This window comes from Brucella thiophenivorans (genome assembly GCF_002252445.1).
Classification (GTDB): Bacteria; Pseudomonadota; Alphaproteobacteria; order Rhizobiales; family Rhizobiaceae; genus Brucella; species Brucella thiophenivorans.
This window is the reverse complement of the sequence record NZ_NNRJ01000051.1, coordinates 172840-403525: the sequence shown is the minus strand read 5'-3', so window position 1 is coordinate 403525 and position 230686 is coordinate 172840. Positions and strand designations below refer to the sequence as shown.

The window sequence follows — 230686 nt, the reverse complement described above, 5'->3', positions numbered from 1 at the left end:
GTAAGATCGAATGAAATCTCCCCGGAAAAATACAGCGCGGCTAACGCGCTCATCGGCTCGTTGGTATTGCGCACTAATTCGCAGCAATGTTTGAGAGGCAGAGGGCCATCATCGTCTAGAACAGAAAGTAATCGAAGACGATCTCCAAGAGACACTGTAGATGAGGCAAAAGGTAGAAGATCGACGGCATTAGAGATGATTGATTGCTCGATCATTCTGTAAGTGCGCTCGTCATAAACCCAACCCTCTGCTTCAGCGGACTTTAGAGCCCAATCGGGCGTGTTTTGAATATCAACCAAGTAATCGCCATCCACTCGCTGAACGGCAAAATCTGGAATGTGAAAAGCTTGAGTTGAGCCAAGCAAAACTGGCATGCAAGTCCAAATGACCACATCAGGGCTGAGATCAAAATAGCAGGCCAGATTCCTAGCCCTTTGTGAACGAAAAAGCGCGAGGCCTTTACACTTCAATACAACTGACGGTGCAAATGAATTGCTAGCTGCACGAAGTTTAGCTTCGGAAAGAATGTCATTATTAGATCGGAACATGAGATTGCTCCTGAGGACGGCAAACCGTCTATGAACGGGGAGGGTTCACATTTAACTCAGAAGCTACCTATTCGACGCACAAGCGCTAAGGGCTGCCTAAAGGCAACAAATGCGCAATTGGGATGGGTGCGTTCGTTTCTCATATCTAGAACATAAGCAGAACAAATGGGTCACGTCAAGCGATTTTAGTGAAGGTCTGTTTAGTTTTTTTTGATCGGACGCCATACGTACCGCTCATGGGGTCGTTTAAAATACTTGCTCGCTCTTTTTCCACCTGTCGAAGGACTGGGCTGATTCATCCGCCCATGAAATTCTGATGCCTTATTTATTGATGGAGTTTGCCTAAATTTAGTAACACTCGATTAAATATTGCTTTCCTGACATTAAAAATTCCAATTCATTCTGATAATAATCAAATTGTAGTCATATTGCTTGTAATGGATGCGGCCTCCCGCCTCGCTCCCCATACTTGCCAAGGGCTTATCTTCAGAGGCTATTTGCACGGAGAATGAAAGATTCATAATCTGTGCTTCAAACTGCTCGGAGAGCGGATCATCAGTCCATTTTTCTGAACATCTATGTCTTTAAACCGCGTTTGAGTTCGCTCGATAGTAAATTCAATATTTTTACGGGAAGTAATGGCTGCCTCGATCGTCGCGTACACGGGTCATCACTTTTATCTTGCTAAACAGGCGTATCTGATCACATATTTTGTAAAGACTTTAAGGGCACTGCATTAAGAGGGGATTCTTTACATGCAGCACTTAAAAATTTGTCTAGCGTTTATCGCAGCGTCGACTGTTCCTATTTTCTCAGTAGCGGCACAAGAGCACGACGCTGTGAATGAGGCGAACAATCCGCTTACTCCCAAAATCACCGTCAACTTTCATAATTACTATGTTCCGGAGTTGACTGATGTACCCGACAAATATGCAAATCAGTTTCTTTTACGTGGGTTAATACCATCGAATCTGTTTGGTGCTCCGCAGCTTTTTCGTTTCACTCTGCCTATTGCTACTGCCCCTACATTCCCTGATGGTGAAACCACTGGTCTTGGCGATCTTACGCTTATGGACTTGTTCATGTTTCCAGGGAAAGAAGTGTCGTTCGGCGCTGGACCATTATTGGTTCTCCCCACTGCATCTGATGATGTTCTAGGCGCGGGAAAATGGCAGGCGGGTCTGGCAGGTGTGGCGATAGCGCCCCAATCGTGGGGGTTGGTTGGCGGTCTTGCTACTTATCAGGCGTCTTTTGCTGGTGATGGTGATCGCGACGAAGTCTCATTAGCGACGGTACAACCAATACTGAATATCAATTTGAAAGATGGGTTTTATCTACGTTCGTCAGCGACCTGGAACTTCGATCTGGAAGATGGAGATTATTCGATCCCCGTCGGATTCGGTGTTGGTAAGGTTATTCCGCTCAACGACAAAGTTACAATGAATGCTTTTGTTGAGCCGCAGTATACCGTGTTTAGTCATGGTACCGGGCAACCCGAATGGCAGATATTCGCCGGAGTTAATTTTCAGTTTGCTGTTGGCAAATAGATTGACTGTTTGGTCCTAGAAATTTGAGGCAGCCGAGGCAAACTCATATGGATCCACAACAATCCATTTTGCGGCGCAAAAGCCAGATGGCGCTAAGGAAAGAATCTGGTTGAAACTGATCCGAAAAGAAGCTGGTGGTTGATGCTGCGACTTTACAGCCCGCTGCAAACATTCTTCGATAAGAGCTGGCGACCGGGTTAAATTGAAGTGGTTAAAGGATAAATACTTACCCTGCCGCTGGGTTAAGCGGCAGGAAAATTCTCATACAGCATGCAAATCAAAGACAGCGTTGACGTCTGGCAACAACAGATTGTGAAACAATGGCGTTTATAGAGTGGCGAAGGAGCCTCACATGCGCAAATTGGCCCTATATATCTCAGTAGCCTCTTTGGCCGTATCTACTGCGCATGCAGCGCCTGGTGTTACTACAGCCAAAGTAAACCTTCGTGTGGGGCCGGGAACGGGGTACAACACTGCCGGATCAATCCCTGAGAGAGCTGAAGTGCAGCTCGGCGCATGTAATGAAGGTGGCTCCTGGTGTTCAGTGACCTATCAAGGCAAGAACGGTTTCGTCAGCGGACAGTATGTTAAGGAAGCTGATACTGAACGGCCGGGGTGGCCTCGCTCGTTCTCTACGGACAAGGGCTCTGAAATTGTCCTTTATCAACCTCAGATCACCGAGTGGAAAGAATATGCTGAGCTTTCCGCGCAAATTGCAACCGAAATCAAGGTAGACAAACAGGCCAAACCGGTCTTTGGCATAGTCAGCATTGTTGGAAAAACGACGAATGACGGAGCCAATGGACAGATAGAGCTGAGTGATATCAGGGTGACAGAGCTTAATTTCTCGGCCCTTGATCGAAAGAAGCTCGCCGATTTGTCGCTGGACATAGGCAAACTCATTCCGGTCGGCACTGTAACCCTGCCCGTAGAGGGTCTGACGGCGAGCCTTGCCGATTATCGAAGGACAGAGGATGTCAAGGGGCTGAATACAGAGCCACCAATCATTCAGGTTTCCGAAAGTCCCGCCATATTGGTTCAGACTGACGGTAAGGCAGTTTATGCTCCGGTAAAGGGCGTGGATGGACTTTCCTTTGTCGTCAACACCAACTGGGACCTGTTCCAGATTGATGCAGACAAGTCGCTCTATCTGCGCGACGGTAAGTCTTGGCTTACCTCTCAAGATCTTACAGCCACATGGGAACCTGTAACGAGCCTACCGGAACTCATTTCCAAACTTCCGGACGAAGAAAACTGGAAAGACGCGCGCACCGCGATTCCGCCTGTTGCGTTTGAGGATGGCAATAAACCAAGCGTAGTTTATTCCGACAAGCCAGCCGAATTGATCCAGTTCAAAGGCAAACCCACGCTTGAAGCGGTCTCTGGCACTCAATTGGAATGGGTTTCCAATAGTGAGAACGATGTCTTCTTCAGCAAGGCAGACAAGAAGTGGTATGTGCTTCTTTCAGGAAGGTGGTTTTCGGCAGCCGCACTGGAAGCACCTTGGACGTTCGCAACTCCTGATCTACCGGAGGATTTCCGCAATATTCCCGATGATGCACCTTATTACACCGTCCGTGCTTCGGTTCCTGGGACTTCTGAAAGCGCCGAAGCGCGGCTTCGCGCGAGCATCCCGGAGACCGCTCGTGTAGCAACCGATGGTTCAGTAAAGGTCGACGTCACATACAGTGGCGATCCGAAGTTTGAGCCAATCAAAGGTACTTCCCTTGAATTTGCGGTCAATACCAATGATCAGGTAATCAAGGTTGGTGACAAATACTACGTCCTTAAACAGGGCATATGGTTCGTCGGTGACACTCCCCAAGGTCCTTTTGCTGTAGCTCGATCCATTCCCGAGGATATCTATAAAATCCCTCCCACGTCGCCCGTTTATAATGTGACTTATGTCCGGATCTATCAGACTGAGGATGATGCGGTCTGGTTTGGCTATACAATGGGTTATCTTGGTGCTTATCTTGCATGGGATGCCATTGTTTACGGCACTGGCTGGTATTATCCAGCGTATTGGGATTACGGATGGGCGGGTGGGTTCTGGCCTTATTATCCACGTCCAATGAGCTATGGTGTGGGTGCTTTCTATAATCCGGCTCGCGGCACATTCGGTCGCTATGGTTATGCCTATGGACCTTATCGCGGGATTGCGGGTGGAGCCGCTTACAACCCAATCACCGGAAACTATGTACGCGGCGGCGGCATGGCTGGTCCTTTAGGTGATAGAGGATTCGTAGCAGCTTACAATCCACGAACCGAAACTGCTGCCTTCGCGCATGGCGGACACAATATTTATGGTTCGTGGGGTACGGCAAGCGTTCGTCATGGATCAGATTGGGTTCGTGCCCATGGCGGTGAAGCTCCAGGTGGAGAAGAAGGTGTTCGCTGGCGGACGTCCGGCGGCAATCACGGTTTTGTCGCAGGCAGTGGAACGGGTGGAGATGTCTATGCTGGTCGTGACGGGAATGTATATCGTCGCCAGGCAGGACAATGGCAAAAGCATTCCGATGATGGCTGGTCCCCAGTACAAAAACCTTCTGCGGATGATTTGAAACAACGCGGTCAACATTTTGCGACCAAACACCCAGACGCCGCGAGTTCGCTCCGGGAACGCCATGCCCAGGGACAGCCAGTCAAACAGTTAGGCTCGCGACAAAGATTGGTCGCGCCTGATCATCTTTCGATTGATCGGGCGGGACGTGAGTTTGGTAATCGACAGTCGCTTGGTCATCGCATGGAGTTTCATCCAGAGTTCAGGGGTGGTGGATTCTCTCGTTCTGGCGGGCGTCATGGCGGATTAGGGATGCGGCGACGTTAGACTTCCGGAGTTTAAGATTAATTGCCAACCAAATGATGAGGCTGACTCCTTGCGAGAGGCGACTAGAATAATACGCATCTGCAAGAGTTATATGATGCTAGTGCGATAAGGGAACAAACAATGACATTCGCTTTCAATAAGCCAATAAGCATCGCCGTTTTGATGGCTGGCTTGAGTATTACTTCGGCCGTTCACGCCGAGTCGGTCCAAACGCGCATCGGCGAAATCCCGACACACTTCGGTCTGCCTGCAAATCAGGCAGCAGTTGAGAAGCTCTATAATGAAATGGACTTCCAAAGAGCGGTTCAGTCTTATCTCTGGGCTTTGCCGATTGTAGGATTTGCAGGCTGGCAGGATGCGCAGCGTAACGTTTTCGGTGCTGCCGACACAGATATGGTTATTTATGAAAGCGTCAAGGACAAGCTCGGTATTCTGACCGCAAATGCCACGACACCTTACATTGTAGGTATGCCCGACCTTTCAAAAACAGGACCACTTATAATCGATTATCCACCCGGAGCATCGGCTGGTGGTGTGGGGGATTTCTGGCAGCGCCCAATCGAAGACATGGGGGAAACGGGTCCTGACAAAGGTAAGGGTGGCAAATATCTGATTGTTGGACCCAATCAAACATCACCTGATGCCGAAGGCTATACCGTAATCCAATCGCCAACTGTAAATATCTTCTTTGCTTTCCGCGTTTTGGATCCCGATCCTGCCAAGGGCAAAGAATTAATCTCGAAGGTTAGGATCTATCCATACGCTGATCGCGATAAACCCGGAGAAACCCGCTTCATTCAGCCTGAGGGTCGTGAATGGAGCCAGGTTCCCCCGAACGGCATTGCCTTTTGGGAACGGTTGAACGACATATTACAGCGCGAGCCAGTCATGGAGCGTGATCGCTTTTATATGGCCATGCTAAAGCCACTTGGCATTGAAAAGGGAAAACCATTCAAGCCCAATGAAAGCCAAAGAAAGTTGCTTGAGGAAGCGGCCGTTCTTGGTGAAAAAATGGCGCAGTCGCTTGCGTTCGACAACCGTGATCCTAATGCCCGGTATCGTCCAGACGCGCGCTGGGAATACCTATTCACATTTGATCCTGGCCAAGACGTGGGCACTTACGCGCCACTGGATCAGCGAACAGGTTATTTTTATCAGGCTGTGACGACGAGCCGGGGAATGGTAACAAAAACTCCAGGCGTAGGCCAGGCTTATATCGGTACCGCCCATGACAAAGACGGTGCATGGCTTGATGGGGGCAAGAGCTATCGCCTTCACGTTCCGGCGAATGCCCCGGCTAAATTATTTTGGTCGCTTACAGTTTATGATACGGAAACGCGCGCATTTTTCGACAACACGCCAGAAGGAATAGTTGATCGTTCGTCACGTGCCGATCTCAAAAAGAATGTAGATGGTTCGGTCGATCTTTTCATGGGACCGGAAAAGCCTGCGGGACATGAGAAGAACTGGATTCCGACCATTCCTGGAAAAGCATGGTTTGCATTATTTAGGTTTTACGGACCTACAGAAACCTATTTCGATCAAAGCTGGGAGCTTCCTGACATCGAAAAGCATAATTAGTCGAACATTTGTGAATTATCAGGAATTGGGGAAAATACAGTGAACGTGAGACAACTAGGGATTTTAGGCCTCAGCTTTGCTGTCACGGTCCCACTTGGAGCAATTAGTATTACTGAAGCAGCCGAAGGCGGCTCTGGTTTCTACATGCTTGGTAGCAAAGGTCCGGCAGCGGCCATTTTGCCCCCACTTCCTGGCTTGTACCTGCAGAATGACCTCTATATTTACTCCGGCGGAATGGGCGGATCACGGGGTATCCCGTTAGGCGGTCGTATCGTGGCAGATATAGACGCGACAGCTGTCATTAATGTGCCGACTGCGATCTGGGTAACCCCAACAGACATAGCAGGCGGGTCACTGGCATTCTCTTTATCTTTGCCGTTTGGGCAAAAAGATATGGAGGCAGGATTAGATGTGGTCAATCCGGTAACGGGCACAGCGATTTCGCGATCACGTCAAGAGGACAGATTCAGCTTTGGAGATCCAGTTATATCAGGTATGATCGGTTGGAACTCTGGTAATTGGTACTGGCAAACCGGTATTATGGTCAATGTTCCGATTGGTGATTATAAAGACGGATCCCTTTCCAATATATCCTTTAACCGCTGGGCTACGGATCTGAATGCTGCTGTGACATGGCTTGATCCTACCACAGGCCTTGACGTTTCGGTTGCTTCGGGTTTTACGTTTAATGGGGAAAACCCGGCAACTGACTATAAAACCGGGACAGAGTTCCATGTGGAATGGGCTGTTTCTCAGAATTTCTCTAAGCAGTTCTCGGCAGGCGTTATTGGTTATTACTATGACCAGATTACTGGCGATAGCGGCGCAGGAGCTCGTCTTGGTGAGTACAAAGGACGCGTAGCTGCAGTTGGTGCGACGGTGGGCTACAACTTCGAGTTGGGACCAATGCCTGTCTCAACGCGTCTTAAATATTTTCATGAATTTGCAGCTGAAAATCGAGCCGAGGGAAATTCCGTATTTTTGACCGTCGCTATACCCTTAGCAGTCTCTCAGCATTGAAACACAGTATGAAAAAATTTATTCATCCAAGCGGACCTCACAATATTTCGAGTTGTATAAAGCGCGAACTAGGTTTTTAGAGAAAGTGAAAGGTCAGCTGATGATTAGAATATTGATTGGCGTTGTTATCATTTTGTCGGGATTGTCATCATCTATCGCTGACGTGTTGGAGCGGCAGGTTGCGCGTCATATCAGAAGCGAAGGGTTTTGGTGTGATGTGATTAGCGATATTCGACCTGCATTGCACTTGAAGAAGAATAATGAGAACCCGGTTAAGGTGACTTGCGATGACGGATCTCGCTTTGCCCAATATCTCTTAATATTCGATCAGAATAATAAATTGATTTCTATACAAAAGCTGCAATAGCCCAATTTCAAGATGGCGATATCGCGAATATTGAGTGAATTTTATTCTGCTGAGCAAGCGTCAAGTTAGCAGTTAGGAATGAATCTCACAGCCCTGTTGTTCGAAACCTCCTAAGTCAATGAGATATTTGATATATAAAGCCTCAAATTTTCTCCTCCGACTATGCTTGTATTCTGTACAATTAGTGTGAGTAAATGGTCAATGCAGGTTGGGCATACCCTACATTGACCCTTACGGATGGAATTATACGGCGTAGTGGACTGACCCCATTAGTCTATGGGCTGAAGGGTCGGTAACTTCCAGGTTCCATTGATCGCTTCTGGTTTTGGGCCATAGATGCGAGCGACCAGGCTATAAGGCGCAGCAGGCGTCGGCAACCAGTTGGCTTCCTTGTCCTTACCCGGTGATTCATGACTGAGATAGATTGTCAGCGATTTATCGTCATCATAAACAAGTCCCTTAGTACGGTCACCAATAGAGTAGCGATCAATGCTGTTCGAATAGAGAAAGCGATCTGGCAAAGTATAGAGTGTCAGTGACCAGAAAAAGTCCGCCGGAGGCAATTTTCCTGCCGGGAAATGAAGCATCGATGGTTTCGTGCCATCTCCGACAAAGCCACCATACCAAGCTTCCTCGAGCGAATTGCCGTAGAGGCCCATGGTTGCGGCTGTTGCTCGCAACACGTAATCACCATTTATAAACTCACGAGTTCCAAACAATCCGTTTGAGCTGTGCGTCTTAGCGACTGTTGCCTTCATCTCAGCCTGAGCTTCAGCCACGCCCTTATCGATTGCCGCCAAGAGGGCTGGGTCTAGAGCATCCGCATTCCACGATTTGTTCGCACCAATACCAATCTTGGCAAACCGCTCCATGAGTTCTTTTTCTGCGGGGGTAGTTGGCTGGGCGAACTGTAAAAGGAAATTGAGGTAGCCGATAAAATCATGGCTGGTAGCTTTCGCCTCATTGTAAGGTGGGAACTCTACTGGAGGAGCTGCTGCAGGTGTCTTGGTTTTGGTGAATGAACTAAGCGGCTGCAGCTTATACTGAGCCTGCAATGCTTTCACGTTATCGACATCTTCTTGTCCATCAAGAGACGTACGTCCTAAGATGCCAATGATGTCCGTTTCGGCCTTGAATGTTTTCGTGATCGCATCCGGCACTTCTCCCTGCCAGTTAGGGCCTGCAATAAGATAATTTCCCGCATCAAATCCGGTTGCACGCACACCTACGTAGCCGAAGTTATAAGTGAAAAGATCAATAAGTTGCATTACGTAATAGCGATCCTTGGGCACGGCGGGGACGCTGAGAACCATAGGTTCCGTACGAAGGTCAAGCCACGCCCAGGAGTAGGGAGTGTCGTTATTGGGCGTTACGACGTCCTTATTTTCAGGTGTAAATGTTTGAGCGTAGTGTCGGAAAACATTAAATCCGCCCACATACTCTGGAGCTTTTGAATCTACAGCCTGTTTACGCCAAGTCTGATAATTGGCAATTGGCGCAATAGCATAAATATATGCTTCTTTTGCAATTGCTTGCGCGTCCTCAGGAGTAACGTTTTGAGCATTTACAAATGTTGTGAATGAGACAAGTGTTGATAAAGTGGTCGCAAAAGCCATTCTGTTGAAGAAGGACATGAACTTACTCCTTAAGGCACCCATTGCTGTCAAATAACTAATGATGGGGCGCGCGTGCTAGAACTGCGAAGACGATGTGAAAAACAACAATTAGATCGCCGTTAATTGGCTTTTTTCACTTTTGGAGAGCTCCACTCACCCGATAGGAGCTCGGGCTTTGGCAGATAGTAACGCATCGTCAGCATAAAAGGCCCTTTTGGAGCAGGGAGCCAATTAGGCTCTTTGTCTGCTCCTGGCGATTCATTCTGAATGTAGATGGTCAAACCTCCATCTGGGTCCAGCTTCAAGTCGGGCATCATCGGGGAATTGATCAGGTAACGGTTAAGTGGATTTGCCACCAGCAGTTGACTTGGTAGATCATACATTGTGAGCGACCAGAAGGCATTTACGGGTGGAAAATTATTTCCCGAAAAATGCAATGTATAAGCTGCCTTAGAACCGTCGAGCGCGTCCCCATTCCCATCCTTTTCATATATGGGGTACAGAGCCTCCTCGCGTGAATTGGCACCAATACCAACCTGTGTACCGACGGCGCGCGCTACATAATCATTCTTAAGAAATTCACGAGTTCCGAAGAGCTGATCAATGTTGCCGCCAAGACTGCTGCGACGTGCATCAATTTCCTTTTGTCCATCAATCATGCCCGCTTGAAGGGCGGTTTTGGTTTCTTCTGAAAGCGTGGAGATATCGATTGATTTACCGGGTATGATACCAATCGTTGCAAACCGTTCCCGTAACTCTACTTCAGAAGGATGCGTCGGAGCGAACTGCAGCGCAAAATTGAGCACATTGAAGAATTCGAGTGATTTTCGTTGATCAGTGGGGCTGAGGGGCTTTATCCAGTTAGTTTCCGGCGAAGCAGGGGGTGTTTCTTGGCCGAGAAATGCCGAAAGTGGCTGTAACTTGTAGCCCGCTTGTATCTCTTTGACTTTATCTAGATCAGCTGGGTTGAAAAGCTGTGTGCGACCGATCACGTTGACCAGCTCGGTTTCCGAACGAAGTGTTTTAGTTATACCATCGGGGGTCTGCCCTTGCCAATTCGGGCCAGCCACAAGATAAGTGCCGCCTCCATTCCCCGTGGTTCGCCTACCAATATAGTCAAAATTGAACGTGTAAAGATCCATCATCTGGAAAACGAAGTATCGGCTCTCCTCAACAGGAGGTATGCTGATCACAATCGGTTCTGCCCGCAGATCTAGACCCATAAATGTATACGGCGTGTCTGAGTTTGGTGTCACGAAGCCTTTGTCGTCAGGTGTAAATACACGCGCTACGTTCAAAACTGAGTTAAATGGTCCCTTGTATTCGGGACTATCCTTATTAATAGAGAATTCGAACATGGTGCCGTAGCTGCTTACCATTGGAACGCCATAAACATAGGCTTCCTTGGCAACGGCTTGGATATCATGCGGCGCGACTGGCTGCGCTTCTGAAGATATCGGTTGGACGATAGTACAGACTATCGAGAAAAATCCGGCAGCGAAAACCCGAAGCATCCTGATATCCTTACATAAATTTTACTGTGACTACTTTAGTATGTTCCTAGGTATGAAATTCAGTCGAGAGCTACATGCAATGAATGGAAGTATATAGCTCTTCAATTTTTCGGCTAAGATGTTTGAGCTTGACCATATTGAGTGTGCTTGCTGTTAATATAAAAAGCAACTTCTTATGTATGAACAAACCAAGAGCTTCGATTAATTTAGCGCCAATTATAATGAGGTTATCCTGCAGTTACCCTTCGATAAATAATTTCTCGGACCGGACCCATCCCGTAGCCAGTCTTCGGCCGCTTTAATTCAACTGTCTCCATTCTGCGAAATGGAGTTTGTGTAAGGATTGTATTGACTTGTAGCCTAGCTTTATCGGCAAAAAGACACAGCGGAGGAGCAATTAGTTGAGTAGCTATCCGAAAACAGGAAAGCCGTGGCTAATTTGCTATTAAACACGATAGGGTTCATGGTGAATTCCTCGGCAGCAATTGAAACGGGCGCTGTCGTCAGAGGGGTGAACCCCTAGCCCGCAACAAAGGAGGACGCATTGTCTTCCACCCGCTTAGATGCCAGCAGCATCAATATGTTATCTAGACTAATTAGAAATGCCCAGAGGGTTAATGATCCACTTGATCTTAACGGAAAGGCGTCACGTTATCTGGTGCAGTGTTTTAGAGACGGCACATGCGATGAAGGCCGTTTGAAGTTTGCTTTAAAACAATTTATTGCGCGCCAAATATCATTGTCTTCTGCCGTAGACCAGTGGGACGACGAAGGCGGAGCGACGAAAAAGGAAAACAGATGACACTTTCATTCCCAAATATCAGCAGGAGTTTCATCGATATCCAAAACGGCTTGCGCTTCGTAGGTTATGACGGAATGATCTCTGTTCCATTTGTGATAGATAAGGGTGCACTAGAAACTTCAGGGCCTGTAGGAAATTCCGAAGCATCATTTTTATCTGCTTTCGATAGGTCACGGAAATTAATCTACAGCGTGGCGTCCGAAGTATATTCACAGTCGCGACAGTCCTCATATAAAATTACCGCCAACAACATGGTTTGATATGGGATCCTTATGGGTGGGGGCTTTCTTGAGAAATTGCTAGTTTAGCATCGATCAGCTAAAACGTTTCAGTTGCTTATCGCTCACGTGTGGCTTTAAATCTATGATTGAAAAATTAGAATTAGCGAAAAGTTAGAGGATTCGACTGAAATAGCTATTTGCTTATTACGCATTGTAATTCGCAGAAAGCGTGACAGTACAATAGGTAGTTGTTGAACCCTGCTTCAATAGTGTCCAGCACCGTTGAAGTCCTTGCTTCTGGGGCCTTTGCGAAGCAACAACATTCTTGATCTAGTAATTTAACTGCGCCATAATTCATATATTGAACGAGTTCCCAGTGTAGTGCCTTTATGCGGGAATTCAAATGGAGGGGAGTATGTCATTTTTCGACAAAGCGAGTCATGTATACTCGCCGGATGAAATTGATTTGTTGCGCGGTTCTGTAGAACGAGCCAAATCTTTGCTGCAGAATGCAAAAGTGCACTATAATAAAGATGAATTAACTGTAAATGTAATAAGGCTTTACGATAGTGGTTTGCGCGATTTAGATCATTTGGTGGAGTTAGCCATACAAATGGTTCGTTCTCCGACAAATATTAAAAAGTCTGACGACTATGGAATTGCTGCGAATGTAAATCACAAGACCGGGCCATTAAGGTGATTTCAGTTTAATAATTGGGAACCATGACGGTGTGAGAGTGTTCAGCCTTCACAGTACATTTGAAGGCTTTAGAACTAATGCAATTACCGTTCAATAATAGCCTTGCTAAAGCAGCGCGTCGCGCGACTACGAGACGCATGTCTTCCGTAAGTGATGCAAGTCAAGCAATTGGAGATGCCATCGCAGAACTAAACGACAGGACAGTCACTGAGGGCGACGAGAGGTTTTCTGGCCTCCTTGACCAGCTAGATGTCGCGGAGAGTGCTAAGAAAAGCGATTTAGAATAGCTATTAAACGGCTTTGTAAAATGTCTGCTAATTCAATGGCCAAGCGTCGAAATCGAGAAAATAGCTTTTTTCGTCCTCGTCATGTTGAAATGGCGCGGAAGAAAATTCACATAAACGATAATTAGATGAGCTGTATTTTAATTTATTTTGAAAAAGGTATCTCAGTAAAATGTAATGTTGCAACTCCATAACTCAATGTCGAATAGATTAACTGTGATAATTAGGCATTCGCGATACTATCTTATATAATTAAAGATTGAATTGCAGACTAAATATTTGCCTTAAACCGACCTCAATTGTTTCCTTGCTATTTGAGCCACGAAAGCTGAAACTAAATAGCCAGCTGAATTTATCTGGGGTCGCTGGCGGGGCTTAATTGTCCGTACCCACAATTTGAAAGGAGGGCTGTATGCCTTCCAATATCCGTCTCGTCGACTTTCATATCAGCAATCGCATCCTGAAACAGATGATGTCTAAGGCTGGGTATGTGACGCCAAGAATGAAGCCGCTATCAGGGCCTCTCTTTCACCAGTCACAAGTAGTTTTGCAAAATTTTATGTCGGGCGTTATGCGTGACTATCGTGTTGAAACTGCGCCGTTGCCCCACTCTACTGCTGCGTATGGCACGCCATAATCGTCCAAGTTATTTTGGTGGGCTTAGTATTCAGTAATAGGCTTGCCTCATTTAATTTTTCTAAGAATATTGTCGATATGGTATCTCGAGGTAAATCCAAAAATATTACGCCATGGAGATCTTGTTTAAATATAGTTTGACAAATATTGAAATATTCAGTAGATAATGCGTATCGATATTTTCTTGTTGAGTTTTTCTTATTGCACATTTAGCACCGTGCCCTGAACGAACCCCCTTTTAAAAATCGTTATCACTTTGCGTCACGCTATCGCGTGTCGTTTTTCTTTGTTGCTATGAAAGGGTTTATTATGACCACCGGCACAGTTAAATGGTTCAATTCCACAAAAGGGTTCGGCTTCATTCAGCCTGACAACGGCGGCGCGGATGCCTTCGTTCATATCTCTGCCGTCGAGCGCGCCGGAATGCGCGACATCGTCGAAGGCCAGAAGATTGGTTACGATATGGAGCGCGACATGAAGTCGGGCAAAATGTCCGCCTGCAATCTTCAGGCTGCTTAGATAGGTTTTCTTCTTTCCTTTGACCACGGATGTACTGGCACTGTTGAAAGAAGTTTACTTTATGAGGTCAGGTAACGCCTGGCCTTTTTAATTTGAAAAGGATTCCTTGATGTCGATAAATTCACAAATAGCTATAACAAAAGAGACACTCTTTAAGCCTGTCACGTCCGGTAAAGAATCGACTGCGTCAAGAATAGATCGTACTGTTCGTTCCATTTAACAGATTGAGACGGACGCTATACATGCAAAAACACTTCGCTTAAGAAATGCCCGCATGGAGTACGAGAAAACTATCGTTCCCCCAGTTGCGAAAAAGAAAAGAACCGCCAAAGCGCACTAAGGGTCGCCCACGGAGATGTGGCGTGAATTCGGTTTATTTAACCAATCAAAAATTGATGGTGAACTGTTATCAGCATTAATTTATCGCCTGGCTTCAACCAGAGATAGGTCGCGTCACCTAAACCCGGTTGGTTATTTCTAGCTGTTCTTCGGCGAAGTAACTTCGTAAAGTTTTGGAGTTACATGCCACAAAGAGGTGCTGGGATCTAATAAACCTGGCAGCCGAAAATGCTCGTGGATCGCCATGAAGTCTCGGATATTGATCGTTGCTATTGGGATTTCATAACGTATGCTTGTCGCTGCAATGAGCAGATCCTGACCATACTTGGGTGTCTTTGCAGTTGGGTCAGGAACCCATAAGCTTTTGAGGGCAGGGACTGCGACCATCTTGGCATGAAGTCGTGCTGTTTCGATATCCTGCTGCAAACATATTATGCTGGTGGCTAAAAGCTCATCAAGCCAAACCTCAAATGCCTGAACTCGGGGTGAATTAGCCGATCTAAGCTTTTCAATACCTTTTTGTATCTCAAAAACAGTAGCAACTGAAATTGCTAAAGAATCTTCCGGAATTTTTTTAATCCAAGTGATAAGCTGTGGCGACGGATTCTTGTACGTGAACTGAGATATCACGCAGGTATCTAACAGAATACGTGGAGACTGGGACATCATTTGCTCAGGATTCACACGGGATCACCAGAGCTTATAAATATCTCGAAGTGATTTCGAATACATTAATTATAAAACGCAATAACAGTTCGCGAAAAATCGGACTGCTATCTTTGTTTGGAGATAAATTGATGACGAAAGATAAGCGTCTTCAAGTTGAGACTACTCAGAACTTGAACGACCTACTTCAACTTGCCGAAATAAACGGTTCTGAGATATTCCATGTTGGTAAAAAACAATTCGAACTGAAATTTCTGGGCTGTGAAAAATCCGAAAGCCCCGCCGAGTTTTTATCGAAAGGCGGACCTTTGGAAGAAGGCGATTAAAGGTTTAGAAATCGCGCTTCACTATTGAATTTTCAAGAAAAAATTCGTCGAGTATAAATACCTAGCTGCGTCTAATTGATAGAGACCGTATTTTAAATATCATTATCGGGGTGACGATGTAGCGGATCTACCCAATACACTTCTTCTGGGTTTTCGATTGGATCGACGTCCGTAATATTTACGACAATAGCTTCGTTGTCCGACCTCACCAGTACGCATTCCAACACATTATCCGGATCAGCGTTGATCTCTTGATGTGGAACGTATGGCGGCACGAATATGAAGTCGCCTGGTCCGGCTTCGGCAACATATTCGAGATGATCTCCCCATCGCATACGAGCTTTACCGCGCAGAACGAAAATGACGCTCTCCAGCGCGCCATGGTGATGGACGCCCGTCTTGGCGTTGGGTTCGATGGCCACTGTCCCAGCCCAGATTTTCTGTGCGCCAACCCGCGCATGATTGATGGCTGCCTGACGAAACATTCCTGGCGTTTGCGCTGTGTGAGCGTCAAGCTGGTCACCTTTTACAACGCGAACCCCGTCATGCTTCCATCGATCTAAATGTTCGTGATGATCATCATCGCTCATGACCTACTCCGTTGCGTTGATCGAAATAACAGACTTGTCGAATATCATGCTCCCCCAGTAATTGTGCATAGTCAAGAAAACCCGTCCAAAGCTTGATCTAATACTAAAGGGGGGATCAACAGTTTTCCGTTTGATCCCTATTCAGTATAAGAAGCCCATCTCTTTCATCAAGTATATCGGCCTTCTTCAGATAGCCTATTCTCGCTTGGATATGTTCCCTCAGTTGCCCACTTGTGGATTTGAACCCAAGCGCTCTGGAAATCGCATTGATTGCTTCATCTGGCGTTGCACCGAAGCTCGCCTCGACCAATTGTCGAAGTCCCTGATCGATCTCCATTGGAGGAAGCATATCAAGGCGGCGCAAACTGAGCGAGGTAACTTCACTTCGATCACGAAGCTTGATTTCACCATTTGGCCATAGCAAGAATTGGCCTTCAATGTTGATGTGCTTGTTTCGGGCCGCCGCCAAGATTGCCACGATTACGTGGCTGTTGATGCGCTGGCCTGCTCTTTGTAATCCCCACGCGCTTCTAAGTCGAGTGACGAGTTCATCCTGATGAAGAGGGCCTTCGACCTCCACAATTTCCTTAATGTGTTCAACCAGAATGCCGATAGGCGTTTCATGAAGTTCAACAAGGATCGCTGGCGTGATTGACGCTTCCTTATAAAGGGGAGTTGCGTTTTCGATCACATCCTTCGGCAATAGCCCGATTTCAGTCACATCCTCACGATCAATGGTGATGATCTCCACATTGACTGCTTTGCGCTTCTTCTCTGTGTCACCTTCGAGTTCAAGTGTATTGGCCTTCGCACGTTCTATCGCGGCGATTAGCTTTTCGAGCTCAGCATTTGGGCGCTGAAACCAATCGGTGCTCCATATGCGATGAATATTCCAGCCATGCGCTTCGAGAACAGCTTGTCGCAAACGATCACGGTCGCGAGCTGAACGAGAGTCATGATATGCCGCACCGTCGCATTCAATACCGAGCAAATACCGTCCAGGAACGTCGTCACCGGCGACAGCAAGATCAATAAAGAACCCCGCAATACCCACCTGCGGATGGACCTGATAGCCGCGCTCGGTCAATGCCGCAGCGACCTGTTCTTCAAAGACGCTGTCCATCTCGCGTTCAGTACGCTTGGAAAGCGATAGCCGTCCGGTTCTTGCAAAATGAAGGAAGAGCTTGAACGCAGCTACGCCTTTGCCTCGTGCGCGCTCCAAATCGATGTCCTCATCGGTTATGGACGCGTAGACTTCACAGCGTTGCTTGGCGCGACTAATCAAAACATTCAAACGTCGTTCACCACCCTCTGCACCAAGTGGGCCGAATCTCATCCCCATGTACCCTTGGGCATTGCGGGCGTAGGCCACTGAAATGAAGATGACGTCACGTTCATCACCCTGAAGGTTTTCAAGGTTCTTGATGAAGAACGGTTCTGTTGGATGGGAATGAAAGAAGGCTTCGGTTTCAGGGTTAAGCCTACGCAGGATTTCAAGCTGGTCCTGTATTTCCCTACGTTGCTTGATCGAAAAAGTAGCAACACCCAATGACAGGTTAGGGTTCTCAAGAGCATGTTTGATGATAGCTTTGGCCACGGCCTTGGCTTCGGTTTTGTTTACGCCTTCTTCAAAGGTTCCGCCTGGAACTTGATGGAATCGGAGCCCCATTCCGGCTTCGAGCGTATACGGACTAGGAACGATAAACAGCTTATTCTCGTAAAACTCGCTATTTGAAACAGCAATGAGTGACTGGTGACGGCTACGATAATGCCATCTCAACATTTTCTCGGGCAGGCCACGTGCAGAAAACAGACCTAGAATGCTCTCGATATCTGAAACCTGTGCGCCTTCAAGTTCGTCGTCGTCCTCGGAGCCGCTTGAAGTCATCTTCGAGAAGAAGCGCGTTGGCGGCAACTGTCTTTCGTCGCCCACGACAACAACCTGCCGCGCTCTGGCAACAGCGCCAATAGCGTCAACAGGTTGTATCTGACTGGCTTCGTCCATAACGAGCAAATCGAAGGTAAGTTGTGCAGGCGGCAGAAACTGTGCAATGGACAGTGGGCTCATCATAATAACAGGCTTCAGCGCTTGAATTGCTGGAGCCGCCCTGGTCATCAACTGACGAATAGGCATGTGACCACGGCGACGCGCCATTTCAGATCTGAGGACACCTACGGGGCCAACACCGCTCTTGCCCGGAATACGTTTATGGTGTGAACGAACGACTTCCAGTCGCGACAGTCCCATCCTGTCCATGTCAAGGCGCGCGAATTCATTTACCAGCCTTCCATGAACTTCGCCGTCGAAACGAGCTAGCTCCGGATCGTGTCTATGTTGATCACGTAGGATGGCTTCGTAAAATGCCATCTCAAAATATGACATTACGCCGTCTGGAGAGACACGACCGTCTTCCATACGTTCAACAATTAGTTCTGCGCCTGCATCATTTGCGGCATTGGCGCGATTACGGTAGGCGGTCCATTTGGACAGCTGTTCCTGTGAGGTCAACCAAACTTGCAACCGCTCCTGCAATTCGGAGCAGGGAACTTCCTCAACCCTGTTGGCTCCAAAAAGTGTTTCCGGATCGGTCTGTAGGTAATCAAGGATCGCTGAGAATTCGCCGACCCAGGTACCGGCATCGTCAAGCGTCGCTCCCGTTTTTCTGGCCAGGTCTCCCCGATCAGCTATGGTCGCAGCTAAAGGACGTATGTCTGCATTTTGCTGAACCCAATCGACCAGTAGAGAGAGTGCATCCCAATCGGATCCAATGCCCTCCCAACGTTGACCAAATGCTGAAGCTAAAAGCGTTCCCTGACCGTCTACCTTTGCTTTTAGATCAAGGGCGAGGCCTAACACTTGGAAAATTTTCGAACGTTCGCCTGCTGTTGCCAGATCGCGCTTAAGGAGCGTCTTGGCTTCCTGCTCGGCTTGGCCGAGCTCATCCACCAATCTAAGGACTTGCGATAAATGTGCGTCTTCTGCTCCGGTAGCGCCAGGGAAAAGAATCTGCGTTTTATCAGACAGTTCCAGCCACATAGTATGAGTCAGTCTGCGGGCTTCTTCCAAGATGCCTTGTACTTGTTCGGCACTAGTACCAACTGCGGCTTTGTTCGAAAGACGGCTTGCGATCTGCCTCGCCTCAGTGCTGACACCGCGCAGGCTACGCATCCAAAGTACCAGATCTTCAAGCGGCTTCGGGTCTGTCTTCTCGCCTCGCCAGTCCGCTCCAAAGGCGGATCGGCCAAGAGCATCTCCGTCTCGTATAGTCGATCTGGCCTGCTTGCCCTTCTGAAGCACGTCGAGAATACGCAACGCTTCGTCGACGGAAGGCTCACCAACCAATACCGTTTTGAGCAATGATCGGGCAGAACGCCAATCCCCGCTCAAGAATTTGAGCGTTCGCTTTCCGTGAACCGCCAAAGCGGTTCTCGCCGCAACGAGATCGACTTCCCAAGCGTGATCAGTAACCTTCCCTGTGAGTTCTGATCGAGCGTTCTGTAGTGTGGCTACGGCTTCAGCAAGATCACTTGCCTGATCGAGTCCTCGTTCCCAAATAGCTGCAACAAAAGCGTCTGGGCTTGCATCCGGGGCATTCGCCACACGTTGACCGATTACGACCATCCGCTCAATCGAAGCCAATGAACCTATGCCGTCTATCCCGAGCAATGCTTGCAATGATCGCACCGCTGTCAGCAATCGCGGCAGAAGGGTTCTTAATTGTTCAACGGTCGTAAAAGCTGCATCGGAGAAATTTGCAGGCACTCGCGAGAACTGCGAAACGAGTCCAGCAGGCTCATATTCCCAAGCTTCCGATTTTAAGATTTCATTAATTCTTTCAGCAACATTCGCTAACTTCTTACCATCTTGAACCAAGGAAGCGATGTCGGTGATTGAATTCGCCCATGCATCATTTGAAAGGGCTTCATTCGTAATAGTATCGGGACAGCTAGCGAGTCGGTCTGCAAGCTTCTTGCAGTTCTGATAATCTTGAAGATCGACGACATCCGCATGCTGAAGCGCCGTCGTCGTTTTTTGCATCCTTTCGAGCAGTTCCGAGAATGCTGTGCTTGAGTTCTGGATGCGTACGGCTAGTCGTTCAAGATCGAGAGGTGAGATACCCGTTATCCCAACCCCACGCCAAGGATGTTGAGAAGGCAGTCCAATGTCGCGAATGCGTTCGGCGAGCTCCATAAGCAACTTTGAGACTTCGTCACGATGACCAGGTGTCCACTCCACCGCATTATGAAGCTCGATATCTGACGGTGCCATGCCTTCCCGACGAAGCCGAGACAGGTGGCCTATGACCGTATATGCTGAAAGTCGATATGGCTCATACAGGTGGTGTAGCCTCTTGGGATGATCGTTGAGCTTGTCACGAAGATCGAGCAGGACATTATCTATCGCGCCATCGAAATTTCCTCGTGGCGAACCTAGATCCCAAGTTTTTTGAAGATCGTGCAGAACGGCTTTCTTGTTCGCCTTATTGCTGTGCAACTCAAGGCAGGCTTCGCCGACACCAGCGGCGTCCAAGCGGCGTTTCACCACCTCCAGCGCCGCCATCTTCTCCGCTACGAACAGTACGGTTTTCCCATCAGCTACTGCCGAAGCAATAATATTGGCAATCGTCTGCGACTTCCCTGTTCCGGGAGGCCCTTGAATCACAAGGTTCTTACCTCGTTTAACCTCATGAATTGCCGCTGACTGCGAGCTATCGGCATCGACGATATGGGTCATCTCAGATGGCTGGATGACGGCATCAATATTAGCCTCGTCAGAAATCAGGTCGTCATCGCGTTCAAATCCATCAGAGACGAGAGATCTAATGAGAGGCGTATCTGTAAACTTGGCGTGATCTGGCCAAAGAGCAGGATCGAGATCACGGTACATCAGGAACTTGGCGAATGAAAAGAAGCCAAGAACGATGTCGTCAGGCTGTACTGACCAACCCGGCTTAACCGCGATACACGAGGCAATTCTCTGCGCGTAATCTTCGAACGAAAAATCGTCTGTTGCCTCGAACTCGGGCATTTTGATCGCGTGGACACGGTCAAGTAACGCTTCCAAGGACAGATTGGACGAGAAATCGTCTTGCCGTGCCCGGAGCTTAAAGCGTTCACCGGCGGTTCCGCGTTCCAATATGACCGGCACCAATATCAAAGGAGCATATCGTATGTTCTCTTTATTGTTGGGGTCGATCCATTTGAGCGTTCCGAGACCAAGAAACAGAATATTGACGCCTTGCTCTTCTTCGAGTGTGCGCGCGTCGAAATAAAGGTCCAGCAGACGTTTCTGCAAAGCATTCGGCGTCATCTTGGTCTGTAGCTTGGTATCACTATGCCGAACAAGCTTGCCTTGTTCATCGCGCTCGTCGTCATCCGGCAGTGCAAGCTCTATAAGCTCTTCGCCATCAGCATCCTCTCCGGTCTTCTCGCGTCCTTTCGCGCCTGCAAGGAAGGTCATTGCCTTGCCGTCAGTTACGAGAATACGAAATACTTCTGCCGCTTTTTCATCGACGATATCGACCGTCTTTGCGCTCTTGGAAAAACGCGGCACGTTCAACAAGCGATTTCGAGCTGAAAGATCTAAAAGCTCTGTTCGAGCTCGTTCAATCTTGTCTTCGATCGATAAACTACCTGAAAAAGCGGAATTTTCGGCCAAATTAGCCGATTCCGAACGCTGCTGATCCATGATTTAACCCACCCAATTATCAGCAATAAATGGAACAATCATGAGCAGGAGTCTAGCTGGATTTAGAGTTTTTAACGACAGAGCAACGATGAGACAACTTCGTTTCTAATTATATAAAGTGGCATTGGGATGAAAGGCTATGTGTCCGTCTTCGTGATCTCACTTGACTTTCAGCGACGCATTCTACATATATTGAGCATGTCTACGTGCCATTCGTGCAGTGGGATTTAACTCAACCTGTTTGGGTATTCCGTTGCTGAATGTGGATGGGATGCGGGAGAACGCCAGAACATTTCGTTTCTGAGAGGTAATCCGGTTAACTGGCACAGCGGATTGGATACCACGATAGACAAGCTATTTTTGAATGAAGGTGAGGGAGGTGTTGGAAAAAACGCCTCCCTTTTTATTAGAAGAAATCGCTAGAGAACATATTTAAGTGCGTTTTCTTTTTCTTATCGTGAGAATCGCCATGGCAATCGATAAATGTACCTTTTATTGTGGTTTCGTCCCCTTCAGTTTCTGAAACGTTATAATGTTTAGTTGATTCTATTTTTGCTCCAAATCTGAAGTTTGCAGATAACTCACATGATGGTAGATGGGGTCGACCAGTCGCTTGGCGCGAATGTTGCTCGTATCCATAGCTAAAAAAACGCTTGTTATCATCTACTGCATAAACGTTTTTCATATCGGAGCGACGCCTAGGGCGTACTCTTTTTCGTAGGCTGACCAGTTGTGCTTCGATAAGTTCACTATAGTTCGAGGCGTACCAATTATCACGATGTAGTCGCGCTAGTTCTGATAAATCCTGTCCGGAGAAATTACGCAAAGGCAGTGCCAACAATTTATAGTTGTCGAACGAACTAAACTTCACAATAATATGACTAATCGTCCGAAGTGCTAAAGCGATTTGGGGATGTATTAGATTTTGATAATTCGTATTATGAGGGAATTCACCTAATTCAACGATTAAAATTGAGTTCCTCACGTTGGAAAGTAAATGAGTTGACGTTTTATCGACGAAAACAATTACAGCGTCACTTCCGATAGCCTTATTCAGAATAAACCCTTCAACATCTGTCGAAGTTGTTTGCTCATCAAGCAATATTTCAAAATGGGAAATAACCGGGCTAACATCTCTATAACACCCTCTATTCAGAGCATCCTTAGGTATAATTGCTCCCTTCTTAAGAGAAAGGAAATCTCTCAACCTGCGGCTTTTCGTCAGAAAAAAAAGAGATATTTTCATCGCATTTCAGCCAGCCTAAGTATAACCTTTAGAGGAACGCCCATCCTGTCCAGCTCTTCATCTTTTAGATCAGCAATGGATTGAAGAAATAGAATTAATTTTGAGGGGTGAGCCTCAATTTTTTTCAATTTTTTAGTGATTTTGATGTCTGATTCATTATGGGCAGATAAACTGTCCGCCCACTTAAATTCAGTCGCGGTTGGGATTATACCTACCTTTGCTTTTTGGCTTGGATGCTCAACGAGTTTATATTCTGCCTCATGAGCTGTTCGCTTCACAAAAGATTTTAGGCGTTCCCCTGCAAGAATCTCTTGGTAGATGCTTTTATCGCTATTGAATTCATGGGGCACAAGGCTAAGAAGATAAGGCTGTTGTCTAAGTTCCCATTCCTCGGAAGCTTTCTTGTTTAAAAAGGCGATTAGAGTTTCTTGGCTATTCACAACATTCTCCTGTTGGTACAAACATGAATAATGGCATCTGAATTACATGCCAATTTTATATCTATGCAGGTCGCAAAAATATGAACTGTCTTAATTGTATTTGGCTAAATTACCTCGTATAGTAGTCTTTATTCGGCGTAATAGGATATCTGGCGGCCGCTCTTCTTCTGATAAAGAAAAATTATAAAATTGGTATTGTGTGTTCGGGATGTTTGGCTTTAGTTTGCAACATTAATTGCACGTAACATTTCAAGCTGACCTTTGGCATATTTCTCGACGATTTTAACTGTTTCATTACACGCATCGCGCAGCTCATCTGGACTAGGCGTCTCGTCATAGTAAGTTCCATGAGACATATTATTTATAAGTACACTCTTGATCTCAAAGCCTTCTTCTCCCGCGAGATAGGTGATGTAGTTAGACAGACTTTCACACTTATCAGGGTGGCAGAAGCGGCCAACGGCTTCCAAAACGCAGCGTATGGCATGTCCTGTCGTATGAGAAGCATCTGCCCCGTGATGCACGTTGACTATCTCCCGCAGATGTTCTTCGAAAGGTGCGATGTACTTCTTCAACCGGGATAACTGGTGCGAAGTCCCTGTCTTAGATAGGAAGAAGGCGGCTTCGTCTTTTACGACTCGGTTTGTGACGCTGATATTGTAGAAATAGCTGCTATGGGTGAAGACCAGTAAATCGGGTCTAATGTACCCTTTGTTTATATCTGAGGGATTGACCGATACTTCGCCCATGGCCGAAATGCTCAAGTGCTTTAGGGTTTGTGCGATTGCAAACACGTAATCATAAGACATCGAAGTAATCGGATCATCGAATACGAGAAAAATTTTCGCGTAGTCCGAGGTCGCTTTTACCTTCTTATGAACACATGCGATAAAATAGCAGAATGCGATTACAGTCTTTTCGCCGTCACTCAGAGTTCTGCTTGGACCTCGCGCCATCTCGCGATTCTCTCGCCGAAGGGTGAAAGAAGCTTTGTCGAAAGTATATTTGTGACCAAAGAAACTAGTAACGAGGGCTTCAAAGGTTGCGGCTACCCGGTCGCGAGCGCTGTCCGAAAGTTGAGACTTTTTAAGCGACGCGAGATCTTCTGAGGCTACTCGCACTTCACGCTCTCCTACTCGAATTGCTTCGAAAGAAGTCCAATTTGATCGCACAAAATCGACAACGAAAACAGAGCAGGCTTCGCGATGAAGATTTCGTCGCTCTGTGTCAGAAGCTTTAATCGCTGCCGCTAGTGCGGAGAACGATGTGTTCATTTCTTCGATCATTAAATAAAGCGTCTGAAATAAGGAAAGCGGATCACTTTTCGGAAGGACGACGTCGCTGCTTGGTTTCCTCCCCTTTTGCTCAATAGCTTCAGCCAACTCGCTTAGATATTTCTTTATGGCCTCAATTTGGGTTGAAAAATTGGGCACTGAAACGTTTGCTTGTGATGGAACCAATTTCTTCAACCGGTCGTATTTGACTAGGTTTCTGTCGATGGACCTTTCACATTGAGAAAGGGAATCTTGAATGCCCTTAATCCACTTCCAATCTTTACGAAGCGCTGCCTTATGTCCACCTTCAGCATCTGAAAAGAAAGCTATGTACGAAGCTATAAGATCTTTGGCGGGCGATTGGAGTATGGATTGTTCACAGAAAGGGCAGCAGTCTTGCGCATCGTTCTCAACTATTTCGACCCCAGTTTCGATGAAATCAGGCTTCGCTGCGATCTTGGACTTGATTTGTTCTGCAACCGTCGAGGGAGAGGTTATTTTCGCGATATTTTCGCATGCCACATCTAGTAAGGCGAGGTCGAAGGAGGGTTTGCCGATATTGTCTGGATAATCGGGTTCGGTAGGCAGGCTTCGGAGCCTATCAAGATCGTTTAGAACGTCTCCGAAAGATCGTGCAGACTGCTCTGGCAAACTTAAGTGCGTCTTTAAGAGGTTGAGTAACTCTATGTCGCCATATTCTCGGAGTCGCTTATTTATGCCAGCCTTCGAAACAAGTTGCTGGTCCTTGAGCTGGAGTGTTTGCTGTTCTAAGTGCGTTATTTCTTTTTTCAAATTGGAGTCCGCCCGCGCCAGCGCCTCCTCTGCATCTTTGGTATTAATTATCGACTGATCGAGGGCTATTTTGCTCTCGATATTACCGTTGACAACGAAGTTTGATAGTCGAAGTTCAGAGTGAACGAAATCATCGGAGAAGACATGGAAAACACGGTCGCTTTTGTCCGGAGTGACCCGTGACAGGGTTGAGCTCAATGTAAGTTTGCCGATATTGACGCCACCCTGCGAGAGCTCGAAAAACCCATCCCCGTCCGTGGATTCTTCGGCGAGTAGATTAATCAACGCGTCTTGGATATCTTCGCCATCCCCGTGGAGGTCAAGGTACCTGAGTGCACGAGTAAGAAATGATTTCCCCGTACCGTTTCGGGCATAAATTAGGTTTTGAGCATACTTACTTAGGTCAGCATCTAAACTACCGACAGGGCCGAGCCATTTAGCTCGCATGCGAAGACACGCCTTAGGTGCAGACGACATGAGAATCACCCCCCGTTTGCTTAAAGTTAACAATGGTGGAGCTCACCGTCTATCAGACAAATCATTTACAAGCTTTCCAGCCTATTTCAGCCAAACCTAGATAGGTACCGGGTAACTTTATTCAAATTGATGATTCTTATGTTGATGCGTTTCAATTCCTGAAGCCTGTGCAATCACTCGCGCTATTACGATGCTCGTGCAATTACCCTGAATTGACGTTTCATTTCCAAAGAAGACAAATCAAACGCAGCGAAATGACCATACCAAGCGGCAGGAGGACAAACCAAGGCGACTTTTACAATTTACACACAATAATTCTCAACAAAAATATCTAAATTTTGACGTTTACGGAAACGTCAAAGTGCGCTAGTTTTGCCTTGGGTTTGGACTTTCGCCTTAGAAAAAGATGAAGCGGGAGGACAAAAAGTGGTAAAAATGGCTGGTTTTATAGGTTTTGAAGCCCATTTTTATCCCAAACGGCATGGTGTCACGCATTTGAACACTTCATGTGACAATCATGGCGGAAACGCAGATGGGCGCTCACTCTGCTAAGTGCTGGGTCGAGCGGGTTGTTGATTTGGAGGATTTCGATGCCGAGCTATCGCGCGCCAGTTGAGGATACAAATTTCGTTCTCAATGACGTTCTGAATTATCAGCGTTATAACAATCTGCCGGGTTTTGCCGATGCATCACCCGATGTCGTCGAGGCGATCCTGTCCGAAGGCGCGAAGCTCGCCGAAGGCACGCTGTTTCCGGTTAATCATTCTGGCGATCAGGAAGGTTGCGTTCGCGCATCTGATGGTTCTGTAAAGACGCCGAAGGGTTTTAAAGCGGCCTATGACCAGTATCGCGAAGGTGGCTGGCTTGGTCTTGCGGTGCCGGAACAATATGGCGGGCAGGGGCTTCCTTATCTGCTGCATACCGCAGTTGGCGAATATATGTCGTCTGCCAATATGGCGCTTACAATGTATCCGGGCCTGACGCAGGGCGCGATTGCCGCGATCCTCACGCACGGCACTGATGAGCAGAAAGACACCTATCTGCCAAAGATGGTGGAAGGCACATGGACCGGCACGATGAACCTGACTGAGCCGCATTGCGGCACGGATTTGGGTTTACTGCGTTCAACCGCAACCCCGCAGGATGACGGTTCCTACAAGATTTCCGGCCAGAAGATTTTCATCTCGGCTGGCGAACACGACATGTCGGAAAATATCATTCACCTTGTACTGGCCCGAATTGATGGCGCGCCGGAGGGTGTTAAGGGCATTTCGCTATTCATCGTGCCAAAGTTCATTCTGGATGCCGACGGCAATCTAGGTGATCGCAATGGCGTTTCTTGTGGTTCCATCGAAGAAAAGATGGGCATCCATGGCAATTCTACCTGTGTCATGAATTATGACGATGCGACGGGCTTCCTGATTGGTGAAGCACACAAGGGTCTGCGCGCCATGTTCACCATGATGAATGAAGCGCGTCTTGGTGTGGCTTTGCAGGGGCTTTCGATTGCGGAAACTGCTTATCAGAACGCCGCGATCTATGCGCGTGAGCGTATTCAGGGTCGTGCGCTTTCAGGTGCCGCGGCACCTGACAAAAAAGCTGATCCGATCATCGTGCATCCAGATATTCGCCGCAATCTCATGAATATCCGCGCATATAACGAAGCTGGTCGTGCGCTAATCCTTTGGACTGCATTAAACTCCGATATTGCCCATCGTGCAGGCGATGAGGCGAAACGTCAGGTAGCTGATGATCTCGTTGGCCTTTTGACGCCTGTGCTGAAGGGTGTTCTGACCGATAAGGGTTTTGAGCACGCTGTCATGGCTCAGCAGGTGTTCGGTGGTCACGGCTATATCGAAGAACATGGCATGAGCCAATATGTGCGCGATGCGCGTATTGCCATGATCTATGAAGGTGCCAACGGCATTCAGGCGCTTGATCTGGTTGGCCGTAAGCTAGCGCTGAATGGTGGCCGTGCGATCACTGCTTTCTTCAAGGAAGTGGGAGAGTTTTGCGAAACTAATCGCGAAGATGAAAAGCTCTCATTCTTCACCAAACACTTGAAAAAGGGCGTCAACGATCTTCAAGCCGCAACCATGTGGCTGATGCAGAACGCTATGGCAAAGCCAGACAATGCCGGTGCCGCATCAAACGACTACATGCATTTGTTTGGTCTGGTAGCACTGGGTTATATGTGGGCGCGCATGGCGAAGGTCGCGGAAGAAAAGCTGGCAGCGGGTGAAGGCAATAAGGCCTATCTTGAAGCCAAGCTTGTCACGGCTCGCTACTATTTCGAGCGGATCATGCCGGAAAGCGTGGCTCATCTCGCGCGTATCCAGTCGGGTGCAGATAGCATGATGGCGCTAAACGCAGACGCATTTTGAATTAGAGATCAGGCTGGACTTTCGGGTTCAGCGGGAAGGAGCAAAAATGGCCGAGGCTTATATTTACGATCATGTTCGCACACCGCGCGGACGTGGTAAGAAGGATGGCAGCCTGCACGAAGTGCCTGCCGTTCGTCTGGGCGCGAAGGTTCTTGAATCCTTGCGCGACCGTAACGGTATCGACACTGCTAAGGTTGATGACATTATTTTCGGCTGCGTCGATCCTGTAGGTGAAGCAGGTGCGGTTATCCCGCGTTCGTCGGCATTTGAAGCAGGTTATGATTTCAAGGCTCCCGGCATTCAGATTTCGCGCTTTTGTGCGTCGGGTCTCGACGCCATCAATCTGGCTGCGGCCAAGATTGCCTTTGGTGCCGATGATCTGGTGATTGCCGGTGGTGTTGAAAGCATGTCCCGCGTTGGCATGGGTATGTCGGGCGGTGCCTGGTATATGGACCCCTCAGTCGGGTTTCCGGGTCGTTTCATGCCGCAGGGTGTTTCTGCTGATCTGATCGCCACGAAATATGGTTTCTCGCGCGATGACGTCGATGCTTATGCAGTAGAAAGCCAGAAGCGCGCCGCCAAGTCGTGGGAAAAGGGCTATTTCAAGAATTCGGTCATTCCGATCAAGGATCAGAACGGCCTCACCATTCTTGACCATGACGAGCATATGCGCCCCGGCACTGATATGCAGGCGCTTGGCCAGCTCAACCCATCCTTTGTGATGCCGGGCGAAATGGGCGGCTTCAATGCTGTTGGCATTCAGGCGCATCCGGAAGTCGAAACCATCAATCACGTTCACCATGCCGGTAATTCGTCTGGCATCGTTGATGGCGCGGCAGGCGTTCTCGTTGGCTCAAAAAAGGCAGGCAAGACCTTCGATATGAAGCCGCGTGCACGTATCCGTGCCTTTGCCAATATTGGTTCTGAACCGGCGCTGATGCTGACTGGTCCTGTTGATGTGACGGAAAAGCTTCTCAAGCAAGCCAAGATGAAAATCTCGGACATTGATCTGTTTGAGCTGAACGAAGCTTTTGCCGCCGTGGTTCTGCGCTATATGCAGGCCTTTGACATTGGGCACGACAAAATCAACGTCAATGGGGGCGCGATTGCGCTTGGCCATCCGCTGGGTGCAACGGGTGCGATGATCCTTGGCACTGTGCTGGATGAGTTGGAGCGCCGCGACCTCAATGTGGCACTGGTCACATTGTGCATCGGTGCCGGTATGGGTACGGCCACGATCATTGAGCGCGTGTAACGGGAGGCTTAAACAATGACTTATGTAAATTTCAAAGTTGAAACCGACGCCGATGGCATTGCTCTCGTTACATGGGATATGCCTGAAAAGTCGATGAATGTTTTCACCGTCGAAGCGATGCAGGAGTTGAACGCCATCATCGACGCAACAACCGCTGACGAGAAGGTCAAAGGCGTGGTCATTACGTCTGGTAAAGACACTTTCTCCGGCGGTGCCGATCTTACCATGCTGGAAGGCATGTTCAAGGAATTCCAGAAGCAAAAAGTAAAGGACAGCCAAGCTGCTGTGCAGTCGTTGTTCGACAATGTCGGTCGTATGGGCGGACTGTTCCGCAAGCTGGAAACCTCGGGCAAGCCATGGGTTTCGGCCATCAATGGCACCTGCATGGGCGGCGCATTCGAAATGTCACTTGCTTGCCATGCCCGCGTTGCATCTGATGCGCCGGGCGTGAAGATGGGCCTGCCAGAAGTGAAAGTTGGTCTGTTTCCGGGTGCTGGCGGCACGCAGCGCGTTCCACGCCTTGCCAATCAGCAGGACGCTTTGCAAATGATGACCACAGGCTCAAGCCTGACGGCGCAGCGCGCCAAGGCGATGGGTCTTGTCACCGAGGTTGCACCTGCCAAGAAGCTCGTTGAAACAGCTAAGAAGCTTATCAAGAGTGGTCTGAAGCCTGTTCAGCCGTGGGATGAGAAGGGCTTCAAGCTGCCGGGCGGAGCGATCTATTCCGCTGCTGGTGCAAACCTTTGGCCTGCGGCGACCGCTATTCTGCGCCGCGAAACATCCGGTAATTATCCGGCGGCACTCGCTATTCTGAGATCGGTTTATGAAGGCCTTCTGGTTCCTTTCGATACGGGTCTTAAGATCGAGCAGCGCTACTTCACCGAAATTTTGCAAACGACCGAAGCGGGCATGATGATCCGTTCGCTCTTTGTGTCGTTGCAGGAACTGAACAAGGGCGCGCGCCGTCCCGTTGATGAAAAGCCTAATAAATTTAAGAAGATCGGCGTTATCGGTGCTGGCTTCATGGGCGCAGGCATTGCCTATGTAACCGCCAAGGCTGGCATTCCGGTTGTACTGATAGACCGTGATCAAGAGTCTGCCGATAAGGGCAAAGCTCACACTGCTGAGCTGGTTACAAAGGAAATGCAAAAAGGTCGTGCAACAGAAGCGGATAAGGAAAAGCTTTTGTCGCTGATTACAGCAACGCCTGATTATTCCCTGCTGGAAGGTGCGGACCTTGTGATCGAAGCTGTTTTTGAGGATCGCGAAGTCAAGCGGGTTGCGACCGAGAAGGCGGAAGAAGTTCTGAAAGCGACGGCAATTTTTGCTTCCAACACCTCGACGCTTCCGATCAGCGGTCTGGCTAAAGTCTCCAAACGTCCGAAGAACTTCATTGGTATTCACTTCTTCTCGCCAGTCGATAAGATGCTGCTGGTTGAAGTCATCCTCGGCAAGAAGACATCTGACAAGGCGCTTGCCGTAGCCCTTGACTATGTTCGTGCGATCAAGAAGACGCCGATTGTCGTCAACGATACACGCGGTTTCTACGTCAATCGCTGCGTGTTGCGTTATATGTCGGAAGCCTACAACATGCTCGTTGAAGGTGTTCCGGCTGCGATGATCGAAAATGCTGCCCGTATGGCTGGCATGCCGGTTGGTCCGCTCGCGCTGAACGATGAAACAGCGATTGATCTGTCACAGAAGATTCTCAAGGCAACGCTTGCCGATCTTGGCGAAAAGGCTGTCGACCCGCGCCATGTGGAACTGGTGGATAAGCTCGTCAATGAGTTTGACCGCAAGGGTCGCAAGAACGGCAAGGGCTTCTACGAATATCCAGCTAAGCCTGCTAAGAAGCATCTGTGGCCAGGTCTGAAAGACCTCTATCCGCAGCAGGACCCGGACAAGATCGATGTGAACGAGCTGAAAGAGCGCTTTCTAGTCACTATTGCTCTGGAGGCTGCACGCGTGATGGAAGAGGGCATCGTCACCGATCCGCGTGAAGCCGATGTCGGGTCCATTTTGGCCTTTGGCTTCGCGCCTTATACTGGCGGCACGCTGTCTTATATTGATGGTATGGGTGCAAAGAAATTCGTTAAGCTTGCGAAGGAATTGCAACGCAAATACGGACAGCAGTTCAAGGCGCCGAAATTGCTTCTCGATATGGCTGAGAGCGGCGAGAGCTTCTATCAGCGCTTTAATCCCTATAAGGGTGAAGCAAAGAAGGCTGCTTAATCAGTCAATTTGGACCGTGAAAAAGCACGCGGCATATTCATGCCGCGTGCTTTTGTTTTTGATTAAGAAAATTTTCCCTGTAAAAGAGCACATCTTGCGTAAAATCAGGAAATCGGTTAGGTTTAACGCAATATAGGGTGGGGTATTAGGTTTATAATCCTCTTTGGCGGGTCGTTTAAATGTTTTCTCATGATAGCGTATGGGCTGCGATAGATGCCTTAGCAGAACGCAGTTCCTTGAGTGCGTCTGGTCTTGCGCGCCGCGCGGGACTTGATCCGACGACCTTCAACAAGTCCAAGCGATATGCTGCGGATGGCCGCGCACGCTGGCCTTCGACAGAATCTCTGGCCAAGGTCATGGAGGCGACAGGCGCGACATTTGACGAATTCACCCGGTTGATCCGCGGCGAAGTTTCGACACCTCATTATGGCGATTATCTTCAGGAACCGAGTTCGATTCCGCTGCTCGGTATGGCAGAAGCAGGCGCTGGTGGTTATTTTGATGATGCGGGCTTTCCTGCTGGTCAGGGCTGGGACGTGGTTGAATTTCCTGCTGCACCCAGTGATAATGTCTATGCGCTGGAAGTTTCCGGCGACTCGATGTTGCCGCTTTATCGCGATGGCGATACGCTGGTCGTTGCCCCCAATGCGGCGGTTCGCCGTGGTGATCGTGTGGTTGTTCGTACCAAAGACGGAGAGGTTATGGCTAAAATCCTGCATCGCCAGACACCACGCACAATTGAATTGCATTCGTTCAATCCCGAATTTCCAAACCGTGCCTTTGAAACTAAGGATGTCGAATGGATTGCCCGTATCTTGTGGGCAAGCCAGTAATGACAAAACCAGAGAGAAAGAGCCACGCCCGCATCGTTTTTGGCGTATTTGCCGGGCTGACCGGAGCCATTCTGGTGACCGCTTTTGTGTCACCATTTTATGGCGCGCTTGATCGTCCTGTAACTGTTGTTGAAGGCGGAGAAGAACAGGGGCAGCCTCAGTCGAATAGTGGCAACGGAATTGTGGTCGAGCAATTCGATTACAACGAACCGGCTAAAGATAGCTCCACGACGCAAGTTACCGAACCAAATGCACAAGCTGGTGACGGTGGTCAGGCAGGGCTGGAACGCGAGCCAGCCCGTCCACCTCTAAGCGATCTTGGCCTTGCTTCAACGCCGACGCCACCTGAGCCACCGGCACCGGCTGTGCCAGTGGATGAGACTGAACCAATGCAACTTCTGCAACGTCCTGTTGCGATTGCGGCTGGTAAGCTTGAAAGTCAGGGGCGCATTGTCGATTTGCAAGGCATTGAAGCCGTACCGATTGAGCAGACATGCGAGGCTGTAAATGGTGAAAGCTGGCCATGCGGTATGCAGGCGCGCACGGCGTTTCGCCAATGGTTGCGCTCGCGTGCTATCCTGTGCCGCTTGCCGCAAAATGATAGCGGTGCAGCTATCGCAACGCAATGTAGTGTTGGCAATGACGACCCCGCTTTGTGGCTTGTTACTAACGGTTGGGCCAGGGCTATAGCCGGGAGTGCCTATCAGGAAGCTGGTGAGAAGGCGGAAACTGCAAAGCTCGGCCTTTATGGTGATAAGCCGGAAACCGCTTTGCCGGAACTGGATAATGAACCGAGCGTGCCTCTGATCATAACGCCGGAAGCGCCTCAACAACCTGTAGCACCGCAGCCGCTTGATGGTGATTTCCCGCCTGCGCCGCAAAACTAAAATAAAAAAGCCACGCCCGAAATTTCGGGCGTGGCTTTTTACAAAAATATCAGTAGCTTAAGCGTTTTTGCGTAGGAGAATGCGTAAAAAATAAATAGAGCGGGAGCCGCTCTATGACAGGTTTCCTGCCAGCGCCTTTTTGATCAGTGCGCGGGTATCATCGATGCCGTAAAGGGCAACGAAGGAGCCAAAGCGCGGACCGCGTTCCTGACCAATCAGCACTTCATAAAGCATCTGGAAGAAGGAAACTGATACGCCGGGGCCGCCTTCCGGGCTTTTCTTGTTGTGGTCCTGATAGCGCTCAATTGCGCGCGCAACATCCAAAATGGAATTCTGAATATGGTTGCCATCACTGTCGGCTGGCAGAGTGGCAAGCTTCGCATCCAGCCCTTCAAGGGCTGCAAGCTCAACATCATCAGGCGCACGGAACTGCTTTGTCGGCTTCACGAAATCATTGAAGTAGCGGATTGCATAGCCAACAAGCGCATCAAGTTCCGGGTTGTTTTCGGGTGTTACGCCCGGTACGTGGCGCGAGATGAAGCCCCAGAGAACGCTCGGGTTTTCAGCATTGGATGCGCTCACCAGATTGAGCATCAGCGCGAAGGTCACCGGCAGGTTCACTTTGGGTGGGTTGCCATAATGAATGTGCCAGACCGGATTACTGAGACGATCTTTCCATTCCTGACGCTCATAGGCCGAAAGATAGGTGAAATATTCATCCACGGCCTTCGGAATCACGTCGAAATAGAGCTTCTTTGCGGTCTTTGGCTTCTGGAAATTATAGAGTGCAAGACTTTCTGTTGGCGCATAGGCTAGCCATTCGTCAATGGCGATACCATTGCCTTTCGACTTCGAAATCTTCTGTCCGATCTCGTCGAGGAACAGTTCGTAGACGAAATGCTCCGGCGCGCGACCACCAAGAATTTCGCAGATACGGTCGTAAATGCCGGCATTGGTTTGGTGATCCTTGCCGAACATTTCGAAATCGACACCAATGGCCGCCCAGCGCATGCCGAAATCCGGCTTCCATTGCAGCTTCACATTGCCGCCGGTGACAGGCAAGGTTGTCTCAACGCCATCTTCATCGTCAAACGTGATGGTTCCAGCCTTGGCGTCCACAGTTTTCATCGGCACGTAAAGCACGCGGCCGGATTTTGGCGAGATCGGCAGGAATGGGCTATAGGTGGCCTGACGGTCCTCACCAAGGGTCGGTAGCATCACCTTCATGATGTCGTCATAACGTTCGACGGCTTTGAGCAGCACCGCATCAAACTTGCCGGACTTGTAATAATCGGTTGCACTCGCAAATTCGTAATCGAAGCCGAAGGTGTCGAGGAAGCGGCAGAGCATGGCATTGTTATGCTCGGCAAAGCTCTTATACTCACCGCCGAACGGATTTGGTACGGCAGATAGCGGCAGTTGCAGATAAGGCTCAAGTGCAGTCTTGTCCGGCACATTGTCGGGGATTTTACGCATTCCATCGAGATCATCGGAGAAGCAAATAAGGCGCGTCTTGACCTTGTCTTCTGTCAGAATGCGGAAGGCATGACGCACCATTGAAGTACGTGCCACCTCGCCGAACGTGCCGATATGTGGCAAACCTGATGGTCCATAACCAGTTTCGAAAATTACGGTTTCAGGCATACCAGTCTTGGCATAGCGCTTAAGGATTTTCTTTGCCTCTTCAAAGGGCCACGATTTCGCTTCCGCAGCCGCCGCGGTCAGTTCCGGGGTCAGCGTAATTTCGGGAAGGCGGTGCGAAATCATGATTTTTTCCTGATGTCCTGTGAAGGGCTGTAATAGGTGCAAAGTTTAGGCTTAATTGTCATTGCTCTATGGCGCGGCGGAGCCGACACGTCAATCTTTGCTACGGTAATTACGGTCGAATTTCCTTGCGCAAATCTTACTGGCTCCGTAATTTTTGCGCAAATTGGCTAAGATTTCGATTCTGTTTGGCCCATGCAGGAGCATTTTATGCAAAAGATTTCGCCGCAAGACGCGCTCGTCTATATCATGGTGACGACCTCCGCTGCAGATACGACCATGACCGATGCGGAACTGGCATCCATCAGCAATGTGGTTTCGCGTCTACCTGTTTTCCAAGGCTTTGATGCTACAAGGCTACCGAAACTGGCCAGCGATTGCTTGGAAATGCTTTCGTATGAGGATGGCCTGGAACGTATTCTCGATCTGGCGCATGATGCAATGCCAGAGAAGCTTTATGAAACAGCTTATGCGCTGGCTGTTGAGGTTGCAGCAGCTGACCTCCATGTAGAGCAGGAAGAGCTTGAGTTTCTACAGATGTTGCGTGATCGCTGGACGCTGGATGAACTGACCGTTGCAGCAATCGAACGCAGCGCACGGGTGCGCTTCCGCAAGCTATAATTTTAATTGAATTGAAAACGGGCGGGGTTGATCCCGCCCGCAGTTTTGATTGTGTGAAATTAGCAGATGGCGGGAAGCCGCCGTGCTTTACGCCATTCAAGTGCTGACCGCATCAGATGAGCGGCGTCGGCGAAAGTTGCATTCTCTTTCCAGCGTCCTGTGTGAATGACATTGGACGGAACGATGTCTCGCAACGCTTCGAGCGTGTGACGAGGGACTTTGTCGGTGCAGCTCCACAAGCGCCGGAAAACTACGCTGATACGCGTGACTTTACCGTTGATGGCTATGACTGGCTCCGCTGTTTCCAGATTCCAGTCCTCATAGGCATCCACTGCATCCTGAAACGAGTGATGCAGATAGATCGGTGCGTGACCGTCATGAAGTGGGGGCAGCAAACTAGACATTTCTGTTTCCTCTCTTCCAATAGTGGTTCTGCTTGAGAACATTTACGGAAACTTCGATACAGAACTCCGCAAATGCGCGTTATAGCATATGAAGAGAGCTAACGGCTCTCCATATGTGTTGCGTAATCCTGGCCTCACGAAATGATACAACACATAATTAACCATGATCTACGCAACGAGGGGTTCTTGGCAAGAAGATAATTTCTTTTATAAAGCCAGATGAGAAAAATCAGTTCTGCTCTCAAACATTAGATTTTATTGTCCGTATCCGTGCTGTTGCGCGATATGTTTGGTTATGTCAGGCCGAAACGAAGGGACTGATCGTCGGTGGTGGACAAAGATACTATATTGGGTGGTTTGGTCTCGATCGGCCTGCATGGTGCAGTTCTTGCCCTGCTATTGATCACGTTTCCAGTATCAACCCACTCCGTTCAGCCCCAGGATGTGAAAGTCGAATTGGTTCCCCCGCCGCCAACCGCGCCAGATAAAAAATCTGACGATAATGACAAGGCTGCATCGGACCATAAGGCGTTCGAAGCGGCTTCAAACGATGAGAAAGAAGACACCAAGATAGAGCCAAACAGGGCCTCTGAAAAGGAAGGGTCCGATACGCTTCAACCGATTGAGGGGGCATCTCGGTCTCTCGAAGATAAGGCGTCGGCTAGCCAGCCCATTCTCAGCGCTGAAAAATCGTATTCCAGCGTCGCCAGCTTGACAAAGCAGGGGGCACCGATGATCAAGGCTAAGAAAATATACTCAAAAGATGCACTTTCAAACCCACGCGTCAAACAGGCTTTGGGCAAGCTCTCTCCGACAGATCGGGTGATTCAGATTTGCGGGATAGAGGCATTGGAACAAATCCGCCATCACCGGCCTGATATTGTTCCCGATATGATGGCGCGTACGGGTGGAGCGTTGACAGAGTCGAATTTGAAGATGTCTGGCGGTGCCTTTCGAAGCCGTAACAATTGGTACAATCTGGATTTTAATTGCACGATTAATCCGAAAGATATGGCGGTCTCGTCGTTCCAATATGCGATTGGAGATACGATTCCGAAAAAAGACTGGTCTCGCAGAGAATTGCCAGCAGATTAGTATTCTCTCCAAAAGAGAAACAGTTTTCGATATTTATTGCCACTGCGACAGGATTTGCCCTGCAATCCTATTTACGCCAGTGTAAACACTGAGTTGGGAATTGAGTTTTGGAGGCAGGGATATGGCTCGGTTTGTTGCATCGCGTAGGGCATTTCTTATCGGTTCGACGTCGCTTGCGGCTTTGCCGCTTTTGCCGGGATGGGCAGTGGCAGCCGATACGCCGCAAAAAGGCGGACGGCTTGTCGTTGCAGCCGATTCAGAGCCGCGAAATCTGAATCCTGCGATTGTTGCATCCAACGGCGTGTTTTTCGTTGCAAGTAAAGTCATCGAACCTCTGGCCGAAGCCTCTTTCGATGGTGAAAACGGGCTTGAGCCGCGCCTTGCGACAAGCTGGGAGGGTTCGGATGATGGGCTGACTGCTACGTTTCGCTTGCGTGAAGGTGTCAAATGGCATGATGGCACGCCTTTTACCTCGTCAGATGTGGCGTTTTCAGCAATGCAGGTCTGGAAGCCTTTGCAAAATCTTGGCCGCGTGGTGTTCAAGGCGCTTGAACGTGTTGAAACGCCTGATGATCACACGGCAGTTTTCCATTTCATCGAGCCGACGCCGTTCCAGCTTATTCGCAATGCGCTGCCTACACTGACCGCCGTTGTTCCGAAACATGTGTTCGACGGAACGGATATTGCTGCCAATCCTGCCAATGAAAAGCTCATCGGAACCGGCCCTTTTAAATATGCTGAACACAAGACCGGCGAATATTATCGGCTTACGAAAAACGAAGATTATTGGGGTGAGGGCGAACCCTATCTTGATGAGATCATTTATCGCGTATTGCCGGATCGGGCTGCGGCGGCAGGCGCACTGGAAGCTGAGGAAATTGATCTGGCGGCGTTTTCGGCGGTGCCGCTGGCCGATCTTGACCGTGTCTCGAAAGTTCCGGGCCTGAGTGTGATTTCCAAGGGCTATGAGGCGCTGACCTATCAGCTTGTCGTGGAGATCAATCACCGCCGCAAGGAACTGAACGACCTTAAGGTTCGTCAAGCGATAGCGCATGCGATTGACCGCGATTTCGTTGTGAAGACGATCTTCCTTGGTTATGCCAAGCCGTCGACCGGACCTGTCCCACGCTATGACAACCAGTTCTATACCGGCAATGTGGACGCGTATTCATTTGACGTGGAAAAGGCAAATGCGCTTCTGGATGAGGCGGATTATAAGCGCGGCAGCGACGGTACGCGCTTTGCATTGAAACTGCTGCCCGCACCCTATTTCAACGAAACCAAACAGTTCGGTGATTATCTGCGTCAGGCGTTGGCCGCAATCGGTATTGATGCGCGCATCGTGAATAATGATTCTGCCGCGCATCAGAAGGCAGTTTATACGGATCACGATTTTGATCTTGCGATTGCGCCAACCGTTTATCGTGGTGATCCGGCCATTTCGACAACAATTTTGGTTGAAAGTGGCATTCCTTCCGGCGTGCCTTTCTCCAATCAGGGCGGCTATGCCAATGCGGAGCTTGATGCTGTGATTACCAAAGCGGTACATGAGATCGATGAGACGGAGCGTACAGCGCTTTATCATCAGCTTCAGAAGCTGGTGGAAGCCGATCTACCACTCATTAATGTCGCTGAATGGGGCTTCATCACTGTTGCGAATGATCGAGTGCAGAATGTTTCCAACAACCCGCGCTGGGCAGTCTCCAACTGGGTGGATAGCTGGATCAAACAGTGACGCAGCTTCTGGCGCTTATTAGAAAACGGTTGATCGGCAGCATTATCGTGCTGCTGATTGTGATTATTGGCTGTTTTCTGATGCTGGAACTGGCACCCGGTGATGCCGTGGATGCCTATGCGGTGAGTTTTGGCGGAGATGCGACAGCTATTGCTGAAATGCGTGCACGCTGGGGGCTTGATCAATCGGTCTGGCACAGACTGAGCGCTTATCTTTTAGCCCTTATTCAAGGCAATCTTGGGTGGTCGGTAAGTTTTAACCGGCCTATTCTTAATATCATTCTTGAACGCTTGCCAAACACGCTTTTGCTGATGGGCGCTGCGACAGCGCTCTCGTTTGCGGTTGGCTCTATTCTGGGAATTGTCGCAGGGGCTCGGCCGGGCAGTTTTCGTGACCGTTTTCTGTCGGTCGCCTCGCTTATACTTTATGCCATTCCCGGTTTCTGGCTGGCGCTGGTGCTGGTCATCCTGTTTTCAATAAAGCTGCGCTGGCTGCCTTCGAGTGGAATTGAAACCATCGCTTCCGGCAAAGAGGGTTTTGTACGCGCAGCCGATATAGCACGTCATCTCGTATTGCCGGTTGTCTCGCTGGCGCTGATTTATCTGGCCCTTTATCTGCGCGTCATGCGCGCTTCGATGGCCGACATCTGGCGCATGGATTTTGTCCGCGCACTGAAAGCGCGTGGCATATCACGTCCGCGCATTGTGCTGCGCCATGTCGCGCGCAATGCGCTTTTGCCGCTCGTTACCATGCTGGGATTGCAGGCGGCTTCCATGCTGGGCGGCAGTGTGGTGATCGAAAGCGTTTTTGCGGTGCCGGGACTTGGACGACTGGCACAAGAGGCGGTTGCAAGCCGCGACACGCCGCTGCTGCTTGGTGTCATCCTGACAAGTGCTCTCATGGTCATAGCGGTTAATCTGATAGTCGACTTTCTTTATCTTTGGCTCGATCCACGCATATCGGTGGGAAGGGCGGGAACATGATCGGAATCAGGCATTATTTTGCAACTGGCGAGGGCATATCAGGCGCAATTATCCTGTTGGTGCTGATTACAGCAGCACTTTTCGCGCCAGTGTTTTTTCCCGGCGATCCGTTGCGCATTGTTGCAACGCCTTTGCTTGCGCCGTTTGACAATGCCGCCTTTCCACTAGGAACCGACCGGCTGGGGCGCGATGTACTGGCCGAGCTTTTTCATGCAAGCCGCACATCGCTGCTTGTTGGGTTAGCTGCAGCGGTCGCATCGATCCTCATTGGCACGGTGGTTGGAACTTTTGCAGGCTTTGCAGGCGGTTTGATCGATGAAGTGCTTATGCGGATAACAGAGGCTTTTCAGACTGTGCCAGGCTTTCTGCTGGCGCTTGCGCTGGTTAGTATTGCCGGGCCATCGCTGCCGGTTCTTATTTTAGCAATCGCACTTTCGAGCTGGACGCAAGCCGCACGCCTCACGCGCGGGCAGGTGTTGTCGATCCGCGAGCGCGATTATGTGGCATCGGCGCGGGTCATTGGCATGCATCCGCTGGAGATCGCCTTTCGCCAGATATTGCCGAATGCCTTGCCGCCTGTTTTGGCGCTGGTCCCGGTGATTGTGGCTTCGGCGATCCTGATTGAAGCAGCTCTTTCATTTTTGGGACTTGGCGACCCGAACCGCATCACATGGGGCGGCATGATTGCCGAAGGGCGCACGGTGCTGCGTTCTGCACCATGGCTTTCCATTCTGCCGGGACTAGCATTGGCATTGACTGTTGTGGGTGTCTATCTTGCAGGTGAGGGCATTACGAACGCCACGGCGCGACGTGAGGTGCGATCTTGAAATTGCTTATGCGTCTCGAAAATCTGAGCGTTCACTATGGCCGTGAGATGGCGCTGCAAAATATCGATCTCAACATAAAGGCTGGCGAAATTATCGCTATTATCGGCGAAAGTGGATCCGGTAAAAGCACGCTCGCCTTGACCTTGGCCGATCTTCTGCCACCCAATGCGAGGGTGTCTGGCAATATCAATTGGGCGCAAGGGCAACCAAAGCCAGGGCGCGATATTGGATTTGTTTTTCAGGATCCAGTGTCAAGTTTTGATCCTTTGATGGGGGTCGGCGGGCAATTGATTGAAACAATTAGAGCACATGAAAAGCTTGATTACAAAGCGGCAAAAGACAAAGCAATCAAGCTGTTGCAACGCGTTCATGTTCCTGTACCCGAAGTCAGTTTTTCACGTTATTCGCATCAGTTCTCTGGCGGGCAAAAACAGCGCATCGCGATAGCGCTTGCCATTGCGGCAGGTCCTTATTTGCTGATCGCTGATGAGCCGACCAGCGCGCTTGATACAATCGTGCAAAAGGAAATCGTGACGCTTCTGCGTGAACTGGTGCGCGCCGATGGCATGACCTTGATTTTCATCACCCACGACATTGCACTGGCATCTAGTCTTGCTGATCGGATTGCCGTATTTCATTATGGACGGATCATTGAGAGTGGAGCAGCGCAGGCAATCATCGCCAACCCGCAGAGCGAATACACCAAGGCCCTGATCGCTGCGCTGCCGGTGATGGAGCCTGATCATGGTTGAGGCATTGTTGCAGGCAAGTGAATTGAGTGCGCGTAATGGCAATAGTCTGGTGCTGGAACGGGTGAGCATTGACATCACGGCCGGCGAAACGCTTGCTTTGGTCGGGCCTTCTGGTAGCGGAAAGTCCACGCTAGCCCGTTGTCTTTTGCGATTGCATTCGCTTGATACCGGCACCGTTCTGTTTGAGAATGAAGATTGGCTTGCACTAAAAGGCACCGCATTGCGAAAGCATCGCGCCCGCATGCAGATGGTGTTTCAGGACCCGCTATCCGCTTTCAATCCGCGTGCAAGCGTATGTGATCTTTTGCGCGAACCGTTGCGGGTTCATCGCGTGAAGCGCGATATTGCAGAACTATTGCAAAAGGTTGGACTTGATCCGAAATTGGCACAGCGCGGTGTTCATGAGATTTCTGGCGGTCAACGCCAACGTGTGGCGATTGCGCGGGCACTGGCAACGTCTCCATCGCTCATAGTTTTGGATGAAGCTGTGTCGGCGCTTGATGTGACGGTGCGTGGCGCAATTCTAAAATTGTTGCAGGAAATACAAAAGGCCGAAGGTACGGCATATTTGTTTATCACGCATGATCTGGCAGTCGCCGCCCAGATGTCTGATCGTATTGCAGTGATGGAGGGCGGGCGCATTGTTGAATGTCGCCCGACACGAGAGCTGATTGCGGCTCCGCACGCGCCTGTTACGAAAGCGCTGATCGAGGCGGTACCAAGAATTCTCACTTAAGCCTTGCCGAGTTCAATCGAACGATTGCGAGCAGCTTCAACGGCCTCTGTCACGAGATTCTTGAGGCTGTTCTCGCCCATAAGCACGTCGAGCGCTGCGGCAGTGGTGCCATTTGGGCTTGTGACCTGTTCGCGAAGCTTTGTTGGGCTGTCGGTGCTTGAAGCAGCCAACGCGCCTGCACCCATCACGGTCTGCATGGCAAGAAGTGCTGCGGTTTCGCGTGGCAGTCCAGCCGTAACACCTGCGTCAGTCAAGGCTTCGATGAAGTGGAACACATAGGCCGGACCGGAGCCTGAAACTGCAGTCACAGCATCCATCTGCGCTTCGTCGGTAATGCTTGCCACTTTGCCGGAAGTCTTGAGCAGGCTCTTTACAAAAGCCGCATCTTCTTCGCGTACATTGCCATTCTTATAGGTGACGAGCATACCCTTGCCGATTGCGGCTGGTGTGTTTGGCATACAGCGCATGATCCGTGCATCGCTGCCAAGATGCTTTTCGAAAAACGAGACCGGGATGCCCGCAGCGACACTGACGAAAGTGGCATTGGGTGCAAAGCGCTTATAGGCTGGCAGTACATCGCCCATGACCTGCGGCTTTACGGCGATAAGCACCATTCGCGGATTGAGGTCATCGGACAGGGATTCCGCACTTGAGCAGGCATTTACACCCGCAAGCGCTGCGCGAGCCTGAAGAGACTCAGATGGTTCAACGACGTGAACATTCTCTGATTGCAAAATGCCGCTGTCGAGCCAGCCTTTGAGCATAGCGAAGCCCATATTGCCGCAACCCACGAGAATGACTGTATCTTGCATAAGAGTGTTCCGCCTATCTGAAAATCATGTGGTGTCGGGTATAGCCTTCACCTGCCACCATCCGCAAGGCTAAGTCACAAAAACTCTATCGTTGAAATGAACCGTCATTTTATAATTTGGTGTGATTTATTGATTACTCATTTTTATGAGCGAATGTGCTCTTCTTAAACAGGAACCGCTCTGCCATTGAGGGGGAAACAATGGATCCGGCATTAACAACAGGTGTACCACCTGCAGACGCTTTCGTGCATGTCCGCATTATTATTGGCATTATTTTGGGCTTGAGTGTGTCGCGCCTTCTGACAGGTGTTGCCCGCTTTATCCAGCATCCGGGCAAACAGAACATATATCCTGTTCATATTGCATGGGTCGCGTTTCTCCTTCTCTCAGTCATCCATTTCTGGTGGTTTGAATTCAGTTTGCGAAATATCCACCTCTGGACTTTCGAAATTTACTTCTTTGTCATCTTTTATGCGGGGCTTTACTTCCTGCTATGCACATTGCTGTTTCCAGACAATATGGGGGAGTATACTGGTTATCGCGATTACTTTATTTCGCGTCGAAAGTGGTTTTTCGGCCTTCTGGCTCTGCTTTACGTCGCTGATATTGTGGATACGCTTCTCAAGGGGATAGACCATTTCAATCTCTATGGCTTTGAATATCCCGTTCGTATCGGCGCATTGATTGCTGCAAGCATTGTGGCCATGTTCACCGATAATCGGCGTTATCATGCGACCTTCATAACCATAGCGCTTATCTATGAAATAGCTTTCACGCTCCGGCATTTTGCAACTTTATCCTGAAAGTTGATCTTTCAGAGATTGTCTTATCCATTGATGACGCTTATTGGCATATCTTCTTTACAGAGGCGATGTATCCCAAGGCATCGCTGGCTTAAAACGGAGCATTCGATATGGCCCAATTGATCGATGGCAAGAAGCTCGCCGGGGATGTGGTTTCCACGGTGAAGCGTGAAACCGAAAAGCTCGTGGCAGCCACTGGCGTGGTTCCGGGTATTGCGGTGGTGATCGTCGGCGAAGACCCGGCAAGTCAGGTCTATGTGGCCTCGAAAAGCAAAAAAGCCAAGGAATGCGGTTTTGTTTCGGTTCAGCATGATTTGCCCGAAGATGCTTCGGAAGCAGAGCTTCTTGATCTCATCGACAGCCTCAACAGTGATCCTGCCATTCACGGAATTCTGGTGCAGCTCCCGCTGCCCAAGCATATCGATGCAGGCCGTGTGATCCAGACAATCACACCCGAAAAGGACGTCGATGGCTTTCATTTCATCAATGTTGGAAAGCTCGGTACGGGTGAGGTCGATACGGCGTTTGTGCCTTGTACACCTGCTGGTGCGATGATCATGATCGAGCGCGTTCATGGACGAAATCTGTCGGGATTGAACGCTGTCGTCATTGGTCGTTCCAACATCGTCGGTAAGCCGATGTTCAACTTGCTGTTGGCAGCGAATGCGACGGTCACCGTTGCGCATAGCCGCACCAAGGATTTGCCAGCGATTGCGCGCACTGCCGATATTCTGGTTGCTGCTGTTGGACGTCCGCAGATGGTCAAGAGTGATTGGGTGAAGCCCGGTGCGACGGTAATTGATGTTGGCATCAATCGCATTCCGGCACCTGAAAAGGGCGAAGGCAAGACGCGTCTGGTCGGTGATGTCGACTTTTCAGATGCGGAAAAAGTGGCCGGTGCCATTACTCCGGTTCCGGGTGGTGTTGGTCCGATGACCATCGCTATGCTGATGGCCAATACGCTGACGGCCGCCTGCCGCAGTGCAGGCTTTGAAAAGCCAATATTTTAAACATAAAGAAAAGGCCGCATGATCCATGCGGCCTCTTTTGCTTTGATCATGTCTCCCAAAATCGGGTCCCCGTTTTGGAAGACATACTTTTTAGATTCTAAAAAACTGAAGCGCCTTCATCTGCACGACCAGCGATCTGACGGAAAGCGCTGAAGAGCTCGCGCCCCATTCCATGCTCATTGCCTGAAAGATCGGGACGATGTGCGATGCGCTCATCAAGAAGCGCATCATTGATCAGAACTTCGAGCGTGCCGTTAACTGCATCAAGCCGAACAATATCGCCATTGTGGATTTTTCCGATGGCACCACCATCCAGTGCTTCCGGCGTTACGTGAATGGCTGACGGTACCTTGCCTGACGCACCCGAAAGTCGGCCATCGGTGACAAGGGCCACGCGCTGACCGCGATCCTGCAAAATGCCGAGCACGGTCATCAGCTTGTGGAGTTCCGGCATGCCATTGGCTTTTGGACCCTGATAGCGGACGACGGCAATGAAATCGCCGGTCAAGTCGCCAGCCTTGAATGCCGCCTGCAATTCGACCTGGTCGTTGAAGACTTTCGCCGGCGCTTCAATGACATGGCGCTCAGACTTTACGGCCGAAACTTTGATAATTGCATTGCCAATATTGCCGGTGAGAACCTTTAGGCCACCTGTCGACTGGAACGGTGAATTGACCTTGGCCAGCACCTTGTCGTCGCCGCTCTTTTCGGGAACGGGTTCGCGAACAACCGTGCCATTGGGCCCAAGCTTCGGTTCAATCGCATAAGGTCGCAGACCTTCACCCCAGACGGTGCGGACATCTTCATGCAGAATGCCGCCATCGAGTAATTCGCGGATCAAAAAGCCCATGCCACCTGCTGCGTGAAAATGGTTCACATCGGCCAGACCATTTGGATAAACTCGCGCCAAAAGTGGAACAATATCAGATATTTCAGAAATATCTTTCCATGTCAGCTTTATGCCCGCGGCGGCTGCCATGGCGATCAGATGAATGGTGTGGTTGGTTGAACCGCCGGTTGCGTTCAGCCCTATAATGCCATTGACGAAAGACCGCTCGTTAAGCATTTCGCCGACCGCCGTATATTCGTTGCCGCAAGCCGTAATTGCCAGTGCGCGCTTGGCGGCTTCACGGGTGAGGGCATCGCGCAAAGGCGTGCCGGGATTGACAAAGGACGAGCCGGGCAGATGCAGCCCCATAATTTCCATCAGCATTTGGTTGGAATTGGCCGTGCCATAGAAGGTGCAGGTGCCGGGGCCGTGATAGGACTTTGACTCCGACTCAAGCAGTTCTGCACGCCCGACTTTGCCTTCGGCATAAAGCTGACGGGTCTTGGCTTTCTGATCATTAGGCAGGCCGCTTGTCATTGGGCCAGCCGGGATGAAAACGGCTGGCAAATGGCCAAATGTCAGAGCACCGATGATAAGCCCCGGCACGATCTTGTCGCAGACACCAAGATAGACGGCAGCATCAAACATATCATGCGATAGGCCGACAGCCGCAGCCATGGCAATGACTTCGCGTGAGAACAACGAGAGCTCCATGCCAGCGAAGCCTTGCGTGACCCCATCGCACATTGCAGGCACGCCGCCTGCAACCTGTGCTACGCCGCCTGCTTCGCGCGCAGCTTGTCGGATCAGTTCGGGATAGGTTTCAAACGGCTGGTGTGCCGAAAGCATGTCATTATAAGCGGTGATAATGCCGAGATTTGGCACGACATCGGCGGTGAGAGCCGCCTTGTCATTTGAGCCACAGGCTGCGAACCCGTGGGCGAGATTAGCGCAACCAAGGACTGAGCGGTGAGGCTTGCGGGAAGCAGCCTCTCGCACACGTCCGAGATAGGCTTCGCGGGTGGGTTTCGAGCGTTCAACGATACGCTCCGTGATGGCCTTGATGCGGGTATGCGCAGTTTGCGTCGTCATGGGTATCACCTGTGAAATAATTTCAGGCTTGCCTGTGGCTCAGTTTAACGCCGACAGTCCCAAACGCAAACTGCGTCCTAATTGAGACTGTTAGCTCGTCCAGTAGAGTTGTATGGGCTTACGCGCGTGACGGAACACGGCGCGAACCGGCATTTCATTCTCGTCGTCGCTGGAGAGTGCCTTCTCAAGAGTTGCCTGCTTAGCAGCGCCTTCAATATGCAGAACCAGCATGTCGGCTTCCACCAATAGTGGCAAAGTCAGCGTCAGACGCTTTTCGCCTGCACCTTCTGCATGGATTGGCAGAACAACGGCCTTGGTCTTGGCATCGATTGCCTGATCAAGCCTATCAGCATTGGGGAAAAACGATGCCGTATGGCCATCATTGCCCATGCCAAGCACCACAACATCGAAAGGACGATGCAGCGCATCAATGCGGTTGGCGGCGGCAAGCGCTGCGGTTTCTGCCGTCGCAGCCGGATTATAAAGGCCGACGAATTTTGCTACACCTGCATGATCGCGCAACAGATGATCGCGAACAAGCTTCTCATTTGAGCGTTCATTGGTCGGGGCCACAAAACGTTCGTCGACGAGCGTAATTGTAACGAGCGTCCAGTCGATCATCTTGCGAGATAGAATGTCGAACAGCTTGAGCGGCGTTGTGCCGCCGGAAACAGCGATGGTCGCATGCCCCCGCTCAGCGATTGCGGCAGCCAGCTTGTTTGCAATCGCTTCAGAAAGCGACTGTGCCAGTTCCGTTCCGCTGTTAAAATCGTGCCGTTCGATGCTCATGCCATACCTTTCAAGTCAGGACAGTCCAGAGCGAACACCCCAAATCAGATGTAATGCTCGCTCTTTTTTTGGCACAAAGACTTATCCGGAAATGTCTGTCAACGTCTCCGGTGTTTGTATTCTTAGCTTTCGTGCCAGGTCCGGCCATCACGCTCAATCAGAGCGATGGAAGAAGATGGCCCCCACGTGCCGGACGTGTAGCCCTGAACCTGCTGGTTGTTCACTTCCCAACCATTGAGGATTGGATCAACCCAGCGCCATGCCGCTTCCACTTCATCACGACGCATGAACAATGTCTGATTGCCACGAACAACGTCCATGATTAGGCGCTCATAAGCATCGGGATTCCGTTCACTGAACGATTCTGCAAAGCTCATGTCCAGCGGAACGTGACGCAGGCGCATACCGCCCGGCCCCGGATCTTTGATCATCAGCCACTGCTTCACACCTTCATCAGGCTGCAAGCGAATAACGAGCTGGTTTGCCACGACCTTACCGGCATTCTCACCGAAGATAGAATGCGGTATCGGCTTGAAAGTGACGACGATTTCCGACACGCGGGTGGCAAGACGCTTGCCTGTGCGCAGGTAGAACGGAACGCCAGCCCAGCGCCAATTGTCAATTTCGGCTTTCAGCGCCACGAAGGTTTCAGTGTTGCTGGTGTCGCTGCCAAGATCGTCAAGATAGCCCTTTACCGGACCGCCTGCGGATGCGCCGGCTCGATATTGTCCACGCACTGTGACGTCTTCGACGTTGGCAGTGGTGATTGGCTTCAACGAACGCAACACCTTAACCTTTTCGTCATGCACGGCATCAGCTTCTAGCGACGATGGTGGTTCCATGGCGACGAGGCAGAGAAGCTGGAGAATATGGTTCTGCACCATATCGCGGAGCGCACCAGCAGTGTTGTAATAGCCTGCACGGCCTTCAAGACCGACTTCTTCAGCAACAGTGATCTGTACATGGTCGATATGTGCGGAATTCCACAGTGGCTCATAAAGTGCATTGGCAAAGCGTAGCGCCATCAGGTTCTGAACAGTTTCCTTGCCGAGATAATGGTCGATACGGAAAATCTGATCTTCGCGGAAAACGCTGCCAATCGTGTCGTTGAGTGCATTGGCGGATTCAAGATCACGGCCAATTGGCTTTTCAACAATGATGCGCGTGTCGCGGGTGATGAGGCCATGCGACTTGAGACGGTTGGCGATGTCACCAAACAGTGTTGGGCTGACTGCGAGATAAAAAGCCCTGATCTTCTCAGGCTTTTTGCCAATGGCATCTTTCAGAGCAGCCCAGCCGTCTTCTGATTTTGCATCGACCGCGACATAGGTCAGGCGGGCAATGAACGTCTCGACTTCGTTGGTGTCAATTTCCGCAGGCTTTACGTGTTCGTTTATCGCATCGCGGGCAAACTTGCGATATTCCTCATCGGTCATGGCACTGCGCGAGGCACCGATGATGCGCGTAGGCTCACTGAGCTGACCCGCACGCTGACGCTGGTACAGCGCAGGAATCAGTTTGCGTTCGGCAAGATCGCCGGAACCACCAAAAACGATGCAATCGAAGGGCTCTACCGGTATTATCTGGCTGGTCATATACTGTTCTCTTCCACTTCTGACGCAAATCAGATTCTTAGAGCGCGTTTCGATCTGATAGAATCAGATCTGCGCTCTAACTATTTGTTTCTACGCGCATCTTATCCGAAAACCTTTTCACACTTTTCAGGATGCGCTCTTAATAGCAGAATGCGATTTTCGTGTACCCTTTGTCTATAATCTAATCGATTTAAATTCAACTCTCCAATGGTATATTCTCGTGAATGTTACCAATTACGGCTGTCATTGCATCCCGATTAACCGCATATGCATATATGAAGTGTTCAAAATAGCACGATACTACCTATATGCGTCGGGTTGAGTTTGAAGTGATTTGATGGCGGATTTATCTCAAATCCGCAAAAGGAGAATGACATGAAGAGGCTGCAGGATAAGGTTGCGATTATCACGGGTGCGGGATCGGGCTTCGGTTCTGCCATAGCGCGCCGCTTTGCAGCCGAAGGCGCAAAGGTCGTGCTGGCTGATGTGAATGTGAAGCGCCTTGAAGATGAGCTTGCCGATATTGGCGAACATGCATTGTCAGTGCAGGCAGATGTTTCGCGCAAGGATGACATGGAGCGGTTGGCGCGAGCAGCATTCGACAAGTTTGGCCGCATCGACGTCATGGTCAATAATGCCGGTTTCACGCATCGTAACATGCCGTTGAACGAAGTCGATGAGCATAATTTCGATCTCATCAATGCCGTCAACATGAAGGCGATTTACTATTCTACGCTGCTTGTTGTGCCGATAATGGAGCATCAAGGGAGTGGTGTGATTATCAATACCGCTTCGGCGACTGCAAATCGCCCGCGCAAGGGCTTGAGCTGGTACACGGCTTCCAAGGGCTGGGTGGTAAGCGCCACCAAAGCCATGGCGCTGGAACTTGCCGATAAAAATATCCGCGTCAATTGCATTTGCCCGGCTGAAAGCGACAGCGAAGCTTTGGGGCTGTTTCTGGAAGAAGATACACCGCAGGCGCGCGACAGTCTGAAAGCCACAATACCACTTGGCCGTTTTTCCAAGCCGGACGATGTTGCGGAAGCCGCACTGTTTCTGGCTTCCGATGCATCTTCAATGGTTACCGGCACGGCGCTCAATGTCGATGGCGGTTACTCAATCTGACGTGTTTCAGATGGCGCGTTTTAGAGTGATCCAGTTATAAAACGCGCCACCGGCCATGAATAAGCAAGTGCCGATGAACACGGCGGGCATGCCAAAATGTCCGCCGACAAAACCGCCGGTGACGGGGCCTGCGACCTGACCGACATACTGCGCCGAAACTGAGAGCCCTAACACGCTGCCCGCAACGCGGTCCGGTACATTATGCCGGATGACGCTACTGATACAGGGCAACAAGCCACCCAGAGCCAGTCCCATCAGAAAGCGTAGACCGATCAACTGCCATGCTTGAGTAACAAAAGCTTGCGGGATCAGCAAAAGCGCTGCAATCGCCAATGCGCCGATGATAACACGTGTGTGGCCGATGCGATCTGCAAGTCGACCGAGTCGTGATGCTGACAGGATGCTTCCAAGAGCGGCCGCTGCCATCACCACGCCAGAAATGAGCGTTACTTTGGCTTGGTCGTCTATCAGTTGCATGACGTAGACAGTAATGATCGGTTCAATCGACATATTGGCAAACATTAGCAATATGCCGGTCGCCAGCATGGCTATGACCGGCTTCCGATCCGGGATCGCTGCCCAGATAGATTCCTTACTTTGCTCCTTGCTTCGCTTTGGAGGCTTGCGATCTTCGCGGATCAGAAATGTTGTTGCAAGAAAAGTGAGGAAAATTACGCTGCCAGCGAGCCAGAAGGTCGCTCGGATACCGATCAGCGGTGGAAGCGCGCCACCCAGCAGTGGACCGGCAAGATTTCCGCCCATAATGCCCGCGGAAAGTGCTCCCAGCGCCCATCCGGTTTTATTCTTTGGAGTTTGCGTGGCAACAAGGATCATCGAACCGGACGAGTATCCGCCTGCAACACCGACGAACAAGCGCAGAGCGACCAGCTGCCAGATGTCCGTAACCATCCCCATCAATGACATGGCGATAGCCATGCCAAGGCTTGCGCGGATTAGCATCAGCTTGCGGCCATAAAGATCTCCGAGCTTGCCCCAGAACGGAGCCACGATAGCGGCAGCGAGAAAGGTCGCGCCATAGGCGATGCCTGACCATTGAACGATTGCGGCTTCATCGGCCACACCGAGTTGCGCCACATAAAGCGGGAGGAACGGCAGAAGCAGCGACATGGCAACAAGCGTGGTGAACGAACCGATCAGGCAGATGAGAAGGTTCTGCTTCCAGTAGCGTTCGTGGGTTTCGTCTGCGGCGGTCGCATTCTGCGCATCCTCATTGACTGTGGCCTTGCCGCCGCTTGTGGCGTGCTGGGTACTCATGCTGTGTTCCGTATAGTTCGTGTATGATTGTAATGTATTCCATTTTGGGATACCAAAACTGAATACACAGATGCGCCTGTCCTGACGGCTTGTCAATTGGCAGCACTAGAATATTGAGGGTACAATGTCACAGATGCGTCAAGTCGAAGAGCAGCTTCGCGATATGATCCTTGGGCTTGAGTTGGGGCCGGGCGAGCGATTGACCGAACGTGCGATTGAAGCGCAATTCAATGCGTCGCGCACGCCGATTCGTGCGGCACTTTTACGTCTTGAGGCCGAAGGGTTGGTCGGACGCGAAGGGCGTGGCTGGACCGTTTCACCGATCAATTTGGCGGAGATTGAACAGATCGGCGTTTATCGCGAGGCGCTGGAGATTGCCGCTCTTAATGTCACGTGCGCGCTGGAAGATCGCAGTGGCGTTGAAACAATCGCTGAAATGCTCAACAGTTGTGATGCGACGAGTACACGCGAGGAGTGGCATCGTGTGGGGATGGATTTTCACATCGAGCTTGCCCGACTTTCGGGCAATGAGTTTCTAAGCCGTGGCGTACGTGATGCTATGCAGCGGCTTTCGCGGGCGCGCTGGCTTGAAGTGCGAGACGACGACGTGCTTGCTCGTGCATGGCAACAGCATCACGCAATCCTTGATGCGGTAAGAGAGGGCGATGCGTCAAAAGCGATAGATTTGATGACATCGCATCTGGGAGGAAGCCGGTCACGCCTGATCGATAATCTGCGCGAGGACCGGCGGGGTTTGAAAGCACGTGGCTTTGCTGTAGTTAGTGGTTAACTTCACCATTCAGGCAGCTTATGTCTGTCACGGTCAAAGCGGGATGGTCGTCCCTCTTTAATGCCAACATCGCGCAGCAAATATTCCGGCGAATGTTCGCTGATGATGTAAGGGCTTGGCTTGCGCTGAAACAAGCGTGCAATCCACGCACGCAAACTAAAAGGCGCTATTTTTTCAGGGCAAGCGGAAGCAATCGCTGATGAGTTGATCTCAACATCACGCATGGTCGGTCTCGATTTTTCTACGTTTAAAGCCGAGCGGGAAGTTCGGCTGTCGATTAAATTCTGCCTATGCTTATGACGGAATATCGCGTTGTTTTCCAATTGAACGTCGATTATGATACATAAGGAGAACTTATGCATCATGTCGCAAACCTTGCCGCCGCTATCAGCCATTCGCGTTTTTGAATCCGCTTCCCGTCATGCGAGCTTTACGCGTGCAGCGGAAGAGCTTGGAATGACGCAAGCTGCGGTCAGCTATCAGATCAAATTGTTGGAAGAGCGCGTTGGCGCGCCGCTTTTTCTGCGCAAACCACGACAGGTGGAGTTGACCGAACTGGGTAAGCGCTTGGCACCTGCGATCAACGAAGCGTTTGAAACAATGCGCACGGCATTTGCATCGGCGCGTGAAGATACGCAGGGCGTGTTGACGATCAGCGCTGTGGTGACGTTTGCAGCCAACTGGCTGGTGCAGCGGCTGGGATCATTCCAGATGCAGCATCCGTCACTGGCTGTCAGGCTTGATACGTCCAACGATATGATCGATTTTTCGACCTCGAATATCGACATGGCCATTCGCAGTGGCAAAGGCGACTGGCCTGAACTCGACGCGCATGAGCTCATCAAAGCGCAGTTCTCACCAATGCTTAGTCCTAAGCTTATAGAGTCGGTTGGGGGTATTAAAAAACCTGCAGATTTGTTGCGTCTTCGCGCCGTTGATCCCACCGACCCATGGTGGAAAATCTGGTATGAAGCAGCTGGAATTGAAGATCCAAAAATACAAGGCAATGCGTTTAGCCGTTATGGTGCGCAGCATCTTGAAGGGCGTGCAGCGGCGGCAGGACAGGGAGTGGGTATCCTGACGCCTGCTTTTCACGAAGCGGAACTTGCATCGGGCCAATTGATCCAGCCTTTTGATCTTCTTTGCGATGATGGACAGGCTTATTGGCTGGTTTATCCAAAAGCACGAAAGAATATGCCCAAAATCCGCGCTTTTCGCGAATGGATTTTGGGCGAATTATCGAAGAAGAATTAGCCCATGAGATAACGGAAGAAGCCCGCCGAGCAGATGCCGATGATGACGGTTGGCAGCATCGAAAAACGCGTTGCAGCAAGAATGGTGATCGCAAGCGCTGCGAGATCAGCCGGTTTGTCGGATACGAAATCAGGCGCAATAACCGAAATTAGTACACAGCCGGGCGCTGCTTCCATAACGGCTGTTGCGCGCTTGCTGAGCGTGCGATTGCGCAGAAGAATATAACCGCCGATGCGCGTGAGATAGGTGACGCCTGCCATCAGAACGATGGCAGCAACTGCTAATGGATCAATCATTGTCGTCACCTGCAAGAACATAAGCTGCAACCAAGCCGGAAATCGCACCTGCTGCGACATACCACGCGCCGGGAATGGTGAGGTAAGTCACGGCCGCGACAACAAGGCTGACGAGCCATGGGCGTGCAGCGGCCACGCCTTTCCACATGCCTGCAAGCAGCACGAGGAAGACAGCCGGGAAGGCCATGTCAAATCCATAGGGACGCAAATCGCCCATCATTGGACCAAACGCTGCGCCAAGGGTGGTGAAGAACACCCATGCGATGTAAAACGGGATCGCGACACCGGCGTAGAATTTCAGGCTGAGAGCAGGATTGATGCCTTTGGCTTTGCGGCGTCTGGCGTCCGCAATGCCGATAGCCCAGCTTTCATCACACATGAGAAACAGTGTCGCAAAAGCCTTGCGCTTCGGCAGATGGCGGATGAAGGGAGCAAGTGCTGCGCCCATCAGCAGATGGCGACTGTTAACCAGGAATGTTATCGCGGCAATTAGCAGAATATGCGGCGGAGACGTCCAGAGCTGGATGGCTGCAAATTCAGAGCCGCCCGCAAAGTTGAGGCCCGTCATCAATGGGACTTCAACAATGCTCAGCCCTTTTTGCGTTGCAAGCGCACCCAGAACCACCGCATAGGGGATAATGCCGAGCAGAACTGGAAAGCCCGCAACGGCACCCCGGCGAAATTCCGAATTGCGTGCAGTTTTGCTTTTCTGCGGTGCGTAGTCTTGCGAGATATCCATAATATGTCCGTTGGCGGGCCTTAAGGCTGCCCCTCATGCATTGCGTGATCTGCTTGATCGATGGGCAATGTAGCCAATGTTCCGCGCAATCGGGTTGCAAAGATCGCTCTCATGCATCAATATTTGGCACAGAATGCCAATCATATTTGCAGAAATGGAATTGAGAGCCAATGAAGCTGGATGACATTGATAGACGGATTCTTCGCGTGCTTCAGCGCAATGGTAGAATTGCGAACAATGATCTGGCGCGCGAGGTAGGGCTGTCGCCGTCGCCGTGTTTGCGCCGCGTTCGGCTTCTGGAAGAGGCGGGTGTGATTGACCGCTATGTTGCGGTGCTTAATCCGGCCAAAATCGGTAAAGGGCTAACCTTCTTTGTGCGTATTCGTCTCGACCAGCAGGACGAAGAAACGCTTCAGACCTTCGCCAAGGCGATTTTGAAACTGCCACAGGTGGTTGAATGCTATTTTATGCTGGGGGATTTTGATGCGATGATCCGCGTTGTGGCGGCTGATATTGAAGATTATCGCCGGTTCCAGTCCGAGCATCTAAGCCGCATCAAAGGCGTACAAAGCCTCAAGACAGACGTTCCGAGCCAGACTGTGAAACAGGTGTCGGAGATTCCTGTCTAGACTAAGAAAACGGCCCGGAATGACCGGGCCGCTTTCAGTTCATCATGCTGCGAGCGTCGCGCTGTCGATCACGAAGCGGTACTTCACATCGCTTTTCTGCATACGTTCATATGCATTTTCGATGTCCTGAATAGCAATCATTTCGATTTCAGAAACGATACCTTTTTCAGCGCAGAAATCGAGCATTTCCTGCGTTTCAGCAATGCCACCGATAAGCGAACCGGCAATCGAGCGACGCTTGAAGATCAGCGTAGCAACGCTTGGTGATGGATGCGCATGTTCAGGAACACCGACCAGTGTCAACGTACCATCACGCTTGAGAAGCTGTGTGAACGCATCGAGATTGTGGCTGGCTGCAACGGTGTTGAGGATAAAGTCGAAGCTGTTGGCATGTGCCTTCATTTCTTCTTCGTTGCGCGATACGATCACTTCATCCGCACCAAGTGCCTTTGCGTCTACACGCTTGCTTTCGGATGTGGTGAAAGCGACTGTATGAGCGCCAAGGGCATGAGCAAGCTTGATGCCCATATGTCCAAGGCCACCGATACCGACGATACCCACCTTCATGCCCGGACCAACGCGCCAGTGACGCAGTGGCGACCATGTGGTGATGCCTGCGCAGAGCAGGGGGGCAACAGCTGCAAGCTGTTCCTTCGGGTGGTTGATCGTGAGAACAAACTTGTCCTTCACGACGATCTGCTGCGAATAGCCGCCGAGCGTGTGGCCCGGTGCGTCTGGTGTTGGCGAATTATAGGTGCCCGTGAAGCCGTGTTCGCAATATTGTTCCAGCCCGTCATCGCAGGCATAACAATGCTGGCAGCTGTCGACCATGCAGCCAACACCGACCGTATCGCCAACCTTAAATTTGCTAACGTTCGCGCCAACCGCCGTTACGTGACCAACAATTTCGTGGCCAGGAACGCAAGGATAGACTGTTCCACCCCATTCCGAGCGCACCTGATGCAGATCGGAATGGCAAACGCCGCAATAAGCGATTGCGATTTGCACATCGTCTGCAGCTGGTTCACGACGGGTGATGGCGATTGGTTCAAGTGGCTTATCACCGGCATAAGCACCATAGGCTTTAACGACCATGAGGTTGCTCCTTATTGTGGTTGGAAATGGGCGCATCTGTATCTGTGTCACCCAATCTGTAATCTTTTTACTGCCGTTTGCTATTTGGAAGCGAACTTCGCGGTCTCATAGAAAATTGTCGAGTCGGCTGGCATGTTAAAATGGGGCTTATCAGGAAAAATGGAAGAGTAAGGCACTTGAATATTTATCACGAATTCGTGGGACATATTCTTCCCTTTTAGGGATGAGGGTGTGGAAACCCATGCCGCTCGGAAAGTGCTGCAAGGATAGCGTCCTTCTCGGAGATAAAAGCGCGGCCTTGAAATTCGCCCGTTTGATGAATTGAACGATTACCATTCGCCAGGATTAGCAGAGGTAAAGACTGATTTTCTTCACCCACAAGCACGATCACATCCAGTCTAGGACGCGGCCATTCAATGCGGTTGATCTCGATTTTTTGTCCAAGTTCGGGAAATGAAGCGAGCACCCCTTCAATCAGCGCGCAGTGCCAGCAATAGAATTTTTTGCCCGGATAGACGGGGTCTTCAAAGCCCGGCTTGAGGAGGAAAAGAGTATCTTTGCTCATCGGAAAATCTCTGCGCTGAATTGTGGGTCAAACTATAAGATGATTCTTGCGTTTGCTACGAGTTTCCAAGACGTCTCGCTTAACCTCGGTTAACGCGGACGTGTTCTTTTAGGCACTGAAAATGTCCTCAAATCTACGCCGTCTGTAGTATGTCCTACGTCTATTCGCGGAGGCTATAGATCGGATTGCCGTAATATTTTCAAGGGGATGATAGAGTAATATCAGATCAGTACTTTTGGGGCGAAGCAAGCGAAGCACCGCATATCCGCGCAACACGGAATGGCGCTTCATGGTCTGGAATTTGTGCATCGTGCTTTGCAAAAAAAATCCATGCTGATTTTTGGCCCGATGCCGTAGCGCTGAAGAGCGGAGGGACACATGTCAGCAGATAAAGGTCGGCATTCGCCGAGTAGCCGAGCGAGGCGGCATTTTCTGGGGGCTGCCACAGGCGTGATCGCCAAAGCTGCCGTTTTAGGCGCGTTGGCGGCGTCTATATCGTCACTGCCGGCGCGTGCGCTCGGCACGAAATGGTGGGAAAATGGCGGCGGTTCAGGCTCCAACTGCCTATTGAAAGGCACACTCATAGAGACCGTAAAAGGGCCTGTTGCGGTCGAAAATCTTGGGGTCGGAGATCGTGTTAAGACAGTCGATGGTTCTTTTATGCCCGTTAAATGGGTCGGCTGGCAAAGCCACCGAAAAACTGGTGCGGAGTGGAATGAAAATATTATGCCGATCCGCATCGCGCGTCATGCGATTGATGGCAAGACGCCTTACCGCGATCTTTGTGTTTCGCCGAACCACGCTCTTTTCATTGATGGCGTATTAATCAGAGCAAAAGACCTGGTCAATGGCCGGTCAATCACGCGCACGCTCGCACAACACTCAATCGACTATTACAATATCGTACTTGATAGCCATGCTGTTGTTATGGCCGAAGGTGCTGCGGTTGAGACTTATCTGATGCGTGGCGAGAGCTACAAGAGCTTTACGAATTTTGCGGAGTATCAGGCGCTTTATGGAAGCGAGAGACGCGCCGTCATGCAGCCTTTTGCACCTATTCTTGGCTATGAAGGTGCGCGGGAACACATGCATGCATTGCTGTGCTTGAGCGGAATTGTGCCAATGCGCGATGTAGTGGAAGAGACCTATCAACGTCTCTCTGCAAGAGCCGGGGAGGGTGTGGTTTAAATCCGATCCATCAGCGCGTACCAGGAAAGTGCAACAAACAACAATGGTGCGCGCAATGTGCGGCCACCGGGGAAGACGGGAATGCGCAACTCTTCAAAGAGCTTGAGCTTCTCGCGCTTACCGCTGATCGCTTCTGCATAAAGTCGGCCCATATAATTGGCGAGCATAACGCCATGGCCCGAATAGCCGCCAGCCGAAATAACACCGGGCATCACTTCGCGCACGAAAGGCTGGCGCGGCATGGTAATGCCGACTGATCCGCCCCATGCTTGAGTAATTTCGACCTTGTCCAATGCCGGATAAATTTCTGCGATCTGCCGGCGAATATGTTCGCTGATGTCGCGTGGATTATCGGCGGTGTAGGCTTCACGACCGCCAAAAAGCAGACGTCCATCTTTCGATTTGCGAAAATAGCGCACTACGAAGCGTGAGTCATCGACGGACTCTCCGCCGGGAATAATCGGGCTATCGTCACCCAACGGCGCTGTTGCTCCGATGAACGAACGGATGGGCATGACATGACTGGCACTGGTTGATTCCAGATCGCCACCATGCGCATTGACTGCGATGAATGCATTATTGGCCACGATCGTGCCGCGTGGCGTTTCCACGCTAACGCGACCGCTGGCTGCGCTGATCTTCGTGGCTTTGGTGTTTTCATAAATATGCGCTCCAGCCGCCTGTGCTGCTTTCGCCAGCCCAATTAACAGTTTGAGCGCATGAATATGACCGGTTCCCGCATCATAGGCACCGCCGTGATAGCGGTTTGAACCCAAAAGCGCCGCCATTTCTTCGCGTTCAACATAGCGGATATGCGGATAGTTGAAGCGCGTCGCCATGACTTCCGCATGGTCCTGATAGTGTTTTAAATAGCGCGGCTTGTGCGCGGCGGAAATCTGGCCGGGCATATATTCCATGTCGATATTATGCTCGGCTGCAAAACCAAGCAGATAGGCTTTGGCTTCTTCCGCAACATCAAACAGGGCTTTCGCACGCTCAAAGCCATATTGTTTTTCGAGGTCTTCGGCCCAAGTGCGCTGGCCTGTTCCAAATTGCCCACCATTGCGCCCCGATGCCCCATCGCCAAAGCGAGCCGCCTCAATCAAAACGACGTCAGCCCCCTGCTTTGCCAGATGATAGGCTGCCGACAGTCCCGTATAGCCGCCGCCAATAACTACAACATCCGCCTGACGGACACCGTCAAGCTCGGAGTATTGCGGCCGCTCTGGTACGCTCGCTTCGTACCACGAAAATCCGGGCGAGATCGGGCTTTGGTATGGCATATAGAACCGGTCAGACGTTGAGCAGAAGGAACTCGCGTTCCCACGGGCTGATGACTTCCATGAAGGTTTCAAATTCGGCACGCTTGATCGCCGCATAGGTGGTGACGAAAGAGCTGCCGAAAAGATTGCGCAATTCCTGATCATTTTCAAAAAGTTGCACAGCCTCGACCAATCCGCGCGGCAGCTCGATTTCTTTGGTGTTGACGCTGGTCGACGCAGGCTGTTCCGGTTCGATCTTATTCACAAGGCCAATTAGTCCACAAGCAAGTGATGCTGCAAGCGCCAGATATGGATTGGCATCCGACGAAGGGATACGGTTTTCGACGCGCCGCCCAGCCGGATCAGAACGCGGAACACGAAAGGCCGTGGTGCGGTTGTCATAGCCCCATTTGACGTTAACCGGTGCCGAAGCATCAGGTGTCAGGCGGCGATAAGAATTCACATAAGGCGCAAACATCACCAATGCATTGGGAACATGGCGCTGCATGCCGCCGATAAAGTGGCGGAAGGCTTCGCTTTCCGCGCCGTCTTCGTTGGAGAAAATATTCTTGCCAGTTTTCTTATCGATGATTGACTGATGGATATGCATCGCAGAACCCGGCTGGCCCTGAATGGGCTTGGCCATGAAGGTCGCATACATATCGTGCTTGAGTGCTGCTTCGCGGATCGTACGCTTGAACATGAAGACCTGATCGGCCAGCTCAACCGGATCGCCATGACGCAGGTTGATTTCAAGCTGACCAGCGCCTTCTTCGTGAATCAGCGTATCGATCTCAAGTCCCTGACCTTCAGAGAAGTGATAAATATCGTCGATCAGTTCGTCGAATTCGTTCACTCCGGCAATAGAATAGCCCTGTCCGCCGCCAATAGCGCGGCCCGAACGTCCAACCGGCGGTGTCAACGGGTAATCCGGGTCCGGGTTTTTCCGCACGAGATAGAATTCTATCTCGGGAGCCACGACTGGTTTGAGGCCACGTTTGCTATAGGCCGCAACAACTGACCGCAGCACATTACGCGGCGTAAACTCGACCGCACGTCCATCCTGATAGACCAAATCGCAAATTACCTGTGCTGTGGCGTCAGATTCCCACGGCACGGTGCAAAGCGTTGAAAGATCGGGCAGGAGTTTCAGATCGCCATCATCTTCCGGATATTGGAAGCCATGGCCATCCTCAGGGTAATCGCCGGTGATCGTCGTCATGAACACTGCCGACGGCAAAGCCAGCGATGTGTTTGACGTAAACTTCTTTGACGGCATCATTTTGCCGCGCGCCACACCTGCTTGATCGGGGGTGATGCATTCGATGTCTTCAATATCACGCCAGGCAAGCCATTCAGTAGCCTGTTTCCAATTCTTCACGCCGCGAAGCGACTTTACATGGGGTGGCGTACGGCGACGCGGCGCTCGCGTTGCCTTTTTTTCAGTCGTATCAGCAGACATCCAACACCAAAAAATGATTTCGTATGTTGGCATGATAGCCAAGCCAAGCCGCGTTGACAAATGAAGCTTTTCGGAAAAGCGCAAGTAAATTCAGGGGATGAGAGCGTTTCCGCTATCGTTTTGCCATGATTGGCAAAACATTTTGCGAGCAACAATCACGAGGAGTTTTTCGATGGCGAAACTGAATGCCGGTGTTACGGGTCTGATTGCTGCTTCGCTTGGTGTTCTGCCGCTGATGAGCGTGCAGGCGCAGGCTTTTGACAAAACACTTGCCTGCATGCTGGTGGTGAAGGTTGACAGCGGCAAAGTGTTGACGAAAGAAGGCGAGGGTTGTGCTGTTCGTGTCAGCCCGGCATCGACTTTCAAACTGCCATTGGCGGTAATGGGTTTTGAAAGTGGCATATTGAAAAGTGCTCATGATCCCGTCTGGCCGTATAAAAGTGAATATAAAGCCGAACTCGAATTCTGGCGTCACGATACCGATGCCGCGCGGTGGGAAGATAAATCTGTCGTCTGGTTTTCTCGCGAATTAACAAAAAAGCTCGGAATGAACGAGTTTCAGAAATTCACAGATGATTTTGACTACGGCAACCGTGATCTTTCGGGGGATAAGGGCAAACACAATGGACTGACTCATTCATGGATCAGTTCGTCGCTTGAAATTTCGCCGGAAGAGCAAGTGATTTTCCTGCGCAAATTGCTTGGAAGACAATTGCCGGTTTCAGCGCAAACCACCGAAAAGACCATGTCTGTTCTTCCGATTCAGAAGCTTGAAAATGGCTGGGCCGTGCATGGAAAGACCGGCTCCAGTGTGGAGCGCAATTCAAAGGGTAAAATAGACCGCAGCCGCCAGTTTGGTTGGTATGTTGGTTGGGCGGAAAAAGATGGCAAGCGGGTTGTCTTCGCACGGCTTAATCGCAATGCCGAACGACAGAAAGGCGGAATGGGTGTGCCGACCAAAAACGAAACATGGGCCGAACTTGGCAGCTTGTTGAAATAGGATGCTGACCAAAAAGAACCCGACTGGCGAAGCCAGCCGGGGAGGTCAGTGAGGCCAGTCCAACATGAATAAACTGGTATATCAAGGTCTAATCTGTTCTTTTTGACGCATCACGGGTTTCGGGTAACGATGACGGGTTTCGGGTAACGATGACGGGAATCAAGAGATCGCCCCAATTGCCTTCGCCGCCATGATGCCGGGCAGAGCGAACCAGCTCAACAGAAACCCCGGCCTCGACTGCCTTCATGACCGACTGGTTGAGGCGGTGCAGATCATTGGCGAGCATACGGATCGCGCTTTGCTGATCGGTGCTCATTGAGGTTGATTGCTCTTCAGCTCTTTCCTTAACGCGTGCAATCGAAGCCATTTTTATTCTCCTCTCAAGAATTAATTGTCACTCCGCAGCCGGGCGGAACTGTGCGGTTTCAGTGGATTCCTTCATGGCGGTGGTCGAAGACTGGCCGCCGGTGATTGCGAGCGATACGGCATCGAAATAACCGGTGCCGACTTCGCGTTGGTGCTTTGTCGCCGTGTAACCATTAGCTTCGGCTGCGAATTCTGCCTCTTGCAGCTCGGAATAAGCTGCCATCTGGCGGTCCTTATAGCCGCGTGCCAGTTCGAACATGCCGAAGTTAAGCTGATGGAAACCAGCCAGCGTGATGAACTGGAATTTGTAGCCCATGGCGCCCAGCTCGCGCTGGAACTTCGCTATCGTTGCGTCGTCGAGGTTCTTCTTCCAGTTGAACGAGGGCGAGCAGTTATAAGCGAGCTTCTTGCCCGGATGCGCCTTATGCACGGCTTCAGCAAAGCGCTTAGCCTGTTCGAGATCGGGCTTGGATGTTTCCATCCAGATCAGATCGCAATAGGGCGCATAGGCAATTGCACGGGCAATGCATGGCTCGATGCCGTTCTTCACTTGATAGAAGCCTTCCGCTGTGCGGCCAGCATCATAATCAACGAAGGGCTGATCGCGCTCGTCGATGTCCGATGTCAGAAGTTTGGCAGCCTCCGCATCCGTGCGGGCGATGACTAGTGTGGACGTTCCCATGATGTCGGCAGCCAGACGCGCTGCATTGAGGTTGCGAATATGCGCAGCCGTTGGTATGAGAACCTTGCCGCCGAGATGTCCGCACTTCTTCTCAGAAGCCAACTGATCTTCATAATGCACACCGGCAGCACCTGCCTCGATGAAAGCCTTCATGATTTCGAATGCATTGAGCGGTCCGCCGAAGCCTGCTTCCGCGTCAGCAACAATTGGCGCAAACCATGTGTCGACCGACAGGCCTTTACCTTCTGCTGTTTCGATCTGGTCGGCACGCTGCAACGTCTTGTTGATGCGCTTGGCGAGTTCTGGGGCTGCATTGGCCGGATAAAGCGACTGGTCGGGATACATGCTTGATGCGGTGTTGGCATCGGCTGCAACCTGCCAGCCAGAAAGGTAGATCGCCTTCAGACCAGCGCGAACCATCTGCATGGCCTGATTACCGGAAAGTGCGCCGAGCGCATTGACGAAATCTTCCTCGTGGATCAGCTTCCAGAGACGATTTGCGCCCATCTCGGCCAGCGAATATTTGATCTCCACCGAACCGCGCAGCCTCTTCGCGTCTTCGGCTGTATGCGCACGCTGAATGCCGTCAAAACGACCCTTTGGTGCCGAAGGGATAAGGCTGTAAAAATCTGTCATTTCGGTGTCTCCTCACAGTTTTAACTGGTTCCAGAAGAGCTATTTGTTGGCGCTCTTTCTGTAACAAGATTTACAGAACTGATTTTTAAACAGCCAGAAAAACCAATAATTAGGCTAAATAATTAAGGTAATGCTGTCTGAATATTGACAGCGACGACGTGTAAATTTGTAAATCTTGTCAAAGATATATTTTGCAGCTATTTTGTCACGAGTTGTAAATTTCGCCTTTTCGGGTTGGGAGAACCAATGAGCGAACGCAAGATTTTTGCTGGTCCCCGTATAAGGCGCATCCGTAATGAGCGCGGTCTGACGCAGACGTCGATGGCCGAAGCGCTTGGGATTTCACCGTCTTATCTCAACCTCATTGAGCGCAATCAGCGACCGCTGACGGTGCAGCTTTTGTTGAAGCTCGCAGGGGTTTACAAGCTTGATCTTGATAGTCTTCAAGCAGAAAGCGGAACGACGGTTGCGGGGCTTAAGGAAGTGTTTTCCGATCCGCTTTTGACCGGCGAATTGCCGGGTGATCAGGAACTGGTGGAAATTGGCGAGGCAGCGCCCAATGCTGCCGCCGGTATCGTCAAGCTTTACCGCGCCTATCGTGAGCAGCAGCAACGCTTATCAGACTTGTCGCAATTGCTTTCGCATGAAGGCAGCGATGCGCAGCTTTCTGCAACGCGCTTGCCGCTCGATGAAGTACGCGATGTGATGGCGCGACGACCCAATCATTATCCGCGCATCGAAGAAGAAGCTGAAAGTTTTTATGCTTTGCTGAAACCCGACGGTGATTTGTCGAGCGCATTGAAAGAATGGCTGCGGCGTGAGCATGGCATTACGGTGCGCACCTTGCCGGTAGCGACCATGCCCAACTGGCGCAGGCGTTATGACCGGCATTCGCAGCGGTTGTTTATTTCAGAACGGCTGTCGCCATTCGACCAGTTGCAGGAAATTGCAATGGAAGCAGCACTCATTCGCATGCAGGTGATGATTGGCGCTGAAACCGAAGGCTTGAAACTCTCGTCCAGTGAAGCAAAGCGCATAGCGCGTTTTGAACTGGCACGTTATGCGGCGCAGGCTTTGATGATGCCCTATAGGCAGTTTCGTGATGCAGCCGTGCGTGCGCGATACGATGTCGATGTGTTGCGCTCGCGCTTTGGCGTGTCGTTTCAGCAGGCCGCAAACCGGCTGACGACTTTGCAGCGACAGGGCTCAAGTGGATTGCCGTTTTTCTTGATGGAAATTGACCATGCTGGCAATCGATTGCGTATGGCGGGTGCCGAAGGGTTTCCGGTGCGCTTTGGTGGGCAATGCCCCAAGCTGCCAGTCTATGCGGCTTTCGCGCAGGCAGGGCAAGTGCTGGTTGAAGGAGCAGAACTACCCGATGGTTCAGCTTTCCTCACCATAGCAAGAACGCTTGAGGGGCCTCAGGGCGCATTCAATGAACGTCCCAGTCGCACAGCACTCTTGCTTGGATGCTCTTTGGAGGCGGGTGAGGGCACGATTTATGGCGCACGCTATGCGCCCAGCAAAGAAATTGGACCGGCTTGTCGCCTTTGCGAGCGGCAGGGCTGTATTACGCGTGCCGAGCCGCCGCTCACACGACCCTTGGGCCTTGATGAAATGGTGGCGGGGCTATCAGCTTTCGACTTCCAGTAGAGCCGCGATATTTCGGTCCTGATGGTCTGCAAACGGCGTGGTTTTCGACTTCCGGTGCTCTCGTACCTTTAAGTACGCTCCGCTCCGGTTCTCGAACCACACCATTTTCGACGCATCAGTGTCAAAACCTGATCGGCTCTCCGTGAGGTGTATAAACTAAAAACGAATTTTTATGTTCGTGTTGTCATCAGCCGGTTGACGAATGCTGTACAATCTAAAAAGGTAGCAACTGAAACAGTTTACCCACCCTTGAGCTGTACCGCAAATTATGGTGCAGAATGGAGCACGCGATGAGGATGAAATCCTTTCTTCTGGCGACAACTATGGTCTCTGGCCTCGTAGCCGCCGCATTTCCCGCAAGTGCGCAGGAACGGGTTGTCAATATCTATAACTGGTCGGATTACATTGACGATTCGATCCTCAAAGACTTCACTAAGGAAACCGGAATCAAGGTCGTATATGACGTTTATGATTCGAACGAGATTCTCGAAACCAAGCTTCTTGCTGGCGGTAGTGGCTACGATCTCGTAGTGCCATCGGGTGAATTCCTTGGCCGTCAGATCCCGGCAGGCGTATTTTTGAAACTTGATAAGGACAAGCTCCCGAACCTCAAGAATATGTGGGATGAAATTTCGACCCGCGCTGCGACCTACGATCCGGGCAATGAATATTCCATTAATTACATGTGGGGCACCACTGGCATTGGTTATAATAAGGCCAAGATCAAGGAAGCGCTCGGCACCGATACGATCGACTCATGGGATGTGCTTTTCGATCCGGAAAAGTCGGCAAAGCTTAAAGGCTGCGGCATTTATCTATTGGATTCGGCCAGCGAAATGCTGCGTCCAGCCTTGAATTATCTTGGCCTAGATCCGAATTCGCCATCGCCGGACGATCTGGAAAAAGCGCAGGAACTTTATCTAAAAGTCCGTCCGAATATCCGCAAGTTCCATTCGTCTGAGTATATCAATGCGCTGGCGAACGGCGACATCTGCATGGCCATTGGTTATTCGGGCGATATTTTCCAGGCGCGTGACCGTGCGGAAAAGGCCAATCAGGGCGTAGAGATCGGTTATTCGATCCCGAAGGAAGGCGCTCTGATGTGGTTTGACCAGATGGCAATTCCGGCTGATGCCAAGAATGTACCGGAAGCGCTTGAATTCATGAATTATATCATGCGTCCGGAAGTTGCTGCCAAAGCATCGAATTACGTGTTCTATGCCAATGGCAACAAGGCATCGCAGGAATTCCTCGACAAGGCAATTCTGGATGATCCTGAAATCTATCCAAGCGAAGACGTGCTTAAGAAGCTCTTCGTGCCGACACCATATGATACAAAGACGCAGCGTGTTGTTACCCGCGCCTGGACCAAGATCGTCACAGGCCAGTAACAATCGGATAATATGACGGCTAGAAAAATCAGCCGGTGCGGGTTCGTACGTTGGAATTAAAGAGCGGCTCACTGTTCATACAGGTGGGCCGCTCTACGTCTTGTAATGACAGGCTGCAGCTGGTGAATTGTAATTCTTGATAAGGCGATGGGGAACGGAATGGAATCTTTTGGCAGCTTTCGCCGCAAATTCGCACCCTGGAATGATCCGGCAGCGAAGCCTTATATTTCCTTTGACAATGTGACCAAGGTATTTGGTGACTTTACTGCCGTCGATAGTCTTTCACTTAATGTCTTCAATCGCGAATTCTTTGCGCTGCTTGGAGCTTCGGGTTGCGGCAAGACGACATTGATGCGCATGCTTGCAGGCTTTGAAGAGCCGACTTCCGGTCGCATCACGCTGGACGGGCAGGATATGCGCGGCATTCCACCCTACAAGCGCCCGGTGAACATGATGTTTCAGTCCTATGCGCTGTTTCCGCATATGACGGTTGAAAACAATATCGCATTCGGGCTCAAGCAGGACGGCATGGCGAAATCGGAAATCGACGCGCGCGTGGCTGAAATGTTGAAGCTTGTGAAGCTCGAACAATATGGCAAGCGCAAGCCGCACCAACTTTCCGGTGGTCAACGCCAGCGTGTGGCGCTTGCGCGTTCGGTCGCCAAACGCCCGAAAGTCCTGTTGCTCGATGAGCCACTTGGCGCGCTCGACAAGAAGCTGCGCGAGGAAACGCAGTTCGAGTTGATGGATTTGCAGGTCAAGCTTGGCATGACTTTTATGGTCGTTACCCACGATCAGGAAGAAGCCATGACCATGTCCGACCGTATCGCCGTGATGGACAAGGGTCGCATCATGCAGGTGGCAACGCCTGCGGAAGTTTACGAAGCTCCGCGTTCCAAATTTGTGGCCGACTTCATCGGCAATGTGAATATCATCGAAGGCGAGGTTGTTAAATCCACCAATGGTGAAGCGGAAATTGCCACTGAGAAGTTTGGCTTTCATATCAACACCGAAACCCGTGAACAGCTTAGTCCCGGCCAGAAGGTCTGGTATGCCGTGCGGCCCGAAAAGACGCGCATAAGCCGCGATAAGCCGGAAGATGCATCGGTCAATGCGGTTGAAGGTGAATTGTGGGATATAGCCTATTTCGGCGATATGACCGTGTTCCATGTCCGTCTTGAGAACGGACGCACAATCAAGGCTGCAAGTCTTAATGCGGTGCGCAAGACTGAAAACCCGCTCGGTTATGATGATCGGGTCTGGGTTTCATTCGATACCGATGCCGGTCTGGTGTTAACGGCTTGAGGGGGGCAATCGTATGCAAAAGCTGATCGCCTCCATAACAAGTCGTCTTGTGATTGCAGTGCCATATTTCTGGCTGCTGCTATTCTTCCTGATCCCGTTTTTTATCGTCTTCAAGATTTCGCTTTCTGAAGTGACGATGGCCATTCCGCCTTACCAACCGGCTTTTGATCTGACACAGGGCTTTGCTGCTGCCTGGGAGAAGGTGAAGCAACTCTCTTTCGATAATTATCTGTGGTTGGTGGATGATCCACTTTATTACAAAGCCTACTTGTCGAGCGTTCGTATCGCTGCGATCTCTACAGCGCTTGCGCTGCTTGTCGGTTATCCGATGGCCTATGGCATCGCGCGTGCGCCGAAGAGCCTTCGCGCGACACTATTGATGCTGGTGATCCTGCCATTCTGGACGTCTTTTCTGATCCGCGTTTATGCTTGGATTGGTATTCTGAAGCCAGAGGGCCTGCTGAATCAGTTTCTGATGTGGCTCAATATTATCGATACGCCGCTGACGATCCTTAATACGGATACGGCAGTCTATATCGGCATCGTCTATTCCTATCTGCCGTTCATGATCCTGCCGATTTATTCGTCATTGGAAAAGATGGATTATTCGCTGATTGAAGCGGCACAAGATCTTGGTTGCACGGCGATTGCTGCGTTCTGGAAAATTACATTTCCGCTGTCGCTTGCAGGTGTTCTTGCCGGTTGTTTCCTCGTGTTTATCCCGGCCGTTGGCGAATTCGTTATCCCTGATCTGCTGGGCGGATCGCAAACATTGATGATTGGTAAGACGATCTGGAGTGAATTCTTCTCCAACCGTGACTGGCCGGTATCGTCGGCTGTCGCAGTCGTCCTGTTGTTACTGCTGATCATACCGATTGTGATCTTCCAGCAAGTGCAGGCGCGTCAGCAGGAAAAGGGGAAATAGACCATGAACAACAATTGGTCCCGCTTCAATATTGCTTCAGTAGCGCTTGGCTTTGCCTTTCTGTATCTGCCGATTGTGCTGCTGGTGATCTATTCGTTCAATGAATCGCGTCTCGTGACGGTCTGGTCGGGATTCTCGACCAAATGGTATGGCGAGCTTTTTCGTAATCAGGGGCTGATGGATGCAGCATGGGTGACAATTCGTGTCGGGCTTTTGTCGGCGACAATTGCCACCATGCTTGGAACTTTGGCAGCGCTTGCATTGACGCGTTACACGCGTTTTCGCGGGCGTATCCTGTTTTCCGGCATGGTCTATGCACCGCTGGTTATGCCTGATGTGATCACCGGTCTTTCGCTGCTGCTTTTGTTTGTAGCGATGAATTTTGATCGTGGTTTCTGGACTGTAACACTGGCACACATCACATTTTCCATGTGTTTTGTGGCCGTGGTCGTGCAATCGCGTCTGGTGAGCTTCGACCATTCGCTGGAAGAGGCGGCGCAGGATCTTGGCGCGCCGCCGGTCACGACCTTCATGAAAATCACTCTGCCGGTGATCCTGCCTGCTGTTGTTTCCGGCTGGATGCTGGCCTTCACGCTTTCACTTGATGATCTGGTGATCGCAAGCTTCACGTCTGGTCCGGGTGCAACCACGCTGCCTATGAAGATTTATTCTCAAGTGCGTCTTGGTGTGACACCGGAAATCAATGCGGTCTGCACGATCCTGATCGCGCTGGTAACGACAGGAGTGATCATCGCGTCAGTGGTCAATAAACGCCGTGAAGTTCAGCGCCGTCGCGATGAACAGGCTGCATTCCGATTGGGATAAAGAAGACCGGGACGGGGCTTACTGCCCCGGTGTACTTCTCGTTGATGATGGGGAGATAAATGGCCGATCCCATGAGCCGCCGACAAAGAAATGCAGTGGCGGTTTGGAGGGTGTGGTTTCGGCTTGCTGTCCATCCGTATTTTGTTGCTGTGGCGGCTGGCTATCGGGGAAGATGACTTCACCGCTCAGTGCCAGACTGCGATCCACAAAAGGTACGATGCCGGCCAGACTAAGTGTTCCGTCATTGGTGGCGAGGCGTGCATTTTCCAGAGTTGCTACGCCATCTGAAAGATTGGCCTTAAGGTCGAGACGGTTAAAGGCAAGCGAGACGTTTTCCTGCCGTTCAAGCGCAAAGAATCCCTGGCTTTGTGCCTTCGTTAGAAAGTCCTGTACGGAAAAGCCCTGCATCTGGCCATTGTTCAGTTCTACGGAGACGTTACCCTGAGCATTTGTGAGTAAGCCGGACCAGCGATTGGCCGGTCCCTTCATAAACAATGAAACATTTCCCTTGCCATTGATGAATGGTTTGTCAAAGCCGAGTGCTGCAAAAAGCTGGGAACTGTCAATGTCGGATGCATTGAAGCGAAGTTCGCCAGTGGCAGTTTTTAGATCGCGCACGAGCTGAAGGTTGGCCTGAAGAATGCCGTTGAAAGCCTTTGCGTCACCAATGTCAAACATTGCACGTCCGCCCCTGATCTGCACAGCGGCGGCAACGCCTGTCATGGCAACAGGACCAGCAGTGGCAGTTTGCGCGGAAAGGCGAAGATCAAGTTCCGCCCGGTCGATGAAGCTGGTGTTGATATTGTCCTGTTCGCTCGGATCGCGCTCACTTGGCGATCGCGCTTGACTAACTGGCAGCGGTACAAAGATCGAGAACAGTCGGCGCAGGTCCAGCTTGTCGAAGGCAAGTGTGCCGGTGACGGCTGGCGTATCTTGCTCAAAACCAATTTCGATAACACCCTTGGCCGGACTTTCATCCGTTGTCATCTCCACATTGTCGAATTTCAAGCGCTGTGGTGTTGAGGTGATCGTTGAATCAAGCGAAAACGCACCGATTTCAGTGCTTCCCGCAATGGGTGGAAGACCAAGCCATCGAACGCTTTTGCTCAGATTGGGGGTCTTCGCACTCAATGAACCTTCGAAAAAGCGATTGTTGGAAATATTGGCTTTACCGTCGAAGATGATGTTGACTGGATTCGATGTGAAGCTTGCATTTAAATCCGAGTTTCCTCCCGCAAGAAGCGGTAAGGCTTGCGCTGCGGTTAGATTGAACTGGGTTGCCTCGCCACGCCATTGTGCGCTTCCGCGTAGTGTGGCCGCGCTCGACGTTCGCGGCCATTCCAGCGTAGCATTCACTTTGGTAATCTGTTGATCTTCCTTTGGTTCTTCCTGAGAATCAGGATCATTGAACGCAATTATGCCGTCGCGAATGACAACGCGTCCAAAAGGCTGCGAGGCTTGTTGCGCAGCACGTGTTGTGTCGTCGGCACCATTTTGCTGCAAGGCCCGTTGGGCGCGGATGGCGGTGCCGAGACGACCATTTGAACTGGCTATGGCATCAAGCAGACCAGAGAAATTGTTGACGGTGCCGCCTAGGTTGAAATTCGGTCTGACGATCTGTGTTTCGGAGAACGACAAACGCCCCATCAAAGCGTCAAGGGGCGATAATTCAACCTCAATTCGGTTGGCGGTCATAAAGGGCTTTGCACCCTGATCCGACAATTTGCTCAGTGTTACGCCATCAAGTGAAGCACGCAAAACTGGAAATACGCGCAGACGCGGTGCTTCACGAAGCTCAACACTATAGCCGGTCCAGGCACTGATTTCCTGTGCAACACGAATACGGATTGCATCTGTCGAAACGATAAAAGGAATGATAGCCAGCAGCGTTGCCAACGCTGCGGCGCCTAGAATGATGAGCGCAATAATAAGGCGCGTAAATCTGGGCCAGCGCATCAACCATCCTATCAGTGAGACATATTTCGTAATCTATCCCAGCACAGGGGGAAAGCAAAGCCGTCTATGCTGATTCTGATATATGGTTAGAGCATCATTCCAAAAAATCGGTAATTATTTTTGGAATGAGTTCATTGTTTTAGTCAGCAAGAACGCGTGTGGGAGGGAAAATGATTTCGACAACCGTACCCTGACCCGGTGTTGAATCGATGGCAAACTGCGCACGATTGGCTTCAACCATTGCTTTGGTCAGTGGCAGTCCCAAGCCTGTGCCTTCGTTGCGCCAGTCTTTCGCGCTTTCCGATTGCCTGCGCTGTGTGGCATTAATCTGACGAAAAGGCTTAAGTGCCTGTTGAACTTCCGCCTTCGTCATACCGACGCCCGTATCGCGCACGCGCATGACCACATCGCCGTTCAGTTCGTAATTTGTAGAAACGATAACCTGACCACCATTTGATGTAAAACGTACGGCATTTGAAAGCAGATTAAGTGCTACCTGTTTAATCGAGCGTGCATCCGCCACAATATCCGGCAGGTTTGATTGAAAACTCGAACGGATAATGACACGCTCACGATTGGCCTGCGGCTGCATCAACGCGATGGCTTCACCGATTGCATCATTGAGCGAAACCGCTTCAAACTGCATATCCAGTCCACCGGCCTCGATCTTGGATATGTCGAGGAGATCATTCACTAGCGCCAGCACATGGTTGCCTGAACGATTGATGTCGCGCAGATAATCGCGATAACGATCACTGCCAATGGGACCAAATTTTTCGTCGGCCATCAGTTCGGAGAAGCCGATGATAGCATTGAGCGGCGTACGAATTTCATGGCTTATGCGCGCCAGAAACTCGGATTTCTGATTTGACGCAAGCTCGGCTTCCTTGCGAGCTTTTGTGAGCTCTTCTTCGGCACGTTTCCACTGCGTAATGTCACGGAGAACCGCACAGTAACCGCTGGTATGTGGCAGTTTACCCATAGTCATAAACAGCGGAATGAATCCGCCCTGCGCTTCACGTCCGATGACTTCGCGACCATCATTAAGAACACTAAGAACACCATTGTCAGAAAGTCCATGCAGATAATCCATCGCTGCACGCTGACTTTCGATAGCGAACAGCATCGAGAAGAATTTGCCCTCAGTATCTTCGCGGTCATAGCCGAAAAGGGCTGCCGCCGAATGGTTCATTGAACGAATGCGACCTTCCGGTTCAATCAGCACAACGCCGTCGGTTGCTGTGTCGAGAATGATTTTCAGTTCTTCAACATTGGCCTCAAGCGCCTGCTTTTCAGTGAGATCTGCGCTTTGCGCTTCTGCTGCTACAGGCACTTCGACTTGAGCTGGGACCACTGGCATGAGGCTTAGCATGAGTGCGCGACCGTCACGCCAGCCAATGGCGTTGAGATGCGCTTCTACAGGCTCTTCGCTGCCATCAGCGCGCCGCAGAACCATCCCTTGAGAGTTACTGGCGTCTTCATTGTCGCTGTTGAACAAAGATTGGACGCCACCGGCATGACTAATCTCTTGAAGAGTTGCATAGCCCGTTAAATCAAGAAGTGCCTGATTGACATAATGAATTTCATCGCCGGAATGGATGATCACAGGGATAGGCAGGTTGGCGAGAAGTGCCGTTTCGTTCGCCGAATGCTTTGGTTCGGCCTTTATCGTCTGTTGCTTCTCATCCGTCGATGGAAGCTTTTCAGACACAATAGAGACAAAAGCTGCGCGCTCTGCCGCTGGGCGTTCACTGTCTTCGCGGGTATTAGCCAGTCCCTGTTTGCGCAGACGATCTGCAATCTCGCGAAACGCATTGCGCTCGGTTGCAGTGAGTCCACCTTCAGGGCGCTGTTCTTTTCCCTTGCCGTGCTTAGCGTGATCAGCTTCCACTTTTTCGCGCGCGGCAGCATTGAGAAGTTCTATAACCTTGTCTGACTCGCGACGACCCGGATTGGGCGTCAGCTCAAAAGGCAGCATTGGCGACACAGAACTTTGATGCCCGGCTCCCACATGATCATCATTGGCAACTTCTTCTGAAAGCGCCAATATGTCGTCTTCATCATCCGCGCTCAGCATATCTTGAATCGTCTGGGCTGATTCGCGCTTCTGAGGAACGCCGCCCGCAAGTACCAGGCCGATTGTCTCGGGGTCTTCTTCGGCATCTTCGGGACGCACAAGGCCAAAGCCACGGAAGCCTATGAATTCGCGGTCCCGCGAATAAACGGGGAGGGCCGCAAGCTCAACCGGCACACGCAGATTGGTACCTTCAACTGGCCAAAGCAGTTTTTTGCCGGACCATGTGTCGTGCTTTTTTAAAAGCGACGCGATGCTGCCATCGGTATCGAAACCAAAAACCTTGGCAACTTCTACAAAGTTTCTGCCAATGACATCAGCCGCATTTGGGCCGATGATGACGCCGAGTTCGGGTGAGACTTCGGAAAATGCACCCGTTGCATCGGTCTTCCAGATGAAGCGGGAAGGTGCGCCTTTTGCGTCGAAAGTGAAGCTTTTGGGTTCCACTTTTGTTTCAACAATCGCCTCTATCGCTGGTTCTACCTGCGCTTTCGGTTCATCGGCTGCGGACTCTCCGACAATGCAAATCAGGTGCAGGGCCGGGTGATCCGAAAGCCGTGCAATCGCTCCGGGAACAGAGTTCTTGCCTGCACGGATACGGCGCTTCACGATGCGGTCGCTTGCGTCGCCTGCTTCGATAATCAGGTCTTCAAGCGTCGACACAGAAATATCCAGTGCCAAATAGCGCGGGCTGGCGGCAATCACTTTCGCCTCAGCATTGATAAGCGCTAGATGCGTTGCATCGTCGCCAAGGCCGGAAATAACGGTTTCAGGCAGAGCATTTTGGTTCTCGACGGCAAGCAATGTAGCTTTGACACCATCTGGCATGTTGAGTTGCGACACTTGAAGACGGGTGAGTTCCGAACGCACACCCGAACTCAACCGTACCGAAACTATACGTGGCGCGCAATCTGTATCGCTGCTTGAACTCGCGATCTGGCGGCGGGTTGCCACTGGTAAATCAAGCTCGCGGCCAATAATATCTTCTATATGGTCAAAACCGAACAGTTTCGCGCCGGGGCCATTAATCCATATAACAGTTGAGAGGTCGTGCGTCAGCACGAGCTGCGCATCGCCCTTTGCAAAGCCTTCGCGGATTTGATCCAGCGCTGCTATATTGATGAAGGGGTATGATCCTGACATACCGGTCCTTTACCTGTTCTTCCGACCACCCAAAGTGCTCTTTAATTATCTGTTAATAAGCTTCTTGCGGGTTCGGGTCTATATTCCCATTCGATATGGACCTTATTTTCTGTTCCATTAGTTAATGCGGGCATGGTAATTTTATCTGTCAGCGCATTTTGAATACTTTGTTCACAGCTATGGCTAAAACATGGTAACCTAAACCTGATCAATTTTAACGGTTAAGGCACTTTTTCGAACAAGCGTGGATTTCTTAAAAAAGATCATTGTAATCACTTGCAATGTGGTTCGATTCTCCGTATGTGACCCCCTGTCGACGGACAACTTAAGTGAGTTCGTTGAGATTTAGGTACGCGGTCGTAGCTCAGTTGGTTAGAGCGCAGGATTGTGGCTCCTGAGGTCGGTGGTTCGAATCCACCCGTCCGTACCATCTAAAATCTCCTAAGTATGTGTTTTATTATATAAAACGCGAATGCAAGAAAGTGCATTTGTGCTACGCTCGGTTTTTGAGCCACATTCCGCCCCACATTTGCGCCACATACGCATACACGGAGCGACTTGAATGTCACGTAAACGCGCGATAAACGTCCTGACAGTCACCTCCAGCAACGTAACTGCAACTATTTTTAAGCGTCGTATGCCTCGTCAAGTTGCTGCTTTTGGTGCTTGCGGCGAACACATCCGAATCTCACTCAAGACCGATGATTTTGCCGCTGCCCGTGCGAAGCGTGATATTTATGAAGCTGCCTCACAACGCGAAAGAAAGTGCAATTATCACGATCGCCGCACGCGGCTATTTGAACGCCTCTCTACTTCAAGCGGCGAAACGGTTTTGCCATTATTACGAACGGTTGGGAGGATCGGGCGCAGGTTCATTCGATTATGGCCGGGAGCCTGTAGACGGCGGCGGCACCCGCATAACATTAGCGAAAGCCAGATTGAAGCAGGTCAGCAGCTTAAGCTATGCCGGGATTTGCTCGGCATTGTGGGCTATGAGTTGGTGAGCATGGTTGCAAGTCAGGGCCTTGGTATCAGTGACGTAGCCACATCTCATCGCAAGCGATTATACGCAGCCGACAGCCTCAAGGATTGTCTTGATGTTTGGGCTTTGTATTGGGGATATTCCATCACGAAAATAACGTCTTGGAGGGCCTGACCCGGTAAGCCGAAAGAGTGATTAAGTAGTTATGGGGGTGATTTTCGCCACATAAAAAGCGGCTTTGAAGCCGCTTTTTATTGGTGTTATAGGCTTTCATTATTTTTTGTACCCAGTTTATTGCAATTTCGCAAATTGGAGAAATGCTTAGTTTTACCCTTTGATAAAAGGGGATTATGATGCGACCTGTAACGCTGATATTGTCATCGTGGGCTGTTCTGTCTTCTTGTATGGTTGCGCACTCTGCCGATCAGTCAGGGTTCGTTGGTATCAATTGCAAGATGGTTCCGTTGAAAAGCATTGAGCTAAGTAACCAATCTGCCAAAAGTTTGTACCGTGCGCCGCCGGATGATGACCTACCTAGGAAATGGGCTCCAACTTCGATCTCGCCGCAGGTTTATCGGCTTAATTGTTCAGGTAAGAATGATGACGGACCGCCGGTGATACCCATTTTCAAGTCTACCTATAAGATACAAAAGTCAAAGAAGTAGCGAACTGAAATTGAGGCAACGCCTCTACGGAATGCGAGGCGCACAGGCGTTGGTTCAGATGCGGATACCGTATCTCGAAAACCATGCGGCAATAGCGGATAGCCAAGCCTTGCACATGATCAAAACGGCGGCGCTGAAAGCAGAAGCGCAGGATGACGATCTAAGGTCGAGGCACGGTATTCGTTCGGTTCTGGACAGGCGGCTTAGCGGCGTGCTGGGATGTGGTTGATGCGGGTTCGAGGCCCGTCAAACTTAGCCGGCGTAGCGACCGACCCGCTTTGACAAATCTGGAACTTGCGATAAATCGCATACCAAGCATTAGGCGTATATTTCTACTAGGCGTCTAATGGTTGGCAATTAGTGGGAGTTGCGGCTTTACGTGTTCACGTTCTTAATAAGGTAGACCTATTAGGAAGTGAGCATGAAAAACACTGTAATCGAAGAAATATTTAGATTTTCGATCTGGTATGCTTCTTGGTATGCGCCGTCTCTGCACCATTGATTTCGGCTATACTTGAAGTTTGATATTTCTGTCAGAAGGACTTAAGCAAAACCTAGAGATTTTAGCATGACGGATGGCGATGGATTTGTCGGGCATTATGACATCACGGGGCCCCGGCAGGGGAATCGTCGCTGGCCCAGGCCTTAAGGCCTGTATTGTTGCAGAGAGCTTTCAGCCTGGCGCTCGGCTTGTTGATGTTGCGCGGCGATATGATCTTGCTACGCACCATCTTTCGGATTGGCGAAAGAGGCGCGTGAAGGTCCCGATTGGCGTCGAGTGATGGCGTAGCGCGTGACGCGTCCCGCTATTGCGGGATGATTTTTCCTTACTTTGCCGTTGTTCTATTTGGTTTTTATGCTGTGACATGCAATGAACGCACATGTCGCAACCCATTGATATCATTCAGATTTCAGTCCTTCCGCAAGAGGTGGTGAAGGCTTTTTCAGACATCCAGTTTGAGCTGTCAGTTGAACGGGCTGTGCGTTTACATGAGCAGGCGGCGGTGGCAGAAAAGGACGTGTTCATCACTGAACTGAAGGAACTGATCGAGACGCTGTTAGGTCATGTTCAGGAGTATCGGCGTACGAAGTTCGGGCCTAAATCGGAAAAGCTCGATCCAGCGCAGATGGAACTGGCGCTAGAAGATCTTGAAACGGCGATTGCCGAGACACAGGCGCGGATCGCGGCCAGCACTCTCAATGCGACAAAGCTGCCGCTGCACGCAAGGAACAAAAGCCCGTGTGTTGCCTGCGAACCTGCCACGTGTTGAGCACGTAATTGAGCCTTTAAGCATCGTCTGCCCTTGTGGCTGCGGTGACATGGTTCGGATTGGTGCGGACATGACAGAGCGGCTTGACTATATTCCGGCAAACTATCAGGTGATCGTCACGGTCTGCCCGAAATATGCCTGTCCCAAGGGGTGCACGCGAGTAGTTCAAGCCAAAGCGCCAGCGTATCTGCTGGAAGGCAGCTGGCCTACCGAAGCGCTATTGGCGCAGATCGCCGTCTCCAAGCATTCCGAACACATGCCGCTGAACAGACAGGCAGTGGTCATGGCCCGGCATGGAGTGCGCATTGATCGCTCTGTTCCGGCCGACTAGATGGGGCGCACAGGCGCGTTGATCGCGCCGGTCGTGGATCACATGGCGATGATGCTGATGAAAGATGATTCGCGGCTTTATGTCGATGAGACTACCGCGCCTGTACTCGACACTGGACGCGGCAAGACGAAAATGGGTTATCTGTGGGCAGTACTGCGTGATGAGCTTGGCTGGAATGGTTCCGCGCCGCCGGGCGTGGTGTTCCATTATCGGCCGGGGCGTAGCGGCGAATATGCGGCAGAAATCCTCGACGGCTTCAACGGCACCATTCAGGTCGACGCCTATGGCGGTTACTCGCACCTTGCCATACCAAAACGAACAGGTGGCGATCCGTTACGACTGGCATTTTGCTGGGCACATGGACGTAGAAAACTGATCGCGGCAAAGCCGACGAAGGGGTCGCCCATCGTGAATGATGCACTGTTACGCATCGCCGCTCTTTGCAAGTTTAAGGAAGCCATCCGTGGCAGTAAACCCGGGCATCGCTGTGCAATGCGACAGGATGTGTCTCGGCTATTGGTGGATGAGTTCTCCGCCTGGCTCCAAGCGCTGGCAAAACGCATCTCGCGCAAATCCGATTTGGGTAAGGCTCTTGCCTATATGCTCCGACGCCAAGACGGCCTCCGGCTGTTCCTTGACGACGGTCATATCGATATGGATTCCAATCTTGTCGAAAACGCCATCCGCAGTCCGGCAATGAACCGCCGCAATGCACTATTTGCCGGGCATGACGAGGGAGGCCGTAACTGGGCTCGTTTTGCAAGTCTCATCGGTACATGCCAAATGAATGGCGTGGAGCCCCATGCCTATCTGCGCTATCTCTTTATCAGCATTACAAACGGTCATCCGGCAAAAAACATCGATGACTTAATGCCATGGGCATATGCAAAGCCGATCAGTACATCAAAATGTACTGATTCCGGACTCCCTGATGAGCTGATAAACCACTGCTAAATTCTAAACACTTCAGTGAAAAAGAATAATCAATGGGATGGAGCCGCCGCATACCATAGGCACGTCTTTGAACTGCAATAATCAGTAAAGAGGGTGGCAGTTATTCGTTGCGCTCTGCCCAAGCGGTGTATGCGATCAAAACAAGCCATGCCGTCGATATCGTAGTGATGAACATACCCATCATTTATCCTCTTCGCCTGATAACTACGTGATCGGGAAAAGGTTCACGGGCTTGGCAGAAAAAGAAAAACTCCGGATCCGGGCTGGCGATCTAAGGCAGTCCACGACATGTCGCTGGCTTCAATTGGAACCATTATAGCTACCAAACATTGGCCTATTGCATGATTTCTATGTAATAGGAGGTTTGATCAATGAAACAATTAGGCCCGGATGAAGCACGGCAAGGCCGAGAGGGTAAGCCGGTTCTTATCATCCTACTGGTTAGTCTTGCGGCAGCTGTTGTAGTTTGGATTCTGGTTGAAATTTTCGGAAGCATGATTGCTCCCGAAGTGCCTTCAAACAGTGAGGGTTCTGTGCCGCCGGCAACAACAGAAACCGTACCTCCCGCTTCCGCCGAGTAACGATTTTCCCATTGCTCGATCATTCTGTGCGTGACCCGCAGAATTGACTATCTGCTGAAGCGCAAAGTTGCATCGGATAAGAGAAAAACAAATGCTGAATTCATGGTTTTAAATTGTTCGTCAGCGCCTGTTCTATTGTGTTCTTTAAAGTCAGGCGGTGTTTGCGAAGATTTGTTTCTTCTTCATGACTGACAGGCGCGATTCTGGTTTCTGCGCGATGAATACGGTCGTTGACCGAGTCATATTCTTCAAGAATGCGTGCAAAGCGCGGATCTGCTGCCTTCAACGCATGAATGGTTATGAGCTGCCCCGGAAACTCCTCACCCAATGTATGCGGCGTGTTTGACATAGTTTTCTCCTTCCTTATCAAGGCAGTTTCGCAGCTTAGATATGAAGCCTCATTGATCCCGATCAATGGATAATTATCCCTACATGCATACAACGCATGGCTGACATGCAAAGTCTGATCTTCAAATAAGGGTCGTGCAGTACCATCTTCAGGATACGGACCAATTCAACAATGTGTCCGTGATGGAGATAAAAATGTTTGCCCGTTTAAGTCATCGTTTCGGTCGCACGTTTGCACAATTCGGCAGTGCCGTTCGTGCGTCTGCTGCTATGCGTGTCGGTCATCAGCCGATGGCACAAGACCTTGAGACGCTGGGCATTGATGTCGCTCAGTTCCGCAAAATCCAGGACTAAGTGAAAGGCCCGCTTCAAGCGGGCCTTCGATTTTTAGAAAAGTTTTTGTCTAAACAGAATCGTAAGAAGTGCTCTAGTCTTCGTCCGTGCCCATTTGTTTGAGCAAATCGCCTTTGCCACGTTGGCGCATGATCATGGGAACGACAACGGCTGCAATTGCCAGCGTGATCAGCGTGATCGATACCCACGAACTGACCAGAGTCATAGGGTTTCCCTGACTGATCTGAAGCGCTTGCCGCAAGCTTTTTTCGGCCATTGGTCCGAGGATCAGCCCAACGACGACCGGCGCAATCGGATAGGAAAAGCGGCGCAGAACGTAACCGAGCAATCCGAAAGCCAAAAGCAATCCCAGTTCGAATGAGACTGGCAGGCCAAATAGCATTGATGTCGATGCATTAGCGCCGATTGTGCCAAGCGTTGCGAACACCAGAATGCCCGCATAAAGCCAATGGCGCGGGATGGTGAGCATTTTCACCCACAAACCAATCAGCGGTAGATTCAGAACCAGCAGCATGAGATTTGCGACCAGAAGGCTGGCTATAAGCCCCCAAACCAATGAAGCATTCGTCACGAAAAGCAGCGGTCCCGGTTGCAAACCAAATTGTTGGAAACCTGCAAGCATGATGGCTGCTGTTGCAGTTGTGGGCAGACCAAGCGTTAGCAGGGGCACAAGCGTTCCGGCCGCCGATGCATTATTGGCAGCTTCCGGTCCGGCCACACCTTCGATTGCACCTTTGCCAAATTCTTCGGGATGTTTGGAAAACTGGCGTTCTGCCGAGTAAGATAAAAAGCTTGAGACGTCAGCGCCGCCCGCAGGCATTGCACCAATTGGAAAGCCGATTGCTGTTCCGCGCAGCCATGGCATCCATGAACGTTTCCAGTCGTTTTTAGTCATCCAGACCGAGCCTTTAACCGCGATGACTTCATCATCGGGGCTAAGCTTTTTGGAGACCACCGCGAGCGTTTCACCGATAGCAAATAGGGCCACCGCGAGTGTGGTGACATTGATGCCATCAAGCAGATTGGGCGTGTTCATGACCAGACGTGCTTGTCCAGTCAGTTGATCAATACCGATAAGCCCAAGCGTAAGGCCTATGAACAGTGAGGTAAGTCCGCGCAACGTGGAATCGCCAAATGCCGCCGAAACGGTCATGAAAGCGAGGAGCATCAGCGCGAAATATTCGGACGGTCCAAAGGATAGGGCAAATTTCACCACATATGGCGCAATTAAAGCCAGAGCAAGTGTAGCGATCAAACCTGCTATGAATGAGCCTATGGCGGCGGTTGCGAGCGCCGGCCCGCCGCGCCCTGCTCGGGCCATTTTATTGCCCTCCAATGCCGTGACGATGGAGGCACTTTCCCCGGGGGTGTTGAGAAGGATAGAGGTGGTCGAACCGCCATACATGCCGCCATAATAAATGCCGGCAAACATGATGAGCGATCCTGCGGGATCAAGCTTGTAGGTGACCGGCAGCAACAGCGCCACAGTCAGTGCCGGGCCAATCCCCGGAAGAACGCCGACAGCGGTACCAAGTGTGACGCCAATCAGCGCATAAATAAGGTTTACGGGCTCAAGCGCCACCAGCAGACCGTTGGCGAGAAGCGTTAAAGTATCCATTGTTCTCTCGCTTTTCTTATTGTCCCTAACGCATTGTCCTACGCAAAACAGCTTCGCACTTTCGGCTCAAATGCTTTAAATAAACTGCTCAAGCCAGCCCGACGGCAGTGAAAGTTGCAGACCACGTGCAAACATGAACCAGATGAAGATTGCAAAGATGATGCCGACAGGGATGCTGATCCAGAATTTGCGATAGCCAAATCCGCGCGCAGTTGCCGCAAAGAGCATGCCCGTAGCAATAGAGAACCCGAGCGTCTTCATAGTCAGCATTTGAATGACCAGACCGCCGACAATCCACGCCATAGGCGCTATTTCTTGATGCTCACGCTCTGGAAAATCACCTTTGAACGCGCTGATGACCGTCCATATTGACAAAATAAACAGTCCGGCTGCAACAATATAGGGGACGGTTTTTGGCCCAACTGGCTGGTAGGAAAGAACGTTGCCGCCATAGGCGGTGGACCAGGCGATGGCGATAGCAACCGCGCCCAGAATGAAGGCAATCACAAGAGCTGCGTAGTCTGGCGCCGTTCCAATGGAACGGCGCTCTCCCTGCTGTTCTGATCCTGTCATTGGACGAGACCAATATCCTTGAGAATGGTTTGCGTGGATTCGACATCTTTCTTGAGCTGATCTTTGAAAGCGTCACCTGCAAGATACGTGTCTGCCCAGCCCTTATCTTTGAGGGACTTCTGCCAGGATTCTGATTTCACCATTTTTTCAATATCAGCATTGATGGCGGCTTCCTGTTCGGCAGTGATGTCTGGTGCAGCACCCACCATTCGCCAGTTCTGGATCGAAACGTCGACGCCGCCTTCCTTGAAGGTTGGTGCATCGATGCCTTCAATGCGCTCATCACTCGAAATGCCGATGATGCGCAAAGTGCCGGCTTTGATTTGTGGATCGAATTCGCCATAGCCGGAAATGCCGACCGTCACCTGATTGCCAAGGATTGCAGCCAGTGCTTCACCACCACCGGAAAAGGCGATATAGTTGATCTTGGTGGGATCGACACCGACAGCTTTTGCAAAAAGCCCTGCTGTGATGTGGTCTGTGCCGCCAGCCGAGCCACCACCCCATGAAACCGAGCCGGGATCGGCTTTCAGTTTGGTGACTAGATCGCCAAGATTCTGGATGTCGGAGGATGCTGGAACGACAATGGCTTCATATTCGCCGGTGAGACGGGCAATCGGTGTAATTGCGTCGAGGTTTACGGGCGAATTGTTGGTCAGGATAGCACCGACCATGACATAGCCACCCACAATCAGCTGACCGGGATCGCCTTTATTCTGATTGACGAACTGCGCAAGTCCGATAGTGCCGCCTGCACCCGGAACATTAATGACCTGAACACTATCGGAAATCTTTTCGTCCTGAAGCACGTTCTGCATGGTGCGCGCGGTCTGATCCCAGCCGCCGCCCGGTGCTGCCGGTGCCAGAACCTTATAATCTTCAGCCGATGCGGCACTTACAATTGCAAGTGCTGCGACCGACGTAATGGCCAGAATCCAATTACGCATAAATCCTCCCTGAATGCACTTTGCGTGCATTTTGCTGCTGTCTTTACAGCGCCGTGCGTCTTTCAGGACGCACAAAGCACAATGCTGTAGCCAGCCCTCCTCGAAAAGTCCGCCGCCTCCCAGCGGGAACTTACAATGTGAAGAGTACAGCACAGATTTACAATATGCCAGCGCGACCAAACACTACTTTCTATTTAGAAAGCTACCGGCATAGCTTGACGGCGACCATGCCGGGACGTAATAGAGTTACGACGGTTCCCCGACCGATAGCGAAGGGGATTAATAGGGAACACGGTGAGGACGACCCAAAAGGGACCGAGACCGTGGCTGCCCCCGCAACTGTAAGCGGATTGCCGTTCATCCTCGTGACGCCTATCAAGCGTCATGCCACTGAGCTCTAAAACGGTTCGGGAAGGCAGATGAATAGCGAATATTCGTGAGCCAGGAGACCTGCCGTCTAACGTAGTCCATTGTCACGGGCGGGGATGCCCGGAGCAGGAGTTGGTTATGACAGCTTTTCGCGTCGCAAGACGCTATTTTCTATTGTCATTCATATCCCCGGATATGTCCGTTGACTTCAAGCGCCGGATCGCTTCCGCCGTTTGACGCGGCCATTTCTCACATTGTTTCGGGGATTCAAATGAAACTTTTAGGCCATGTGCCTTTTGGCGCACTCATCGGTGCAGCCACCTTGTTCGTAACAAGCTTTGCAGGCAATGCTTTTGCTGCAGATACCACTTATCCGCTGACGTTCAAAAATTGCGGTCGCGACGTGACCTTCAAGCACGCGCCTCAACGCGCCGTTGCCGTTGGTCAAAGCAGCGCGGAAATCATGTATCTGCTTGGCCTTGGCGACAAAATGGTCGGTACAGCCGTTTGGATTGGGCCGGTTCTCAAGGGCTATGAAGAAGCAAATGCCAAGGTTAAACGCCTTGCGGATAATGATCCAAGCTTTGAAAGTGTGCTTGCAGAAAAGCCGGATATGGTTGCAGCACAATTCCAGTGGCATGTTGGTCCGGAAGGCATTGTTGCAAAGCCTGAACAGTTCGAAGAACTGGGAATTCCGGTTTATACTTCTCCTGCCGATTGCGTCGGCAAGGATAATTCCGGCGGTGGTGACGGCGTGCGTCACGGTGTTTTCACGATAAACCTGATCTATCAGGAAATCGAAGAACTTTCACAGATTTTCAACGTGCAGGATCGTGGTACACAGGTTGTTGCCGATCTCAAAGCTCGTGAAGATGCGGCGCGTAAGAAGATTGGTTCTGCTGATGGCAAGCTTTCTGCCGTGGTCTGGTTCTCCAGTGCTGAACTTGACATTGATCCCTATGTTGCAGGCAAGAATGGCGCTCCGGCCTATATTCTGAAAACGCTCGGCATCAACAACATTATCGATAGCGAAGAAGAATGGCCGACTGTTGGCTGGGAAACCATCGCTAAAGCCAATCCAACCATAATCATCGCAGGCACCATGGAGCGTCGTCGTTTTCCGGCGGATGATGTTGCGGTCAAGCGCGAGTTTCTGAAGAGCGATCCGGTTGCCAGCCTTATGCCTGCCGTCAAGGAAGGTCATGTCTTCGATATGGATGCACAGGCCATGAACCCGACCATCCGCACCATCGAAGGCATTGAAACACTGGCGGATGCCATTGCAGCCTCGGGCCTGAACAAGTGACGATGCGCGCAGCCACTGGCCGATTATTAACCTCGAAAGGGGCGAGCGGCAGGGTGCTGTTCGCAGCTCTGGCGCTTGTTTTGTTACTCTTTGCCCTGTGGCTGGGCGCTGCCATTGGCGAAACGGCAATCCCGCTGGATGTTGTGGCAAAAACTATCGCCAACCGCGTCTGGAATGCCGGTTATACGCTGCAGCCAATCGATGAAGGCATCGTGTGGAGCTATCGGTTGAGCCGCGCTGTCGTCGCAGCTTGCTGTGGCGCAGCACTCGCCATGTCGGGCGTGGTCCTGCAATCGCTTCTGCGCAATTCGTTGGCCGATCCCTATATTCTCGGCATCTCTGCAGGTGCATCGACCGGTGCCGTTGCTGTCGCAATTTTGGGTATCGGCGCTGGCATGCTTTCGCTGTCGGTTGGGGCCTTTATCGGCGCGATTGTTGCCTTCGTGCTTGTTTCGCTACTGGCGTTCAGGGCAGGTCGGGACAACAGCGCTATCATTCTTGCAGGTATTGCGGGTTCGCAGCTTTTCAACGCGCTGACCTCATTCATAGTGACCAAGGCCGCAAATGCCGAGCAGGCGCGCGACATCATGTTCTGGCTCTTAGGTAATCTTTCCGGGGTGCGCTGGCCTGATGTGGCGCTTGCGCTGCCTGCATGTGTGGTCGGGCTTGCAATCTGCCTTTGGCATGCGCGTGCACTTGATGCCTTCACCTTCGGTACGGAATCCGCCGCATCGCTCGGCATTCCCGTGCGGCGAGTCTATGCAATTTTGATTGGTGTCAGCGCCATGATGACGGCGGTGATGGTGTCCATCGTCGGTTCCATCGGCTTTATCGGTTTGGTCATTCCCCACGCGGCGCGAATGGTTGTTGGCGTTCGTCATGGGAGGTTGTTGCCTGCGGCAGCACTTATTGGAGCAATTTTCATGATCATTGCAGATATTATATCGCGCATCATCATTCCGGGACAGGTTTTGCCGATTGGCGTCATTACAGCCTTGTTCGGTGCACCGGCCTTTGCATTCCTGCTTGGACAAAGGAGGGCGCGGTCATGATGCTTTCAACACACAATATTGGCTGGTCGGTGGGTAATATCGAAATCCTCCGCGATGTTTCGCTTGCGGTGAAGGAAGGGGAATTTCTCGGAATAATTGGGCCGAATGGTTCCGGTAAAACAAGCCTTTTATCACTATTGTCCGGCGTGCGGCGCAGCCGTTCCGGCGAGGTGAAGCTTGGCGAAACACCCATTCATAAGCTTAAGCGCCGCGAAATTGCGCGTATTCTGGCTTTGGTCGAGCAGCAGGCAGGCACCACAGATCGTATTACCGTGCGACAGGCCGTAGAACTGGGGCGCACGCCCTATCTTGGAGCGCTTTCACCATGGTCGGAACAGGATGATGCGATTGTCGAACGGGCTTTAAGCAATGTCGACATGCTGCATCTGGCAGAGCGTTGCTGGCACACGCTATCAGGCGGCGAACGTCAGCGTGTCCATATCGCACGCGCTTTGGCGCAGGAGCCGCAGATTCTGCTTCTGGACGAACCCACCAATCATCTCGATATTGGTCACCAGATCGGTCTTCTCGATCTTGTCAGCCGTCAGAAACTGACTGTGATAGCGGCGCTGCATGATCTCAATCATGCGGCGATGTTTTGTGACCGGATCGCCGTCATGGACAAGGGCAAGCTTGTGGAGCTTGGTACGCCGCGCGACGTGTTGCGGGCCGAATGTATCGCCAAGGTTTTCGGGGTCGAAGTCGATGTCGAGTATCATGGCGTTCAAGGCTGTCATATCCGTTATCGCGCACCGCATCGTGGCGCTTTGAAACTCAAACATTCTGCATAATTATGATTGGCATGAAAATGAGCAAACGACTTTTCCTCGCTGCAGCTTTGATGGCTGTTTCTGTATTTCCAGGGCTGGCCGAAACCTTTGAGGTCAAGATGCTGAACCGAGGCGAGAAAGGATCGATGGTGTTTGAACCTGACTTCTTGAAACTCGCTCCAGGTGACAAGGTGAAGTTCATCGCGACCCATAAAAGCCACAACGCAGCGACCATTGATGGCATGGTGCCGGATGGAAATCCGGGATTTAAAGGCAAAATCAACGAAGAAATCGAAGTGGCATTTGATCAGGCGGGATACTATGGAATCAAGTGCTCGCCGCATTATGGTATGGGCATGGTGATGCTCATCAAAGTCGGAGAAGCAGAACTCCCGCATGCGTATCGCGAGGTCGATTTCCCCTCACGCGCCAAACCGCGTTTTGAGGAAATATTTGCAGCGTTAGATACAAATAAATAGGGGTAATATAAAATAAAAATCTAATATAAAGATAAGATATATCAGTAAGTGCATATTAACATGCGATCTTTGTATTAGTTTATCACGGCAATGTGAGTGTTGTTGTTGACAATCTGTTTCCATTCCGTTGACGGTTTGTTTATATGAACCTACGTTACGTTCAGTTAAATGCTCTCTCTATCGTGATTGAGTATTGCTGGAAATGACTGGTGTAATCATATTTTGACTGTATCAGTTATTTTGAGCTTTGAATGTAAGTGCTATCGTTCAGTTTCTAACTCAACGATAGTTTACTTTGAATGAAGTATAAATAATTGGCGTGCTTGTCTCTGCGGGGGCAGAACTACGGACAAGCATGTGACGAACTATTTTTATAATTTATTATTTTATATTTATTGTGCGGCGACCTGCATTTTCTGGAGGCCGCCGCTATTTTTTAAGCAATTGTAGTTGTGTTAACCGACGGCGGCCTTCAAGCGACGCTGCTCCAGATTGAGGCCAAGTTCTGTAGCGCGAGCAATGATGGGTGCAAAGCGACGCTGCTTCTTTTCTGCGTGATTGGAAGCGATGTCCGCGATCCGGTGCTTGAGATATGGATTGAGGAAGCGTTCGCGTACAGAGATCAAATAGTTTTCGGCCTCATCGCCAATGCCATCTGCTGCAAAGACTGGAAGAACCTCTTCTCGCCACAGCGTTTCAAGCTCATTGCGGTTTGTTTCTTCCTGCATGGCTTCCAAAACGATTTCGTCTTTCGGACGATTACCGTTCAGCCATTGCTCTGCAATGAACGTATGGCCGAGATTGAGCAAATAAAGCTTTAACCGCTCATAAAGGGCAAGATTGTCCGTGACCACGATGTCGGGGTGCGTGCAGGGTAGAGTCAGCCCGTCTGCTTGCTCAATCGCCCATATTGCATAAGGCTCTGCAATTGCGCCCACCGGATCGATTGGTTCTGATACGATGCGGTCAACGAGGCTGTTGGCGAAAACACAATTGCTTTCAATCCATTGTGTGAACGCCTTCGGCAGGCTCCAGCTTTCTGCGAGATCGAGCACAATGGAACGCAGTCTGTCGCCATTGCGCGAGATTAGTTCGCACGGGAAGATCGACAGTGGCGCATCGGGATTAACCTTCCAGCGCTGATTCAACAGCACAAGCAGCTTTGCTGGAAAACTTTTCGGCAAGCGGTCGGTATCTGTCAGCAATGACACGTCGTCATTTGCATCAAGCTCAAAGCCTTTATCGCCGGTATTGGACAGGATTACCTGAACTTGCGTTGCAAGCGCGCGGATGGCTGGCCAATCGGTAACGGCGGAATAGGCTGCCGTTACACTTTTCACCAAATGCTTTTCGTCAACAGGTTTGCCGTTGCGTAAGCCGCGAATGATAATTGGATAACCTTCGCTACTGTTCAGTGCGCTAATACGGCGTGCGCTTTCAGGGTTAGATGTTGTTTGAACGATTGCAATCGTACCAATTGCTTCGCCCTTGGCCAGTGCTTCCGAGATGAAAAAATCGACATGTCCAAGCAAAAATCGGCTGGTGCCAAATTGCAGAATCGATGGTTGATTGGTCATTTTTCCTCCCTTGGATAATTGTGAAATAGCTATTGCAACCCTCAAAATTGGTCAAGCCACTCTTTGAATTCAATTTAGATCGTGGTGCGACAAAACAGACACAAAATACAATAACTAGTATTTTCAGTTAGTTAGAATGTATTGCGCTTTCTGTATCTTCAAAATATGGTAAGGCCAATTTGGGAGAGAGCATGAGCGAACATATTGGCTCCGTGGAACCGCGGAGGCTTTATCAACAAATTGCCGACCGGGTCAGGACCTTGGTCCGCGAAGGGCATTTTCCGGCGGGAAGCAGGCTTCCCGCTGAGCGCGAACTTGCGCATCAGCTTGGTGTGTCGCGCCCGTCATTGCGCGAAGCGCTGATCGCGCTTGAAATCGCAGGCAATGTCGAAATTCGTATGGGTTCCGGCATTTATGTTGCTGCCGAGCAAACCCGTATTCCCGCGAACGGCGGATCGATTGGTGAAAGCCCGCTGGAAATCATGCAGGCCCGTTCGCTTGTTGAAGGCAGTGCTGTCATCATGGCCTGCAGTCTGATTACAACGGAAGCCTTAACGCGGCTGCGCGGCAATCTTGACGCGATGCGATTGCAGATTGAGGCCGAACGCAAGCCAATCGAGCTTGATCGTCAGTTTCATCTGATTATCGCCGAACAGTCGGGCAACTCGGTTGTGGTGCGTATTATTCGTGACTTGTTTGACGAGCGACATAGTCCGCTCACGGCCCAAATGCGCACGAGATACGAAAATGCTGAAACTTGGGCGCATGCCCTGACAGAACATGAGAAGATTTATGCTGCACTGGAAGCGCGGGATCCGCTTCTGGCGCAGACAGCGATGCGCACGCATCTGGATACATCAAAGCAGCGATGGATGGAGAATGAGCCTCGGGATTAGGCTCGGACATTTGCTGTAGTGGTTTTGGGAGTGAGGTCAGAATTATGAACGACAAGGCTGTCTCGGCTGTGACGCCGGTAATCCTTTTGCATCCGTCAGATGATGTTGCGGTTGCGCGTATTTCGGTCCGTGCGGGCAATCCGATTGGACTTGGCGATATCGTCGCGCGTGATTTGATCGGGCGTGGCCACAAGGTGGCTTTGCACAACATTTCAGCGGGCAAGGAAGTGCACAAATATGGGCAGGTGATTGGTGTTGCCATTCAGGATATTGCGGTAGGTGAACATGTGCACCTTCACAATCTCGCAATGCTGCCATCCGAGCATGAACATCAATTTTCGGTCGATATTGAAGAACGCGGTATGCTGCCGGAAGCTGAGCGCCGTCAGTTCATGGGCTATGATCGGGGCTTTGGCGGTGTCGGTACGCGCAACTATATCGGTGTCATTTCATCGGTAAACTGCTCTGCGACCGTATCTCGCTACATTGCCGATTATTTCAATCGCATGGGTGGTCTTGATGGCTTTGATAACGTTGATGGTGTGGTGGCACTGACGCATGGCAGCGGCTGCGCACTCAACACCAAATCGGAAGGTTATCGGCTGCTGACCCGTACCATTCAGGGCTATGCCAAGCATCCGAATTTCGGTGGCATATTGCTTATTGGTCTTGGTTGCGAAACCAACCAGATCGCGCCGATTATGGAACATTATCGTATGGAAGAGGGCGCACGTCTTCGCACCATGACGATCCAACAGCATGGTGGCACTCGCAAGACAATCGATCATGCGATTGCCGAGATAAAGGAAATGCTGCCGCTGGTGAACTCCGCCAAGCGTACGTCGCAGCCTTTGTCGAAGCTGAAAGTTGCGCTCGAATGTGGCGGTTCTGACGGTTATTCTGGCATCTCTGCCAATCCGGCTTTGGGTTATGCGTCTGATCTTATTGTGCGCAATGGCGGCACAACTGTTCTGGCAGAAACACCTGAAATCTATGGCGCTGAACATCTTCTGACACGCCGCGCTGTTACGCCTGCGGTTGCGGAAAAGCTGCTCCAGCGCATCGACTGGTGGCGCGATTATACAGCCCGCAACGGCGATGAACTCAACAACAACCCATCACACGGCAACAAGCTCGGTGGCCTCACCACCATCCTAGAAAAGTCGCTGGGTGCTGTTGCCAAGGGTGGCTCGATGCCGCTCAAGGCTGTCTATGAATTTGCTGAAACCGTAACCGAACAGGGTTTCACCTTCATGGATACGCCGGGCTATGACCCGGTTGCTGTAACAGGACAGGTGGCGGGCGGTTGTAACGTGATCTGCTTCACTACGGGCCGTGGCTCGGTTTCGGGCTTTAAGCCAGCGCCCTGCATCAAGATCGCGACCAATTCCGAAATGTACGAGCACATGAAGGAAGACATGGACTTCAATTGCGGCGGCATCGTCACCGGTGATGAGACCATTGAAGAGTCCGGCACGCGCATTTTCGAGCATATTATCGCAGTCGCTTCCGGTGAGCAGACGCTGAGCGAAATCTACGACTATGGCGATAACGAATTCGTACCGTGGCAGGTCGGCGCCGTCACCTGATCTGCCCATTCAATGAACAACTACAGGAATATTTCGATGGTCAAAGCTCTGCGTATTGAGAGCGAAAACGTAACTCGTTTTGCTGAAATTCCCGAAGCACCGCTCTTGCCCGGACATGTCCGGGTGAGCATAAAACATGTGGGGCTTTGCGGCAGCGATCTCAATACGTTCAAGGGGTTAAATCCTCTGGTGGAACTGCCGCGAATTCCGGGTCATGAAATTGGTGGTGAGATCATCGAAGCCGGTGAGGGCGTCAGTGCCGCTTATGCTAAGGGCAAGCGCGTCATCGTGCTTCCTTACACCAACTGCGGTCAGTGTTCGTCATGCCGCAAAGGCCGCTTGAACGCCTGCCGCTACAACAAAACGCTTGGCGTGCAGCAGAATGGCGGACTGGCGGAACAGATTGTTCTGCCCGCGGAAAAGCTCATCCTGAACGATACGCTTGCTCCGCGTCATCTCGCACTGGTCGAGCCGCTTTCAGTTGGTTTCCATGCGGTCGAACGTGGCCGCGTTCTGGCCGGTGATACGGTTGCGGTGCTTGGCTGTGGCATGATCGGCATGGGTGTATTGATCGGCGCAGTTGCGCGCGGTGCCAGGGTTATTGCTATTGATCCGAGTGCTGAAAAGCGTGAACTGGCGCTGAAGTTTGGCGCAACACATACACTGCCGGGCGGCGAAGATGTTGTCGCAAAGGTGCAAGAGCTTACCAGTGATGACGGCGTGGATGTCGCCTTTGAAGCGGTTGGTCTGCCGATCACTTTCACGCAAGCGGTTGACCTCGCAGGCTTTGCGGGGCGTGTCGTTTATGTCGGCTATTCCAAGTCGCCGGTGACTTACCAGACACAATTCTTCAACCTCAAAGAACTCGACATCATGGGTTCGCGCAATGCGACGCTGACCGATTTTGAGGCTGTGATCACACATTTGGAGAAGCTGGGAAGCAATGCAGATCAGCTAATCTCAAAGATATTTCCTTTCGACGAAGCAGAACAGGCGCTGCCCTTTTGGGACGGTGACCGCAACGTTCTGAAAATCATCATTGAACGCAACTGAATCGAAGCAAATGCTCTGTGTCGGGAAGGACGGCATTGAGCGCTAGTGGAGGAAACCGGCCTCGTGGCCATTTGTTTGAAGACCCTAAACGGGAGGAATACCATGAAAAAACTCGTTACCGGAATGATCGCAGCAAGCATGTTGCTGGCAGGAAGCGTGGTAGCCTATGCTGCCAATGTGTCGATCAAAGTTGCCTATGAAAACAACCCCGGCGAGCCTTTTGATGAGGTGATGCATTACTGGAAAGACGATCTTGCCAAGCGCAGCAATGGCGAAATCACGCTTGAGCTTTATCCAAGTTCGCAGCTCGGCTCCAAGAAGGATGTGACAGAGCAGGCGATGATGGGCCTCAATGTCGTCACGATTTCCGACGTTGGCTTTCTGGCAGAATATGACCCGGACCTTGGCGTGCTTTATGGCCCGTTCCTGACGGATGATCCGGCACAGCTTTTCAAAGTTTATGACGGCGATTGGTTCCAGGGAAAGAGTGACGAGCTGAAGAAAAAAGGCATTCACATTGTGATGCCGAACTACCTCTACGGTATTCGTCAGATCATTTCCAAAAAACCGATCCGCACACCTGAAGACCTCAAGGGTATGAAAATCCGCGTGCCTAACAATGTCATGCAGATCAAGACCTTTGAAGCGATGGGCGCGACCCCAACTCCAATGCCACTAGGTGAAACATTCCCGGCTCTGGCGCAGGGCGTGATCGATGGCGTTGAAAACCCGATTTCGGTGCTTTACGGCCAGAAATTTCAGGAAGAAGCCAAATATCTGAGCAAGGTTGGTTATCTGACCAATGTAGCACTGATTGTTGGCGGCGAAGCGTTCTTCTCGACACTGCCTGAAGAGCAGCTCAAGATGATTCATGAATCAGCTTATGATGCGGGTCTCTACAGCCAAAAGCTGACGATCGAAAAAGATAATGAAATGATCGAAAAAATGAAGGAAGCTGGCGTTGAAGTCATCGAAGTTGACCGTGCTCCTTTCAAAGCTTTGGCTGAAAAAGTCTACACGCAGTTCCCGGAATGGTCGCCTGGTCTTTATGAAAAGATCCAGGCTGAACTGAAGAACTAAACCTCTCTATTCGGATATTGCCATGTCGCGGTTTTCACTGCGGCATGGCACGGTTATGGAAATTAATCCGATGAAATATTTTGAAAAACTGGTCGAGTGGTCGGCAGCTTTGCCGCTTTTCGTTTTGCTGGCTATGTTCAATGTTGCTGTTGTCATGCGCTACTGGATGCATCAGCCATTGCAGTGGACTGAGGAAATGGCCGGGCTTTTGATGATCTGGATAATCATGCTTGGTAGTGTCGCGGCAGAACGCAGCAACCAGCATCTCGCTATTCCGATGCTTGTGGACCTTTTCTCTGAGAAGATTCGTGATGTCATTAATGCGATCATCTCAATTTTCTCGGGACTGTTTCTGCTTTATGTATCCTATGCCGGTTACAAACTGTCAGTTGCAGCGCAGTTCAAAGTCACTGACGTGCTCCGCGTCTCCTATTTCTGGATAGACATCGCAGTCCCCGTCGGCTTCGTGATTATCTCTATTTATATGTTTGCAGGTGCTTTCAAGTCCTTGCGCGCCGTATTTGCGGGAGGCAAGGCATGAGCCTGACGACCATCGTTCTTATCATGCTGGCACTGATTGCGCTTAACATGCGCCTTTATGTGGCCATTCTGATTGCTGTCTTTACCTATTTCATCTTCTTCAACCAGATGCCGATTGCTATTGCTGTGCAGCGTTTTATCAGCCCTGCACAGAACACATCGCTTCTTGCTATCCCGTTCTTCATTATGCTTGGAACGGTCATGTCGCATACGGGTATTGCAGAGCGTTTGATCAAAGTTGCTGACATTCTGGTTGGCCGTATGCGTGGCGGCATGGCGCTGACTAACATCATGGTTTCGACCCTGATGGGTGGCGTGAGTGCCTCAAACCTCGCCGATAGCGCCATGCTGACGCGCATGATGGTGCCAGAAATGGTCAAGCGTGGCTATGATAAGGCATTTTCCTGCGCAGTGACGGCTGCCGGTTCGCTGATTACGCCAATCATTCCTCCGGGTATTGCTCTCATCATCTATGGTTTGATCGCTGACGTATCCATCGGCAAGATGTTTATGGCAGGTGTTGTTCCGGGAATTCTCGGTGCCGTTATTCTGATGATTGCAGCCTACATCACTTCGGTAAAACGTGGTTATAAGCCAAGCCGTGAAAAGCGCATGAGCGGTGCCGAAGTTGCATCGACGCTTGCTTCTGCATGGCCTGCTGTGCTGCTGCTGTTCGCGATCATCGGCGGTATCCGTATGAATATCTTCACGCCGACGGAAGCCGGTGCTGTTGCTGTTACGCTGGTGCTTATTATCGGCTTTGTGATCTATCGCGAAATGCGTGTGTCACATGTCGTGGATTCGCTTATCGAGACCGCAAAGTCGACAGCCTCCGTCATGCTTGTGATCATGGCATCGTCTGCGCTCGCATGGGTGTTTTCGCTTGAGCAGGCCGGTCAGGCACTGATGCATCTGATTTCGTCTTTCACCAGCAATCCTTATGCGTTTTTGCTGGCAGTCAATGTGATCCTGCTTCTGCTTGGCGCATTGATTGAAGGCACGGCACTTATGATCGTTCTGGTGCCGCTTCTGATGCCGACAGTGAAGGCTTTGGGTATTGATCCGGTGCATTTCGGTATCGTGGTTATCGTCAATCTTTCAATTGGGACGCTGACGCCGCCGGTTGGTACAGTGATGCTTATGGTCTGTAATATTGCAAAAGTGCGCGTTGCAGATTTCACCCGCCAGGCATTCAGCATGTATCTGGCGCTCTTCATTCTGCTGGCGCTTGTCACTTACGTGCCGTTTATCTCAACGTTTCTGGCACATTGATTGATAAGAAAATCAAGAAGGGCGCGGAAATTTCCGCGCCCTTTGTTATTTCACGGCACCAAGCGCAAGTCCCTTAATGAGATAACGCTGCAACCACACAAACATGATCGCTACGGGCAGGGTTGCGACGAGCGTTGCCGCCATCACATAATGCCATTCGACGGTGTAGCGGCCAGCCACCAGTGAGAATACCTGAATAGGCAGTGTGTAACTTGCCTGACTGCGCAGCATGGTAAGCGCCACAACAAACTCGTTCCATGCATTGATGAAGGTGAAAATTGTCGTGACCGCAATGGCCGGCAGGCAAAGCGGCAGGAAAACCTTGATCAGCGTTTTGGTTCGGCCAGCGCCTTCCATCCACGATGCTTCTTCAAGGTCGCGCGGAATGGTGTCGAAATAGCTTTGCAGCATCCACACAGTAAAGGCGACATTGAACGCCATATAGACTGCACCCACCGCCGTAACACTTTCAATCAGCCCATAGGCTGCCAAAAGACGAAACAAGCCCAACACCAGAACGATGGGCGAAATCATTTGCGAAATCAGCAGGAATTGTCTGAACGCGCCATCACCCGCAAAGCGAAAGCGCGACATGGCATAGGCGGCGGGAATTGAGAAAACAATTGCGCCAACAGAGGCAATTACGGAGACGTAAAGCGAGTTCAGCAGCGCTGTGCTAAAGCCTGTGCGCACCCACATCTCGGAAAAGTTCTCCCAGCGGAACGTGCTTGGCCACCATGTAGGTGAGAGCACTTCCTGCGCTGGTTTGACGGCGGTCAGAAACATCACCGCAAAAGGAAATAGTGTGAGAATAATGAGCGGCGTCAGCGTTGCCCAGGCGATGATTGTGCGTTTGAGTTTTGGCTTGTTCATGCTGCTTCCCTCCGCATGGCGAGGCGAATATAGATCGCGGTGAATACCAGCAGGATACCCAGCATGATAAGCGAAACGGCAGATGCTTCGCCGAGTTTTCCAAGGCGGAAGGCGAGCTTATAAAGATGTGTTACAAGAATATCTGTTGAATTTGCAGGTCCGCCTTGCGTCATCACCCAGATGATCGGGAACGAGTTGAATACGTAAATCGTATTGAGCACAATCGCGATATTGATAAAGGGTTTGAGCAGCGGGAAAGTGATCTCGCGAAACTGTTGCCAGAGGCTTGCACCTTCAAGCGATGAGGCTTCATAGAGATCGTCGGGAATCGATGACAAGCCTCCGAGAAAAATCGTAGTCGTGAATGGCACCGTCACCAGAATGCCGACCAGTATCTGCATGGGAAAAGCGGTTGCCGCACTCGCCAACCATTGAATATTGCTATCAATCAGTCCCAGATTACGCAGCGCCGAATTCAGCATACCGCTTTCGCCATTCAGCGCCCAGCGCCAGACGATGGCTGTCATGGTGAGTGACACGGCCCAGGGCAGCATGACGATAACACGCGCCACGGAACGTCCGTAAAAATCCATATTAAGAATGATCGCAACGGGAATTGAAACCAATAAAGCGCCACCGACAACCGCGATTGTCCAGAAGCCCGTTCGCCATATGGCATTGATGAAATCTGACGAGGCGAAGAGCGCGGAAAAATTGGCACCGCCGTTAAAATCGCGCAATTGCCCAAAGCGGTTTACATCATGGGTCGCAATTTCGATGAGATTGACGACCGGCCAGAAAATCACCACCGCAGCCAGAAGCAGGCTTGGCAGGATAAGGAAATAGGGCAGTGTGCGATTTTGCATCAGCCATAACCCCCATGTCAGTTGGAAAAGACAAACCCGGCAGTATTTTTCAATACTGCCGGGATGACGGGAGCTTATTTCTTCAGGATTGCGTCTGCCTTGGAAGCAGCTTCCTTAAGCACTGCATCGGGCTCTCCATTGCCAAGATAGATGCTCTGCATCGCATTGGATGTAATGTCGGCAATCTCTTCCCAACCGGGAATGACCGGTGCAAAACGCGCATCGGGCAATAGTGCGGTGAAGGCTGCAAGATCGGCATTATTGACGTAATAATCCATCTTTGCTTCTTCCTTGTTCACTGGGAGGAAGCCTTCGCCTTGCGTGAACTTGGCGCGCCAGTCGGTTTGGAACAAGAAGTCGAGCACCTTCCATGCTTCCTCCTTGTTCTTGGAATTCTGGAACATGATGACAGAGTCCGTCACGCCATAAGTGCCACGCGCACCGGTCGGGCCAGCGGGAATTGCCGCAACACCATATTTGAGATTCGGCGCTTCTTCCTTGATCTGGTTCGACAGGAACGGCGCGGTGATCATCATTCCGACCTTGCCCTGCTTGAACAGGTTCTGCACGTCTTCACGCGCATAGGACGTGACGCCCGGCTGGGTCAAACCATCGTCGATCATCGACTTATAGAGTTTTGCGGCCTCAAGCGCGCCTGGCGAACTCAGGCCAGAAGTGCCGTCCTTGTTGAGGATTTCAGCACCTTGTGACCACATTGCATAGTAATAATAGACGTCGGTCTCGATTTCCTTGCCTTGCAGGCCAAAACCGTAAGTCTCTCCACCCAGCGCCTTGATCTTTTCAGCCGCCGCTTTCACTTCGTCCCAAGTTGCGGGAGGATTGGCGACGCCTGCTTTTTCAAGCAGATCCTTGTTGTAATACATGGCGCGCGCCGAGGCTGCGATTGGCAGGCCATATGTCTTGCCTTCAAGAACGGAAGGCGACAGGAATGTTTCGATAAAACGGCCCTTGAAAGCGTCATCCATATAGCCATCAAGCGGCTCTGCAATTCCCTGCTGGACAAAATCGATCAGCCAGCGCGTGCCGATGATCGACAAATCGGCGTTGGTGCCTGCGGAAATATCAGTTGTCAGCTTTTGCAGCAGAACATCCCATGGCACGACTTCAAAATTCAACGTGATACCAGGATTTTCCGCTTCGAACGCCTTTTTGACTTCTTCAAAATATGGGCCGGTCTTGGAGCTGTATTCCGCGACCGTCATGCGCACTTCGCCAGCCTGTGCGAAAGAACTCAATGCCAGAATGCTAAATCCAGCCAGGAGGCCGGTCTTCCATTTTGCTATCGTCATGTTTCCGTTCCCTTTTTTGTGCTTCGCTTGGTGCAATGCATGCTGTTTTTTGTTATTTTCTTACATTATCGGCAATTCAGCCGCTTTCAAGTAAAAAGTTTTGTTGCAAACTTACATTTTGAATTTTAGTCTGATCCCAAATAAAAGCATTTCCAGTAAAAGTGCGAAGCGGTTTTTCGTCGGATAATGCGATAAAAAACAAATATTTAGAGCGTTTCTCTTGATTTAACCAAATCGGAAACGCTCTCAAGGCGCAAAAAGCGCTGCATAAAAGGGGAATGAAGTGGAAGATTCAGGCGCGTTTGCCGGAAAATCTGTTCTGATAACCGGCGCTGGCGGCGGCGTGGGGATAGCACTCGTTCATTTGTTTGCGGCGCTGGGTGCGCGCATTATCGGTTGCGATCTCACACTTGAGGCGATGCGCGGAGATTTATTTGCTGCACGTCATGCCTTTGATTTAGGCGCAACTGAAACGCTGGAAAAGGCTGCACAGCAAATTATCGAGACAAACGGTGTGCCCGACATTGTCATCAACAATGCAGGATGGACGCGCGCAGACACATTTGAAGCCCTTGATCAAGGTAACATTACCACGGAAATCGACCTCAACCTGACCAGTGTGGCAGTGTTTTCGACAGAACTTGCGCGCGCCATGGCTGAACGCGGGAGTGGTGCTTTCGTGTTCATTTCGTCAATCAATTCGCTTATGCACTTTGGAAATCCGGCCTATGCCGCAGCGAAAGCCGGGATCAATGCATTTGTGCGCGCGCTTGCCGTTGAATATGGCCCCAAAGGCCTTCGCGCCAATGCCGTTTGTCCCGGCTCAATCCGAACCGCTGCATGGGATCATCGCATTGCGAAAGACCCCACAGTTTTAGATAAATTGCGACGACTTTACCCCTTGGGACGCATCGTCAATGTGGAGGAAGTAGCCGAGGCGGTGGCGTTTTTGGCCTCAAATCGCGCTTCTGGAATAACGGGCACGGTTCTGCCAGTCGATGCCGGGCTGATGGCCGGATGCAGACCTTTTATTGATGATATTTTAGGTGGGAGTTGAGTGATGAAGAACGTTTCCTTGCGTGGGATCACAAAAAATTTCGGCCAGATGGATGTTCTCGACCGGATTGATCTTGATATTGAGGATGGCGAGTTTCTTGTTCTTGTCGGACCGTCAGGATGCGGAAAATCCACGCTTTTGCGTATGGTTGCGGGTCTGGAGCCGATCTCTGGCGGGGATCTTATTATTGGTGGTGAGCGCGCCAATGATCAGCCGCCGCAAAAGCGAAATATTGCGATGGTTTTTCAGTCCTACGCGCTGTTCCCGCATATGACGGCGCGGGAGAATATCGGCTTTGGTCCGCGCATTCGCGGCGAGGATAAAGCCACAACCGCAGCCAAGGTCGATAAGGCTGCAGGCATTCTTAATCTTCATTCTTATCTCGACCGCTACCCACGCCAGCTTTCCGGCGGGCAGCGTCAGCGCGTCGCTATGGGACGGGCTATCGTACGTGAACCATCGGTGTTTTTGTTCGATGAGCCGCTGTCCAATCTCGATGCGCAATTGCGCGTACAAATGCGCACAGAAATCAAAGCCTTACATCAGCGCCTTAAATCAACGGTGATTTATGTAACGCACGACCAGATCGAGGCCATGACAATGGCTGATCGGATCGTGGTGATGAATAAAGGCAAGATTCAACAGATCGGCGCACCGCTTGAACTCTACGATCATCCCGCAAACAAGTTTGTAGCAGGCTTTATCGGTTCGCCATCCATGAGCTTTATATCGGGTTCCATCACGCAGGATGGTTTCTTTCGCACCAGCGAAGGCGAGGGGATCGCGGTCCCCGGACATGCAAAGCCCGGCAGTGCTGCAGAGATGGGCATCCGGCCCGAAAATTTTCTCGTCGCACCCGATGGCAAAGGCCTGTCTTTGGCCATTGAAGTTGTCGAGCCGACAGGGCCGGAAACGCATGTTTATGGTAGAATTGCCGGTGAAGCTGTGCGGGCTGTGTTTCGCGAGCGCATTCACCTTGCGCCGGGTGAGCGAGTCCCTGTAACGGCAAGACCGGAACAGATTCATCTCTTTGATAAGGAAAGCGGTTTGCCGCTTTGAACACGCATGAGCAAAATCGCCGACATCCTCTCACAGCTTCACGCGGTGGCGCAGGATGGCTCAAAGTCTGAAAGGAGAATGGCCGCTCTGGTGCTTGCCGAGCCGGACACTATCTCCAAGGCTGCGATTTCGGAAATTGCTCAGCGCGCGGGTGTGAGCGAGCCGACAGTCACGCGATTTTGCAGAGCGCTGGGTTGTGATGGCGTTCGTGATTTCAAGTTTTTTCTCGCACAGGCACTGGCGATTGGCGGGCAATATCTGACGGCGGAAGCTCCGTCGCGCGATGTGCGCGAGGCGCGTATTGCACTTGCGATTACTGATGGTGCTATTTCTGCTATTCAGCGCGCCAGCGATAATCTCGACATGTCGGTCATCATGACTGTTGCCGAGCAAATAGATGCGTCGGGTTCGGTTTTGTGTATCGGTTCGGGTGGCATTTCTTCAATGATGGCGACGGAAATGCAGAACCGACTTTTTCGGCTTGGAATTCCTGTTGTGGCGCAGATTGATGGACAGTTGCAACGCATGTATGCAGCCATCGCCAAACCAAACACAATGGTGATTGCTTTTTCTGTTTCTGGCTATGCACGTTCGGTGATCGAAGCGGCAGAGGTCGCAAGACAGTATGGTGCGGAAACTGTGGCGATTACCGCACCCGGTTCAGATCTTGCTGGAACCGTTAACACGGTCATTCCGTTTCTCGTCAACGAAGATGGTAATCTTTATAAGCCGACATCTTCGCGCTTTGCTTTGATGGCAATTGTGGACATGATTGCGACGGCCACTGCCGAGACACGTGGGGCGGACGTGCTTGAACGGTTAAGACGCATCAAGCAAAGCCTGAATATGTTGAAAGTTGATGATCCGAGTTTGCCGCTGGGAGACTGAATGAATGACAAGGCCTAAAACAATTGGCGAAATCGATACACCTGCTATCCTGATTGATGTAAATCGCGTGCAGGCAAATATTATCAAGGCACAGGCGCATGCCGACGCAATCGGCCTGAAGCTGCGGCCGCATATCAAAACACATAAATTGCCATTTTTCGCACGCCGCCAGATTGAGGCAGGTGCTGTGGGCATTACCTGTCAGAAGCTTGGCGAGGCCGAAGTAATGGCCGATGCCGGGATTGTTGATATTTTCCTGCCCTATAATATTTTAGGCAAGGACAAGCTTGACCGGCTTTATGCACTGCATCAGCGCATCACGATTTCCGTAACAGTCGATAATTTTACAAGCCTTGAGGGGTTGGCCCAGCGTTTTACTAATGCCGGGCGTCCGCTCAAAGTTCTGGTTGAGTGCGACACTGGCATGGGGCGCTGCGGTGTGCAGACGGCTCAGGAAGCGCTGGAACTGGCGCGCCAGATCAACGCGAGCAAGGGCCTCAAGTTTGGTGGATTGATGACCTATCCGGCAACCGGAAAGGCTGATGAAACCGAGCAATGGCTTTTAGACGCGCGGGATATTCTGGCTGCAAATCGGCTTCAATGCGAGACCATTTCGAGCGGCGGCACGCCGGATATGTGGCAAACGCCGACGAAAAGCGTGATCACCGAATATCGTCCCGGCACCTATATTTATTTTGATCGTTTTCAGGTCGCAAAGGGTGCTGCAACACTGGACGATTGTGCATTGAGCGTGCTTTCAACAATTGTTAGCCACCCGACGCCGGAACGAGCGATCATTGACGCGGGTTCAAAAACACTTTCAAGCGATACTTTGGGGCTTCCTGATTTTGGCGAACTATTAGGGCGATCCGATGCGCGTGTGACTGGTCTTAGCGAAGAGCATGGCACGCTCAAAGGTGACTTGGCCGGTTTAAAAATCGGTAACAAGGTGCGCGTTATTCCCGATCATGTTTGCGTTGTTTCCAATCTCTTCGACGAAGTGCATTTCATCTCAGGCGATGATGTCATCGACATTTTGCCGGTTGCAGCACGCGGGAAACTGAAGTGATGACCATAGTCAATCCATTTGTCGGCGACAAAGACCGCGAGCCAATTTGGGAAATGCTGGTAAGCCGCGATATTGAAGCTTTTGTCTCCCAGACCTGGGAACTTGTCGCTGATGATTTTGACGCGGTTCGGTTCTTGGGTATTCATGCCAAAGGTGCGGTTGATCCTGACAAATGGGACGCGGCTTTTCCGACTTTGAGCGATTATCGCGATGAATGGCTGCGTCAAGCCGCTCAAAGCGCTGCAACCGATTATGTCGAATCCCTTACGGAAGCCTTATTTCGAGCAACGCGACTCAATGTAATCGACATCAGCGGTGATGTTGCGGTTGCACGAAAAAAATTCGATGGCACAATCGAAAAAGTCGATGGAAACCATGATGTACTCAATTGGCAGACACTTTATTTTTGCCGTCGTGACGATGAGCGCTGGCGCATAACTGGCTTCATTGGATACATGGTTAATCGATAATTTTATCCGCCGTCGGTGTGGCGAATTTTTGGGTGCAGATCGATTGATTTGCGCCCTTTTTTCCGGCAGATGATGTCGGAAAAGGTGAAAGTACAATCATACAAATCTACTGCAATTAAGTGGAATTATATTCTACGAATACTAAAATGCCCCATGTCGCAGCCAATTGCATATTTGTCGCAGTTCGCTCGTGTGCAACCCTTTCACAGGATTACTATGATTGTGTGGCAGACTGATTGTTTCCGGCAACCGGGTAAGTCAGTTCGCTCGCATATTTCGTCGCGCCACCCATCAAAAACAAACAAGGGACGGGTCGCGCCAAGATGAATCCGTGACTGTGGGTGGACATGTCTGGAAATGGCCTATATAAATAGATTACACCAATCGCTAATCATTCCTTGTGGGTCGTTCGCTTCCCGCAAGTTGCGCATGTCAAATTCGCGCATGAGTGAACAAATAATGATGTTAATAAGGAGATTAAACTCGCCAGCACAGCGGGGTTAAACATAATGCATGGTATTTTATACGAGGACAATAGTATGAAGTCGCCTGCTAAGACAAAGATAAGCTTGAGTGGCGTGTTTAAAGTCTTCGGCGACGATCCGAAACTTGCAATGCAGGAACTGCGTGCGGGTAAATCTAAAGCCCAGATTCATAGCGATCATGGTGCTACAATCGGTGTAGACAACGCGAGTTTTGAGATTAAAGAGGGCGAAGTATTCGTTATCATGGGCCTTTCAGGTTCAGGTAAATCGACATTGTTGCGCCTGCTCAACCGTCTTATAGAACCCACCGAGGGCTCCATCGAAGTTGATGGCCGTGACATTGTCAAAATGTCCAAACGCGAGCTCATTGATCTTCGTCGCCGCGACATGAGCATGGTGTTTCAGTCTTTCGCTCTGCTTCCCAATCGTACGGTGCTCAATAATGCCTGTTTCGGCCTTGAAGTGGCTGGCATGGGCGAGGCAGAACGTCACGAAAAAGCTCTGAAAGCGCTTTCAGCCGTGGGGCTTGAACCCTATGCCAATTCCATGCCTGATCAGCTTTCGGGCGGCATGAAGCAGCGCGTTGGTCTTGCGAGAGCTTTGGCGAGTGAGCCCACAATTTTGTTAATGGATGAAGCTTTTTCAGCACTTGATCCGTTGATCCGCACGGAAATGCAGGACGAGTTGAAACGTCTTCAGGCTGAAAACAGCCGCACGATCATTTTCGTAAGTCACGATATTGATGAAGCCATGCGCATTGGCGATCGTATCTGCATCATGCAGCACGGCAAGGTCGTTCAGGTCGGAACGCCAAACGAAATCGTCTCAGCCCCTGCCAATGATTATGTGCGCTCGTTCTTCCGCAATGTCGATGTTTCGCGGGTGTTCAAAGCGGCAGATGTTGCGCGTGATGACGAATTGATCGTCTTTGACCCAGCACAATTGTCTCAGGCACTGGAAAAGCTTGATGCAAGTGGCAAGTCTTACGGCGTGCTTCTTGATGCAGACCGCGTCTATCGCGGCGTCGTCACACGCGATGCGCTTCTGAATGGTGGCATCAAGGCGGATGGGGAACATCCAGACGCTGCAGCAGCAATACAAGCGGATGCGCCACTTTCAGGACTTCTGATGCGCGTTGCTGAAAGCCCGTGGCCAGTGCCAGTCACCGACCGGCATAACCGCTATCTCGGTGCTATCAGTAAATCGGCATTGCTTGAGAGTCTGGGCCGCGCAGGGGACCGCGCGGACTGAACTGTGTTGCTACAATTTCTTAGGTTTTTGGGCATTCGCCCGGCCATAGGTAACTCGATCTGAAATGGACGGTAAACCATGGATTTGAATTTCAGTATCGGCGGATGGGCGGATACGATCGTCAATTATATCCTCGATCATTTTACGCCTGCGCTTGATATGATCGCAGCCACAATCGGTTTTGTAACCGATGGTATTCAAAACGCGCTTCTGGCAATTCCGCCCTATGCGGGCATTGCAATTCTCGCTCTGCTGGCGCTATGGCGCGTTGGCTGGAAATTTGCAATTTTCACAGTGCTTGCACTCGCACTCATAATCCACATGGGGCTGTGGAGCGGTACAATGGAAAGCCTGTCGCTTGTGCTGGCTTCCACGATTATTGCAGTGGTCATCGGTATCCCGCTTGGTATTGCAATGGCACGTAATGACACGGTTGTGTCTGTCATTCGTCCGGTTCTCGACCTCATGCAGACGATGCCTGCATTCGTCTATCTTATTCCGGCTGCTATGTTTTTCGGGCTCGGTGCGGTGCCCGGTACAATTGCGACGGTCATCTTTGCAATGCCGCCGGTGGTGCGCCTGACCAATCTCGGTATCCGTCAGGTTGACGCAGAGTTTGTCGAAGCGGGTCTCGCATTTGGCTGCACATCGCGGCAGTTGCTCTTCAAGGTTCAGCTTCCAAACGCCATGCCATCGATTATGGCCGGTATGAACCAGACAATCATGCTGTCACTTTCGATGGTTGTTATTGCGTCGATGATCGGTGCTGGCGGTCTTGGCAATACGGTTCTGACCGGCATTCAGCGCCTTGATGTTGGCAAGGGTTTTGAAGGTGGTCTTGCCGTGGTCATTCTGGCTGTCATTCTGGATCGCATCACGCAAAGCTTCGGCAAAGGAAATTCCGGCGGTGTGCTGGGCTTCTTCAAAAGGTTGTCCTTCATGAAGAAGAGCGGTGATGAAACGTCCTCACACCCATTCCGTAAGCAGGAAGCATGAACAAAAACACATGGGAACACGTTCAATTCAAAGGAGAAGCTATGTTAGGTAAACTGACCAAAATCGGCCTCGCGGCCCTCGTTGCAGGCAGCATGAGTGCAGGAGCAGCTTTCGCTCAGGATAGCAATACCGTGAAAATCGGCTGGGCCCCATGGTCCGACGCAGAATTTGTGACCAAGCTTGCTGCAAAGATTATTCAGGACAATCTCGGCCAGAAGGTTGAGTTGGTTCAGACAGATGTTGCGCCTCTTTATCAGGGCGTAAGCCGTGGTGATATTGACGCGATGATGATGGCCTGGTTGCCGGAAACACATGCTGATTATTACAAGCGTGTCGAAGACAAGGTCGAAAACCTCGGACCGCTTTATGAAGGTGCAAAGCTCGGCTGGATCGTTCCGGATTACATTCCTGAGAGCGAAATCAGTTCGATTGAAGACCTCAAAAAGCCGGAAGTTCGCGAAAAACTGAAGGGCGAGATTCAGGGCATTGATCCGGGCGCGGGCCTTACCCGTTTGTCGGAAGAAGCAATCAAGAAATACGGCCTTGATTACAAGCTCAACATCTCCAGTGAAGCGGCAATGCTGACAACAGTTGACCGTGCGACACGTTCCGATGGCTGGTTTGTTGCCACCTCATGGAGCCCGCATTGGATGTTTGGCAAATACAAGCTGCGCTATATTGCTGATCCGGAAGGTGCATTGGGCGGCGCAGAACATGTTGATGCCATTGCACGCAAGGGTTTCAAGGAAGACAATCCGAAAGCTGCGGCATTCCTCGCCAAGATGAGCATTCCGATTGATGAGCTTGAAACTGCAATGTTCGACGCTCAGGAAACTTCTTATGAAAAGGCTGTCGACAAATATATTGCCGACAATCCTGACCGTATCAAGGAATGGCTAGCTGAATAAAGTTTTCAAATAATTGTTAAAGCCCGGTTTTAGATCCGGGCTTTTTCGTTGTTTTATGCGTTGCGTTTGATCTTAAAAATTGAGAAATGTCCCGCAAGAATGAGGTTGCAAATTAGCGCTAACGTGCGTTAAAGTTGCTTTAGATCAGATATATCTTTTTCAAGCTGTGAGAGACTTTGTCTTGGGAGATATAGCTATAGCATCGACCACCTTGGCGGGGGGCGATGCATTCGGGAGCAGGTTCTTGGGGAGGAACCTGCTCCTTTCTATTTCAAATCAAGCTTATTCCAGACCACAGGCCCGCAGGAACAGCGATGAGACTTCTTTCTCGATGCGTTCGAGGTCAAGCGGGTCGTCTTTAGTAAGTTTCATCATGCTGCGGACCTGCGTTTCGAAATCCGCATAATGTTGCGTAACCGCCCAGATATGCATCTGGAACAGCAGCGGATCGACAGGCTTTATGCGGCCGTCATCAACCCATGACTGGATAAGCTTCACCGCATTATGGGTGGCGCTGACATGCTTCGCCCAGTGGCGGCTAAGATAGGGCGCACCATTGGCAATTTCGGTGGTGAAAAGCCGCGAAGCCTTCGGATTTTTCTGGCTGTATAAAAGCTTGGCGTGGATATATTGCCGGATCACCTTGGCCGGATCTTCCTCGGTGCTGGCACCGAGGAAGATTTCTTCCCATTCATCAAGAATGAAAACGATAATATCTTCGTAAAGCTCTTCTTTGCTGGAAATATAGTAGTGAAGTTGCGGCTTTGTGAGGCCGGCGCGATGCGCGATACCTTGCGTTGATGCGCCGACAAGCCCCTTTTCGGCAAATTCATCAATAGCGGCGGTGCGGATCGCGCCGAGAATGCGACGCCGGCGGCCGAGAACTTTGTCTCGTCCGGTCAGTTCGTTATCGTCATTCCCTTTGTGGATTGTCATATTTGACCGCCGCTAGTTTAAAGGCGTTTACTGGCCCAGTTGCTTCTTAATGTCGAGACCTGCGCCCTTATTCACGAAGGCATCGGTTGCAACTTTGCTCATGTCGAGTTCGTCACCGCTGACAATGCCCGCCTTGCGTGCAAGTTCGTAAAACTCTTTCACGCGCTTCATGTCGATGGCACCGATACCCTTTTCGAGTGTGTTGCCACTATCGATCAGTTGCAATTCCTTGATGCGAGCAAGTTCAGCGTCCAGCGTTTCCTTGGTCATATCCGCATTGTCTTTGAGGATCAGCTCATAGGCTTTGCTGTTGTCGCCATAGAGGAAGTTGTTCCAACCTTCGATGGAGGCCGTTACAAAACGCTGTACCAGTTCCGGGTTTTCTTCAATCAGCTTTTGCCGTGTTTCAATCGTATTGGCATAGGTGTTGAAGCCCTGATCAGCAAGTAGGAAAGTTGTAACCTTAGCGCCTTCCTTTTCGGCATAAAGTGGTTCGGCGGTAGCATAGGCCTGCTGTACGGTTTTCTTGTCGCTCAGAAATTGTGCGAGGCTATAACCATAAGGGCGAAGCTGCTCATCCTTGAAACCAAATTCCTTAACGAGCCATGGCCAGAACGAGAACTGACCGTCTTTGGAGATCAAGATCGTTTGCGCATTGGTTAGGTCTTTAAAATCTTTGTATTCGCCTTCATGCGCCATGAGCGCCTGCGGGTCTTTCTGATAGAAAGCAGCCACAACCGTTGTCGGCACGCCATTGGCGACATTGTTGAATGACAGCAGAAGATTGCCGGTCAGCAGAAAATCGAGACGACCTGCGGCAAGCATCGGGCGGTTATTGACCTGCGGTCCACCCATTTCGATGGTCACATCAAGACCGTGTTTTTGATAAGTGCCGTCAGCAATAGCCTGATAAAAGCCGCCATGACCGGCCTGTGCCAGCCAGTTGGTGCCGAGCGTTACCTTATCGAGCGCATAGGCCATCTGTGCGGAAAGGCCGAGCGAAACTGCAGCCAATGCCGCAACGAGTGTTTTTTTCATTTTGGTTCCCTTTGATTAGTCTTTTACTACCATGTCGGCTGTCCAGCCGCGGGTTTTGCCTGGGTTGAGCAAGCCATAAGGATCAGCCTGTTTTTTGAACTCGATCTGAACGCTGTCAATTTCCTTCATGCCGCCATCCTCGATGGTGTAGGCATGAGGATCGTAGATGTCGCAACCGTCGACCTGTTCAAGTTCTTCGATCAGACGATACATCGCCTCACGATCTTCAAAGCGCACCAGCGGGAGCGCGAAAATCTGCACTTCGCCTTCAAGGCGTGCCATTTCGTGATGAATATATTGCGTCTCGCCATAACGTGCAATCTGGCGCGTCACCACATCAATGTCGAAGGGGCGGGGATAGGCAACTTGCAGATAGGTCCACCCCGGTTCAGCTTTCAGAGCCTGCAAGGTGGTGTGGTTCCAGCCGCATTCATAGGCGGGCTGTAGCCCTGCCTTGTGCAGTTCTTCGAGCGTTTTTGAGAAAGAAACTCTTCCGCCAAATTCGGTGGCGAGGCTTTCAAAACGCGCCACTTCTCCCGGCGCAATCATGGCAAAGACTGCATCCTTGTCGGATGGAAACAGATCACCAAACTTGATATAGAAACGCGCAAAGCGACGATCGACTGTTGTGAGAAGGTAGCAATCGAGGTTTTCTTCAAGCGCCTTAAGGCAGAATTTTAGCGTTGCCTCATAACTATCGAATAATGCTGCAGTATGTACCCATTCTGTTGCCTTCGTCAGGCCAATTTCGAGCTCCAGAATGATGCCATTTGTGCCATAAGCATGCTGGACCTTGTGAATATCGCGGCCGGTAAGCTCAATGATTTTAGGCTCGGGTTCAACCGTCAGAACCTTGACGGAATAGACATTGCCGTCGTCGCGCAACATTCCATGACGCAGGGAACCAATGCCGCCCGAACCGCCGGAGAAAAAGCCACCAATGGTGGCGATACGACGGGTGGAGGGATACATCAAAAGTTCCTGACCCGTTTCGCGTGCTGCATCATCAAGGCGCGAAATACGTGCGCCACCTTCAACGCGAACCTTGCCCGGTTCGATTGCGATGATGCGGTCGATCTTTGTCATATCGAGAATAACACCGCCTTCGAGCGGAACGCACTGACCATAATTGCCGGTGCCACCACCGCGCACGGTGATGGGGATACGCAGCTTCGCAGCAGCTGCTGCCACGCGGCGTACTTCATCCTGATCTTTTGGGATAACAACGAGATCGCCCAAATAATGGCCGATGTCTTCCGTCAGGATCGGGCTATACCAGAAATAATCGCGGGACCGCAGCTCGACCTGCTTGGGGTCGTCATAAATGCGGATACCTTCGATTTCGGCGCGAAACGCGGCCCAGTCATAGATGCGCTGTGGTGCGACAGAATTCATGGGGTTCTCCGATTAAACTTGTTTGCCATCGCGCCAGATGACGCGACGCGCCTGCGGACGGCTGATGAGGTCATTGATGTCTGTAGCGTCATGCCAGATGAAGTTTGCAGGCCCGCCTGCTTGCAGCGGTTGAACGCGCTCGCTTCGCATAATATGGGCGGGCAGGGTTGTGACGCTGTCGAGCCAGTCTTCCGGCTCAAGGTGACAGACGGGTGCTGCGAGGCGAAGGATCGCAAGCGGATCATAGTCGCCATAAGGATAGAAAGCGTCTCGCACATTGTCAGACCCGAGTATGACATCTATGCCAGCCACACGCGCTTCTTTGAGGGGCGCTACACCACGCAGGCGTGGCGACTTTCCACCAAGCCTGTCTTGCAGATAGAGATTGGAGGTTGGCAGCGAAACCAGAGCCGTGCCCGCCTCAGCGGCTGCATCAAGAATACGTTTTAGCTCATCCGGTGTACGCAATGACAATGAACATGCATGGCCACAAAGCACACGTCCGCCCATCTTATGCCGTTTGGTGGCATCGACGATTAGTGAAAAGCCGTCCGCTTCAATCTCCAGACCTTCATCGATATGGAAGTCGAGATCGAGATCATATTGAAACGCTAGGCGGAACATTTCTTCAATTTTGGTTTCAAGATCGGCGTTGCGATAAAAGAACGCGCCGAGCACACCGCCATCTTTTGCAACATGCTTGGCAATGTCGTTGCCAGCATCAAGCACCAGATCGCCATGAATGAGGGCTGCAAGTTGAAGATCAATTCGATCTTTCCATTCCTCACGCAACTCATTGAGTATAGGCCATGCGGTCGGCACTTCCGGCAGGGTCCAATCGACATGCGTGCGCATCGCGCCGACACCTCGCGCAAAGGCAGCTTCTAAGCCGCGTGTCGCGCGGCTGCGAATATCGTCGGCGCTCCAGTTTTGGCGGTCCGCATTCATCAGATCAATGGCATCAAACAAGCATTCGACCTTTGCGCTGCTACGCTCAGCAATGCGGCCTATGGTAAATGTCTTGTCGAGATGCACATGCACATCGGCGAGAAGCGGCGTGATAAAGCCACCATTCGTTGCCTGTGAAGGCGTGATTGAGGCAATGCGCCCAGCTTCGATGCTGATGTCGTGATGACCGTTCATGCCAGCGATAGCGACGCCCTTCAACATCTTATCGCTCACGGCGAATCTCGCTTTCATGCCAGCGTCCGAGAACAAGGCGCGACAGCCAGCTAGTGATCAGAAAAATCACCACGCCTAAGAGCGAAACGAGGAACAAGGCCGCAAACATGCGCGGGATTTCATTGCGGAAACTTGATTCTAGTATACGTGAGGCAAGACCTGTACTCTGACCAGCGCTGCCTGCAACAAATTCTGCCACCACAGCACCAATCAGCGACAGACCACCTGCGATTTTGAGCGCTGCCATGAAGTAAGGCAGAGCGCTTGGTGCAAGCAGATAGCGCAGCCGCTGCCAGGGCGAGGCGCGATAAAGCTTGAAGAGATCGCGCAGATTATGATCGGCACTTCGCAGGCCGATGACAGTGTTCGACAAGATCGGGAAGAAGGCAACTATCCATGCGCAAATCAGCAGTGCGGAAAACGTATCGCGCACATAGATCAGTATTAGCGGTGCGATGGCGATTACCGGCGTTACCTGAAGGATAACCGCAAAGGGAAAAAACGCCATTTCAATCGGGCGCGACAGAGCAAACACCATGCCAAGCAGGACGCCGCCGACAATCGCACAGAGCAGCGAAATCAGCGTGAGTTTGATTGTGAACCCCATGGACGTCATCAGTGACGGTCCATCCTTCACCAGGGTTTCGGCAATCAGCGATGGTGCCGGTATCAGGTAATGCGGCACTTCATAAAAGCGCACCAGACCTTCCCATATGCCAAGTGCCACGATGATCGCAAATGTTGGCAAGAGGATGCGCAGATTGCGCTCGCGGCGGGCAAGGCGGTGTTGTTCGGAATTGAGAACAGGCAGTTCGTTTTGAATCTGGTTCATTTCCGCGTCCTCAATGATCGATGTCTTCGGACGAGAGCGTCGCCGTCAGCGTGTCGGAGACTTCTGCGCAATATTTCGCGTAAGCTTCGGTGGTCCGGTAATTTTCAGCACGCGGATAATTGCCTTCAATGGCAATATCAGCCACCACACGGCCCGGGCGCGCAGCCATGACGATGACGCGGTTTGAGAGATAGACGGACTCATAAATGCTGTGGGTCACGAAAATGACCGTCAGGCCATGTTCGCGCCAAAGCCGCAAAACGTCATTGTTGAGCTTGAAACGGGTCATCTCGTCGAGCGCAGCGAAGGGCTCGTCCATCAGCAAAAGCCGGGGACGCGTGACCAGAGCACGCGCAATCGAAACGCGCATTTTCATGCCGCCAGAGAGTTCACGCGGAAAGGCGCTGGCAAAGCGCGAAAGGCCGACCTGTGTCAGCACTTCTTCGACGCGGGGCGTGGCTTCTTTTCGCGACATGCCCGAAAGGCGCAAGGGCAGATAGACATTATCAAACACGCTGGCCCAAGGCATCAGCGTCGGCTCCTGAAACACAAAGCCAATATCCTGTGCGCCCAATGTACCTTTACCGGGTGCATGGCCGTTGACATGAATCTGGCCTGCAGAAATCGATTCAAGCCCGGCAATCATGCGCAGTGCCGTGCTCTTGCCGCAACCCGATGGACCGAGAAAACTTACGAACTGACCTTGTTCGATCTTGAGCGACATGTCGCTCACGGCCATCACGCCAGTGCCATATTGCTTGTAGACGCTGTCGATATTGATCAGGGGAGATGCGGTTTGCGAGTTGGGGGCCACGCTCACGTCCTTACCAGGCTGGTTGGTTGTCAAGCCACGAGAGCGGCGCTCGTTCGATCTCGGCAAGCACTTCGACCAGCCGTTCTGCCGCAAAATCGATGGTTTTGCGTCCCTTTTCAGCGGTGGCAAGCGTTGCATTACCCGCCGCGCCAGAAGGATTTATATCCTGCATCTGCCATGCCGGTTTTGCGCCACCGCTCAATGAAAGATGCTTGAAATCGCTTTCAAAAACTTCCGTAAGTGTATGGAAATTTTGTGCTTTCGACATATCAACAAGATCGGGGTGTAGTTCAAGCATGACAGATGTTTCCATGTCGCCAGCATGAATTCCATGCTTGAGATCGTGTTCGCTATAAACGCCCTCGGGCATACCAAGTGCAAACCAGTTAACGCTCACCACCATCATGTTGTGCCGGATGCGCAGCTCGCGCGCGACAATATCCATAATACTGATCTGGCCGCCATGGCTGTTCAAAAGTACCATCTTGCGCACGCCGCTGGCTGCAACGCAGGCACCAATTTCGTACCACATGCGAATGATTGTTTCTGCCGAAAAAGTCAGAGATCCGGGGTAGCGGCTATGCTCATTGCTCTTGCCGATGGCCTGTGTCGGCAGAAACAGTGCATGGCTTTCATCAGGCAGGCGGGCAATGGTTTCCTTGACCATTCCGTCAACGATGGCTGCATCGACGGCAACCGGCAGATGAGGACCGTGCTGCTCGATAGCGCCAACAGGCAGAATTGCCAAGATCTTATCGCGCTCAAGGCGTGAGAACGCTTCGCTCGTATAATCTGACCAATATCGTTTCACGATGGCCGCTCCTAAAGAAATGGGGGAGGAGTTAGAGTCTCCTACTAAACAATCTGACCGATCGGTCAAACTAAATGTTTAAAAAGTTGAGCATGCATGCAATTAAGGTGTGAATCCGTGACGAATTCGCCACGCGACAGCCCGCCACATGGTTATGATGCGTGGGAAAATTCCGGAGGTGCCATGGACGAGAGATGTATTATTATTGGTGCGGGCCATGCCGGTTCGCAGGCCGCAATCAGCCTAAGGCAGGAAGGCTATGCGGGCGAAATCGTACTCATTAATGACGAGGTCAGTATTCCCTATCATAAGCCGCCGCTGTCCAAGTCCTATCTCAAAGCGCCCGAAGCAGGCATTCTCGTGCTGCGCCCGGAAAGCGCCTATCGCGACAACAATATTCAGATGCGGTTCGGCCAGCGTGTGAGTAGCGTTTCTGTTGCTGACAAAACCGTTACGCTTAACGATGGCAGCACGCTTGGCTGGTCGGAATTGGTGTTTGCGACCGGCGCACGCGCCCGCATTCCCGATATGCCGGGCGTTGATCTTGACGGCGTGGTAACGTTGCGTCGGGTCGATGATGCGCGGCGCATTGCTGACAAAATGCCGAATGTTGAAAATGTCGTCATTATTGGCGGCGGATTTATTGGCCTTGAAATGGCGCATAGCGCGCTGGCTCTTGGCAAAAAGACCGTGCTGATTGAGGCAGCACCACGCGTGCTGGGCCGCTCGGTTGCCACACATATTTCCGCTCATGTTGAAGCACGCAGCCGTGCCGCTGGAATGACACTTCTGACGGGCCTGGGTGTTGAAGCAATTGAAGGTGAAAATGGCCGTGTGAAAGCGGTCAGAACTTCCGATGGTACACTGTTTCCGGCAGACATGGTCGTGCTCGGGACAGGTGCGGTACCAAATGTCGAACTGGCTGCGGAAGCTGGTCTTTTAATTGATAATGGCATCGTGGTTGACCAGCATACGCGCGCTTCGAGCGAGCATGTTTATGCGATTGGCGATTGCGTCAGCTATGAGCATTTCCACGCCGGTCGTCGCGTGCGTCTTGAATCGGTGCAGAATGCAACCGATCAGGCCAAGCATGTTGCGCGTGCAATTGTCGGACGAGCAACTCCCTTCCGCGAAGTTGCATGGTTCTGGTCCGATCAGGGCGATATGAAATTGCAGACGGCGGGGCTTTCCTTCGATGCCGACCGGCATATCCTGTCAGGCAACCTCGAAGACAATGCCTTCTCGGTGTTTCATTTTGCAGGCGACAGGCTGATTGCGGTCGATTCTATCAATCGTCCGGCAGATCACATGATTTCGCGACGGCTTCTTGCGGCAGGCATCAGCCCGACCGAAGACGATATTGCATCAGGCAGCGCGCGCCTGAAAGAGCTGCTGGCAAGCGCTCCAAAACAGTAAGGTATAATATGACCACTTTGAAACATTTGCTGCCACAAGATATGGCGGCCCCGTTCGCTGCCTATAGTCATGGCGTGAAGGTGCGTGCGGGTGCGGAACTGGTGTTTTGTTCCGGCCAGCTTGGGGTTGCAGCCGATGGCAGTGTGCCGGAAGATGCAGGTGCGCAGGCTGAGCTTTGCTTTGAGAATATTCGGCGTATCCTGCGCGATGGCGACATGGATTTTTCCAATGTCGTGCGCATCAACGCCTATGTGACAGATCGTTCTTATATGCGCGCTTATATGGATGTACGTGACCGGCTTTTCCCTCAGCCAGCACCGGCGTCGACGTTAATGATTGTCTCCGGATTTACCCGCGAAGAATTTAAGGTTGAGATCGAAGTTGTAGCGGCGAAGTAAAGCTGTTTTCTCGCGTGCTTGTTACAATAAAGCGTATCGCCTTTGCCTGAGAGGGATGGTAAGATTATCCGACATCCTCCACTCCCTTCAGGCCCATTTATGTCAAAGAATCAGACTTCGGCTTTATCGCCGAAAACGTCGTCACGCTCGCCTGAGCGACTGGCGGAGCTGGCACTCGCTCTCGGCGGCTTCGGTATTGGCACCGGAGAATTCGCAATTATGGCACTTCTGCCGGATATTGCACGCGACCTTCATGTCGATATGCCATCGGCAGGTCACCTGATCAGTTCTTATGCACTGGGCGTTTTGATAGGCGCGCCCGTTCTTGCCATTATTGGTGCAAAGCTTGATCGTCGAAAGCTGCTCTTTCTTTTCATGGCGATGTTTGCATTTGGCAATCTCGCCAGTGCATTTATGCAGAATTACACCAGTCTTTATTTCATGCGCTTTATCGCGGGTTTTCCGCATGGTGCATATTTTGGTGTTGCTTCGCTGGTTGCAGCCTCGTTAGCTGAGCCAGGAAAGCGCGCACAGGCTGTCGGTCGTGTTATGTCCGGCCTGACTGTTGCAACACTTGTCGGTACCCCACTTGCAACATGGCTCGGCCAGATTGCCGGATGGCGCGCTATGTTTGCGGCAGTTGGTCTGATTGCTATTCTGACCATGGTTATGGTCATGATTTTTGTCCCCAAACGACCAGCGGAAGAGGGCGCATCACCTTTGCGCGAGCTTGGAGCTTTGCGGCGTAAGCAGGTGCTTCTCACGCTTGCGATTGGTGCTGTCGGCACTGGTGGATTGTTTTCGGTATTCTCCTATGTCGCGGCAACAGTGACACAAGTCTCGCTTATCGATGCGAAATGGATGCCGATTGTCTTCGTGATGTTCGGTCTTGGGATGGTGCTTGGCAATATTGTCGGCTCTAAACTCACGGACCGCTCTGTTATGGGGACGATTGGCGGGGTGCTGCTTTATGATATGGCCGTGATGTTTGCATTCCCCACGTTGATGCAGCATCCAGCAACTGCATTCTTAAGTGTGCTTCTGGTAGGGGGTGGTTTTGCGCTCGTTCCCGCTCTGCAAACCCGTCTGATGGATGTTGCGGCTGATGCGCAAACACTCGCCGCCGCTTTGAACCATTCTGCGCTTAATCTTGCGAATGCGTTGGGCGCATGGCTCGGCGGACTTGCAATCGCCTGGGGCTATGGCTGGACTTCAACCGGAACGGTCGGCGGTTTCCTGGCTTTGGCAGGATTGCTAGTCTTTGCTGGTTCGATACTGATTGATCGTCTGGGCCGAGAAAAAGCAGTGCTTTCTGCGCAGTGAAATGCACAAAAAATAACACCCACCGCGGGAGGAGCGGCGGGTGTCATTTAGGGTAAGACCGGCTTGGGAGGAGGAATGCCGGTCTTTATATCACCGAGGAAAATGGGAGGAGGGAACACCCCGGTGAAAACTCTGGAAACTGTAAAGACCGCACTATTTTTTGGGAGGCGGTCCAGATAAAGGCAGAAGCCTTTTTGGTGCTCTTAGCGAGCAGCAGCCTTGCGTGCTACGAACGGAATTTCCGAAGGCATGATGCCAAGGTCGTTGAGTTCACGCTGGCTCAGGCGGCTCAGTTCGTTGACTGTGTTGCGGTAACGGCGCCAGTTGTTGTACGAGCGGATCAGGTTCATTTCTCTCACCTAGTAAAAATCAAATCTCTTTGTTGCAAACAGCATATAGGCTGGTTGCTTTGAAACTTGCAGAGACAGATTTGCATAGCTGCTGTGCAATTCAGCCTGTCGATTGCACGCCTTTTGCGCAGCTTGGTCATTTTGTGATCACAATCTCTGTTCGCAACAGACAAATCACCATATTTGGTGACTGTTGCGCATAAAAATTTTGTCGCAAAATTCCGGGTAATTGTCGGTTGAAGACAACAATTCTGCATGACTCCCAAAGCGGATTAAGATAAACGAATCTTGTCGTGTGGTGGAGCATTGCGTTTTACGAGATTGTTCTGTCACTGTTTGTCTGCGGGAGAGAGCTGGCGCAAGCTGGCCACCGAAGGGGAAATCGCCCGAAATCTCTCAGGTATCATGAACCGCAGATGGGTAAGGCAACTCTGGAAAGTCGGGGGAAACTCCGCGCCGAAGGTGTAAGTATAGCTTTATAGCTATGCGAGTCTCTCAGGCCTGAGACAGAGGGGCACGAAGCAACCGCATTTTGCGGAGGCACACGTGCGACTCTGGAGTTGTTATGGGCGATACCGCACACTTGAATACCCTGCCTTTGCAGGATCTGCATGAAGAAGCTGGCGCACGCTTTGGCGGTTTTGCCGGCTGGAACATGCCGATCACTTATCCGCTTGGCGTGATGAAAGAGCATCTTCATACGCGTGGGCATGTCGGTCTTTTCGATATTTCACACATGAAGCTAATTGAAGTTTCGGGCGCAGATGCAATTGCGTTGTTGAGTGAAACCTGTCCGCTTGATCCTTCGGTTCTGAAAACCGGCCAGTCGAAATATACTTTCTTTCTCAATGACCAAGGCGGCGTTCTTGATGATCTTATCGTCACGCGCCTTGGCGAAGACCGTTTTATGGTCGTTGCCAATGCGGGCAACGCTGTTGCCGATATTGAGCATCTCAATGAAGCAGCATCTGGCAAGGATGTAACGGTCAATCCACTGGATCGCGTTTTTCTGGCCATTCAGGGTCCGGAAGCCGAAAGCGTCATTACCGATGCCGGCCTTAAAGGTGCAGAGCTCGGCTTTATGAGCGGCTTTGAGCCTAATCCCAACTGGTTCATGACCCGTTCGGGCTATACCGGCGAAGATGGTTTTGAAGTTGGCTTGCCTGCCGATGAGGCGCGCGCGCTCGCAACCAAGGTTCTGGCTGACGAACGCGTCGAATGGATCGGTCTTGCTGCCCGCGATTCCTTACGCCTTGAAGCGGGTCTTTGCCTGCACGGTCAGGATATTACGCCGGAAACCGATCCGGTTTCGGCTGGCCTCACATGGGCAATCACCAAACCCGTGCGTGAAAAGGCTGCCTTCAATGGCGCCGAAGCTGTGCTAGACGCGATCTCCAAGGGTGCAACCGCCAAGCGCGTTGGCCTGAAGCCAGAAGGCCGTCAGCCGGTTCGCGGCGGCGCAGAACTTTTCGACGAATCCGGTTTTCAGATCGGCACCGTCACATCGGGTGGCTTCGGCCCATCCGCAGGTTTCCCGGTTGCTATGGGTTATGTCGAGGCAAGCCTCGCAGTCCCCGGTACCCGCATTTTCGCTGACGTCCGCGGTAACAAGGTTCCCGTTGATGTTCATGCGCTTCCCTTCACACCGCATCGCTATCGCAAAGGATGATTTCCATGGCCAATATCCTGTTCACCGAAGATCATGAGTGGATCAGCGTCGAAGGTGGCGTTGCCACCGTCGGCATCACAATCCACGCACAGGAACAGCTGGGCGACCTCGTATTCGTAGATCTGCCGGAAGTCGGTCGCACCGTTTCCAAGGGCGAAGGCATCGTCGTTGTTGAATCGGTCAAGGCCGCTTCCGACGTTTATGCTCCGGTCGATGGCGAAGTGGTTGAAGTTAACGACGCCGTTTCCAGCGATCCGGCTCTCATCAATCAGGCTGCAGAAGGCGAAGGCTGGCTGTTCAAGCTCAAGCTTTCCGATGAAGGCCAGCTTTCGGGACTTCTCGACAAGGCTGGTTACGACAAACTCGTAGGATAATCAGATGACGCAACAGGTTCTCCCCTTTTTTGCCCGTCATATCGGGCCACGCGTAGAAGACGAGCGTGCAATGCTTGCAGCGCTCGGTCTTCCTTCCATGGAAACACTGATCACGCAGGCTGTTCCGGCATCTATTCGCCTCAACCGCGCGCTTGATCTGCCAGCGGCTTTGAGCGAACACGCAGCGCTTGCGGAGCTCAATGAAATTATGGACCGCAACGTGGTGAAGAAGAGCTTCATCGGTGCGGGCTATCATGGTGTGCTGACGCCGCCAGTTATTCAGCGCAACCTGTTTGAAAATCCGGCCTGGTACACGGCTTACACGCCTTACCAGTCGGAAATCAGTCAGGGCCGCTTGGAGCTGTTGTTCCATTTCCAGACGCTCGTTGCCGAGCTTTCCGGTCTGCCAGTTGCCTGTGCGTCGCTGCTGGATGAAGCAACTGCTGTGGCTGAAGCTGTGGGCGTTGCCGTTCGTCATCATCGTGACAAGCGTGAGCGTGTTCTGTTGGCAGGTAATTTGCATCCGCAAACGGTCGACGTTATCAACACTCGCGCCGAGCCACTTGGCTGGCAGGTCGAAGCTGGCAGCACGGTTGACGATAATACTGCTGCGGTCATTGTTCCTTGGCCGGATACACGTGGCGTCTATGGCGATTTTACTGCCGTCATTGCCGATGCCAAGGCCAAGGGCGCTCTGGTGATCGCTGTTGCCGATCCGCTGGCACTGACCATTCTGGAAGCGCCTGCCAAGTGGGGCGCTGACATGGCTGTCGGCTCTATGCAGCGTTATGGCGTTGCCATGGGCTTTGGTGGTCCACATGCTGCATATCTCGCAGTATCAGAGCCACTGACGCGAATTATTCCCGGCCGTATCGTTGGTCAGTCGGTCGATGCACATGGTCGTGCAGCTTATCGTCTGGCGCTTCAGACGCGTGAGCAGCACATTCGTCGCGACAAGGCGACTTCCAACATCTGTACCGCGCAGGCATTGCTTGCCAATATGGCTGCATCTTATGCTATCTGGCACGGTCCTTCGGGTCTTCAGGCGATTGCTACGCGTGTCGCAACGCTCGCGTCACGCTTTGCAACTGGCCTCAAGGCTGCTGGCGTCGAAATCGCAGGCGACAGCCTGTTCGACACAGTGAGCATTAAGGTTTCCGGCAAGGCGCAAGCCATTGCTGACGAAGCTGACAAGGGCGGTCGTCTGCTCCGCATTATCGATGCGGATACGGTCGGCGTTAGCTTTGATGAAACCTCTACCGAGGAAGATCTTGCAGCGCTCGCCGTTCTGTTTGGCGCAAAGCCAGTTGGTAATGATGATCTGCTGGTGCCTTCCAAGGGGCGTGGTGAAGGCTTCCTGACACAGGACGTGTTCCATTCGCACCGCTCAGAAACCGAGATGATGCGCTTCCTGCGTCGTCTGGCCGACAAGGACTTGGCGCTTGACCGTGCGATGATCCCGCTTGGTTCCTGCACGATGAAGCTCAATGCGGCAGCAGAAATGATGCCTGTGAGCTGGAACACGGTTGCCAATCTGCATCCGTTTGCACCAGCTGCGCAGACGACTGGCTATGCCAAGATGACGTCGGACGTCGAAGCATGGCTTTGCGAAATCACTGGCTTTGCCGGTGTCTCGCTCCAGCCAAATGCCGGTAGTCAGGGCGAATATGCGGGACTTCTCGCAATCCGCCATTATCACCAGTCACGCGGCGAAGGTCATCGCAACATCTGCCTTATTCCATCCTCTGCACATGGCACCAATCCTGCCAGCGCTTCGATGGCTGGCATGAGCGTTGTGGTCGTCAATTGCCGTCCTGATGGCGATATCGACATTGATGATCTGAAAGCCAAGGCTGAGAAGCATCGCGATAATCTTGCGGCGTTCATGATCACCTATCCGTCGACTTATGGTGTGTTCGAAGAGGGCATCAAGGCTTTCTGTGAAATCGTCCACGACAATGGCGGTCAGGTATATTTCGACGGCGCAAACCTCAATGCACTGGTCGGCCTTGCGCGTCCTTGCGATATTGGCGCTGACGTTTGCCATATGAACCTGCACAAGACCTTCTGCATTCCGCATGGCGGCGGCGGTCCGGGTGTCGGTCCGATTGGCGTGGCGAAGCATCTCGTACCTTACCTTCCCGGCCATGTGGATATCGGTTCCAAGCACGCAGTTTCGGCAGCACCGTTTGGCAGTGCATCCATTCTTGTCATTACGTGGATGTATATCCGCATGATGGGCGGAGCGGGTCTCAAGAAGGCAACCGAGGCTGCGATCCTCAACGCCAACTATATCGCGCATCGTTTGAAGGACGCTTATCCGATCCTTTACACCGGCGCGCATGATCGTGTGGCGCATGAGTGCATTGTTGATACGCGCGTGCTCAAAGACAGTGCAGGCATCACCGTAGAGGACGTGGCCAAGCGCCTGATCGACTATGGCTTCCATGCACCGACCATGTCATGGCCGGTTGCCGGAACGCTGATGATCGAGCCAACCGAGTCTGAGCCTAAGTCGGAAATCGACCGTCTTTGCGATGCAATGATTGCCATTGCAGGCGAAGCGAAGAAGGTTGCCAATGGTGTCTGGCCAAAGGACGACAATCCGCTTGCCAATGCTCCGCACACGGCAGGTGATACGCTGGCAACAGAATGGACACATCCTTACACGCGTGAGGAAGCTGTTTTCCCGGCAAGTGCCATCGACGGTGGTTTTGATACGACGGCAAAATATTGGCCTCCGGTCAGTCGCGTAGACAATGTGGGTGGTGACAGAAATCTAATCTGTTCTTGCCCGCCGGTTGCATCATATGGTTAAATAAAACAGTTCTGAGCGGTACTCTATCGCTCAGACCGAAAGAATATTTCCTGATGTCGTGAGCGGGATTTGTTTGTCGGCAAAGTCATCAGGAAGATATTTTTACGTGAGATTGTGTCAGAGTACTGCGTTTTCTGATCGCCTTTTCGAGTAGAAAATTTATGCTATTATACGAAGCGCTGCGGTTACGCAGCGCTTTTTGATTATGTGCAACTATTTGAAATTTAGGCAAAAAAAGAGCCGGACTAAAAAGTCCGGCTAAGTTATGAAGGTGCCATAAAGGCAAACCTCCAGAGGGGAACACTTACCGCGCGCAATGGGAGGAGGCGCAAGCGGTAAGTGATGTTCATATGGACCTGTTGCGCGCAATCTTCAACCCCTGAAACGCGAAATTTTTGACCATTTCGGAAAATTCTGAAACTTTTTGATTGTTCAACAATGTTTGCTGGCTGATTGGTCAGTATTTAAACCCCAAATGCGAGTTTTTGTTATTCAGAATTGAAACAATCTTTTGTTACGGCCCATTCAAAGCCTGCGACTCATGCCAAAATATTCAAAAATGTAAGCACGTTAAATCCAGCGGGTATGGCATCCATATGTTTATGATAGCGCCGCCCGGCTGGAGTAATGAGTGCAGTTGCAAGACATCGGAAGACTTGAAAGCCGTTTATATGCGGCTTCATTGCTCTGAAGCGCGGAACACTAGTTTGCTGAGAAGTTGTGAGCATTATTTCATATTGATTTTGAGCCGAAGTTTAACCTTCTGATCGCTTCACTGTGAAACCTTTTCAAGGGCTTACTACCTCTCCATAAAACTTGCCCAATTATGATAGATCACTAACTTTCGATCGGTTAAGTTTATGAAATAATTAGAATAATTCTAAAACATTCCCACGATGGTCAAGTTCATTTCACTTGCACTGAAAGCGTCACAGTTATAAAAGATGGCCTTTAGACGACGGCTTGTGCTGGTTTTTAAGAGAGTCAATCAAGGGGCGGATTGATAGCTCTGTCTTTTGGATGAATTTGAATGCTCGTACCATTTCTCATCATGTTCCGCGAAGGTGTGGAAGCAGCGCTGATCGTCGGTATCATTGCGAGCTATCTGCACCAGACAGGGCGCAGCGCATGGATGCCCGTTGTCTGGATCGGCGTTTTGCTCGCGCTTGCTTTGTCGCTCGCCGTGGGCGCAATCCTGCAATTGCTGAGTGCGGAATTTCCACAAAAGGCGCAGGAACTCTTTGAAGCGATTATTGGCCTGATTGCTGTTTTTGTGCTGACGTCCATGGTGTTCTGGATGCGCAAGGCTGCACGTTCTATCAAAGCTGAGTTGCATCAATCGATTGATGCGGTTTTTGAAACGCCAACCCACAAGGGCTTTGGCCTTATTCTCATGGTTTTCTTTGCTGTTGCACGGGAAGGGCTTGAGTCGGTCTTTTTCCTGCTTGCGGCTTTTCAACAAAGCGAAGGCGGCGCTGCCCCCTTCGGCGCGCTTCTGGGCGTGGTTCTGGCCGCTTTTGTTGGCTATGGCATTTACCGAGGCGGTTTGAAGCTTAATCTGCGCCGGTTCTTCCGGTGGACGGGTGTTTTTATCCTCATCATTGCGGCTGGTATTCTCGCCAATTCCGTTATGGCGCTTCACGAAGCGGGTGTTTGGAACCACTTCCAGACGGTTGTTTTCGATACGAGTGAAGTTCTGCCGCTCGACAGTACTCTTGGTTCTGTTCTTGCTGGGATATTTGGCTATATCGCAACACCGACGGTCAGCGAAGTCGTGGCCTATGTTGCCTTCCTTGTTCCTGCACTCATTCTTTTCCTGATGCCGTCTTCTGCGCCTTCGCAGACGGCTCAGGTCAAGCAAACCGTTTAATTGAAGAGATTTTCATGACCAAGCCGCAAAATCCGAAACCCGCAGCACCATTCTCCCGCAATCTCGTGCGAGCGATTTTGGTTCTGGCCGTCCTGCTGGTTCTGGCCGCGGGAGCTGCCTTTTATTACGCTTCTAAAGTTTCGAATAAGTCACGCCATGCAGACAGCGAAGGCAAAGTGCAGGTCGTCGTCAATGGCAAAAGCTGCGAGCCGAATGAGCTGACTGTTCCTGCGGGGCGCACAGTTTTTGAAATCATCAATAAGTCTGATCGTTCGGTTGAATGGGAAATCCTTGATGGCGTCATGGTTCTGGAAGAGCGCGAAAACATTGCTCCGGGCTTCAGGCAGACGCTTTCCGCCAAACTTTCGCCGGGCGAATATCAGATAACCTGCGGACTGCTGTCCAATCCGCGTGGCAAGCTGATTGTCACACCATCCGCAAGCAGTGAGGTAGAGAAGGCTAAGCTACCTCTGACTGCTTTTCTTGGTGCATTGGCTGAATATCAAATTTATCTAGCTACCGAAGTAGCCGAATTCCAAAAGGCTGTTGCAACCCTTTCCCATGCCGTTTCCAGCGGCAATCTTGAAGCGGCACAGGCAGCTTATGCACCAGCACGCGAAGCCTATGCGCGTATAGCGCCAGTTTCCGAAGCTTTTTCCGATCTGGACACATCAATCAATGCCCGCGCTGATTTCTTTGAAAAGCGTGAGCAGGACCCGGCCTTTGGTGGGCTGCATCGCATCGAATATGGCCTATTTGCACAGAAATCACTGGATGGCCTTCAACCCGTTACACTCAAGCTTGTTGAGGATGCCACCGGTTTGAAGGATCGTATTCGCGCATTGCGCATTTCACCGGACCGTATTTTGGCTGGCACATCATCTGCACTTAATCGCTTTGCATCGACTGCTGGCGATGTTGGTGATGATCGTTATGCGCATACGGATTTGCAGGTTTTTGGTGGCCTTGTTCAAGGTTCCGCAAAGACAGCAGATATATTGCGCCCGATTGTCATCAAGGTCGAGCCCAAGGCTTTTGAGGAAGTTGACGCGCAGCTTGCAGCTGTCAACGCGTTGCTGACAGCCGATAATGACAAAGCCTATGATACGCTTTCTTCTGAGGACAAGACAAAAATTAAGGAAAGTGCGACAGCGCTTGCCGACCAGTTTTCAAAACTCCGCGACCAACTTGGACTAGACTAATGACCAGAAAATTTTTGAAAAATGATAATTCTGACAATAGCAAACCATCCTCGCCATTGCGCCGGGCCCTTTTGCTTGGAGCAGGTGCAACAGGTGTAGCGGGCGTTCTTGCGCCGCAGACCGCCAGCGCGCTTTCATCGGCTAATACTCTTTCTAGCGAAAGCGTAACCAATGCGCCGGAAAGCGATAAGCTGCACGAAAGCCAATCGTTTTATGGTGTACATCAACCGGGTATCGTAACGCCACGCCCTGCAACAGGTCTCGTTGCCTCGTTCGATGTTCTGGCGCGTGATCGCGCTGAACTAGAGCGCATGTTCCGTCTTTTGACAGAACGCACGGCCTTTCTTATGAAAGGTGGAGAGCCGCCTGTGCTCGATCCGAAATTTCCACCAGCCGATTCAGGCATTCTCGGACCGCATGTCACGCCCGACAATCTGACCATCACAGTTGGCCTTGGCAATTCGCTTTTTGATGATCGTTTCGGATTGAAGCCACACAAGCCCAAGCAACTCCAGCGCATGACGGGTTTTCCCAATGATGCGTTGCAGAAGGATTTGTGCCACGGCGATCTGGTCATTCAGTTCTGCTCAAACACGGCCGATACCAATATTCATGCGCTGCGTGACATTATGAAGAATCTGCCTGATCTTCTGATGGTGCGCTGGAAGCAGGAGGGCTCGGTGCCAGTGCAGCCGCCGCATTCGCCAAAAGCCAAGGAAAGTGCGCGCAATTTCTTAGGCTTCCGCGATGGTTCGGCCAATCCTGATGCGGCAGACAAAGCCCTGATGGACCGTGTTGTCTGGATAGGTCCGGACAAACATGAGCCTGAATGGGCAACAAACGGCAGCTATATGGCTGTGCGTCTTATCCGCAATTTTGTCGAGCGCTGGGATCGCACACCGTTGCAGGAACAGCAGACGATTTTTGGCCGTCACAAGGATAGCGGCGCGCCGTTTGACGGCAAGACCGAAGGCGATGTGCCTAATTATTCCAAGGATCCGGAAGGCAAGGTCACGCCGATGGATTCTCACATTCGGCTGGCCAATCCACGTGATGCCGATGCCGAACAACATCTGATTTTACGCCGCCCATTCAACTATTCTAATGGAGTCTCGAAGTCCGGCCAGCTCGATATGGGGCTGCTGTTCATCGCTTATCAGGCCGATCTAGAAAAGGGCTTTATCACTGTTCAGAAGCGCCTCGATGGCGAACCTCTGGAGGAGTATATCAAGCCGATTGGCGGCGGCTATTTCTTCTCGCTACCCGGCGTGAAAGATCAAAATGACTTTTATGCACGAGCACTCCTGCAGGCGAGTGGGCCGCAGAATGCGCGTGGGTAAAGTCTTAATTACCACGGAGAGGTAAGCATGAAATATCGTCTGCCATTGCTCGCGTCGGCTTGTGTCGTCGCTATGTCTTTAAGTTTCGGTACTGCGAAAGCTGAAGTGTCGCCACTTGATCTTGTTCAGCCAATTGCTGATTACAAGATTTATGTTCAGGATAATCTGGATATACTGGTGAAAGACACCAAGGCTTTCACCGACGCCATCAAGGCTGGTGATTTGGAAAAGGCAAAAGAGCTTTATCCATCCTCGCGCGTTTCCTATGAAAAGATCGAGCCGATTGCCGAGCTTTTTGCAGACCTTGACGCTTCGATCGACAGCCGCGCTGACGATCACGAAGATGCGGAAAAGTCGGAAGATTTCACCGGTTTCCATCGCCTTGAATATGGGCTTTTTGCGCAGAATTCGACCGAAGGTCTGACACCAATCGCGGATAAGCTTTATGCCGACGTTGTTGAGCTTCAGAAGCGTGTTAAGGATATGACGTTCCCACCTGAAAAGGTTGTCGGTGGTGCCGCGGCTTTGATGGAAGAAGTGGCTGCGACCAAGATTTCTGGCGAAGAAGACCGTTATAGCCACACTGACATCTGGGACTTCCAGGCCAATGTCGATGGTTCGCAAAAAATCGTCGAACTGTTCCGTCCGCTGATCGAAAAGGAAAATCCAGAGCTTCTGAAGAAGTCGGATGCGAATTTCAAAACCGTCAATGATATTCTTGCCAAATACAAGAAGGGCGATGGCTATGAACTATACGACAAGCTGACGGACGAAGATCGCAAGGTCATGGCTGGCGCAATCACCACGCTTGCGGAAGACCTTTCGACCCTTCGCGGCACACTTGGCCTTAACTGATTAAATCGGATCAAAACGCACTCTGATGGCGGGGGAACCCGCCATTTTTGATTTGCTGGGTTATGCCGATAAACGCAGCTTAATTTCCGCATTGAGAAGAATACGGCTTTCAGACTGTAAAGGTTCACTACCGGCAGTCGTTTCGCCAAGTGTACGAAACAAAAGCTCAATTGCCAGCCGCCCAATCTCATTGTAATCCTGCGCCACCGTGGTGAGTGGCGGGCAAGTATATTCCGAAAGCGGATTGTTATCATGACCGGCAACGCGAATATCGCAGTCATTCAACCGACCCACTTTCAAACCAGCTTGCCAGAGTGCCGAGATAACGCCAAAGGCGATGCGGTCATTCGAACATAAAATTGTGCTCGTCGGAAATTTGCCTTTCTCACGCAAATAACGCGATGCCTGTTCAAAGGCATATTGCTCAAAATCCCAGCTGCGGCTTTGTTCAAGTTCGACAATCTTTGGTTCGAATCCGAGCTTTTCCATTGCCGTGCAATAAGCTTCCTGACGCTTGATCGCGTTGTTATTGACGACCGGCATTGAAAAATAGCATGGCTCGGTTCCAGACCGGCAAAGATAATCCACGATCAGATGAAACGATTTTGCGTTGTCTGTACCGACAAATGGTGAAGTGCAGTCAAGTGGTGAATCAACGTAAACAATTGGCACATCTTCCGAGAGGCGCATGAGTGCTGAGTGTTGTGACTGCTCGCCAAGCGGTGCTATAATAGCACCGGCCACATTGAGCGAACGCAACGTTTCTATCGCCTCTTTTTCCAGTTCCGGCTTCCCGTCAGATGATAACACAATTGCAAGATAGCCTCGCTTTTCTGCGAGTGTTTGCAACCTACGGGTCATCGCCATGTAGAAGTGATCAAGCTGATTGGGAATGATAATTCCCAGAATTGTCGTGCGTCGACGATTAAGGTTCACCGCGAAAAGATTTGGCCGGAACCCTGACTGCATTACTGCAGTCTCAATGAGCGCACGGGTCTTGGGGCGCACAGAATCCGGGTCGTTAAAATACTTTGAAACCGTCGGACGAGACAGCCCTACGAACTCGGAGAAATCTTCCATAGTGCGAATATTTTTGCGCACGTTTTTTGTCCTGTCCGTCATTCTATGTTCTGCGCTCGCTTGGCTTCGTGGCCGCTTATATCGGTCAGCTTCAAGCTTGATGTGGTGTTTTTACGCACTTTTCTTGATGCAAAATATCAATCAATATTTCGCATAAATAAAAGCAAATTCAGTTATTTATATCTTTTTATCTCGCAATGCTGTTGTTGCCTGCGAGATAAATTTAAACTGTCAAAGGTCAGTTGAAACGTCAAGCGGACAATTGATTTCACACTGATAGATGCAGTGAATTTCCAGATGTGTTAAACTTCAACTCGAAAGAGCCCTATATTTTGAGCGAGTAAAAAATCGTTCGCGAGAGAGTTCGAAAGCCGCAAAACTTTTGACTAAAAACAGAAATTAAAAACCATGCTTGACAAGGAGCGGATCGACGCGCGATAAATTTTACACATGTAAGAAATTTGCTATGCTTTCGTAAAGGAGGAGACGAGATGCGAACCAAATCTTTTATTACCGGGCTTATTGCCTCGGTGGCGGGTGGAGTGATCATGGCAAACACGGCTTCGGCCGAGGAGTTGACCATTGCGACCGTCAACAATGCCGACATGATCATCATGCAGAAGCTGTCATCGGAGTGGGAGAAGGAAACCGGTAACAAGCTGAACTGGGTTGTGCTGGAAGAAAACGTTCTGCGCCAGCGCGTAACGACTGACATTGCGACCAAGAGCGGTCAGTTCGATATTATGACGATTGGTGGCTATGAAGCGCCGATCTGGGGCAAGGCAGGATGGCTACTGGAAGTCGATGATCTTGGCGACGATTATGATTATGACGACCTGATCAAGCCTGTTCGTGCAGGTCTTACAGTCGATGACAAGTTATATGCAGTGCCATTTTATGCAGAAAGCTCTTTCACGCTCTATCGTAAGGATCTGTTTGACGCTGCCGGTTTGACGATGCCGGATGAGCCGACTTATGAGCAGATCAAGGAATTTGCGACCAAGCTCACTGACAAGTCGAAAGAGCAGTATGGTCTCTGCCTGCGCGGAAAGCCGGGTTGGGGCGAAAACATGGCCTATATTGGTACGCTCGTGAATACCTCTGGTGGTCGTTGGTTTGATGAGCAGTGGAAACCGCAGATCAATTCTGATGAATGGAAAAAAGCAGTCAACTTCTACGTTGATCTGATGAAAGAAGCAGGCCCTCCCGGGATTACATCAAACGGATTTAACGAAAATCAAGCGTTGTTCTCTACCGGCCATTGCGCGATGTGGATCGATGCGACTTCTGCGGCTGGGCGTATCTATGACAAAACGCAAAGTCAGGTTGCCGACAAGGTTGCTTTCACGAAAGCGCCTGTGGACGTGACGCCAAACGGTTCTGCATGGGCGTGGTCGTGGAACCTCGCGATCCCTGCATCAACTAGCAAAGCGGAAGCCGCAAAGTCGTTTCTCAAATGGGCAACCTCTAAGAAGTATGTCGATTTGGTCGGTGAAAAAGAAGGTTGGGTTGCTGTTCCTCCGGGCACACGGCAGTCGACCTATGCTAACGAGAACTACAAAGAGGCAGCACCTTTTGCCGAAACTGTTCTCACTGCAATCGAGTCAGCTGATCCGACCAAGCCCACCAAGGATCCCGTTCCTTACACCGGCATTCAGTTCGTAGCGATCCCTGAGTTCCAAGCAATCGGTACTATTGTCGGCCAGGCAATTTCTTCGGCGGTTGCGGGTCAGCAGAGCGTGGATGCGGCTCTTGATGGCGCACAGCGTCAGGCAGAGCAGATCATGACACAGGCCGGTTACATCAAGTAAGCCGACATATGCCAATGGCCTGCTGCTCTCATCTTTGAGCAGCAGGTTGAATCTTCGCAAGCTCTTATTGGAGTGAGAGAATGCGCGGGAAGGGAGGGGCATTTTATGCCATCTAGCAACGTTGCCGTAGCCAGCACCAAATCTCGGTTTGCACAAAAATCACGCCGCAGCATTCGCACCGGCCCTCTTCTGGCACCCGCAGTTATTGTACTGCTGTTGTGGATGATAGTCCCACTGGCGATGACGCTCTGGTTTTCGTTTCAATATTACAATCTGATCAACCCTTTCGTGACTGGCTTTGCCGGTGTGTCGAATTACAAGTTTCTTCTTTCCGATCCGAGTTTGTGGTCGGCTATCGCCAATACATTGATCCTGCTTGGATCAGTTTTGATAATATCCATCGCATTGGGCGTGCTGTTCGCGGTGATTTTTGATCAGGACTTTTTTGGCAAGAACATTGCGCGACTTCTGGTCATTGCACCGTTCTTTGTGATGCCTACTGTGTCGGCACTGATCTGGAAAAACCTGCTGATGCATCCGGTCAATGGCTTTTTTGCCTTCGTCTCGCGTAGCTTAGGCTTGCCGGTTATCGATTGGTTTTCACAATTTCCCATGGCGTCGATCATTATGATCGTTTCGTGGCAATGGGTGCCGTTTGCTACGCTTATTCTGATGACTGCCATGCAATCACTGGATCGTGAGCAAATGGAAGCTGCACGCCTTGATGGTGCCAAGGGACCTGCGCTATTTTATTACATCATTTTGCCGCATCTGCTACGCCCGATCTCGGTTGTAATCATGATCGAGACGATTTTTCTTCTCTCGATTTTTGCAGAAATTCTGGTCACCACGTCGGGTGGGCCAGGTATTGCCACCACCACGCTTACCTATTTCATCTACCTGAAAGCGCTCCTGCAATGGGATATTGGCGGCGCATCTGCGGCTGGCGTCATTGCCATCGTTCTGGCGAATATCGTCGCGATTTTCCTCATCCGCACCGTTGCGCGCAACCTGGATACTTAGGAGGCTAAGATGGCTGGTAAACGTAAATTCAACAAAGCCACAGTCTTTGCCGGTATTATTGGCTGGGCAGTTGCGCTTTTGATGTTCTTTCCGATTTTATGGATGTTGCTGGCATCATTCAAAACGGAAATTGATGCGGTGGCACCGCCAAAACTGTTCTTTTCGCCTACTCTTGAAAATTTTGAAGCGGTTAATCAACGTGCCAATTATTTCCGCTATGCAATGAACAGTGTCGTGGAAAGTCTCGGTGCAACAATACTTTCGCTGATTATTGCCGTGCCTGCTGCTTATGCTGCGGCTTTCTTTCCGGGAAAGCGCACCAAAGATCTCCTGTTATGGATGTTATCAACCAAAATGCTTCCTGCCGTTGGCGTGCTGGTGCCAATTTATCTGCTGGCTCGCGATAGTGGTTTGCTTGATACCCGCACGGGGCTTATTCTAATCTTCACGCTCTCCAATTTGCCGATTGTTGTGTGGATGCTCTATTCTTTCTTTAAGGAAGTGCCGCATGAAATTCTTGAGGCAAGCCGTATGGACGGTGCAAAAGTTGGCCAGCAAATCCGTTACTTGCTGCTGCCATTGAGCCTGCCCGGCATCGCGTCGACAGCGCTTCTTTCAATCATTCTTTGTTGGAATGAAGCTTTCTGGAGCCTCAATCTGACGGCTTCACAGGCAGCTCCTTTGACAGCTTTTATCGCGTCATTCTCATCGCCGGAGGGGCTTTTCTGGGCAAAACTCTCGGCGGCTTCCACGCTCGCCATCGCGCCAATTCTTGTCTTTGGTTGGATTACGCAGCGCCAGCTGGTGCGCGGTCTCACCTTCGGCGCAGTGAAATAAGGGAAAATCCATGGCTACGCTATCTTTCCACAACGCAACCAAATCCTATGGCAATGTCGATGTGATCCGCGGCGTCGATCTCAATATTGAGGACCGGGAGTTCGTGGTTTTTGTTGGTCCTTCTGGATCCGGTAAGTCCACACTTCTGCGCATGATTGCAGGTTTGGAAGAAATCACTGGCGGCGATTTGATGATTGATGGTCACCAGTGCAATGAGGTGCCGCCTGACGAACGTGGTCTGGCGATGGTATTTCAAACCTACGCTCTCTACCCGCATATGAATGTGCGCGATAATATGGGTTTCGCGCTTAAACTTGCAGGTATCGCGAAGAATGAGCGTGACCGTAAAGTTGAAGAAGTAGCTAAAACGCTGCAACTTGACAAATTGCTGGATCGCAAGCCGCGCCAGCTTTCGGGTGGTCAGCGTCAGCGTGTCGCCATTGGACGAGCCATGGTGCGCGAGCCGAAGATTTTCCTCTTCGATGAACCTCTCTCAAATCTTGACGCAGCGCTGCGTGTTCAGATGCGCATTGAACTTGCGCGTCTACATGATCGGCTCAAAGCAACTATGATTTATGTGACACATGATCAGGTTGAAGCGATGACGCTTGCCGACAAGATCGTCGTGCTGCGCGACGGAAAAGTGGAGCAAGTCGGTTCACCGCTTGAGCTTTATCATCATCCTGTCAATCGCTTTGTTGCCGGGTTTATTGGCTCTCCGACCATGAATTTTATCGACGTTAAGGTCAAATCCGTACAGAGCGATGGTGTCACTGTCGAACTCAGCAACGCTAAAAGCATAACCGTTCCGGTTAAGGCAGAAGGCGTTGATGCAGGAGGATCGCTGGTTCTCGGTATTCGTCCTGAACATCTTCATCCGGCGACAGATGGCATTCTCGACGGTGAAATCATGGTGGTCGAACGCCTTGGGGGTGAGACATATCTCTATGTGCAGAACCCGGCTGCAAATGATTTAATTGTTGCCGAAGCCGGTGGCGGCAGCACCGCACGCACACATGAAACCGCCAATCTTGGGTTTAACCCTGCTGATGCGCATCTTTTCAAATCTGATGGTCTGGCGCTTGAACGCCGTGAGCGTCATGCGCTTTTATTGTCGGAAAAGAAAACGCACCGTTGATTTTATTGAAATAGCTCTTCCGGAGAATACTTCATGAGACTGAAAGACAAGGTTGCCCTCATCACTGGTGCTGCGCGTGGTATCGGGCTTGGTTTTGCCGAAGCCTATGCGCGTGAGGGCGCAAAAGTCATCATCGCCGACATCAATATTGAGCGTGCGGAAGAAGCAGCGCGCGGTCTGGGAAGTGCGGTAAAGGCGGTCAAGCTTGATGTTACCAACCTTGCTGACATTGAAAAAATCGTAGGTGAAATCGATAAGGACTATGGCGGCATCGATATTCTGGTCAACAATGCCGCGATCTTCGACATGGCACCGATCAATGCAATCACCGAAGACAGCTATGATCGCGTGCTTGGCATCAATCTCAAAGGGCCGCTTTTCATGATGAAAGCGGTGTCGAATGTGATGATCGAACGCGGTCGTGGTGGCAAGATTATCAATATGGCAAGCCAGGCTGGTCGTCGCGGCGAGGCACTCGTCACCCTCTATTGCTTGTCGAAAGCTGCGATTATTTCTGCCACCCAGTCCGCCGCGCTGGCACTCGTCAAACACAATATTCAGGTCAATGCAATTGCACCGGGTGTTGTCGATGGCGAACATTGGGATGTGGTGGATGCAAATTTTGCCAAATGGGAAGGTTTGAAACCCGGCGAGAAGAAAGCCGCCGTTGCGAAATCCGTACCTTTTGGACGTTTTGCAACGCCGGAAGATTTGACGGGAATCGCGATTTTTCTCGCTTCTTCCGAAAGCGATTACATTCTCGCCCAGACCTTTGGCGTCGATGGCGGAAACTGGATGGCTTAAGCCATTTTTAGGTGCAGAAATGAAAGCCATATATTTTACAGGGCACGGTGTAGCGGAGCTAGCCCAACTCCCCGACCCTGAGCTGAAACCCGGACATGCCTTGATTGACGTGAAGGCGTCTGGCCTCTGTCACACTGACATTGATGTGCTTCATGGTCGTTATGGTTCAAGCGCGTTTCCGCTTGTGCCGGGTCATGAATATGCGGGTGTCGTGATCGCGGTAGCGGAAGACGTGACTAATGTGAAGCTGGGGGATCGTGTTGCGGTCGACCCGAACATTCCCTGCGGGCATTGTCGGGCGTGCCAGAAGGGACTCACCAATCTCTGTGCAGAACTCAAAGCCTATGGTGTCACGCATAATGGCGGCTTTGCAGATAAAAGCGTTGTGAATGCGCAGCATTTGCATCCGATAGGCAATCTGCCTTTCGATGTGGCGGCTCTTGCCGAACCGCTGGCCTGCGTTCTTAATGGTCTTGGCGCGGCAGAGCTGAAAACTGGCCAGCAAGGAACTGGAAGCGCATTGGTTTTTGGGGCAGGGCCGATCGGCCTGCTGCTGGCACTCTCGCTTAAAGCGCAAGGTGTTGCGAAGGTTGCGGTTGCCGATATTAATGAGCATCGGCTTGCCTTCACTGAAAGCCTCGGCCTAGAACCTGTTGTTTCAGGCTCAGCAGAGCTTGACGCGCGCAAGAAGAGCTTTGATTTCGTGGCTGACGCAACGGGCATTGCCAAGGTCGCAGAAGGCATGGTCAGTTTTACGGCAGATGGTGGTACGGTGCTGGTGTTTGGTGTTTGCGCACCCGATGCACGCATCTCGGTAGCACCATTTGAAATCTTCCGCCGCCAGATACGCATTGCCGGTTCGCACTCGCTTAATCGTAATATTCCGCAAGCGCTCGAAATTCTTCATAAAGATAAGGGCGAAATGGCGCGTCTTGTGTCACATCGGTTGCCGATTGAGGAAATGCTGCCGTTCTTCACAAAACAGGGCACTGATCCTGCTACGATGAAGGTCCAGTTCGTTCCGGCTTGATTTGAGGAGGAGGTTTCATGACCAAACTTACGCACGCTAATTTGCCCAGCATTACGAAAGTTCAGAAGCCCGGCTACGATCTTGCCGCATTAAAACCCGGCATTGTGCATTTTGGCGTTGGTAATTTTCACCGTGCGCACCAAGCTGTTTATCTTGATGATTTGTTTGGTTTGGGGCTTGATCACGACTGGGCTTTGGTTGGCGCGGGTGTGCGGGCCAGCGACGACGCCATGCGCGATACGCTGAAAGCTCAGGATTGGCTGACCACCGTCGTCGATCAGGAAGCTGAACATTCAGAAGCGCGCGTGACGGCTTCGATGATCGATTATGTAACGATCTCGACGGACGAGGGCCGAAAGGCGCTGATGGATTATCTCACGTCGCCAGATATTCGCATTGTGTCGATGACGATCACTGAGGGCGGTTATTATATCGATCCGGCAAGCCAGCATTTTGATGCCGCGCATCCTGATATTGTCTATGACGGCGTTCATGTCGATAAGCCGAATACCGTCTTTGGTCTAATTGTGCAGGCACTGAAACTGCGCAAAGCAGCCGATGTCGAGCCCTTCACAGTGATGTCTTGCGATAATATTCCGGGCAATGGGCATGTTACGGAAGATGCAATTGTCGGCCTTGCCAAGCTTAGCGATCCGGAATTTGCGGACTGGGTTTCAGCCAATGTGGCTTTCCCGAATTCCATGGTTGATCGCATTACGCCTGCAACAGGCGCACGCGAGCGCGAAATCGCTTTAAAAGAATTTGAAGTTGAAGATGGCTGGCCGGTTTTCTGCGAAGGTTTCAAGCAATGGGTGGTGGAGGACAAGTTTCCGACTGGACGGCCAAGGCTGCATAAAGTGGGCGTGATCTTTTCCGATCAGGTCGACGCTTATGAGCTGATGAAAATCCGTATCCTCAACGGCGGACATGCGGCGATTGCCTATCCGGGTGGGCTGCTCGACATTCATTTCGTTCATGAAGCGATGGAGCATCCACTGATCCGGCAATATCTGGAAAAGCTCACCAAGGAAGAAATCATTCCCGAAGTGCCGCCGGTTCCAAATACGGTTCTAGAAGACTATCGCCTGCTTATCGACAAGCGTTTTGCTAATCCGAAGATTGGCGACACAATACGCCGCCTGTGCCTTGATGGTTCCAACCGTCAGCCTAAGTTTATTCTTCCGACGGTTTCAGATAGACTTGCCAAAGGCCATTCGGTCACGGGCCTTGCACTGGTATCCGCTCTATGGTGCCGCTATTGCTACGGAACTACGGACAGCGGCGCGGTGATCGAACCGAATGACCCGTCATGGGATCGCCTGGTAAAGCAGGCGGCACTCGCCAAGGACGAACCGGCGCACTGGCTCGAAATGACCGATATTTTTGGCTCGCTTTCGCAACATCCCGTCTATGTGGAAGCTTTCTCTGCGGCGCTCAAACGGATATGGCTGGATGGAGCAGCCAAAACGCTCGAACGCTATCTGGCGAACGAGGGGCTATAAAATCTACAATGCGCCCGGATAGACTCTAACCGGGCGGTTGTCTTTGACGGATTCCATCACAACAAAGGTGGAAGTGCTTGCTACATTCGGCAGGCTTGAGATTTTTTCGCCCAGCACCTCGCGGTAACGTCGGATGTTGGGCGTTCGTACTTTCAGCAGATAGTCGAACGAGCTTGCGATCATGTGGCATTCTTCGACTTCGCGTATCTTGCGCACCGCAACGTTAAAGGCGGTGAGGGCCGCTTCGCGCGTGTCCGATAATTTCACGGTTGTAAAAGAGATATGATCAAGGCCTAGTTTTTCGGGGTCAATCGCTGCGCGGAAGCCGATAATATAGCCCTCATCGATCAATCGTTTGACGCGTGCCTGACACGGTGTCTTGGAAAGACCGACTTTTTTTGACAACTCGGTCATAGCAATGCGACCATCATCGCTCAGTACTTCAAGAATGCGGCGATCGAACTGATCCAGATCGTCTAAAGAGTCTATCTTTCGCATTCAAATTGCCTCTTGAAGTCGCTTTAATAGGATCGAATTGCCTTTATATGGATCAAATGAAGGAAGAATGCAATTTGCACCAGTGATAGTGTGCGACCACATAGAGCGCATCCCGAAAAGTGTGAGACGGTTTTCGGAAAAGATGCGCTTAAAAAAAGAATGAGAGCGCCGATCTGATATAATCAGATCGAAATGCGCTCGAAAGCATAGTTGAATTGGGCTTAAGCCTGTTTTTGCGAGCATTGCACCATGACTGATAAGCTAACCACCAACGCTACTCCTGTGTTCCAGAATTTCGCGCCGCCAATTCGCGTACAGACGCCGTTGCGCAAGGCAATCACCGATGCCTATCGTCGGCCAGAAGCCGAATGCGTGACAGCAATCGTTCAGCAGGCGACCCTGCCGGAAGAAACGGCGAAACAGGTGCGCGAAACGGCGCGCAAGCTGATCGAAGCCCTGCGTGCCAAGCATAAGGGCACGGGCGTTGAAGGTCTGGTGCATGAATATTCGCTGTCGAGCCAGGAAGGCGTGGCGTTGATGTGCCTTGCCGAAGCGCTGCTGCGTATCCCGGATATGGCAACGCGTGATGCGCTGATCCGTGACAAGATTTCAAATGGCGACTGGAAGTCGCATGTCGGCGGCGGTCGCTCGCTGTTCGTTAATGCTGCAACCTGGGGGCTTGTTGTTACCGGCAAGCTCACCAACACTGTCAATGACAGCGGCCTTTCGGCAGCGCTTACGCGCCTGATCGCCCGTTGTGGTGAGCCGGTCATCCGTCGCGGTGTGGATATGGCCATGCGTATGATGGGCGAGCAGTTCGTCACGGGCGAAACCATCGATGAAGCACTCAAGCGTGCTAAGTCGCTTGAAGAGCGCGGCTTCCGTTATTCCTATGATATGCTTGGTGAAGCTGCCACGACTGCGGCCGACGCAGAACGTTATTACAAGGATTACGAGACTGCGATCCACGCGATCGGCCGCGCTTCCGCTGGCCGTGGCATTTATGATGGTCCCGGCATTTCGATCAAGCTTTCAGCACTGCATCCGCGCTATGTTCGCGCGCAAAGCGAACGTGTTATGAGCGAATTGCTGCCAAAGGTGAAGGAGCTCGCAGCCCTTTCCAAGCAGTATAATATCGGCCTCAATATCGATGCGGAAGAAGCAGATCGTCTTGAGCTTTCGCTTGATCTTCTGCAGAGCCTGATTGAAGATCCTGATCTGGCTGATTGGGAAGGCATCGGTTTCGTGGTGCAGGCCTATGGCAAGCGCTGCCCGTTTGTACTTGATTTCATTATCGATCTTGCTCGTCGCAACAATCGTCGTGTCATGGTTCGTCTCGTTAAGGGCGCTTACTGGGATGCCGAAATCAAGCGTGCGCAGGTTGATGGCCTTGAAGATTTCCCGGTCTACACCCGCAAGGTTCATACCGACGTTTCCTACATTGCTTGCGCGGCCAAATTGCTTGGCGCCCGCGATGTGATCTTCCCGCAGTTTGCAACGCATAATGCGCAGACGCTTGCCACGATCTATCATCTGGCAGGCCCGGACTTCAAAACCGGCTCTTATGAATTCCAGTGCCTGCATGGCATGGGCGAGCCGCTTTATGACGAAGTCGTCGGTGCATCGAAGCTAGGTCGTCCAGCCCGCATTTATGCGCCGGTTGGTACTCATGAAACGCTGCTGGCCTATCTGGTTCGTCGTCTGCTCGAAAACGGTGCGAACTCTTCCTTCGTCAATCGCATTGGCGACAAGAGCGTGTCGGTTGATGAACTGATTGCCGATCCTGCGGAAGTCGTTCGTTCGATGGCCGTTGTCGGTGCACGTCACGACCAGATCAGCCTTCCTGAAGGCCTTTATGGCATTCGCAAAAATTCGGTGGGATTTGACCTTTCCAATGAAGAACAGCTGGCAGAATTGAGCGAAACGCTCAAAGCCAATGCTACGCGCGCCTGGACTGCGGAACCGCAGGTTGTGGGAAGCAAGGTTAAGGGTGAGAGCCGTCCGGTTCTGAACCCCGGCGATCATTCCGATGTCGTGGGTACGGTTACGGAAATCGCCGCCGACGATGTTGCGCAAGCAATGAAAGCGGCTGAGAAGGCTGTTGCAAGCTGGTCTCACGTTTTGCCTGCTGATCGTGCAGCCTGCCTTGATCGCGCTGCCGACATCATGCAGCGTGAAATGGCAGAACTTCTCGGTCTCATCATGCGTGAAGCTGGCAAGTCCATGCCAAACGCGATTGCAGAAGTGCGCGAAGCTATCGACTTCCTGCGTTATTATGCCGAACAGACCCGCCGCACGCTGGGCGTTGCACACAAGCCGCTTGGTCCAATTGTCTGTATCAGCCCGTGGAACTTCCCGCTGGCAATCTTCACCGGCCAGATTGCAGCAGCGCTAGTTGCAGGCAATCCGGTTCTGGCAAAGCCTGCTGAAGAAACCCCGCTCATCGCTGCACAGGGCGTGCGTATTCTGCATGAAGCTGGCATTCCTGCTGATGCTTTGCAGCTACTGCCGGGTGATGGCCGTATAGGTGCAGCCCTTGTTGCAGCACAGGAGACCTGTGGTGTGATGTTTACCGGCTCGACCGAAGTTGCACGTCTTATTCAGGCGCAGCTTGCGTCGCGTCTGCTGCCTAATGGTAAGCCGATCCCGCTGATTGCTGAAACCGGCGGGCAGAATGCCATGATCGTGGATTCGTCCGCTCTTGCCGAGCAGGTCGTGTTCGACGTGATTGGCTCAGCTTTCGATAGCGCCGGACAGCGTTGTTCGGCCCTGCGCGTTCTTTGCCTGCAGGAAGATGTTGCTGATCGCATTCTGACTATGCTCAAAGGCGCGCTCAAGGAACTGTCCATTGGCCGTACCGATAAGCTGAAAGTTGATATTGGCGCCGTAATTACTGCTGAAGCCAAGGACATCATCGAAAAGCACGTTCAGACGATGCGCGATATGGGTCGTAAGGTGGAGCAGCTTCCGCTTGGACCTGAAACCGGGAAAGGCACTTTCGTTGCTCCAACCATCGTCGAGATTGACAGTCTGCGCGATCTGAAGCGTGAAGTGTTTGGTCCGGTTCTGCATGTTGTACGCTACAAGCGTAACGACATGGACAGCCTGATCGATGACATTAATGCTACCGGCTATGGCCTGACCTTTGGTCTGCATACGCGACTTGATGAAACGATTGCTCATGTTGCTGATCGCATCCGCGTTGGTAACATCTACATCAACCGCAACGTTATCGGTGCAATTGTGGGCGTCCAGCCTTTCGGGGGCCGTGGTCTGTCCGGCACGGGTCCGAAGGCTGGCGGTCCGCTCTATCTCGGTCGCCTTGTTGAAACTGCGCCAATCCCGCCGCGCATGGCTTCGGTTCACAGCGATCCAGCGCTCAATGATTTCGCAAAATGGCTCGGTAATCGCGGCATGAATGAACTGGCGCAGGCCGCTCGTGAAACCGGCAGTGCTTCTGCACTTGGTTTAAATATCGAGCTTCCGGGTCCGGTTGGTGAACGCAATCTCTATGCGCTTCATGCGCGTGGTCGTATTCTTCTGGCTCCACAGACTGAATCCGGCCTTTATCGTCAGCTGACTGCCGCACTTGCCACCGGCAACGAGGCCATCATTGATGAGGCGTCGGGTCTGCGCAATGTTCTGAAGGGCTTGCCTTCAAGCGTCGCTGCGCGTGTTGTCTGGACGAAAGACTGGCAGGCAGATGCGCCTTTCGCCGGTGCGCTTGTTGAAGGTGAGGGCGAGCGCCTCATCGATATTAACAAGAAGCTGGCAGCACTTCCCGGTCCGCTCGTGCTGACACAGGCTGCAACCTCGGCGCAGTTGGCACAAAATGCAGATTGCTATTGCCTGAGCTGGTTGCTGGAAGAGGTTTCGACCTCTATCAACACCACTGCTGCAGGCGGAAATGCCAGCCTGATGGCCATCGGCTGATAGGTCTTTACATGAGTGAGACTGAGGCGACCTTCGCGTCGCCTTTTTCGTTTTTGTGCATCGTTGCAAGGCTGTGCAGAAACAGAATGATTAAATCGTTTCTATAATTTTCAGAATAAAATTTATAAAAGTTGATTGACACATCAGATTAAAAGGCAAAGACTATGCACAGGCTTGCAAAAAGCTGCAGCGTGGAGGCGCTGCAAAACAAATGAGTTAGAGCGCGGATTGGATTCACGCCGATCTCAGTTGCTCTAAAGGGAGGAATAATGATGCGTTCAGCACTTATGGCCGCGGCTTTTGCCGCTGGCGTTTCATCATTTGCGGTTTCGGCACAAGCTTCTGGTAATCTCAATCTTATCTGTTCGGCAGATGTCGTGATCTGTGAGCTGATGAAGAACACATTTGAGAAAGATACCGGTATCAAGGTCAATATGGTTCGTCTGTCATCTGGTGAAACCTATGCCAAGGTGCGTGCTGAAGCGCGTAACCCGAAGACAGACATCTGGTGGGCTGGCACAGGAGATCCACATCTGCAAGCCGCTTCAGAAGGTCTGACGCTCGAATATAAATCGCCAAAGCTCGATGAACTGCAGGATTGGGCAAAAAAGCAGGCTGAAAGCTCTGAGTTTCGCACTGTCGGCGTGTATGCCGGTGCGCTTGGATGGGGCTACAACACAGATATTCTCAGCAAGAAGGGCCTGAAAGAGCCGCTTTGCTGGGCTGACCTGCTCGATCCGTCCTATAAGGGCGAAATCCAGATGGCCAATCCAAACTCTTCCGGCACCGCCTATACGGCGCTTGCCACACTTGTTCAGCTGATGGGCGAGGATGAAGCCTTTGATTATATGGCAAAGCTCAATTCTAATGTTTCGCAATATACCAAGTCAGGTTCAGCACCGGTAAAGTCAGCGGCGCGTGGTGAAAACGGCATCGGAATCGTGTTCATGCATGATGCGGTTGCGATGACTGCGGAAGGCTTTCCGATTAAATCGGTCGCCCCTTGCGAAGGCACGGGTTATGAAATCGGCTCCATGTCGATCATCAAGGGTGCCCGCAACCTCGAAAACGCCAAGAAATGGTATGACTGGGCTCTGACAGCAGACGTGCAGTCGAAGATGAAGGATGCGAAATCCTTCCAGCTTCCTTCCAACAAGAACGCTGAAGTCCCGAAAGAGTCACCTCGCTTTGAAGACATCAAGCTGATCGACTACGACTTCAAGACGTATGGCGAACCGACCAAGCGCAAGGAAATCCTTGACCGCTGGGATAAGGAAATCGGAGCAAAGGCCAATTAAAACATAGCCGCATCTGCGGTAAGCAATCCTTCATTTTTATCGACCTTCCGCCGGTTTTTCGGCGGAAGACGATGAATTGCATCCACTTTGCAGGCCATGAGCAAAAAAGCGGATAGAGTATGAAACAACATAATCGACGGCTTGATATAGTTCTGGCGCTGGCTTTGGTGGCGTTCCTTATCCTGCCTTGGTATCGCATTGAGCATGGGTTTTTCAGTTTCAACTGGCTTGAAGGGATTTTTAGTCAGGCGGAAGATGCTCCCGGTATTCTGCAAATATTCGTTTACGGCCGGCCATGGCTTGCTGTTATTGCAGTGCTGATGCTCGTTTGTGGTTTTGCTCGCTTTGCAATGTCTGCCGAAAAACGCACGTCCGTTTTGATCGGTGCAAGCCTTCTCGGCGCTGGACTTCTTGCATTGCAAGGATTGGCCATTGGTTTCACAGGCTGGAACTGGGCCTTTAGCGAGACACTTTTCGGTCAGCTAGCCGATGGACAACCAGCTTTTGGTGTAGGTGCCGTCCTGACTGGCCTTTGTTTTCTGCTGATATTCTCGTTCGCTCTTGCCGAACGGGGTGTGATGAAAGGAGATGCTTTTGTCGTCTCCTCCATCACTCTGCTGGTGGCGCTTGTAAGCGTCTTTGTATTCTATCCGATTTTAAGCATGTTTGGCGCTTCCGTTCAGGATTTTGACGGTTCCTTCAAGCCGGATGGTTTCATTGCAAATATACAGGACTCTTCGATCTGGAGCCTTGCTTGTGTGATCGGCGATGGGCGTTGCGGTGTGGCATGGCGCACGCTTTGGCTCGCACTTATGACTGCCTCGGGTTCAACCCTTTTGGGGCTGGCTTTTGCACTTGTTGCAACACGTACAGGATTTCCGTTCAAGAAGGGCCTGCGTATTCTAACGGTGTTGCCGATCATCACGCCACCATTCGTTATCGGTCTGGCGCTAATTTTGCTGTTTGGTCGCGCCGGAGTAGTGACAGAGCAGATTTCAAACATTTTTGGCGTTGAGCCGGGCCGCTGGCTTTATGGTCTCACAGGCATCTGGATTGCACAGGTGTTGTCATTCACGCCCATCACATTTCTGGTTCTAATCGGTGTCGTTGAAGGTGTATCGCCTTCTATGGAAGAGGCATCACAGACTTTACGTGCTGACCGCTGGCGTACTTTCAACCGTGTTTCACTGCCGTTGATGGCGCCGGGACTGGCCAATGCATTTTTGATCGCCTTTATCGAAAGCATGGCCGATTTCGGCAATCCTATGGTGCTGGGTGGCAGCCATGGCGTGTTGTCGACCGAAATCTTCTTTGCCGTGGTTGGAGCTCAAAATGACCCGTCGCGTGCTGCGGTTCTGGCGATTGTGCTGCTTTGCTTCACGTTGTCGGCGTTCCTCATACAGCGCCTTTGGTTGTCGGGTAAAAACTTTGCAACCGTGACCGGCAAGGGCGATTCCGGTATGCACGCCGGATTGCCACGCGGGTTGAAGATCGGCGTTTATGCAATGGTCATTCCATGGATGATCTTCACCGTCGTTGTTTATATCATGATCCTTGTCGGCGGTTTTGTACGCACTTGGGGTCTCGATAATTCGCTCACATTCGATCATTATCGCCGTGCTTTCTCGGTGGCATGGACAGATAGCGGTTTTGCGTGGACCGGTGTTGCTTGGAACTCTTTCTGGACGACAATGGAAATATCGCTGATCTCGGCCCCGCTTACCGCCGCAGTCGGCCTGCTTACCGCTTATCTCATCGTGCGGCAGCGTTTCTTCGGACGTAACGTGTTTGAGTTTGCGCTGATGCTGAGCTTCGCCATTCCCGGAACGGTCATCGGTGTCAGCTACATCCTGGCGTTCAATTTGCCGCCGCTCGAAATGACCGGTACGGCGCTGATCCTGATTGCGTGTTTCGTGTTCCGTAATATGCCTGTGGGAGTGCGCGGTGGCATCGCCGCCATGAGCCAGCTCGACAAAAGCCTTGATGAAGCATCACTGACACTGCGCGCGGGGAGCTTCCGAACCATACGCAAGGTTATTCTGCCGCTTTTGCGGCCTGCCATCACTGCGGCTCTGGTTTATTCATTCGTTCGAGCAATCACATCCATCAGCGCTGTCATCTTCCTCGTCTCGGCAGAATACAACATGGCAACTTCCTATATTGTTGGCCTTGTCGAGAATGGCGAGTTTGGCGTCGCAATTGCCTATTCCTCGGCGCTGATTGTCGTGATGGTTGTTGTGATTGCGCTCTTTCAGCTGCTTGTGGGCCAACGCAAATTACGGCGTGAAAATCGCGTCGCAGCCCTCACGCCCGTCAAAACCGTTCAACAGGAGAAAGCCGCATGACTGTGATCCGTCCCGGCTCCGTTACCTTTCAAAACGTAACCAAGAAGTTCGGCAATTTCACTGCCCTGCCGGATTTGTCCCTCACTGTTCAACCCGGCACGCTTGTCACGCTGCTTGGGCCGTCGGGTTGCGGGAAGACCACAACGCTTCGTTTGTTGGCGGGGCTTGAGCATCCCACATCGGGTCGTATTCTAATCGGTGGCAAGGATGTGACCATGCTTCCTGCCAATGAGCGTGACGTATCGATGGTGTTCCAGTCCTATGCGCTGTTTCCGCATATGAGTTCACTTGATAATGTTGCTTATGGGCTTGAATCTTCCGGTTTGAAGAAAAAGGAAGCGCGCGAACGCGCAGAAGAAGGGCTGAAACTTGTAGGCCTCGCCGGGATGGGGCATCGTCTGCCAGCCGAACTTTCTGGCGGGCAGCAGCAGCGCGTTGCCGTTGCGCGCGCATTGGTGCTGGAGCCACAGGTCCTTCTGCTTGATGAGCCGCTTTCCAATCTGGATGCTCGATTGCGTCGTCGTGTGCGAACGGAAATCAGGGAATTGCAACAGCGGCTGGGTTTCACTGCCGTTTATGTTACCCATGATCAGGATGAAGCTTTGGCGGTTTCCGATACAATTATTGTCATGAAAGATGGCGATATAGCGCAGCAGGGCAGTCCGCGGGATTTGTATGAGTCTCCGGCATCAGCCTTTATTGCCGATTTTATGGGAGAGGCGAATGTGGTGCCGTGTGAAGTGATCAGCGTTGATGGAGGGCAGGCAACCATTCTTGTGGGCAATCTTGTTCATCGGCTCGCATCCCGCAATATCAAGCCGGGGCCTGCGCAATTGGCTGTTCGTCCAAACGCAGTGACCTTGCAGCCGCAGACGGGTGGGGATTTTGCAGGCCGCATTGCGCATTCTGCCTATCTTGGCGACCATATCGAATATGAAATCGAGACTGAGCATGGCAAGCTTTTCATCGTAGATCCGGCCGTCGAAGAAGCACTTGCTCCACTGACTGACGTGGCGATCCATTTCAAGCCGCGTGGCCTTGCCATCATCAACAATTGAGCGCATGAACCATGCGCCTTTATTCCCTCTGACTGGATACCAAGCATGACATCGGACATTTCAAAAGAGCTTGAAGCTCGGTTTAAGCTTGCGCAGGAAATTGCGCTTGAAGCAGGTGCAAAGGCACTCGATTACTTCAATCAGCGCGAAACTCTGGTTATTGAAACCAAGCGCGATCCGCAGGATGTGGTGTCAATTGCCGACCGCGATGTGGAGCAGCTTATTCGTGACCGCGTGGCGCATGCTTTTGCCGACGATGGTTTTCTCGGCGAAGAATACGGGTTGAATGAGGGTGCATCCGGTTATACTTGGGTGGTCGATCCGATTGATGGCACAAGCCCTTTCGTCAACGGAATGCCGAATTGGTGTGTTTCCATTGCGGTATTGAAAGATGGTGAGCCGGTCATTGGTGTCATTCAGGCACCCTGCTTTGATGAGTTGTACGCATCGGCCAAAGGGCAGGGCGCAACGCTCAACGGCAAGAAGCTGACGCTTGATGAAACGCGCAATATCCGCAATGCCGTCACTGGCATTGGTGCCAATAATTATGTGACGCCGCAGGTGGTGGCCACGATCGTCGAGGATCTGCTGGAAGCTGGCGGCACTTTCATCCGCAATGGCTCAGGCGCATTGATGCTGGCTTACGTCGCCGCCGGCAGGCTGGTTGGCTATTACGAGCCGTATATGCATGCATGGGATTGTATGGCTGGGTTCTGCCTTGTGCGCGAAGCAGGTGGCTATACGCATCCGTTCCCGACACAAGGTGAGCAGCTTACCAAGGGCAGCAAAGTTTTTGCCGCCGCACCCGGCGCAGTTGACGATCTTAAAAAGGTAGCAAAGCTTTAAACAGAATAAGCCCCGGAAATCCGGGGCTTATCTTTATGCGGATGGATTGTCGCGCTTATAGATCCAGTCGTGATCGGGATGATTTTTAAATCGCCATTTGCGGATCGGTCCGGCCATAACATTGAGATAATACATCTCATAACCATAGGGCGCGCCGCATGGGTGATGTCCCTTTGGCACGAGAACCACATCGCCGTCTGATACAGCCATGGTTTCATCAAGGCTTCCGTCCTCGGTGAAAACGCGCTGGATGCCATAGCCCTGCGATGGATTGAGGCGATGATAATAGGTTTCCTCAAGATAGGTCATATCCGGGAAGTTATCTTCATCATGCCGGTGCGGCGGATAAGATGACCAGTTGCCTTGCGGGGTAAAAACTTCAGTTACCAGAAGACTGTCGGCTACGTCGCGACCTTCCATAGCGATATTAAAAATGTTGCGGGTGTTGGCACCTTGTCCGCGTGTGTCGAAGGTGAGCCCTTCTGGCCCAAGCTTTTGCGCCTTACGGCCCGGTTGGCCGGGCGCTGTGCATACTGCGAGCACGCAATCGGTTGTCGCAACCGCGTCCCAGTCGCTTTCAGCAGGCACATAAAGACAATGCGGGGCAAGCTTTTCAAATACACTCATCCGCTCGCCCATTTCGCCGAAATCTTCGCCGGACGCTTTGAGCTTTGCCTTGCCTTCCACCAGAACCAGAATGGCTTCCCGATCGCATGTTTTCTCCGAAGCTGTTTCACCTGCTTTCAGACGATAAAGGCCAAAGCCGACGTAACCCCAATTGGCGCTTTCCGGTGTGATGTCGTGCACCTTGCCATGCGTGCTGCTCGGCTTGCGTAAAAGATTGGCCATTGCTCAGTCTCCTTTATCGAGTCCTGCTTCGCGTGCAAATGCTTTGAGGGATTTCAGTCCCAGCGACTGATATTCAAATGGATTGCGTACATCCGGGTCCTGTTCGGCTTCAATAACCAACCAACCCTGATAGCCATGTTCGGCAGCAATTCTGAGCACCGGCACAAAATCAACGCCGCCATCCTTATCGCCCGGAACAGTGAACACGCCGCGGCGTACACCCTCCAGAAAGGACAGGCTCTGGTCGCGTACCTGTGCCGCTATCGCCGGTCGGACATTCTTGGCATGGATATGCCGGACACGTTCCATATGGTTCTTTGCAACGCGTTCAGGATCACCGCCGCCAAACAGACAGTGACCCGTATCGAGCAGCAATTTGGCATGTGGGCCAGTATGTTTCATCAGCAGATCGATTTCGTCTTCGCTCTGAACGATTGTCCCCATGTGGTGGTGATAGACAAGGGCAATGCCTTGCGCGGCTGCATATTCGGCCAGTGCTTCAACGCCTGCGCCAAACTCTTCCCAGCGTGCTTCTTCAAGCATAGGGCGTTCCGAGAGTGGCTTATCATCGTCGCCGTGAATGGCGTTGGATGTTTCGCAGACAATGATGACCTTGCAGCCCATTGATTTCAGAAGATCAAGCGGCTCCTGTATGGCGAGCTTCTCTTCTTCGAGCGAGTTGGTCAGCAGATTGAGTGAATGCCAGCCGGAAATGTAACGCAGTTTGTGAGGTTCGAGTACTGCGTTAAGTTCCGCTGTAACTTGAGGAAATTTATGCCCTTTTTCAATTCCATCAAAGCCGATTCTAGCTGTTTCGTCGAGGCATTGATCAAGGCTGATATGCGCGCCGAGGTTGCGATCATCATCATTTGACCAGGCAATCGGGTTGGTGCCGTAGAGGATCATCGGTCAGTTTCTTTCTTTGATCTGGGCTTCATAATTTTCGCGTGCGGAGCGTACTTGGCCGCGGTCCGAAACTTCCGGCACAGCCACGTCCCACCACCAGCCGCCTGTTTCAGGCGTCGGATAAGGATCGGTATCGATGACGATAACTGTGGTGCGGGGGCTGTTGCGCGCTTCGGCCAGAGCATCTTCAAGTTCGCGGATAGAACCGACTTTCTTACTGTCGGCACCCATCGCACATGCATGGGCTGCGAAGTCGATGTTCGATGCATTCACATGGGTTGCGTGGTCGAGCAAATTGTTAAACTCGGCGCCGCCGGTCGCCATTTGCAAACGGTTGATGCAGCCATAACCGCGATTGTCGGTGAGGACGACGGTGATCTTGATGCCCATCATCACGGAGGTCGCAAGCTCGGAATTGGCCATCATGTAAGAACCGTCGCCGATCATCACGATCACGTCGCGGTCTGGTTCGGCCATCTTGATGCCCAGCCCACCGGCAATCTCATAGCCCATACAGGAGAAACCATATTCCATGTGATAGGACATAGGGCGTCCGGCTTTCCAGAGCTGGTGCAATTCGCCCGGCATTGTACCGGCAGCACACATGACAACTGTGTTGTCCTTTGCCTGTCGCTGGACTGCACCGATCACCTGCATGTCTGTGGGAAGCTGGTTGGCATCACCGGGAGCAGCTGTGGAACGGTCCGCTGCTTCAAACCAAAGTGCTTTAAGCGTGGTGTCGAGTGTACTGCGTTTGTAAGCTTTTAGTCCGTTTGAGAGTGTTTTTAGCGCAATTTTTGCATCTGCAACGAGTGAAATTGCGGCATTCTTGTGGCTATCATATGGCTGAACATTGACCGAGAGCAGCTTTCGGCCCGGATGCTTGAACAATGCCCACGAGCCGGTGGTGAAATCCTGAAAGCGTGTTCCCACCCCAATGACCAGATCAGCGCTTGCTGCAACTGCGTTTGCACTGTCTGCGCCAGTAACGCCGACCGGACCGAAATTGAGCGCATGATCCCACGGTAAAGCCGATTTGCCAGCCTGTGTTTCGATAACCGGAATGTTGTGGGTTTCTGCAAAACTTTTCAGTGCGTCATGGGCACCTGAATAATGTACGCCGCCGCCTGCAACGATAACCGGGGTCTTGGCAGCTTTGATTGCGGCAATTGCCGTTGCCAGTTCGTGTTCATCCGGGGGCGGTCGGCGCCAGTGCCAAACCTTTTGCGAAAAGAATTCTACAGGCCAGTCATAGGCTTCTGCCTGCACATCCTGACAAAAAGACAGCGTTACAGGGCCACAATCCGCAGGGTCGGTCATGGTGCGGAAGGCGCGAGGCAATGCCGTGAGAAGCTGTTCAGGACGGGTAATGCGGTCAAAATAGCGGCTGACCGGGCGAAAGCAGTCATTGACGCTCACTGTGCCATCGTTAAAATCCTCGATCTGCTGAAGAACCGGATCGGGGCCACGATTGGCGAAGACGTCGCCGGGGATAAACAGAACCGGCAGGCGGTTCACATGGGCGAGTGCCGCCGCTGTGACCATATTGGTTGCGCCGGGTCCGATGGAGGAGGTGACAGCGCAGGCGCGTTTGCGGCCGAGCTGCTTGGTATAGGCAATGGCTGCATGGGCCATCGTCTGCTCATTATGGCCGCGCCACGTCACAAGCTCATCGCGAATGCCGTAAAGGGCTTCTCCAATACCCGCCACATTGCCATGCCCGAAAATCGCCCAGACGCCGGCGATGAATGGTTCGCCGTCAGGTGTCATCTGGTTGGCAACATAGCGCACAAGAGCCTGTGCCGCTGTCAGTCGAACCGTCTTCATGTTTCCTCCCAGAAAGTCTTTATTTCTTACGCAGTTTATCCCAAAGATCGCAGAAGCTGCGGTAACGTTTTGCCATTTCAGCAATCGCGTCTTCATCGCTCATCTTGTCAGCAAGCCACTGCCGCGCAACATCACCCAGAATGGTGCGCCCAATGGCAAAACCCTTCACAAGATCAAAACCGGCTGCGATTTTAAGGCTTGCCTCCAGCTCTTGAGCAGGCGCATCAAGCCCCAATACGACGATGCCACGTGTGTAAGGGTCATTGCGGTTGATAACATCGCAGGCATTGCGCCATGCCTCGGCGGTCTTCAAAGGCTCAAGCTTCCACCAATCAGGATAAATGCCGATCTCGTAGAAGCGATCAATGATTGTCGCTGTGGTTGTATCATCCACAGGACCAACCTTTGAAGGGATGACCTCCAGCAGAAACTCAAGGCGATTGCGCCGTGCAGCAGTGAATAAGCGTGTGACCGTGGCTTCTTGTTCAGCCTTCATCTCAGCACTATCATCAGGGTGATAGAAGCAAAGAACTTTTACCACATTCTCGACAGGCCATTCGACAAGGCCACCACAGTCAGAGCCTAGCTCTGGTTCAAGCTCGAGTGGGCGCGATCCTGGCCACTCCGTCGGGCGTCCGATCCACAGACCCGTGCCGGAAGCGCGATGGAGCGCATCACGTCCAAGCCGACTATCGCACAATATGCCATAGCCATTTTGTCCGCCTGAAACCTCCAAGGCAGCATTCAGGCATAATTCTTTGAATTTACCGATCTTTTCGCCATCTGCTTTGGCTTCCTGTGCCATTTCTTCAAGCTGAATACGGTGGTCGAAAGCGAAGACGCGCATATGCGGCCAGTTGCCATTTCGGTTGGTCGACCAGTGCACCTGTTCGAGCGCCACATCCTTGCGCAAAGCCTTGTCGCGAATGCCGGTTTCGAAGAAATATTGCAGTTCTTCCCAGCTTGGATAGGCGGGGGTGCAGCCATGACGCGATACCGCAAAAGCACCACAGGCATTGGCAAATTTCAGACTAGTCGGCCAGTCTTCATCTTTTAACCAGCCGCGCAGCAATCCAGACATGAAGCCATCACCTGCACCGAGCACATTAAATACTTCTATAGGGAAACCTTCACCCGATTGCCCCTTATCGAGATGGTCAGGAATGTCGCCTTCAAAAACTACAGCCCCCATTGGGCCGCGCTTGCAAACCAGCGCTGCCTTGGTGACTTTACGAACGGCCTTGAGCGCTTCAAGCGTATTTGTTGATCCGCCTGCGATATGAAACTCTTCCTCGGTGCCCACGATAAGATCGAAGAGATGCAGCGTAGACTGCAATTTGGCGGTCACGGCAGCAGATTCGATAAAACGGTTCTCACCATCGCCGTGACCCGCAAGTCCCCAGAGGTTAGGACGATAGTCAATATCGAGCACTGTACGGCTTTGGTTTTCGCGCGCCAGTTTCAGAGCTTTAAGCACGGCTGCTTCGGTGCGCGGATGCGACAGGTGTGTGCCTGTTGCAAGCACGCATCCGGCTTCGGCAATGAATGCGGGATCAATATCATCTTCGCAAAGCGCCATGTCGGCGCAGTTCTCGCGATAGAAAATCAACGGGAAATGCTGCTGATCACGAATGCCGAGAATGACAAGCGCAGTCAGGCGCTCAGGATCGGTAACGATGCCTCGCGTGTCGACACCTTCTCGCGCCAGTTCGCGTAAGAGAAAGCGGCCCATATGTTCGTCGCCTACACGGGTAATAAGCGCCGATTTAAGGCCGAGACGCGCTGTGCCTGTGGCAATGTTGGTGGGGGAACCGCCAACATATTTGTTAAAGGATGACATGTCTTCGAGAAGACCGCCCACCTGTGCGCCGTAAAGATCTACCGAAGATCGGCCAATCGTAATCAAATCCAGCCGCTTCATGAAACTTCTCCCTCGGCATATGCGTCGTTCATTCTACTTTCGATTAAAATGGATTTATTATTCCATTTCAACTGAAAAATAGAATACTGATATGCTTTTAGGATTGGCGTGCTGTTCCGACAGCCACAGAAAGCGTAATCGCAAGACAAAGCGTTGCGGAGAGCGATCGGAACGCGCCGAAGTCGACTTCGGAAACGAGCAGTGACTGTTGGGCGAACTTGCTCATAGGGCTCACAATCGTGTCAGTGATGGCAATCACATCAACGCCGCGCGCACTTGCATTTTCCGCCATGGCAATTGTTTCGGGGGAATATGGCGAAAAGGAAATGGCAATCAGAACATCACCTTTGCGGATTGTGTGCTGGTTTTCGAGCTTACCCACGGTGCTGTGCAGCATGGCTGGAACTTGCATCTTTTCAAGAGCATAGGCCAGATAGCTTGCAACCGGAAATGCGCGACGAACGCCGATGATGTGGATAGTTGCAGCTTTGGCAAGCAGTTGGACCGACCGTTCAAGCGCTTGAGGCTCAATCGTTTTCAACAGGCCTTCAAGCGATGTGCGTCCTGCTTCGGCAAACTCTGCCAATAGAGCCGGGGCGCTTCCCGATGCCGTTTCGCGTAAATGCTCAAGCCGCGTAGAGTAATCCGGCCAGCCGCCAGCATAGGATTCTCGAAAAAGCTTCTGCATTTCCGAAAATCCGGAAAAGCCGAGTATCTGACAAAAGCGCATAAAGGCCGAACTTTGAACGCCTGCGCCTTCTGCCATTTCAGCGACCGTCGAAACAGCGATCCGGTCCTGATTAGCCGCGACATAGTCGGCACATTGCTTGAGGCGCTTAGGCAAGCGGTCTGCAACTTCGCGCAGTTTTGCTTCGAATTCTTTGACATTGGACGGTGTTGGGTCTGGCACATCAATTTGCCCAAGCGGTGCATTTTCGGCGTCCATTGCTGTCCTTTCAGAAACGTCCTCTTGACATCCTATATATCACAATCTAGCAAAATAGAATAAATATTCCATTACCCTGAGGTCTCCCGCAATAATCGGGGAAACACGGAAGCGGAATATAGGAATTGTTTGGTCGGTCAATCGAGGATGACCGCTTTGGGAGGATGAAGGCAATGGTTACACGTCTTGCTCTGCTCGGTGCTGGCCGTATCGGTAAGGTTCACGCGGGAGCAATCGCTTCCGACAAACGTGCGAAACTTGTTGCGGTGGCCGATGCCAATCAGGAGGCGGCAAGCGCAATAGCCGATGCCGCTGGAGCAGATGTTCGCACGATTGAGGAGATTGAAAAATCATCTGACGTGGATGCGGTGCTAATCTGCACGCCGACCAACACCCATGCCGATCTGATTGAACGGTTTTCGCGGGCCGGCAAGGCGGTTTTCTGCGAAAAGCCGATTGATTTGAATATTGAGCGCGTACGCGCCTGCCTTGGCGTTATTGGGGAAACCGGCGGCAAGGTCATGCTTGGCTTCAATCGCCGGTTCGATCCGCATTTTGCGGCCGTTCGCAAAGCGATTGATGATGGTCGCATCGGCAAGGTTGAAATGGTCACCATCACCAGCCGCGATCCAGGGGCACCGCCTGCGGGATATATCAAGGTTTCCGGTGGTATCTTCCGTGATATGACAATCCATGATTTTGACATGGCGCGTTTTCTACTGGGCGAAGAAATTGCAACGGTTTCTGCATCTGCGTCGGTTCTGGTCGATCCCCAAATTGGTGAGCTAGGCGATTTCGATAGTGCAAGCGTGATTCTGACCACCGCTACGGGTCGCCAATGCGTGATTTCAAATTCGCGTCGGGCTTCTTATGGCTATGATCAGCGCATCGAAGTGCATGGCTCGGAGGGTGCAGTTTCTGCTGAAAACCAGCGCCCGGTTTCCATCGAAGTCGCTTCAAAGGAAGGTTACACGCGTCCTCCGCTGCATGATTTTTTCATGACGCGCTATACAGATGCTTATGCTGCGGAAATTGCCTCTTTCATTGATGCGATTGACAGCGGTAAAGCGCCAACACCTTCGGCAGAAGATGGATTGCAGGCCTTGGCGCTTGCCGAAGCAGCTCTTCTTTCCGTCAAGGAAGGCCGCACTGTAAAAGTTGCGGAAGTTCTGCTCTAACCAAGCATTTTCGTTTGCCTTTTCCCATGATCAATTGCGATATGCGGACATGGCTTATGAAATTGACAAGCTGCCGCTCGATGAGCTTTTCATGCCCGTAGCTAATGCCACGGCTGCATTAACGAGGCTCGACGAGCGGCTTGCCCGCTCACCGATCCGCGAGGGTATGATCGAGCGCATGCATATGCACGACGCGGTTGCCTCCATGTGGCTTGAGGGTGAGCTGGTGCATCTTGAGGATCTGGTGCTGCACGATGCATTGATGGATACGCGCATGCCAAGCCACGCGCTAACAATCGCTCACTCTGTGCTGCGCTTGCGACGTCAGATTGCCGGACGTTCGGCAAGCTGGGCCTTGAGTACTGCCGGTATTCGTCAATTACTGGGCCGGAATATCGAAGTGCGCGTAGAACCGGCTAAAGACTATAATGAGCCGGATGAGAGAGATAGCGATCCTCTGTTTGAGGACATTGATGCGCTTTTGGCGCACACAGATGCATTGCTGAAAGGCGTTATTCAGGAAAAACCAAAGCAACAATCGCCGGAGATTGATCCGCTTCTTTATGATGATGACTGGAATGAAGAAGAGCGGTTGCAGGAATGGCACGACGTTTTTGCGAATGCAGCGCATCTTCCGCCACTATTACGCGCGGCGCTCTTGCATGATGCATGGTTTTCTCTTGAAGTTGTACAGCGTTCCTCTTGGGTAGGGCGCCTGCTTATCTCTGCCTATCTGCGTCAGTCGGGCATTGCAACAGGGCATTTGCCAGCCATTAGCATTGGTTTGCGCACCAAAAGACCGGACGAGCGGCGTTCGCAAAATCGTCTCGTTCGGCTCAAAACCTTCTTCGCGTCAATTGAGGAGGGTGCTGAGACCGTGATGAAAGAGCATGATCGTCTGATGCTTGCGCGTGAACAGATGCAGCGTAAACTCAAAGGCCGTCGTTCAAATTCTCGTATGCCACAACTTGTTGACATGTTGATGAAAAGCCCACTTGTTTCAACCAACATGGTTGAGAAAGAGCTCAACGTTACGCCGCAGGGCGCGCTCAAATTAATCGTTGATCTTAATCTGCGGGAAATTACCGGACGAGGGCGTTTTCGCGCATGGGGTGTTCTGTAAATCTATTTCTTCATGCATTTGTTACGCAGATGGGCTGCGAAAAGCTGGTATTCATTGCGTCGGGCAGCATTGGCACGCCACACCAGCGCCAATGAACGGAAATTATGCTGCCCTTCATAAGGCACGATGCTGATTTCGCTGCCGCGTGTCACACCCGCTTTGATTGCAACCTCTGGCAAAAGCGTTACGCCCATGCCGAATTCCACAAGCTGCACTAGCGTCATGATGCTTGTTGCATGAACGTCACCGCCGGTATGTGCGGGCTTTGACCCGATCGCCGCCATCACATGTTCCCGTAAACAATGGCCGGTCTCAAGCAGGAGAAATGGCTGATCCCGCAAATCGCTTGCATCAATACGATCACGGTTAGCAAGCGCATGATCTCTTCGTACCGCAAGAAAAAACGGATCTTTACCGATTTCCGCGACTTCGAAATCATCAAGATCATAGGGGTGAGCCACCAGCGCGACATCAAGCGTGCCTGAACGCAAGGTGTCGAGCAGCGTGCGCGTCAGCCCCTCGCGAACGCTTAATTGTAAATCTGGAAAAGCTTTGGCCGTTGAAGGCAGCACCTTTGGCAATAAGAAAGGCGCAATGGAGGGAATGACACCCAAACGCAGGCGCGTTGTCAAAGGGCGCTCAGCTTGTTTTGCATGTTCGGGCAGTTCTTCGATTGAAGCGACAATTTCCCGCGCCCGGTCTAAAAAATCCTCTCCCGCAGGCAGCAACTGCATGCGCCTTCCTGTGCGATCAATCAGAGTGACGCCGATTTCGGCCTCCAAAGCCTGTATTGCGGCGCTAAGCGTCGATTGGGTGACACCAACCGCCTCGGCTGCACGCGAAAACGAACCGGCTTTTACAAGCGCGATAAAGTAATGGAGTTGTCGAACGCTGATATTGAGCATCTTATCTAACACATTCCCTCATCGTTATAATCGATGGATTGGATCGTTTTAATCGCTTTGACCGATTGAACTACAGTGCCTATAAACGACTCACAAGCGGATAATTCTGAAACTTCTGAATTTTCTGCATAACAACGAATTTACAGGCAGGTATGAGATGCTCGGTATCGGTGACAAGCTTCCTTCTTTCAAAGTAACTGGCGTTAAGCCAGGCTTCAATTTCCACGAAGAAAACGGCGTTTCGGCGTTTGAAGAAGTGACCGAAGCAAGCTTTGCAGGTAAGTGGAAGGTCATCTTTTTCTATCCGAAAGATTTTACCTTCGTCTGCCCTACCGAAATTGCTGAATTTGCGCGTCTGGCTTCAGATTTTGAAGATCGTGATGCAGTCGTTCTGGGCGGTTCGACCGACAATGAATTTGTGAAGCTTGCATGGCGTCGTGATCATCAGGATCTCAACAAACTGCCAATCTGGTCGTTTGCCGACACCAATGGTTCTTTGGTTGACGGTCTTGGTGTTCGTTCGCCAGATGGCGTTGCATATCGTTACACGTTTGTTGTTGATCCAGACAACACGATCCAGCACGTCTACGCAACCAACCTCAATGTTGGCCGCGCTCCTAAGGACACGCTGCGTGTTCTCGATGCTTTGCAGACTGATGAGCTTTGCCCATGCAACCGCGAAGTCGGTGGCGAAACGCTTAAGGCTGCTTAATCAGCATAAATTATCTGATACAAGGCGGGTTAAAACCCGCCTTTTGTTTATCAAGAACTGACACATGACATTTTAAAGAGGGTTCCATGTCCACTGATGATCTGAAATCGAAAATCCCGGATTTCGCCAAGGATGTTCGTCTCAATCTATCGTCCATGTCGAGCGACGAAACGCTGACACCTCAGCAGAAATATGGCTTGTTTGTTGCTTGTGGTATCGCTTCGCGCAATGCAGATGTGCGCAAGGCGCTCGTTGCGGAAGCTGCTGGTAAGGTTGACCCAAGCGTTATTCAGGCTGCCCAATCTGCGGCTTCCATCATGGGCATGAACAATGTCTATTATCGCTTCGTGCATCTTGCTTCCAATAAGGAGTATCGCACGCTGCCGGCAAAGCTGCGTATGAATGTGATCGGCAATCCGGGCGTGGATAAGGTCGATTTCGAGCTTTGGTCGCTGGCGGTATCAGTTATCAATGGCTGCGGCATGTGCATCGATGCGCATGAGGACGTTCTACGCAAAGCCGGTGTTTCGACAGAATCGATCCAGGCTGCTGCACGTTTTGCTGCGATAATTCAGTCAGTTGCTATCGCACTCGAAGCAGCCGACACCGAATAAAATTTATAAACGTTGATAAAAGAAAAGCCCGCATGGATCAATCCACGCGGGCTTTTTTGTTTGCATTTCAATGGAGCTTATTCGCCGCGTTTAAACGAAATGAAGGCAAAGCCGATCAGCGAGACCACTGCTGCAGCAGTCATATAATAGCCGACATAAGTGAAGCTATAATGGGTCGCGAGCCATGTTGCGATGTAAGGTGCAACAGATGCACCGAGAATGCCTGCTAGATTAAAGGTCAGCGATGCGCCGGTATAGCGAACCGAGGTCGGGAACGGTTCAGCAAGTGCCGCACCAATGGGACCATAGGTTAGGCCCATCAGACCGAAACCAATGATGAGGAAGGCCAGAACGCCAGTCGTTCCGCTGAGGAAAAGTGGAGCCATGATGAAACCGTAGAGGCCGATCAAAACCGTTACGATGATCATCACCGGGCGCATGCCGTACTTATCGGAAAGAATGGCAGCAACCGGAATGGTGAGGCCAAAGAAGATCACGCCGATCATTTGAAGGATGAGGAATTCTTCGCGACTATAGCCAAGCGCACGCGTTCCCCAACCGAGCGAAAACACGGTCATGAGGTAGAAAAGCACGAAGGTTGCAACGGCGCCGATAGTTCCAAAAAACAGGCTCGATTTATGCTTCTTGAAAAGTGTTGCGACAGGAACTTCAACGCGCTCAGCTTTGTCGATTGCCTTCTGAAATTCGGGTGTTTCAGAAATTTTCAGACGAATGAAGAGGCCAACGCCAACCAGCAGAGCACTCGCGATGAAAGGAATACGCCAGCCGAACGACATGAATTGTTCTTCGGTCAGTAATTCAGCGAGGACCAGGAAGATACCTGTTGCCAGAATGAATCCTACGGGGGCGCCGAGCTGTGGAAACATGCCGTACCACGTGCGCTTGCCTTCTGGTGCATTTTCGGTTGCGAGCAAGACTGCGCCGCCCCATTCACCACCAAGTCCAAGGCCCTGTCCCAGACGACAAATTGCCAGCAGAAGTGCGGCCCATACGCCGATGGATTCGTATGTTGGCAGGAAGCCAATTGCGACGGTGGAAATACCCATTGTCATCAAAGCTGCAACAAGCGTTGCCTTGCGGCCAATCTTGTCACCAAAGTGACCGAACAGCGCGCCGCCGATAGGACGTGCGAAGAAGGCAATCGCGAAGGTAGCCAGCGATTGCAGCAGCGCTGAGTTTCCGTCGCTGGCGGGGAAAAACAGATGCGGAAACACGATTACCGCAGCTGTTGCATAGATATAAAAATCAAAGAATTCGATTGTTGTACCGATCATGCTCGCGGCCAAAACGCGGCGCGCAGAATTTTTCTTCGGAACAACTGCTTGAGCGACAGTCATTGTTTCTATCCATATTTGTGGGCCACAGGAATAAGGGGAAAGGCCCGAGATGGTGCTTTCTTAGTGCCACAAAACACGAAACCGCAAGCTTAAAAGGGCTTTTACGTAATTTTCTGATTTCGAATGTGGTGTTTTCGAAACAAAGTGAAGGGCAGGGAGCCGTGAGAGTGCTTTAGGCTGAATTCCTTCAGAATAGGTGATTCTGGAATCACTTGGCTTCCGGCTGGCTTGCCAATCGAATATTGGTAATGAACATTTATCCCTGAAAAGCAAAAATCCCGGACAAAGCCGGGATTTTGATGCCTAAACCAATCGAAAAAACTGGAGCGGGCGAAGGGATTCGAACCCTCGACCCCAACCTTGGCAAGGTTGTGCTCTACCCCTGAGCTACACCCGCTCGCGCCAGCCTTCTCTGAGAGAGGTCGTTTCCGTTAGGCAAGCGCTATATGGACTAACGCATTTGAGATTGCAACAGGGAATTTTGTGTTTCGACTAAGTTATTTACAAAGGTTCACAAGCTAATTTATCGCTTGTGCCGAGAGATGCTAATGATGGAGGCAAATGCTGCGAAGCCAGCCGCGACCAGCAGCATACTGGGGATATTGGTAACGCCCCAGCGTGCCAAAAGAAACGCGATAAAGGCGGCACCAAGTGATTGGCCCATGAGCCTCGCCGTTCCCAGCATGCCGCTGGCAGCACCACTCCTTGCACGTGGCGCAGATGTAATGATCATGCGGTTGTTGGGCGCCTGGAAAAAGCCAAAGCCGATACCGCAAATTGCCATGCGCCAGCAGATGTCCTGTACCGTAGGCTGTTCAGGCAACAATCCAATCAGCGCAAGTCCCGCTGCAAAGATAACAAGCCCGATAAGACCGAGCTTTGCAGGTGAATATTTGTCGGAGAATTTACCCGACAAAGGCGCAACGATGGCCAAAGCAATTGGCCATGGCATCATCAAAAGACCGACCTCAATGGGCTTAAACCCATAAACGGTTTGAAATAAAAACGGCAGGGAGATGAAAGCCATCATCTGCGCCAGAAATGACATGATGGACGTACATAAGGATAGGCTAAAAACCGGGATGCGCAGCAGATCAAGCGGCAGCAGCGGATCAGTGGTGCGCAGCGAGCGGCGGATCAGCCATGTTGCCGCACCAACGCAAGCGACGGCCTGCAATATCAGCCAGATTGTATCAAGCCCACCACCCGCACTATCGATTACAGTTACCAACAGTCCGAGTGTAAGCGCGCTGAGAATTGCACTCAGATAATCGAAACGCCGCGAAGAGCGCTCATTATCGGGCAGGCTTCTCAAGCCCATAGCAACGGCCAGAACGCCAAGCGGAATGTTGATCACGAAAAGCCACGGCCAGCTTAGTGAATGCAGAATAACGCCTGCCAGCGTCGGGCCGATTGTGGATGACACAGCGACGAATAGTGCATTGAGGCCGATTGCCGTGCCAAATTTGGCTTGTGGTACTGTAAAGCGCAGCAGTGCGGTGTTGACGCTCATGAGGCCAGCAGCGCCAAAGCCCTGAATGACCCGCGCAATTGTCAGTGCCTCCAGAGAGCGAGAGAATACGCAAGCGATAGAGGCAAGTGTGAAGAGGGATACGCCTAAGAGATATATGCGGCGATAGCCGTAAATTTCGCCCAATGCCGCCAGAGGCAGAAGCGTTATAACGATTGCGAGCTGATAGCCATTGACGATCCAGATTGAAGCGGCTGGTCCTGCCGAAAAATCGGCTGCAATTGTGGGAAGTGCGACATTGGCAATGGTGCCGTCGATGACCGCCAGCGTAAGCCCCACCATTAGGGTTGCCCATGCCCAATAAATACGTGGCTTAGGGAGGCCATCCGGTGCAACGAATGTCCCGTCTTTGGTGACTATTTCATGCTTCATTTCATCGACCAATGATTGGGTGCAGCGCGCAAACCGGCGCGCTTTAATTGAAGGCGAATTGTTGCAACCTTATCCTGATTGGTAAGGTCAGCAAGTCATCTAGCTCACAATTGCCGGTGAAACATTGGTTTTAACAGCTGGTAACGCTATTGTGTGCCGCTTTCGTTCCGATATTTGAGGTTCATCACACGCTCATAGTGGCGAGGATTGAAGCTGAGATAGAGCGGGCAAATGCTCAAAACCAAAACAAGATGCAGAATCCAGCCTGATGCGAAACTGCCGGTGAGACTATGCAAGAACGCGGTAGCGATAGGTCCGAGAGCCGCAATCAGAAAACCACCGCCCTGCATCATAGCGGCGAGTGCGCCTGCTTCTTCCGGTTTTTGCAGATGATCAAGCGATGTAATCATGGCAAGTGCAAAACTGCCACCAAGACCAGCGCCACAAATAGCAGACCAGAACAACGGTGAAAATTCGGGGATGAAGGCAAGACCTGCAAAACCTATGGCCTGCATTACCAGTGTGAGCAAGAGCCACGGGCGACGGTCAAAATTGCGACGAGCGAGCAAGGGAAGCCCAAAGGCTGCAAGCGCCTGCGCTATTGCCATAACCGCGATTAGGTTTCCGGTTGCTGATGCCGGCATTCCTAATGATTGATAGTAGGGGGCCAGCCATGCCACCATGGAGGAATAGCCTGCATTCACGAGGCCGAAAGCGATCATAAGCACCCAAGTGCGCCGACGATGCAAAAGCTTTCCGCTTATACCCGATTTTGAACCGGAAGATTCGGTTTCCCGAAGAATAGGGATCGCCGTAAAGAGCGCCAGTATTGTTGGAACTGTAAGAACTGCAAGTGCGAAACGCCAGTTATGGTCAGAACCGGCAAGCCATGGCGTCAGGCGAGCGCCGAGTGCGCCGCCGCCCATGATCATCGCCGAGTAAAGACCTGTAATCGTCGCAATGCTTGCCGGAAAGTTTGCTTTGATCAAGCCCGGCATCAGTGCCTGTATCATTGCAACACCCGCGCCACACATGACAGCGGTAAGAACCAGAGAAAACCCATCCGGCACAAAACCACGCAGAGCAGAGCCTGCCGCAAGGATGCTCAGTGCTGTGAACATGCTGCGACGCGTTCCGATGGTTGACTGAATGCTTGGCGCGATAAATGCACCAAGCCCCATCAGCAGCATAGGCAGGAATGTGAGCAAAGACAGTGCGCCAAAGCCCATGCCGGTATCTGAAGCGATATCGGAAAGTATTGGTCCCGGCGCAGTCAGAAACGGCCTGAGATTGAGGCCAATCAGAACGACTAGAACGATAAGTGCAATAGGGCTTGCGTTAGTCCCGACACTGGTTTGCTTTGTGCGCATGATGACGCCAGTCATCTATTTCTGCTTTTCCTGCCAGCGCCGATAAAGCGCCGCATTGTCGTCGGGCGAATAATGTTCAAAGCGGATACCAGTCTGTTCGCCTATGGGTTTGACTAGTTCACAAGCGATTTTCGCTGTCGAAAGGTCAAACGGTTCGGCTTCATCATTGGAATAAGCAAATATGATTTTATTGACGCCAGACATCCGCATTGCAGCAAAACACATGGGACAGGGCTGTCCGCTTGCATATACGCTGCAATCATCCAGTCGTGGCGACTGCAAAACCTTTCCTGCAGCACGCAATGCTAGAAGTTCTGCATGTGCAGTTGGATCGCAATCGGCTTGCATGCGATTGACACCGATCGCGATGATCTTGTCGTCTTTTACGACAACAGCACCGAAGGGGCGACCGCCCAGTTCGACATTGTCATAAGCAAGAGCGATCGCCTTTTGCAAAAACTCCTGATCTTTATTCATTTTCCACCTGCCTTTTCAAGCATTGCTACCATGGGCTTAAAACCCCGCTGGCGGGCATGTTGTAAAGGCGTAACGCCGTCTTTATCGGCCAGATTAACGTCTGCGCCGCCATCAATCAGCAGTTTCACAATATCGATGTGGCGTTGCCCGCCATCACCAAGAATGATCGCTTCCAGCAAAGCGGTCCAGCCGAGATTATTGACGTGATCGACATCTGTGCCTGCTTCAATCAACGTTTTAACTGTTTCAACATGTCCACGTTCAGAGGCGGGAATTATTGCGGTGCCGCCATAGCGATTGGTACTTTTGAGATCCGCACCATGGGAAAGGGTGAGTTTGAGTATTTCAAGATGTCCTCGCGCGCCTGCATAAAGATAGGGACTATCGTTGATGGAATCCTTGGCGTTCACATCGGCACCGGCTTCTATAAGCGCACGCGCAACATCGACATGATTGGCGTGCGTGGCTACAAGAAGCGCTGTTTCGCCCCTCTTTCCACGGATTTCAAGATCGGCACCTACCTTGATAGCCTGTTTGACGGCACCGAGATCGCCGACGGAGGCGGCTTCGATAAGCGTTGTTTTCGCTTGTGCTACGGCGTTATTTTCAGACAATGTTGGTTCGGTCATGACTATCGTCCCTGCAATCAATGCTAAGGTACTCAAGCTGAAGAGTGTTTTACGCATCGGCTGTGCTCCTTACTTATTGCTAAAATAATCACGATAAGTCATATTTAAAAATTAAATGTTCAACTGGTATTCATTCAATAAATGAATAATGCATTCAGCCTCGATCTCTTGCGTGCCTTTGTTGCTGTTATAGACAGTCGCAGCTTCACCGCTGCGGCCCAACAATTGCATTCGACACAATCAACCATAAGCCAGAAAATTTTGCGCTTAGAAGAAGCGGCTGGGCAATCTCTGCTGGAGCGTGCGCGAAATGATGTGCGGCCAACCGATGCGGGTGAGAAACTGCTTGGTTATGCACGTCGTATGCTTCATCTCCACGATGAAGCTGCAGCAGCCATAACCGGCAACGCTTTGACTGCGATATTTCGGCTTGGTCTTGCAGAAGATTTTGCGGCTAAACTGGTCACGCCAGCGCTTGCGGCCTTTCTGCGCGGCCATCCTAATATAAAGCTTGAGGTAACAAGTGGCCTAAGTCGCGAGTTGCAAAAAGGATTTGAAACCGGCGAGTTTGATCTCGTGATGATCAAACAGAAACGCGGAGAAACAGTTGGCACGGCACATTGGCCTGAACCTTTATCATGGCTGGAAAGTGCGGAATATCCGGTTTCAGATACCGACCCTTTGCCGCTTGTCGCTTTCCCGCCAAATGGGCTTTATCGCAGCGACATGATGGAATCGCTCGACCATATCGGCAGGCCATGGCGCGTTGTTTTCACGAGCTCCAGTCTTGCAAGCGTTCAAAGTGCGGTTGCGGAAGGGCTGGGCGTAAGCCTGTTGCCAACGCGCGTGGCGCAACCCGCACATAGAATCGTACCTGCGAGTGCCGGTTTGCCGACTGTTGATCCGATGGAGATTGTTATCCAGCATATGGAAAGTAGCCCAGACCAAATCAGGCAACTGGTCGAGATGCTCCGGGAAATCGTGAGCGAATAAATCCCAGTTCTCATTTTTCTGATCTGCTGAAATCCTATCAGGGGACATAGCCGTTTTTGCATTGACTGATTTTGTATCCAGGATATTGTGTCCAGAAAAGTTGGGAGGCTTTTCTATTGGCGGCTTTTGAGTGGCGTAGTCAGACCCGTTTGCTGGACGAAGTTGCAGAAGCACTTCGCGAGCGAATTTATGCGGGCGTTTATGCGCCTGGTGCTATTCTTCGTCAGGAACATATGGCTGCTGAATTTGGTATCAGCCGCACGCCGCTGCGCGAAGCCCTGCGTGTTCTTGAACGCGACGGACTGGTCATTCATTTACCAGGCAGGGGCGTTCGTGTGGCCTCTGCTGATCTCACCCGTCTCATTGATGCCTATGCCGTGCGTGAAGCACTTGATGGTGTTGCGGCGCGTTTTGCTGCTGAACGGGCAACGGATGCCGATATTGCCAAGCTTCGCACGTTTGTTGCTAGTCAGGGGGCAGTCGTCGATCCGTGGGACCCGAAAGCCTACACGCAATCCAATGTCGATTTTCATATGGCGGTGATGAATGCGGCGGGTAACGCCTCGCTGATCGCCTTCGTGCCGGTTCTGCGTATGACATCGCAGGTTTTTGCACCGTCCTTTTCGCTTTCGGTAGACCGGGCGCGGGATGCGATCCGCGAACATGGCGCAATTGTTGAGGCCATTGCCGCGCGCAATGGCGAAGAAGCCGAACAGCTGGCGCGGGCGCATATCCGCGCAACTACGGCGAGACTGGAGGCTGAAAGACCTCTGCGGGAGAATGAAAATGAAGCATAACAACACAACCGGCCAAGCAGAACTTTTGCGCTATGGAAATTTTATCGCGGCTCAATGGCAGGACGCAGTTGGCGGCGAGCTTATTACGCTCAAAAACCCTTCTGATGGTAGTGATCTGGCGCTGATTGCACGCGGTACAAAAGCCGATGTTGATCTGGCTGTCGCTTCAGCGCGCGCGGCCCGCTCCGGCGATTGGGGCAAGCTCACGGCCACTGAACGTGGCCGGGTTCTGCATCGCATTTCCGAGGAAGTGTTAAAAAACATTGATCTTCTGACTGATCTCGAATCAAAAGATGTTGGTAAGCCGGTGACGCAGGCACGCGCCGACGTGGTGGCACTTGCGCGCTATCTGGAGTTTTACGGCGCATCCGCCGATAAGGTGCATGGTGACACGCTGCCTTATCAGAATGGCTTTACTGTTCTGAGCATCTACGAGCCACATGGTGTGACCGGACACATTATCCCGTGGAACTATCCAATGCAGATTTTGGGGCGCAGCCTTGGTGCAGCGCTTGCCATGGGCAATGCGGCGGTGGTGAAACCAGCCGAAGAAGCATGTCTGACCATTCTTGAGTTTGCAAAAATTGCGGAAAAAGCCGGGCTGCCAAAAGGCGCTTTGAATGTTGTAACCGGGCTTGGCGCAGAAGCGGGTGCAGCGCTATCCGAGCATCCAGACGTCAACCACATTTCGTTTACCGGTTCGGTTCGCACCGGCGAGGCAATACAGGCCGCAGCGGCGAAAAACACTATTCCTGTAACGCTGGAACTTGGCGGTAAGTCGCCGCAGATCGTCTTTGCTGATGCGGATATTGATCGCGCCGTGCCGTTCCTTGTCAATGCCGGCATTCAGAATGCGGGCCAGACCTGTTCCGCTTCGTCGCGTATTCTGGTTGAACGCAGCATCTATGAAGATGTCATTGCACGTATGAGCGAACGTTATCGCGCCTTGAAAGTCGGCCCCGCAGGTGCAAATCCTTCTGTCGGCCCGGTCGTCTCGCAACGTCAGAAAGCAATTGTCGAGAGCTATCTCGATCTTGCAAAGCAGGATGGTCTGGCAATTGCCGCTCAGGGTGAGCTTTTGGCAGACGCGCCAGAAAGTGGAGCCTATGTGCTCCCGACATTGATCCGCGATGTGCCTGCCGATCATCGTCTTGCGCAGGAAGAAATCTTCGGCCCGGTGCAGATTATCCTGCCTTTTGACACCGAAGAAGAAGCTATCGCGATTGCCAACGGCACGTCCTTTGGCCTTGTTTGCGGCATCTGGACCAATGATGGTGGACGCCAGTTCCGTCTGGCGCGCGCCATCCATTCTGGTCAGGTGTTCATCAATAATTATGGTGCTGGAGGCGGAATCGAACTGCCATTTGGCGGCGTGAAGAAGTCTGGTCATGGCCGCGAAAAGGGTTTTGAGGCGCTTTATGGCTTTGCCTCGCTGAAAACGATTTCCGTGTATCACGGATAAATACAATACTGGGAGAATAACAGTGTCGCTTGAAGGTAAGGTCGCGCTCATTACGGGAGCAGGTTCGGGATTTGGCGAAGGCATGGCGAAACGCTTTGCTAGAGACGGCGCGAAGGTCGTCATCGTGGACCGCGACAAGGCGGGTGCCGAGCGTGTAGCAGGTGAAATCGGCGATGCAGCACTTGCTGTTGCTGTCGATATTTCCAAGGAAGCTGACGTTAATGCTGCTGTGGATGCAGCAATCTCGAAATTTGGCAAGGTCGATATTCTGATCAACAATGCCGGCATCGGTCACAAGCCACAAAGTGCGGAACTGGTCGAGCCAGACGAATTTGATCGGATTCTCGGTGTCAATGTGCGCGGTATTTATCTTATGACGCGCAAGCTGATTCCACATTTCAAGGCCAATGGTGAGGGTGTGATTCTCAATGTTGCTTCGACTGGTGCCGGTCGTCCGCGTCCTAACCTCGCCTGGTATAATGCGACCAAGGGCTGGGTCGTATCGGCTACCAAGGCGCTCGCAATCGAGCTTGCACCAGCAAAAATTCGCGTTGTTGCGCTTAATCCGGTAGCTGGTGAAACCCCGCTTCTCACTACTTTTATGGGCGAAGACAGCGAAGAAATCCGCAAAAAATTTCGCGATTCCATTCCGATGGGCCGCTTGTTGAAACCTGACGATCTGGCTGAAGCTGCGGCTTTCCTTTGCTCGCCTCAAGCCTCTATGATTACAGGTGTTGCGCTCGACGTGGATGGCGGACGTTCAATTTAATAATTAAAGAAAAGGGGAGTTATGGGTAATCTGCTGAAAGCCGGGCTGATAACAGCCACGATGCTGGCATCAATCAACGGTGCCTTTGCAAAAGACACAATGGTGGTTGGAGAAGTGCTGGAGCCGCCCGGCCTTGATCCGACGGCCAATGCTGCTGCCGGTATCAGGCAGGTTACCTATGCCAACCTTTATGAAGGTCTGGTTCGGATTGTCGAAGATGGCACGGTAAAGCCGCAATTGGCTGAAAGCTGGACGCTCTCCGACGACAAGAAAACCTATACGTTCAAGTTGCGCGAGGGCGTAAAGTTCCATGATGGAACGCCATTCGATTGCTCGGTTGTTAAGTTCTCCTATGAGCGTGCAGTGGCTCCCGATTCCACCAACGCGCAAAAAGGCCTTTTTGAACCCATCGCCAGCACGGAATGTCCTGATCCAGCGACCGCGGTTGTCACGCTGAAGCGCCCAAGTTCCAACTTCCTGTTTAATATGGGGTGGGGTGATGCGGTGATGATCGCTCCAAATTCTGCGGCAGATAACAAGACCAAGCCGGTTGGCACAGGTCCTTTCAAGTTCAAGCGCTGGGTACAGGGTGACCGCGTTGAGCTTGAACGCAATCCCGATTATTGGGGTGAGCCTGCGAAGCTTTCAGCCGTTACGTTCCGTTTCATCAGCGATCCGTCAGCAGCCGCAGCAGCTATTCTTGCTGGCGATATTGATGTGTTCCCGATGTTTCAGGCACCCGAGCTGATCAGCCGCTTTGAAAGCGACGACAAGCTTCATGTCGAAGTGGGTGATACGGCTGGCAAGGTTCTGCTTTCGCTCAACAATGCCAAAGCGCCGTTTGACAATGTGAAGGTGCGTCAAGCACTGGCCCACGCCATTGACAGCAAGGGCCTGATTGAAGGCACGTATTCGGGCTTTGGTTCGCCGATTGGTTCGCATTATGCGCCGGTCGATCCGGGCTATGTCGATCTCTCGGAAACCTATCCTTATGATCCGGCCAAGGCAAAGCAATTGCTGGAAGAGGCAGGCGTTCCGGCTGGCACGCAAATCACCATCACGCTTCCACCGCCAGCCTATGCGCGTCGTGGCGGCGAAATCATTGCGGCCATGCTTTCGGAAGTCGGCATTCAGGTCAATCTCGTGCCGATGGAATTTGCGCAATGGCTCGATCAGGTGTTCAAGCGCTCGGATTTCGATGCAACGATCATCGCGCATACCGAACCGCGCGATCTCGATATTTATGCGCGTGATAAATACTACTTCAACTATAACAGCCCGGAATATAAGGCCCTTTACAAAGCCTATGCCGAAGCTGGTAGCGATGAGGAACAACTCGAACTCGTCAAGAAGTTGCAGGAAAAGCTTGCTGCTGATGAGCCCAATATCTTCCTCTATGCACTGCCAAAAATCGGTGTGTGGAACAAGAACATCAAAGGTCTTTGGAAGAACATGCCGATCCCGGCTGACGATCTGACACAGGCCTATTGGGCTGAATAAAATATTTCCGCTCCGTCGTCTGTGCGGCGGGACGGTTTCCCGCGAATGGCTGTGCGCTCCATAACAATAAGGGGAGAGCGCATGGCGAATTGGAATGTGGAAAGTGGGCAACCCAACTTTTCAAGGAGGTCGCATTGCTGGCTTATATATCCGGGCGGTTGGTATCGCTCTTGCTTACGACGCTTGCGGCTTCCGTCATCGTCTTTTTGTTGATGCAGGTGCTGCCGGGCGACCCCGCAGCCGTAATCCTTGGTATCAACGCACAGCCTGAAACGTTGGCCGCATTGCATAAGCAACTGGGTCTCGATCAGCCGCTCTGGTGGCGATATCTCACATGGATCGGCGGCTTTTTCATAGGCGATTTCGGCACGAGTTATACCTATTCTGTGCCTATCAGCGAATTGCTCGGACCGCGCATTATGGTCACGCTGCCGCTGGCTTTGCTCTCCATGCTGCTGTCGGTCGCTGTTGCAATTCCGGTGGGCGTTTATGCGGCTTCCAAGCGCGGCAAAACCGGCGATGTTCTGTCGATGGGCGTAGCGCAAGTTGGCGTCGCGGTTCCGAATTTCTGGCTCGGCCTGCTTTTGATCCTATTGTTTGCCTTGCAGCTTGGTTGGTTTCCAGCGTCAGGCTTTGCGGGCTGGGAAATTGGGTTCTGGAATGGCATACGTTCCCTGTTCTTGCCAGCTTTAGCGCTTGCTTTGCCGCTCGCCGCCATCCTTGCACGTGTCACACGCTCGGCAGTGATTGAAACGCTGGGAGAAGATTTTGTGCGCACGGCACGCGCCAAGGGGCTGACACGCAAGGCTGCACTTTGGCGTCATGCGGTGCCAAATGCGCTGATCCCGGTTGTCACGATTATTGGTCTGCAATTTTCGTTTCTTTTGGCAGGAACCATCATTATTGAAAACGTCTTCAATCTCCCCGGCCTTGGGCGATTGGTGTTTCAGGCGATTGCACAACGCGATCTCGTGACCGTGCAGTCGCTGGTAACGCTGCTCGCAGCTTCCGTGATTACCGTCAATTTCATTATCGATCTTGTTTATGGCTTCATTGATCCGCGCCTTTCGACAGGAGGCAGCCGATGAGTGGCGTTCACGCAATCGTCAAACCAAGCCGTTTTCGGACGTTGTTTCTAAGCCGCAGCCTTGTGATCGGCTTCGTGGTCACGCTCATTCTGGTGGCAATGGCTGTTGTGTCTTATTTCTGGACCCCCTATTCGCCAACAGCCATGAATTTCCGCGACAAGCTGCAGGGGCCAAGCCTTAGCCACCTGTTTGGCACGGATAATTTTGGCCGTGACGTGTTTTCCATGATCATGGTCGGCGCGCGTAATTCCATCGCAGTGTCGATTATTGCCGTGTTGGTTGGTGCGGGCATTGGCATTCCACTTGGCGCGCTGGCGGCGGCGCGGGGTGGCCTTGTCGATGGTTTCGTCATGCGCATGACCGATCTGGCCTTTGCCTTTCCGGCATTGCTGACAGCCGTTATCATCACTGCCATTTTTGGCCCCGGTGCGGTCAATGCGATGATTGCAATTGGCATTTTCAATATTCCGGTCTTTGCGCGCGTCACACGCGGTGCATCACTGGGGCTCTGGAAACGAGAATACGTGCAGGCAGCACGTTGTGCAGGACGTGGTGATATATCGATCACGCTTTTGCATGTTCTGCCCAACATCAATCATGTGCTGATTGTGCAGGCGACGATCCAGTTTGCACTCGCAATCGTTGCCGAAGCGGGACTCTCCTATGTGGGGCTTGGCACACAGCCGCCAATGCCAAGCTGGGGCAAGATGCTCAACGATGCACAGACATTCATCTATGACGCGCCATGGCTGGCGATTTTCCCCGGCCTTGCGATCACATTCGCAGTTCTTGGCCTAAACATGCTGGGCGATGGTCTGCGCGATATTCTTGATCCGCGCGTAAGGAGGCAGAGATGACAACACCTTTGCTCGAAATGGACAATATGTCTGTTGAATTGCCGTTTGGCATCCGTACGGCTGATATTGTGTCGGGCATCACGCTGACGCTCAATCGTGGCGAACGCCTTGGCATTGTCGGGGAATCGGGTAGCGGCAAATCGATCACCGCTCTTGCCGCTATGGGTCTGCTGCCCGACCGTATGCAAGTGCGTGGCACGTTGCGCTTCGATGGGCAGGACTTGGCAAACAAGCCAGAAGCGGAACTGTGCAAAATGCGCGGTCGGCGCATGGCGATGATTTTTCAGGAGCCAATGACTGCGCTCAATCCGGTTAAATCCATCGGCGCACAGATTGCCGAGGGACGTCGGCTGCATCTTGGCGAAAGCCGTGCTGATGCCGAGCGAAAGGCGCGCCAGCTTCTCGACCGCGTTGGGTTGCCTGCGCCGCGTTTTAATCTCGATCTGTATCCGCACCAGCTCTCAGGTGGTCAGCGCCAGCGCGTGATGATTGCCATGGCAATTGCCTGCGAGCCTGATCTGCTGATCGCCGACGAACCGACGACCGCGCTCGATGTGACTGTTCAGGCACAAATCCTTGATCTTATGGATGATCTGATCGATGAAACGGGCACAGCGCTGATGCTTATTACCCATGATCTCGGTGTTGTGTCGGAAATGACCGATCGTATCGCAGTGATGTATGCCGGGCGGATCGTGGAAACGGGGCGAACCGAAGCCGTATTCCATCGCATGGCGCATCCTTATGCACGGGGGCTTTTTGCAGCATCTCCACATGGCGCTAATCTGGTTCGCGATCATACGAAGTCGCGCCAGCGCCTCGCTGCAATTCCCGGTGTTGTACCCGATCCACTGGCGCGTCCGCCATATTGCAGCTTTGCTGATCGTTGCGCATTCGTTGAAGAAGACTGCCGCAAATTCAATCCAGAGCTCGATCTGATCGGTGAAAGCGAAGGTATCGCCCATCGCGCTGCCTGTCTGCATCCATGCGATGGCGAGGTGCTGGCATGAGCAAGTTGATTTTGCAGGTTCGAGATGTCGTGCGTGAATATCAGCTCCCGCGTCTTTCATTCTTGTCAAAACCCGGTTCTCTTCGCGTGCTGCATGGCGTGAGTGTCGAGATCGAAGCCGGACAAAGCCTTGGTATTGTTGGTGAAAGCGGTTCAGGTAAATCGACGCTTGCGCGTGCAGTGATGGGCCTGGAACGACCGCAATCGGGCCAGATTCTCATCAATGGTCAGGATATTTATGCGCTTGACCGTTCGAGCCTGCGTGAAGCACGGAAAGGCTTTCAGGCTATCTTTCAAGACCCGTATGGATCGCTTGATCCGCGCCATACGGTCAGGCGCATCATTTCAGAACCAATTGTGTCGCTGGAACGCGGCACAAGTAGCAAAGAGCGCAATGATCGCGTGGCGGAAGTGCTTGAAGCCGTTGGCCTACCGAAGGCTTCAGCCGAAAAATATCCGCATGAGTTTTCAGGCGGTCAGCGCCAGCGCATCGCGATTGCGCGTGCGCTGATCACGAAGCCTGCGCTAATCGTTGCCGATGAACCAGTTTCGGCGCTTGATGTTTCCATTCAGGCGCAGGTTCTCAATCTGATGATGGATTTGCAGGAAAAATTTGGCCTCAGCTACTTGTTTATCAGTCATGATCTTGGCGTCGTGCGGGCCATAACCGACCGCGTTGCAGTAATTTATCACGGCAACATTGTCGAGCAAGGACCGACGAACGAAGTCTTTGACAGTCCGCAGCATGATTATACGCGCGCGCTTGTCGATGCCGTGCCAAAACCTTTTGCAGGACGCCGCAAACGCACGCGACGCATGAACTTTACAATTGCATTGCCGGAATGAAATAAGGGAACACCATGTCTGAACTTGCCGATTTGTCAGCCGTCGAACTCGTCTCCGCTTATAAAACCAAGTCCCTTTCGCCGGTCGAGGTTACGCAAGCTGTTATTAATCGTATTGAGGCTTATGAGCCAAAACTGAATGCGCTTTGGGCTTATGATCCTGATGCAGCCCTTGCATCGGCAAAAGCCTCGGAAACCCGTTGGGCGAACGGCGAGCCAGCTGGTCCAATTGACGGTGTTCCGTTGACGATCAAGGAAAACATTGCCACGAAAGGCACAGCCGTTCCGCTTGGTTGTGCTGCATTGCCACTCAATCCAGCGGCAGTTGATGCGCCACCCGCAGCACGCACGCGCGAGGCTGGTGGCGTGTTGCTTGCCAAAACCACTATGCCCGATCTTGGCATGCTGTCGTCGGGCCTGTCGAGCTTTCATAAACTGGCACGTAATCCATGGGATTTGAAAACTAATCCGGGCGGCTCCAGTGCTGGTGCGGGCAGTGCAGGGGCTGCCGGGTATGGTCCTTTGCATATTGGCACCGATATAGGTGGCTCCATTCGGCTACCTGCCGGCTGGTGCGGTCTTGTTGGTTTGAAACCGTCTTTCGGACGGATTCCAATCGATCCGGCATTTCTTGGACGCGTTGCAGGCCCGATGACGCGGACTGCAGCTGACAGCGCGCTTTATATGTCGGTGCTCTCAAAGCCGGATCGCCGCGATGCGATGAGCTTACCCTATCAGGACATCGACTGGATGGATCTCGACGTCGATGTGAAGGGCCTCAAAATTGGCCTCTGGCTTGATGCCGGTTTTGGCGAACCAACTGGCGATGAAACACACGCGGCTGTCGAAGCTGCAGCGAAGCTGTTCGCGGATGCTGGCGCGATTATTGAGCCTGTGGCGCCATTTCTAAACCGCACCATGATTGATGGTCTTGATCGGTTCTGGCGAGCACGTTCATGGGCCGATGTCTCAAAGATGACGCCGGAAAACCGTGCGAAAATCCTGCCCTATATCTATCAGTGGACTGAAACGGCTCAAGCACTCAATGGTGAGGAAGTCTATTCCGGCTTTTCACAAATAGATGCCATGCGCCATGCAGCACTCGCCGCATCCAAGGATTTCGACTTCATTATTTCGCCGACCTCGCCGATGGCAACTTATCCGGCGGAATGGGCTTCACCCGTCAATGATCCGCAGCGTCCGTTCGAACACATTGCCTTTACCGTTGCGATGAACATGTCGGAACAGCCAGCAGTTTCAATCAATTGCGGCTATACGTCGAAGGGACTGCCCATCGGTTTGCAGATTTTCGGCCAACGCTTCGATGATCTGGGCGTGCTTCGTCTAGCAAAAGCGTACGAAGATATGCGGCCAGCGCAAAAACCATGGCCGATCATTGCTTGATAAAAAGGCCGCATGATGCGGCCTTTTCCTTATTTCGGTCTGAGTGGTGCACGTTCTTTATAACGATCTACAGCGGTCATTTTTTGGATCAGCGGATCGGCATCGCGCCAGCCGTAAATCTCGGTGCGCAGATATTCGAGTTCAGCGTCAAGTTCCTCTTCGCCGACTTCCGTCCACCAGGATTTCGGGCGTCCATCCGTCCCATCCGACCAGCGATAGCGGCGCTCCTTCAGCTTATCTTTCATTTCAAAAGGGCTGTTTTCTGCATAAATGCGCAGTCGCGATTTCTGGCTGGCCTTCAGCAATTCAGCGAAAGGCGTCGTCTTGCCGGATTGTTCCTTCAGCACGGCAAGCAGCGCCTGACAGTCATCTTCGGCGCGATGACCATTGTGGAAATAGCCACTCTGACCAATCAGATAGCCGAGCTTGGTGCCTTCAAAGCCGCGTGCAGTCCAGTCTATTTCCTTTACCGAACAGGTCCATGGCTTGTTTTCGAAAACAGGTGAAAAACGCTCCAGAAATGGCCGGTCAAAACCCGCATTATGCGCAATAATGAGATCCGCATTGCCGATCAATGCTTCAAGCTTCGCGCGCGGAATGAACTGCCCGGCGACCATCTCATCCGTGATGCCGGTGATACGCGTTATCTCTGCAGGAATGGGCTTTGAGGGCTCCTGCAATGCGCTAAAAGTTGCACAAACATCGCCGATAGAACCATCATCCGCATAGCAAAAGGCCACAGCACCGATTTCGATAATTTCTTCCTGCGCAGCGCTGAGGCCCGTCGTTTCAGTATCCACCACAATACCAAGGCGCGGAAAAGCGAGCCTATCCGCATTTGCGACCGTCGGCGGCGGGTCAAGTCGCTGCAGTATGCGATAACGACCACTGTCTTTGAGGCGCTTGACCATCTCCGCCTCGTCAGGGCCTGTTACCTTTCCTGTTCGGGCGCGAACAGGGCGCAGTCCTGCCTGTTTCCCCTCATCCATAATGGGAGGAGTGAAGAGGTCGAACTGATGGCGCATTTAATTTCTCCGCAGTGAAGGCAGCGCTGAACGTCCTTTTAGACGTACAAAGCGCGGTGGGATAGAATGGCATTTTGTTAAGTTTGTACCAAGCCAACAATATAATTAGTAACAGGTAATAATAGGGAGAATGCGTAACAAAGCGTGGCTTATCTCCATCGTGACTTAATAGTATCTGGGGATAAAATTTTTTAGGAAAATAATCAGAAATTGAGGTATCGATTAGATATTATTGTTTGTAATTAATTATTAGCTTCCGCTTATCTAATATAATCTGAAATTTAACAGTAATGATATTGATAATTGATAAAAGTTAACTTGACTTTGCATCTCGTATGTCGTTCCAGATAATCTTCATTAGAAATTTTGTTTTAACAGTTTTCTCAACACTCAGGATTTTACGTGAAGTTCGTTCCGCCTTTGCTAATTATGCTATTTGCAACGACGATGTCAGGCGTCTGGATGCTTGATACGAAGCGCAGGTATATGCTGTTTTTCGGGCTAAGCTTCGCTACTTTTACATGTGGGCTTCTGGTCCAGATTTTGCAGGTTTTTCCGCATCTTGATGTGGCCGCACTTGTGGTAACGGCATTCTATCTCGCTGCTTGCCTCCTGTTTTGTGAGGCGGTTATGCTTCGGCTGGGAGAACAGTTTCCACCATTTGCCGGTGGCTTCATTTGCGCTGTAACACTGGCTGTTATTGGCTACATGGCACAAGCAGGGATGCATTACAGTCATATGGCGACTGCTGCAAATTTCGGCCTTGGTTCCATGCTCACGATCCTCTGCTTCAAGGCAAAAGAACTGGGGAGGGGTGATTGGATAGAGCGTATCTTCCATAACGTTCTGATCGTCTTTGCGGCCCATTTCTTTTTGCGAAGCGTTTTCACAATTAGAATGCTTGATGGCGTCGTGAGCCCTGAGCTACTTGTTGAATCGCGATATTGGGTGTTTGCCACGATTGGACTTTCCTTCGCAGGTGTCCTGTTGGGGCTTCTGATTCTTGTAGTTGCAACCGCTGACGTTATCAACGAATTGCAAGATGAACGGGATGCAGACCCGCTGACTGGCATTCTGAATCGTCGCGGGCTTGAACGATATGCAAATAAGCGGTTGACCGCAGCAGAATGCGGAAATCATGCCGTCATCATAGCTGACATTGATCACTTCAAGACAATTAATGATGAACTCGGCCATGCTGCCGGCGATCAGTTGCTGGTGGAGTTTTCTAATCTGCTTCGTACCATTGGCGACAACGGTAGCATCGTTGGACGCATTGGTGGAGAAGAGTTTCTTCTTTTGATCAAAGGCACTCCAGAACAATGTGAGATGTTCGGCAACAGACTTTGTAACAAAGTTGCACGTCACTCTTTTACGGTTTTACCGGAGGGGCGCAGGGCTACCAGCAGTTTCGGCGTTGCGATGCTGCGTCGTGGTGAAACCTTATGGGAAGCCGCCGAACGAGCGGATAGTGCCTTGATGCGTGTTAAAAAACGTGGTCGCAATCGCGTTGGTGTTGAAGGAAGCGAATTCCCGAGCGCCGCCCATTTAGGTTATCTTCTCACGGCTTGATATAAATCTTGAGCTGATATTTTGTTTTATCCGCTGCCGAAGTTTACAATGCAAACACTTTATTTACCATAATTCAGCATGCTCGACATAGCTTTCTCGTCAGCACTTCGCAGCAGATTTATTCGCCTTTTTGACGAATTCTTATTGCAAAGGGTTGGTTCGAACTTTGTGTTTTATTCGGGTCGAGTACCATGGCGCTTGTTACAGATACATTTGATTTAGGATTTCAATTCGACGTTCATACTTGGAATCCCTTTACTATTCAGCGTAGTAAAAGCCTGTTGCGCTTTACTGCCTTTATTGGTGCCGGTCTTCTCGCAGGGAGTTGCCTGATGGGTGCTCTCGGCCTTTTTGAAGCGGTTTTGCCGGCTTTTGTAACTGTAGCACCAGTTACACGACGTTTACCCGATGCAATGCCACCGCAGCTTGCGGTCGTCGATCACACGATCGGCATTGACCATGTGATCCGTCACCGTTTCATCGAAGCCTACACAGCCGATGCGCCTTATTCCAATCTTGATTGGCATCGTAACAAGTTGGACCATCATTCTGATATAATTGCTGATATCGGCGCTGACGGTATCATTGAAGAAAAGCCGGTGGCCGTGGCAGTGATAACAGAACCACGCTCAGAGCGTGTGCCGTTTATCCCGGCACTAGAAGCCAAGCCGCCTGTGATGGTCATCCCACAAGCAGTTCCCGATTTGCGCACACAACAAGCTTCTGTAGAAGCCGTGCCTGAGTTGTTTACGCCAGATGATGTTCCACTCCCGTCGCGTAGGCCAGTTGTTGTGCAGCCGCGCAAACACGAAGTTGCGAAACTGGCCTATTCGCCAGCGACTGAGCAAGCCGAAGAGCCAAAACATGAGGGCCTTCTCAAGCGATTGTTCCACTCACCGACACGTAGCCGCGCAGCCATTTATGATATTTCCGCTGCAACAGTCTATTTGCCGAGTGGCGAAAAACTGGAAGCCCATTCCGGTATTGGAGCTATGCGTGACAATCCGCGTTCTGTAACGCAGAAAAACCGTGGCGCAACACCGCCGCATACCTATAATTTGCGAATGCGTGAGAGCCTTTTTCATGGTGTGGCAGCAATTCGCCTGACGCCGGTCGATGGCCGCAATCCGCATAATCGCGATGGCCTTCTTGCCCATACTTACATGCTCGGCCGGAATGGTGATTCCAACGGCTGCGTTGTTTTCAAAGATTACAAACGCTTTTTGAGTGCTTTCAAACGTGGTGAATTTAACCAGATGATCGTTGTAGATAGCATGAGTTCCAAGCCGTTGGGTGTTGCTTCTCTTCTCTGATAAAATAGGGCCAGACGAATGCCTGGCCCTATAATGTTTCATAGAGTGGTTCCCGTTTAAGCAGAATCGTCGGACCGCTCCATCTATTTGTTTTATGCATTACCCAAAACAAAACCGCTGCGCAGTTTTGTTGGAAATGCTCTGTTACCGATGCGCGACCGGGCGAACCAGCGGCGTTACACGCCTGATGGTAACGCGGCGGTTTTCCTGTTCGGCTGCTTGTGTGCGGATTTTCAGGAAGCGTTCGCCATAGCCCTGTGTGACAAGGTTTTCAGCCGGGATGTCGTAAACTTCAGTCAACAGGCTGGCGACCGATTCCGCGCGCTTGTCGGATAGTACGAGATTGGACCTGTCCGAGCCGACAGCGTCCGTATGCCCTTCAATAAAGAACGTTTCTCCAGGGTCTTTCTGCAATACCTTGTGCATTGCATCGGCGACCTTGCGCAAGGTTTTGGCCTGTGAAAGCGATACCTCGGCGCTGCCTGTCGAGAATTGGATTGTATCGAGATCGATACGGCGCACCTTGTCGCGCAGGCGCGCTGAATGCCTAACTTCATTAATCGTATAGACGCGCTCGACGCGTTCAACCGGTGGTCTTGAAAGGAAATCATAGTAGTCACGATCAGGGTCATCAGCAACGTCGATAATATAATCCTGGACTGGAACAGTCAGGCGCATCGGTGGCAGATCATATCCGACATCGACAATCGCCGCACGCGGACCATCATCGTATTCCGGCGCATACATCATCAGATACTCATTGCCATCATCATCTATACGGTTTCTCTGAATGATATCGCCATAGCGATTATAAACTGTCACGACTTCATAACCGCCTGGGCGCACGATTGTTTCGCGCATGCGTCCGTCGGGAAGCTCGTCATAATAAGAGCGCTCGGCATCGCGACGCAGGCGAGGGCGATCGTCCCCGCGAACAAAGATACGATCCCCAGTTTCGAGAATAACGCGATTGTCGACCTGTTCAACGACTTTTACATTCGTAACGTTGTTTACATTGTTGACAGTCGTATTATTCACCACAGTATTGTTTACAATGGTATTGTTGATGATGTTCGTGGTTTCCGGCACGGCAAATGCAGGTGCCTGCTCAATGCGAACACCTTCTTCTTTCAGATTGGCTTGCATCCGTTTCGGCAAATCAGCCTGCATCGCCTCGGGAATTGCAACCTGCGCGGCGGCGTCATCGGTGGGCGGCGGAACATTTTCCTCGGACGCACGCTGTTGTTCACGCTGTTTGCGGCGATCATCGCGGGACTGATTGCCGCCACGATTGTCGGCGTCCTTATCACTATCGAGAATCGCCGCGCCATTTTCAACCGGGAGAACTACAGTTTCGTCGGTCTTAGCAGGATCTTTGGCTATTTCCTGATTTTCGGCATCGCTGCGCTGATCAACGATAGCTTCGGTGGGCGCTACAGGCTGCTGCTGTTCCGCGCGCGGTTGCTCCGCTGGTTGCTCAATAGGCGGCTGCGGCGCATCCGCTGGCTGCACGCCCTTGACGGCTGGTTGTTCAACCGGAGCTTGAGGCGATGCTGGCTCCTCCGGTGATGGCTGTTGGGCTTTATTTTCGGGTGATGTTGCAGGTGCTGGGGTTTCCTGTTGTGGCTCATCAATAGGTGCGGCTGGTGCTTCCGGAACGGGCTGCTGTTCAGCTTCTTGTTTTGCAGCTTCCTCGGCAGCCTTCTGCCGAGCTTCTTGCTCAATAGCCTTGTGTTCTTCAGTCTCCTGCTGTTCTGCAGCCTGACGTTTCGCTTCTTCGGCTGATTTTTCTTGTTCGCGAGCCTGTTTGTCAGATTCTTCCTGTGCCGCCTTTCGCGCCTCATCAGCGCGACGACGCATTTCTTCTTCAGCCGCACGCTGTTGTTGTTCCGCTTCCTGACGCGCCTGCTCAGCTTGTTTGCGCAATTCCTCTTCGTTCAGGCGTTGCTCTTCCGCTGCACGCTGTTGCTCGGCAGCTTCGCTTTGGGCCTGTTCTGCGGCGCGTTGTTGCTCCTTTGCCTGGCGGTCAGCTTCTTCCTGAGCTAATCTTTGCTGTTCCTCAGCCAAACGTCGGTTTTCTTCTTCAGCTGCACGTTGCTGTTCCTCAGCCGCACGACGCGCTTCATCCTGTGCGCGTTGGAGCTCTTCTTCCTGCTGTTGTTGCAGGTTTTGACCATTAGAAGGCTGTTCGCCGCTTTCCTGTGCAAGCAATATTGGCGCATAGAATGTTTCAGCAAATGTTGGTTTCGCGATCATGGATACCGATAGTGCCGGCACAACGACCGTGGCAAGAAGCACCAAGCGCTTCGAACGAATAGACATGTTCCTGCTCCTTAAGAAAGGCGGGGAATGCGAACATCACGTTTCAGTGATATACGTAAGGGGTGCCATCGATATGTGCCGATTAAGAACAAAGTGCGACAGCCTCACAAAATCGTTAACTGTTAAATAGTGAACTTAAGCTGAATGGCGATATTGCGGAGTTTATTATCTCATCAAATAAAATGACGGTCTTTTACAGACAGCCGCCGCAATCGTTGTACGCTGATAAATGAAGCTGGCTGTTATCCCAATGTCATCTGTTTTTCCTATCTCAACCCCGCACGCATTACACAGTGGGGATTTCTGATATGCGCAAACTTTGGAAAAGCTACCCAAGTGCATCATGTCGTTGGTGAGGTTATCTGATTAAGCTGCTTCCTGCAAAAGTGGAGCAAAGACCTCGGCTGGTGTCTTAAATCCAAGACACTTCCGCGGGGTTGCATTGAGTTTGTGGGCGAGGGCAGTTAACTGAGCCTGGCTGACCTGCGCCAGATTCGTGTTGCTGGGTAAGTACCGTCGGATGCGCTTGTTGATGTTCTCAATAGCGCCTTTCTGCCATGGTGACTGCGGATCACAGAACCATGTTTGCGACCCGATCCCATTCTGCAGATAAGCCCATTCTGTAAACTCAGTGCCACGATCAAACGTGATGGAGCGACGGGCTATTTGGGGCAGGGGTTGGAGTACCCTAATCACCCCATCCATCACTGGTCGTGACTGACGATCATTATTGCGCAACAAAACCGTAAAGCGGCTCACCCGCTCGTCCAGAGACGTCACATTGGCGTTGCCAAACCTCTTGCGAAACTGGATAAGGTCGCATTCCCAGTGTCCGAACTGCTTGCGTCTGGCGACCATATCCGGCCGGTGTAAGATGCTCAGTTCTGGCGGAAATCGGCGTCCATGATGACGCCGAGCATGCCGTGGGCGTCGTTTGGCACGGCGCTCAGGCAGATATTTCCAAAGCCCTTCTTTGCGACCATCAGCAGAATACACAAACTGATAGATCGTTTCATGACTGACAGAGATTGGATGGCGTTCCAATCGCATTCTCCCTGCAATCTGTTGCGGCGACCATCCATCGCTAATGTGATCGATCACGGACTGCCGTAGCTCATCATACCGGATCAGCTTACGTTGCTTCGAACGCCGCTCGCGGGATTTCTGCTCGGCAATCGTGCAGTAATAGCCGTTTAAATCCTTGATCTCATCATCGTGAAACTGATTGCGCTTGAGTTCACGAAAAATGGTCGAGCGGTGCCTTCCAAGCTTCTCAGCAATAACGTCAACGGAGAGCTTTGCGGTGCGCCAGCGTGCTATTCTGCGGCGTTCATCCAGATCAATATGCGCGTAGGTGCGTTCCATGACAGGTTCCTTGCATTGGATAACTCATTGTTATCATTTGCAAGTCGCACTTCAAACTAGAACCCACCCTTGTTATAAACCTTGATCACATAAGATAGGTTATGGAACTACTATATTTTATAAAATCAAGCTCTATTTGATCTCAGGAGGTGTAAAGCGCTGCCCCCGTAATTGTTGCCTCAGCATACATGCAAGTCAGCATATGATGTGACATACGATGCTCGTTAAAGCTCATATCCAAGGTTGGTTTTCCACAGAGCAAACGAACTGATCAAAACTTGAGCGAATCGTCATCGTGTTGGCTAAGCTGGCTTGGTGCTTTGTTGATCGAAAACTCCCCAAAAGGTGGAGTTTTCTCTATATTAGAAAGTTTGAAATTTTGGATATTTCTCATTTGAATAAAAGTCAGCGTACCAATTTTGTGCTTTCTAATTTAGCCTTTACACCGGGAATAAGACAGATAATACAGTAAGTTAATAACTTCGCTTGCAAGAGAAAATCTTATCCATAAGATGCACGCCATTTCGAATATTACTCAGGAGGAGTTCTTCGTGTTCCGCAAAACTTTACTGACAGGTGTCTGTCTTGCCGTACTGATGGGCGCAGCTTCGGCTGAAGTTGTTCTCAACCGTGGCAATGATACAGACCCGGCAACGCTCGATCATCATCGCACTTCCACAGTCTCGGAAGGCAACGTTCTTCGTGATCTTTACGATGGACTGACAATTCAAAATGCCGATGGTGAAGCTGTTCCTGGCGTTGCGAAGTCATGGGATATTTCGGAAGACGGTCTGGTTTACACCTTCCATCTGCGCGACAATGCAAAATGGTCGAATGGTGATCCGGTGACGGCTGAGGATTTCAGCTTTGCTTTCCACCGTCTGATGGACCCGAAAACTGCTGCCGGTTATGCCAGCATGCTGTTCGTTATCAAGAATGCAGAAGATGTTGCTGGTGGTAAGAAGCCAGTCGATGAACTCGGTGTTGAAGCCGTTGATGAGCACACACTGAAAGTCACACTGAACTCCCCTGCTCCGTATTTCCTTGAGCTTCTAACGCACCAGACAGGCTTTCCGCTCCACAAGAAGAGCGTTGAAGAAAATGGCGACAAGTTCACTACACCTGGCAAGCTTGTCACCAATGGCGCTTATGAACTGGTCAGCTTTACGCCCAATGACAAGATCGTCATGAAGAAGAATCCGAACTATTACGAAGCGGATCAGGTGAAGATCGGCACCATCAACTGGATTCCATTCGAAGATCGTGCAAGCTGCATGCGTCGTTTCGAGGCCAAGGAAGTTCAGATTTGCTCTGACGTTCCGGCTGAGCAAATGGATTATGTGAAGAAGAACCTTGCCAACGAATTCCGTATGGCACCGTATCTCGGCGTCTACTATCTGCCGGTCAAAGGCAAGGCTGCCGATAGCAAGCTGAAAGACCCGCGCGTTCGTCAGGCCATTTCCATGGCAATTGACCGCGACTTCATCGCTGATCAGGTTTGGCAGGGTACGATGTTGCCGGGTTACTCATTGGTTCCTCCGGGCATCAACCACTACGTCAAGGATGCTCCGAAGCTCGACTATTCCGATGACATGCTCGATCGTGAAGACAAGGCGAAGGAGCTGTTGAAAGAAGCTGGCGTTGAGCCGAATACGCTGTCCATCGAACTTCTCTACAACACATCCGAAAATAACAAGAACACAATGGCGGCAATTGCCGACCAGCTTGGCAATATCGGTGTCAAAGCTTCACTTAATGAAACTGAAGGCGCATCTTACTTTAACTTCCTGCGCGAAGATGGCCCGTTCGATATTGCGCGTGCCGGCTGGATCGGTGATTACAACGATCCACAGAACTTCCTCTACATTGCCCAGAGTGATGTCAGCTTCAACTATTCCAAAGTAAAAAACCCGGAATATGATGCGAAGATGGCCGAAGCATCGAAGATTCTCGATCTGGATGCACGCGCTAAGGTTCTGGCCGAAGCCGAGCAGCTTAAGCTCGACGACATGAGCAATATTCCAATCCTTTATTATTCCTCACGCGCACTTGTTTCAGACAAGGTTGACGGTTGGAACGATAATCTGATGGACAGCCACAAGACCCGCTGGCTTTCCTTGAAACAATAATTTTCAGCTTGGGTTGCGTCTTACGGCGCGGCCCTTTTCATGTGGTCTTTCCAAGGTAATGCTATTGTTTCCAAGTATTTCCGAATATTTGGTGCATTTTCTTCAATGCATGCTGCATGGCGACTGCCCGTAAATACCAAACAAAAACCCTTAAAGGGATTTGCCGATCCGGTTTAATCCGGTTCAGCAAAGAAGGGAAAATGAAAATGCTGGGCTACACGCTCCGACGATTGGGTAGTGCAATACCGACCATCTTTATCATCGTCACACTGACTTTCTTCCTGATCCGGCTTGCGCCGGGTGGTCCTTTCGACCTTGAGCGTCCGATTGATCCTTTGATCCTCGAAAACCTCAAGAAAGCCTATAATATGGATGCGCCACTATGGCAGCAGTACCTTATTTATCTTGGCAATCTTATGCAGGGCGATCTCGGCCCAAGTTTTACGCGCCGCGATTTCTCTGTAAACGATCTGTTTGCATCCGGTCTGCCTGTATCGATTATGCTGGGCTCTCTTGGTCTGTTGCTCGCAACAATCCTAGGCACATTTCTGGGCACGATGGCAGCACTCAGGCAGAATTCGAGCGTTGACTATTTCGTCGTAGCACTCGCAACATTCGGCATCACCACGCCCAATTTCGTCGTCGCCCCCCTGCTCAGTCTGCTGTTCGGCGTCATTCTCGGCTGGGTTCCAGCTGGCGGCTGGTCATCGGCCAATGTGCTTTACTGGGTTTTGCCTGTGCTTACGCTGGCATTGCCGCAAGTTGGCGTTATTGCGCGTCTTGTGCGCGGCGCAACCATTGAAGCACTGCGCGCCAACCATGTACGCACAGCACGTGCCTATGGTCTGCCAGCGCGCGTGGTGGTTGGCGTTCATGCATTGCGCGCGGCCATGCTTCCCGCAGTATCCTATCTTGGTCCTACAGCAGCCGGCCTTCTGACTGGCTCTGTCGTTGTTGAAACAATTTTCGGCATTCCCGGTATCGGACGTTATTTCGTTCAAGGCGCTTTGAGCCGCGATTATACCCTCGTCATGGGCACGGTTGTCGTCATCTCGATCTTTGTCGTGGTCTTCAACCTGATCGTCGATCTTCTTTATGCATGGCTTGATCCGAGGGTGCGCTATGACTGATTTAACAGCAGCAACACAAACGGAAACCTTTGGCTCCGTGCAAGGTCGTTCGCTCTGGCAGGATGCCTGGCTTCGGCTGCGCAAGAACAAGGCAGCGGTTACCAGCGCCGTCGTTCTTGTTATCCTGGCTCTTGCCGGGATTTTCGGGCCGATGATCAGCCCGCATCCATACGACAAAATTTATCCGCAATTCGTGCGTGTGGCCCCTAGTCTTGAAGCCTATCCACGTGCGGATACAATCATGCCGGGCCTTGATCGCGAGCTTGCCCGCGCCCGTCTTCAGCCTTCCGCTGAACCGGAAATGACCGGCAGTAACATCGTTGTTGATTTTACCGCTCAGCGCCCGACCGATGAGCGCGTGCTTCGTTATTTCCAGCGTTCTGATCTGTTCAGCAATCCGAAGATTGAACTCGCAAGCGATGGTCTGTCGGGCAAACTGACACTTAATGTGGCGCGCAATTATTTTGTGCTCGGCACCGATAATCTTGGCCGTGATTTGATGACCCGCATTTTCATTGGGGTGCGTATTTCGCTTGCCATTGGTTTGCTGGCTTCTGCCATGGCGCTGGTGCTTGGTGTCAGTTATGGCGCAATTTCGGGCTATCTGGGGGGGCGTATCGATAATGTCATGATGCGGCTTGTCGATATCCTCTATTCGCTGCCGTTCATTTTCTTCGTCATATTGCTGCTTGTCTTCTTCGGGAGGTCGATATTCATCATCTTCATTGCCATTGGCGCGACTGAATGGCTGGATATGGCGCGTATTGTGCGTGGACAGACACTCAGCCTTAAGCGGCAGGAATTCGTTCAGGCAGCGGAGGCTCTTGGCGCAACGCGGCGCGGTATCATTACACGCCATATTATTCCCAATGCGCTCGGTCCGGTTATCGTTTTCGTCACGTTGCTTGTTCCAAAGGCTATCTTGCTCGAAAGTCTTCTTTCGTTTCTGGGGCTTGGTGTGCAGGATCCCCTCACCTCCCTTGGCCTGCTCATCTCGGAAGGTGCCCAGAACATGCGTGGCGCAAGCTGGCTGTTGATCTGGCCAGCCGCAACGCTCACCATCATTTTGTTTGCGCTGAACTTCCTTGGCGATGGCCTGCGTGACAGCCTTGACCCGAAGGATCGCTGAGATGACCAACGAAAACATTCTGAGCGTACGCGATCTTCGCGTGACCTTCGATACGCATGATGGTGTTGTTGAAGCCGTGCGTGGCATCAATCTTGATGTGCAGGCCGGTGAGACAATCGCAATTGTGGGTGAATCCGGCTCCGGCAAAAGCCAAACCACCATGGCAATGATGGGCCTTTTAGCCCAAAACGGCAAAGCGACAGGTCAAGTGCTTTATCGTGGCCAAGACTTGATCGGCATGTCCAATCGGGCGCTCAACAAAATCCGCGGTGCCAAGATCACTATGATCTTTCAAGAGCCGATGACCTCGCTTGATCCGCTTTATCGCATCGGCGACCAATTGGCAGAACCCTTGCGCTATCACGGCGGCATGAGCAAGAAGCAGGCACGCCCGCGCATTCTGGAACTGCTGAAACTTGTTGGCATTCCCGAACCAGAACGACGCATCGACAGCTATCCTTATGAGCTTTCGGGCGGTCAGCGCCAGCGCGTGATGATCGCCATGGCGCTTGCTAATGAGCCGGATATTCTGATTGCCGATGAGCCGACAACGGCGCTTGATGTGACCATTCAAGCGCAGATTCTTGATCTTCTGGCTGATCTGCAAAAGCGTCTTGGCATGGCTGTGGTGTTTATCACCCATGATCTTGGTATTGTTCGCCGCTTTGCAGATCGCGTTTATGTCATGCGTTCGGGCGAAGTGGTGGAAACCAACAAGACGGAACAACTGTTCTCGGCACCCGAGCACCCTTACACGAAGATGCTGCTCGACGCTGAGCCTGAGGGTGAAAAGGCCTCGCCTCCAACAGAAGCGCCCGTGTTGATCCGTGCCGATAATGTGAAGGTCAACTTCCTTATCAACAAGCCCTGGCTGGGTGCCGCCACCTATATGACAGCCGTCAACGATGTTTCGCTGACGCTAAAAGAGGGACAGACCATCGGGATCGTGGGAGAGTCCGGTTCCGGCAAATCAACGCTTGGACGTGCAATTCTGCGCCTTCTCGATTCAGAAGGCCGGATTGCCTATCTTGGCAAGGAACTGCCGACAGACCCGCAGGCCATGCGCCCCAAGCGCCGTGAACTGCAATTGGTTTTTCAGGACCCGTTCGGCTCGCTCAGCCCTCGCATGACAGTCGGGCGCATTATCACAGAAGGCCTTCTGATCCACGAGCCGAACCTTTCTGCAAAGGAACGCGACCGTCGTGCGCAGGAGGCGTTGCGTGAAGTTGGCATGGACCCCGTCATGCGCAATCGTTATCCGCACGAGTTTTCTGGAGGCCAGCGTCAGCGTATCGCCATTGCGCGCACGATGATCCTTAAGCCAAAGGTTATCGTGCTTGATGAGCCGACAAGTGCGCTCGACCGATCTGTGCAAAAGCAGATCGTCACTTTGTTGCGTGATCTCCAAGAGCAACACGGCCTTTCCTATCTCTTCATCAGCCACGACATGGCAGTGGTGCGCGCTGTCTCCGATTATGTGATCGTGATGAAGAATGGAAAGATTGTCGAGCAAGGCGATACCGAGCAGGTCTTTGATGATCCTCATGAGGATTATACGAAGGCTCTTATGGCAGCGGCCTTAAGCGAAGAGCGGTTTGGCACAGCAAAATAATATAATAAAAACGGGGCTTTGGCCTCGTTTTCTATTAAAGTAATAAAGAACTGAAATACGAATAAGCAATATACCCGTCTAAAACGCTTTGTGGTAAGCTCGGCACATGAACGATCTGTTTTCCAGACTTGAAACCCGTGAAAATCTTGCCGAGGGCGCGATGCTGTTGCGCGGTTTCGCGCTCACCAATGAGCGTGAAATTATCGATGCTGTGGGAAGTGTTGCTCAAGCAGCCCCCTTCCGAAACATGACGACGCCCGGTGGTTTTCGCATGTCCGTCGCAATGACCAATTGCGGTGCATTTGGTTGGGTGACGGATCGCAAAGGCTATCGTTACAGTTCGATCGATCCAGAAACAAATCAGCTATGGCCGACGATGCCAGATGCACTGCTTGATCTGGCGGAGCATGCCGCACGCGAAGCAGGCTATCCGGAATTCTCACCCGACGCGTGTCTGATCAACCGTTATGAACCAGGCGCGAAAATGTCGCTGCACCAGGACAAGGACGAAAAGGATTTTACCAATCCAATTGTTTCCGTCTCGCTTGGTCTTCCCGCAATATTTCAATTTGGCGGATTACAGCGCAGCGACCCGGTGAGAAAATTTCCACTGCAACATGGCGATATCGTTGTCTGGGGCGGTCCATCACGGCTTTTCTATCATGGAATTCTGCCGCTGAAAGACGGTGAACACCCGTTAGTGGGCCAATATCGTCTCAATCTAACATTCAGAAAAGCAAAATAAAACAATGACTAAAACTATCTAATTAATAAATCAGTTCATTAGGTAAAGCCCGGATTTCCGATGTGAAGTCCGGGCTTCTTTTTATCAGTTCAACGCTTTATCGCGCGTTTCCACATTGATGAAAAATGCAATAATTCCAGCCAATGCCAGCAAGCCTGCAAACATTGCGACAGCCATATTAAAGCTCTGGCTAATGACGAGCGCAAGTGCGGATGGTGCGAGCAATCCACCAAGGCGAGCCATAGCACCGGCAGCGCCCATCCCGCTTGCACGCAATGATGTCGGATAAAGTTCCGGCGTGAAAGCATAGAGTGCGCCCCATGTGCCGAGCAGTGCAAAGCTCATGATCAGGATCGAAGCGCCAACCAGAACCGAGTTTCCGGCAACGGTGAACAGTGCACAGGCAGCTGCGCTGATGAACAGGAAGGTGATGAGTGTCCTGCGACGCCCCCACGCTTCGACGCCATACGCTGCCAGCGCATAGCCCGGTAACTGTGCAAGCGCGACGATAACCAGAAATCCATATCCGCGTACAAAGCCAAAGCCATCGCCCGCCAATTTCGCCGGTATCCATGTGAAGATGCCGTAATAGGAAACCGACACGAGGAACCAAATGGCCAGCGTGGTCAGGGTTCGCTGACGCAGATTTGGAGACAACAGCTTTTCATTTGTTAACAGAAGCGGTGCTTCAAGGATTGCCTTGGGCGAAAGTTCCGGCTTGCCGTTTTTGCGCAGCACACGGTTCATGACGGACTTGGCTTCTTTCGCCTGTCCGGTCTTAAGCAGATGCATCGGCGATTCAGGAACCCAAAAACGCAGCCAGATACCAATAAGTGCAGGTGCAGCGGTCACGATGAAAATATAGCGCCATGCATCGGCAACACCGGCAAGGCTTGCTGCCCATGCAGCGAGTGCAATGATCACGGTGCCAACCGCCCAAAAGCCTTCCAGCATAACCAGCCAGCGACCACGATTTTTGGAAGGCAGAAATTCCGCCATCATCGCATAATCGACCGGCAGCGTGCCGCCAACCGCAATGCCTGTCAGGAAACGAAGACCCAGGAGGATGGCAAAATTTGGCGAGAAAGCTGACAACAGACCAAACACGGCATCGCAGCCAACTGTTATGAGCAGTACGCGACGACGACCATATTTATCGGCCAGTCGCCCGAAAACTGCAGCCCCAATCAGCATGCCCAGAAAGAATAGAGTGCCCGTTTGCAAAGCTTGCGGAACAGTGAGGCCGAATGTCATGGCGATAGAAGCAGCCGTGAAGCCGACAGCCAGCACCTGCATGGCGTCAGCGGCCCAAACCAGTCCGAATACACCCAAGAGATTACGCTGAAAGGGGCCGGTTCCGGCCTGGTCGAGCGTTTGTTCGATAGTAATTTTCATGCCGCTTAGATCCCCTTGTCCGGCCGAAATTTCTTAACGCCGCATTTGCTGCGCCTCTAAATGATATGAGTCAATAATGGAAATCGAATTGGACAGATGCTTTTGCTTAAATTGAGCATAAGTGGTTTCGGCTGTGATTTTAATGCCACGCTTGCAGCGCTTGATTGATGTTTCGTCGTCATCAAAAAGCGTCTATGACCACTTAAGAGATCAAACCGGGGCATTGAGATGAATCCGACAGCGCGCGATTTTGGTATTATTTGCGGCAACATGCAGACGGGTGCGAGCAATTCGATCACCGATGTTCCGGGTGTATGTGTGGGGCACCACACTTTAAAAGATGGCGATATCAACACCGGCGTTACGGCCATCCTGCCTCATGACGGCAATCTTTATCGGCGCAAAGTGCTTGCGGCCTGTGATGTTATCAATGGTTTTGGCAAAAGCATTGGCCTGATGCAGGTCGAGGAATTGGGGAATATAGAGACCCCTATCCTCCTGACCAATACGTTTGGAGTTGGAACCTGCGCCAATGCCCTCATTCGCGAAGCCATTGCAGCCAACCCTGATATTGGCCGGACAACTGCGACGGTTAATCCGGTCGTACTTGAGTGCAATGACGGACCTTTCAACGATATTCAGGCCTTAACCATCCAGGAAGAGCACGCGCGGCTTGCGCTCATAGATGCGAGCGGCACTGTGGTTCAAGGCAATGTCGGCGCTGGCACCGGCATGACGTGCTTTGGCTTCAAGGGCGGGATTGGCAGCGCCTCCCGCCGCTTCAACCTGGATGGTGCAGACTATCATCTTGGCATTTTGGCGTTGACCAATTTCGGTCGCTCGGGCGACTTGGTCTTGCCGGATGGCCGTAAGCCCTCGCCAAAGACAATGGCGCAACCGGAAAGAGGCTCAGTGATCCTCGTGCTTGCAACGGACGTACCGTTGGAACATCGCCAGTTGAAGCGCGTCTCAAAACGCTGTGGTGCTGGCCTTGCAAGACTGGGCGCATTCTGGGGCAATGGCAGCGGCGATATTGCCCTCGGCTTTTCAACCGCCGTAACCTTTGATCATGATGAACCCCGCGATCTCATCGTAATTCAGACATTGAATGAGAATCGCATTGATTTGCTTTTTCGCGCGGCAGCGGAGGCAACGCAGGAGGCTGTTCTGAATTCCATGTGCGCGGCAGACGCTTTTGTGGGGCGTGGCGGCAACAAACGCAATTCACTCGCTGATTGGCTTAAACAGCCTGAGTCTCACTGAGTCTGCTCACCAAGCGCCAAAGAAGCCGTTTTGTTGTCCCCTGTAAACTATACGCGGGGCACGACGATACTTTATCAATCACATAAAATAACTATTTTATCATATTGTAATTTAATGATAATATATCAAAAATTGTTCATAAGCGTTGTCCGTAAAAACGGATCACTTCAAAGAAAATTGTCAGATTTGAGCGAATTATGAAGGGGGTTGTTAACCTTCATTTTCTATTACTAAAGCTCATTCGGGCGACATATCTATGGTTCAGGTATCATGCGTAATTTGAGAGAAAATTTCCCACAAACAAATGCAAATCGTGCGGATTCTGCTTCCGAGCAGAAGCCAGACAGCGCGAAGATGGGTGCGCATTCACCAGACTCCGATGGTGCTTGGAAAGCGCATTTCTCAATGGGTGCAAATGTCCGCTTTACCCGCACGCCAGAGGTCGAGCTCGTTCGTCGTCGCGGCGAGGATCTGCCGGATATCAATGGCCGCGCAAAAGCTGCCCCCCCCGAAGTCTCCCCTATTGAGATCGCAAAAGTTGCGGAAGTACAACCAATGGCGGTCGCAGCCCTTCAGCAATCTGTGTCGCAGAACATGGTTCAAACACCAGTCGCGCCAGTACCGCCTGTTCTTAATGCAGCACCTATCGAGCCGGTTGCGCCCGTGAAGACCGCTGTGGTGCTCGATGTCGAACCAGTGCGCAGTGCAGCGATGTCCGCATTCGCCCATCTGTCAGACTTCGCTTTCTGGGAAAGCTTCGATTTCGAGTCTGTTCCTGTGCAATCTGTCGTTGCGGCCGCACCAAAGCGTCCTGCACCAACGGTCGAGTCCATCGTTGCACAGTTCCGCACGGTGGAATGGAACAAGCGAAAGACGGAAGAAGAAGCAGTCGCTCAGCCCGTGGTGACTGAGCCTGCACCACAGCCTGTAGCAGAAGTTAAGGTTGAGGAGCCTGTTGCGCGTGAACCGGTCGAGGCTGTAGCGCCGCCGCAGGTTGAGGAAGTCGCAGCTTCTGTTGAAGAAGTCTCTCTCAATATCGTCGAGGAAGTAAAGCACCCAGCCCCTGTAGTTGCACCTGCACCTACAAAGGCAGCGCCTTCTATTGCGCTTTATCAGCCGCAGCCCCTCCCCCGCACCGAAGCGGTTATCACGCATGGCGACTATGAGTTCCCGCCACGTGATCTGCTTCAGGAGCCGCCTTCACTTGAAGGCAATCTCATCACGCAGGAAATGCTCGAACGCAGCGCTGGCCTTCTCGAGAGCGTGCTGGAAGATTTCGGCGTCCGCGGCGAAATCATTCATGTGCGCCCGGGTCCTGTAGTCACGCTCTATGAATTTGAACCGGCTCCCGGCGTAAAGTCGTCGCGGGTGATCGGTCTGGCGGATGATATTGCGCGTTCAATGTCGGCATTGTCTGCTCGTGTGGCAGTGGTTCCGGGTCGGAATGTAATTGGCATTGAATTGCCGAATGCCAATCGTGAAACTGTTTATCTGCGCGAAATGATCGACTCCCGCACGTTTGAATCCTCGAACTACCGCCTGCCGCTTTGCCTTGGCAAAGGCATTGGTGGCGAGCCGATCATTGCGGAACTAGCCAAGATGCCTCACCTACTGGTGGCGGGTACAACAGGCTCCGGTAAGTCAGTTGCCATCAACACGATGATCTTGTCGCTCCTCTACCGCTTCAAGCCGGAAGAATGCCGCCTGATTATGGTCGATCCGAAGATGCTGGAACTCTCCATTTATGATGGGATTCCGCATCTGCTGACACCTGTTGTTACCGATCCGAAGAAGGCCGTTGTGGCTTTGAAATGGGCCGTGCGCGAAATGGAAGACCGCTATCGCAAGATGGCCCGTCTTGGCGTGCGCAACATTGAAGGTTTCAATCAGCGTGCTGCATCCGCCAAAGTCAAAGGCGAAACCGTGATGTGCTCGGTACAGTCGGGCTTCGATAAGGAAACCGGCGAACCGACCTATATTCAGGAAGAACTCGACCTGACGCCAATGCCATATATCGTCGTTATTATCGACGAAATGGCCGACCTTATGATGGTCGCTGGCAAGGACATTGAAGGTGCTGTACAGCGTCTGGCGCAGATGGCGCGTGCGGCTGGTATCCACCTTATCATGGCCACGCAGCGTCCGTCGGTCGATGTCATTACTGGTACGATCAAGGCGAATTTCCCGACGCGTATCTCATTCCAGGTTACGTCCAAGATCGACAGCCGTACCATTCTCGGTGAAATGGGTGCCGAACAGCTTCTTGGTCAGGGCGACATGCTGCATATGGCCGGTGGCGGTCGTATCGTCCGTGTCCATGGTCCATTCGTTTCTGATGAGGAAGTTGAAAAGGTAGTCAATCATCTGAAAGAACAGGGTCGCCCGGATTATCTGGCAACCGTCACCGAAGATGAAGAAGACGAAGAGCCCGTACAGGACGCGGCAGTTTTTGATGCGTCCGCCATGGGTTCTGACGACGGCGAAGACGTTTACGAACAGGCCGTCAAGGTTGTCCTGCGTGATAAGAAATGCTCTACCTCCTATATTCAGCGACGCCTTGGCATTGGTTACAATCGCGCTGCATCGCTTGTTGAGCGCATGGAACAGGAAGGCCTCGTGGGTAGTGCAAACCATGTCGGCAAGCGCGAAATCCTGACCGGAAATCGCGACTAACCAACAAAATTGCGATCTATAAAGCCGGGTTGTGTGAGTAACCCGGCTTTTTCATATGGTGACACAAGGGCTTAGTCCTGGTTGTATTTGGTGCTTGTCAAGTTCCCCAATAAGGTTAATACTTCATTCATTCGCACATTCTTGATTACCGGTTGGGGGCTCTCTTAAAGCAGCTATCCCGCCTAAAAACAGGGAGAATGATCGATGAGAAGCATTACGATTGGTCCGAGCGTGAAACACCGACCAGTAACAAAGCAGATGCTACAAGACGCTGAGACACAGATGCAAAAGCCTTCAGAAGACAAGACGCAGGTCTGCAACGTCTTAAGGCTTTCTAAGGGCGGTTATTCACATCGCAGGCGTAAAGCGCATAAAAGTGCATAAATTATAATAGCTACGATTTACAAAATAAGAGCGCCATGTCCGTTCAGAGGGACATTGGCGCTATTTGTTTTTAAAAGCATAATCCGATCTGAGTGAAACGAGGATTGGTGAAATTATGATTTAATGAGAATAGTTGGAACCTCGATCCGATTGAAGCCGTTCAGCGTTCCAACAATCAATCACATTCTTTTGCCCTGCTTGCTCTTTATTGGGGTTGGTTTTTGACGTATTTGAAACTGTAATTTCTCCCCCATATCAGGAAACACCATGTCAACGCCCGCTGAAATCAGTTCACCTCCGCTGAAGAAGAAATCACGCTTCTTTCTTGGCTTGATGACAGTTCTCGGCGCGTTGTTTTTTGTTCTCTTTTTTAGTCTTGGCATTTGGCAGGTCGAACGCCTGCAATGGAAGCTTGATCTTATATCCCGCGTCGATGCACGTGTGCATGCGGAAGCCATGGCTGCTCCGGGTCGTGATGACTGGGCTAATGTTAATCAGCCGGAAGATGAATATCGCCACGTGATGCTGACTGGCACCTATCTGAACGACAAAGAAGTGCTGGTTCGTGCCTTGACCGAACGCGGTTCAGGTTTTTGGGTGCTTACCCCGATGCGCACGTCAGATGGTTCGCTGACATTCATCAATCGCGGTTTCATCCCTGATGCCAAGCGCGATCCATCGCAGCGCATCGAGACACAAATTGCCGGTGAAACAACCGTAAGCGGGCTTCTGCGTATGCCTGAACCGGATGGCTTCTTTTTGCGTCCCAACGATCCAGACCGCAATGAGTGGAACTCACGTGATGTGGCGGCCTTTGCGAAAAAGGAAGATTTGGGAACGGTAGCACCGTATTTCATCGATGCCGATGCAAAGTCTAATCCAGGCAACGTGCCTGTTGGCGGACTAACTGTGGTCAGTTTCCGCAACAATCATCTTTCTTATGCGATTACATGGTTTGCACTTGCCGCGATGATTGCCGGTGCCGCCATTGTCGTCTGGCGCCACGAGCGAAAATCTAAGAACTAGAAGCATGACTCCCAAAACTGGAAACCGGGTTTGGGATAAAGGTATTCTCTAAACATGTAACGCGTGACCGAGCGCCTTCATACTCGCTTCTGCAAAGCCTTCACTTAACGTTGGATGCGCATGGATCGTGCCTGCAATATCTTCAAGACGTGCGCCCATTTCAATTGCTTGTGCGAACGCTGCCGAAAGCTCTGAAATGCCAACGCCTACCCCCTGAATACCGAGGATGACGTGATTGTCTGCACGTGCAATCACGCGGATCATGCCGTCTTCGCGTTCAATGGTCATAGCGCGGCCATTGGCCTGAAAAGGAAAAATCCCAATCTGGGTATTCTGGCCTGCTTTACGCGCATCATCCGGTGAAAGTCCGACAGTCACGATTTCCGGATCTGTAAAGCAGACAGCAGGAATAGCGCGCTTGTCCCACGCCTGTTTTCCACCGGCGATAATCTCAGCCACCATTTCGCCCTGCGCCATGGCGCGATGCGCAAGCATCGGTTCGCCTGTCACGTCGCCAATGGCATAAACGCCGCGCATAGAAGTCCGGCATTTGTCATCAATGCGAATAAAACGTCCGTCCATATCGAGCCGGATTTCACTCAAACCCCAGCCGTCTGTCTGCGGCTTTCGACCAACGGTGACAAGCACCTTATCCGCCGCAATCGCGCGCGCTGCACCATCGGACGTGGTTACCTCCAGTGCTTTGCCATCGGATCTCATGCCCTTGGCGGACGTATTGGTCAGAACCTCGACACCAAGCTGTTTTAAACGCGCCATAATTGGGCGCGTCAGTTCCGCGTCATATTGCGGCAGGATACGGTCGGTCGCTTCGATGATCGTTACTCTTGAACCAAGCTTGGCAAAGGCCGTTCCGATCTCAAGCCCGATATAGCCGCCCCCGACAACTGCTAGGTTTTCGGGGATATTTTCCAACGCTAGTGCTTCTGTCGATGAGATAATATTCCCACCAAATTGCAAAGCCTCAATCTCCACCGGTACCGAACCTGTCGCAATCACGATGTTTTCCGCATGGATCGTCTCACGACCGGTATCGGTGTCAACGAGCACCGTTTTGCCATCGATGAAACGCGCCTGCCCCTGAAACATTCGCACATGCGAACGTTTCAGAAGCCCTGCCACGCCGCTATTAAGGCGATTGACGATACCGTCTTTCCACTCAAGCGTCTTGCCAAAATCGATCGACGGGTTTTGCGCTGTAATGCCCATTGAACCCTTAGCTGCAAAACTGGTGAGGCGATTAAATTCGTCAGCTGCGTGGATCAACGCTTTGGACGGAATGCAGCCAACATTGAGGCATGTGCCGCCGAGACGCTTTTTCTCGACCAGCACCGTATCGATCCCAAGCTGGCCGGCACGAATGCCACAGACATAGCCGCCGGGACCACCGCCGATAATCAGAAGTTTGCAGGAAATCTCGCTCATATTATCAGCCTTCCACAAAGATCATCGCTGGCGTTTCGAGAAGGGTTTTCAGCTTCTGCACAAACACAGCTGCATCCCAGCCGTCGATCACTCGATGATCAAAACTGCACGAAAGGTTCATCATCTTACGTGGCACGAATTGCGTGCCGTCCCACATGGGACGCATGGCGATCTTGTTAATGCCGACAATCGCCACTTCTGGACGATTGATGATTGGCGTTGTGGCAATTGCACCGAGCGGCCCCAGAGAGGTGATGGTGATGGTCGAGCCGGTCAGTTCATCCCGCTTGGCAGTGCCGTTGCGCGCGGCGTCCGTGAGACGGGAAAGCTCAGTTGCTGAGCCAAATACGCTCATGCTTTCGGCATGACGCATCACTGGAACGATCAACCCGTTGGGCGTCTGTGTGGCAATTCCCACATGCACACCACCGAACTGGCGGATAATATCGGCCTCGTCATCAAAATGTGCATTGAGCCCCGGCTGTTCTTTCACAGCCTTGACGATCGAACGAATAACGAAGGGCAGTAAGGTCAAGCGCGGACGCATTTCCTTTTTCTCATTGTTCAGCCCCGTGCGCAATTCTTCCAACTGCGTGACGTCAACTTCTTCGACTATGGTAATATGTGGAATATGCCGCTTGGCTTCGGCCATGCGTTCAGCAATTTTGCGGCGAAGCCCGATGACTTTGATTTCATGAATGGATGGATCTGGAACATAGCCTGCTTGCGGTGCTCCACCCACTTCAAGCTTGAAAAAGGCATCCATATCTTCATGCGTGATGCGCCCAGCAGGTCCGGTGCCACGCACACGCCGCAAATCAATGCCTGCATCACGTGCACGCAATCGCACAGAAGGCGTAGCAAGCGGCTTTTCGCCCTCGGCGCGCACGGGTCCCGCACCGGCGAAAGCGCGGTTCACCACCTCACGTTTTGGCGCCACTGACCTTTCGGGCACAGGTGTCTGCAACAGAACCGGCGTGTCCGCATCCGCAGGCCCATCGGCTTTTGGCGCTTCGGTCTTTACTTCTTTCGGCTTTTCACTTGTCGAGCCTTCAATTTCGAGGCGAACAAGTTCGGAGCCAACTGCAATTTTTTCACCGATTTCGCCATTGATAAGCACGACCGTCCCGGCACGCGATGATGGAATTTCAACCGTTGCCTTGTCAGTCATCACCGCTGCAAGAACATCGTCTTCCCGGACCACATCGCCGACTTTCACATGCCATTCGACAAGTTCGGCTTCGGCAACACCTTCACCGACATCGGGGAGCTTGATTGTAAAGTTCGCCATTATTCCCTCCCCTAAACTTCCATGATTGAAACAAGTGCGCGGCCAACCCGATCTGGTCCGGGGAAATAAGCCCATTCCTGCGCGTGAGGATAAGGCGTGTCCCAACCGGTCACACGCATAATTGGTGCTTCAAGATTGTAGAAGCAATCGCGCTGCACAAGTGCAGCAAGCTCTGCGCCATAACCACAGGTCAGCGTCGCTTCATGCACGATAACGCATCGACCCGTCTTTTTGACCGAGGCCATGATTGTTTCCGTATCGAGCGGCAGAAGTGTGCGCAGATCGATGACTTCTGCATCGACCCCGGTTTCTGCTGCTGCAGCCAACACCACATGCACCATGGTGCCATAGGCGAGCACGGTCACGTCATTGCCTTCGCGGCGGATTGCGGCTTTGCCAAGCGGCACCGTGTAATAACCCTCCGGCACATCCCCGAGATCATGCTTTTTCCATGACGTCACCGGCTTGTCGTGATGACCATCGAAAGGTCCATTGTAGAGTCTTTTGGGTTCAAACATGATCACTGGATCAGGATCTTCGATCGCTGCCAGCAACAGTCCCTTGGCATCGGCCGGAGTAGAAGGCATGACAGTTTTCAAGCCCGACACATGGGTGAAAAGTGCCTCCGGGCTCTGGCTGTGCGTTTGTCCACCATAAATGCCGCCGCCCGAAGGCATACGGATCACCAAAGGACAGGTGAATTCGCCTGCCGAGCGATAACGCAGGCGCGCCGCTTCGGAAACAATCTGATCATAAGCCGGATAGACATAATCCGCGAATTGCACTTCGATACAAGGGCGCAAGCCATAAGTGGCCATGCCTATGGCCGTACCGACGATACCGAGTTCACTGATCGGCGCATCAAAACAGCGTTCCTTGCCGTACTTCTTTTGCAAACCCGCTGTGCAGCGAAAAACTCCACCGAAATAGCCAACATCCTCACCAAACACAACGACCTTTTCATCCCGCTCCATGGCAATGTCATGGGCGTTCTGAATGGCCTCGATCATGGTCATTTTCATCATCTTGCTCATGCTCAGAACCCCGCTTCATGGCGCTGGCGGATCAGATGCGGCGGTGTTTCGGCATAAACATCCTCAAACATATCTCGCATAGATGGCTTGCGGCCATCATGCAGCGTGCCGATGGCTTCGGCTTCGCGTTGCGCACTCACAACCATATCCATGACTTCGGCCTCGGCCTGTTTGTGGCGTTCCTCTGTCCAAAGGCCGAGCAGGATCAGGTGGTTTTTCAGACGCAAAATAGGATCGCCCAAAGGCCAGGCGTCATTTTCAGCTTTTGGCCTATAAGCGGACGGATCATCGGAGGTCGAATGACCGCCGGCGCGATAGGTGACATATTCGACAATCGTTGGTCCAAGATTGTGCCGTGCGCGCTCGACAGCCCATTTCGCGACCGCGTGAACAGCGAGATAATCATTGCCGTCAACACGCAGCGATGGGATACCGAAGCCATGCCCACGCGCTGCAAAAGTACCCGAACCGCCACGCGCAATGCCCTGAAATGTCGAAATCGCCCACTGATTATTGACGATATTCATCACCACCGGCGCTTTATAGGTCGATGCGAAAACCAGTGCTGCATGAAAATCGCTTTCTGCAGTAGAGCCATCTCCGATCCATGCAGCGGCGATCTTGGTGTCGCGGCTGATAGCAGAGGCCATCGCCCAGCCGACAGCTTGTGTATATTGCGTGGCGAGATTGCCGGAAATTGTAAAGAAGCCATGCTCCTTCGATGAATACATCACCGGAAGCTGACGTCCTTTGAGCGGGTCCGCTTCATTGGAGAAAATCTGGTTCATCATGGTTACGAGCGGATAATCATCAGCGATGAGCAGCCCGGCCTGTCGATAGGTCGGGAAATTCATGTCGCCCTTGCGCAATGCCTTGCGGAATGCGCAGCTTACCGCTTCTTCGCCCAGATGCTGCATATAGAACGATGTTTTTCCCTGCCGTTGCGCCATCATCATGCGGGCATCATAAGCGCGCAATGTCATCATATTGCGCAGGCCGTCTTTGAGTTCGTCATCGGACAGCGTTCCTGCCCATGGCCCGACCGCCTCGCCTTCCCGGTTCAGCACACGTATGATGCTGAATGCCAGATCGCGCATGGATTCAGGCTTTTCATCCACTTCGGGGCGACGCACACTGCCTGCACGCGGGATTTTGACATGGGAGAAATCTGGAGCATCACCGGGCCGCCATTCCGGCTCGGGAACATGCAGGGACAGGACGACATCATCGCTCATGCGGGCATACCTCGCAAATTGCCACAAAATGTCGAATGGGTGGAGTTTGATTTGGTTCCAGCAAAAACTAAGCTTTGCACCTAGCCACTTAGTAGCCTTTCGGCCTCACTCCTCCCATGCGACGCGAGCTGGTTTCCTCCTCCGGCCTCGCTGTTTTCAGGGTGGAACGGCTTAGAAAATAAAGCAAGATTATTTTTATATGAGAGAAAGCGATAATTGTGACGATGGTTCATAATGGGATTATCGATTAAGAAATCAAAATTTTCAACACGCTTATAACACTGTTTTAAAAAGCATTTATCTGGAACATAAGGCTCTTCAAAGCGTAATATAATTTCTTATCATTGACGAAAACGTCAGTACTAGTTGGTACTTCTTTCGACCTTAAAAACCGTTATAAATTTATAGAAATTGCAAAAGCCGGAGAAGGAAACGGCCCGTTTCCGGGCCGCTATCTCGAAAATCAATGATTCTTGTTGCCTTCGCGCGCAAGTTCCGCAGTCGGGTCTTCCCCAAGACGTTTGCGCGCCCTGTCATCCATCAGCTCATACCACATGGCATTCAACACTGCGAAAGCTGCGGCGAGCGGTAGGCCGAGAAGCCACGAAAAATACCACATCTTGCTTTCCTTTCTCAATTTGGGTTGAGCGGTATCATCTCACCGCTCATAGCTTAATAAGCGTGGTTACTTTCATCCTTGATGTCGCTCTCTTCAACCTTGCCCCATAGAACTTTATAGACCCACGAGGTATAGGCGACGATGAGCGGAAGGAAGATGACTGTAACTATCAGCATGATGAACAGCGTCAGGTGGCTCGATGATGCATCCCATACGGTCAGGCTCGACTTTGGATCGACCGAAGATGGCAGAATGAATGGGAACATTGAGACACCCACCGATGCGATAATGCCGAATATGGAGAGCTTGCCAAAGAGTAGCGGAGCAATCTCACGGCGCATACGCATAGTGAGCAGCACCAGCAGCGGTCCAAAAATTCCCAGTGCTGGTGCTATCAACAGAACGGGATAGTTTAAATAATTATCGAACCATGCACTGTGATCCAACTCCACCAATTTACGCAGCGGATTTGACGGGCCATCCGTGACGAGTGGACTGGTAATCTTATAGCCTGAGACCCACATCCAGCTTATGATGCCAGCGATGACATAAAGCGCTGTCGTCAGGAATGCGGCAACGCTTCCAAAAGTACGCGCTCTCGCCTGCACTTCACCGGTTGTTTTGAGGATAAGCCACGAAGCACCGTGCATGGTGAGCATAGTGACCGAAAGCAGACCGCAAAGCAGAGCGAACGGATTAAGCAGGCCGAAGAACGTTCCGTCATAGAAAATCCGAAGATCGCCATCGAGATGAAACGGCACGCCCTGCAAGACATTGCCGACTGCCACACCGAAAATCAGCGAAGGAACAAAGCCACCGATGAACAGCGCCCAGTCCCAGCCGGTACGCCATGTCTGACTTTCGCGTTTTGAGCGGTATTTAAAGCCAACCGGACGCAGGATAAGGGCGAACAATATGGCAAACATTGCTAGATAAAAGCCCGAGAACGACACGGCATAAAGCGGTGGCCAGGCGGCAAAGATTGCACCGCCGCCAAGAACCAACCAGACCTGATTGCCTTCCCAAACAGGACCGATCGTGTTGATAACGACACGACGTTCAATGTAGGTTCTGCCAACAAATGGCAGGAGTGTACCGACACCGAGGTCAAAGCCGTCCATGGCCGCAAAGCCGATCAGCAATACGCCCAGTAGCACCCACCAGATGACGCGCAGTGTTTGATAGTCTAACAAATCGCTGAGTATCATGATTTTTACTCCGCTGGTGCAATGCTTGCGGGTGCAAGCTTTGCTTCCGGTTTGCTGTCGGGTTCAGGTCCGTCTTTGATTGCGCGAAGCATCAAAACCATTTCGATGATGAACAGCACCGTATAGATCGCAACAAAACAGATGATGGTGAAGAGAACCGTCGAGGCGCCAAGATTGGAAACCGCCATGGCTGTCGGGAGAATACCTTCGATGATCCATGGCTGCCGCCCGAACTCCGCTACAATCCAGCCCATTTCTGCGGCAATCCATGGAAGTGGAATAGCAAAGACTGCGACTTTAAGCAGGAACGGATATTGGTCCAGTTTGCGGCGCGCCGAAAGCACGAAGAATGTTCCGGTAAGCAGAATCAGGAGGAAACCAATGCCGACCATGATACGAAATGCCCAGAACAAAGGTAAAACGCCTGGAACTGTATCATTTGCAGCTTGCGTGATCTGCGCATCAGTCGCCTGTCGCGGATCATCGACATAGCGTTTCAGAAGAAGCGCATAGCCCATCCACTGGCTGTTATCGGCAAAATTGTCTTTGACTTCCTGCGATACTGCGTTGGTATCCCCGGCAGCGCGGATCTGCTGCAATGCATCATATGCAATGATGCCTTTACGAATATGTCCCTGAGCATTTTCAACGAGCTGCTCAATTCCTTCAATCGGGGTTGTCAGTGAACGTGTACCGATCAAGCCCATAACCCATGGGATATGCACGGCAAAATGGGTTTCACGCGCTTCCTGATCGGGGAAGCCAAATGCGGTAAACGAAGCTGGAGCAGGTTCTGTCTCCCACATGGCTTCGATAGCCGCAATTTTCATTTTCTGGTGTTCATTGGCGAGATAGCCGCTTTCGTCCCCGAGAACGACCACAGAAAGAGAAGCCGCAAGACCAAAAGATGCGGCCACCGTCATAGAGCGTTTTGCGAGCTCGGTAGAACGGCCTTTGAGCAAATACCATGCAGAAACACCGAGCACGAAAACCGATGCTGTCACATAGCCGGCCGAAACCGTATGCACGAATTTTGCCTGTGCAACCGGGTTCATTAAGACCGCGAAGAAATCGGTGATTTCCATACGCATGGTCTCTGGATTGAAAGCCGAACCAACCGGATTTTGCATCCAGCCATTAGCAATCAGAATCCAAAGTGCCGAGAAATTGGAACCGGCAGCGACCGCATAGGTCGCCATGAGGTGACCGATTTTGGAAAGACGATCCCAGCCAAAGAAGAACAGACCGACAAAGGTCGCTTCAAGGAAGAACGCCATCATGCCTTCAATCGCCAGCGGCGCTCCGAAAACGTCACCGACATAATGGCTGTAATAGCTCCAGTTCATACCGAACTGGAATTCCATCACAACGCCGGTCGCAACGCCCATAACGAAGTTGATACCAAACAGCGTACCCCAGAATTTGGTCATCTGCCGCCAGATGAGCCGTCCGGTCATGACATAAACGGTTTCCATGATGGCAAGCAGCACGGACAGGCCTAATGTCAGAGGTACGAAGAGGAAGTGATAAAGTGCCGTTATTGCAAACTGCAATCGCGACAGGGAGACAATATCGAATTCCATCTCTTTAAGCCGGGAAAACCGGCCCTCCTGATGTTACGAGCTGCCGCCGAAGCCGTACCGGCAAACAACCGCCCTACACATTTTACCTCAAGATTTTGAGGGTTTCGTTAAATAGAAGCTCTCCTTTGGCCATTGAGCTAACGATAGCGCCTTGATCCAAAACAATTGCACGATCACAAATCCGTGCTTCACGCTGAATATGCGTTGCTATCAACAAGGTACGGTTTTTCGCCTGTTCATTAAGACGGGAGAGGACATCCTGAGCCGTTGCCTGATCAAGCCCTTCGGTCGGCTCATCAAGCAGCCATAAAGGGGCATCGGTCAGGAATAGGCGAGCAAGTGCAAGGCGTCGCGCCTGACCGCCGGAAAGCCCAAGCCCACCCTCACCTAAAAAAGTATCCAGACCATCGGCCTGACTTTTCATGAAGTCGCCAAGTCCGGCAGCTTCCAATGCGGCACTGAGTTCCGCATCTGTTGCATCCGATTTTGCAAGCTTGAGATTATTGCGCAGACTGTCCTTGAACAATTCGGTGCGTTGCGTCAGTAGACGGACTGGCACAACGGCAACACGACCGCTCTTGGCAGCAATTTCACCTGCCAACACGTTGAAGAGTGTTGATTTACCGGCCCCGCTCGTGCCGATTATTGCAACCCGTTCACCTGATTTGATAGTAAGATCAATCGCATTAAGCGCATTGGCGGTTGATCCGTCATGGCTGACCGTAACGCGCTTGAGTTCAACCGCGTCTCCCGGAGAAGGTAATGGAAGCGTTGGGAGCGTGTCGGATGCTTCAAGTGCGGGGCCGACGCGACGCGCAGCAAGTATCGTGCGGCCCAGTTCCATTGCTCCACGACGCAGTGCGCTAAATGGTTCCATCGCGCCAAGGATGATCAGAACCCCAAGTGCTGCAACCGGCGCATTGATCAGACCAGCCTGCATCAGCAAACCAACGCCAATCAATCCACCCGCCAGAAGGCCAGCATGCAAAATGCCAAGTCCCGTTCCTGCGGAAATTTCAATGCGATTAAGAACAAGATCGCTCGTTGCGATATAGCTATCGGCACGCATGACGCTTGAATTCTGGTTATCCATGCGGCTGGCCATGATGAGTTCAATCTGACCTGCAACCAGATCAATGGTTCTTGCACGCAAAGCTTCGGTACCTTTTGCACGCTGCCGCATCGGCTTTTCTGAGCGTTTAGACGCAATGAGTGGCAGGCCGAGCCCTACAACAAGCAGCGTCAAAGCAATTATCAGCCCAAAAAGCGGATGCATAAGCCCAAGCGACAAACCGGCAACAAGGGCTGTTGCAAGAGCGGCACCCGCTGGCACCAGCACTCGCAGATAAAGTGAATCAAGCGCATCAATATCAGCAGTCAAACGAAATAAAAGTCGTGCTGGCCGTTTTAACAGAGCACTGGCGGCGGCTGGACGCGCCCAGCTTCTGAACAGCTTTTCACGCAGCGCTGCGAGAATAGCCAAAGTGGCTTCATGCGTGACAAGCCGCTCCAGATAGCGTGTTCCGGTACGAAGGATCGCAAAAAAGCGGATGCCTGCCGCTGGCATGAAGACATCAAAGACTATCGCGGTTGAAACACTCAATCCCGCGATTGCAGTGGCCGTGATAAACCAACCTGATAATCCAAGCAGCGCAATGCCTGCAAGAACAGTCAGGGTTGCAGATAAGACGCCCGCATAAAGAAGTTTGCCATTGGTCTTGAAAAACAGACGCAAAATGGGCCGGAGTGACTGAAAACCATTCATTCCGCAGCCCTCTTCTCAACGAGTTGTGAACCGCAACTCATATTGTCTAGCCGAACAATGCGATCCATACGGTTTGCAAGTTTCTCGTCATGGGTGGAAATAATAAGCGTCTTACCCTTTGCAAGCTTTATCAAGCTATCAGCGATGCGATCCGCTGTTTCATGGTCGAGGTGCGCGGTTGGCTCATCGGCAAGGATTATGTCGGCCTGCTGGTCGACGGCGATACGCGCAAGCGCTAGTCTGAGCGCTTCGCCACCAGAAAGGCCAGCGCCATTTTCGCCAATCACACCTGATCCGGTAACACCTGTAACGTGGCTCAGTGCCATCTGCTCGATAATTGCAGTTGCCTTTTTCACATCCAGATCTCGGCCCAAGGTGATATTCTGTCGGGCGCTGCCAGCAAAAATATGCGGCTTCTGCCCGACCCAGCGCATTCGAGTGCGAAGAGTTTCGGCGGTTTCATCGCTGAGAGGAACACCACCTATCCTGATTTCGCCTCGCTGCGGGGCTGCAAGCCCTGCAATCAGCGCCAGCAACGTCGATTTGCCGTAACCGCTCGGCGCGAGAAATGCGATATGTTCACCCGGCTCAATATCCAGATTGAAATGGCCGAAAACCTCAGGCCCAGTTAAATAGTGAAAACCCACATCGCGGAACATCAGCGACGGCTCGGTCCCGACGGTCTTGACAGATTTGATACCGCCGACAATGGGCATGTCATGCTTTGCAAGTTCTTCCAAAGCGTCAATGGCTGCTTCACCAGAAGCGCGGTCATGCCAGACGGCTGAAAGATCGCGCAAAGGCTCAAAAAACGCTGGTGAAAGCAGGAGAATAAACAGGCCTTCTGCAAGAGTAAGCTTGTGGCCCCATGCTCCAAAGTTCAGCGGACCAAGCAGATGAAAGCCGATATAGACCGCCACCATGGCAACGCCAATGGCAGCAAAAAGCTCAAGAACCGCGGAAGACAGAAACGCGATGCGCAAAACGATCATTGTTTTCTTGCGCAAAGTCTCGGCATTGTTGCGTAGCCTGTTGGCGGTCATATCAACCGCATGAAAGCTGCGGATTGTTGCAAGACCGCGTAGGCGATCAAGCAGAAAGCCGTTCATATCTCCAAGTGCAACGAGTTGCTTTTCACTGGCAGCTTTCGCACGCCAGCCAATTAGCGCCATAAAAATCGGGATCAGCGGAGCTGCAACCAGCAGAACAAGGGCCGCAGCCCATGAGAACCACAAAACTGCAAAGAATATTGCAAAAGGCACCAGCATCACGCGAATGCGCACAGGCACAAAGCGCGACATGTATGGCACGACCATTTCGGCCTGCTCTGCCAGAATGCTCGCAGCCTCACCGGACGATGGTCGGGCTGTGTCAAGCGGAGAGCGTTGTGATAAGGCGAATACCGCCTTTTCTCTTAAGGCTGTCAGCTCTGAACGTGCTGCATCAAAGGCTTGGCTTGCGCCACGCGCGTCAAGCAGGCTTCTAAGACAGCCAAGAACAAACAAGCCCGCAGCAAGATAGTAAATTGTTGCGTCAAAGCCGATGCTGGCAAGGTGACCTACGCCATATGCAAGAAGTGCTGCCTGTGGTAGCCACAATAGCGCCGCCACAGCCTGAAGCCTTGCCCCCTTTTTTAAGAGAGACGGAACGACACGACGGCGCAAACGGCGTTTATCGCCTGCTGTTTGACCATCCTTTTGTGCCACTTCGTCCGTTCTGGGGGCAACGGCTGTCACTCGCGTTTAGGCTCCTTTTTGGCCGCTGTTCTACCGCGTCCCAGAGCCACGATCCTGTCGGTGGTCTCAAGAAAACGCGTAACCTTGGCACCAAGCGCCAGAAGGCTCGTTAATCGGTCAGTATCCAGCTTCTTGACGTCATCATACCAATTGGTGAGACGCTCAATTAGCGCATACATGTCCTTCATGCGCTCTTGCGCAAAGCGATCATTATCATCTTGCGGCTGCTCCATAAGCACTTCACGCAGCACCGAAAGCGTTGGATCAATTTCGCGTTTTTTACGTTCTTCAGCCAAAGTACGCAAAATCACCCACACATCGCCGGGCGTCGTAAAAAAGTCGCGTCGATCACCCGGTATGTGCTTGAGCAGCACAAGATTCCAACCCTGCAACTCACGAATGCCCATCGAGACATTAGACCGTGAAACGCCAAGTGCATCTACAATATCATCAGCACAAAGAGGCTCCGATGAAAGATAGAGCAATGCATAAATCTGCCCAACCGTGCGGTTAATACCCCACCGGCTGCCCATCTCTCCAAAGTGGAGCACAAACGACTGAACAATTGGCGATAATTCCAAGCTCTCTCTCCCGTAAATTCTGAAATTTCAGAAATTACTGAAATCCAGATAATTCAAATTGCCTGAACCTTCAATCCGCAAACCCACATGCATGCGCACATAGACAATTGGCCGCAGCCCTCAGCACTCCTCCAAATGCCTCGAGCTAATGCTTCCAACCGCTATTTTTGGTCGGAAGATGAAGGAAGCTCTTTGCTGTCCTGCGTCTGATCCCTATGAATCACCGCACGGCTCAGCAACATGAGCGTTACCGGAGTTGTGATGACCACAAAAACCGTAATCAACACTTCATGCAGAATCGGCTTGGATTGCAAGATGGAGAAAAACATGATGGAAGCGATCAAGATTCCACCTGCGCCGAACGAAGAACCAATTGTCGGAGCATGAATGCGTTCATAAAAACTTTTGAAGCGAACCAATCCGATGCAACCGACGAGCGTCAGGAAGGCACCGCCAACAAGAAAAAATGAAATAATGATAGCAGCCCAGACAGGCAGATCAGCAGCTCCGATCATTCGATCACCTCCCCCCGCATCAGGAATTTTGCCAGTGCGACGGTTGCAACAAAGCCGAGCAGCGAAATGATAAGCGCTGCTTCAAAATAGATGACACTTCCAGTGCGCATACCAAATGTGATCAGCAGTAAAAGCGCATTGAGATAAAGAGCATCTGTTGCCAGCACGCGGTCTTGAGCACGCGGCCCGATGAGCAGGCGATAAATCACACACCCCATCGCGGCGATCAGCATGATTTGGGCTGCCAGCAGTGACCAGAAAAGAATAACTGCGCTCATGCCGATTGCTCCTCTTTCACCACATCCCTTGCACCAAATATCCGAATAAGCGGTTGCTCATAGCGCTGCTTGATCCGTGCGCGCCAACTTTTTGCATCTTCAAGATCGAGAACATGGATTGTCAGCGCTTTACGCGCGACGTTGTAATCGACCCATGCCGTTCCCGGAGCTGCCGTAATGATACAAGAAAGTACCGCCAAGGCTGTCCGGTTCTCTAGTTCCAAAGGTATTACCACAAAGCCGGGATGATGCGCTTTCTTCGGCGACAGGATCAATCTAACAACTGATAAATTCGATGCCAGAATATCGATGGTGACTGCTCCAAACAACCATACCATCGTTGGAAATGAACGCAGGTGGTTCTTCTGCGGCTGCAGAGCCGTCATCGCGTAACAGGCAAGAAGCGAGATCACGATACCCAATATCAATTGCGCACGTGTAAATCCGCTCAACAACAACCAGAACAGAACGAGAGATACGAAAAGAAGCGGAAAAGGCAGTATTTTCTTCATTTTACCTCCACCGTTTCTCCGCCCACGCGAGGCGCCTTCAACACACTATTGATGTAATCTTTTGGATTATGCAGCGAACGTGCTGTTGCATCCATATATTGCATGGCTGGACCAGCTGCGATTGTCAGCGCCAGACATACAGCCAGAAGCCCCGCAATCGGCACCACTTCGCGGACCAGAACACGCGGAACATTGCCTTCTAGTGACGCCCAGAATGTGCGAATGCCAGTACGCGTCATAGCAATCAGTGCCGAAAGACCAGACAGAAGAATAAGTGCGATCAATACCCAGCTTGCAGGGCTGACCGGCATGGCAAGTGTTGGTGCTGCACCCTCGCCATTAAAAATAGCGGCAAGAATGAGGAACTTGGCGATAAAGCCGGAGAATGGCGGCAAACCAATCAACAAGATTGCAACGACGGCAAAACACGTACCAAGAATGGCAAGAGTTGCAGGCAGAACGACGCCGACTTCCTCCTCCTCTTCTTCTTCCTCATCGTCACCATAGGCTTCCACAGTAACGGCGAGCACGTTTGCGGCCGCATCCTGGCCACGCTCAATGAGTTCAATCAGCAGGAAGAAAGCCGCAATCGTCAGTGTCGAACTCACCATATAAAAGAGTGCAGCACCCGTCATAGCCATGCTGCCGCTGCCGATAGCTGCAAGCAGCGTGCCCGATGACACCAGAATACTGTAGCTCGCAAGACGCCCCATTGCCTGCGAGGCCACCACGCCGATCAGGCCGAAGGCCAGCGTGACCATGCCGCCATAATAGAGCCAGTCATTGCCAAAACCGTAGGATTCACCAGCACCAATGCCAAACATCAGCGGCGATAAACGTAACAATACGTAAATGCCGACCTTACTCATAATCGCAAAGATAGCAGCGATAGGAGCCGCTGCCGCCGTATAAGCGGGAACAAGCCAGAAATTGAGCGGCCACATGCCGGCCTTCACCAGAAAGGCAACAGCAAGAACAGCAGCTCCCGCCTCAAGCAACATGCGATCTTCAGCTGCAACCTGCGAAATCTTCTGCGCAAGATCCGCCATGTTAAGCGTGCCCGTCACACCGTATATCAGGCTCACACCGATAAGAAACAGCGACGATGCCACCAGATTGACGGCGATATAATGCATACCTGCCTTCACGCGGGCAGGCCCGGAACCGTGCAGCGCCAGACCGTAAGATGCCGCCAGCATGACTTCGAAGAAGACGAACAGGTTAAAAAGGTCGCCCGTTAGAAACGCGCCATTCAGGCCCATCAGCAGAAGCTGGAAAATCGTATGGAAATTCGGGCTGGCCTTATGCCAGTGTGCCAGTGCAAAGCTCAATGCGGCCAGCGCAAGAACACTGGTCAGAACCAACATAAGCGCCGAAAGTCTGTCCAGAACCAGTACGATGCCAAAAGGTGCTGGCCAGTTGCCGATCAGATAGACATCGGCGGCAGGAGCTTTTTCGCTCGCAACGCCCAAAAGCGTAAACGCAATATAGATTAACACGATAATGGAGATCGTATTGATCGCCATCTTCAGCTTGCGCTTGCGTTCATCGAACATCAACAATAGTGCTGCTGTGACAAGTGGCAGGAGAATAGGCGCGACGAGGAGGTGTGTTTTCCAATCCATCATCATTTCTCCTTGCCGTCAACGTGGTCGGTGCGGGTCATACCCCGTGATACGAGCAACACGACAAGGAAAAGCGCAGTCATTGCAAAGCCGATAACGATCGCAGTTAATACAAGTGCCTGTGGTACAGGGTCGGTATATTGCGCGGCCTGCACATTGATGCCTGAATCAAGCACAGGCGGCGCATTGGTGCGCAAACGGCCCATCGAGAAGATGAACAGATTGACCGCATAAGAGACGAGCGCCAGACCAATGGCGACCTGAAATGTGCGTGGACGCAGGATGAGCCACACACCCGATGACATCAAAACACCGATTGCTATAGCGAGAACGAGTTCCATCAGTTCTCCTCCTTCGCAGCGGCAAGTTTTTCGACGCGATGTTTACGGATGGACTGATGCCCCAGAGCAATCAACATCAAAACCGTGGCACCCACCACCAGAGCAAATACGCCAATATCAAACAGAAGCGCACTTGCGACAGGCATTTTTCCTACATGAGGAATGTCTGCATATTGGAAATAGGAGGTCAGGAACGGATAACCAAATATCCATGCACCCGCACCTGTTGCTGCTGCGATCAATAGACCAAAGCCAATCCAGCGTACCGGCAAGATACGCAGATGATCTTCAACCCAACGCGTACCAGCCGCTAGATATTGCAGAATGAACGCAATCGCTAAAGTGATACCGGCCGCAAAACCACCACCCGGCAGATCATGGCCACGTAGAATCAGATGAATTGCGAGCACTATAATAACGGGGAACAACCACTTCATCACCACAGATGGAACAGCCAGATAATCGTTCAGGGTTTCACCCTTTTCGCGATCTTCCATCGCCTCATCATAGGCGTCCTGAATCTTTTGCTGGGCCGTTGATCCGGTACTGTCAGATGCTGGACGGAAACGACGCAGCAACGCAAAGACGACAAGGCCCACAATTCCGAGAACGGCAATTTCACCAAACGTATCGAATGCTCGAAAATCGACCAGAGTGACATTTACGACATTTTTACCGCCGCCGCCCGAATAGGCATTTTGCAGGAAGTAATCGCCGATGCTTTCGGGTGATGGACGCGTCATCATAGCGTAAGAGATGATGAACACACCAACGCCAGCACCGATCGCGAGGGCGAAATCGCGATAGCGGCGAATTCTCGGTCCAAATTTTACAGGAATTGGATCTGGATCTTCCCAGCGCTTGGGTAGCCAGCGCAGGCCGAGCAACAGCAGAACAGTCGTCACGATCTCCACGAGCAACTGTGTTACCGCAAGATCGGGAGCTGAAAGCCAGACAAAGGTGATGCAGGTAATAAGCCCCGCGCCTCCGAGCAATATCAAAGCCGCAAGACGATGGTATTTTGCCTGATACGCAGCGCCAATCGCGCAGGCACCACCCAAAATCCAAAGACCGGCAAAGATCGGATCGACAGGCTGCACGCCCAGCATTCCGGCATGAATACCGTCTTCAAAGAGTGGCCAAGCTGCTGCGACAATAGCAAACACAACGACAAGACGAAGCTGGGGCTGAAGCCTGCGCGTGCTTAATAGATTTTCAGCCTTACGCGCCCAGTTCCAAGATACTGTGACAAGCACACGCTCGAAAATACGCTGACCTTGCAGATGACGGAAGAAGGGTGGCCCGTCTTCACTCGTCGCCAGATAATTCTTGAGCGCCCAGAAGAGAATGACACCACCAATCATTGCAACGATACTCATCATCAGCGGCAAATTAAACCCGTGCCAGACCGAGAGACTATATTGCGGTGTCGCATCACCTAACACTGAGACCACTGCGGCATGCAGGAAAGAACCGATAGCGATATTCGGAATGATGCCGATCAGCAGGCAAAGCAGAACCAGCAGCTCAATTGGACGACGCATCCAATGCGGCGGTTCGTGCGGCGCTTTTGGTAGGTCGTGTGGCGGTGGGCCAAAGAAGGTCGAATAGATAAAGCGCACAGAATAAGCGACCGTGAATATACCCGCAAGCGTTGCAATATAAGGCGTAACGGTATCTAGCGCCGATGCCATATGCGTTTCAACAGCTTCGGCAAAGAACATTTCTTTGGACAAGAATCCATTGAGCAGCGGCACACCAGCCATAGAAGCGCTCGCAACCATGGCAAGTGTTGCCGTATAGGGCATTGCACGCGCCAGCCCGCTCAGCTTACGCATGTCGCGCGTGCCGGTTTCATGGTCGATAATGCCCGCTGCCATAAACAACGATGCTTTGAAAATCGCATGATTAACCATGTGGAAAATGGCTGCAACCGCCGCAAGCGGACTTCCAAGGCTCAACAGCGCTGTGACGAGCCCGAGATTGCTGATCGTGGAATAGGCGAGCAAACCTTTAAGGTCTTGCTGAAACACCGCAAAGAAACTGCCAATCAGCAGAGTCGTCAGCCCTGCAAGGCCAAGAATCCAGAACCATTCCTCAGTGCCCGCAAAGACCGGCCAAAGACGCGCTAGCAGGAATACACCTGCTTTGACCATTGTCGCCGAATGCAGGTATGCCGAAACGGGCGTGGGCGCCGCCATCGCATTGGGCAACCAGAAATGAAACGGAAACTGCGCTGACTTGGTGAATGCGGCCATCAGAATGAGGACAAGCGTCACCGTATAAAGCGGATGGGTACGAACGACGTTGCCCGCTTCGAGTACCTTATCGAGATCATAACTGCCGACGATGTGGCCAAGCAGCAGAACGCCCGCCAGCAAGCAGAAACCGCCAATACCCGTAACAGTCAAGGCCATACGTGCACCATCACGCGCACTGGCATTATGATACCAGTAGCCGATGAGCAGGAAGGAGAAAATGCTGGTCAGTTCCCAGAATACCGCGAGCAGCACGATATTGCCTGATAGTACGACACCCAGCATCGACCCCATGAAGGATAGCAGGAACGAGAAAAAACGCGGGACCGGATCGTCCGGCGACATATAATAGCGCGCGTAAATGACGACCAGAAGTCCAATTCCGGTGATCAGCATGGCAAAAAGCCATGCGAAACCATCCATGCGGAATGTTACATTGAGACCGTAATTCGGCAGCCAGTCAATCGACCCGCGGACAACGCCACCATTTGCCACGATAGGATAGAGGCTAGCTGTAATGACGAATGCAACAAGCGCGATTGCAGCCGTGAACCATGCAGATCCACTGCGATCAACACCCCGAAACAGACCTGTTATAGCGCTGCCAAGAAATGGAAGAAGGACCAGCAAAAAGAGCATCCTGCCGTCCATCGTCATGCGCCACTGGCCTCCATTCCGCAATCAAGGTTGATCCGAAGCAGGCACTGCTCATGAGAAAAGCAACAGGAACGCTCCGGTGAGTTGTCGAGAGGAATCAAATATTCCGATGTCTTTATTATGACCGGCTAGCGCTTATTATGGCAATAGCTTTCAAGGACTTATCGCGTAATTTTGAATCATTTTATTCCGCGAATGCCCGACAAACCCGCCTTGTTCGCGCCGGTTTTCGACTCAACAACTTTTTATCGGACATATTGACGCGTAATTCTTGCAGCTGAATGACAAATAATACCAACGGCGCAAATTAATTAAAAAAGCGAATCCTAATCATCTAAAAGAATTTTTGCGAGTTTTTCGGTTTGAACCCGAATATCGGGCACTGCGGTAACTTCCCAGAAGATTCCCTTCGTAACCGGACCTATAGCGAAGATTGATCCGGAAGGTTCGCCGCGCGCATTCAACACTTGCAAATCAGGTGTCACATCCAGACCGAGGTCAAGCGCATCCGGCTTTGCCAAACCAATTTCCATAAGATCAATAAGTGCCGGATTCCGCGTTGTTGAGAAACGGGAGCTACCGCCACGACAATCAATGATTGATTGCACGTCCAACTCATGAAGTCCCTCGCCGCGCCTGTTGCGGTAGCGAATTACGATTTGTTCGCCTTTGCTCTTCACCGAAGTTAAATGCCCGGCGGTGATCGTAAGTTGCCCTGATTTCTCAGTGGCCTTGATACGATCATAGATTGCCGGTGCCATACGATGGCGATGCACATCCCACCATGGCCGCAGGTGACGCAAAAAGCTCTCACGCTGTCTCAACGGCAATCCACTCCAGATCGCTTTTGTGTGAGGGCGCAATCCATCAATCACGCTGCGCCAGCTTTTGCCTGCACTCTCCTGCTGATCGATCAGTTTTCGAACTATACGCAGAAGCACAGGCAATCCATCCGCAATCGGCAGTTGATCTGCTTCTATTGTCAACGGATCTGAAGGTTCATGCCGTGCAGGGAGCAGACCGCGGCGTGAAATCGCATGAATTCTACCCTTATGACCTCTATCCAGCAGCGAAATGACACTGTCCACCATAGATAGGCCGGTACCTAATATTGCTACGGAATGCTCGCACGGGATTTCGAAATAGCCGTTACTGGACCAATATTCCGCCACAAAATCTGCTGACGTCGAGATTGCTGCCTCGTTGCCCGTTGCAACGATAATGGCATCGGCAACGAAGTCTTGTGCCGTAGAGCTGGTTACTTTTGGCCGCAAACCTTCAAAGGCAACGCTTATAACGTCTGCAGATTCGATAAAAAGACGCGGGCTTTCACTCGCCAGGTAGGGTTTAAGCAAATCATTGAGGTAAAGCCGATAGAGACAACGCGGCGCAAAGGATTGAGGCTGCCAACCACCGATCTTTCCAGCTTCGGAGTTGGTCTGAAGCCAGTTTAAAAAATGGTTAGGGTCATCGGGAAAAGCGCTCATATTGCTGGCGCGGACATTGAGAAGGTGGTTGGGGTTGAGCGTCGAGTAGGCAATGCCTGCCCCGATATTCCCTGAGCGTTCAAATATGCGGACTGTGGTTTCCGACGATCTTTTAAGCAATTGCGCGGCTATGAGAACACCACTCGCACCGCCACCTATGATAATAAATGACTTCAAACTTTTGTTACCTCATCGCCTATTGTCGTTCGCAAACTTCGCGGTCGGGTTCTGCATTTTCTCAGGGGCTCAAATTCCTATAAATTTTGTCAGATTCTTATGGAAACAAAAGGGAAAAACTGTAGTTTTCACGATGTTTAGCACACGAAGATGAAACAGTGGTGCGGGAAATGTTTCATCTGTTGACAGTGTGTTTCGAAAACACGGACTGGCTTCTTGTTCGAAAATCACAATATCTTGGATGAGTTCTCCCAATCGCTGCATTAAGTTTGCAGCGCAGAATCGCTGCAAAAACAGGATAATGACGATGAACAACAGCTATATCGCCGCTCTTAAGAAGCGTCGTACACAATATGCACTTGGCAAGAACCTCCCAATCTCCCAGGATGCAACCGCCGAACTGATCCGCGAAGCAATCAAGCATTCGCCATCTTCTTTCAATTCGCAGAGTTCACGTGCAGTCATCCTTTTCGGTGCTGAAAGCGATAAGCTCTGGAACCTCGTTAAAGAAGAACTTCGCAAGATCGTTCCTGCCGAGGCATTTTCCGATACAGAAGCCAAGATTAACAGCTTTGCCGCAGGTGCCGGCACTGTTCTGTTCTTTGAAGATCAGAACGTTGTTAAGGGCCTTCAGGAAAACTTTGCGCTCTACGCAGATAATTTCCCTGTCTGGTCGGAACAGGCTGGCGGCATGGCTCAGCTTTCGGTCTGGTCTGCACTTGCCAATGAAAACATCGGTGCAAGTCTCCAGCATTATAACCCGCTGATCGATGCAGAAGTTGCCAAGGTTTTTGGCGTTCCTTCGTCGTGGAAGCTGCGCGCACAGATGCCATTCGGCTCCAACGAACAGGGCTTTGGCGATAAGGCATTCATGGACGATGCCGAACGCTTCAAAGTCTTCGGATAACCAAGTCAATGAAAAACGGCTGGAATTTCCAGCCGTTTTTTATTTATCAAAACTGAACGGCGGGAGCTGCTCCAGAGCGGCCTTCAATGCTTCAGACCAACTTTCTGAAACTGTCAAATAATACGGATCCGTCGCTTCAAAGCGCCGGTGTTCACCCAACGCTAAGCTATCTGTTTCATAAATTTGCATATCCAGCGGCAATCCTACGGACAGATTGGCTTTGAGCGTTGAGTCAAATGAAACCAGCAGCAGTTTCACTGCCTCCTCAAAGCTCATCGCTTCGTGATAGGCGCGAACCAGAATTGGTTTGCCATATTTGTTCTCACCAATCTGGAAAAACGGCGTGTCGACCGAGCTTTCGATGAAATTGCCTTCAGGATAGATATAGAAAAGACGCGGCTGACCGCCTTTAATCTGTCCGCCGAGAATGAATGATGCTCCGAAAGCGTCGGCACTCTGACCTCCAGTGGCCGAGTTTGTAATCACTTCTTTGACAGTATCACCGATAAGACGAGCCACCTGAAACATTGATGGAGTATCATAAATTGATGGATGCCTGTCTTCAGGTGCCTTCATGCGCTCTTCAAGCAAACTTGCAACGGCTTGTGTTGTCGCCAGATTACCTGCCGACAAAAGTACGATTACGCGCTCCCCGGGGATAGTCCAGCTTCGCATTTTGGTAAAAGTCGAGATATTGTCCAAACCAGCATTTGTCCTGGTATCGGACATGAATACAAGGCCACGATCAATCTTCATTCCAACGCAATAGGTCATGGACAATTTCCGGTAGGCGATTACAAACTAGATCAATCACTGCCCTACATTAATGTTGACTGCAAGACTTTCAATGGTTCCGCCAAGCCGTACACCTGAAATTGGTGCGGCATCGCGATAATCGAGGCCAGTTGCGATGCGCACATAGCGATCGTTGGGACATACATTGTTTGCCGCATCAAAGCCGATCCAGCCAAGACCGGTCACATGCGCTTCCGCCCATGCATGGCTTGCGGTCTGATCCTCAATACCTTCCATAAGCAAATAACCAGAAACATATCTTGCAGGAATGCCCATAAGCCGTGCGGCGGATACGAAAATATGGCTATGATCCTGACAAACGCCCTTGCCCGCCTCAAGTGCCGTTTCGGCATTGGTAAAAACGCTTGTCGTACCGGGCATATAGGCCACATCTTGATGGATGGTATTCATCAGTTCGTGCAGCAGCGCCAACCGGTCCTGTGTCTTCGAAATGCCATTTGCCAGCGCACGAATACGTTCACCGGGCATAGTCAGACTGGTTTCGCGCTCAAACAACCAAAGCGGCGCATAGCCATAAACCGGCCCCAAAACACCGACGCGGTCCTCGACTTCAACGCTACCGCTGGCAGTGATGATGATTTCACTGATATTGCGCTGGTGCTGCACCAGATCAACCTTGTTGCCAAAACCATCGATATAGGAAACTTCCGGTTCACCGCCTTCGATCTTTAGTTCCCAATGTTTGACCAATTGTCCCGGCAGCGTGGGTGGGCGCAGGCGCAAGCGCTGCACTGCATATGGGACCGGGTTTTCATAACGATAATGGGAGACGTGCTGAATATTGAGCAACAAGCGATCACCTCAATAAAAATTATAGGTTTCTGCGATCTCGTTGCCGAGCCGGTTATTACGCGCGATAAATTCGGTCAGGAATTCATGCAATCCAATATCGAAAATCGCGCCAATGTCCTGATTTTGCAGTGTCGCATAAATTTTCTCGGCTGTCTGATGACAGACGGCGCTATCGCCATAATCTTTCGCCAGATAATTCAGGTGCCCATTGATGCTCTGGTAGCAGTAATTGAGCGAACGCGGCATGCGGCCATTGAGGATCAGATAATCTGCGACATGGGCGGGGCGGTAATCACCATCATAGACCCAGCGATAGGATCTGTGCGCCGATACCGAGCGCAAAATCGATTCCCACTGATAATTATCGAGTGTGGTACCGACGTAGGAAACAGCAGGCAGGAGCACATAATATTTTACGTCGAGAATGCGGGCTGTATTGTCTGCACGTTCTATGAATGTGCCAAGACCCGCATAATCAAATATTTCATTGCGTAGCATAGTGCCATGAAAAGCACCACGAATAAGTGCTGTTTCACGCTTGATCTGATCAAGAAGCGGCGGTAGATCGGCTTCCTTTAGCGGCCTGCACAGGGATTTCTTGAGCACCATCCATGCTTCATTGACGCTTTCCCACGCTTCTCGGGTCAAAGCCGTGCGCACCATGCGCCCATTAGAACGCGCCGTTTCAATACAGGACATGACACTCGATGGATTGTCCATGTCGCGTAGCAGAAAATCAGCGACGTTTGCGGCATTATAAGCATCATATTTGCTCGAAAACGTCGCGCTGGCACCTGCCGAAACAATCACCGAGGACCACTCTTCCGGTGCGTCCGAGGTCTTTGTGAGTGCCATTCGCAATCCCGCATCGACCAGACGCGCCATGTTTTCGGCACGCTCGATATAGCGAAACATCCAGTAAAGACCATTTGCCGTACGGCCAAGAAGCATAAATATTCCCCTTCTATACGCACCAGTCTTATCGCTGGATTATCGCGTAATGCTTAGTATGCAAAATAAACTAGTCGTCGAGCACCCAGGTATCCTTGGTGCCACCGCCCTGACTGGAATTGACCACAAGTGATCCCTCTTTAAGCGCTACACGCGTCAACCCGCCGGGCGTAATGCGAATGCGATCAGAAACCAGAACAAACGGCCTGAGATCAACGTGGCGTGGCGCAAGGCCGCTTTCCGTAAAGATAGGCGTTGTCGATAGAGCTAAAGTCGGCTGCGCAATGTAATTACGCGGACGTGCTTTCAACTTGAGTGCAAACGCATCGCGCTCGGCTTTGGTTGCAGCGGGTCCAACAAGCATACCGTAACCGCCCGAACCATGCACTTCCTTGACGACGAGATCGGCCAGATTATCAAGCACGTAACTCAGACTATCAGGCTCTGAGCAGCGCCATGTAGGCACGTTTTCAAGGATTGCCTTGCGACCCGTGTAGAATTCAACGATTTCCGGCATATAGGAATAGATCGCTTTGTCATCTGCGATACCCGTACCTGGTGCATTGGCAATCGTAATGTTTCCAGCGCGATAGACATCCATGATGCCTGCAACGCCCAGCGTTGAGTCTGGCCGGAACGTAAGCGGATCAAGGAAATCGTCATCCACACGACGATAAAGCACATCGATGGCGCGATAGCCCTTGGTCGTACGCATGGCAACACGCCCATCGACAACCCGCAGATCACTGCCTTCGACCAGTTCCACGCCCATTTGATCCGCAAGAAATGCATGTTCGAAATAGGCGGAATTATAGATGCCGGGTGTGAGCACGGCGACGGTCGGCACGCCCTGCGTTCCGGGCGGTGCGACACTTGCCAGCGATTGCCGCAGCAATTGCGGATAATTCTCGACCGGGCGAACTTTTACATTCTGAAACAGCTCAGGAAAAAGCTGCATCATCGTTTCGCGGTTTTCCAGCATATAGGAGACGCCAGACGGCGTGCGGGCATTATCTTCCAGCACATAAAACTGGTTTTCCGCAGTCCGCACGATGTCGACGCCGATTATATGCGTATAGACATTGCCCGGCGGACGAAAACCAATCATCTCAGGCAAAAATGCCTCATTATTAATGATCAGATCCTTGGGGATACGCCCTGCCCGGACAATTTCTTGGCGATGATAAATATCATCGAGAAAAGCATTGAGCGCCATAACGCGCTGTTCAATGCCTTGCGAAAGCCGCCGCCATTCCTGACCGGAGATAATACGCGGAATGATGTCAAACGGGATCAACCGCTCAGCTGCGTTCTCGTCACCATAAACCGCAAAAGTGATGCCGGTCTTGCGAAAGACGCTTTCGGCATCCTGCGTTTTTTGCAGGAGTTTGTGTTGATCCTGCTGGTCGAGCCACTGCTTGAGAAATTCGTATGGTTGACGGACATTTCCGCCATGACTGAGCATCTCATCGAATGGCTTCACTTAATTCCCCTTCTTTTCGCTAATATTCAGCTTCAAATCAGGGAAATGCAAGTGTGCAAATCATGCAAAAACGCAAAGCTGCATTGCACAATCCTCTTCTATCGCCAATCTCACCCGGGCCGATGCGCTTTAACAACCGCCGGGTCTGTATCAATACGTCCTGCGCCGATAAGATCGAGACAATAAGGCACAGCCGGGAAAATTGCCTGCAAAGTCATAGCGATAGAAACCGGCTTTCCGGGCAAATTGAGGATAAAGCTCTTACCGCGGCTACCGGCAGTTTGACGCGAAAGGATCGCCGTCGGCGTCTGCTCAAGACTTGCGCGGCGCATCTGTTCTCCGAAACCTGGTAATTCCTTATGCAGAACAGCCTTCATTGCTTCTGGTGTTTCATCTCGCGGGCTTGGGCCGGTTCCGCCTGTCGTTAAAATCAAATCGCACCCGACATTGTCAGAAAGATCAACGAGCGTGTCGCGAACGGATTCCATACCATCTGGAATGACGCGTTTGACGATTTCATATGAAGAGATAATCGCGCCTTTTAACCAGGATTCAATGGCCGGACCGCTCAAATCTTGATATTCGCCGCGGCTTGCACGGTCGGAAACTGTAACGACACCGATTTTCACTATCCTATCCTTTTCATTGCGCTTTTTCTACGCTTATAGCTTTGTCATGTCAGAATGTGAAGATTTCAAAGCTAAGCCTGCTCATCGCAAAACTGGTATATCAAACACAAGTCAGAATGCTGTTGCTTTCCCATGAAATTCGAGTTTCAATCACAATATTGATGGGGGAGAACACCATGCTATTCAGTGGCATCAAATACCGAGGAACGTTCACGCCCGAGGACTTGCAATTGATGCAAGCCGCTTACAACAAGAGTTGTGTCCTGCTGGGACGCTGCCCGAAAACACACGAAGCGAAAAATGATCTCGCACGCGAGATCATAAAGACATTCGAAACGGGTGAAACAGAGCCAGATAGAATTGCTGAAATTGCAGCGCAATTGGAACTTATGCGCGCGTAGAGCGGTTACCGAATGTAAACTATCTGTATGTATGTTAGGCATCACCATTTACTAAAAATCTGTCTTTGGAACTATGGCCCATATTATGAAATTCGGTCAATCACGACCAAACCACGAATGAAACAATATGCCGTTTTCGAGAGATTATTATTTCAAGCGTTTCAAGCCCTCTGAATTGGAGCAGTTACAGGCGGCCTTTCTTGAAACGTGTCAACGTCTCGGACGCTGCCCAATAACCTCTCCTCAGAAAGACGAAATGACGCGAGAGATCATTCAGATTTATGAATGCGGGATTTCAAATCCTCAAAAAATAGCCGATCTCATGATGCAGATTGAAAGCGTAAAGCCTAAGCCTTTCGCCCAGCAGATTTTCGAACAGGATTTCGACACGGTGACAAAGAGAGCCTGACAAAAGTGAGGAAAAATCAACTTTCTGTCACAGAACAAAACCGCATGTTCTAGTTATCTTTTAAATTATTCTCTTATCATATTGTTTTTTCGACATATTTCTTCAACCTATCACAATCACACCCTTTCTATCTTTAAGGCTTTCGTAAACTTTGGATTCAGCTTTGTGCGGTAATCTTTGGTTAGCAATTAGCTTGAGGTGAGCGTTGCGGGTGTTGGTCGATGGCATTTCTGCGATCTCGTTTGGCTGCAGAGGCCTGAGTTTTGTGTAAGGGTATCATGCGTTTTTCAGTTGTGTCAGCAATTACCCTTGCCTGCACCGCTCTGGTTGGTTGCACGTCGAGTTCCGGCATTGAAAGTCTCATGCCGCAACCTTCTGCCGAACTAACCAGTTCCGTGGTGAGGCCATCGGCACCCTTAACCGAAATGGTGAGAGCGCCGCAGTCCATACCTGCCGCACCACAAGAGCAGGTGCTCGCCTGGGCAGGCCCGGTCCCTGATGCAGGGCCGTTCAAGAGCACACCTCCCGCGCCTTTAACACAGCCAGCCGAGCAGCGAGCGGCAACCCCAATTTCCATTCCAAAGCCGAAAGTAGCTGCTTATCCACCTGTGCGTCTTGCACCTGCGGAGCGATCACGTGTGTATAGCCAACGCTTCCGCGATGCAAAGCCGATCAACTTTGGGAAGGTTTCTCCGCGCAGGCATGCCGTTCATGGCGTGGACGTTTCACGCTGGCAGGGCAATATCGACTGGGCGACACTACGCAAGAACGGTGCAAACTTTGCCTATATTAAAGCAACCGATGGCGGCGATCACCTTGATCCAATGTTCAAAACGAACTGGCGCAATGCGCAGGCTGCAGGGTTAAAGCGTGGGGCGTATCACTTCTTCTACTGGTGCCGTGTCGCAAGCGAACAGGCTGCGTGGTTCATCCGAAACGTGCCAAATGATCCTGATGCATTGCCGCCTGTGATCGACGTCGAGTGGAATGGCGATTCCGCCTGCAAGAGGCGCCCTTCACCTGCCCAAGTTCGCGAAAAAATGCAGGTATTCATGGATGCACTCGAGCGCCATTATGGCAAGCGCCCGGTCATCTATACCGCGCCTGATTTTTATGACGATAATCTCAAAGGTGCATTCACCGATTATCCGTTCTGGCTGCGCGCTGTCGCACAGCACCCATCAAAAGTCTATCCAGGACGCCGTTGGGTTTTCTGGCAGTATTCTGGCTCTGGTCTGTCCCAAGGCGTCAGTGAAAAAATTGACCTGAATGTCTTCCATGGCAATGAAGATCAGTGGCATCAATGGGTCGCACGCTTTGCCAGTTCATCTTCCTAAAGTAATATAATCCCCTAACGGGGATTATTCTTTGCAATCATGACTTGCCGATATTTTCGAGATCGTAAGGTGTCGACTGGTACATCTCATTGATCCAGTTGCCGAACAGCAAATGCGCATGGCCACGCCAGCAATTCTGCGGCTTTTTGCTGACGTCATTATTCGGGAAATAATTCGCTGGCAGTGGTGTTTCCGGTTGAAGCTGAATGTCGCGGAAATATTCATCGGCAAGCGATGTCGTATCATATTCAACATGGTTAAACATATGCAGCGAACGATGCTTCGGGTCTTCCAGCAGGCAAAGCCCGCTTTCCGGGCTGTCGACAAGAACCTTCAGATGGCTATCTAATGGAATGTCGTTCTTGCGCACTTCTGTCCAGCGCGACACGGGAATTGCGAAGTCATCGGAAAAGCCGCGCAGATAAGGTGAAGACGGTACAAGATTTTGTTGGCTGAAAACACCCGACGCTTTGCCCGGCAGATCATATTTTCCCATGCCATGGAAATGATGCACGGCGGCCTGTGCCGCCCAACAAATATTGAGCGTGCGATGAACATGAGTTTGTGTCCAGTCGAAAACCCGCTGCATTTCATCCCAATAGGTCACTTCTTCAAAAGGCATACGCTCAACAGGCGCGCCCGTTATGACAAAACCGTCAAAGCGCTCGTTACGGATATCTTCCCACGGCTGATAAAATGACAGCATGTGATCGGCAGGCGTATGACGTGCAACATGATTGGTAATGCGCACAAGCGTCAGTTCCAACTGCAAGGGCGTTGCCCCCAACAACCGAGCAATCTGTGTTTCGGTCGTCACTTTATTCGGCATTAGATTAAGAAGGCCAATTTTCAGCGGCCTGATATCCTGACGCACCGCGTCCGCCTCACGCATAACCATAACACCCTCGGCTTCGAGAACACTGGTTGCGGGCAGATCATCTGGAATTTTTATAGGCATGCGCGTCAGTCCTTCGTTATGTCAAGGCAGACGCATGTGGCTTTGTCCGTATATTTGCCGGTGGGCCACATCCTTCCTTTTTAGGAAGTACCACCTTGCCCGGAGAGGCAGGTTGGCGTTGGGCGTCGCCCCAACTCTTGATGTGAGATTACTACTACTCAAAGTCTCAGGCGCTGGCAATAGGTCTGTTTATAATAGAATTTTTTCTCAACCGTTCATGAAACGGAAAGAATTGCCTTTGCCATATTCAAGCCGGTTAGCGTTAATTGGAACAAGCCGAGCGTTCTAGCCTTTTCCATTTAAAGTGTGCTTCGATTTGGCTTGTCAGATCTGCATTCTAAGTTCTTTTGACTGAAGCATAATTTTATCCATCCCCGTCTGCTTCAGTCAGATTATGCTCTGACCAAAACCTATGGTACTCTGGTAAAAAATGGGAGGGAAACATGAGCAATATTATATTCTGGATCGCCCTTGTCATTCTGCCGGTTCTGGCGGGAACGGCTTTTGCCTATTTAAGACATATGCGTCATGGGGATGATTTTTAGGGTCTGATCACTCTTTGAAGCTCTCTCAAAAATGGGAAGCAGCTTTGCCAGATAGGTGATAGGCGCTTTAAGATTAGCCTGATAGCTTCGGTTTTTTAAGCGTAACTATAACTTAGATGCGCGATGTATATTTTCGCGCCAACTCAGGTGAACGACTGCAATGAACGGACCGGATACCCCCCATATCCTCGTCGTCGGTGCTGGCTTTGGTGGCCTGCAATTAATCCATGATTTAAAAGGCTCAAATGTTCGCATTACGCTTGTTGATCAGCGTAATCATCACCTTTTCCAGCCCCTGCTCTACCAGGTCGCAACCACAATTCTTGCAACATCGGAAATTGCCTGGCCGATCCGTCATCTCTTTCGAGATCGCAAAGAGGTAACAACCTTGCTTGGTACGGTTGTCGATGTGAACACCGCCGAAAAGACAGTAAAGCTCGAAGACGGCTCTATGCTAGACTATGATATGCTCGTTCTTGCGACCGGCGCACGACACGCTTATTTTGGTAATGATCGCTGGGAAAAGGTGGCTCCTGGTCTCAAGGCACTGGAAGATGCGACGACCATTCGGCGTCGCCTGCTCTTGGCATTTGAGCGCGCCGAACGTGAGACAGATCCTGCAAAGCGACAGGCCTTTTTGACGTTTTCGGTGGTTGGCGGCGGGCCAACTGGAGTAGAATTAGCAGGCATTATTGGCGAATTGGCCAAAGATACGATCTGGCCGGAATTCCGCAATATTGACACAAGGCAGGCACGTATCTTGCTTATCGAAGCTGGTCCGCGTATTCTGGCAGCCTTTCCAGAAGATCTTTCAGCCTATGCGCAAAATGCCTTGCAAAAAATAGGCGTCGATGTTCGCCTTGGCGTGCCAGTGAAAGAAATCACCGAAGACGGCGTAACGGTGGGTGATGAGTTCATTCCTTGCATAACGACGATATGGGCGGCAGGCGTTGCTGCATCACCTGCGGCGGCATGGGTTGGGGCTGAAAGCGACCGAGCAGGCCGCGCGCGCGTTCTGCCTGATCTTACGGTGCCTGGTCACGAGAATATCTTTGTCATTGGGGATACAGCTTGGGTTGATGGACCAGATGGAAAACCTATTCCCGGCATTGCGCCTGCCGCCAAGCAACAAGGAGCCTATGCTGCAAAGGTCATTCGCAGCCGTATATCAGGCAGCGCGGCACCAGCATCATTCCGCTATCGACATCAAGGCAATCTAGCGACCATCGGTCGAGGGGCTGCTGTCGTGGATATGGGAAAGATCAAACTCAAAGGTACGATTGCCTGGTGGGTATGGGGTATCGCCCATATCTTCTTCCTGATCGGCACCCGCAGCCGCGCGGCAGTCGCTTGGAGTTGGCTCTGGACCTTTATATCTGGTCAACATAGCGCTCGTCTCATTACGCAGGGAAAAGCAATCGACGATAACAAATAAAGTGAAACGGCCCGCCAAAAACGGGCCGTTTCCGTTGCCTGAGATATTGGAGCGCATGCCAAAAAGTGTGAAACGGTTTTCGGACAAATATGCGCTTTAAATTATTCTGCTGGCTGCAAGAACCGCTCATCAATCGGGTCTGGTTCAATATCCATTGGTTTACCGTTCATCGCTGCATTGAGACGCTCGGTATCCAGCTCATTTTCCCAGCGTGCAACCACGATTGTTGCAACCGCGTTACCAACCAGATTGGTCAGTGCACGACATTCGGACATGAAGCGGTCAATACCCAAGATCAGAGCCATTCCAGCAACCGGAACCGCAGGAACCACTGAAAGCGTTGCTGCAAGGGTGATGAAGCCTGCGCCGGTGATACCGGCAGCACCCTTCGAGCTCAGCATCGCGACCAGAAGAAGCAAAATCTGATCTGTTAATGATAGTGGAATATCTGTTGCCTGCGCAATGAAGAGTGCCGCGAGCGTCATATAGATATTCGTGCCATCAAGATTGAACGAATATCCGGTCGGAATAACAAGGCCAACAACCGAGCGTTTGCAGCCAGCTTTTTCCATTTTATCCATAAGGCTTGGAAGGGCTGCTTCCGAAGAAGACGTTCCGAGCACCAGTAGCAATTCTTCTTTGATATAGCGGATGAGTGCCAAAATCGAAAAGCCATTATAGCGCGCAACCGAACCCAGCACGACCAGCACAAACAACAATGCCGTGATGTAGAAAGTAGCAATCAGCATCGCCAGATTGGCAATCGAACCGATGCCATATTTGCCGATCGTGAACGCCATCGCGCCAAAGGCACCAATGGGAGCCGCTTTCATCAGGATCGAAACCAGCTTGAAAACAGGCGTTGTCAACATTTGCAGGAAGTCGGTTACTGGCTTGCCCTTTTCGCCGACCATGGCAAGCGAAACACCAAACAGCACAGAGAAAAACAGGACTTGCAGAATATCGCCCGAAGCGAATGCGCCAACGATCGTGGTTGGGATAATATTGGTCAGAAAGCCCATAATCGTCTGCTCATGAGCTTTTTCAGTGTAATTTGCCACAGCCTGCGGATCGAGCGAGGCCGGATCGATGTGCATGCCCGCGCCGGGCTGCACCACATTGGCAACAATAAGGCCGATGACTAGAGCTAGCGTGGAGAAAGTTAGAAAGTAGATCATCGCCTTACCGGCGACGCGTCCGACTTTCTTCATATCGGTCATACCGGCAATACCGGTTGCAACTGTGAGAAAGATCACCGGAGCGATGATCATTTTTACGAGCTTGATAAAGGCATCGCCCAGCGGCTTAAGCTGTGTGCCAAGCTCCGGATAGAAATGTCCAAGCAGAATACCTGCTGCAATAGCAACCAGAACCTGCACATAGAGTTGCTTATAAAGCGGGATTGGGCGGCGTGGTTCAGCCACGGCACCATTTGGTACGGCAATCATGATGTCCTCCATTGGGCTCTATCTGGATTGCGTCCAGCCTCCCGAGCCATTCGTCCTTCAATCAGCAGCCAATGCGGCTGTTCGCATCATGATCTGCAAGCTCCGTGCCAGTTTGATGGAAAATCATAACTCACTGATAGTTATAGTATTTTATTGGAGGCGGGTTAAAAGAACTGCTATTTTGTGCGGTAAGCCGCACATTTATCTTTTCAATCTGTGCGGCATGATGCACAATAAATTCATGTCTGATACATCCAAACAAGTTGCTGATAGCGCGCCCGCTGCTGTTTTTGACCGTCGGATCTGGTGGCTTTTCGGCGTAGTTTTTGCAGTGACTTTTGCGCTTGCATTCTGGCTTGTGGGAAATACCGCGCGGGACAGCGCGCTTTTGACGCTCAGCGGACAAACACGGATCGACTCCAATCTGAACGCCGCACTTTTGCGTGCCGTTCTCGAAAAACAACGCGCTCTTCCCTTGGTGTTAGCCAAGGACAATGAGCTGGCAAATGCGCTGGAGACACAAAGCCCCCCAGCGGTCGATTTGCTTAACCGCAAGTTTGAAGCGCTTGCCGAAGGAACACAGGCTGCCGTTATCTATCTGATCAAGCTCGATGGCGCCGCAATTGCCGCAAGCAACTGGCGTGAGCCCGATAGTTTTGTAGGCAATGACTATACATTTCGCCCCTATTTCAAAGAAGCACTGAAAAATGGCAGCGCCGAATATTTTGCGCTTGGTAATGTCAGCCTGCGCCCCGGCCTTTACATTACGCGCCGGGTTGACGGGAAAAACGGACCGCTTGGCGTTGTTGTCGTCAAGCTTTCGTTTGACCAGCTTGAAAGCGATTGGCGCGAAACAGGACGACCGACATTTGTTGCCGATGATCGCGGCATCGTGTTGATTACAAGCCTGCCATCGTGGCGTTTCATGACAATTGGCGAGTTTCCGCCCAAGCGCGTCGAAGCCATCCGCCGCAGTCTTCAGTTTGGCGATTCACCGCTCAAGCCCCTGCCGCTGACAATCAACCCGCTTGCAGACGACGAAGACGCAGCTCTCGTCGAAGCCATTCTGCCGGGTTCAGCACGCAAAACTGACTTTCTCGCCATTCACTCCGATGTGGATACCACACCGTGGCAAATCTACAGCTTGGCGCCCATGCGTTCGCAGGTGGAAGCAGCCATGCGCGAGGCGCGTTTGATCGCCTTCATCATCCTCGGGGCCATTGCGACATTGGCTGGCATTCTACTCCGTCGCAGACAGCGCGTCGCCGCGCGCATTGCAGATGCGCAGCGCAGGCAGGCTGAACTTGAGCATCGGGTCGACGAGCGAACGCGTGATCTCATCAAGGCGCGTGACCGTCTCGAATCCGAGATCAGCGACCATCATAAAACGGAGACCATGCTGCAAGGCGTACAGCAGGATCTCGTTCACGCCAATCGTCTTGCTATCATGGGACAAGTGGCTGCAGGTGTCGCACATGAAATCAATCAACCCGTGGCAACAATTCGAGCCTATGCCGACAATGCCCGCACCTTCCTAAACCGCAAACAACTGAATGCAGCGACAGAAAATCTCTCGGAAATTGCAGCACTCACCGAGCGCATTGGAACGATCACCGGCGATCTGCGCGCACTTGCGCGAAAAGGCCATAAGCCGTCCGAACCCGTCGCGCTTGCGCAAGTCATCTCCGGTGCACTGGTGTTACTGCGCAGTCGTTTTGCGGGCCGCATGGACCAGCTCGACATCGAACTTCCAGCATCAGAGATATTGGTTGTCGGTCATTCCATACGACTTGAGCAAGTACTTATAAATCTGTTTCAAAACGCACTGGAAGCTGTTGAGAGTAAAGGAAATGATGGGCATATAGAAGTCCGCACCAAAGCGCTCGCAAAGAGTGTCGTACTGACAATCATCGATAATGGTCCGGGTATATCGGAGCATATTCAGGATAATCTTTTCGCGCCGTTTAACACGTCAAAGGAAAAGGGCCTTGGCCTAGGCCTCGTAATCGTCAAGGAAATCCTCACCGATTACGGAGGCAAGATTTCTGTTAAAAGCAGTGCCGAAGGCACCGCATTCCGGGTGGAATTCAAGAAAGCATGATGAATATTCCAGTCATACTTGTCGATGATGACAAGCCACTGCGTCGCGCCACCAGACAGACGCTGGAGCTGGCAGGCTATACCGTTCAGGATTTTGGCAGCGCCAGTGAAGCGCTGGGCGCGATTACAAATTTCTTTGAAGGCGTGATCGTGACGGATGTTCGCATGCCACAGATGGATGGACTGCAACTTTTTGCTCATATTCAGGAAATCGATGCCGATCTTCCGGTTATTCTTATTACCGGCCACGGCGATATTCCGATGGCAGTGGAGGCAATACAGAATGGCGCCTATGATTTTATTGCCAAGCCATTTTCGACGGACAGGCTGGTTCATAGCGTTTTAAGAGCAGGCGAACGGCGAAAGCTCCTGCTTGAAAACCGTAGCCTGCGTCAGCTGGCCGAAGAGGCGCAGACCGATATGCCGCTGATCGGCCAGACGCCAGCCATCGAAAATTTGCGGCGCACAATACGCGATATTGCTGACACTGATGTCGATGTGCTGATTGCTGGCGAAACCGGCAGCGGCAAGGAAGTCGTGGCGCAATTGTTGCACGACTGGGGGAGACGACAAAAAGGTAATTTCGTGGCGCTCAATTGTGGCGCTTTGCCGGAAACCGTCATTGAAAGCGAATTATTCGGCCATGAAGCCGGGGCTTTCACCGGCGCGCAGAAAAAGCGCGTTGGTCGTATAGAACACGCCAGCGGCGGCACGCTGTTTCTTGATGAAATCGAAAGCATGCCGACGGCAACGCAGGTCAAACTCCTGCGTGTTCTGGAAATGCGTGAAATTACGCCGCTTGGGACCAATGAAATACGACCGGTCGATCTTCGTGTGGTCGC

Annotated in this window: 197 protein-coding genes, 2 tRNA genes, 1 pseudogene and 3 riboswitches (2 of these 203 running past the window's edge); of the genes and pseudogenes, 115 read left to right on the top strand and 85 right to left on the bottom strand. The window is 51.5% G+C overall.

Annotated features, from left to right (window positions below):
- Nucleotides 1-548, bottom strand: the 5' portion of a protein-coding gene (locus CEV31_RS15870) for a hypothetical protein (protein WP_143850966.1). The gene continues 40 nt to the left of window position 1, outside the view; only the first 548 of its 588 coding nucleotides appear in the window; the start codon lies at nucleotides 546-548; its stop codon lies off the left edge, out of view.
- 755 nt (nucleotides 549-1303) lie between these two features.
- Here CEV31_RS15870 and CEV31_RS15865 point away from each other — a divergent pair.
- The 5 genes from CEV31_RS15865 to CEV31_RS15845 all read left to right on the top strand — a co-directional run bounded on the left by CEV31_RS15865 (nucleotide 1304) and on the right by CEV31_RS15845 (nucleotide 7893).
- Nucleotides 1304-2095, top strand: coding sequence for a hypothetical protein (locus tag CEV31_RS15865; protein WP_094508235.1), 792 nt, complete (start codon nucleotides 1304-1306; stop codon nucleotides 2093-2095).
- Between the two features lie 352 nt (nucleotides 2096-2447).
- Complete coding sequence (locus CEV31_RS15860) at nucleotides 2448-4925, top strand: SH3 domain-containing protein (RefSeq protein WP_235818124.1); 2478 nt, start codon at nucleotides 2448-2450, stop codon at nucleotides 4923-4925.
- Nucleotides 4926-5045: 120 nt separating this feature from the next.
- Nucleotides 5046-6506: a DUF1254 domain-containing protein gene (locus tag CEV31_RS15855; protein WP_210190933.1), complete on the top strand. Its 1461-nt coding sequence runs from the start codon at nucleotides 5046-5048 to the stop codon at nucleotides 6504-6506.
- Between the two features lie 39 nt (nucleotides 6507-6545).
- On the top strand, nucleotides 6546-7526 hold the full coding sequence (locus CEV31_RS15850) for a SphA family protein (protein WP_143850965.1): 981 nt from the start codon (nucleotides 6546-6548) through the stop codon (nucleotides 7524-7526).
- A gap of 85 nt (nucleotides 7527-7611) precedes the next feature.
- Nucleotides 7612-7893: a hypothetical protein gene (locus tag CEV31_RS15845; protein WP_143850964.1), complete on the top strand. Its 282-nt coding sequence runs from the start codon at nucleotides 7612-7614 to the stop codon at nucleotides 7891-7893.
- Nucleotides 7894-8162: 269 nt separating this feature from the next.
- Here the strand turns inward: CEV31_RS15845 and CEV31_RS15840 are convergent, their stop codons facing one another.
- Together CEV31_RS15840 and CEV31_RS15835 are read right to left on the bottom strand one after the other, a co-directional pair.
- Nucleotides 8163-9527, bottom strand: a complete 1365-nt coding sequence (locus CEV31_RS15840) for a DUF1254 domain-containing protein (RefSeq protein ID WP_094508229.1) — start codon at nucleotides 9525-9527, stop codon at nucleotides 8163-8165.
- Between the two features lie 101 nt (nucleotides 9528-9628).
- Complete coding sequence (locus CEV31_RS15835; RefSeq protein ID WP_094508227.1) at nucleotides 9629-11023, bottom strand: DUF1254 domain-containing protein; 1395 nt, start codon at nucleotides 11021-11023, stop codon at nucleotides 9629-9631.
- 544 nt (nucleotides 11024-11567) lie between these two features.
- On the opposite strand from CEV31_RS15835, the gene CEV31_RS20980 reads away from it, so the two are divergent.
- From CEV31_RS20980 to CEV31_RS15810, 5 genes are all read left to right on the top strand, one after another.
- Nucleotides 11568-11825 carry a hypothetical protein gene (locus CEV31_RS20980; protein ID WP_143850963.1) on the top strand — a complete coding sequence of 86 codons (258 nt, stop codon included), beginning with the start codon at nucleotides 11568-11570 and terminating at the stop codon, nucleotides 11823-11825.
- Nucleotides 11822-12085 (top strand): DUF1488 family protein, encoded by a 264-nt coding sequence (locus CEV31_RS15830; RefSeq protein WP_094508604.1) that lies wholly within the window; start codon nucleotides 11822-11824, stop codon nucleotides 12083-12085. Before CEV31_RS20980 ends, CEV31_RS15830 begins: the two co-directional genes overlap by 4 nt.
- A gap of 376 nt (nucleotides 12086-12461) precedes the next feature.
- Complete coding sequence (locus CEV31_RS15825; protein ID WP_143850962.1) at nucleotides 12462-12746, top strand: hypothetical protein; 285 nt, start codon at nucleotides 12462-12464, stop codon at nucleotides 12744-12746.
- A 696-nt stretch (nucleotides 12747-13442) separates the two neighbouring features.
- A complete protein-coding gene (locus CEV31_RS15815; RefSeq protein ID WP_094508221.1) occupies nucleotides 13443-13667 on the top strand; it encodes a hypothetical protein in 225 nt (74 codons plus the stop codon).
- A 308-nt stretch (nucleotides 13668-13975) separates the two neighbouring features.
- Nucleotides 13976-14185, top strand: a complete 210-nt coding sequence (locus CEV31_RS15810) for a cold-shock protein (protein ID WP_094508219.1) — start codon at nucleotides 13976-13978, stop codon at nucleotides 14183-14185.
- Nucleotides 14186-14662: 477 nt separating this feature from the next.
- Here CEV31_RS15810 and CEV31_RS15805 read toward each other — a convergent pair whose 3' ends face one another.
- On the bottom strand, nucleotides 14663-15208 hold the full coding sequence (locus tag CEV31_RS15805; protein ID WP_143850961.1) for a PIN domain-containing protein: 546 nt from the start codon (nucleotides 15206-15208) through the stop codon (nucleotides 14663-14665).
- 113 nt (nucleotides 15209-15321) lie between these two features.
- Here CEV31_RS15805 and CEV31_RS20975 point away from each other — a divergent pair, with 113 nt between their 5' ends.
- Nucleotides 15322-15516 carry a hypothetical protein gene (locus tag CEV31_RS20975; RefSeq protein ID WP_143850960.1) on the top strand — a complete coding sequence of 65 codons (195 nt, stop codon included), beginning with the start codon at nucleotides 15322-15324 and terminating at the stop codon, nucleotides 15514-15516.
- A 92-nt stretch (nucleotides 15517-15608) separates the two neighbouring features.
- Here CEV31_RS20975 and CEV31_RS15795 read toward each other — a convergent pair whose 3' ends face one another.
- The 5 genes from CEV31_RS15795 to CEV31_RS15775 all read right to left on the bottom strand — a co-directional run bounded on the left by CEV31_RS15795 (nucleotide 15609) and on the right by CEV31_RS15775 (nucleotide 26024).
- Nucleotides 15609-16106: a cupin domain-containing protein gene (locus CEV31_RS15795; protein WP_094508213.1), complete on the bottom strand. Its 498-nt coding sequence runs from the start codon at nucleotides 16104-16106 to the stop codon at nucleotides 15609-15611.
- 115 nt (nucleotides 16107-16221) lie between these two features.
- Nucleotides 16222-21795 carry a DUF3320 domain-containing protein gene (locus CEV31_RS15790; RefSeq protein ID WP_094508211.1) on the bottom strand — a complete coding sequence of 1858 codons (5574 nt, stop codon included), beginning with the start codon at nucleotides 21793-21795 and terminating at the stop codon, nucleotides 16222-16224.
- A gap of 406 nt (nucleotides 21796-22201) precedes the next feature.
- Entirely contained in the window at nucleotides 22202-23041 is an 840-nt protein-coding gene (locus CEV31_RS15785) for a hypothetical protein (protein ID WP_094508209.1), read from the bottom strand.
- Nucleotides 23038-23481, bottom strand: a complete 444-nt coding sequence (locus CEV31_RS15780; protein ID WP_143850959.1) for a hypothetical protein — start codon at nucleotides 23479-23481, stop codon at nucleotides 23038-23040. Before CEV31_RS15780 ends, CEV31_RS15785 begins: the two co-directional genes overlap by 4 nt.
- 218 nt (nucleotides 23482-23699) lie before the next feature.
- Entirely contained in the window at nucleotides 23700-26024 is a 2325-nt protein-coding gene (locus CEV31_RS15775) for an AAA family ATPase (RefSeq protein ID WP_143850958.1), read from the bottom strand.
- A 590-nt stretch (nucleotides 26025-26614) separates the two neighbouring features.
- Here CEV31_RS15775 and CEV31_RS15770 point away from each other — a divergent pair.
- The 5 genes from CEV31_RS15770 to CEV31_RS15750 all read left to right on the top strand — a co-directional run bounded on the left by CEV31_RS15770 (nucleotide 26615) and on the right by CEV31_RS15750 (nucleotide 33615).
- Nucleotides 26615-28408: an acyl-CoA dehydrogenase C-terminal domain-containing protein gene (locus CEV31_RS15770; RefSeq protein WP_094508203.1), complete on the top strand. Its 1794-nt coding sequence runs from the start codon at nucleotides 26615-26617 to the stop codon at nucleotides 28406-28408.
- A 46-nt stretch (nucleotides 28409-28454) separates the two neighbouring features.
- Entirely contained in the window at nucleotides 28455-29663 is a 1209-nt protein-coding gene (locus tag CEV31_RS15765) for an acetyl-CoA C-acetyltransferase (protein WP_094508201.1), read from the top strand.
- A gap of 15 nt (nucleotides 29664-29678) precedes the next feature.
- Nucleotides 29679-31895, top strand: a complete 2217-nt coding sequence (locus CEV31_RS15760) for a 3-hydroxyacyl-CoA dehydrogenase NAD-binding domain-containing protein (protein ID WP_094508199.1) — start codon at nucleotides 29679-29681, stop codon at nucleotides 31893-31895.
- A 179-nt stretch (nucleotides 31896-32074) separates the two neighbouring features.
- Nucleotides 32075-32728 carry a S24 family peptidase gene (locus CEV31_RS15755; RefSeq protein WP_094508197.1) on the top strand — a complete coding sequence of 218 codons (654 nt, stop codon included), beginning with the start codon at nucleotides 32075-32077 and terminating at the stop codon, nucleotides 32726-32728.
- Nucleotides 32728-33615: a thermonuclease family protein gene (locus CEV31_RS15750; protein WP_094508195.1), complete on the top strand. Its 888-nt coding sequence runs from the start codon at nucleotides 32728-32730 to the stop codon at nucleotides 33613-33615. Before CEV31_RS15755 ends, CEV31_RS15750 begins: the two co-directional genes overlap by 1 nt.
- Nucleotides 33616-33726: 111 nt before the next feature.
- On the opposite strand, the gene CEV31_RS15745 is transcribed toward CEV31_RS15750, so the two are convergent.
- Nucleotides 33727-35382 carry a lysine--tRNA ligase gene (locus CEV31_RS15745; RefSeq protein ID WP_094508193.1) on the bottom strand — a complete coding sequence of 552 codons (1656 nt, stop codon included), beginning with the start codon at nucleotides 35380-35382 and terminating at the stop codon, nucleotides 33727-33729.
- 207 nt (nucleotides 35383-35589) lie between these two features.
- Here CEV31_RS15745 and CEV31_RS15740 point away from each other — a divergent pair, with 207 nt between their 5' ends.
- Nucleotides 35590-36000, top strand: a complete 411-nt coding sequence (locus CEV31_RS15740; RefSeq protein ID WP_094508602.1) for a tellurite resistance TerB family protein — start codon at nucleotides 35590-35592, stop codon at nucleotides 35998-36000.
- A gap of 59 nt (nucleotides 36001-36059) precedes the next feature.
- On the opposite strand, the gene CEV31_RS15735 is transcribed toward CEV31_RS15740, so the two are convergent.
- A complete protein-coding gene (locus tag CEV31_RS15735) occupies nucleotides 36060-36404 on the bottom strand; it encodes a BRA0787 family protein (RefSeq protein WP_094508191.1) in 345 nt (114 codons plus the stop codon).
- A 327-nt stretch (nucleotides 36405-36731) separates the two neighbouring features.
- Here CEV31_RS15735 and CEV31_RS15730 point away from each other — a divergent pair, with 327 nt between their 5' ends.
- The 6 genes from CEV31_RS15730 (at nucleotide 36732) to CEV31_RS15705 (ending at nucleotide 42532) form a co-directional block, all read left to right on the top strand.
- The gene (locus CEV31_RS15730; RefSeq protein WP_094508189.1) at nucleotides 36732-37499 is read left to right on the top strand and encodes a DUF930 domain-containing protein; all 768 of its coding nucleotides are present in this window, start codon (nucleotides 36732-36734) and stop codon (nucleotides 37497-37499) included.
- A gap of 121 nt (nucleotides 37500-37620) precedes the next feature.
- Nucleotides 37621-39234: an ABC transporter substrate-binding protein gene (locus CEV31_RS15725; RefSeq protein ID WP_094508187.1), complete on the top strand. Its 1614-nt coding sequence runs from the start codon at nucleotides 37621-37623 to the stop codon at nucleotides 39232-39234.
- Nucleotides 39231-40217 carry an ABC transporter permease gene (locus CEV31_RS15720; RefSeq protein WP_094508185.1) on the top strand — a complete coding sequence of 329 codons (987 nt, stop codon included), beginning with the start codon at nucleotides 39231-39233 and terminating at the stop codon, nucleotides 40215-40217. The genes CEV31_RS15725 and CEV31_RS15720 overlap by 4 nt, the downstream gene beginning before the upstream one ends.
- A complete protein-coding gene (locus CEV31_RS15715) occupies nucleotides 40214-41044 on the top strand; it encodes an ABC transporter permease (RefSeq protein WP_094508183.1) in 831 nt (276 codons plus the stop codon). Before CEV31_RS15720 ends, CEV31_RS15715 begins: the two co-directional genes overlap by 4 nt.
- The gene (locus tag CEV31_RS15710) at nucleotides 41041-41796 is read left to right on the top strand and encodes an ATP-binding cassette domain-containing protein (RefSeq protein ID WP_094508181.1); all 756 of its coding nucleotides are present in this window, start codon (nucleotides 41041-41043) and stop codon (nucleotides 41794-41796) included. The genes CEV31_RS15715 and CEV31_RS15710 overlap by 4 nt, the downstream gene beginning before the upstream one ends.
- Nucleotides 41789-42532, top strand: coding sequence for an ABC transporter ATP-binding protein (locus CEV31_RS15705; protein ID WP_094508179.1), 744 nt, complete (start codon nucleotides 41789-41791; stop codon nucleotides 42530-42532). The genes CEV31_RS15710 and CEV31_RS15705 overlap by 8 nt, the downstream gene beginning before the upstream one ends.
- Here the strand turns inward: CEV31_RS15705 and proC are convergent.
- Nucleotides 42529-43344 (bottom strand): pyrroline-5-carboxylate reductase, encoded by an 816-nt coding sequence (gene proC, locus CEV31_RS15700; protein WP_094508177.1) that lies wholly within the window; start codon nucleotides 43342-43344, stop codon nucleotides 42529-42531. The genes CEV31_RS15705 and proC overlap by 4 nt on opposite strands.
- A 200-nt stretch (nucleotides 43345-43544) precedes the next feature.
- Between proC and CEV31_RS15695 the strand changes: the two genes are divergently transcribed.
- A complete protein-coding gene (locus tag CEV31_RS15695) occupies nucleotides 43545-44147 on the top strand; it encodes a hypothetical protein (RefSeq protein ID WP_094508175.1) in 603 nt (200 codons plus the stop codon).
- Between the two features lie 110 nt (nucleotides 44148-44257).
- Nucleotides 44258-45157 (top strand): bifunctional methylenetetrahydrofolate dehydrogenase/methenyltetrahydrofolate cyclohydrolase FolD, encoded by a 900-nt coding sequence (gene folD / locus CEV31_RS15690; RefSeq protein WP_094508173.1) that lies wholly within the window; start codon nucleotides 44258-44260, stop codon nucleotides 45155-45157.
- Nucleotides 45158-45254: 97 nt separating this feature from the next.
- Here the strand turns inward: folD and edd are convergent, their stop codons facing one another.
- From edd to zwf, 3 genes are all read right to left on the bottom strand, one after another.
- The gene (gene edd, locus CEV31_RS15685; RefSeq protein ID WP_094508171.1) at nucleotides 45255-47078 is read right to left on the bottom strand and encodes a phosphogluconate dehydratase; all 1824 of its coding nucleotides are present in this window, start codon (nucleotides 47076-47078) and stop codon (nucleotides 45255-45257) included.
- Nucleotides 47079-47168: 90 nt separating this feature from the next.
- Nucleotides 47169-47867 carry a 6-phosphogluconolactonase gene (gene pgl / locus CEV31_RS15680; RefSeq protein WP_094508169.1) on the bottom strand — a complete coding sequence of 233 codons (699 nt, stop codon included), beginning with the start codon at nucleotides 47865-47867 and terminating at the stop codon, nucleotides 47169-47171.
- A 122-nt stretch (nucleotides 47868-47989) separates the two neighbouring features.
- The gene (gene zwf, locus CEV31_RS15675; RefSeq protein ID WP_094508167.1) at nucleotides 47990-49462 is read right to left on the bottom strand and encodes a glucose-6-phosphate dehydrogenase; all 1473 of its coding nucleotides are present in this window, start codon (nucleotides 49460-49462) and stop codon (nucleotides 47990-47992) included.
- Nucleotides 49463-49837: 375 nt separating this feature from the next.
- Here zwf and CEV31_RS15670 point away from each other — a divergent pair, with 375 nt between their 5' ends.
- Nucleotides 49838-50587 (top strand): SDR family oxidoreductase, encoded by a 750-nt coding sequence (locus CEV31_RS15670; protein WP_094508165.1) that lies wholly within the window; start codon nucleotides 49838-49840, stop codon nucleotides 50585-50587.
- 6 nt (nucleotides 50588-50593) lie between these two features.
- On the opposite strand, the gene CEV31_RS15665 is transcribed toward CEV31_RS15670, so the two are convergent.
- Entirely contained in the window at nucleotides 50594-51862 is a 1269-nt protein-coding gene (locus CEV31_RS15665) for a multidrug efflux MFS transporter (RefSeq protein WP_094508163.1), read from the bottom strand.
- Nucleotides 51863-51986: 124 nt separating this feature from the next.
- Between CEV31_RS15665 and CEV31_RS15660 the strand changes: the two genes are divergently transcribed.
- Nucleotides 51987-52652 carry a GntR family transcriptional regulator gene (locus tag CEV31_RS15660; protein WP_094508161.1) on the top strand — a complete coding sequence of 222 codons (666 nt, stop codon included), beginning with the start codon at nucleotides 51987-51989 and terminating at the stop codon, nucleotides 52650-52652.
- Between the two features lie 2 nt (nucleotides 52653-52654).
- On the opposite strand, the gene CEV31_RS15655 is transcribed toward CEV31_RS15660, so the two are convergent.
- Nucleotides 52655-52876, bottom strand: coding sequence for a hypothetical protein (locus CEV31_RS15655; RefSeq protein ID WP_094508159.1), 222 nt, complete (start codon nucleotides 52874-52876; stop codon nucleotides 52655-52657).
- Nucleotides 52877-53015: 139 nt separating this feature from the next.
- Here CEV31_RS15655 and CEV31_RS15650 point away from each other — a divergent pair, with 139 nt between their 5' ends.
- Complete coding sequence (locus CEV31_RS15650; protein ID WP_094508157.1) at nucleotides 53016-53906, top strand: LysR substrate-binding domain-containing protein; 891 nt, start codon at nucleotides 53016-53018, stop codon at nucleotides 53904-53906.
- On the opposite strand, the gene CEV31_RS15645 is transcribed toward CEV31_RS15650, so the two are convergent.
- On the bottom strand, nucleotides 53903-54202 hold the full coding sequence (locus CEV31_RS15645; protein WP_094508155.1) for an AzlD family protein: 300 nt from the start codon (nucleotides 54200-54202) through the stop codon (nucleotides 53903-53905). The two genes, CEV31_RS15650 and CEV31_RS15645, sit on opposite strands and share 4 nt — an antisense overlap.
- Nucleotides 54195-54941: an AzlC family ABC transporter permease gene (locus tag CEV31_RS15640; RefSeq protein ID WP_094508153.1), complete on the bottom strand. Its 747-nt coding sequence runs from the start codon at nucleotides 54939-54941 to the stop codon at nucleotides 54195-54197. The genes CEV31_RS15645 and CEV31_RS15640 overlap by 8 nt, the downstream gene beginning before the upstream one ends.
- A 170-nt stretch (nucleotides 54942-55111) precedes the next feature.
- Between CEV31_RS15640 and CEV31_RS15635 the strand changes: the two genes are divergently transcribed.
- On the top strand, nucleotides 55112-55570 hold the full coding sequence (locus CEV31_RS15635; RefSeq protein ID WP_094508151.1) for an Lrp/AsnC family transcriptional regulator: 459 nt from the start codon (nucleotides 55112-55114) through the stop codon (nucleotides 55568-55570).
- A 42-nt stretch (nucleotides 55571-55612) separates the two neighbouring features.
- Here CEV31_RS15635 and CEV31_RS15630 read toward each other — a convergent pair whose 3' ends face one another.
- Nucleotides 55613-56665 (bottom strand): NAD(P)-dependent alcohol dehydrogenase, encoded by a 1053-nt coding sequence (locus CEV31_RS15630; RefSeq protein ID WP_094508149.1) that lies wholly within the window; start codon nucleotides 56663-56665, stop codon nucleotides 55613-55615.
- Between the two features lie 217 nt (nucleotides 56666-56882).
- Nucleotides 56883-57230 carry a DUF3088 domain-containing protein gene (locus CEV31_RS15625; RefSeq protein WP_094508147.1) on the bottom strand — a complete coding sequence of 116 codons (348 nt, stop codon included), beginning with the start codon at nucleotides 57228-57230 and terminating at the stop codon, nucleotides 56883-56885.
- A gap of 378 nt (nucleotides 57231-57608) precedes the next feature.
- On the opposite strand from CEV31_RS15625, the gene CEV31_RS15620 reads away from it, so the two are divergent.
- The gene (locus tag CEV31_RS15620) at nucleotides 57609-58418 is read left to right on the top strand and encodes a Hint domain-containing protein (RefSeq protein WP_094508145.1); all 810 of its coding nucleotides are present in this window, start codon (nucleotides 57609-57611) and stop codon (nucleotides 58416-58418) included.
- Here CEV31_RS15620 and CEV31_RS15615 read toward each other — a convergent pair.
- The gene (locus CEV31_RS15615) at nucleotides 58415-59701 is read right to left on the bottom strand and encodes an NAD(P)/FAD-dependent oxidoreductase (protein WP_094508143.1); all 1287 of its coding nucleotides are present in this window, start codon (nucleotides 59699-59701) and stop codon (nucleotides 58415-58417) included. The two genes, CEV31_RS15620 and CEV31_RS15615, sit on opposite strands and share 4 nt — an antisense overlap.
- A 10-nt stretch (nucleotides 59702-59711) precedes the next feature.
- Entirely contained in the window at nucleotides 59712-61142 is a 1431-nt protein-coding gene (locus CEV31_RS15610; RefSeq protein ID WP_094508600.1) for a glutamine synthetase family protein, read from the bottom strand.
- A gap of 172 nt (nucleotides 61143-61314) precedes the next feature.
- On the opposite strand from CEV31_RS15610, the gene blaOXA reads away from it, so the two are divergent.
- The gene (gene blaOXA / locus CEV31_RS15605; protein ID WP_169717374.1) at nucleotides 61315-62142 is read left to right on the top strand and encodes a class D beta-lactamase; all 828 of its coding nucleotides are present in this window, start codon (nucleotides 61315-61317) and stop codon (nucleotides 62140-62142) included.
- Between the two features lie 88 nt (nucleotides 62143-62230).
- On the opposite strand, the gene CEV31_RS15600 is transcribed toward blaOXA, so the two are convergent.
- Nucleotides 62231-62509 (bottom strand): SMc00767 family acetate metabolism repressor, encoded by a 279-nt coding sequence (locus CEV31_RS15600; protein ID WP_094508139.1) that lies wholly within the window; start codon nucleotides 62507-62509, stop codon nucleotides 62231-62233.
- Between the two features lie 27 nt (nucleotides 62510-62536).
- Nucleotides 62537-63826, bottom strand: a complete 1290-nt coding sequence (gene aceA, locus CEV31_RS15595) for an isocitrate lyase (RefSeq protein WP_094508137.1) — start codon at nucleotides 63824-63826, stop codon at nucleotides 62537-62539.
- A gap of 246 nt (nucleotides 63827-64072) precedes the next feature.
- On the opposite strand from aceA, the gene CEV31_RS15590 reads away from it, so the two are divergent.
- The 5 genes from CEV31_RS15590 (at nucleotide 64073) to CEV31_RS15570 (ending at nucleotide 69925) form a co-directional block, all read left to right on the top strand.
- Nucleotides 64073-65479, top strand: coding sequence for a helix-turn-helix domain-containing protein (locus CEV31_RS15590; protein WP_094508135.1), 1407 nt, complete (start codon nucleotides 64073-64075; stop codon nucleotides 65477-65479).
- A 290-nt stretch (nucleotides 65480-65769) separates the two neighbouring features.
- On the top strand, nucleotides 65770-66870 hold the full coding sequence (locus CEV31_RS15585; RefSeq protein WP_094508133.1) for a polyamine ABC transporter substrate-binding protein: 1101 nt from the start codon (nucleotides 65770-65772) through the stop codon (nucleotides 66868-66870).
- Nucleotides 66871-67029: 159 nt separating this feature from the next.
- Nucleotides 67030-68175 carry an ABC transporter ATP-binding protein gene (locus CEV31_RS15580; RefSeq protein ID WP_094508131.1) on the top strand — a complete coding sequence of 382 codons (1146 nt, stop codon included), beginning with the start codon at nucleotides 67030-67032 and terminating at the stop codon, nucleotides 68173-68175.
- Nucleotides 68176-68188: 13 nt separating this feature from the next.
- Nucleotides 68189-69100: an ABC transporter permease subunit gene (locus CEV31_RS15575; RefSeq protein ID WP_094508129.1), complete on the top strand. Its 912-nt coding sequence runs from the start codon at nucleotides 68189-68191 to the stop codon at nucleotides 69098-69100.
- Nucleotides 69101-69103: 3 nt separating this feature from the next.
- The gene (locus tag CEV31_RS15570; protein WP_094508127.1) at nucleotides 69104-69925 is read left to right on the top strand and encodes an ABC transporter permease; all 822 of its coding nucleotides are present in this window, start codon (nucleotides 69104-69106) and stop codon (nucleotides 69923-69925) included.
- An 18-nt stretch (nucleotides 69926-69943) separates the two neighbouring features.
- Here the strand turns inward: CEV31_RS15570 and CEV31_RS15565 are convergent, their stop codons facing one another.
- Complete coding sequence (locus CEV31_RS15565) at nucleotides 69944-71881, bottom strand: AsmA family protein (protein ID WP_094508125.1); 1938 nt, start codon at nucleotides 71879-71881, stop codon at nucleotides 69944-69946.
- A 139-nt stretch (nucleotides 71882-72020) separates the two neighbouring features.
- Nucleotides 72021-75098 carry a PAS domain-containing protein gene (locus CEV31_RS15560; RefSeq protein ID WP_094508123.1) on the bottom strand — a complete coding sequence of 1026 codons (3078 nt, stop codon included), beginning with the start codon at nucleotides 75096-75098 and terminating at the stop codon, nucleotides 72021-72023.
- Between the two features lie 353 nt (nucleotides 75099-75451).
- On the opposite strand from CEV31_RS15560, the gene CEV31_RS15555 reads away from it, so the two are divergent.
- From CEV31_RS15555 to CEV31_RS15525, 6 genes and pseudogenes are all read left to right on the top strand, one after another.
- Nucleotides 75452-75528: transfer RNA gene (locus CEV31_RS15555), tRNA-His, on the top strand.
- 132 nt (nucleotides 75529-75660) lie between these two features.
- Nucleotides 75661-76254: a hypothetical protein gene (locus tag CEV31_RS20970; protein WP_143850957.1), complete on the top strand. Its 594-nt coding sequence runs from the start codon at nucleotides 75661-75663 to the stop codon at nucleotides 76252-76254.
- A gap of 501 nt (nucleotides 76255-76755) precedes the next feature.
- Entirely contained in the window at nucleotides 76756-76974 is a 219-nt protein-coding gene (locus tag CEV31_RS15540; RefSeq protein ID WP_143850956.1) for a hypothetical protein, read from the top strand.
- A 346-nt stretch (nucleotides 76975-77320) separates the two neighbouring features.
- Nucleotides 77321-77527: a transposase gene (locus CEV31_RS15535; protein WP_374846922.1), complete on the top strand. Its 207-nt coding sequence runs from the start codon at nucleotides 77321-77323 to the stop codon at nucleotides 77525-77527.
- A 99-nt stretch (nucleotides 77528-77626) separates the two neighbouring features.
- A pseudogene (gene tnpC, locus CEV31_RS15530) lies at nucleotides 77627-79301 on the top strand (IS66 family transposase).
- Between the two features lie 371 nt (nucleotides 79302-79672).
- Nucleotides 79673-79882 (top strand): hypothetical protein, encoded by a 210-nt coding sequence (locus tag CEV31_RS15525; RefSeq protein WP_094508115.1) that lies wholly within the window; start codon nucleotides 79673-79675, stop codon nucleotides 79880-79882.
- Between the two features lie 100 nt (nucleotides 79883-79982).
- On the opposite strand, the gene CEV31_RS15520 is transcribed toward CEV31_RS15525, so the two are convergent.
- Nucleotides 79983-80231, bottom strand: a complete 249-nt coding sequence (locus tag CEV31_RS15520) for a YdcH family protein (protein ID WP_094508113.1) — start codon at nucleotides 80229-80231, stop codon at nucleotides 79983-79985.
- A 194-nt stretch (nucleotides 80232-80425) separates the two neighbouring features.
- Between CEV31_RS15520 and CEV31_RS21140 the strand changes: the two genes are divergently transcribed.
- Nucleotides 80426-80584, top strand: a complete 159-nt coding sequence (locus CEV31_RS21140; RefSeq protein ID WP_169717373.1) for a hypothetical protein — start codon at nucleotides 80426-80428, stop codon at nucleotides 80582-80584.
- A gap of 73 nt (nucleotides 80585-80657) precedes the next feature.
- On the opposite strand, the gene CEV31_RS15515 is transcribed toward CEV31_RS21140, so the two are convergent.
- The 3 genes from CEV31_RS15515 to CEV31_RS15505 form a co-directional block, all read right to left on the bottom strand.
- Nucleotides 80658-82202, bottom strand: coding sequence for a tripartite tricarboxylate transporter permease (locus tag CEV31_RS15515; protein WP_094508111.1), 1545 nt, complete (start codon nucleotides 82200-82202; stop codon nucleotides 80658-80660).
- A gap of 75 nt (nucleotides 82203-82277) precedes the next feature.
- Complete coding sequence (locus tag CEV31_RS15510) at nucleotides 82278-82775, bottom strand: tripartite tricarboxylate transporter TctB family protein (RefSeq protein ID WP_094508109.1); 498 nt, start codon at nucleotides 82773-82775, stop codon at nucleotides 82278-82280.
- Nucleotides 82772-83722 (bottom strand): Bug family tripartite tricarboxylate transporter substrate binding protein, encoded by a 951-nt coding sequence (locus CEV31_RS15505; RefSeq protein WP_094508107.1) that lies wholly within the window; start codon nucleotides 83720-83722, stop codon nucleotides 82772-82774. The genes CEV31_RS15510 and CEV31_RS15505 overlap by 4 nt, the downstream gene beginning before the upstream one ends.
- A gap of 235 nt (nucleotides 83723-83957) precedes the next feature.
- Nucleotides 83958-84194, top strand: a riboswitch (cobalamin riboswitch).
- A gap of 168 nt (nucleotides 84195-84362) precedes the next feature.
- On the opposite strand from CEV31_RS15505, the gene CEV31_RS15500 reads away from it, so the two are divergent.
- From CEV31_RS15500 to CEV31_RS15485, 4 genes are read left to right on the top strand one after another with little or no spacing between them, the layout of a single operon-like run.
- Complete coding sequence (locus tag CEV31_RS15500) at nucleotides 84363-85397, top strand: ABC transporter substrate-binding protein (RefSeq protein WP_094508105.1); 1035 nt, start codon at nucleotides 84363-84365, stop codon at nucleotides 85395-85397.
- Nucleotides 85394-86449 carry a FecCD family ABC transporter permease gene (locus tag CEV31_RS15495; protein ID WP_374846918.1) on the top strand — a complete coding sequence of 352 codons (1056 nt, stop codon included), beginning with the start codon at nucleotides 85394-85396 and terminating at the stop codon, nucleotides 86447-86449. The genes CEV31_RS15500 and CEV31_RS15495 overlap by 4 nt, the downstream gene beginning before the upstream one ends.
- Nucleotides 86446-87240 (top strand): ABC transporter ATP-binding protein, encoded by a 795-nt coding sequence (locus CEV31_RS15490; protein ID WP_094508101.1) that lies wholly within the window; start codon nucleotides 86446-86448, stop codon nucleotides 87238-87240. Before CEV31_RS15495 ends, CEV31_RS15490 begins: the two co-directional genes overlap by 4 nt.
- A gap of 17 nt (nucleotides 87241-87257) precedes the next feature.
- Nucleotides 87258-87698, top strand: coding sequence for a pseudoazurin (locus tag CEV31_RS15485; RefSeq protein ID WP_094508598.1), 441 nt, complete (start codon nucleotides 87258-87260; stop codon nucleotides 87696-87698).
- Between the two features lie 455 nt (nucleotides 87699-88153).
- Here the strand turns inward: CEV31_RS15485 and CEV31_RS15480 are convergent, their stop codons facing one another.
- Nucleotides 88154-89275, bottom strand: coding sequence for a mannitol dehydrogenase family protein (locus CEV31_RS15480; protein WP_094508099.1), 1122 nt, complete (start codon nucleotides 89273-89275; stop codon nucleotides 88154-88156).
- Between the two features lie 191 nt (nucleotides 89276-89466).
- On the opposite strand from CEV31_RS15480, the gene CEV31_RS15475 reads away from it, so the two are divergent.
- The 6 genes from CEV31_RS15475 (at nucleotide 89467) to CEV31_RS15450 (ending at nucleotide 95705) form a co-directional block, all read left to right on the top strand.
- The gene (locus tag CEV31_RS15475) at nucleotides 89467-90171 is read left to right on the top strand and encodes a FadR/GntR family transcriptional regulator (RefSeq protein ID WP_094508096.1); all 705 of its coding nucleotides are present in this window, start codon (nucleotides 89467-89469) and stop codon (nucleotides 90169-90171) included.
- A gap of 44 nt (nucleotides 90172-90215) precedes the next feature.
- The gene (locus tag CEV31_RS15470; protein WP_094508094.1) at nucleotides 90216-91760 is read left to right on the top strand and encodes a UxaA family hydrolase; all 1545 of its coding nucleotides are present in this window, start codon (nucleotides 90216-90218) and stop codon (nucleotides 91758-91760) included.
- Between the two features lie 36 nt (nucleotides 91761-91796).
- On the top strand, nucleotides 91797-92813 hold the full coding sequence (locus CEV31_RS15465) for a zinc-binding alcohol dehydrogenase family protein (protein ID WP_094508092.1): 1017 nt from the start codon (nucleotides 91797-91799) through the stop codon (nucleotides 92811-92813).
- Nucleotides 92814-92915: 102 nt separating this feature from the next.
- On the top strand, nucleotides 92916-93893 hold the full coding sequence (locus CEV31_RS15460; protein WP_094508090.1) for a C4-dicarboxylate TRAP transporter substrate-binding protein: 978 nt from the start codon (nucleotides 92916-92918) through the stop codon (nucleotides 93891-93893).
- Nucleotides 93894-93915: 22 nt separating this feature from the next.
- Entirely contained in the window at nucleotides 93916-94434 is a 519-nt protein-coding gene (locus tag CEV31_RS15455) for a TRAP transporter small permease (protein ID WP_235818123.1), read from the top strand.
- Complete coding sequence (locus CEV31_RS15450) at nucleotides 94431-95705, top strand: TRAP transporter large permease (RefSeq protein ID WP_094508088.1); 1275 nt, start codon at nucleotides 94431-94433, stop codon at nucleotides 95703-95705. Before CEV31_RS15455 ends, CEV31_RS15450 begins: the two co-directional genes overlap by 4 nt.
- 45 nt (nucleotides 95706-95750) lie before the next feature.
- On the opposite strand, the gene CEV31_RS15445 is transcribed toward CEV31_RS15450, so the two are convergent.
- The 3 genes from CEV31_RS15445 to CEV31_RS15435 all read right to left on the bottom strand — a co-directional run bounded on the left by CEV31_RS15445 (nucleotide 95751) and on the right by CEV31_RS15435 (nucleotide 98754).
- Complete coding sequence (locus CEV31_RS15445; protein WP_094508086.1) at nucleotides 95751-96578, bottom strand: carbohydrate ABC transporter permease; 828 nt, start codon at nucleotides 96576-96578, stop codon at nucleotides 95751-95753.
- Nucleotides 96575-97444: a carbohydrate ABC transporter permease gene (locus CEV31_RS15440; protein WP_094508084.1), complete on the bottom strand. Its 870-nt coding sequence runs from the start codon at nucleotides 97442-97444 to the stop codon at nucleotides 96575-96577. Before CEV31_RS15440 ends, CEV31_RS15445 begins: the two co-directional genes overlap by 4 nt.
- 74 nt (nucleotides 97445-97518) lie before the next feature.
- Nucleotides 97519-98754 (bottom strand): ABC transporter substrate-binding protein, encoded by a 1236-nt coding sequence (locus CEV31_RS15435; RefSeq protein WP_094508082.1) that lies wholly within the window; start codon nucleotides 98752-98754, stop codon nucleotides 97519-97521.
- Nucleotides 98755-99037: 283 nt separating this feature from the next.
- Between CEV31_RS15435 and CEV31_RS15430 the strand changes: the two genes are divergently transcribed.
- The 8 genes from CEV31_RS15430 to CEV31_RS15395 all read left to right on the top strand — a co-directional run bounded on the left by CEV31_RS15430 (nucleotide 99038) and on the right by CEV31_RS15395 (nucleotide 106937).
- A complete protein-coding gene (locus CEV31_RS15430; protein WP_094508080.1) occupies nucleotides 99038-99811 on the top strand; it encodes an SDR family NAD(P)-dependent oxidoreductase in 774 nt (257 codons plus the stop codon).
- A gap of 3 nt (nucleotides 99812-99814) precedes the next feature.
- Nucleotides 99815-100870, top strand: a complete 1056-nt coding sequence (locus CEV31_RS15425; protein ID WP_094508078.1) for an ABC transporter ATP-binding protein — start codon at nucleotides 99815-99817, stop codon at nucleotides 100868-100870.
- Between the two features lie 6 nt (nucleotides 100871-100876).
- Entirely contained in the window at nucleotides 100877-101758 is an 882-nt protein-coding gene (locus tag CEV31_RS15420; RefSeq protein WP_094508076.1) for a MurR/RpiR family transcriptional regulator, read from the top strand.
- A 4-nt stretch (nucleotides 101759-101762) separates the two neighbouring features.
- Entirely contained in the window at nucleotides 101763-102827 is a 1065-nt protein-coding gene (locus tag CEV31_RS15415; protein WP_094508074.1) for a D-TA family PLP-dependent enzyme, read from the top strand.
- Entirely contained in the window at nucleotides 102824-103297 is a 474-nt protein-coding gene (locus tag CEV31_RS15410) for a hypothetical protein (protein ID WP_094508072.1), read from the top strand. The genes CEV31_RS15415 and CEV31_RS15410 overlap by 4 nt, the downstream gene beginning before the upstream one ends.
- Before the next feature lie 539 nt (nucleotides 103298-103836).
- Entirely contained in the window at nucleotides 103837-105033 is a 1197-nt protein-coding gene (gene proV / locus CEV31_RS15405; RefSeq protein WP_094508070.1) for a glycine betaine/L-proline ABC transporter ATP-binding protein ProV, read from the top strand.
- Nucleotides 105034-105111: 78 nt separating this feature from the next.
- Nucleotides 105112-106029: an ABC transporter permease gene (locus tag CEV31_RS15400; RefSeq protein WP_094508068.1), complete on the top strand. Its 918-nt coding sequence runs from the start codon at nucleotides 105112-105114 to the stop codon at nucleotides 106027-106029.
- 41 nt (nucleotides 106030-106070) lie between these two features.
- Complete coding sequence (locus CEV31_RS15395; RefSeq protein WP_094508594.1) at nucleotides 106071-106937, top strand: glycine betaine ABC transporter substrate-binding protein; 867 nt, start codon at nucleotides 106071-106073, stop codon at nucleotides 106935-106937.
- Between the two features lie 282 nt (nucleotides 106938-107219).
- Here CEV31_RS15395 and CEV31_RS15390 read toward each other — a convergent pair whose 3' ends face one another.
- The 7 genes from CEV31_RS15390 to CEV31_RS15360 are packed head-to-tail and all read right to left on the bottom strand — an operon-like array spanning nucleotide 107220 to nucleotide 113945.
- Nucleotides 107220-107873, bottom strand: a complete 654-nt coding sequence (locus CEV31_RS15390) for a TetR family transcriptional regulator C-terminal domain-containing protein (RefSeq protein ID WP_094508066.1) — start codon at nucleotides 107871-107873, stop codon at nucleotides 107220-107222.
- Between the two features lie 27 nt (nucleotides 107874-107900).
- Nucleotides 107901-108911: an ABC transporter substrate-binding protein gene (locus CEV31_RS15385; RefSeq protein WP_094508064.1), complete on the bottom strand. Its 1011-nt coding sequence runs from the start codon at nucleotides 108909-108911 to the stop codon at nucleotides 107901-107903.
- Between the two features lie 15 nt (nucleotides 108912-108926).
- Complete coding sequence (locus CEV31_RS15380) at nucleotides 108927-110306, bottom strand: FAD-binding oxidoreductase (protein ID WP_094508062.1); 1380 nt, start codon at nucleotides 110304-110306, stop codon at nucleotides 108927-108929.
- 12 nt (nucleotides 110307-110318) lie between these two features.
- Nucleotides 110319-111506: an amidohydrolase family protein gene (locus tag CEV31_RS15375; RefSeq protein WP_235818122.1), complete on the bottom strand. Its 1188-nt coding sequence runs from the start codon at nucleotides 111504-111506 to the stop codon at nucleotides 110319-110321.
- The gene (locus CEV31_RS15370) at nucleotides 111478-112320 is read right to left on the bottom strand and encodes an ABC transporter permease (protein WP_210190932.1); all 843 of its coding nucleotides are present in this window, start codon (nucleotides 112318-112320) and stop codon (nucleotides 111478-111480) included. Before CEV31_RS15370 ends, CEV31_RS15375 begins: the two co-directional genes overlap by 29 nt.
- 10 nt (nucleotides 112321-112330) lie before the next feature.
- Nucleotides 112331-113140, bottom strand: coding sequence for an ABC transporter ATP-binding protein (locus CEV31_RS15365; RefSeq protein WP_094508590.1), 810 nt, complete (start codon nucleotides 113138-113140; stop codon nucleotides 112331-112333).
- Between the two features lie 4 nt (nucleotides 113141-113144).
- Complete coding sequence (locus CEV31_RS15360) at nucleotides 113145-113945, bottom strand: creatininase family protein (RefSeq protein WP_094508058.1); 801 nt, start codon at nucleotides 113943-113945, stop codon at nucleotides 113145-113147.
- A 183-nt stretch (nucleotides 113946-114128) separates the two neighbouring features.
- On the opposite strand from CEV31_RS15360, the gene CEV31_RS15355 reads away from it, so the two are divergent.
- The 3 genes from CEV31_RS15355 (at nucleotide 114129) to CEV31_RS15345 (ending at nucleotide 117082) form a co-directional block, all read left to right on the top strand.
- Complete coding sequence (locus tag CEV31_RS15355; protein ID WP_094508588.1) at nucleotides 114129-115361, top strand: NAD(P)/FAD-dependent oxidoreductase; 1233 nt, start codon at nucleotides 114129-114131, stop codon at nucleotides 115359-115361.
- An 8-nt stretch (nucleotides 115362-115369) separates the two neighbouring features.
- The gene (locus tag CEV31_RS15350) at nucleotides 115370-115759 is read left to right on the top strand and encodes a RidA family protein (protein WP_094508056.1); all 390 of its coding nucleotides are present in this window, start codon (nucleotides 115370-115372) and stop codon (nucleotides 115757-115759) included.
- Nucleotides 115760-115858: 99 nt separating this feature from the next.
- Nucleotides 115859-117082: an MFS transporter gene (locus CEV31_RS15345; protein WP_094508054.1), complete on the top strand. Its 1224-nt coding sequence runs from the start codon at nucleotides 115859-115861 to the stop codon at nucleotides 117080-117082.
- A 203-nt stretch (nucleotides 117083-117285) separates the two neighbouring features.
- Here the strand turns inward: CEV31_RS15345 and CEV31_RS15340 are convergent, their stop codons facing one another.
- Nucleotides 117286-117432, bottom strand: a complete 147-nt coding sequence (locus CEV31_RS15340) for a DUF1127 domain-containing protein (protein ID WP_094508052.1) — start codon at nucleotides 117430-117432, stop codon at nucleotides 117286-117288.
- Nucleotides 117433-117765: 333 nt separating this feature from the next.
- Nucleotides 117766-117855, top strand: a riboswitch (glycine riboswitch).
- A 142-nt stretch (nucleotides 117856-117997) separates the two neighbouring features.
- Here CEV31_RS15340 and gcvT point away from each other — a divergent pair.
- The 7 genes from gcvT (at nucleotide 117998) to efeO (CEV31_RS15300) (ending at nucleotide 127560) form a co-directional block, all read left to right on the top strand.
- Nucleotides 117998-119101: a glycine cleavage system aminomethyltransferase GcvT gene (gene gcvT / locus CEV31_RS15335; protein WP_094508050.1), complete on the top strand. Its 1104-nt coding sequence runs from the start codon at nucleotides 117998-118000 to the stop codon at nucleotides 119099-119101.
- A 5-nt stretch (nucleotides 119102-119106) separates the two neighbouring features.
- On the top strand, nucleotides 119107-119475 hold the full coding sequence (gene gcvH, locus CEV31_RS15330) for a glycine cleavage system protein GcvH (protein WP_007879538.1): 369 nt from the start codon (nucleotides 119107-119109) through the stop codon (nucleotides 119473-119475).
- A 4-nt stretch (nucleotides 119476-119479) separates the two neighbouring features.
- Nucleotides 119480-122293 carry an aminomethyl-transferring glycine dehydrogenase gene (gene gcvP, locus CEV31_RS15325; protein ID WP_094508048.1) on the top strand — a complete coding sequence of 938 codons (2814 nt, stop codon included), beginning with the start codon at nucleotides 119480-119482 and terminating at the stop codon, nucleotides 122291-122293.
- A gap of 1030 nt (nucleotides 122294-123323) precedes the next feature.
- A complete protein-coding gene (efeU, locus tag CEV31_RS15315) occupies nucleotides 123324-124163 on the top strand; it encodes an iron uptake transporter permease EfeU (protein WP_094508046.1) in 840 nt (279 codons plus the stop codon).
- Nucleotides 124164-124177: 14 nt separating this feature from the next.
- Nucleotides 124178-125365 carry an iron uptake system protein EfeO gene (gene efeO / locus CEV31_RS15310; RefSeq protein WP_094508044.1) on the top strand — a complete coding sequence of 396 codons (1188 nt, stop codon included), beginning with the start codon at nucleotides 124178-124180 and terminating at the stop codon, nucleotides 125363-125365.
- Nucleotides 125365-126705 carry an iron uptake transporter deferrochelatase/peroxidase subunit gene (efeB, locus tag CEV31_RS15305; protein ID WP_094508042.1) on the top strand — a complete coding sequence of 447 codons (1341 nt, stop codon included), beginning with the start codon at nucleotides 125365-125367 and terminating at the stop codon, nucleotides 126703-126705. Before efeO (CEV31_RS15310) ends, efeB begins: the two co-directional genes overlap by 1 nt.
- A gap of 27 nt (nucleotides 126706-126732) precedes the next feature.
- Nucleotides 126733-127560 carry an iron uptake system protein EfeO gene (gene efeO, locus CEV31_RS15300; RefSeq protein ID WP_094508040.1) on the top strand — a complete coding sequence of 276 codons (828 nt, stop codon included), beginning with the start codon at nucleotides 126733-126735 and terminating at the stop codon, nucleotides 127558-127560.
- A gap of 60 nt (nucleotides 127561-127620) precedes the next feature.
- On the opposite strand, the gene CEV31_RS15295 is transcribed toward efeO (CEV31_RS15300), so the two are convergent.
- Nucleotides 127621-128640 (bottom strand): LacI family DNA-binding transcriptional regulator, encoded by a 1020-nt coding sequence (locus tag CEV31_RS15295; protein ID WP_094508038.1) that lies wholly within the window; start codon nucleotides 128638-128640, stop codon nucleotides 127621-127623.
- A gap of 491 nt (nucleotides 128641-129131) precedes the next feature.
- On the opposite strand from CEV31_RS15295, the gene CEV31_RS15290 reads away from it, so the two are divergent.
- From CEV31_RS15290 to CEV31_RS15260, 7 genes are all read left to right on the top strand, one after another.
- Nucleotides 129132-130451 (top strand): ABC transporter substrate-binding protein, encoded by a 1320-nt coding sequence (locus CEV31_RS15290; protein WP_094508036.1) that lies wholly within the window; start codon nucleotides 129132-129134, stop codon nucleotides 130449-130451.
- Between the two features lie 105 nt (nucleotides 130452-130556).
- Entirely contained in the window at nucleotides 130557-131474 is a 918-nt protein-coding gene (locus CEV31_RS15285; protein WP_094508033.1) for a carbohydrate ABC transporter permease, read from the top strand.
- Nucleotides 131475-131483: 9 nt separating this feature from the next.
- Nucleotides 131484-132311 carry a carbohydrate ABC transporter permease gene (locus tag CEV31_RS15280; RefSeq protein WP_094508031.1) on the top strand — a complete coding sequence of 276 codons (828 nt, stop codon included), beginning with the start codon at nucleotides 131484-131486 and terminating at the stop codon, nucleotides 132309-132311.
- Between the two features lie 10 nt (nucleotides 132312-132321).
- The gene (locus CEV31_RS15275) at nucleotides 132322-133449 is read left to right on the top strand and encodes an ABC transporter ATP-binding protein (protein WP_094508029.1); all 1128 of its coding nucleotides are present in this window, start codon (nucleotides 132322-132324) and stop codon (nucleotides 133447-133449) included.
- Nucleotides 133450-133482: 33 nt separating this feature from the next.
- Nucleotides 133483-134253, top strand: a complete 771-nt coding sequence (locus CEV31_RS15270; protein WP_094508027.1) for an L-iditol 2-dehydrogenase — start codon at nucleotides 133483-133485, stop codon at nucleotides 134251-134253.
- 19 nt (nucleotides 134254-134272) lie between these two features.
- On the top strand, nucleotides 134273-135283 hold the full coding sequence (locus tag CEV31_RS15265; protein ID WP_094508586.1) for a zinc-dependent alcohol dehydrogenase family protein: 1011 nt from the start codon (nucleotides 134273-134275) through the stop codon (nucleotides 135281-135283).
- Nucleotides 135284-135300: 17 nt separating this feature from the next.
- Nucleotides 135301-136785, top strand: coding sequence for a mannitol dehydrogenase family protein (locus tag CEV31_RS15260; protein WP_094508025.1), 1485 nt, complete (start codon nucleotides 135301-135303; stop codon nucleotides 136783-136785).
- Between the two features lie 3 nt (nucleotides 136786-136788).
- Here CEV31_RS15260 and CEV31_RS15255 read toward each other — a convergent pair whose 3' ends face one another.
- Nucleotides 136789-137283 (bottom strand): Lrp/AsnC family transcriptional regulator, encoded by a 495-nt coding sequence (locus CEV31_RS15255; protein WP_094508023.1) that lies wholly within the window; start codon nucleotides 137281-137283, stop codon nucleotides 136789-136791.
- A gap of 249 nt (nucleotides 137284-137532) precedes the next feature.
- On the opposite strand from CEV31_RS15255, the gene putA reads away from it, so the two are divergent.
- The 5 genes from putA (at nucleotide 137533) to CEV31_RS15230 (ending at nucleotide 146763) form a co-directional block, all read left to right on the top strand.
- Complete coding sequence (gene putA, locus CEV31_RS15250) at nucleotides 137533-141216, top strand: trifunctional transcriptional regulator/proline dehydrogenase/L-glutamate gamma-semialdehyde dehydrogenase (RefSeq protein WP_094508021.1); 3684 nt, start codon at nucleotides 137533-137535, stop codon at nucleotides 141214-141216.
- Between the two features lie 272 nt (nucleotides 141217-141488).
- Nucleotides 141489-142514 (top strand): ABC transporter substrate-binding protein, encoded by a 1026-nt coding sequence (locus CEV31_RS15245; RefSeq protein WP_094508584.1) that lies wholly within the window; start codon nucleotides 141489-141491, stop codon nucleotides 142512-142514.
- Nucleotides 142515-142633: 119 nt separating this feature from the next.
- Nucleotides 142634-144859 carry an ABC transporter permease gene (locus CEV31_RS15240; protein ID WP_094508018.1) on the top strand — a complete coding sequence of 742 codons (2226 nt, stop codon included), beginning with the start codon at nucleotides 142634-142636 and terminating at the stop codon, nucleotides 144857-144859.
- The gene (locus tag CEV31_RS15235) at nucleotides 144856-145917 is read left to right on the top strand and encodes an ABC transporter ATP-binding protein (RefSeq protein WP_094508016.1); all 1062 of its coding nucleotides are present in this window, start codon (nucleotides 144856-144858) and stop codon (nucleotides 145915-145917) included. The genes CEV31_RS15240 and CEV31_RS15235 overlap by 4 nt, the downstream gene beginning before the upstream one ends.
- A 45-nt stretch (nucleotides 145918-145962) precedes the next feature.
- On the top strand, nucleotides 145963-146763 hold the full coding sequence (locus CEV31_RS15230) for an inositol monophosphatase family protein (protein ID WP_094508014.1): 801 nt from the start codon (nucleotides 145963-145965) through the stop codon (nucleotides 146761-146763).
- A gap of 33 nt (nucleotides 146764-146796) precedes the next feature.
- Here the strand turns inward: CEV31_RS15230 and iolB are convergent, their stop codons facing one another.
- From iolB to CEV31_RS15205, 5 genes are all read right to left on the bottom strand, one after another.
- Nucleotides 146797-147612: a 5-deoxy-glucuronate isomerase gene (gene iolB / locus CEV31_RS15225; protein ID WP_094508012.1), complete on the bottom strand. Its 816-nt coding sequence runs from the start codon at nucleotides 147610-147612 to the stop codon at nucleotides 146797-146799.
- Between the two features lie 3 nt (nucleotides 147613-147615).
- A complete protein-coding gene (gene iolE, locus CEV31_RS15220) occupies nucleotides 147616-148518 on the bottom strand; it encodes a myo-inosose-2 dehydratase (protein ID WP_094508010.1) in 903 nt (300 codons plus the stop codon).
- 3 nt (nucleotides 148519-148521) lie between these two features.
- Entirely contained in the window at nucleotides 148522-150345 is a 1824-nt protein-coding gene (iolD, locus tag CEV31_RS15215) for a 3D-(3,5/4)-trihydroxycyclohexane-1,2-dione acylhydrolase (decyclizing) (RefSeq protein WP_094508008.1), read from the bottom strand.
- Between the two features lie 19 nt (nucleotides 150346-150364).
- Nucleotides 150365-152266, bottom strand: coding sequence for a bifunctional 5-dehydro-2-deoxygluconokinase/5-dehydro-2-deoxyphosphogluconate aldolase (locus tag CEV31_RS15210; RefSeq protein ID WP_094508006.1), 1902 nt, complete (start codon nucleotides 152264-152266; stop codon nucleotides 150365-150367).
- A gap of 97 nt (nucleotides 152267-152363) precedes the next feature.
- Nucleotides 152364-153212: a MurR/RpiR family transcriptional regulator gene (locus CEV31_RS15205; protein WP_094508003.1), complete on the bottom strand. Its 849-nt coding sequence runs from the start codon at nucleotides 153210-153212 to the stop codon at nucleotides 152364-152366.
- Between the two features lie 173 nt (nucleotides 153213-153385).
- Here CEV31_RS15205 and iolG point away from each other — a divergent pair, with 173 nt between their 5' ends.
- Nucleotides 153386-154390, top strand: coding sequence for an inositol 2-dehydrogenase (gene iolG / locus CEV31_RS15200; RefSeq protein WP_094508582.1), 1005 nt, complete (start codon nucleotides 153386-153388; stop codon nucleotides 154388-154390).
- Nucleotides 154391-154439: 49 nt separating this feature from the next.
- Complete coding sequence (locus tag CEV31_RS15195; RefSeq protein ID WP_094508001.1) at nucleotides 154440-155513, top strand: RHE_PE00001 family protein; 1074 nt, start codon at nucleotides 154440-154442, stop codon at nucleotides 155511-155513.
- Nucleotides 155514-155515: 2 nt separating this feature from the next.
- Here CEV31_RS15195 and CEV31_RS15190 read toward each other — a convergent pair whose 3' ends face one another.
- Nucleotides 155516-156418 (bottom strand): hydrogen peroxide-inducible genes activator, encoded by a 903-nt coding sequence (locus CEV31_RS15190; RefSeq protein WP_094507999.1) that lies wholly within the window; start codon nucleotides 156416-156418, stop codon nucleotides 155516-155518.
- A 157-nt stretch (nucleotides 156419-156575) separates the two neighbouring features.
- On the opposite strand from CEV31_RS15190, the gene CEV31_RS15185 reads away from it, so the two are divergent.
- Complete coding sequence (locus tag CEV31_RS15185; protein WP_094507996.1) at nucleotides 156576-157130, top strand: peroxiredoxin; 555 nt, start codon at nucleotides 156576-156578, stop codon at nucleotides 157128-157130.
- A gap of 86 nt (nucleotides 157131-157216) precedes the next feature.
- Nucleotides 157217-157744, top strand: a complete 528-nt coding sequence (locus CEV31_RS15180) for a carboxymuconolactone decarboxylase family protein (RefSeq protein WP_094507994.1) — start codon at nucleotides 157217-157219, stop codon at nucleotides 157742-157744.
- 77 nt (nucleotides 157745-157821) lie between these two features.
- Here CEV31_RS15180 and CEV31_RS15175 read toward each other — a convergent pair whose 3' ends face one another.
- The 6 genes from CEV31_RS15175 to CEV31_RS15150 all read right to left on the bottom strand — a co-directional run bounded on the left by CEV31_RS15175 (nucleotide 157822) and on the right by CEV31_RS15150 (nucleotide 163538).
- On the bottom strand, nucleotides 157822-159102 hold the full coding sequence (locus CEV31_RS15175; protein ID WP_094507992.1) for an MFS transporter: 1281 nt from the start codon (nucleotides 159100-159102) through the stop codon (nucleotides 157822-157824).
- 322 nt (nucleotides 159103-159424) lie between these two features.
- Nucleotides 159425-159499 (bottom strand) — tRNA-Gly (locus CEV31_RS15170).
- 126 nt (nucleotides 159500-159625) lie between these two features.
- On the bottom strand, nucleotides 159626-161005 hold the full coding sequence (locus CEV31_RS15165; RefSeq protein WP_094507990.1) for an MFS transporter: 1380 nt from the start codon (nucleotides 161003-161005) through the stop codon (nucleotides 159626-159628).
- Nucleotides 161006-161151: 146 nt separating this feature from the next.
- Nucleotides 161152-162390: a cyanate transporter gene (locus tag CEV31_RS15160; protein WP_235818121.1), complete on the bottom strand. Its 1239-nt coding sequence runs from the start codon at nucleotides 162388-162390 to the stop codon at nucleotides 161152-161154.
- Nucleotides 162391-162852 carry a nucleoside deaminase gene (locus CEV31_RS15155; RefSeq protein ID WP_094507988.1) on the bottom strand — a complete coding sequence of 154 codons (462 nt, stop codon included), beginning with the start codon at nucleotides 162850-162852 and terminating at the stop codon, nucleotides 162391-162393.
- A complete protein-coding gene (locus CEV31_RS15150; RefSeq protein WP_210190931.1) occupies nucleotides 162849-163538 on the bottom strand; it encodes an ankyrin repeat domain-containing protein in 690 nt (229 codons plus the stop codon). The genes CEV31_RS15155 and CEV31_RS15150 overlap by 4 nt, the downstream gene beginning before the upstream one ends.
- 84 nt (nucleotides 163539-163622) lie before the next feature.
- Here CEV31_RS15150 and CEV31_RS15145 point away from each other — a divergent pair, with 84 nt between their 5' ends.
- From CEV31_RS15145 to CEV31_RS15100, 10 genes are all read left to right on the top strand, one after another.
- Complete coding sequence (locus CEV31_RS15145) at nucleotides 163623-164474, top strand: LysR family transcriptional regulator (RefSeq protein WP_094507984.1); 852 nt, start codon at nucleotides 163623-163625, stop codon at nucleotides 164472-164474.
- Nucleotides 164475-164590: 116 nt separating this feature from the next.
- Complete coding sequence (locus tag CEV31_RS15140; protein ID WP_094507982.1) at nucleotides 164591-165271, top strand: GntR family transcriptional regulator; 681 nt, start codon at nucleotides 164591-164593, stop codon at nucleotides 165269-165271.
- The gene (locus CEV31_RS15135) at nucleotides 165261-166733 is read left to right on the top strand and encodes an aldehyde dehydrogenase family protein (protein ID WP_094507980.1); all 1473 of its coding nucleotides are present in this window, start codon (nucleotides 165261-165263) and stop codon (nucleotides 166731-166733) included. The genes CEV31_RS15140 and CEV31_RS15135 overlap by 11 nt, the downstream gene beginning before the upstream one ends.
- 22 nt (nucleotides 166734-166755) lie before the next feature.
- The gene (locus CEV31_RS15130; RefSeq protein WP_094507978.1) at nucleotides 166756-167502 is read left to right on the top strand and encodes an SDR family oxidoreductase; all 747 of its coding nucleotides are present in this window, start codon (nucleotides 166756-166758) and stop codon (nucleotides 167500-167502) included.
- 21 nt (nucleotides 167503-167523) lie between these two features.
- Complete coding sequence (locus CEV31_RS15125) at nucleotides 167524-169002, top strand: ABC transporter substrate-binding protein (protein WP_094507976.1); 1479 nt, start codon at nucleotides 167524-167526, stop codon at nucleotides 169000-169002.
- Nucleotides 169003-169136: 134 nt separating this feature from the next.
- The gene (locus CEV31_RS15120; RefSeq protein WP_094507974.1) at nucleotides 169137-170090 is read left to right on the top strand and encodes an ABC transporter permease; all 954 of its coding nucleotides are present in this window, start codon (nucleotides 169137-169139) and stop codon (nucleotides 170088-170090) included.
- Nucleotides 170087-170947: an ABC transporter permease gene (locus tag CEV31_RS15115; RefSeq protein WP_094507972.1), complete on the top strand. Its 861-nt coding sequence runs from the start codon at nucleotides 170087-170089 to the stop codon at nucleotides 170945-170947. The genes CEV31_RS15120 and CEV31_RS15115 overlap by 4 nt, the downstream gene beginning before the upstream one ends.
- On the top strand, nucleotides 170944-171957 hold the full coding sequence (locus CEV31_RS15110; RefSeq protein WP_094507970.1) for an ABC transporter ATP-binding protein: 1014 nt from the start codon (nucleotides 170944-170946) through the stop codon (nucleotides 171955-171957). The genes CEV31_RS15115 and CEV31_RS15110 overlap by 4 nt, the downstream gene beginning before the upstream one ends.
- On the top strand, nucleotides 171954-172802 hold the full coding sequence (locus tag CEV31_RS15105; protein WP_094508577.1) for an ATP-binding cassette domain-containing protein: 849 nt from the start codon (nucleotides 171954-171956) through the stop codon (nucleotides 172800-172802). Before CEV31_RS15110 ends, CEV31_RS15105 begins: the two co-directional genes overlap by 4 nt.
- Nucleotides 172803-172816: 14 nt before the next feature.
- Entirely contained in the window at nucleotides 172817-174205 is a 1389-nt protein-coding gene (locus tag CEV31_RS15100; RefSeq protein WP_094507968.1) for an amidase, read from the top strand.
- A gap of 29 nt (nucleotides 174206-174234) precedes the next feature.
- On the opposite strand, the gene CEV31_RS15095 is transcribed toward CEV31_RS15100, so the two are convergent.
- Nucleotides 174235-175230, bottom strand: a complete 996-nt coding sequence (locus CEV31_RS15095) for a 3'-5' exonuclease (protein WP_094507966.1) — start codon at nucleotides 175228-175230, stop codon at nucleotides 174235-174237.
- 402 nt (nucleotides 175231-175632) lie between these two features.
- Between CEV31_RS15095 and CEV31_RS15090 the strand changes: the two genes are divergently transcribed.
- Nucleotides 175633-176802 (top strand): GGDEF domain-containing protein, encoded by a 1170-nt coding sequence (locus CEV31_RS15090; protein ID WP_094507964.1) that lies wholly within the window; start codon nucleotides 175633-175635, stop codon nucleotides 176800-176802.
- A 191-nt stretch (nucleotides 176803-176993) separates the two neighbouring features.
- Complete coding sequence (locus CEV31_RS15085; protein ID WP_094507962.1) at nucleotides 176994-178115, top strand: DUF2778 domain-containing protein; 1122 nt, start codon at nucleotides 176994-176996, stop codon at nucleotides 178113-178115.
- 144 nt (nucleotides 178116-178259) lie between these two features.
- Here the strand turns inward: CEV31_RS15085 and CEV31_RS15080 are convergent, their stop codons facing one another.
- Nucleotides 178260-180437 carry an OmpA family protein gene (locus CEV31_RS15080; protein ID WP_094507960.1) on the bottom strand — a complete coding sequence of 726 codons (2178 nt, stop codon included), beginning with the start codon at nucleotides 180435-180437 and terminating at the stop codon, nucleotides 178260-178262.
- Nucleotides 180438-180803: 366 nt separating this feature from the next.
- Nucleotides 180804-181802 (bottom strand): IS30 family transposase, encoded by a 999-nt coding sequence (locus CEV31_RS15075; protein WP_094507958.1) that lies wholly within the window; start codon nucleotides 181800-181802, stop codon nucleotides 180804-180806.
- A gap of 551 nt (nucleotides 181803-182353) precedes the next feature.
- Between CEV31_RS15075 and CEV31_RS15070 the strand changes: the two genes are divergently transcribed.
- The 5 genes from CEV31_RS15070 (at nucleotide 182354) to alkB (ending at nucleotide 188547) form a co-directional block, all read left to right on the top strand.
- Nucleotides 182354-183931: a peptide ABC transporter substrate-binding protein gene (locus CEV31_RS15070; protein ID WP_094508575.1), complete on the top strand. Its 1578-nt coding sequence runs from the start codon at nucleotides 182354-182356 to the stop codon at nucleotides 183929-183931.
- Nucleotides 183932-184137: 206 nt separating this feature from the next.
- Nucleotides 184138-185061 (top strand): ABC transporter permease subunit, encoded by a 924-nt coding sequence (locus tag CEV31_RS15065; RefSeq protein ID WP_094508573.1) that lies wholly within the window; start codon nucleotides 184138-184140, stop codon nucleotides 185059-185061.
- On the top strand, nucleotides 185054-186190 hold the full coding sequence (locus tag CEV31_RS15060) for an ABC transporter permease (protein ID WP_094507956.1): 1137 nt from the start codon (nucleotides 185054-185056) through the stop codon (nucleotides 186188-186190). Before CEV31_RS15065 ends, CEV31_RS15060 begins: the two co-directional genes overlap by 8 nt.
- A gap of 1 nt (nucleotide 186191) precedes the next feature.
- Nucleotides 186192-187802 carry an ABC transporter ATP-binding protein gene (locus tag CEV31_RS15055; protein WP_094507954.1) on the top strand — a complete coding sequence of 537 codons (1611 nt, stop codon included), beginning with the start codon at nucleotides 186192-186194 and terminating at the stop codon, nucleotides 187800-187802.
- Between the two features lie 106 nt (nucleotides 187803-187908).
- Entirely contained in the window at nucleotides 187909-188547 is a 639-nt protein-coding gene (gene alkB, locus CEV31_RS15050) for a DNA oxidative demethylase AlkB (protein WP_094507952.1), read from the top strand.
- 84 nt (nucleotides 188548-188631) lie between these two features.
- Here the strand turns inward: alkB and CEV31_RS15045 are convergent, their stop codons facing one another.
- Complete coding sequence (locus CEV31_RS15045; protein WP_094507950.1) at nucleotides 188632-189942, bottom strand: MFS transporter; 1311 nt, start codon at nucleotides 189940-189942, stop codon at nucleotides 188632-188634.
- Between the two features lie 228 nt (nucleotides 189943-190170).
- Here CEV31_RS15045 and CEV31_RS15040 point away from each other — a divergent pair, with 228 nt between their 5' ends.
- The 4 genes from CEV31_RS15040 to CEV31_RS15025 all read left to right on the top strand — a co-directional run bounded on the left by CEV31_RS15040 (nucleotide 190171) and on the right by CEV31_RS15025 (nucleotide 195288).
- On the top strand, nucleotides 190171-191205 hold the full coding sequence (locus CEV31_RS15040; RefSeq protein ID WP_094507948.1) for a DmpA family aminopeptidase: 1035 nt from the start codon (nucleotides 190171-190173) through the stop codon (nucleotides 191203-191205).
- A 270-nt stretch (nucleotides 191206-191475) separates the two neighbouring features.
- On the top strand, nucleotides 191476-193878 hold the full coding sequence (locus tag CEV31_RS15035) for a DNA translocase FtsK (protein WP_094507946.1): 2403 nt from the start codon (nucleotides 191476-191478) through the stop codon (nucleotides 193876-193878).
- 204 nt (nucleotides 193879-194082) lie between these two features.
- Nucleotides 194083-194262: a hypothetical protein gene (locus tag CEV31_RS15030; RefSeq protein ID WP_094507944.1), complete on the top strand. Its 180-nt coding sequence runs from the start codon at nucleotides 194083-194085 to the stop codon at nucleotides 194260-194262.
- Nucleotides 194263-194529: 267 nt separating this feature from the next.
- A complete protein-coding gene (locus CEV31_RS15025; RefSeq protein WP_094507942.1) occupies nucleotides 194530-195288 on the top strand; it encodes an SURF1 family protein in 759 nt (252 codons plus the stop codon).
- A 48-nt stretch (nucleotides 195289-195336) separates the two neighbouring features.
- Here CEV31_RS15025 and lpdA read toward each other — a convergent pair whose 3' ends face one another.
- From lpdA to CEV31_RS14940, 17 genes are all read right to left on the bottom strand, one after another.
- The gene (gene lpdA / locus CEV31_RS15020) at nucleotides 195337-196731 is read right to left on the bottom strand and encodes a dihydrolipoyl dehydrogenase (RefSeq protein WP_094507939.1); all 1395 of its coding nucleotides are present in this window, start codon (nucleotides 196729-196731) and stop codon (nucleotides 195337-195339) included.
- A gap of 4 nt (nucleotides 196732-196735) precedes the next feature.
- On the bottom strand, nucleotides 196736-198022 hold the full coding sequence (locus CEV31_RS15015; RefSeq protein WP_094507938.1) for a dihydrolipoamide acetyltransferase family protein: 1287 nt from the start codon (nucleotides 198020-198022) through the stop codon (nucleotides 196736-196738).
- 11 nt (nucleotides 198023-198033) lie between these two features.
- Nucleotides 198034-199047: an alpha-ketoacid dehydrogenase subunit beta gene (locus CEV31_RS15010; RefSeq protein WP_094508571.1), complete on the bottom strand. Its 1014-nt coding sequence runs from the start codon at nucleotides 199045-199047 to the stop codon at nucleotides 198034-198036.
- An 11-nt stretch (nucleotides 199048-199058) separates the two neighbouring features.
- A complete protein-coding gene (locus CEV31_RS15005; protein WP_094507935.1) occupies nucleotides 199059-200291 on the bottom strand; it encodes a 3-methyl-2-oxobutanoate dehydrogenase (2-methylpropanoyl-transferring) subunit alpha in 1233 nt (410 codons plus the stop codon).
- 463 nt (nucleotides 200292-200754) lie between these two features.
- Entirely contained in the window at nucleotides 200755-200910 is a 156-nt protein-coding gene (gene cydX / locus CEV31_RS15000; RefSeq protein ID WP_094507933.1) for a cytochrome bd-I oxidase subunit CydX, read from the bottom strand.
- A gap of 53 nt (nucleotides 200911-200963) precedes the next feature.
- A complete protein-coding gene (cydB, locus tag CEV31_RS14995; protein ID WP_094507931.1) occupies nucleotides 200964-202118 on the bottom strand; it encodes a cytochrome d ubiquinol oxidase subunit II in 1155 nt (384 codons plus the stop codon).
- A gap of 5 nt (nucleotides 202119-202123) precedes the next feature.
- A complete protein-coding gene (locus tag CEV31_RS14990) occupies nucleotides 202124-203701 on the bottom strand; it encodes a cytochrome ubiquinol oxidase subunit I (RefSeq protein ID WP_094507929.1) in 1578 nt (525 codons plus the stop codon).
- Between the two features lie 82 nt (nucleotides 203702-203783).
- On the bottom strand, nucleotides 203784-205466 hold the full coding sequence (gene cydC, locus CEV31_RS14985; RefSeq protein ID WP_094507927.1) for a thiol reductant ABC exporter subunit CydC: 1683 nt from the start codon (nucleotides 205464-205466) through the stop codon (nucleotides 203784-203786).
- Entirely contained in the window at nucleotides 205463-207202 is a 1740-nt protein-coding gene (cydD, locus tag CEV31_RS14980) for a thiol reductant ABC exporter subunit CydD (protein WP_094507925.1), read from the bottom strand. Before cydD ends, cydC begins: the two co-directional genes overlap by 4 nt.
- Complete coding sequence (locus tag CEV31_RS14975; protein WP_210190930.1) at nucleotides 207199-207783, bottom strand: GbsR/MarR family transcriptional regulator; 585 nt, start codon at nucleotides 207781-207783, stop codon at nucleotides 207199-207201. The genes cydD and CEV31_RS14975 overlap by 4 nt, the downstream gene beginning before the upstream one ends.
- A 161-nt stretch (nucleotides 207784-207944) precedes the next feature.
- Nucleotides 207945-208298: a monovalent cation/H(+) antiporter subunit G gene (gene mnhG / locus CEV31_RS14970; protein WP_094507921.1), complete on the bottom strand. Its 354-nt coding sequence runs from the start codon at nucleotides 208296-208298 to the stop codon at nucleotides 207945-207947.
- A complete protein-coding gene (locus CEV31_RS14965) occupies nucleotides 208295-208576 on the bottom strand; it encodes a K+/H+ antiporter subunit F (protein ID WP_094507919.1) in 282 nt (93 codons plus the stop codon). The genes mnhG and CEV31_RS14965 overlap by 4 nt, the downstream gene beginning before the upstream one ends.
- A complete protein-coding gene (locus tag CEV31_RS14960) occupies nucleotides 208573-209088 on the bottom strand; it encodes a Na+/H+ antiporter subunit E (RefSeq protein ID WP_094507917.1) in 516 nt (171 codons plus the stop codon). Before CEV31_RS14960 ends, CEV31_RS14965 begins: the two co-directional genes overlap by 4 nt.
- A complete protein-coding gene (locus CEV31_RS14955; protein WP_094508569.1) occupies nucleotides 209085-210713 on the bottom strand; it encodes a monovalent cation/H+ antiporter subunit D in 1629 nt (542 codons plus the stop codon). Before CEV31_RS14955 ends, CEV31_RS14960 begins: the two co-directional genes overlap by 4 nt.
- A gap of 2 nt (nucleotides 210714-210715) precedes the next feature.
- Nucleotides 210716-211054, bottom strand: a complete 339-nt coding sequence (locus tag CEV31_RS14950; RefSeq protein ID WP_094507915.1) for a Na+/H+ antiporter subunit C — start codon at nucleotides 211052-211054, stop codon at nucleotides 210716-210718.
- A complete protein-coding gene (locus CEV31_RS14945) occupies nucleotides 211054-213969 on the bottom strand; it encodes a monovalent cation/H+ antiporter subunit A (RefSeq protein ID WP_094507913.1) in 2916 nt (971 codons plus the stop codon). The genes CEV31_RS14950 and CEV31_RS14945 overlap by 1 nt, the downstream gene beginning before the upstream one ends.
- Before the next feature lie 326 nt (nucleotides 213970-214295).
- Complete coding sequence (locus tag CEV31_RS14940; protein ID WP_094507911.1) at nucleotides 214296-215633, bottom strand: FAD/NAD(P)-binding protein; 1338 nt, start codon at nucleotides 215631-215633, stop codon at nucleotides 214296-214298.
- A gap of 307 nt (nucleotides 215634-215940) precedes the next feature.
- Between CEV31_RS14940 and CEV31_RS14935 the strand changes: the two genes are divergently transcribed.
- On the top strand, nucleotides 215941-216540 hold the full coding sequence (locus CEV31_RS14935; RefSeq protein ID WP_094508567.1) for a nitroreductase family protein: 600 nt from the start codon (nucleotides 215941-215943) through the stop codon (nucleotides 216538-216540).
- A gap of 39 nt (nucleotides 216541-216579) precedes the next feature.
- Here the strand turns inward: CEV31_RS14935 and CEV31_RS14930 are convergent, their stop codons facing one another.
- The 5 genes from CEV31_RS14930 to mog all read right to left on the bottom strand — a co-directional run bounded on the left by CEV31_RS14930 (nucleotide 216580) and on the right by mog (nucleotide 221211).
- Complete coding sequence (locus CEV31_RS14930; RefSeq protein WP_094507909.1) at nucleotides 216580-217314, bottom strand: proteasome-type protease; 735 nt, start codon at nucleotides 217312-217314, stop codon at nucleotides 216580-216582.
- A gap of 36 nt (nucleotides 217315-217350) precedes the next feature.
- Complete coding sequence (locus CEV31_RS14925) at nucleotides 217351-218148, bottom strand: transglutaminase family protein (protein ID WP_094507907.1); 798 nt, start codon at nucleotides 218146-218148, stop codon at nucleotides 217351-217353.
- Between the two features lie 9 nt (nucleotides 218149-218157).
- Nucleotides 218158-219099 carry an alpha-E domain-containing protein gene (locus CEV31_RS14920; protein WP_094507905.1) on the bottom strand — a complete coding sequence of 314 codons (942 nt, stop codon included), beginning with the start codon at nucleotides 219097-219099 and terminating at the stop codon, nucleotides 218158-218160.
- A gap of 70 nt (nucleotides 219100-219169) precedes the next feature.
- Complete coding sequence (locus tag CEV31_RS14915) at nucleotides 219170-220582, bottom strand: circularly permuted type 2 ATP-grasp protein (protein WP_094507903.1); 1413 nt, start codon at nucleotides 220580-220582, stop codon at nucleotides 219170-219172.
- Nucleotides 220583-220692: 110 nt separating this feature from the next.
- Nucleotides 220693-221211: a molybdopterin adenylyltransferase gene (gene mog, locus CEV31_RS14910; RefSeq protein ID WP_094507901.1), complete on the bottom strand. Its 519-nt coding sequence runs from the start codon at nucleotides 221209-221211 to the stop codon at nucleotides 220693-220695.
- Nucleotides 221212-221267: 56 nt separating this feature from the next.
- Here mog and CEV31_RS14905 point away from each other — a divergent pair, with 56 nt between their 5' ends.
- The 3 genes from CEV31_RS14905 (at nucleotide 221268) to CEV31_RS14895 (ending at nucleotide 223358) form a co-directional block, all read left to right on the top strand.
- A complete protein-coding gene (locus CEV31_RS14905) occupies nucleotides 221268-221612 on the top strand; it encodes a hypothetical protein (RefSeq protein ID WP_235818120.1) in 345 nt (114 codons plus the stop codon).
- A gap of 127 nt (nucleotides 221613-221739) precedes the next feature.
- The gene (locus tag CEV31_RS14900; protein ID WP_094507899.1) at nucleotides 221740-222021 is read left to right on the top strand and encodes a hypothetical protein; all 282 of its coding nucleotides are present in this window, start codon (nucleotides 221740-221742) and stop codon (nucleotides 222019-222021) included.
- 278 nt (nucleotides 222022-222299) lie between these two features.
- Nucleotides 222300-223358 carry a glycoside hydrolase family 25 protein gene (locus CEV31_RS14895; protein ID WP_094507897.1) on the top strand — a complete coding sequence of 353 codons (1059 nt, stop codon included), beginning with the start codon at nucleotides 222300-222302 and terminating at the stop codon, nucleotides 223356-223358.
- Between the two features lie 37 nt (nucleotides 223359-223395).
- Here CEV31_RS14895 and CEV31_RS14890 read toward each other — a convergent pair whose 3' ends face one another.
- The gene (locus CEV31_RS14890; protein ID WP_094507895.1) at nucleotides 223396-224316 is read right to left on the bottom strand and encodes a homoserine O-succinyltransferase; all 921 of its coding nucleotides are present in this window, start codon (nucleotides 224314-224316) and stop codon (nucleotides 223396-223398) included.
- A 40-nt stretch (nucleotides 224317-224356) separates the two neighbouring features.
- Nucleotides 224357-224465, bottom strand: a riboswitch (SAM-I-IV-variant riboswitch).
- 556 nt (nucleotides 224466-225021) lie between these two features.
- Between CEV31_RS14890 and CEV31_RS14885 the strand changes: the two genes are divergently transcribed.
- The gene (locus CEV31_RS14885) at nucleotides 225022-226296 is read left to right on the top strand and encodes an NAD(P)/FAD-dependent oxidoreductase (protein WP_094507893.1); all 1275 of its coding nucleotides are present in this window, start codon (nucleotides 225022-225024) and stop codon (nucleotides 226294-226296) included.
- 101 nt (nucleotides 226297-226397) lie between these two features.
- On the opposite strand, the gene CEV31_RS14880 is transcribed toward CEV31_RS14885, so the two are convergent.
- Nucleotides 226398-227744, bottom strand: coding sequence for a dicarboxylate/amino acid:cation symporter (locus CEV31_RS14880; RefSeq protein WP_094507891.1), 1347 nt, complete (start codon nucleotides 227742-227744; stop codon nucleotides 226398-226400).
- A gap of 241 nt (nucleotides 227745-227985) precedes the next feature.
- Between CEV31_RS14880 and CEV31_RS14875 the strand changes: the two genes are divergently transcribed.
- Nucleotides 227986-229845 carry a sensor histidine kinase gene (locus CEV31_RS14875; protein WP_094508562.1) on the top strand — a complete coding sequence of 620 codons (1860 nt, stop codon included), beginning with the start codon at nucleotides 227986-227988 and terminating at the stop codon, nucleotides 229843-229845.
- Nucleotides 229842-230686: the 5' portion of a sigma-54-dependent transcriptional regulator gene (locus tag CEV31_RS14870; RefSeq protein ID WP_094507889.1), read on the top strand. The gene runs 496 nt beyond the window's last position; the window shows 845 of its 1341 coding nt (coding positions 1-845); the start codon lies at nucleotides 229842-229844; its stop codon lies beyond the right edge, outside the window. The genes CEV31_RS14875 and CEV31_RS14870 overlap by 4 nt, the downstream gene beginning before the upstream one ends.

Coding starts and splice junctions, on each gene's coding strand:
- CEV31_RS15865 (WP_094508235.1), top strand. CDS start 1,304: ATGCAGCACTTAAAAATTTGTCTAGCGTTTATCGCAGCGTCGACTGTT.
- CEV31_RS15860 (WP_235818124.1), top strand. CDS start 2,448: ATGCGCAAATTGGCCCTATATATCTCAGTAGCCTCTTTGGCCGTATCT.
- CEV31_RS15855 (WP_210190933.1), top strand. CDS start 5,046: ATGACATTCGCTTTCAATAAGCCAATAAGCATCGCCGTTTTGATGGCT.
- CEV31_RS15840 (WP_094508229.1), bottom strand. CDS start 9,527: ATGTCCTTCTTCAACAGAATGGCTTTTGCGACCACTTTATCAACACTT.
- CEV31_RS15835 (WP_094508227.1), bottom strand. CDS start 11,023: ATGCTTCGGGTTTTCGCTGCCGGATTTTTCTCGATAGTCTGTACTATC.
- CEV31_RS15830 (WP_094508604.1), top strand. CDS start 11,822: ATGACACTTTCATTCCCAAATATCAGCAGGAGTTTCATCGATATCCAA.
- CEV31_RS15825 (WP_143850962.1), top strand. CDS start 12,462: ATGTCATTTTTCGACAAAGCGAGTCATGTATACTCGCCGGATGAAATT.
- CEV31_RS15815 (WP_094508221.1), top strand. CDS start 13,443: ATGCCTTCCAATATCCGTCTCGTCGACTTTCATATCAGCAATCGCATC.
- CEV31_RS15810 (WP_094508219.1), top strand. CDS start 13,976: ATGACCACCGGCACAGTTAAATGGTTCAATTCCACAAAAGGGTTCGGC.
- CEV31_RS20975 (WP_143850960.1), top strand. CDS start 15,322: ATGACGAAAGATAAGCGTCTTCAAGTTGAGACTACTCAGAACTTGAAC.
- CEV31_RS15795 (WP_094508213.1), bottom strand. CDS start 16,106: ATGAGCGATGATGATCATCACGAACATTTAGATCGATGGAAGCATGAC.
- CEV31_RS15790 (WP_094508211.1), bottom strand. CDS start 21,795: ATGGATCAGCAGCGTTCGGAATCGGCTAATTTGGCCGAAAATTCCGCT.
- CEV31_RS15785 (WP_094508209.1), bottom strand. CDS start 23,041: ATGAAAATATCTCTTTTTTTTCTGACGAAAAGCCGCAGGTTGAGAGAT.
- CEV31_RS15775 (WP_143850958.1), bottom strand. CDS start 26,024: ATGTCGTCTGCACCTAAGGCGTGTCTTCGCATGCGAGCTAAATGGCTC.
- CEV31_RS15770 (WP_094508203.1), top strand. CDS start 26,615: ATGCCGAGCTATCGCGCGCCAGTTGAGGATACAAATTTCGTTCTCAAT.
- CEV31_RS15765 (WP_094508201.1), top strand. CDS start 28,455: ATGGCCGAGGCTTATATTTACGATCATGTTCGCACACCGCGCGGACGT.
- CEV31_RS15760 (WP_094508199.1), top strand. CDS start 29,679: ATGACTTATGTAAATTTCAAAGTTGAAACCGACGCCGATGGCATTGCT.
- CEV31_RS15755 (WP_094508197.1), top strand. CDS start 32,075: ATGTTTTCTCATGATAGCGTATGGGCTGCGATAGATGCCTTAGCAGAA.
- CEV31_RS15750 (WP_094508195.1), top strand. CDS start 32,728: ATGACAAAACCAGAGAGAAAGAGCCACGCCCGCATCGTTTTTGGCGTA.
- CEV31_RS15745 (WP_094508193.1), bottom strand. CDS start 35,382: ATGATTTCGCACCGCCTTCCCGAAATTACGCTGACCCCGGAACTGACC.
- CEV31_RS15740 (WP_094508602.1), top strand. CDS start 35,590: ATGCAAAAGATTTCGCCGCAAGACGCGCTCGTCTATATCATGGTGACG.
- CEV31_RS15735 (WP_094508191.1), bottom strand. CDS start 36,404: ATGTCTAGTTTGCTGCCCCCACTTCATGACGGTCACGCACCGATCTAT.
- CEV31_RS15725 (WP_094508187.1), top strand. CDS start 37,621: ATGGCTCGGTTTGTTGCATCGCGTAGGGCATTTCTTATCGGTTCGACG.
- CEV31_RS15715 (WP_094508183.1), top strand. CDS start 40,214: ATGATCGGAATCAGGCATTATTTTGCAACTGGCGAGGGCATATCAGGC.
- CEV31_RS15705 (WP_094508179.1), top strand. CDS start 41,789: ATGGTTGAGGCATTGTTGCAGGCAAGTGAATTGAGTGCGCGTAATGGC.
- proC (WP_094508177.1), bottom strand. CDS start 43,344: ATGCAAGATACAGTCATTCTCGTGGGTTGCGGCAATATGGGCTTCGCT.
- CEV31_RS15695 (WP_094508175.1), top strand. CDS start 43,545: ATGGATCCGGCATTAACAACAGGTGTACCACCTGCAGACGCTTTCGTG.
- folD (WP_094508173.1), top strand. CDS start 44,258: ATGGCCCAATTGATCGATGGCAAGAAGCTCGCCGGGGATGTGGTTTCC.
- edd (WP_094508171.1), bottom strand. CDS start 47,078: ATGACGACGCAAACTGCGCATACCCGCATCAAGGCCATCACGGAGCGT.
- pgl (WP_094508169.1), bottom strand. CDS start 47,867: ATGAGCATCGAACGGCACGATTTTAACAGCGGAACGGAACTGGCACAG.
- zwf (WP_094508167.1), bottom strand. CDS start 49,462: ATGACCAGCCAGATAATACCGGTAGAGCCCTTCGATTGCATCGTTTTT.
- CEV31_RS15670 (WP_094508165.1), top strand. CDS start 49,838: ATGAAGAGGCTGCAGGATAAGGTTGCGATTATCACGGGTGCGGGATCG.
- CEV31_RS15665 (WP_094508163.1), bottom strand. CDS start 51,862: ATGAGTACCCAGCACGCCACAAGCGGCGGCAAGGCCACAGTCAATGAG.
- CEV31_RS15660 (WP_094508161.1), top strand. CDS start 51,987: ATGTCACAGATGCGTCAAGTCGAAGAGCAGCTTCGCGATATGATCCTT.
- CEV31_RS15655 (WP_094508159.1), bottom strand. CDS start 52,876: ATGCGTGATGTTGAGATCAACTCATCAGCGATTGCTTCCGCTTGCCCT.
- CEV31_RS15650 (WP_094508157.1), top strand. CDS start 53,016: ATGTCGCAAACCTTGCCGCCGCTATCAGCCATTCGCGTTTTTGAATCC.
- CEV31_RS15645 (WP_094508155.1), bottom strand. CDS start 54,202: ATGATTGATCCATTAGCAGTTGCTGCCATCGTTCTGATGGCAGGCGTC.
- CEV31_RS15640 (WP_094508153.1), bottom strand. CDS start 54,941: ATGGATATCTCGCAAGACTACGCACCGCAGAAAAGCAAAACTGCACGC.
- CEV31_RS15635 (WP_094508151.1), top strand. CDS start 55,112: ATGAAGCTGGATGACATTGATAGACGGATTCTTCGCGTGCTTCAGCGC.
- CEV31_RS15630 (WP_094508149.1), bottom strand. CDS start 56,665: ATGGTCGTTAAAGCCTATGGTGCTTATGCCGGTGATAAGCCACTTGAA.
- CEV31_RS15625 (WP_094508147.1), bottom strand. CDS start 57,230: ATGAGCAAAGATACTCTTTTCCTCCTCAAGCCGGGCTTTGAAGACCCC.
- CEV31_RS15620 (WP_094508145.1), top strand. CDS start 57,609: ATGTCAGCAGATAAAGGTCGGCATTCGCCGAGTAGCCGAGCGAGGCGG.
- CEV31_RS15615 (WP_094508143.1), bottom strand. CDS start 59,701: ATGCCATACCAAAGCCCGATCTCGCCCGGATTTTCGTGGTACGAAGCG.
- CEV31_RS15610 (WP_094508600.1), bottom strand. CDS start 61,142: ATGTCTGCTGATACGACTGAAAAAAAGGCAACGCGAGCGCCGCGTCGC.
- blaOXA (WP_169717374.1), top strand. CDS start 61,315: ATGGCGAAACTGAATGCCGGTGTTACGGGTCTGATTGCTGCTTCGCTT.
- CEV31_RS15600 (WP_094508139.1), bottom strand. CDS start 62,509: ATGGCTTCGATTGCACGCGTTAAGGAAAGAGCTGAAGAGCAATCAACC.
- aceA (WP_094508137.1), bottom strand. CDS start 63,826: ATGACAGATTTTTACAGCCTTATCCCTTCGGCACCAAAGGGTCGTTTT.
- CEV31_RS15590 (WP_094508135.1), top strand. CDS start 64,073: ATGAGCGAACGCAAGATTTTTGCTGGTCCCCGTATAAGGCGCATCCGT.
- CEV31_RS15585 (WP_094508133.1), top strand. CDS start 65,770: ATGAGGATGAAATCCTTTCTTCTGGCGACAACTATGGTCTCTGGCCTC.
- CEV31_RS15580 (WP_094508131.1), top strand. CDS start 67,030: ATGGAATCTTTTGGCAGCTTTCGCCGCAAATTCGCACCCTGGAATGAT.
- CEV31_RS15575 (WP_094508129.1), top strand. CDS start 68,189: ATGCAAAAGCTGATCGCCTCCATAACAAGTCGTCTTGTGATTGCAGTG.
- CEV31_RS15570 (WP_094508127.1), top strand. CDS start 69,104: ATGAACAACAATTGGTCCCGCTTCAATATTGCTTCAGTAGCGCTTGGC.
- CEV31_RS15565 (WP_094508125.1), bottom strand. CDS start 71,881: ATGCGCTGGCCCAGATTTACGCGCCTTATTATTGCGCTCATCATTCTA.
- CEV31_RS15560 (WP_094508123.1), bottom strand. CDS start 75,098: ATGTCAGGATCATACCCCTTCATCAATATAGCAGCGCTGGATCAAATC.
- CEV31_RS20970 (WP_143850957.1), top strand. CDS start 75,661: ATGTCACGTAAACGCGCGATAAACGTCCTGACAGTCACCTCCAGCAAC.
- CEV31_RS15535 (WP_374846922.1), top strand. CDS start 77,321: ATGGCGATGGATTTGTCGGGCATTATGACATCACGGGGCCCCGGCAGG.
- CEV31_RS15525 (WP_094508115.1), top strand. CDS start 79,673: ATGAAACAATTAGGCCCGGATGAAGCACGGCAAGGCCGAGAGGGTAAG.
- CEV31_RS15520 (WP_094508113.1), bottom strand. CDS start 80,231: ATGTCAAACACGCCGCATACATTGGGTGAGGAGTTTCCGGGGCAGCTC.
- CEV31_RS21140 (WP_169717373.1), top strand. CDS start 80,426: ATGTTTGCCCGTTTAAGTCATCGTTTCGGTCGCACGTTTGCACAATTC.
- CEV31_RS15515 (WP_094508111.1), bottom strand. CDS start 82,202: ATGGATACTTTAACGCTTCTCGCCAACGGTCTGCTGGTGGCGCTTGAG.
- CEV31_RS15510 (WP_094508109.1), bottom strand. CDS start 82,775: ATGACAGGATCAGAACAGCAGGGAGAGCGCCGTTCCATTGGAACGGCG.
- CEV31_RS15505 (WP_094508107.1), bottom strand. CDS start 83,722: ATGCGTAATTGGATTCTGGCCATTACGTCGGTCGCAGCACTTGCAATT.
- CEV31_RS15500 (WP_094508105.1), top strand. CDS start 84,363: ATGAAACTTTTAGGCCATGTGCCTTTTGGCGCACTCATCGGTGCAGCC.
- CEV31_RS15490 (WP_094508101.1), top strand. CDS start 86,446: ATGATGCTTTCAACACACAATATTGGCTGGTCGGTGGGTAATATCGAA.
- CEV31_RS15485 (WP_094508598.1), top strand. CDS start 87,258: ATGAGCAAACGACTTTTCCTCGCTGCAGCTTTGATGGCTGTTTCTGTA.
- CEV31_RS15480 (WP_094508099.1), bottom strand. CDS start 89,275: ATGACCAATCAACCATCGATTCTGCAATTTGGCACCAGCCGATTTTTG.
- CEV31_RS15475 (WP_094508096.1), top strand. CDS start 89,467: ATGAGCGAACATATTGGCTCCGTGGAACCGCGGAGGCTTTATCAACAA.
- CEV31_RS15470 (WP_094508094.1), top strand. CDS start 90,216: ATGAACGACAAGGCTGTCTCGGCTGTGACGCCGGTAATCCTTTTGCAT.
- CEV31_RS15465 (WP_094508092.1), top strand. CDS start 91,797: ATGGTCAAAGCTCTGCGTATTGAGAGCGAAAACGTAACTCGTTTTGCT.
- CEV31_RS15460 (WP_094508090.1), top strand. CDS start 92,916: ATGAAAAAACTCGTTACCGGAATGATCGCAGCAAGCATGTTGCTGGCA.
- CEV31_RS15455 (WP_235818123.1), top strand. CDS start 93,916: ATGTCGCGGTTTTCACTGCGGCATGGCACGGTTATGGAAATTAATCCG.
- CEV31_RS15450 (WP_094508088.1), top strand. CDS start 94,431: ATGAGCCTGACGACCATCGTTCTTATCATGCTGGCACTGATTGCGCTT.
- CEV31_RS15445 (WP_094508086.1), bottom strand. CDS start 96,578: ATGAACAAGCCAAAACTCAAACGCACAATCATCGCCTGGGCAACGCTG.
- CEV31_RS15440 (WP_094508084.1), bottom strand. CDS start 97,444: ATGCAAAATCGCACACTGCCCTATTTCCTTATCCTGCCAAGCCTGCTT.
- CEV31_RS15435 (WP_094508082.1), bottom strand. CDS start 98,754: ATGACGATAGCAAAATGGAAGACCGGCCTCCTGGCTGGATTTAGCATT.
- CEV31_RS15425 (WP_094508078.1), top strand. CDS start 99,815: ATGAAGAACGTTTCCTTGCGTGGGATCACAAAAAATTTCGGCCAGATG.
- CEV31_RS15420 (WP_094508076.1), top strand. CDS start 100,877: ATGAGCAAAATCGCCGACATCCTCTCACAGCTTCACGCGGTGGCGCAG.
- CEV31_RS15415 (WP_094508074.1), top strand. CDS start 101,763: ATGACAAGGCCTAAAACAATTGGCGAAATCGATACACCTGCTATCCTG.
- proV (WP_094508070.1), top strand. CDS start 103,837: ATGAAGTCGCCTGCTAAGACAAAGATAAGCTTGAGTGGCGTGTTTAAA.
- CEV31_RS15400 (WP_094508068.1), top strand. CDS start 105,112: ATGGATTTGAATTTCAGTATCGGCGGATGGGCGGATACGATCGTCAAT.
- CEV31_RS15395 (WP_094508594.1), top strand. CDS start 106,071: ATGTTAGGTAAACTGACCAAAATCGGCCTCGCGGCCCTCGTTGCAGGC.
- CEV31_RS15390 (WP_094508066.1), bottom strand. CDS start 107,873: ATGACAATCCACAAAGGGAATGACGATAACGAACTGACCGGACGAGAC.
- CEV31_RS15385 (WP_094508064.1), bottom strand. CDS start 108,911: ATGAAAAAAACACTCGTTGCGGCATTGGCTGCAGTTTCGCTCGGCCTT.
- CEV31_RS15380 (WP_094508062.1), bottom strand. CDS start 110,306: ATGAATTCTGTCGCACCACAGCGCATCTATGACTGGGCCGCGTTTCGC.
- CEV31_RS15375 (WP_235818122.1), bottom strand. CDS start 111,506: ATGAAAGCGAGATTCGCCGTGAGCGATAAGATGTTGAAGGGCGTCGCT.
- CEV31_RS15370 (WP_210190932.1), bottom strand. CDS start 112,320: ATGAACCAGATTCAAAACGAACTGCCTGTTCTCAATTCCGAACAACAC.
- CEV31_RS15355 (WP_094508588.1), top strand. CDS start 114,129: ATGGACGAGAGATGTATTATTATTGGTGCGGGCCATGCCGGTTCGCAG.
- CEV31_RS15350 (WP_094508056.1), top strand. CDS start 115,370: ATGACCACTTTGAAACATTTGCTGCCACAAGATATGGCGGCCCCGTTC.
- CEV31_RS15345 (WP_094508054.1), top strand. CDS start 115,859: ATGTCAAAGAATCAGACTTCGGCTTTATCGCCGAAAACGTCGTCACGC.
- CEV31_RS15340 (WP_094508052.1), bottom strand. CDS start 117,432: ATGAACCTGATCCGCTCGTACAACAACTGGCGCCGTTACCGCAACACA.
- gcvT (WP_094508050.1), top strand. CDS start 117,998: ATGGGCGATACCGCACACTTGAATACCCTGCCTTTGCAGGATCTGCAT.
- gcvH (WP_007879538.1), top strand. CDS start 119,107: ATGGCCAATATCCTGTTCACCGAAGATCATGAGTGGATCAGCGTCGAA.
- gcvP (WP_094508048.1), top strand. CDS start 119,480: ATGACGCAACAGGTTCTCCCCTTTTTTGCCCGTCATATCGGGCCACGC.
- efeU (WP_094508046.1), top strand. CDS start 123,324: ATGCTCGTACCATTTCTCATCATGTTCCGCGAAGGTGTGGAAGCAGCG.
- efeO (WP_094508044.1), top strand. CDS start 124,178: ATGACCAAGCCGCAAAATCCGAAACCCGCAGCACCATTCTCCCGCAAT.
- efeB (WP_094508042.1), top strand. CDS start 125,365: ATGACCAGAAAATTTTTGAAAAATGATAATTCTGACAATAGCAAACCA.
- efeO (WP_094508040.1), top strand. CDS start 126,733: ATGAAATATCGTCTGCCATTGCTCGCGTCGGCTTGTGTCGTCGCTATG.
- CEV31_RS15295 (WP_094508038.1), bottom strand. CDS start 128,640: ATGGAAGATTTCTCCGAGTTCGTAGGGCTGTCTCGTCCGACGGTTTCA.
- CEV31_RS15290 (WP_094508036.1), top strand. CDS start 129,132: ATGCGAACCAAATCTTTTATTACCGGGCTTATTGCCTCGGTGGCGGGT.
- CEV31_RS15285 (WP_094508033.1), top strand. CDS start 130,557: ATGCCATCTAGCAACGTTGCCGTAGCCAGCACCAAATCTCGGTTTGCA.
- CEV31_RS15280 (WP_094508031.1), top strand. CDS start 131,484: ATGGCTGGTAAACGTAAATTCAACAAAGCCACAGTCTTTGCCGGTATT.
- CEV31_RS15275 (WP_094508029.1), top strand. CDS start 132,322: ATGGCTACGCTATCTTTCCACAACGCAACCAAATCCTATGGCAATGTC.
- CEV31_RS15270 (WP_094508027.1), top strand. CDS start 133,483: ATGAGACTGAAAGACAAGGTTGCCCTCATCACTGGTGCTGCGCGTGGT.
- CEV31_RS15265 (WP_094508586.1), top strand. CDS start 134,273: ATGAAAGCCATATATTTTACAGGGCACGGTGTAGCGGAGCTAGCCCAA.
- CEV31_RS15260 (WP_094508025.1), top strand. CDS start 135,301: ATGACCAAACTTACGCACGCTAATTTGCCCAGCATTACGAAAGTTCAG.
- CEV31_RS15255 (WP_094508023.1), bottom strand. CDS start 137,283: ATGCGAAAGATAGACTCTTTAGACGATCTGGATCAGTTCGATCGCCGC.
- putA (WP_094508021.1), top strand. CDS start 137,533: ATGACTGATAAGCTAACCACCAACGCTACTCCTGTGTTCCAGAATTTC.
- CEV31_RS15245 (WP_094508584.1), top strand. CDS start 141,489: ATGCGTTCAGCACTTATGGCCGCGGCTTTTGCCGCTGGCGTTTCATCA.
- CEV31_RS15240 (WP_094508018.1), top strand. CDS start 142,634: ATGAAACAACATAATCGACGGCTTGATATAGTTCTGGCGCTGGCTTTG.
- CEV31_RS15235 (WP_094508016.1), top strand. CDS start 144,856: ATGACTGTGATCCGTCCCGGCTCCGTTACCTTTCAAAACGTAACCAAG.
- CEV31_RS15230 (WP_094508014.1), top strand. CDS start 145,963: ATGACATCGGACATTTCAAAAGAGCTTGAAGCTCGGTTTAAGCTTGCG.
- iolB (WP_094508012.1), bottom strand. CDS start 147,612: ATGGCCAATCTTTTACGCAAGCCGAGCAGCACGCATGGCAAGGTGCAC.
- iolE (WP_094508010.1), bottom strand. CDS start 148,518: ATGATCCTCTACGGCACCAACCCGATTGCCTGGTCAAATGATGATGAT.
- iolD (WP_094508008.1), bottom strand. CDS start 150,345: ATGAAGACGGTTCGACTGACAGCGGCACAGGCTCTTGTGCGCTATGTT.
- CEV31_RS15210 (WP_094508006.1), bottom strand. CDS start 152,266: ATGAAGCGGCTGGATTTGATTACGATTGGCCGATCTTCGGTAGATCTT.
- CEV31_RS15205 (WP_094508003.1), bottom strand. CDS start 153,212: ATGGACGCCGAAAATGCACCGCTTGGGCAAATTGATGTGCCAGACCCA.
- iolG (WP_094508582.1), top strand. CDS start 153,386: ATGGTTACACGTCTTGCTCTGCTCGGTGCTGGCCGTATCGGTAAGGTT.
- CEV31_RS15195 (WP_094508001.1), top strand. CDS start 154,440: ATGGCTTATGAAATTGACAAGCTGCCGCTCGATGAGCTTTTCATGCCC.
- CEV31_RS15190 (WP_094507999.1), bottom strand. CDS start 156,418: ATGCTCAATATCAGCGTTCGACAACTCCATTACTTTATCGCGCTTGTA.
- CEV31_RS15185 (WP_094507996.1), top strand. CDS start 156,576: ATGCTCGGTATCGGTGACAAGCTTCCTTCTTTCAAAGTAACTGGCGTT.
- CEV31_RS15180 (WP_094507994.1), top strand. CDS start 157,217: ATGTCCACTGATGATCTGAAATCGAAAATCCCGGATTTCGCCAAGGAT.
- CEV31_RS15175 (WP_094507992.1), bottom strand. CDS start 159,102: ATGACTGTCGCTCAAGCAGTTGTTCCGAAGAAAAATTCTGCGCGCCGC.
- CEV31_RS15165 (WP_094507990.1), bottom strand. CDS start 161,005: ATGAAGCATGAAATAGTCACCAAAGACGGGACATTCGTTGCACCGGAT.
- CEV31_RS15160 (WP_235818121.1), bottom strand. CDS start 162,390: ATGACTGGCGTCATCATGCGCACAAAGCAAACCAGTGTCGGGACTAAC.
- CEV31_RS15155 (WP_094507988.1), bottom strand. CDS start 162,852: ATGAATAAAGATCAGGAGTTTTTGCAAAAGGCGATCGCTCTTGCTTAT.
- CEV31_RS15150 (WP_210190931.1), bottom strand. CDS start 163,538: ATGCGTAAAACACTCTTCAGCTTGAGTACCTTAGCATTGATTGCAGGG.
- CEV31_RS15145 (WP_094507984.1), top strand. CDS start 163,623: ATGAATAATGCATTCAGCCTCGATCTCTTGCGTGCCTTTGTTGCTGTT.
- CEV31_RS15135 (WP_094507980.1), top strand. CDS start 165,261: ATGAAGCATAACAACACAACCGGCCAAGCAGAACTTTTGCGCTATGGA.
- CEV31_RS15125 (WP_094507976.1), top strand. CDS start 167,524: ATGGGTAATCTGCTGAAAGCCGGGCTGATAACAGCCACGATGCTGGCA.
- CEV31_RS15115 (WP_094507972.1), top strand. CDS start 170,087: ATGAGTGGCGTTCACGCAATCGTCAAACCAAGCCGTTTTCGGACGTTG.
- CEV31_RS15110 (WP_094507970.1), top strand. CDS start 170,944: ATGACAACACCTTTGCTCGAAATGGACAATATGTCTGTTGAATTGCCG.
- CEV31_RS15105 (WP_094508577.1), top strand. CDS start 171,954: ATGAGCAAGTTGATTTTGCAGGTTCGAGATGTCGTGCGTGAATATCAG.
- CEV31_RS15100 (WP_094507968.1), top strand. CDS start 172,817: ATGTCTGAACTTGCCGATTTGTCAGCCGTCGAACTCGTCTCCGCTTAT.
- CEV31_RS15095 (WP_094507966.1), bottom strand. CDS start 175,230: ATGCGCCATCAGTTCGACCTCTTCACTCCTCCCATTATGGATGAGGGG.
- CEV31_RS15085 (WP_094507962.1), top strand. CDS start 176,994: ATGGCGCTTGTTACAGATACATTTGATTTAGGATTTCAATTCGACGTT.
- CEV31_RS15080 (WP_094507960.1), bottom strand. CDS start 180,437: ATGTCTATTCGTTCGAAGCGCTTGGTGCTTCTTGCCACGGTCGTTGTG.
- CEV31_RS15075 (WP_094507958.1), bottom strand. CDS start 181,802: ATGGAACGCACCTACGCGCATATTGATCTGGATGAACGCCGCAGAATA.
- CEV31_RS15065 (WP_094508573.1), top strand. CDS start 184,138: ATGCTGGGCTACACGCTCCGACGATTGGGTAGTGCAATACCGACCATC.
- CEV31_RS15060 (WP_094507956.1), top strand. CDS start 185,054: ATGACTGATTTAACAGCAGCAACACAAACGGAAACCTTTGGCTCCGTG.
- CEV31_RS15055 (WP_094507954.1), top strand. CDS start 186,192: ATGACCAACGAAAACATTCTGAGCGTACGCGATCTTCGCGTGACCTTC.
- alkB (WP_094507952.1), top strand. CDS start 187,909: ATGAACGATCTGTTTTCCAGACTTGAAACCCGTGAAAATCTTGCCGAG.
- CEV31_RS15045 (WP_094507950.1), bottom strand. CDS start 189,942: ATGAAAATTACTATCGAACAAACGCTCGACCAGGCCGGAACCGGCCCC.
- CEV31_RS15040 (WP_094507948.1), top strand. CDS start 190,171: ATGAATCCGACAGCGCGCGATTTTGGTATTATTTGCGGCAACATGCAG.
- CEV31_RS15035 (WP_094507946.1), top strand. CDS start 191,476: ATGCGTAATTTGAGAGAAAATTTCCCACAAACAAATGCAAATCGTGCG.
- CEV31_RS15030 (WP_094507944.1), top strand. CDS start 194,083: ATGAGAAGCATTACGATTGGTCCGAGCGTGAAACACCGACCAGTAACA.
- CEV31_RS15025 (WP_094507942.1), top strand. CDS start 194,530: ATGTCAACGCCCGCTGAAATCAGTTCACCTCCGCTGAAGAAGAAATCA.
- lpdA (WP_094507939.1), bottom strand. CDS start 196,731: ATGAGCGAGATTTCCTGCAAACTTCTGATTATCGGCGGTGGTCCCGGC.
- CEV31_RS15015 (WP_094507938.1), bottom strand. CDS start 198,022: ATGGCGAACTTTACAATCAAGCTCCCCGATGTCGGTGAAGGTGTTGCC.
- CEV31_RS15010 (WP_094508571.1), bottom strand. CDS start 199,047: ATGATGAAAATGACCATGATCGAGGCCATTCAGAACGCCCATGACATT.
- CEV31_RS15005 (WP_094507935.1), bottom strand. CDS start 200,291: ATGAGCGATGATGTCGTCCTGTCCCTGCATGTTCCCGAGCCGGAATGG.
- cydX (WP_094507933.1), bottom strand. CDS start 200,910: ATGTGGTATTTTTCGTGGCTTCTCGGCCTACCGCTCGCCGCAGCTTTC.
- cydB (WP_094507931.1), bottom strand. CDS start 202,118: ATGATACTCAGCGATTTGTTAGACTATCAAACACTGCGCGTCATCTGG.
- CEV31_RS14990 (WP_094507929.1), bottom strand. CDS start 203,701: ATGGAATTCGATATTGTCTCCCTGTCGCGATTGCAGTTTGCAATAACG.
- cydC (WP_094507927.1), bottom strand. CDS start 205,466: ATGAATGGTTTTCAGTCACTCCGGCCCATTTTGCGTCTGTTTTTCAAG.
- mnhG (WP_094507921.1), bottom strand. CDS start 208,298: ATGATCGGAGCTGCTGATCTGCCTGTCTGGGCTGCTATCATTATTTCA.
- CEV31_RS14965 (WP_094507919.1), bottom strand. CDS start 208,576: ATGAGCGCAGTTATTCTTTTCTGGTCACTGCTGGCAGCCCAAATCATG.
- CEV31_RS14960 (WP_094507917.1), bottom strand. CDS start 209,088: ATGAAGAAAATACTGCCTTTTCCGCTTCTTTTCGTATCTCTCGTTCTG.
- CEV31_RS14955 (WP_094508569.1), bottom strand. CDS start 210,713: ATGGATTGGAAAACACACCTCCTCGTCGCGCCTATTCTCCTGCCACTT.
- CEV31_RS14950 (WP_094507915.1), bottom strand. CDS start 211,054: ATGGAACTCGTTCTCGCTATAGCAATCGGTGTTTTGATGTCATCGGGT.
- CEV31_RS14945 (WP_094507913.1), bottom strand. CDS start 213,969: ATGACGATGGACGGCAGGATGCTCTTTTTGCTGGTCCTTCTTCCATTT.
- CEV31_RS14935 (WP_094508567.1), top strand. CDS start 215,941: ATGAACAACAGCTATATCGCCGCTCTTAAGAAGCGTCGTACACAATAT.
- CEV31_RS14930 (WP_094507909.1), bottom strand. CDS start 217,314: ATGACCTATTGCGTTGGAATGAAGATTGATCGTGGCCTTGTATTCATG.
- CEV31_RS14920 (WP_094507905.1), bottom strand. CDS start 219,099: ATGCTTCTTGGCCGTACGGCAAATGGTCTTTACTGGATGTTTCGCTAT.
- CEV31_RS14900 (WP_094507899.1), top strand. CDS start 221,740: ATGCCGTTTTCGAGAGATTATTATTTCAAGCGTTTCAAGCCCTCTGAA.
- CEV31_RS14895 (WP_094507897.1), top strand. CDS start 222,300: ATGCGTTTTTCAGTTGTGTCAGCAATTACCCTTGCCTGCACCGCTCTG.
- CEV31_RS14890 (WP_094507895.1), bottom strand. CDS start 224,316: ATGCCTATAAAAATTCCAGATGATCTGCCCGCAACCAGTGTTCTCGAA.
- CEV31_RS14885 (WP_094507893.1), top strand. CDS start 225,022: ATGAACGGACCGGATACCCCCCATATCCTCGTCGTCGGTGCTGGCTTT.
- CEV31_RS14880 (WP_094507891.1), bottom strand. CDS start 227,744: ATGATTGCCGTACCAAATGGTGCCGTGGCTGAACCACGCCGCCCAATC.
- CEV31_RS14875 (WP_094508562.1), top strand. CDS start 227,986: ATGTCTGATACATCCAAACAAGTTGCTGATAGCGCGCCCGCTGCTGTT.